At 66.0% G+C, this 183531-nt stretch carries 163 protein-coding genes, 5 tRNA genes and 6 pseudogenes; 84 read left to right on the top strand and 90 right to left on the bottom strand.

Annotated elements, in window-relative coordinates; genetic code table 11:
• Nucleotides 1–166: pseudogene (locus UYS_RS18850) on the top strand (IS30 family transposase); the annotation flags it as partial.
• Between the two features lie 197 nt (nt 167–363).
• Here the strand turns inward: UYS_RS18850 and UYS_RS18845 are convergent.
• The 5 genes and pseudogenes from UYS_RS18845 to UYS_RS0210320 all read right to left on the bottom strand — a co-directional run bounded on the left by UYS_RS18845 (nt 364) and on the right by UYS_RS0210320 (nt 6993).
• On the bottom strand, nt 364–813 hold the full coding sequence (locus UYS_RS18845; RefSeq protein WP_016855433.1) for a BCCT family transporter: 450 nt from the start codon (nt 811–813) through the stop codon (nt 364–366).
• Between the two features lie 166 nt (nt 814–979).
• Nucleotides 980–2368, bottom strand: coding sequence for a BCCT family transporter (locus UYS_RS0210335; protein ID WP_016855432.1), 1389 nt, complete (start codon nt 2366–2368; stop codon nt 980–982).
• A gap of 147 nt (nt 2369–2515) precedes the next feature.
• Nucleotides 2516–2772, bottom strand: a pseudogene (locus UYS_RS18070) (IS481 family transposase); the annotation flags it as partial.
• A gap of 97 nt (nt 2773–2869) precedes the next feature.
• Complete coding sequence (locus tag UYS_RS19015; RefSeq protein ID WP_337587462.1) at nt 2870–4375, bottom strand: N,N-dimethylformamidase beta subunit family domain-containing protein; 1506 nt, start codon at nt 4373–4375, stop codon at nt 2870–2872.
• Between the two features lie 137 nt (nt 4376–4512).
• A complete protein-coding gene (locus UYS_RS0210320; protein ID WP_016855430.1) occupies nt 4513–6993 on the bottom strand; it encodes a CoA transferase in 2481 nt (826 codons plus the stop codon).
• A 79-nt stretch (nt 6994–7072) separates the two neighbouring features.
• On the opposite strand from UYS_RS0210320, the gene UYS_RS0210315 reads away from it, so the two are divergent.
• Nucleotides 7073–8035, top strand: a complete 963-nt coding sequence (locus UYS_RS0210315; RefSeq protein WP_040478238.1) for a GlxA family transcriptional regulator — start codon at nt 7073–7075, stop codon at nt 8033–8035.
• 36 nt (nt 8036–8071) lie between these two features.
• Here the strand turns inward: UYS_RS0210315 and UYS_RS17280 are convergent.
• The 4 genes and pseudogenes from UYS_RS17280 to UYS_RS0210300 all read right to left on the bottom strand — a co-directional run.
• Nucleotides 8072–8563 (bottom strand): annotated as a pseudogene (locus UYS_RS17280) (IS3 family transposase); the annotation flags it as partial.
• An 83-nt stretch (nt 8564–8646) separates the two neighbouring features.
• Nucleotides 8647–10158 carry a group II intron reverse transcriptase/maturase gene (ltrA, locus tag UYS_RS18060; protein ID WP_083868122.1) on the bottom strand — a complete coding sequence of 504 codons (1512 nt, stop codon included), beginning with the start codon at nt 10156–10158 and terminating at the stop codon, nt 8647–8649.
• Between the two features lie 658 nt (nt 10159–10816).
• On the bottom strand, nt 10817–11209 hold the full coding sequence (locus tag UYS_RS17275) for an IS3 family transposase (RefSeq protein WP_192813929.1): 393 nt from the start codon (nt 11207–11209) through the stop codon (nt 10817–10819).
• A 20-nt stretch (nt 11210–11229) separates the two neighbouring features.
• Nucleotides 11230–11514 carry a transposase gene (locus UYS_RS0210300; RefSeq protein ID WP_016855426.1) on the bottom strand — a complete coding sequence of 95 codons (285 nt, stop codon included), beginning with the start codon at nt 11512–11514 and terminating at the stop codon, nt 11230–11232.
• Nucleotides 11515–11756: 242 nt separating this feature from the next.
• On the opposite strand from UYS_RS0210300, the gene UYS_RS0210295 reads away from it, so the two are divergent.
• Both UYS_RS0210295 and UYS_RS0210290 read left to right on the top strand, forming a co-directional pair.
• Entirely contained in the window at nt 11757–12095 is a 339-nt protein-coding gene (locus tag UYS_RS0210295; protein ID WP_016855425.1) for a helix-turn-helix domain-containing protein, read from the top strand.
• Nucleotides 12082–13338: a type II toxin-antitoxin system HipA family toxin gene (locus UYS_RS0210290; protein WP_016855424.1), complete on the top strand. Its 1257-nt coding sequence runs from the start codon at nt 12082–12084 to the stop codon at nt 13336–13338. The genes UYS_RS0210295 and UYS_RS0210290 overlap by 14 nt, the downstream gene beginning before the upstream one ends.
• A gap of 386 nt (nt 13339–13724) precedes the next feature.
• Here the strand turns inward: UYS_RS0210290 and UYS_RS17270 are convergent, their stop codons facing one another.
• From UYS_RS17270 to UYS_RS18840, 3 genes and pseudogenes are all read right to left on the bottom strand, one after another.
• Nucleotides 13725–14420: a plasmid pRiA4b ORF-3 family protein gene (locus UYS_RS17270; RefSeq protein ID WP_016855423.1), complete on the bottom strand. Its 696-nt coding sequence runs from the start codon at nt 14418–14420 to the stop codon at nt 13725–13727.
• Between the two features lie 729 nt (nt 14421–15149).
• Nucleotides 15150–15698: pseudogene (locus UYS_RS17265) on the bottom strand (IS30 family transposase); the annotation flags it as partial.
• A gap of 214 nt (nt 15699–15912) precedes the next feature.
• Nucleotides 15913–16128: pseudogene (locus tag UYS_RS18840) on the bottom strand (IS3 family transposase); the annotation flags it as partial.
• 368 nt (nt 16129–16496) lie between these two features.
• On the opposite strand from UYS_RS18840, the gene UYS_RS18045 reads away from it, so the two are divergent.
• From UYS_RS18045 to UYS_RS18025, 6 genes are all read left to right on the top strand, one after another.
• Nucleotides 16497–16943 carry a nucleotidyl transferase AbiEii/AbiGii toxin family protein gene (locus UYS_RS18045; RefSeq protein ID WP_192813928.1) on the top strand — a complete coding sequence of 149 codons (447 nt, stop codon included), beginning with the start codon at nt 16497–16499 and terminating at the stop codon, nt 16941–16943.
• 60 nt (nt 16944–17003) lie between these two features.
• Entirely contained in the window at nt 17004–18020 is a 1017-nt protein-coding gene (locus UYS_RS18040) for an IS630 family transposase (protein ID WP_083868119.1), read from the top strand.
• On the top strand, nt 17932–18264 hold the full coding sequence (locus tag UYS_RS18985; RefSeq protein WP_083868118.1) for a BCCT family transporter: 333 nt from the start codon (nt 17932–17934) through the stop codon (nt 18262–18264). The genes UYS_RS18040 and UYS_RS18985 overlap by 89 nt, the downstream gene beginning before the upstream one ends.
• A gap of 60 nt (nt 18265–18324) precedes the next feature.
• A protein-coding gene (locus UYS_RS18030) for an IS630 family transposase (RefSeq protein WP_156821596.1) occupies nt 18325–19342 on the top strand; the annotation gives its coding sequence in 2 pieces (ribosomal slippage) (nt 18325–18714 and nt 18716–19342; 1017 coding nt in all).
• A 44-nt stretch (nt 19343–19386) separates the two neighbouring features.
• Nucleotides 19387–19611, top strand: coding sequence for a BCCT family transporter (locus UYS_RS19070; protein ID WP_420319338.1), 225 nt, complete (start codon nt 19387–19389; stop codon nt 19609–19611).
• Nucleotides 19612–19674: 63 nt separating this feature from the next.
• Nucleotides 19675–20448: a BCCT family transporter gene (locus tag UYS_RS18025; protein WP_420319337.1), complete on the top strand. Its 774-nt coding sequence runs from the start codon at nt 19675–19677 to the stop codon at nt 20446–20448.
• 696 nt (nt 20449–21144) lie between these two features.
• Here the strand turns inward: UYS_RS18025 and UYS_RS0210255 are convergent.
• Nucleotides 21145–22197 carry an IS481 family transposase gene (locus UYS_RS0210255; RefSeq protein ID WP_016855417.1) on the bottom strand — a complete coding sequence of 351 codons (1053 nt, stop codon included), beginning with the start codon at nt 22195–22197 and terminating at the stop codon, nt 21145–21147.
• A gap of 272 nt (nt 22198–22469) precedes the next feature.
• Between UYS_RS0210255 and UYS_RS0210250 the strand changes: the two genes are divergently transcribed.
• Nucleotides 22470–22793, top strand: a complete 324-nt coding sequence (locus tag UYS_RS0210250) for a gamma-glutamylcyclotransferase family protein (protein ID WP_016855416.1) — start codon at nt 22470–22472, stop codon at nt 22791–22793.
• A 235-nt stretch (nt 22794–23028) separates the two neighbouring features.
• The gene (locus UYS_RS0210245) at nt 23029–24708 is read left to right on the top strand and encodes a sensor domain-containing diguanylate cyclase (RefSeq protein ID WP_016855415.1); all 1680 of its coding nucleotides are present in this window, start codon (nt 23029–23031) and stop codon (nt 24706–24708) included.
• A 160-nt stretch (nt 24709–24868) separates the two neighbouring features.
• Here the strand turns inward: UYS_RS0210245 and acuI are convergent, their stop codons facing one another.
• The 3 genes from acuI to UYS_RS0210230 form a co-directional block, all read right to left on the bottom strand.
• On the bottom strand, nt 24869–25855 hold the full coding sequence (gene acuI / locus UYS_RS0210240) for an acrylyl-CoA reductase (NADPH) (RefSeq protein WP_016855414.1): 987 nt from the start codon (nt 25853–25855) through the stop codon (nt 24869–24871).
• Between the two features lie 71 nt (nt 25856–25926).
• Entirely contained in the window at nt 25927–26565 is a 639-nt protein-coding gene (gene acuR, locus UYS_RS0210235) for an acrylate utilization transcriptional regulator AcuR (protein WP_026068479.1), read from the bottom strand.
• Between the two features lie 177 nt (nt 26566–26742).
• Nucleotides 26743–27648 (bottom strand): LysR family transcriptional regulator, encoded by a 906-nt coding sequence (locus tag UYS_RS0210230; RefSeq protein WP_016855412.1) that lies wholly within the window; start codon nt 27646–27648, stop codon nt 26743–26745.
• A 174-nt stretch (nt 27649–27822) separates the two neighbouring features.
• Between UYS_RS0210230 and UYS_RS0210225 the strand changes: the two genes are divergently transcribed.
• From UYS_RS0210225 to UYS_RS0210205, 5 genes are all read left to right on the top strand, one after another.
• On the top strand, nt 27823–29334 hold the full coding sequence (locus UYS_RS0210225; protein WP_016855411.1) for a CoA-acylating methylmalonate-semialdehyde dehydrogenase: 1512 nt from the start codon (nt 27823–27825) through the stop codon (nt 29332–29334).
• Nucleotides 29335–29442: 108 nt separating this feature from the next.
• Entirely contained in the window at nt 29443–31107 is a 1665-nt protein-coding gene (locus UYS_RS0210220) for a GMC family oxidoreductase (protein ID WP_016855410.1), read from the top strand.
• A gap of 27 nt (nt 31108–31134) precedes the next feature.
• Nucleotides 31135–32520: a CaiB/BaiF CoA transferase family protein gene (locus UYS_RS0210215; RefSeq protein ID WP_016855409.1), complete on the top strand. Its 1386-nt coding sequence runs from the start codon at nt 31135–31137 to the stop codon at nt 32518–32520.
• Nucleotides 32521–32729: 209 nt separating this feature from the next.
• Nucleotides 32730–33575 carry an enoyl-CoA hydratase-related protein gene (locus UYS_RS0210210; RefSeq protein WP_016855408.1) on the top strand — a complete coding sequence of 282 codons (846 nt, stop codon included), beginning with the start codon at nt 32730–32732 and terminating at the stop codon, nt 33573–33575.
• Nucleotides 33576–33649: 74 nt separating this feature from the next.
• Nucleotides 33650–34018, top strand: a complete 369-nt coding sequence (locus UYS_RS0210205; RefSeq protein ID WP_016855407.1) for a tautomerase family protein — start codon at nt 33650–33652, stop codon at nt 34016–34018.
• A gap of 167 nt (nt 34019–34185) precedes the next feature.
• Here UYS_RS0210205 and UYS_RS17260 read toward each other — a convergent pair whose 3' ends face one another.
• The 4 genes from UYS_RS17260 to UYS_RS0210185 form a co-directional block, all read right to left on the bottom strand.
• A complete protein-coding gene (locus tag UYS_RS17260) occupies nt 34186–35811 on the bottom strand; it encodes a BCCT family transporter (RefSeq protein WP_016855406.1) in 1626 nt (541 codons plus the stop codon).
• Between the two features lie 153 nt (nt 35812–35964).
• Nucleotides 35965–37155, bottom strand: coding sequence for a mandelate racemase/muconate lactonizing enzyme family protein (locus tag UYS_RS0210195; RefSeq protein ID WP_051008820.1), 1191 nt, complete (start codon nt 37153–37155; stop codon nt 35965–35967).
• On the bottom strand, nt 37152–38357 hold the full coding sequence (locus UYS_RS17255) for an iron-containing alcohol dehydrogenase (RefSeq protein ID WP_016855404.1): 1206 nt from the start codon (nt 38355–38357) through the stop codon (nt 37152–37154). Before UYS_RS17255 ends, UYS_RS0210195 begins: the two co-directional genes overlap by 4 nt.
• Nucleotides 38358–38367: 10 nt before the next feature.
• Nucleotides 38368–39861 carry an aldehyde dehydrogenase gene (locus UYS_RS0210185; protein WP_016855403.1) on the bottom strand — a complete coding sequence of 498 codons (1494 nt, stop codon included), beginning with the start codon at nt 39859–39861 and terminating at the stop codon, nt 38368–38370.
• 171 nt (nt 39862–40032) lie between these two features.
• Here UYS_RS0210185 and UYS_RS0210180 point away from each other — a divergent pair, with 171 nt between their 5' ends.
• Complete coding sequence (locus tag UYS_RS0210180; protein ID WP_016855402.1) at nt 40033–40950, top strand: LysR substrate-binding domain-containing protein; 918 nt, start codon at nt 40033–40035, stop codon at nt 40948–40950.
• Between the two features lie 16 nt (nt 40951–40966).
• Here UYS_RS0210180 and UYS_RS17250 read toward each other — a convergent pair whose 3' ends face one another.
• On the bottom strand, nt 40967–41887 hold the full coding sequence (locus tag UYS_RS17250) for a LysR substrate-binding domain-containing protein (protein ID WP_016855401.1): 921 nt from the start codon (nt 41885–41887) through the stop codon (nt 40967–40969).
• A 111-nt stretch (nt 41888–41998) separates the two neighbouring features.
• On the opposite strand from UYS_RS17250, the gene UYS_RS0210170 reads away from it, so the two are divergent.
• The 3 genes from UYS_RS0210170 to UYS_RS0210160 all read left to right on the top strand — a co-directional run bounded on the left by UYS_RS0210170 (nt 41999) and on the right by UYS_RS0210160 (nt 45177).
• Nucleotides 41999–42889 carry a HalD/BesD family halogenase gene (locus tag UYS_RS0210170; protein ID WP_016855400.1) on the top strand — a complete coding sequence of 297 codons (891 nt, stop codon included), beginning with the start codon at nt 41999–42001 and terminating at the stop codon, nt 42887–42889.
• 36 nt (nt 42890–42925) lie between these two features.
• Nucleotides 42926–44176 carry a M24 family metallopeptidase gene (locus UYS_RS0210165; RefSeq protein WP_016855399.1) on the top strand — a complete coding sequence of 417 codons (1251 nt, stop codon included), beginning with the start codon at nt 42926–42928 and terminating at the stop codon, nt 44174–44176.
• Between the two features lie 137 nt (nt 44177–44313).
• Complete coding sequence (locus tag UYS_RS0210160; RefSeq protein ID WP_016855398.1) at nt 44314–45177, top strand: glycine betaine ABC transporter substrate-binding protein; 864 nt, start codon at nt 44314–44316, stop codon at nt 45175–45177.
• 87 nt (nt 45178–45264) lie between these two features.
• Here UYS_RS0210160 and UYS_RS0210155 read toward each other — a convergent pair whose 3' ends face one another.
• Nucleotides 45265–45768, bottom strand: coding sequence for a lactoylglutathione lyase family protein (locus tag UYS_RS0210155; protein WP_016855397.1), 504 nt, complete (start codon nt 45766–45768; stop codon nt 45265–45267).
• Nucleotides 45769–45870: 102 nt separating this feature from the next.
• Here UYS_RS0210155 and UYS_RS0210150 point away from each other — a divergent pair, with 102 nt between their 5' ends.
• From UYS_RS0210150 to trxC, 3 genes are all read left to right on the top strand, one after another.
• Nucleotides 45871–46761 carry a LysR family transcriptional regulator gene (locus UYS_RS0210150; RefSeq protein WP_272943084.1) on the top strand — a complete coding sequence of 297 codons (891 nt, stop codon included), beginning with the start codon at nt 45871–45873 and terminating at the stop codon, nt 46759–46761.
• A 522-nt stretch (nt 46762–47283) separates the two neighbouring features.
• Nucleotides 47284–49647, top strand: a complete 2364-nt coding sequence (locus UYS_RS0210145; protein WP_156821595.1) for a DNA polymerase II — start codon at nt 47284–47286, stop codon at nt 49645–49647.
• 100 nt (nt 49648–49747) lie between these two features.
• Complete coding sequence (gene trxC / locus UYS_RS0210140; RefSeq protein WP_016855394.1) at nt 49748–50185, top strand: thioredoxin TrxC; 438 nt, start codon at nt 49748–49750, stop codon at nt 50183–50185.
• A gap of 26 nt (nt 50186–50211) precedes the next feature.
• On the opposite strand, the gene UYS_RS0210135 is transcribed toward trxC, so the two are convergent.
• The 3 genes from UYS_RS0210135 to UYS_RS0210125 form a co-directional block, all read right to left on the bottom strand.
• Nucleotides 50212–51213, bottom strand: coding sequence for a nucleoid-associated protein (locus tag UYS_RS0210135; RefSeq protein ID WP_016855393.1), 1002 nt, complete (start codon nt 51211–51213; stop codon nt 50212–50214).
• Nucleotides 51214–51304: 91 nt separating this feature from the next.
• Nucleotides 51305–52066, bottom strand: coding sequence for an ABC transporter permease (locus UYS_RS0210130; RefSeq protein WP_016855392.1), 762 nt, complete (start codon nt 52064–52066; stop codon nt 51305–51307).
• Complete coding sequence (locus tag UYS_RS0210125) at nt 52063–53004, bottom strand: ABC transporter ATP-binding protein (RefSeq protein WP_016855391.1); 942 nt, start codon at nt 53002–53004, stop codon at nt 52063–52065. Before UYS_RS0210125 ends, UYS_RS0210130 begins: the two co-directional genes overlap by 4 nt.
• A 318-nt stretch (nt 53005–53322) precedes the next feature.
• Here UYS_RS0210125 and UYS_RS0210120 point away from each other — a divergent pair, with 318 nt between their 5' ends.
• Genes UYS_RS0210120 through UYS_RS17245 form a run of 5 tightly spaced genes read left to right on the top strand, consistent with a single transcriptional unit; the run spans nt 53323 to nt 61030 of the window.
• Nucleotides 53323–54687, top strand: coding sequence for a TolC family protein (locus UYS_RS0210120; protein WP_016855390.1), 1365 nt, complete (start codon nt 53323–53325; stop codon nt 54685–54687).
• Nucleotides 54684–55883 (top strand): efflux RND transporter periplasmic adaptor subunit, encoded by a 1200-nt coding sequence (locus UYS_RS0210115; protein WP_040478233.1) that lies wholly within the window; start codon nt 54684–54686, stop codon nt 55881–55883. The genes UYS_RS0210120 and UYS_RS0210115 overlap by 4 nt, the downstream gene beginning before the upstream one ends.
• The gene (locus UYS_RS0210110; protein WP_237738451.1) at nt 55870–59025 is read left to right on the top strand and encodes an efflux RND transporter permease subunit; all 3156 of its coding nucleotides are present in this window, start codon (nt 55870–55872) and stop codon (nt 59023–59025) included. Before UYS_RS0210115 ends, UYS_RS0210110 begins: the two co-directional genes overlap by 14 nt.
• A complete protein-coding gene (locus tag UYS_RS0210105; RefSeq protein ID WP_016855387.1) occupies nt 59019–59690 on the top strand; it encodes a response regulator transcription factor in 672 nt (223 codons plus the stop codon). The genes UYS_RS0210110 and UYS_RS0210105 overlap by 7 nt, the downstream gene beginning before the upstream one ends.
• Complete coding sequence (locus UYS_RS17245) at nt 59687–61030, top strand: sensor histidine kinase (protein ID WP_156821594.1); 1344 nt, start codon at nt 59687–59689, stop codon at nt 61028–61030. The genes UYS_RS0210105 and UYS_RS17245 overlap by 4 nt, the downstream gene beginning before the upstream one ends.
• A 51-nt stretch (nt 61031–61081) precedes the next feature.
• Here the strand turns inward: UYS_RS17245 and UYS_RS0210095 are convergent, their stop codons facing one another.
• Nucleotides 61082–61360: a peptidylprolyl isomerase gene (locus UYS_RS0210095; protein WP_016855385.1), complete on the bottom strand. Its 279-nt coding sequence runs from the start codon at nt 61358–61360 to the stop codon at nt 61082–61084.
• A gap of 131 nt (nt 61361–61491) precedes the next feature.
• Here UYS_RS0210095 and UYS_RS0210090 point away from each other — a divergent pair, with 131 nt between their 5' ends.
• Nucleotides 61492–62433, top strand: a complete 942-nt coding sequence (locus tag UYS_RS0210090) for a pirin family protein (RefSeq protein ID WP_016855384.1) — start codon at nt 61492–61494, stop codon at nt 62431–62433.
• Nucleotides 62434–62442: 9 nt separating this feature from the next.
• Here UYS_RS0210090 and UYS_RS0210085 read toward each other — a convergent pair whose 3' ends face one another.
• Nucleotides 62443–63135 carry a DUF1826 domain-containing protein gene (locus tag UYS_RS0210085; protein ID WP_016855383.1) on the bottom strand — a complete coding sequence of 231 codons (693 nt, stop codon included), beginning with the start codon at nt 63133–63135 and terminating at the stop codon, nt 62443–62445.
• Nucleotides 63136–63277: 142 nt separating this feature from the next.
• Here UYS_RS0210085 and zigA point away from each other — a divergent pair, with 142 nt between their 5' ends.
• Nucleotides 63278–64531 carry a zinc metallochaperone GTPase ZigA gene (gene zigA, locus UYS_RS0210080; protein ID WP_016855382.1) on the top strand — a complete coding sequence of 418 codons (1254 nt, stop codon included), beginning with the start codon at nt 63278–63280 and terminating at the stop codon, nt 64529–64531.
• Entirely contained in the window at nt 64531–65433 is a 903-nt protein-coding gene (gene folE2, locus UYS_RS0210075) for a GTP cyclohydrolase FolE2 (RefSeq protein WP_016855381.1), read from the top strand. The genes zigA and folE2 overlap by 1 nt, the downstream gene beginning before the upstream one ends.
• A gap of 21 nt (nt 65434–65454) precedes the next feature.
• On the opposite strand, the gene UYS_RS0210070 is transcribed toward folE2, so the two are convergent.
• Together UYS_RS0210070 and UYS_RS0210065 are read right to left on the bottom strand one after the other, a co-directional pair.
• Nucleotides 65455–66273 (bottom strand): metal ABC transporter permease, encoded by an 819-nt coding sequence (locus UYS_RS0210070; protein ID WP_016855380.1) that lies wholly within the window; start codon nt 66271–66273, stop codon nt 65455–65457.
• Nucleotides 66273–66989: a metal ABC transporter ATP-binding protein gene (locus tag UYS_RS0210065; RefSeq protein WP_016855379.1), complete on the bottom strand. Its 717-nt coding sequence runs from the start codon at nt 66987–66989 to the stop codon at nt 66273–66275. Before UYS_RS0210065 ends, UYS_RS0210070 begins: the two co-directional genes overlap by 1 nt.
• A 123-nt stretch (nt 66990–67112) precedes the next feature.
• Between UYS_RS0210065 and UYS_RS0210060 the strand changes: the two genes are divergently transcribed.
• Both UYS_RS0210060 and UYS_RS0210055 read left to right on the top strand, forming a co-directional pair.
• Nucleotides 67113–68153 carry a zinc ABC transporter substrate-binding protein gene (locus tag UYS_RS0210060; RefSeq protein WP_026068473.1) on the top strand — a complete coding sequence of 347 codons (1041 nt, stop codon included), beginning with the start codon at nt 67113–67115 and terminating at the stop codon, nt 68151–68153.
• Nucleotides 68154–68424: 271 nt separating this feature from the next.
• Nucleotides 68425–68895, top strand: a complete 471-nt coding sequence (locus UYS_RS0210055; RefSeq protein ID WP_016855377.1) for a GFA family protein — start codon at nt 68425–68427, stop codon at nt 68893–68895.
• A gap of 130 nt (nt 68896–69025) precedes the next feature.
• On the opposite strand, the gene nhaD is transcribed toward UYS_RS0210055, so the two are convergent.
• Entirely contained in the window at nt 69026–70510 is a 1485-nt protein-coding gene (gene nhaD / locus UYS_RS0210050) for a sodium:proton antiporter NhaD (protein WP_026068472.1), read from the bottom strand.
• A 312-nt stretch (nt 70511–70822) separates the two neighbouring features.
• Between nhaD and UYS_RS0210045 the strand changes: the two genes are divergently transcribed.
• The 3 genes from UYS_RS0210045 to UYS_RS0210035 all read left to right on the top strand — a co-directional run bounded on the left by UYS_RS0210045 (nt 70823) and on the right by UYS_RS0210035 (nt 73548).
• Nucleotides 70823–71785 carry a YbgA family protein gene (locus UYS_RS0210045; protein WP_016855375.1) on the top strand — a complete coding sequence of 321 codons (963 nt, stop codon included), beginning with the start codon at nt 70823–70825 and terminating at the stop codon, nt 71783–71785.
• Nucleotides 71775–72974 (top strand): methyltransferase, encoded by a 1200-nt coding sequence (locus tag UYS_RS0210040; RefSeq protein ID WP_016855374.1) that lies wholly within the window; start codon nt 71775–71777, stop codon nt 72972–72974. Before UYS_RS0210045 ends, UYS_RS0210040 begins: the two co-directional genes overlap by 11 nt.
• A 97-nt stretch (nt 72975–73071) precedes the next feature.
• Nucleotides 73072–73548 (top strand): GNAT family N-acetyltransferase, encoded by a 477-nt coding sequence (locus tag UYS_RS0210035; RefSeq protein ID WP_026068471.1) that lies wholly within the window; start codon nt 73072–73074, stop codon nt 73546–73548.
• A 79-nt stretch (nt 73549–73627) separates the two neighbouring features.
• On the opposite strand, the gene UYS_RS0210030 is transcribed toward UYS_RS0210035, so the two are convergent.
• From UYS_RS0210030 to UYS_RS0210010, 5 genes are all read right to left on the bottom strand, one after another.
• Nucleotides 73628–74098, bottom strand: coding sequence for an aminoacyl-tRNA deacylase (locus UYS_RS0210030; protein WP_016855372.1), 471 nt, complete (start codon nt 74096–74098; stop codon nt 73628–73630).
• A gap of 103 nt (nt 74099–74201) precedes the next feature.
• Entirely contained in the window at nt 74202–74648 is a 447-nt protein-coding gene (locus UYS_RS0210025) for a secondary thiamine-phosphate synthase enzyme YjbQ (protein ID WP_016855371.1), read from the bottom strand.
• A gap of 73 nt (nt 74649–74721) precedes the next feature.
• The gene (locus UYS_RS0210020) at nt 74722–75852 is read right to left on the bottom strand and encodes an extracellular solute-binding protein (RefSeq protein ID WP_026068470.1); all 1131 of its coding nucleotides are present in this window, start codon (nt 75850–75852) and stop codon (nt 74722–74724) included.
• The gene (locus UYS_RS0210015) at nt 75842–77596 is read right to left on the bottom strand and encodes a chloride channel protein (RefSeq protein WP_156821598.1); all 1755 of its coding nucleotides are present in this window, start codon (nt 77594–77596) and stop codon (nt 75842–75844) included. Before UYS_RS0210015 ends, UYS_RS0210020 begins: the two co-directional genes overlap by 11 nt.
• A gap of 192 nt (nt 77597–77788) precedes the next feature.
• Nucleotides 77789–79186: an aminotransferase-like domain-containing protein gene (locus tag UYS_RS0210010; RefSeq protein ID WP_016855368.1), complete on the bottom strand. Its 1398-nt coding sequence runs from the start codon at nt 79184–79186 to the stop codon at nt 77789–77791.
• Between the two features lie 101 nt (nt 79187–79287).
• Here UYS_RS0210010 and UYS_RS0210005 point away from each other — a divergent pair, with 101 nt between their 5' ends.
• From UYS_RS0210005 to UYS_RS17240, 9 genes are all read left to right on the top strand, one after another.
• Nucleotides 79288–79887, top strand: coding sequence for a LysE family translocator (locus tag UYS_RS0210005; protein ID WP_016855367.1), 600 nt, complete (start codon nt 79288–79290; stop codon nt 79885–79887).
• 325 nt (nt 79888–80212) lie between these two features.
• Nucleotides 80213–81889, top strand: coding sequence for a mechanosensitive ion channel family protein (locus tag UYS_RS0209995; protein WP_016855365.1), 1677 nt, complete (start codon nt 80213–80215; stop codon nt 81887–81889).
• 281 nt (nt 81890–82170) lie between these two features.
• Entirely contained in the window at nt 82171–82683 is a 513-nt protein-coding gene (locus UYS_RS0209990) for a GNAT family N-acetyltransferase (RefSeq protein WP_016855364.1), read from the top strand.
• 3 nt (nt 82684–82686) lie between these two features.
• A complete protein-coding gene (locus tag UYS_RS0209985) occupies nt 82687–83607 on the top strand; it encodes a LysR family transcriptional regulator (RefSeq protein ID WP_016855363.1) in 921 nt (306 codons plus the stop codon).
• Nucleotides 83608–83766: 159 nt separating this feature from the next.
• Nucleotides 83767–85164, top strand: a complete 1398-nt coding sequence (locus tag UYS_RS0209980; RefSeq protein WP_016855362.1) for an amidase — start codon at nt 83767–83769, stop codon at nt 85162–85164.
• Between the two features lie 58 nt (nt 85165–85222).
• Nucleotides 85223–85459, top strand: a complete 237-nt coding sequence (locus UYS_RS0209975; RefSeq protein ID WP_016855361.1) for a hypothetical protein — start codon at nt 85223–85225, stop codon at nt 85457–85459.
• Nucleotides 85452–86975, top strand: a complete 1524-nt coding sequence (locus UYS_RS0209970; protein WP_016855360.1) for a sodium:solute symporter family protein — start codon at nt 85452–85454, stop codon at nt 86973–86975. The genes UYS_RS0209975 and UYS_RS0209970 overlap by 8 nt, the downstream gene beginning before the upstream one ends.
• 114 nt (nt 86976–87089) lie before the next feature.
• Nucleotides 87090–87215, top strand: a complete 126-nt coding sequence (locus tag UYS_RS18980) for a hypothetical protein (protein WP_016855359.1) — start codon at nt 87090–87092, stop codon at nt 87213–87215.
• Entirely contained in the window at nt 87216–87899 is a 684-nt protein-coding gene (locus UYS_RS17240) for an alpha/beta fold hydrolase (RefSeq protein WP_083868116.1), read from the top strand.
• Nucleotides 87900–87948: 49 nt separating this feature from the next.
• Here UYS_RS17240 and UYS_RS0209955 read toward each other — a convergent pair whose 3' ends face one another.
• Both UYS_RS0209955 and UYS_RS0209950 read right to left on the bottom strand, forming a co-directional pair.
• Nucleotides 87949–88395, bottom strand: coding sequence for a DCC1-like thiol-disulfide oxidoreductase family protein (locus UYS_RS0209955; protein WP_016855357.1), 447 nt, complete (start codon nt 88393–88395; stop codon nt 87949–87951).
• 159 nt (nt 88396–88554) lie between these two features.
• A complete protein-coding gene (locus UYS_RS0209950) occupies nt 88555–90021 on the bottom strand; it encodes a catalase (RefSeq protein WP_016855356.1) in 1467 nt (488 codons plus the stop codon).
• A gap of 533 nt (nt 90022–90554) precedes the next feature.
• Here UYS_RS0209950 and UYS_RS0209945 point away from each other — a divergent pair.
• On the top strand, nt 90555–90908 hold the full coding sequence (locus tag UYS_RS0209945) for a DUF488 domain-containing protein (RefSeq protein WP_016855355.1): 354 nt from the start codon (nt 90555–90557) through the stop codon (nt 90906–90908).
• Between the two features lie 255 nt (nt 90909–91163).
• Entirely contained in the window at nt 91164–93374 is a 2211-nt protein-coding gene (locus UYS_RS0209940) for an OsmC domain/YcaO domain-containing protein (RefSeq protein ID WP_016855354.1), read from the top strand.
• A gap of 99 nt (nt 93375–93473) precedes the next feature.
• On the opposite strand, the gene UYS_RS0209935 is transcribed toward UYS_RS0209940, so the two are convergent.
• Nucleotides 93474–94373, bottom strand: a complete 900-nt coding sequence (locus UYS_RS0209935; RefSeq protein WP_016855353.1) for a LysR family transcriptional regulator — start codon at nt 94371–94373, stop codon at nt 93474–93476.
• Between the two features lie 100 nt (nt 94374–94473).
• Here UYS_RS0209935 and UYS_RS0209930 point away from each other — a divergent pair, with 100 nt between their 5' ends.
• The 9 genes from UYS_RS0209930 to UYS_RS0209885 all read left to right on the top strand — a co-directional run bounded on the left by UYS_RS0209930 (nt 94474) and on the right by UYS_RS0209885 (nt 104173).
• Entirely contained in the window at nt 94474–96054 is a 1581-nt protein-coding gene (locus UYS_RS0209930; protein WP_016855352.1) for an NADH-quinone oxidoreductase subunit L, read from the top strand.
• Nucleotides 96051–98540, top strand: a complete 2490-nt coding sequence (locus UYS_RS0209925) for a YbcC family protein (protein WP_016855351.1) — start codon at nt 96051–96053, stop codon at nt 98538–98540. Before UYS_RS0209930 ends, UYS_RS0209925 begins: the two co-directional genes overlap by 4 nt.
• A 385-nt stretch (nt 98541–98925) precedes the next feature.
• On the top strand, nt 98926–99795 hold the full coding sequence (locus tag UYS_RS0209915) for a LysR family transcriptional regulator (RefSeq protein ID WP_016855350.1): 870 nt from the start codon (nt 98926–98928) through the stop codon (nt 99793–99795).
• 134 nt (nt 99796–99929) lie between these two features.
• Nucleotides 99930–100580, top strand: coding sequence for an NAD(P)H:quinone oxidoreductase (wrbA, locus tag UYS_RS0209910; protein WP_016855349.1), 651 nt, complete (start codon nt 99930–99932; stop codon nt 100578–100580).
• Nucleotides 100580–101248 (top strand): DsbA family oxidoreductase, encoded by a 669-nt coding sequence (locus UYS_RS0209905; protein WP_016855348.1) that lies wholly within the window; start codon nt 100580–100582, stop codon nt 101246–101248. Before wrbA ends, UYS_RS0209905 begins: the two co-directional genes overlap by 1 nt.
• Before the next feature lie 63 nt (nt 101249–101311).
• A complete protein-coding gene (locus UYS_RS0209900) occupies nt 101312–102217 on the top strand; it encodes an EamA family transporter (RefSeq protein WP_016855347.1) in 906 nt (301 codons plus the stop codon).
• Between the two features lie 67 nt (nt 102218–102284).
• Nucleotides 102285–102638, top strand: coding sequence for an antibiotic biosynthesis monooxygenase family protein (locus UYS_RS0209895; protein ID WP_237738450.1), 354 nt, complete (start codon nt 102285–102287; stop codon nt 102636–102638).
• 132 nt (nt 102639–102770) lie between these two features.
• Nucleotides 102771–103409, top strand: a complete 639-nt coding sequence (locus UYS_RS0209890; protein ID WP_026068467.1) for a Vat family streptogramin A O-acetyltransferase — start codon at nt 102771–102773, stop codon at nt 103407–103409.
• 71 nt (nt 103410–103480) lie between these two features.
• Nucleotides 103481–104173 (top strand): NAD(P)-dependent oxidoreductase, encoded by a 693-nt coding sequence (locus tag UYS_RS0209885; RefSeq protein ID WP_156821593.1) that lies wholly within the window; start codon nt 103481–103483, stop codon nt 104171–104173.
• Between the two features lie 67 nt (nt 104174–104240).
• Here UYS_RS0209885 and UYS_RS0209880 read toward each other — a convergent pair whose 3' ends face one another.
• The 6 genes from UYS_RS0209880 to UYS_RS0209855 all read right to left on the bottom strand — a co-directional run bounded on the left by UYS_RS0209880 (nt 104241) and on the right by UYS_RS0209855 (nt 113121).
• Nucleotides 104241–105140, bottom strand: a complete 900-nt coding sequence (locus UYS_RS0209880) for a hydroxymethylglutaryl-CoA lyase (protein ID WP_016855343.1) — start codon at nt 105138–105140, stop codon at nt 104241–104243.
• 3 nt (nt 105141–105143) lie between these two features.
• Nucleotides 105144–107192 carry an acetyl-CoA carboxylase biotin carboxylase subunit gene (locus UYS_RS0209875; RefSeq protein ID WP_016855342.1) on the bottom strand — a complete coding sequence of 683 codons (2049 nt, stop codon included), beginning with the start codon at nt 107190–107192 and terminating at the stop codon, nt 105144–105146.
• Entirely contained in the window at nt 107189–108028 is an 840-nt protein-coding gene (locus tag UYS_RS0209870; RefSeq protein WP_016855341.1) for an enoyl-CoA hydratase-related protein, read from the bottom strand. The genes UYS_RS0209875 and UYS_RS0209870 overlap by 4 nt, the downstream gene beginning before the upstream one ends.
• An 11-nt stretch (nt 108029–108039) precedes the next feature.
• Entirely contained in the window at nt 108040–109647 is a 1608-nt protein-coding gene (locus tag UYS_RS0209865) for a carboxyl transferase domain-containing protein (RefSeq protein WP_016855340.1), read from the bottom strand.
• Nucleotides 109648–109703: 56 nt separating this feature from the next.
• A complete protein-coding gene (locus UYS_RS0209860; RefSeq protein ID WP_016855339.1) occupies nt 109704–110873 on the bottom strand; it encodes an isovaleryl-CoA dehydrogenase in 1170 nt (389 codons plus the stop codon).
• Between the two features lie 307 nt (nt 110874–111180).
• The gene (locus UYS_RS0209855) at nt 111181–113121 is read right to left on the bottom strand and encodes a sigma-54-dependent Fis family transcriptional regulator (RefSeq protein WP_016855338.1); all 1941 of its coding nucleotides are present in this window, start codon (nt 113119–113121) and stop codon (nt 111181–111183) included.
• Between the two features lie 385 nt (nt 113122–113506).
• Between UYS_RS0209855 and UYS_RS0209850 the strand changes: the two genes are divergently transcribed.
• Entirely contained in the window at nt 113507–115303 is a 1797-nt protein-coding gene (locus tag UYS_RS0209850; RefSeq protein WP_016855337.1) for an NAD(P)/FAD-dependent oxidoreductase, read from the top strand.
• A 75-nt stretch (nt 115304–115378) separates the two neighbouring features.
• Here the strand turns inward: UYS_RS0209850 and UYS_RS0209845 are convergent, their stop codons facing one another.
• The 4 genes from UYS_RS0209845 to UYS_RS18825 form a co-directional block, all read right to left on the bottom strand.
• On the bottom strand, nt 115379–116200 hold the full coding sequence (locus UYS_RS0209845) for an SDR family NAD(P)-dependent oxidoreductase (protein ID WP_016855336.1): 822 nt from the start codon (nt 116198–116200) through the stop codon (nt 115379–115381).
• Complete coding sequence (locus UYS_RS17235; protein WP_016855335.1) at nt 116197–116631, bottom strand: LLM class oxidoreductase; 435 nt, start codon at nt 116629–116631, stop codon at nt 116197–116199. Before UYS_RS17235 ends, UYS_RS0209845 begins: the two co-directional genes overlap by 4 nt.
• A gap of 68 nt (nt 116632–116699) precedes the next feature.
• Complete coding sequence (locus UYS_RS18830) at nt 116700–117026, bottom strand: zinc-binding dehydrogenase (protein WP_237738449.1); 327 nt, start codon at nt 117024–117026, stop codon at nt 116700–116702.
• Nucleotides 116981–117598 carry an alcohol dehydrogenase catalytic domain-containing protein gene (locus tag UYS_RS18825; RefSeq protein ID WP_237738448.1) on the bottom strand — a complete coding sequence of 206 codons (618 nt, stop codon included), beginning with the start codon at nt 117596–117598 and terminating at the stop codon, nt 116981–116983. The genes UYS_RS18830 and UYS_RS18825 overlap by 46 nt, the downstream gene beginning before the upstream one ends.
• Nucleotides 117599–117787: 189 nt before the next feature.
• On the opposite strand from UYS_RS18825, the gene UYS_RS19065 reads away from it, so the two are divergent.
• From UYS_RS19065 to UYS_RS0209820, 3 genes are all read left to right on the top strand, one after another.
• Nucleotides 117788–118039, top strand: coding sequence for a helix-turn-helix domain-containing protein (locus UYS_RS19065; RefSeq protein ID WP_420319336.1), 252 nt, complete (start codon nt 117788–117790; stop codon nt 118037–118039).
• A 340-nt stretch (nt 118040–118379) separates the two neighbouring features.
• The gene (locus UYS_RS0209825; protein ID WP_016855334.1) at nt 118380–118664 is read left to right on the top strand and encodes a hypothetical protein; all 285 of its coding nucleotides are present in this window, start codon (nt 118380–118382) and stop codon (nt 118662–118664) included.
• A gap of 100 nt (nt 118665–118764) precedes the next feature.
• Entirely contained in the window at nt 118765–119049 is a 285-nt protein-coding gene (locus UYS_RS0209820) for a hypothetical protein (protein ID WP_016855333.1), read from the top strand.
• A 102-nt stretch (nt 119050–119151) separates the two neighbouring features.
• On the opposite strand, the gene UYS_RS0209815 is transcribed toward UYS_RS0209820, so the two are convergent.
• The 6 genes from UYS_RS0209815 to UYS_RS0209790 all read right to left on the bottom strand — a co-directional run bounded on the left by UYS_RS0209815 (nt 119152) and on the right by UYS_RS0209790 (nt 125700).
• The gene (locus UYS_RS0209815) at nt 119152–120117 is read right to left on the bottom strand and encodes an XdhC family protein (protein WP_016855332.1); all 966 of its coding nucleotides are present in this window, start codon (nt 120115–120117) and stop codon (nt 119152–119154) included.
• Between the two features lie 2 nt (nt 120118–120119).
• Nucleotides 120120–122375 carry a xanthine dehydrogenase family protein molybdopterin-binding subunit gene (locus UYS_RS0209810; protein ID WP_016855331.1) on the bottom strand — a complete coding sequence of 752 codons (2256 nt, stop codon included), beginning with the start codon at nt 122373–122375 and terminating at the stop codon, nt 120120–120122.
• A complete protein-coding gene (locus tag UYS_RS0209805; RefSeq protein ID WP_016855330.1) occupies nt 122375–122845 on the bottom strand; it encodes a (2Fe-2S)-binding protein in 471 nt (156 codons plus the stop codon). Before UYS_RS0209805 ends, UYS_RS0209810 begins: the two co-directional genes overlap by 1 nt.
• A gap of 41 nt (nt 122846–122886) precedes the next feature.
• Entirely contained in the window at nt 122887–123513 is a 627-nt protein-coding gene (locus UYS_RS0209800) for a nucleotidyltransferase family protein (RefSeq protein WP_016855329.1), read from the bottom strand.
• The gene (locus UYS_RS0209795) at nt 123510–124508 is read right to left on the bottom strand and encodes an NADP-dependent oxidoreductase (RefSeq protein WP_016855328.1); all 999 of its coding nucleotides are present in this window, start codon (nt 124506–124508) and stop codon (nt 123510–123512) included. Before UYS_RS0209795 ends, UYS_RS0209800 begins: the two co-directional genes overlap by 4 nt.
• Nucleotides 124509–124647: 139 nt before the next feature.
• Entirely contained in the window at nt 124648–125700 is a 1053-nt protein-coding gene (locus tag UYS_RS0209790) for an NAD(P)-dependent alcohol dehydrogenase (RefSeq protein ID WP_016855327.1), read from the bottom strand.
• A 359-nt stretch (nt 125701–126059) separates the two neighbouring features.
• Here UYS_RS0209790 and UYS_RS0209785 point away from each other — a divergent pair, with 359 nt between their 5' ends.
• Nucleotides 126060–126956, top strand: a complete 897-nt coding sequence (locus tag UYS_RS0209785) for an AraC family transcriptional regulator (protein ID WP_016855326.1) — start codon at nt 126060–126062, stop codon at nt 126954–126956.
• A 224-nt stretch (nt 126957–127180) separates the two neighbouring features.
• On the opposite strand, the gene UYS_RS0209780 is transcribed toward UYS_RS0209785, so the two are convergent.
• Nucleotides 127181–128065 (bottom strand): LysR substrate-binding domain-containing protein, encoded by an 885-nt coding sequence (locus tag UYS_RS0209780; RefSeq protein WP_026068464.1) that lies wholly within the window; start codon nt 128063–128065, stop codon nt 127181–127183.
• Between the two features lie 89 nt (nt 128066–128154).
• Here UYS_RS0209780 and UYS_RS0209775 point away from each other — a divergent pair, with 89 nt between their 5' ends.
• Nucleotides 128155–129270, top strand: a complete 1116-nt coding sequence (locus UYS_RS0209775; protein WP_237738447.1) for a DMT family transporter — start codon at nt 128155–128157, stop codon at nt 129268–129270.
• 16 nt (nt 129271–129286) lie between these two features.
• On the opposite strand, the gene UYS_RS0209770 is transcribed toward UYS_RS0209775, so the two are convergent.
• From UYS_RS0209770 to UYS_RS0209730, 9 genes are all read right to left on the bottom strand, one after another.
• Nucleotides 129287–129568: a DUF503 domain-containing protein gene (locus UYS_RS0209770; protein WP_016855323.1), complete on the bottom strand. Its 282-nt coding sequence runs from the start codon at nt 129566–129568 to the stop codon at nt 129287–129289.
• Between the two features lie 376 nt (nt 129569–129944).
• Nucleotides 129945–130274 carry a hypothetical protein gene (locus UYS_RS18495; protein WP_156821592.1) on the bottom strand — a complete coding sequence of 110 codons (330 nt, stop codon included), beginning with the start codon at nt 130272–130274 and terminating at the stop codon, nt 129945–129947.
• Nucleotides 130275–130484: 210 nt separating this feature from the next.
• Entirely contained in the window at nt 130485–131105 is a 621-nt protein-coding gene (locus UYS_RS0209760) for an SCO family protein (RefSeq protein ID WP_051008819.1), read from the bottom strand.
• A 30-nt stretch (nt 131106–131135) separates the two neighbouring features.
• Entirely contained in the window at nt 131136–131603 is a 468-nt protein-coding gene (locus UYS_RS0209755; RefSeq protein ID WP_016855320.1) for a copper chaperone PCu(A)C, read from the bottom strand.
• Nucleotides 131604–131637: 34 nt separating this feature from the next.
• Nucleotides 131638–131976, bottom strand: a complete 339-nt coding sequence (locus tag UYS_RS0209750; RefSeq protein ID WP_016855319.1) for a hypothetical protein — start codon at nt 131974–131976, stop codon at nt 131638–131640.
• 72 nt (nt 131977–132048) lie between these two features.
• On the bottom strand, nt 132049–133152 hold the full coding sequence (locus tag UYS_RS0209745; RefSeq protein ID WP_016855318.1) for a patatin-like phospholipase family protein: 1104 nt from the start codon (nt 133150–133152) through the stop codon (nt 132049–132051).
• Nucleotides 133153–133346: 194 nt separating this feature from the next.
• Complete coding sequence (locus UYS_RS0209740; RefSeq protein ID WP_016855317.1) at nt 133347–133835, bottom strand: LabA-like NYN domain-containing protein; 489 nt, start codon at nt 133833–133835, stop codon at nt 133347–133349.
• Between the two features lie 81 nt (nt 133836–133916).
• Nucleotides 133917–134969, bottom strand: a complete 1053-nt coding sequence (locus UYS_RS0209735) for a proline racemase family protein (protein WP_016855316.1) — start codon at nt 134967–134969, stop codon at nt 133917–133919.
• Complete coding sequence (locus UYS_RS0209730) at nt 134966–136141, bottom strand: zinc-binding dehydrogenase (protein WP_016855315.1); 1176 nt, start codon at nt 136139–136141, stop codon at nt 134966–134968. The genes UYS_RS0209735 and UYS_RS0209730 overlap by 4 nt, the downstream gene beginning before the upstream one ends.
• Nucleotides 136142–136495: 354 nt before the next feature.
• Here UYS_RS0209730 and UYS_RS0209725 point away from each other — a divergent pair, with 354 nt between their 5' ends.
• Entirely contained in the window at nt 136496–136684 is a 189-nt protein-coding gene (locus UYS_RS0209725; protein WP_016855314.1) for a hypothetical protein, read from the top strand.
• Nucleotide 136685: 1 nt separating this feature from the next.
• Nucleotides 136686–136976, top strand: a complete 291-nt coding sequence (locus UYS_RS0209720; protein WP_016855313.1) for a hypothetical protein — start codon at nt 136686–136688, stop codon at nt 136974–136976.
• Between the two features lie 17 nt (nt 136977–136993).
• Here the strand turns inward: UYS_RS0209720 and UYS_RS0209715 are convergent, their stop codons facing one another.
• The 6 genes from UYS_RS0209715 to UYS_RS0209690 all read right to left on the bottom strand — a co-directional run bounded on the left by UYS_RS0209715 (nt 136994) and on the right by UYS_RS0209690 (nt 142904).
• Nucleotides 136994–138109 carry a pyridoxal phosphate-dependent aminotransferase gene (locus tag UYS_RS0209715; protein ID WP_016855312.1) on the bottom strand — a complete coding sequence of 372 codons (1116 nt, stop codon included), beginning with the start codon at nt 138107–138109 and terminating at the stop codon, nt 136994–136996.
• 178 nt (nt 138110–138287) lie between these two features.
• Nucleotides 138288–138782, bottom strand: coding sequence for a phosphate-starvation-inducible PsiE family protein (locus tag UYS_RS0209710; protein WP_016855311.1), 495 nt, complete (start codon nt 138780–138782; stop codon nt 138288–138290).
• A 303-nt stretch (nt 138783–139085) separates the two neighbouring features.
• A complete protein-coding gene (locus UYS_RS0209705) occupies nt 139086–139817 on the bottom strand; it encodes an RNA methyltransferase (protein ID WP_026068459.1) in 732 nt (243 codons plus the stop codon).
• 361 nt (nt 139818–140178) lie between these two features.
• A complete protein-coding gene (gene groL, locus UYS_RS0209700) occupies nt 140179–141828 on the bottom strand; it encodes a chaperonin GroEL (RefSeq protein WP_016855309.1) in 1650 nt (549 codons plus the stop codon).
• Between the two features lie 58 nt (nt 141829–141886).
• Complete coding sequence (locus UYS_RS0209695) at nt 141887–142180, bottom strand: co-chaperone GroES (RefSeq protein WP_016855308.1); 294 nt, start codon at nt 142178–142180, stop codon at nt 141887–141889.
• A gap of 205 nt (nt 142181–142385) precedes the next feature.
• Complete coding sequence (locus UYS_RS0209690) at nt 142386–142904, bottom strand: FxsA family protein (protein ID WP_016855307.1); 519 nt, start codon at nt 142902–142904, stop codon at nt 142386–142388.
• A gap of 176 nt (nt 142905–143080) precedes the next feature.
• Here UYS_RS0209690 and UYS_RS0209685 point away from each other — a divergent pair, with 176 nt between their 5' ends.
• Entirely contained in the window at nt 143081–143842 is a 762-nt protein-coding gene (locus UYS_RS0209685; RefSeq protein WP_016855306.1) for an SDR family NAD(P)-dependent oxidoreductase, read from the top strand.
• Between the two features lie 41 nt (nt 143843–143883).
• On the opposite strand, the gene UYS_RS0209680 is transcribed toward UYS_RS0209685, so the two are convergent.
• Entirely contained in the window at nt 143884–144162 is a 279-nt protein-coding gene (locus tag UYS_RS0209680; RefSeq protein ID WP_016855305.1) for a ComEA family DNA-binding protein, read from the bottom strand.
• A gap of 208 nt (nt 144163–144370) precedes the next feature.
• Between UYS_RS0209680 and pyrF the strand changes: the two genes are divergently transcribed.
• Nucleotides 144371–145072: an orotidine-5'-phosphate decarboxylase gene (gene pyrF / locus UYS_RS0209675; protein ID WP_016855304.1), complete on the top strand. Its 702-nt coding sequence runs from the start codon at nt 144371–144373 to the stop codon at nt 145070–145072.
• Nucleotides 145073–145075: 3 nt separating this feature from the next.
• On the opposite strand, the gene lapB is transcribed toward pyrF, so the two are convergent.
• From lapB to UYS_RS0209660, 3 genes are read right to left on the bottom strand one after another with little or no spacing between them, the layout of a single operon-like run.
• A complete protein-coding gene (gene lapB, locus UYS_RS0209670) occupies nt 145076–146260 on the bottom strand; it encodes a lipopolysaccharide assembly protein LapB (RefSeq protein ID WP_016855303.1) in 1185 nt (394 codons plus the stop codon).
• 2 nt (nt 146261–146262) lie between these two features.
• The gene (locus tag UYS_RS0209665) at nt 146263–146568 is read right to left on the bottom strand and encodes a lipopolysaccharide assembly protein LapA domain-containing protein (RefSeq protein ID WP_016855302.1); all 306 of its coding nucleotides are present in this window, start codon (nt 146566–146568) and stop codon (nt 146263–146265) included.
• A gap of 54 nt (nt 146569–146622) precedes the next feature.
• Nucleotides 146623–146943 (bottom strand): integration host factor subunit beta, encoded by a 321-nt coding sequence (locus UYS_RS0209660; protein WP_272943086.1) that lies wholly within the window; start codon nt 146941–146943, stop codon nt 146623–146625.
• A 225-nt stretch (nt 146944–147168) separates the two neighbouring features.
• Here UYS_RS0209660 and UYS_RS0209655 point away from each other — a divergent pair, with 225 nt between their 5' ends.
• Complete coding sequence (locus tag UYS_RS0209655; protein WP_016855300.1) at nt 147169–147462, top strand: FAD assembly factor SdhE; 294 nt, start codon at nt 147169–147171, stop codon at nt 147460–147462.
• Nucleotide 147463: 1 nt separating this feature from the next.
• The gene (locus UYS_RS0209650) at nt 147464–147820 is read left to right on the top strand and encodes a hypothetical protein (RefSeq protein ID WP_016855299.1); all 357 of its coding nucleotides are present in this window, start codon (nt 147464–147466) and stop codon (nt 147818–147820) included.
• A gap of 119 nt (nt 147821–147939) precedes the next feature.
• Here UYS_RS0209650 and nadB read toward each other — a convergent pair whose 3' ends face one another.
• The 8 genes from nadB to uvrY form a co-directional block, all read right to left on the bottom strand.
• The gene (nadB, locus tag UYS_RS0209645; RefSeq protein WP_016855298.1) at nt 147940–149526 is read right to left on the bottom strand and encodes an L-aspartate oxidase; all 1587 of its coding nucleotides are present in this window, start codon (nt 149524–149526) and stop codon (nt 147940–147942) included.
• Between the two features lie 26 nt (nt 149527–149552).
• On the bottom strand, nt 149553–150680 hold the full coding sequence (locus UYS_RS0209640; protein WP_016855297.1) for an FUSC family protein: 1128 nt from the start codon (nt 150678–150680) through the stop codon (nt 149553–149555).
• Between the two features lie 49 nt (nt 150681–150729).
• Nucleotides 150730–150816, bottom strand: a tRNA-Leu gene (locus tag UYS_RS0209635).
• A gap of 29 nt (nt 150817–150845) precedes the next feature.
• Nucleotides 150846–150919: transfer RNA gene (locus tag UYS_RS0209630), tRNA-Cys, on the bottom strand.
• A 106-nt stretch (nt 150920–151025) separates the two neighbouring features.
• Nucleotides 151026–151100, bottom strand: a tRNA-Gly gene (locus tag UYS_RS0209625).
• A 62-nt stretch (nt 151101–151162) separates the two neighbouring features.
• Nucleotides 151163–151711 carry a CDP-diacylglycerol--glycerol-3-phosphate 3-phosphatidyltransferase gene (gene pgsA, locus UYS_RS0209620; RefSeq protein ID WP_016855296.1) on the bottom strand — a complete coding sequence of 183 codons (549 nt, stop codon included), beginning with the start codon at nt 151709–151711 and terminating at the stop codon, nt 151163–151165.
• Between the two features lie 136 nt (nt 151712–151847).
• Nucleotides 151848–153662 (bottom strand): excinuclease ABC subunit UvrC, encoded by a 1815-nt coding sequence (uvrC, locus tag UYS_RS0209615; protein ID WP_016855295.1) that lies wholly within the window; start codon nt 153660–153662, stop codon nt 151848–151850.
• A 64-nt stretch (nt 153663–153726) separates the two neighbouring features.
• Nucleotides 153727–154374: a UvrY/SirA/GacA family response regulator transcription factor gene (gene uvrY / locus UYS_RS0209610; protein WP_016855294.1), complete on the bottom strand. Its 648-nt coding sequence runs from the start codon at nt 154372–154374 to the stop codon at nt 153727–153729.
• Between the two features lie 203 nt (nt 154375–154577).
• On the opposite strand from uvrY, the gene UYS_RS0209605 reads away from it, so the two are divergent.
• The 3 genes from UYS_RS0209605 (at nt 154578) to UYS_RS0209595 (ending at nt 159339) form a co-directional block, all read left to right on the top strand.
• Nucleotides 154578–154653, top strand: a tRNA-Ala gene (locus UYS_RS0209605).
• A gap of 703 nt (nt 154654–155356) precedes the next feature.
• Nucleotides 155357–159022, top strand: coding sequence for a bifunctional proline dehydrogenase/L-glutamate gamma-semialdehyde dehydrogenase PutA (putA, locus tag UYS_RS0209600; protein WP_016855293.1), 3666 nt, complete (start codon nt 155357–155359; stop codon nt 159020–159022).
• Between the two features lie 241 nt (nt 159023–159263).
• A tRNA-Ala gene (locus UYS_RS0209595) sits at nt 159264–159339 on the top strand.
• A gap of 170 nt (nt 159340–159509) precedes the next feature.
• Here UYS_RS0209595 and UYS_RS0209590 read toward each other — a convergent pair.
• The 4 genes from UYS_RS0209590 to UYS_RS0209575 all read right to left on the bottom strand — a co-directional run bounded on the left by UYS_RS0209590 (nt 159510) and on the right by UYS_RS0209575 (nt 163239).
• On the bottom strand, nt 159510–160268 hold the full coding sequence (locus UYS_RS0209590) for an SDR family NAD(P)-dependent oxidoreductase (RefSeq protein ID WP_016855292.1): 759 nt from the start codon (nt 160266–160268) through the stop codon (nt 159510–159512).
• A 297-nt stretch (nt 160269–160565) separates the two neighbouring features.
• A complete protein-coding gene (gene dkgB, locus UYS_RS0209585) occupies nt 160566–161375 on the bottom strand; it encodes a 2,5-didehydrogluconate reductase DkgB (protein WP_016855291.1) in 810 nt (269 codons plus the stop codon).
• Between the two features lie 20 nt (nt 161376–161395).
• The gene (locus UYS_RS0209580; RefSeq protein WP_016855290.1) at nt 161396–161989 is read right to left on the bottom strand and encodes an NAD(P)H-dependent oxidoreductase; all 594 of its coding nucleotides are present in this window, start codon (nt 161987–161989) and stop codon (nt 161396–161398) included.
• 287 nt (nt 161990–162276) lie between these two features.
• Complete coding sequence (locus tag UYS_RS0209575; protein ID WP_016855289.1) at nt 162277–163239, bottom strand: LysR substrate-binding domain-containing protein; 963 nt, start codon at nt 163237–163239, stop codon at nt 162277–162279.
• A 205-nt stretch (nt 163240–163444) separates the two neighbouring features.
• Here UYS_RS0209575 and UYS_RS0209570 point away from each other — a divergent pair, with 205 nt between their 5' ends.
• The 5 genes from UYS_RS0209570 to UYS_RS0209550 all read left to right on the top strand — a co-directional run bounded on the left by UYS_RS0209570 (nt 163445) and on the right by UYS_RS0209550 (nt 169669).
• Nucleotides 163445–164659 (top strand): aromatic ring-hydroxylating oxygenase subunit alpha, encoded by a 1215-nt coding sequence (locus tag UYS_RS0209570; RefSeq protein WP_016855288.1) that lies wholly within the window; start codon nt 163445–163447, stop codon nt 164657–164659.
• A gap of 364 nt (nt 164660–165023) precedes the next feature.
• A complete protein-coding gene (locus UYS_RS0209565; protein ID WP_237738446.1) occupies nt 165024–166112 on the top strand; it encodes a quaternary amine ABC transporter ATP-binding protein in 1089 nt (362 codons plus the stop codon).
• Nucleotides 166113–166192: 80 nt separating this feature from the next.
• Nucleotides 166193–167152 carry a glycine betaine/L-proline ABC transporter permease ProW gene (gene proW, locus UYS_RS0209560; protein ID WP_016855286.1) on the top strand — a complete coding sequence of 320 codons (960 nt, stop codon included), beginning with the start codon at nt 166193–166195 and terminating at the stop codon, nt 167150–167152.
• Nucleotides 167153–167291: 139 nt separating this feature from the next.
• A complete protein-coding gene (proX, locus tag UYS_RS0209555) occupies nt 167292–168248 on the top strand; it encodes a glycine betaine/L-proline ABC transporter substrate-binding protein ProX (RefSeq protein ID WP_202802778.1) in 957 nt (318 codons plus the stop codon).
• Nucleotides 168249–168328: 80 nt separating this feature from the next.
• Nucleotides 168329–169669 (top strand): MmgE/PrpD family protein, encoded by a 1341-nt coding sequence (locus tag UYS_RS0209550; RefSeq protein WP_016855284.1) that lies wholly within the window; start codon nt 168329–168331, stop codon nt 169667–169669.
• 220 nt (nt 169670–169889) lie between these two features.
• Here UYS_RS0209550 and UYS_RS0209545 read toward each other — a convergent pair whose 3' ends face one another.
• The 3 genes and pseudogenes from UYS_RS0209545 to UYS_RS18490 form a co-directional block, all read right to left on the bottom strand.
• Nucleotides 169890–171515, bottom strand: a complete 1626-nt coding sequence (locus tag UYS_RS0209545) for a BCCT family transporter (protein WP_016855283.1) — start codon at nt 171513–171515, stop codon at nt 169890–169892.
• A 138-nt stretch (nt 171516–171653) separates the two neighbouring features.
• Nucleotides 171654–171824, bottom strand: a pseudogene (locus UYS_RS0209540) (formaldehyde dehydrogenase, glutathione-independent); the annotation flags it as partial.
• A gap of 94 nt (nt 171825–171918) precedes the next feature.
• The gene (locus UYS_RS18490; RefSeq protein ID WP_156821591.1) at nt 171919–172095 is read right to left on the bottom strand and encodes a hypothetical protein; all 177 of its coding nucleotides are present in this window, start codon (nt 172093–172095) and stop codon (nt 171919–171921) included.
• Between the two features lie 375 nt (nt 172096–172470).
• Between UYS_RS18490 and UYS_RS0209535 the strand changes: the two genes are divergently transcribed.
• The 5 genes from UYS_RS0209535 (at nt 172471) to UYS_RS17225 (ending at nt 179208) form a co-directional block, all read left to right on the top strand.
• Nucleotides 172471–173361, top strand: coding sequence for a dihydrodipicolinate synthase family protein (locus UYS_RS0209535; protein ID WP_016855281.1), 891 nt, complete (start codon nt 172471–172473; stop codon nt 173359–173361).
• A 27-nt stretch (nt 173362–173388) separates the two neighbouring features.
• Nucleotides 173389–174717 (top strand): NAD(P)/FAD-dependent oxidoreductase, encoded by a 1329-nt coding sequence (locus UYS_RS0209530; protein WP_016855280.1) that lies wholly within the window; start codon nt 173389–173391, stop codon nt 174715–174717.
• A 40-nt stretch (nt 174718–174757) separates the two neighbouring features.
• A complete protein-coding gene (locus tag UYS_RS0209525; protein ID WP_016855279.1) occupies nt 174758–176263 on the top strand; it encodes an aldehyde dehydrogenase in 1506 nt (501 codons plus the stop codon).
• An 83-nt stretch (nt 176264–176346) separates the two neighbouring features.
• Nucleotides 176347–177459, top strand: coding sequence for an FAD-binding oxidoreductase (locus tag UYS_RS0209520; RefSeq protein WP_016855278.1), 1113 nt, complete (start codon nt 176347–176349; stop codon nt 177457–177459).
• A gap of 180 nt (nt 177460–177639) precedes the next feature.
• A complete protein-coding gene (locus UYS_RS17225; protein WP_016855277.1) occupies nt 177640–179208 on the top strand; it encodes a BCCT family transporter in 1569 nt (522 codons plus the stop codon).
• Between the two features lie 315 nt (nt 179209–179523).
• Here the strand turns inward: UYS_RS17225 and UYS_RS17220 are convergent, their stop codons facing one another.
• Complete coding sequence (locus UYS_RS17220; protein ID WP_016855276.1) at nt 179524–180402, bottom strand: LysR family transcriptional regulator; 879 nt, start codon at nt 180400–180402, stop codon at nt 179524–179526.
• A gap of 148 nt (nt 180403–180550) precedes the next feature.
• Here UYS_RS17220 and UYS_RS0209505 point away from each other — a divergent pair, with 148 nt between their 5' ends.
• Nucleotides 180551–181447 carry a HalD/BesD family halogenase gene (locus UYS_RS0209505; protein WP_016855275.1) on the top strand — a complete coding sequence of 299 codons (897 nt, stop codon included), beginning with the start codon at nt 180551–180553 and terminating at the stop codon, nt 181445–181447.
• 102 nt (nt 181448–181549) lie between these two features.
• Nucleotides 181550–183241: a choline dehydrogenase gene (locus UYS_RS0209500; RefSeq protein ID WP_016855274.1), complete on the top strand. Its 1692-nt coding sequence runs from the start codon at nt 181550–181552 to the stop codon at nt 183239–183241.
• The last annotated feature ends 290 nt before the right edge of the window (nt 183242–183531 follow it).

Here is a 183531-nt window from a genome sequence, read left to right as displayed (position 1 = left end):
CAAGGGAACGGACTTTCGACAGGTCACCGATGCCAAGCTGCGCAAGGTGGTCGAGAAGCTGAATGACCGACCCCGAAAGCGTCTCGGCTATCGCACACCAGCACAGGTGTTCCTGGGGGAATATTCAGGAGCCTTGGATACCGCAGGTGCTGCGCTTGTTGCTTGAATTCAGGTTCTCAAGTCATGGATGATTCTGTGGACCCATGGCCCGCTCCACCGGGAGCGGGCCGTCGGCAATACCGCAAGCAGTGCTAGACGCTATGGCGGCGTTCACCCGGCTTCATGCCTGCGATATGGCATCAAAGCCGCTTCACTCCGGCAGATAGCGGCTTGACCAGCGTTCACCTGCTGCTCCCTTGTCTATCAACATCTCAATTTTCTCCTTCGAGAAGCCGACTCTTGCCAGAATCGCTCGAGTATCTGGGTGATCGGGTGGCGCGTCTCGCGCAGCAGCCGGTGGGCATGGGCCAGGCGGCGCTCCACGTAGAAGCGCTGGGGCGAGCAGCCGAAGCCGCGCTCGAAGAGGCGCCCCGGGTGGTGGACGAGCTGCTCGCGGACCCTGTCGGGCAGGTCGTCGCCGTGGCGGCTGAGCACGATATAGGCGCAGATCACCAGCAGCATCATCACGGTGATCAGGTAGTAGCCGCAGAAGGTGGTCTCGATCCAGGCGCGGGTGGTGCCGAACAGGCCGCCGGCCAGCTGCGGCATCACGCCGGTGAAGAGCACGAAGCCGAGCACCAGCAGCGCGGCGGTGATGGTCATGCCCTTGTGCATGCCGCTGAAGAAGCCCTCCTGGGAGAGCTCGGTGATCATGTAGTCGGTCGAGGTCTCGACCTCATGGCTGGCACGGCGTGTCGGGGGGTTAGGGGGAGTTGAAGTAGCGATAACGTCATCCTCTTGAGCCAGTCGTCGGGCCGGCGATCCCGAGGCGACCCTCAGGTCGCCACCAGTGGCAGGCCCCCGCAGAGGCCTTGAAAGATCAGGGTTCGACGCCCGCGACACCATGCTCAGCACGGCGTTGCCGCAAGCGCAGCAGGAAGGCGGTCACCAGCGCGAAGATGCCGAAGGCGACCGGGATGGCCGCCACCGAGATCAGCGTCAGGATGACCTTGAAGATGTCGCCGTCGAGCCAGTTGATGACCACGGCCAGGGCCGCCATGGCGACGATCCAGAAGGCGCGCGAGCGCTGGACGGTGAGCATCTCGCAGACCAGCCCTGCGGAGTCGGCGCTGGTGACGAAGAACAACAGAATATTCAGCGCCAGGATCGCCGACAGGATGCCGTGCTCATCCAGGGTAGCCATCAAGGCGAAGACGTCCTCGGCGCCGGTGCTCAACCCGCCAATGCCGAAGGTGGTGAACCACAGGCAGGAGAACAGGCTCGGTACCAGCATCACGCCGAATACCAGCTGGCGGAGAGTGCGGCCCTTGGAGATACGGGCGATGAAGACCCCGGTGAAGATGAACCAGCCATACCATGCAGCCTCGAAGGCGTAGAGCCAATCGGCCAACCAGACTTTGCGCTCGGGGTCGTTGAAGCCGATGTCCAGGGCGAGCGACGGATATTGCACCACGTATTCGGGCAGCAGTCGCGCAAAAGTGCCCAGGATATCCAGCGGGGCAGTCAGCACGAAGGTACCGAACATAAGGATTAGGGCAAAGACGGCGTTGTAGTTGCTCAGCCATTTGATACCACGCTTCAACCCGGAGGCGCTGGAGGCGATGGCAAACAGCGACAGTACCAAGATGATCCAAGTGGGGCTGATATCGAGTCCCAGATACTGGGAGGCGCTCTTCTGAAGTGGTTCGGAGGCGTAGGAGAAGGTCAGCGAGAGACCTATCACGGTGGAGACCACCAGGCTGACCAGGTTGAGCTTACTTAGGAAACCACCGCCGAGTAACGTCTCGGCCGGCTTGTCGAGTTTCATATTGTATAGGGCGTGGGCAAAGATTACGCCAATGGCCATGTAGCCGGCCCAGGCCAGCAGCCCCCAGTGATTGAAGGCGTATAACAGTGCCTGGTCTCTGTCGAGGCCCGCCTCGACGTGGTAGCGCGGCTCCAGCACACCCCAGGTGACAAGGCCAATGCCCATGCCGGTAGCGAACAGCATGCCGAGCCAGGCCAGTGTGGAGAACTCAGGCTCCTCGTCGCCGAACCTGAGTCGACCCAGCGGAGTGAGGGCGATTACCAGGAAGACGAGGGAAGCCAGGAAGGCCGGATAGGTGAAGATGAAGCCAAAATGACCAATGACATTGACCTTGATCGTGGTCAGCATGGCCTGGAAGAGACCGGGTGCCAGAGCGGCAAAACCGATCAGTGCAATGACCGTCAGTACGGTTGCTATAGAGGTCATTAGGTTTTTATTCATGGACACCTCTTTATCTTTATGTTGGAGAAAAATGTGGCTGAGCTGTTGCTTGAGTACCTTCCTTCTGCTCCAGAAATGAAACGATGTTGCCGCCGCGGCCAGTGGCGCTCGTCATGATGTCAGTCGAGGTGCTGGCGGAGCCCTTCACAGATCATCCAGGCCAAGGCGCAGGAATTCTCGAGCGGCGATGAGCACCTCCTCCTCGGGCGTGAGCGTGGCCAGCAGGTTGTGACGCATGTGTGACCGGTCATGGACATCATCGCGGTACCGCCAGCGCCGGATGGTCGCGGTGGCGACGCCGTATTGGCGGGCCTGTTCGCTATCCGTGATGCTGGTGGGGGCTGCTTGGATTTCGGCACGGATCTTCGGTGTCGTCGTCCTTGCTTATGCAGCTTGATGTCCATGAATCTGCTCCCAGATGAATTGCTGAAGAAGCTCTCTGGCGGCTAGCAGTTGATAACTTCTATAGGCGATCCGATCATCCGGGACCTTACAGGTAGTTTAGGTTGTCTTTGATCCAAAGTGGTCCAAGACGTTGCGGGTTACACGGATTACTTGATTGTCTTGGCGTGATAAACCCATAACCCATTCGCATGTTGCCGCAGTAAAAACTTCGCCTTTACCTTTATGCCAGTGGATGATCACGCCATTCCCACGTGAGCAGGCATCTAGTGTCTTATCCGTAACTTTTCCGTGGAGAATCATGGCGCGGAACTCGGCATCTGCGCTGCCGATATACGATGTCTCGCCCCAGATTCCAGCATCCGGTTCAAAAGTGGTGGCTAACCCCATGCCGAGAATCGTGATTTCTGTATCAGCTCCATCAGCACCTGTTGGAGTGGGTAATCCGTTATCCATAGAGTATTCCAAACCGTCTACTTCATACCCAAAAACACGTGCTGATGCACCTAGCTGGTCGCCATAGCCCAACCCCGTACCTTCGAAGATCCAGTGGTCGGGGCGATACACAGTAAACCCGCCACTGCCTTGGCTAATGCATCGACCTAGCCCAGCATAGATTCCTCGAAGTCCATTTACGCCAAAAGTTAGAGCGCCGGGTCGGTTAATGGGTGACATTTCCCACGCCCCACTGACTAAGTGCGCTTGCTCACTATCAATAAGAGGGTCATCCTCAACTGCTGTATGTTTGTAGCAAATCTGGCTTCGACCCTCGTCTTCAAGTCGAATCTGCCAAAAGAAGTTTCCAGCAAAGCGGGCGACTCGACCGCCGTTTTCGACAAAATTATCCACTGAATCCCGCATTTTTGCGCTCCAGTATTCATCATGGCCAACGAATATAGCGCATTGGTAACGAGCAAGAAGGTGAGGGTCAGTATCTATATCATGGAGCGTGACGAAGTCCAGTTCATACCCAGCTTCCTCAGCCCATCGGGCGAACAAGCGCTCATAGCTTGCCCAGCCTGACGAGGCATATTTCTTAGAAAATCCATAGGCATAGGCCCATTCCATATAGGGGTATCGGACCATTTCACCAGGTCGCGAGGGTATGTCAGGTACAGCACGCGGAGCACCCTCAGGTAACTTGCAGAAGCCCCGGCTCCATGGGCGTTGAGTGGAGAGAACTGGAGAGAAGGAATTTCCATCGGGGCCAGTGATTCCCTCGTAATGGTTCGATCCTCCCCAGCAGTTGTAGGCATTCCAGGTGCCGGTAGCGCAAACCAACACATAAGTTGGTAGGGGAAGGTGCTCAGCACGGCGGATCAGAATCAGGTGATGTTCCTCAGCCACATCTTCGCCGCGCCTGGCACGAAGGGTGATCAGATATCCCCCCGGCCGCCAGTCATCTGGCACAGTAAATGAGTAGGCAACTGGCCAACTACACCCATTTACTGAACAATCCCATGGAGTAGGATGATGCTCGCCAGGCAGCTTGGTAGCGTGCAGGAGTGGTTCATAGGCCAGTCCGTCTCGGCCTACCTCCAATTCCCACTCGGCTGAAGTCGTCGAGACATGTAGCTCGACAATTTCACCCGGTGAATAAGTCATGCGCGGGGTATACCCCCAGATCTCTAATACTGAGTCTGTGCGGGCAGGACCGATATAATAGTGATCTAGGATGTGCCGTGCACGGGCTCGAGTACGAGGGGTGATCGAGGGTTCAGGTCTTTCGAAAGTCATATTAATTACTCCGGTAGATACTTGGCTGACCAACTTTCTCCGGCCGTACCCTTCGCGATCATGGCGTCGATTTCGGCATCGGCAAATCCCATGCGTGCGAGCACCTGGCGGGTGTGAGTGCCGGGCTTGGGCGCGGGAGCGGGCAAGGTGATCTTGGCACGCTCTGGGCGCACGGCATTCGGGGCAACCAGGTCGACCCATCGGCCCATCGGGTGTTTATCGTGTCGAATGGCTCGATATGTTGCCTGGGTGAGGTCGATACCATCGACGCTTTCATGCTGGAGACTGGCTTCCCGGTTGATGGCCAGCGAGCTTAGTGGCACAACAGCTGTCGATCCTTCGTTCAATTGCGCCGACCAGTGGGCGATGGTCTTACTGGCAAGTCGTTCGGCCAACGCAGTAGCTAGCTCCTCGTCGGGTAGCGTGGACAAGTCGGCCAGTTCCGGTGAACGCGCCAATGCGGCACCGCGTTCGAGCGGTGCTGCCAAGAACATCCAGCCATCAGACGCGCGATAGCAATGGTAGTAGGGCCCCCAGCCGCGAACGTCGCGACCTGAAGGCTCATCGAATGGGAGGCGCCCCTCGTAGTCGTACATGAACTGAGCCTGAATCATGGCGCCGCAAGCGGCCAGCGCTGATCTTGCCACGCCCCCCTTGCCGGTCACTCTCTTGCGTTCCAGCGCGGCGCCTAGAGCAACGCATGCCGTAAACCCGGTGAGCGCGTCGATGGTACCGAAATGGGCGTGTTCCTCGGGAGTGTCCGGCCCCCCTCCGAAACGAACCATGACACCCGTCGAGGCCTGTGCCAGATCATCGTAGCCGAGGTGATCGGATTTAGGCCCTTTTCGGGGGCCGCCCCAGGCATCGAGCTGAACCAGGATGGCTTCCGGATTCAAGGCTTCCAGTCGACCTCGCGAGAGTCCGAGCTTGTCGCGTTGCTGATCGGTACCGTTCATGGTCACTACGTCGGCGTCGACGATCAGCCGTTCGAGTACTTCACGGCCCTCGGGAGTTCCCAGATCCAAGAGGGCGCTCTCCTTGCCACGGTGAGCCTGGAGGCCGAAGACGACGGCGTTCCAAGGGTCAACGGAAGGGCTGACCGGCTGAATGGATGTCACGTCCGCGCCAAAGCGCGCCAGTGTCGCACCGATGGTAGGTCCGGCAATGACGTTGCTCAGGTCGAGCACCTTGAGCCCGTCGAGCCAGCCGCCACTGCCCGCGGGTGCGGATGTCGTTCGTACCGGCTCAGCCAAGAGTTGCTCCAGGTCTGGACGTAGCTCATCGATCGTCGGGCCGGGCGGGGTGTTCAACACACCGGCGTCATCCTCGAGCCAGGCCAGCTTGCCCATCTGCCGCATCTCGCCGTGGCGCGGGTCGTTGACGGTCTGAACCAGCTCCGAGGCCAGGGCGTGCGGGTCCGATAACCATTCCTGGCTGCTGCGTTGCGCGGTGGCAGGTGCCTTGGCGTCACCAAACAGGGTTTCCCATTCCCAAGAAGGTCGTGTCAGGAAGGCCTCCTGCATTGCTTGAGTGACACGTGCGCGGTCTCTATCTCCCACGGGGTAATTGCGCAGCGCCCACTCATCAGGCCAGTCCGCCTCATCCTGCCAGGCATCAAAATCCGGCAAGGTGTCAGCCAGTTCGTCGAGCCCCAGTACATGCAGGACTCGGCGCGGATGCGTGACGATGGAGCAGGCAACGACATAGAACCCGCGCCCATCCGCACACCGGTAGGTGCGATAGAAAGGGTCGAGGAAAGTGTCGAGCTCCTCATAGCTCAGGTTCAGTGGCAAGCCAGCAGCCCGGCGACGATTCAACTCCGTCTCCCTAGGGCATTGGTAACGTGTTGGATAGTCCTCGATCTGCTCGCTGTTATAGGCCAGCCCCTCGAACAGCGCCGATGCCAAGGGCACCTCGATGTGTTCTCCTCCGTTGCGGTCCCTTGCTCCCAGTGCAAATAGGACGGACAGGGCACCGAAGGCGGCGCCATACGCTGACGCGAGGCCCAGGGGGGTGAACGACGGATTGATACCCATGAGCTGCCGGTTCAGTCCCATGTCGGTGAACTGTCCGGTGCGCGCCGCAATGACGGCTTCCCAAGCGGCAACGCGTGCCAGCTCGGTATCGGTCGACGCGAAGCCGGGCAGTGACAGCGAGATCAGGCTTGGATTGACGGCTCTCAAGGCCTCTGGACCAAGGCCAAGGCGATCCATGACGCCGGGGCGGAAGTTCTCGATCACGACGTCCGAGCGGGCGGCCAGATCGAGAGCGGTTTGCTTACCGGCCTCGGTCTTGAGGTCCAGTACCAGAGAACGCTTGCCCCGCGACAGCATGTCGAAGGCGGGGTCTCGCCACCGGGGGCCGTCCGGCGGGTCGATACGGATGACCTCTGCCCCCAGGTCGGCCAGCATCATGCCAACCAGCGGTCCTGCCAGATAATGGCCGAAGTCGAGTACGCGTAGGTGCTCAAGGGGTCGGGCTGTCATCGTGATTCGCTCCTGTTGAAATGCGTTCGACGGAGCTTACCGTCCTCATTGGCCGGCTATATGACATATAATGACAAATATGAAACCTATTCTGCCGTCACCTCCACCTCCCTTGCGCCTCAATATCCTGCTGTTCGACTCCTTTTCGAACATGCTGCTGGCATGTCTGCTTGAGCCGTTACGTGTGGTTCGCGACGATAACAATGTCGATATCGAATGGACGATCCTGACGCATGGTGATGAGCCACTGGAGTCATCCAGCGGCCTATCCATCGCACCAGATATGCCCTTGTCGCAGTCGCTGCCTTGCCATCTGCTCCTGATGATCGGCGGAGATCGCTTCCGTATTGACGCTGTGGATCCGTCGTTACGCCAGAGTCTGAGGCTGGCCCACCGTGCCGAAACGGTGATTGCGGCTGACACCGCGCCTTGGTTGCTGGCAACGTTGGGGTATTTGAGCGGTCGCGAGGCAACGCTCCATTGGCAGCTGCTGGCTGATTTCTCCGACACCTTTCCTGACGTGGCGGCAAGAGAAGAGCGTTACGTGCGTGACGGTCGCTGGGTGACCTGTGGAAGTGCTGCGAGTGCGCTCGATCTTATCCTTGAGGAGATCGATACACGGTTCGGCGCGTCTGCACGGTTCGATGCCGCAGGCATGTTTCTCAATGACTCGTCAAGGAGTCGGATGACCGAGTCACTGGGCGACGGCATATTGCATTCACATCCCGCTATTCGGCGGGTTGTGAACCACATGACTGCCAATATCGAGACACCGTTGACGCTGGTACAGTTGTCCGAGTCATGCCAGATGACACCCCGCACCTTGGCGCGTTTGTTCGAGACGGAGATGGGCATGCCACCCGGCCGCTACTATCAATACCTGCGGCTTGCGAAAGCTCGCGATCTGGCCACTCAGACTCGTCTCACACTGGATCAGATTGCATTGCGCTGCGGTTTTTCGTGCGGATCGGCGTTGTCTCGGGCCTTCACCCGAGCACATGGCTTTGGCCTACGTGAACGCCGTCGACAGGTGCAGAAGTGAACCGCACCGGCTTTCTCGGAGACCCGTTGGTTTGAGTCAGGCCGCCTTCTTGGCCTGACCCTGTTGCTCGTAATACAGGGCTTCTCGCTCAGCCGGTGGCATGTTGCCGATCGGCTCCAGTAGCCGCCGGTGATTGAACCGGTCGACCCACTCCAGGGTGGCGAACTCAACGGCCTCCAAGTGCCGCCATGGCCCGCGGCGACGGATCACTTCAGTCTTGAATAACCCGATGACCGTCTCGGCCAGCGCGTTGTCGTACGAATCGCCCACGCTACCCACCGAGGGCTCGATGTCGGTCTCCGCCAAACGCTCTGTATAGCGGATAGAGACATATTGAACGCCCCTATCGCTATGGTGGATCAAGTCGCTATCTGATCGCTGAGGGCGTTCATGAAACGCCTGTTCCAGCGCATCCAGCACCATATCTGTGCGGGGTGTGCGGGAAGCTCGCCAGCCGATGATGCGCCGGGCAAAAGCATCGATGACGAAAGCGACATAGACGAAGCCCTGCCAGGTCGCGAGTAGAGTAAGAAGCAGGGCGTAGTCGAACTATCTCCCTGCTTCTCCTCTCCGAACCGTACGTGCACCTCTCAGCGCATACGGCTCTCCATTCAAGTGTGGCTCAAAGCCAAGGCAACATCACAGTGTCGAGAGGTGACGGTATTGCGTTCTTCTTCCCTTGGCAAATACGGGTTCGCCTCGGGAAGCCGCCATCGGAATGACATCTTACGACTCGATACCAGTCGACGCAGGCTTACCACACAGAAACTGCCAGAGTGGTTGGGCCCGAAGAACTGCCACGTCTTGGCATCTTTCCCACGAGGTCGGCGGAAGTGTTTTCGCATCAGGGTCTTGATAGATGCTCGGTACTTCCTCGCCAGCCAATGAGCGAGTCGCCAGAAGACAATGCCATCAATCTTCCTATACGTCATCGCGGTATAGTCAGTAAATTGGTAGAAAGTGGCCCATCCCGCCAGGCGGCGATTCAGGCGATCTACCATATCAATCCGATTCTCGCTGTAATTGCCGGCCAGCTCTTTCGCCAACGTAGCGGCGAAATTTCTGGCCTTGTCACGAGGAATTGACGTGACGGGACGCATAGTGCCGTTGGGCCCTCGTTTCCGAATGATTCGGTGTCCAAGGAAGGTAAATCCGTCATTGACGTGTGTGATATGGGTCTTTTCCATATTCAAAGTCAGTGAAAGACCATCTTCCAGGAAGCACCGACATTCTTCACGAATGGCTTCGGCTTGCGCCTTGTTTCCCTTTATTACCAAAACGAAATCATCAGCATAGCGGCAATAAGCCACCGCCGGTTTCCACTGACGACCTTCACGCAGGGCAACAGGTCGTTGCAGCTGAATACTGGAATTCCAGTACCAGCGGTCCTTGCGGGCTTTCTTGCTCAGATAGCGTTTTTCCAGCCACTGGTCGAACTCATTGAGCATGATATTCGAGAGCAATGGTGAGAGTACGCCACCCTGTGGCACGCCGTCGTGGGCAGAATGGAACAACCCCTTGTCGACGTGTCCTGCTTTAATGAATCGCCATAGCAACATCAGGAAACGATCGTCACGAATCCGCTTACGGACACACCGCATCAACTTCCGATGATGTACAGTATCGAAGTAACTGGCCAGGTCACCTTCAATGACCCAGCGGCCCCTCGTTTCCTTACCGTCCGTCAACTGAAGTTTCACAGTGCGAATGGCATGGTGCACGCTGCGCTCCGGCCGGAACCCATAGGAAAGGCGATGGAAGTCACTTTCCCAGACGGGCTCCATGGCCATCAGCATGGCACGTTGCACAATCCTGTCGCGTAGGGTCGGTATCCCCAACGGGCGCTGTTTACCGCTGGATTTGGGGATGTAGATGCGGCGTGCCGGCAGCGGCTGATAAGTGCCGTCCAGCAGTTCAACACGAATTTCCTCCAGATGCTGGTTGAAATTCTGTTCGAAAACTCGCCGATCTACTCTGTCGATACCAGCGGTTCTGGCCCCTGGCGACGCCAGCGTTCTGAACGCCGCCTCTTGGAGCCAGTCACGCCGTGCAATCAATCTCAGCAGTCGATCGAACCGGTGGTTCGGATCCGCTGCTGACCAGGTTGCCAGCTTGCTCTGCATTTCCCTGATTATCAAAGGTCTTCACCTCTCTGGGTCAGGTAATCCGAAGAACAAGGCACTTGAACTGCCTCCCTTCGCCATGTAGTGGGCTTTCCCCACCGCGGACTACTACGGAGGCTCCGCCAGCTTGCCGGGCATCGGGGGCGCACTCCCTTGGCATCCCATGCAAGCCTTCCCTCGTTCACATGCTGGACTCAAGCATATGGAGGAGGTTGCCGATCGCAGTCTTTACCCTTGCATGCTGCAAGTTGGCGCATCTGTCACGAGTTAGCTGCACACTGCTCGTGACTCCGCCAGCAGTGGGCTACATATCCACTGCCAACAGCAGCAGTGGGTCCTACATGTACCCACTGCCGAGGATGCGCACCTCCTGATAAGCCGTGTAGGAGGTGGCGACATGTTCAGCCCACAGACACGGATTAATCGGTTCGTGTTCCTCAACCTTTCCATACTCAGCCTGGGGATGCATCTTGGCGTAACGGCTTCGCCTCACACCCCGTTTYCCACGGGTTACGTCACCCTGCCAGTGCACAGCAGGTCACCGCCGCTTCGGCTCATGCCCTCTCGCAGCAGAGAGCAGACTTTCGCTGAGAACATCCTGTTCGACACGAAGGTATTCCAGTCATGCTTGCGCTCGTTCAGCTGCCTCCCGCAGCTGTCAGAGTCGAGGCACACYGTAGCTGATGTCAGTCGCCCACACCTGATTCGGCCGATCGATCGTCAGACCACGTAGCCGGTAGGGATAGATTCGATGCCCCTTGCCCGGCAGGCTGGTCCGCGGTCGCGGATAGATGGCGTGGAGTCCCATCTGACGCATCAGGCGACGGACCCGCTTACGGTTGACCCGCTGGCCCAGCCGATTGAGATGGACGGTCATCCGGCGTGATCCGTAGACCGGCGTCAGCAAGTGCTGTTCATCGATCAGGCGCATCAGCGCCAAATCCTCGGCCCGCCACTCCCGCTGTTGGTAGTACAGCGATGAGCGGCTGATGCCCAGCAGCTGGCACTGACGACGCAGGCTGGGTGTATCGGGAGTCGGCGGCTCGACCATGGCCAGGCGCTGCGCCCGGCTCAACGCTCGAGCCTGCGTGATAAAAAATCCCTTTCCACCGTCAACTTACCGATCTCGCGGTAGAGGGTATCGACCTCTTCCTGGCTCTTCTGCGCGGCTTTGCCGCTGCTACCCTCGAAGAGATCGGCAGCGTTATCGAGTAGCTCACGCTTCCACTGGCTGACCATGGATGGATGGATCTCAAAGCGAGCCGCCAATGCGGAGGTGGTCTCATCGCCCTTCAACGCAGCGAGAGCCACCTTGGCCTTGAACTCACCGCTGTAATGCCGACGTTTCTTGCTCATGATCAGGGTCTCCTGGTCGGTCTGATCTGAGCTTAGCGCCTGGTCCGAAATTCGGGGACCACTTCAATCTGAGCTTAGCGCCTGGTCCAAAATTCGGGGACCACTTCAGGTTGTCAGATGGCTGCCGGGGCGCTCAAAGGCCGCCCGAAGCCACTCTGTGGTCTGTTCGGCGGCGATCAGCATGCGTACAGAATCGACATTATAATATCGATAAAGAGCCAAAGCGATGCCATACTATCGGAATGAAAACAAGACACGTCACCCTAAGCCCCAAAGCATCCCTGTCGCTTAGCCTGTTTGCCGGGCTGATCGAGGAGGGGCGGCTACGCAAGGGGTGGACTCGAGACGAATTCGCCGAGCGCGTCGGCGTCGGCATAGTGACAATCCGCCAGGTTGCCAAGGGCTCTCCCCGTGTGGCCATCGGCACCTATTTCGAGGCGGCGGCGCTGGTTGGCGTGTCGCTGTTTACCGATAACCCGGACACGCTGAAACGCGAGCATGCTACCCAGCGGGAACGGCTGACGCTGCTGCCAAAGCGCGCTCGTCGTCAGCCACAAGAGCCCATAGATGATGACTTCTAGCCGGCGCGCCTACGTCTGGATCTGGCTGCCCGGCCGGACATCACCCGTGGTGGCCGGTCTCGTCGAACGTGATGACCAAGACCGGTACCGCTTTACCTATGGTCGCCGCTATCTAGCACGTCAAGACGCGATCAGCCTCTACCCAAGAGAGCTTCCTCTTCGGCCCGGGAGCCAGGAGCAGGTAGATGGCGCACTGCCCTCCTGCCTGCGTGACGCTTCCCCCGATGCGTGGGGACGCCGTGTCATCATCAACCGACTGACGGGTCACAAGGGCGAAGCTGCTGGTGACGTCAATTTCAACGAGCTGGTCTACCTACTGGAATCCGGGTCGGACAGGATCGGTGCGCTTGATGTCCAACTCTCTCCCACCGACTACCGGCCGCGTGAGTACCAGGGGGCGACCCTGGCGGAATTGCAGGAAGCATCGGCGTACGTGGAAGCAGGAGAGCCACTACCCCCTGCCCTGGACCAGGCCATTCAACACGGCAGCAGCATCGGCGGTGCTCGTCCCAAAACACTGCTGGACGACCGGGATCGCAAGCTGGTCGCCAAGTTTTCCTCCAGCACCGATCTCTACAGCGTCGTGAAGGCGGAGTTCGTCGCCATGCGGCTCGCCAGGCTAGTGGGACTCGACGTCGCTCCCGTCGAGATGGCTCGCTCACTGGGCAAGGACGTCCTGCTGGTGGAACGCTTCGACAGGGAGCGGACCGCTGACGGTTGGTGCAGACGAATCGTGCTCTCGGCACTGACATTGCTCGGACTGGATGAGATGACGGCACGCTATGCCAGCTATGAGGCGCTCGCCCATCAAATCCGAGCCGAGTTCGACCAGCCTGGGCAAACACTGCGCGAGCTGTTTGGCCGCATCGTCTTTAACGTGCTATGCGGCAACACCGACGACCATGCACGCAACCATGCTGCCTTCTGGGATGGCGAGAGCTATCGACTGACGCCGGCCTATGACATCTGCCCACAGTCACGAACCGGAGGGGAAGCCACTCAGGCCATGCTGCTGTATGGCCTGGAACGCCGCAGCCAGCTCGTTCACTGTCTAGCTGCCGCGGATCAGCTTGGACTGACCCATGCCCACGCCCGGGGGATCATCAGCCATCAGCTCGTCACGATCCGTGATCACTGGGATGCAGTATGCGATGAGGCCGACCTTACCCCGGTCGACCGCGACTTCCTGTGGGGCAGGCAGTTTCTGAATCCGTTTGCGCTGGAAGGGTATACCGAGGCATGAGAGTCCCCGCTTCCTGGCGGTGTACCTCCTCACCAGAGCACGAGTGATTCCAGCGCCTCACATTGGCTGATTCACCGATTGACCCTCAAGGCTTCCATCGCCCTCTTCCCGCGGCCTTCGAAACCTCGGCGCTCGAGCCCTTGGCCCTCACACCTAGTCGCTGTATCCCTGCGGAGCGCTTGCCTGCCAGCGCCATATGTCGCGCCGTACTTAGGCCAGCTCCAGAGTAACTGCAAGCGCCCCGACTATTGGTCGGGGCGCTTATTACTTGAATTCAGGGTGGTAAGCGAGGGTGTCACCCCGCGCAGCGCTCGAGCACTCAGCAGTCGATTCACCAATGTGAACTCGTGGTAATCGTACTCGCTCATCACAGCTGGGCCGTTGATTCATTTACGATTCTTGTCAATCTCGCCCTGCAGGGCTTGCATCAGCTCCTCAATGCTGTGGATCCCTTGGGCCTTGAGCGACTGCTCCATGTCGAGAGGAGGCGCCTGAGCTGGACGTGACTGGCTGGGCGTGTCGCCCAAACGCCGAAAGCCAGCCTGAATAGGCTCGAGCATGTCGGCAATCTCCTCCTCGTCCAGCGCCTCGGGAGCGAACTCGCCACCCAGAGCCTCCAGCAACTCTTGGCCATAGACATCCTTCTCGCCGGCCGTTGCCGCCTTCAGAGCCGCATAGCCTCCCGTGCCGCCGATATCTTCTGGCGGGCAGGCCATGGCGCCGTCGATCAGCCGCGGACAAGGGTTGGTCTCCTCCAGTCCCGTCGCCTCGACAACGATGCGGTGCTCCCAGCCATCGCCGAAGTCGTAGAGGTAGCGAAAGCTACCGTCCTTGGTGCGAGCCGCCAGCGACTTCAGCTTGGCGTTGCGTGCCAGTGCGATGGATCGATCGCTCCACTCGTCGAGCTCGCCGTAGTAGCGACCATTGCACTCGAACTCATAGAGGTGACAGTCTTCCCAGCCCATCACTCCCTGGATGAGCTCGTGGAGACGATGCAGGTTGATCTGCTCCGGCACCATCACACGGCGCCAGACCAGGGGATCGGTATCAAGCAGCTCAATACGCAGGCGAATATCGGGCACAGAGATTCTCCATCAGCCAATGTCGAGGCATGGTAGAGCGGGCCAGCCATGGTGCAGCTCACCAGGGGCATAGCGTTTGTATGGGCAGCCAGGGTATCAAACAGTGCTGCATTCGAGCGCATGCAAAACCGCACGGGCCAGGTAACCTGAGCGGCTTTTGAACTCGCCACTGACGTACCCCGCTGAGCCCCGAAGGTCGGGAGAAACCGGCGTACCCATGCCAGCCGCGGTGCCTGAGGGAGACCCGGGAGGAACTGACGCACCCCGTTGGTCCCCAGGAGGTCGGGAGAAACCGGCGCACCCATGGCTGGCAGGGGCCTGGTGGCCACTCGGGAGAAACCGACGTACCCACCGCTGGAGCGGGCCTGGCGGCGACTCGGGAGAAACTGACGCCCCCTGTTGGTCCCCAGGAGGTCGGGAGAAACCGACGTACCCATGGCTGGCAGGGGCCTGGTGGCCACTCGGGAGAAACCGACGTACCCATGCCTGGCGCGGCGCCTGGCGGCGACTCGGGAAAAACTGGCGCACCCCGTTGGTCCCCTGAGGTCGGGAGAAAGCGACGTACCCACGGCGGGCGCGGGCCTGGCGCTAGTCTGGAGAAGCTGATGTACCCCGCTGGTACAGGGTTTCCCGGCCAGACTACCTAGCCGGCTGAGTCGGAAGAAACCGGCGCACCCCAGTCCGCCTGCGAGCTGGCCACGCCTTCCGCGGCTACTGTCACCAGGCCCGATTTTGTCGCACTCCCTGGACCACGGGATCCTCCCAGTGACCAATGAAGCGCCTGTCATCGACCTCAGCCGGGCGATGCTCGATGCCCACACGGTTGGGAATCTTGCCGAGTCCAGCGCTCTTCGCTTGGGCCCGGTGCTTGCTGCGCCGCTTGGGCTGGCGGAGGTGCTGCCAGAGATCGCCACCGCGGGCCTTGTCATCCCAGATTAAGGAATAGATCCACTGGTGACTGACGCCGACGCCAGACAAGGGCGCCATGAAACCGCTGATCTGCTCTGGGCTCCATTCCTCTCGCAGCCGGTCGACGACAGCGGCAATCATGCTGGGCAAGCGCTTTGTCCTCTTCCAGGCGGTGCGTCGCCGATGATCACTGCAGGACTGTGCCTGCTCAGGATCGTAACCGCTGTCGGTGGCGTTGCGGCGCAGCTCCCGGCTGACCGTGCTGTTGTGGATGCCAAGCTCTCTGGCGATCTGACGTCGGCTCATGCCCACGTCATGACGGGCATAGATCTGGTATCGTTGGGTCTGGGTCAGCTGTCGGTATCCCATGCTCTGCTTCACTTTGGTAGGTGAGCCGAGAAGGGTACCGGCGCTGCCCCTCCCGCCTCTACCTCGTGGTCCAAAGTGCTGCAGTTATTCTATGAATCCGGGGATCCACCTTCCGATGGGGCACCTTGATGGTGCCGGGCATGGTGGGATAACGAAAGTAGTGATGGCTGCCTATGATACGATCCAGCGCCCTGCGATTTGCCTCAAATTCCTAGATCAGTTCACGCCCTGACGTCGTGGTGCCTTCACGGCGCCCCGCATCACGCTCAGCCTGCCGGGCCCAGCGCCACAGGGTGTGTAGCGTACAGCCGATCCTGAGGGCAATGGTGCCGATAGCCTCCACTGGGATGGGTAGTCAGCCTTGTGATCAAAGACCATGCGGACAGCCCGCTGGCATATCTTGGGGAGAGTATCGTTTCGACGAGCTCATGGCTCCATCCTCTCAAGATTCGGAGCCTCCTGGAATTCCGGGACGGTTCACATGCTCCCCTGACCCGATGCGCTCGGCGCATTTTGACGTCTTGCCTAATGGAGACTAGAATATCAAATACTTAAAAGCATAATCCAGTCTTTCACTGGTGAGTCTATGAAACCTCCCGCTATCAATCGACATGATTACCCAGAACTCGATGCCATACTTTGGGACCGCGCCGACAAGTATGTTGATCCCAAGGTGGCATTCCATCTCTATGAGGAGAGATGGCGTTTCGTGGCGCAAGAGCGGTTACGCGATCACGAGCGTGCTCTGATCAAGGAACTGGCTCAGACTTATGGCCGCGGCCATATGCTAGTGGCGTAATGTTCACACGCCCCCACCACAAAGCAATTGAAGCAATACTTAATAAGTTTGACCCTGACTTTCTCCGCGACAGCAACATCCTATTCGGCGGAGGTACACGTATCGCCCTCGAACTCCACGAGTTTCGTGAGTCAGTGGATATTGACCTTTTTTGTATTGGCAAAGAGGCATACAGAGCTGCAAGGTCCACAGTGACAAACATCAGCCTTGGTAAACTACTACGCCAGGGAGAGAAGTTGCCGCTTTGGGACAATCGAGACATACGTGCGGACCGCGATGCCATCCGTGCATTACTGGATGGCCCCGAGCGCCCCATCAAGCTCGAAATCATCAACTTTGCCAATGATGGGCTGATGCCGGACACTCAGCAGACATACTTCCCCATCCCTTGCGTAAACCACGAAGGCTGCTTTGCCACCAAGCTGACGGCTAATGCCGATAGATAAGTGCCTGATCTGAAGTTTTCGTGCAGTATAGATATTTGGATCACTGACACGGATGAACCCATGGCAAGGCGCCGCTTCGTTGCCTCTCTCACTGAATCTGAAAAGCAAACACTGACCTCTGCCTATCACCATGGTGAGAAGCGCCCCCTACGCAGGCGCGCTCATGCCATCCTGCTGAGTGATCAGGGCCATACGATCAACCAAATCAGTGAGATATTGCAGGTTCGCCGAGATGCCGTATCTCGATGGCTCAAGCAGTGGGAGGCGACAGGGCTTGACGGGCTTATCGACAAGCCCCGCAGCGGTCGCACGCCAATCCTGGATGAGCACGACCACCAGCGATTGCAGGAAATGGTCGCCGAGCAGCCTCACCAGATTCGATCCTTGCAGGCTCGTTTTCAAGAAGAGACCGGCAAGACGGTCAGCACGGTGACCCTTCGCCGGGCGTTGAAAAAAAATAACCTCAGCTTCAAGCGCATTCGGCATTCCCTGAAGGCTCGGCGTGACGAAACGGATTTCCGCAACACTCAAGGCCTTCTCAAGGTGCTTCAGCAGCGGGAAGAGCAAGGCGAACACGAGGTCTACTACTTTGATGAGTCAGGCTTTTCACAATCGTCGTCGGTGCCATACGCGTGGAGTCCCATCGGTCAGCCGTTCGAAGTGACCGCCTACTCCCATAGCCGAAGGCTGAACGTACTGGGGTTCCTCAGCCGAGCCGGGAAGCTGGTCTACCACACCTCCACGGAACCGGTGACGACCGAGACGGTCATCGAAGCATTTGATCAGTTTGTGGCCCAGAAAGACCCCGATGCCTTCGCCATCGTGGTGCTCGACAATGCCAGCATGCATCGCTCCAAGGCTTTCAGGAGGAAGATAGTGGAGTGGATGTCGCATCGTGTGCACCTGGTCTACCTATCGGCTTACTCGCCGGAGCTGAATCTGATAGAGATTCTGTGGCGGCAGATGAAGTACGCATGGCTGCCGCTGAGTGCCTACCTCTCGTTTGATCGCCTCTGCAGCGAGGTCTATCGCCTACTCGGTGGCTACGGGTCTGATCACGCGATTAATTTTGAATAGCCACTTAGGCGGCACCGATGCTCGGCCCGACTATAGCTATCTTTCCTGGTTTTCAATGCTTTTTGCTGCTGGCATGGGAACGAGCTTGATTTTTTTCGGAGTGTCAGAGCCGCTTACACATGCTGTGGATGCATATAATGGTACCTCCGTTGATAACGGCATACGCACAGACTGGAGCCCCCTGAATGGTGCCAAAGGTAATGAAGGTTCCGCCTCGCTTCTTGGCGTTGCAGCTTCTTCTTAAGTGCCTGATCTGAAGTTTTCGTGTAGTATAGATATTTGGATCACTGACACGGATGAACCCATGGCAAGGCGCCGCTTCGTTGCCTCTCTCACTGAATCTGAAAAGCAAACACTGACCTCTGCCTATCACCATGGTGAGAAGCGCCCCCTACGCAGGCGCGCTCATGCCATCCTGCTGAGTGATCAGGGCCATACGATCAACCAAATCAGTGAGATATTGCAGGTTCGCCGAGATGCCGTATCTCGATGGCTCAAGCAGTGGGAGGCGACAGGGCTTGACGGGCTTATCGACAAGCCCCGCAGCGGTCGCACGCCAATCCTGGATGAGCACGACCACCAGCGATTGCAGGAAATGGTCGCCGAGCAGCCTCACCAGATTCGATCCTTGCAGGCTCGTTTTCAAGAAGAGACCGGCAAGACGGTCAGCACGGTGACCCTTCGCCGGGCGTTGAAAAAAAAATAACCTCAGCTTCAAGCGCATTCGGCATTCCCTGAAGGCTCGGCGTGACGAAACGGATTTCCGCAACACTCAGGGCCTTCTCAAGGCGCTTCACCAGCGGGAAGACCTGGGCGAGCATGAGCTCTATTACTTTGATGAATCTGGCTTTTCGCAATCATCATCGGTGCCATATGCATGGAGCCCTGTCGGTAAACCTTGCGAGGTAACCGCCTACTCACGCAGCCGGAGGTTGAATGTACTGGGGTTCCTAAGCCGAGCAGGAAAGTTGGTCTATCACTCTGTCACCGAACCCGTGACCACCGAGACGGTCATCGATGCATTTGACCAGTTTGCCGCCCAGAAAGCCCCCGATACCTTCGCCGTCGTGGTGCTAGACAACGCCAGCATGCATCGCTCCAAGGCGTTCAGGCGAAAGATAGTTGAATGGATGTCGCAGCGTGTGTACTTGATCTACCTATCGGCGTACTCGCCGGAGCTGAACCTGATTGAGATTCTATGGCGACGGGTGAAGTATGCATGGCTGCCACTGAGTGCGTATCTCTCGTTTGAGCACCTGTGCCATGAGGTACACCGGTTGCTCGACGGTTATGGATCTGAACGCACGATTAATTTTGAATAGGCACTTATCACTGGGCCTTACATGCTTGGGGAATCTATGGTTTCATGGCCCTTTCTCTTGCCCTTTTTTCTTTTAACAAGGGCTTGCCTCTCACCATGCGATCCATGTTCTATCCTATTCTTGGTGAAAGAATTTGGGGCTGGCCAGGGCATCTCATAGACATCCTTGCCATCATCGCTACGTTGTTCGGCATTGCACCAACTCTATCTTTCGGCGCGGCTCAAACCGCTTCTGGTCTTAATTACCTGTTCGGCATTCCTACCGGTTAGATTACCCAGATTGTTGTTGCATTGGTCATAACAGCTGGCGCTCTTTTTTCAGTGCTGGCCGGAATGAATGCAGGAATCAAGCGTCTTTCAGAGTTCAATGTGATTCTTGCTGCCATCTTGCTGACATTCGTGATAATTGTTGGGCCCTCGTTGGCTTTTTTTGGTTCTTTTTTTGACCATGTTGTCGCTTACGTCTCTCAACTCCCGGCCTTGTCCAATCCTTTCGGAAGGGATGATGAAAATTTCGCTGCTGGTTGGAGTGCCTTTTATTGGGCTTGGTGGGTCGCTTGGAGTCCTTTTGTGGGTATGTTCATTGCCAGAATATCTCGTGGAAGAACTGTTCGCGAATTTATCGTGGCAGTGTTGATTATTCCTTCGACTGTCTGCGTGCTTTGGTTCAGCGTTTTTGGCGGTTTGGGTTTGGATATGTACTTCAAGGAGGGCTATTCTGAACTATTTGAAGCAGAACTTCCCTTGCGACTGTTTGTCATGCTGGACAAGTTGCCGCTGCCACTGATTACTTCGCTGATAACCATGGTTTTGATTGCGATTTTCTTCATCACTTCCGCCGATTCGGGTGCTTTGGTTCTTGATTCTATCGCTGCAGGTGGAAAAATCAGCACACCCGTACCTCAGCGAATTTTCTGGTGCTCTCTCTCGGGACTCGTGGCTGTCGCGCTGATTCTTGGGGGCGGCATGTCAGCCTTGCAGGCCATGACAGTGATAACGGGACTACCATTCACGATTGTGTTGTTGGTGGCTTCGGGCTCCGTCATTAAAGGCCTCGCTTCTGAACCGCGTAATAAAGTATCGACTCGGCCGGGATGGACTCGATAGGTTGATGAGAGGGGGTTATTCGATTTTCAAAGTAGTTGGATACCTGCGGGTTGATCACTGTGTGTGCTTTGATGAACGCTCATGCTTAAGGTGGCCTCCTTTCTGTGCAGTTTTGTGAAAAGTTAAATGTTCCCGCCTACACCGCCCCGGCTGCCTGGCAGTCGGGGGGGGTACAACCTTAAAACTGTAGGGAAGAGCTAGTTGAAGTGATTCCCTGATGTAATCTCAATCATAACCGAACAAAATTTAGTGCAGCTGTCAGGTAGGTTGAATGAGAGAAAAAGCTCCTCAAATGATGTGGTCCTTCTCTCCGACTCGCACCTAGCCGCACCGAGTCAGTCACCTGCCAACCATCTGATCGAGACCTTTGCCGCGTGGGAGACCTTGCCCCGGCAATGCTATATCTAGCGGGGTAGGCCAGGGCTCGTCGAACTCGTTCGTCGATGGTGGTGGGGCGAGATAAGCTTCCATTAGCGAGGAGGTGTTGAGCATGACACTTGCCCGAGCCTGGTGCAGTGCGCCTTGGCGTTATGCCGCATATCCAGCGCGGTGATCTTGGCACGTGGCGGATGGGGAGGCAGAAATTAGGGGGGCAGCATTATATCCTGGCCATCGGCAAAACCTGCTTTCAGAAGCATCGCTTGAGTGTACAGTGATGGTGTTCGCCTGACACATGCCCCCGTGGGCTCCCTATAGTTAAGCAGTGTTTTCTGCCGTTTTCCTGGGCTCCTTCTTTGCCCCCTTGGGGAGTCCTTTCTTGAAGACGGCATAGGGCGTCGTCCCCTTCATGTTGCAGCCCTGATGCGGCCGTTTCGTGTTGTAGACGATCAGATAATTGTCCAGGTCTTGCTGCATCTCTTCCAGGGCCTCGTACCACTTGGTGCGTCCCTGGATGCGGAAGTGCTCGTCCAACAGGGTGCGGTGTAGCCGCTCGACGAAGCCGTTACTCTGCGGTCGCCGAACCTTGGTTGTGCGGTGCTCGATCTCTTCGAGCTGAAGGAACAGCTCATACGGATGCTGATCCTTCCGGCCGCAGAACTCTCGGCCGTTGTCGCTGAGCACCGTGCTGACTTTGGCGTTGTGGGCCTCGAAGAAAGGCAGCACGTCGTTGTTGAGCACATGCACTGCCGTGATGGGCAGTTTGCTAGTGTAGAGGCGCCCCCAGGCGTAGCGGCTGAAGCAGTCGATGACGGACTGCAGATAGACCTTGCCGACTCCCTTGAGCGTTCCGACGAAGAAGGTATCGACGGCAACCAGCTCGCCGGTGTGGTGGACTTCGATATGCCGTTCGCGGAACTCAGGGCTGAAGCGTTCCAAGTGGCGAACCTGATCTTCGGTCAGCTCGATCTTCTGCTCGCGTGTGGCCTTCTCGAGCCGCAGGAGACGCTCATGACGGGTCAGCAAATCATGGCGTCCCCAAACGCCTCTGACGCCCGTAGAGCTGACCTGAATGCCATGTAGCGCCAATTCTTGAGCGACGCGAACCGGACCGTGGGTGGGGAAGGCCAGGCTGTGCTCGAGAATGGCCGTTTCGATCTCTTCGCTAACGCGGTTGGGGTGTGGTCCCCGCGGCCCTGGGAGCTTGTCGACGAGCCCCTCGGAGCCGAAGGTTTGATAGTTGCGACGGATCTCATAGAACTGCTGTCGGGAGTAGCCCATGATCTTGCAAGCCTTGCTTACGTTCTGCAGATCCTTGGCCAGTTCTAGGAGACTGAGCTTGCGTCGTGCTACCTTCTCTTCGGTGGTCATAGTCGTTTCCTCATGGTGTTACAGCCGAGCGTCAGACACTCGTTCTATAACCCACGGGGGGCACTATGGCCACTTTGCTTTTCAGCGGCCGACTGTCAGGTAAATACCGTCACACCTCAGCTTGAGCGAGAATGCGTTAGCCAGTCACCGGGAACAGGGGGCTCGGCCGGCATCGATGACGCGCTCGGCGGGGGCAGGGCAACCCGAACTTGCCCCGCCGATGGCCTGGCGTACATAATTAGCCGTTTAACTAATCGCTCAGGAGGCGCGTCATGGAACGCCTGTTTATCTACGGCACACTGGGGCCGGGCGGGCCCAACGAACACGTGATGCAGGCCATCGGTGGCCACTGGCAGCCGGGGCGCATCAAGGGGCGCCTGCGGCAGGCGGGGTGGGGCGCCGAGATGGGCTTCCCCGGCCTGGTGCTGGATGAGGCCGGCGACGACATCCCGGGCCACGTCTTCGTCTCCGACGCTCTGCCCGATCACTGGGCGGCGCTGGACGACTTCGAGGGCGCCGAGTACCAGCGCACCCCGGTCACCGTCCGCCTCGCCGAGGGAGGCACGGTCGAGGCCTACGTCTACGCCCTGCGTTGAGCGTCGAGGGCCCAGTTTGCGGTGCTCGAGACGGGGCCGGGTCATCCTCGCCATCGATCCGGGCTCCCTGCCCGGCGCGTCGGCGAAGCGCGAACCGATCCTCGAGGGGCCTGAGCCGGCCGCTGAGCGCGCGGCATCTCGACGGGTATGCCCGTGGATTGCTTATAGACCCGTGCCCGAGATAGGGGCACAGTAGAAGCCTCGAAACGGAAACGATACCGCGAGGGCTAGAATCGTGACTCAACCAGCCTGGTGGGGCGAAGTCCTGGCCCTGTCGCACTCAGCCTATCTCCATATCTCCCGCGACCGGCGGATCATCGAGGCCGTGGGTGACACCCAGACCCTCCTGGGGCGCAAGCCGGAGGATGTGGTCGGCATGGCCCCCGATGAGCTGAAAGACATTCGCGCCCGGCTCGGCGTGGCCGTGGCGGAATGCTTGAACAGGCGCGAGATTCGCCCGGGGGAGACCTGGGGATTCGAAGACGGTGCGGGATGCTACTACGGCCTTGCCGATGGCAGCGTCGTCATCAAGCTCACGGCCTCATTGCAGATCGATCAGGGCATCGTCGGCCGGCTCGCCGACCAGCTCCCGGTCATGGTGGCCTATGTCGACCGGATGGGCCGTTTTCGCTTCAATAATCAGGCCTACGTAGACTTCATCGGGATCAGCCGAGAAGCGCTATATGGAAAACCGGTCTCCGCCGTGCTCGATGCCGCCTCCTACGACAAGATCTGGCCGCGCTTTCAACAGGCCTTTTCGGGGCAGGAGGTGAGTTACGAAGACCGGATCTCGCTGGCAGACGGCCGCACGCATTACTTCAAAGTGCAGTATGTGCCCGACTTCCTGGACGGCGAGGTGGTGGGTTTCTACGCCATTATCCAGGACATTACGGAATATCGCGCCATGATCCAGCTTCTTCGCGATATCCATAGCGGTGTGAATCGTACCGATATCGGCACCCACGAAATTATCGACACGCTGCTCCGTGATGCGTTGGCCTACCTTGGGCTGGATATCGGGCTGGTCAGTCGCATCATCGACGATCAGTATATCGTCCAGTGGGCGGCGTCAGAGGTCGCCGAGATCGCGCCGGGCGATACCTTCGTCCTGGGAGACACCTACTGTCGCTTGATGCTTGATGTCGAGGATGTCTTCCACACCACCCAGGCGGGGCAGGACGCACGGGTCAGCGGCCATCCCTGCTACCAGCAGTTTGGTCTGGAAACGTACATCGGCGTGCCGCTGCATCTCAACAGCGAGGTATGGGGCACGCTCAACTTCTCCAGTGCTCGATCTCGCCCTCACGGCTTTGGCCAAGTGGAGATCGAGCTCGTCCGGCTGATGGCCAATGCCGTAGAGCGAGTCATCGCCGATGCGGCGGAAATCGAGCAGGTGCGTCAAGAGCGCGACCGCCTGGCGGACAAGGCCTCGCGGGACTATCTCACCCGACTGCCCAACCGCTTCTACCTGGACCAGCATGTGGCGAGGCTGATCCGCGCGCATGATGCCCAGGGGACTCCCTTCTCGCTCGCCGTCATCGATATCGATCATTTCAAGCGCGTCAACGACACACATGGCCACGATGCCGGGGACGCCGTGCTCCAGTGGCTCGGTGCGAGGATTTCGGGTTGCCTCCGGGAGGGCGACATCGTGGCCAGGACGGGCGGTGAAGAATTTGTCGTGGTGCTGCGCGGTTCACATGCGCCAGAGGCGATCAAGGCAATGGAGCGGGTGCGTGAGCATGTCAATGCCGGCACCGTCTCGCTGCCTGGCGGCACTGAACTGGGGATCACCATCAGCGGCGGCCTCAGTGAGCATGCCAGGGGAGAGCCCTTCGCACGCTTGTTCAAGCGAGCCGACACCGCCTTGTATCGTGCCAAGCGCGACGGCCGCGATCGGGTCTGTCACTTGTAGGCAGCACCGGCGCTCGCCCAGGCAGGGGAAAAAAGGGGAGGCGTCGTCGGCCGTCGAGGCATGTTGATGGCCCTGGCCGAAGCCGCCACCTCGCGGTGGCGGCACTCGGCGTCGCCCGGCGGCCGGTCACTGATGTGAGTTCGACAATCCCGGCAGGCTCCTATTGCTCCGTCATCGTCACCACCACACGCCCGCGAATGCGCCCCGTCAGCAGCTCTTCCGCCGCGTCTATGGCCTCGTCCAGCGTGATCGTGCGAGTGATGGCATCGAGCTGGGCAGGCGCCAGCAGTTCTCCCAGCCGCCGCCATGCCTCGAGGCGATCCGCGCCGGGACGCATCACGCTGTCGATCCCCACCAGGGTCACCCCGCGCAGAATGAACGGGGCGACGCTGGCAGGCAGGTCCATGCCCTGGGCCAGGCCGCAGGCGGCCACGCTGCCGCCGTAGCGGGTGGAGGCCAGGACGTTGGCCAGTGTATGGCTGCCCACGGAATCGATGGCCCCCGCCCAGCGCTCCTTGCCCAGGGGGCGCCCTGGCGCCGAGAGTGTGCCGCGATCGATCACCTCGGCGGCGCCGAGTTCATGGAGGTAGTCGGCTTCCTCGGGGCGTCCGGTCGAGGCCACGACTCGATAGCCCAGGCGCGCGAGCAGCGCAATCGCATAGCTGCCCACTCCGCCATTGGCGCCAGTGACCAGCACGTCGCCCTGTTCCGGCGTGATCCCCTGCTTTTCGAGGGCCATCACCGAGAGCATGGCCGTATATCCGGCCGTGCCGATCGCCATGGCCTGGCGCGGCGTAAAGGCGGTCGGCAGCGGAATCAGCCAGCGGCTGTCCAGGCGAGCCTTCTCGGCAAGGCCTCCCCAGTGCCCTTCGCCGACGCCCCAGCCATTGAGCAACACCGCGTCTCCCGGGGCAAAGTTGTCACTGCTGCTGTGCTCGACGGTGCCGGCCAGATCGATCCCCGGCACCATGGGAAACTGACGCACGACGGGCCCCTTGCCGGTGATGGCCAGGGCATCCTTGTAGTTGAGCGTGCTGCAGTCGACGCGCACCGTGACATTGCCCTCGGGTAGCCGCGACTCGTCGATGGTCTCCAGCGCCGTGCGCTGCTGGTTGTCCTGCTTGTCGATCAGGATGGCCTTGAACATGATGCACCTCGGTGTCGTGGTGGATTCTTTTATAGACCGATCGTCTATAAAGGGGTCTAGGAAAGCCCCTGCTAGCGGGGCAAGCCTCTCAGGTAAGTGGCGATGAAGACCCTCAGGGGGCGATCGCTGCGTTCCAGCCTGGCTCGCATCACGGCGCCTTCCCAGCCGATCCAGAAGGCCGTGGCGAGGCTCTCGCAGTCGGTAGCCTCGGAGAGCTCTCCCGCCTCGCAAGCCTCGTGCAGGCAACGCGCCAGGCGCCGCTCCCAGTCGGCCAGGGTCTCGAGCAACCACCCGCGATAGCTCTCGGGCAGTCCATCGGCCTCCTGTCCGAGGTTTCCGACCAGGCAACCCCGTCGATAGTCATGCCTCGCCATGCCGGCAGCGGCATCCTCGACGAAGGCTTCCAGCCGTGCCAGTGGAGGGCGTGACGTGTCGCCCAGGTGACGATCCAGCTTGGCAGCGAAATAGGCGGCGTAGTGGTCCATCACGGCACGGCCGAAGGCCTCCTTGCTGTCGAAGTAGTAATAGAAGGAGCCTTTCGGCACACCGACTCGCTTGAGAATGCCATCGATGCCGGAAGCGATGAATCCATGCTCGGTCAGCACTTCGAGGCCGCTGCGGATGAGGACGGCGCGGGTGTCCGGGTCTTCCCTCGGTACCTTGGGAGGGCGGCCTCGGCGTCGCGTGCTGGGGGCTTTGGTGGCTGTCATGAATAAAATATAGACCGACCGTCTATTCATGACAACCGCCGATGGGGAAAGAGCTGGAGAAAGAGGGATGGCGGCAGCGACAGTGGCGGGGACGGTCGCCCTGGCGTGAGATCACATGGACGCGATGCATGCCGATCATGGCGTGCGTGGGCGTTGACCGGGCCCTCGTCTGCCGGTCTAGGGCGACCAGATATCGGCCATCACGTGTCGCACCGCCGCGATGACCGGCTCGTCGCGCCGCTCCTCGAGCCAGACGAAGCTCAGGGCACAGGGCAGGCGGATGCCCTCGGCGATCACCAGGCCGCGCTCCTGACGCTCCTGCAAGGCCGTGGCATCCCGGGCCAGGGCCAGGCCGACGCCGGCCCGCACCAGGTCGATCATGCACGGCTCCTGATCGACCTGGGCCACGCGATGCGGCGTCAGGCCATGGGGCGCGAGCTGCTCGCTCAGCAGGCGGTGGTGGACCGAGCGCGGCGGGGTGACGACCCAGGGCAGGGTGGCGAGGTGTGGCCAGTCGGTACGCGCCAGGCGCGAGGACCAGCCGGCCGGGGCGATGACGTGATAGGCGAACTGCGTCAGTTCCATCATCTCCACCGCCGGTGCCCCTTCATCGGTCGCCGGCATCTGCCCCGGGGCCTCGAGATAGAACCCGACATCCAGCTCGCGACGCAGCAGCGACTCGAGCACGTAGCCGCTGGTGCCGTGATGCAGCTCGGTCTCCACCTGTGGGATCCGCTGCACCAGCTGGTGCAGCAGGGCGCCCAGGCGAATGAACTCGGGGTCGACGATGGTGCCGATGCGCAGGCGGCCGCGCAGGGTGTCGTGCATCGATGCCGCACTGATGTCGAAGGCCTGCAAGGCGGTGAGGGCCGATTCGGCGGCCGGCAGCAGGGCGTGACCGTCGGCGGTCAGCGCGAGCCCCTGGGCGTGGCGCTGGAAGAGCGTGAGGCCGAGGGTCTCCTGCAACTGCTTGAGCTTGAGGCTGACGGCGGGCTGGGTCAGGTGCAGCGCCTCGGCGGCGCGGGACACGCTGCCCTCGTGGGCCACGGCCACGAAGGCGCGCAGGGCCTTCAGGTCATGCATGGACTCGCTCCCGGGTAACAGTCGCGGTGATGCGCAGAAGATATTTGTAAAGCTTATATCCCGCTTTTGGCTTTCTCAATTGATTCCCCGCCGCCTTTCGCTAGTTTGTTGGGCTACCAGGCCCGGCAGAGCGGGATATCCAGTGTGCAGTGCAACATAGGAAACGAGGCAGCCATGACCAGCGAGCGCATCGAGCATTATATCAATGGCCATAAGACGAACGGCGAAGCCGACCGCCATCAGGATGTCACCAACCCGGCCACCGGCCAGGTGACCGGCCGGGTGGCGCTGGCGTCCCGGGCGGACGTGGACGGCGCCGTGGCCGCCGCCCAGGCCGCCTTCCCGGCCTGGGCCGACACCCCGGCGATTCGCCGGGCGCGGGTGATGTTCAAGTTCCTCGAGCTGCTGAACGCCCACAAGGATGCGCTGGCCGAGGCGATCACCCGTGAGCACGGCAAGGTGTTCACCGATGCCCAGGGCGAGGTGGCCCGCGGCATCGATATCGTCGAGTTCGCCTGCGGCATCCCGCAGCTGCTCAAGGGCGACTACACCGAGCAGGTCAGCACCGGGATCGACAACTGGACGACCCGTCAGCCGCTGGGCGTGGTCGCCGGCATCACCCCGTTCAACTTCCCGGTGATGGTGCCGATGTGGATGTTCCCGCTGGCGATCGCCGCCGGCAACAGCTTCGTGCTCAAGCCGAGCCCGCTGGACCCCAGCGCCTCGCTGATGATCGCCGACCTGCTCAAGCAGGCCGGTCTGCCGGACGGTGTCTTCAACGTGGTGCAGGGCGACAAGGACTCGGTGGAGGCGCTGATCGATCACCCCGACGTCAAGGCGCTGTCCTTCGTCGGCTCCACCCCGATCGCCAACCTGATCTACGAGCGTGGCGCGCGCCAGGGCAAGCGCATCCAGGCGCTGGGCGGCGCCAAGAACCACATGGTGGTGATGCCCGATGCCAACCTCGACAAGGCCGTCGATGCCCTGATCGGTGCCGCCTACGGCAGCGCCGGCGAGCGCTGCATGGCGATCAGCGTGGCGGTGCTGGTCGGCGACGTGGCCGACAGGATCGTGCCGCGGCTGGCCGAGCGGGCCCGCGACCTCAAGGTCAAGAATGGCATGGAGCTCGATGCCGAGATGGGGCCCATCGTCACCGCCCAGGCGCATCAGCGCATCAATGGCTACATCGAGAAGGGCGTGGCGGAAGGCGCCGAGATGGTCGTCGATGGTCGTAACTTCGACCCGTCCACCACCGGCGAGGGCTGCGCCGATGGCTTCTGGATGGGCGGCACCCTGTTCGACCACGTCACTCCGGAGATGACCATCTACCAGGAGGAGATCTTCGGGCCGGTGCTGGCCTGCGTGCGCGTGCCGGATGTCGCCACCGCCATCCGGCTGATCAACGATCACGAGTTCGGCAACGGCGTCAGCTGCTTCACCGAGAGCGGCAACGTGGCCCGCGAGTTCGGCCGGCGCATCCAGGTCGGCATGGTGGGCATCAACGTGCCGATCCCGGTGCCCATGGCCTGGCACGGCTTCGGCGGCTGGAAGCGCTCGATGTTCGGCGACACCCATGCCTATGGCGAGGAGGGGGTGCGCTTCTACACCAAGCAGAAGTCGATCATGCAGCGCTGGTCGGATTCCATCGACGCGGGCGCCGAGTTCGCCATGCCGACGGCCAAATAACCCCTCCCTCCACCGACCGACCGGCATGCCGGCCGATCGGGGGGCTCCCCCGATCGACGACCGCCACGTCGCTGGCGAGCGGGCCGGCATGCCCAGCGAGAGCACGCCATGGCTGATCATTCCAACAACACCCATGCCTTCGACTACATCGTGGTGGGCGCCGGCACCGCCGGCTGCCTGCTCGCCAACCGCCTCAGTGCGGACCCGGCCAACCGGGTGCTGCTGATCGAGGCCGGCGGTCGCGACAACTACCACTGGATCCACATCCCGGTGGGCTACCTCTACTGCATCAACAACCCCCGGACCGACTGGCGTTTCCGCACCGAGCCCGATCCCGGCTTGAACGGTCGCTCGCTGATCTATCCGCGGGGCAAGACCCTGGGCGGCTGTTCCAGCATCAACGGCATGCTCTATCTGCGCGGCCAGGCCCGCGACTATGACGGCTGGGCCGAGCTGACCGGCGACGACGCCTGGCGCTGGGAGAACTGCTTGCCCGACTTCATGAAGCACGAGGACCATCATCGCCTGGATGAGGGAGGCGATGCCGACGCCGCCCACCGCGACTTCCACGGCCACGGCAGCGAGTGGCGCATCGAGAAGCAGCGGTTGAAATGGCAGGTCCTGGACGATTTCGCCACCGCGGCGGTGGAGGCCGGCATCCCCCGCACCCGCGACTTCAATCGCGGCGACAACGAGGGAGTGGACTATTTCGAGGTCAACCAGCGCTCGGGCTGGCGCTGGAACACCGCCAAGGCCTTCCTGCGGGGCGTCGAGCAGCGCGGCAACCTGACGGTCTGGCACTCCACCCAGGTGCTGGGGCTCGACTTCTCGACGGGCGAGGGCGGCGAGCCGCGCTGTTGTGGGCTGAAGGCCGAGCGCGCGGGCGAGGAAGTCGAGGCGACGGCGCGTCGCGAGGTGGTGCTCTCAGCAGGCGCCATCGGCTCGCCGCAGCTGCTGCAGCTCTCGGGCGTCGGCCCGGCGGCGCTGCTCGCCGAGCACGACATCCCCGTGGTGGCCGACCTGCCCGGCGTGGGCGAGAACCTGCAGGACCACCTGCAGATCCGCTCGGTCTACAGGGTCAAGGGCGCTAAGACCCTCAATACCATGGCCAACTCGCTGATGGGCAAGGCCAAGATCGGCCTCGAGTACGCCTTGAAACGCTCCGGTCCCATGAGCATGGCGCCGTCCCAGCTGTGTGCCTTCACCCGCAGCTCCGAGGACTACACGCATCCCAACCTCGAGTATCACGTCCAGCCGCTGAGCCTGGAGGCCTTCGGCCAGCCGCTGCATGACTTCCCGGCCATCACGGCCAGCGTGTGCAACCTCAACCCCACCAGCCGCGGCACGGTGCGCATCAAGAGCCGCGACCCGCGCCAGGCGCCGGCGATTTCCCCCCACTACCTGAGCACGCCGGAGGATCGCCAGGTCGCCGCCGACTCGCTGCGTGTCACGCGCCACATCGCCGCCCAGCCGGCCTTCGCCAAGTATGAGCCTGAGGAGGTCAAGCCGGGGGCGCAGTACCAGACCGACGACGATCTGGCACGGCTGGCCGGCGATATCGGCACCACCATCTTCCATCCGGTGGGCACCGCCAAGATGGGCCGCGACGACGACCCCATGGCGGTGGTGGACTCCCATCTTCGGGTCCGGGGGGTGGCGGGCCTGCGCGTGGTGGACGCCAGCATCATGCCCACCATCACCAGCGGCAACACCAACTCGCCGACCCTGATGATCGCCGAGAAGGCCGCGAACTGGATCCTGACATCACAATAAATTCTGCAGGAACTTGGGAGAACACCGATGGCCACCTTTACGCAACCGGAGCTCAAGAAGGGCCCTCTCGATGGGGTGACCGTGCTCGATTTTTCTCGGGTGCTCGCCGGGCCCTATTGCACCATGGTGCTGGCCGATCTGGGGGCCCGCGTCATCAAGGTCGAGAAGATCGGCACCGGCGACGATACCCGCGAGTTCGGTCCGTTCGTCGAGGGCGAGAGCGCGTACTTCAGCTGCTTCAACCGCAACAAGGAAAGCATCGTCCTGGATATCAAGTCACCCCGCGACCGCGAGCTGCTGGAACGGTTGCTGGATGAGTCCGATGTGCTGGTCGAAAACTTCCGCCCCGGCGTGATGGATCGCCTGGGCTACGGCCCCGAGCGCCTGGCCAGGACGCATCCTCACCTGATCTATTCCTCGATCTCGGGCTTCGGTCATACCGGTCCCTTCAGCGAGTTGCCCGGTTACGACATGGTCGTGCAGGCCATGGGCGGGATCATGAGCCTGACGGGATGGCCCGATGGCGAACCATCGCGGGTGGGGACCAGCTTCGGCGACCTGAGCGCGGCGCTCTTCGCGGCGGTGGGCATCATCGCGTCGCTCTATAGCCGGACCAAGGATGCCCAGGGCACCCGCGTCGATATCGGCATGCTCGATTGCCAGGCGGCGCTGATGGAAACCGCCCTGGCGCGTTACGACATCGAGGGCAAGGTGCCCAACCGAACCGGCGACTGCCACCCCTCGCTGGCGCCCTTCGAGAGCTTCAATGCCAAGGACGGCAAGCTCGTCATCGCCGCCGGCAACGATACCCTCTTCCTGCTGATGGCCGATGCCATCGGCGCGGCAAGACTCGCCTTCGATCCCCGTTTCATCAGCAACGACCTGCGCTGCCAGAACCGCCCCGAGCTGGTCGCCGAGATGGAAAAGATCCTGCGACAGCAGCCCGTCCAGCACTGGGTGGATCTGCTCAACGAGGAGGGGGTGCCCTGTTCGCCGATCAATACCATCGACAAGCTGTTCGATCACCCGCAGTTGAAGGCCCGCAACATGATCGTCCAGGTTCAGGGCAAGGCCGGCAAGCCCTTCCGGACGGCAGGCAACCCGATCAAGCTGACCGGGCGCGAGGACTTCGATAGTGATGTCCCATCCAAGGCACCGGGGCTCGGGCAACATCGCGAAGCCATCCTGGCCGAACTGATGGCGCGTCACGGTTCCTACCATCTGCCAACACCGCCGGATGGGCAGGGCGCGGCCTCCGGAACATCCGACACGGAGATGTCGCTTCAGGACTTTCGTCCCGCCGCCTCCCATGGCTCAGGCTCCGTTCGATCGGGCCCCGAACCAGCCCACGAGAGTGGGCGGGAGCGGCCAAGGAAGGCGCAGGTGAAAGCCAGCGCCGATCCGACCGAGTAGCGAGTGAGGCCATGAGGCGCTCAAGGTTCGCCTCGGTCGTCTCCCCGGAAGATGACAGAGGATGTCATGCCTGCAGTGGCGGGACGCCCGGGGCAGGGGCCGTCATCTTGAGATGAATACAAGCCTGTCGGCTCTTCCAACGAGCTGACACGGCAAGGTTTTTTGCCTGAAACGCTTGTAGACCACCCACAATAAATGGGAGTTGGAAGATGAACAAGACAGTGGACACGCAGCCGCAATCGAAACACGCCGAGTCCTCGGCGTCTGATGCGCCGAACGACACCGGCCCCGAGATGATCGTCGTCGAGCGACGCGAGCGGGTCGGGCTCATCATCCTGAACCGGCCGAAGAGCCTGAATGCGCTCAATCGGCAATTGGCCGAAGAGACACTCGCGGTACTGCGCGAGCTGGACGCCGACCCGGGCATCGGTGCGATCGTCATCACCGGCAACCCCAGGGCCTTCGCCGCCGGCGCCGATATCGAGGAGATGGCCGAGAAGTCCTTCACCGACTTCTACATGGACGACTTCCTGTCGCCCTGGGACCAGGTGCGCCAGATCGCCAAGCCGATCATCGCCGCGGTCGGAGGCTTTGCACTCGGCGGTGGCTGTGAACTGGCCCTGCTGTGCGACTTTATCATCGCCTCGGACGACGCCCAGTTCGGCCAGCCGGAGATCAAGTTGGGCATCCTGCCCGGGATCGGGGGATCCCAGCGCCTGGCCCGCTCGGTCGGCAAGGCGATGGCCATGGATATGGTGCTGATCGGACGCAACATCGGGGCCCAGGAAGCCAAGGAGATCGGCCTTGTGGCCCGGGTGGTGCCCAAGGACGAGCTGATGCAGAACGCGCTCGAGGCGGCCCATACCATCGCCGGCTACAACGCGCCGGCCGTCAAGATGGCCAAGTCCGCCGTCAATGCCGCCTTCGAGACGCCACTCGACGAAGGCCTTCGCCAGGAGCGCCTGCTCTTTCAGGCGGCCTTCGCGACCGAGGGGCAGAAGGAGGGCATGAACGCCTTCGTCAAGAAACGCGCCCCGGTCTTTCGTCATCGGTAGGGGCTAGAGATGCTCGGTCCCACCTCTTTGTTAATTCATGGCAATCAGTTCCCTGGTTGCACACGGAGGAAATGATGCCCTTTGTTACCATCAACGTGCTCAAGGGAAAGTCGAAAGCCTATACCCAGGCGATTTCCGATGAGGTCAATGCGGCGGTGATCGACACCATGGGGTTTCCCGAAGACGATCGCTATCAGGTGATTCATGAGTGTGATCCCGAACATCTTCAGCTCCAGACGCGCGATACGGACCGCGTGATGATGCATCTGGTGATGCGGGGAGGCCAACCCGATCATGCCAAGAAAGCGTTCTATGCCAGGGTGGTGGAATCCCTGGCTCGCAATCCCGGCATCGACCCCGGCAACGTGATGATCACCATCACCGAGAATCGTGATATCGATTGGTCGTTCCGGGGGGGAGTGGCGCAGTTCTGTCCGCAGTGAGGCGAACAGGATGCGCAAAAGGCCCGCTCAATGCGGGCCTTTTGCTTTCCTGGGCGCTTCGTGCCCGGGAAGAGAGGCGTGAAGCCGCGCTCTCTTGGGCACAGGCCCCGGTAGGGGGCCGACAGGATGCACTATCCGCTCTTGCGGGCGGCTAGTGCATGAAGGCTTCAGCCTTGTTCAGCCTCGGCCAAGCGACGGCGCTGCTGCCAGCGCGCGTGCGCCTCTTCGGAGTAGGTGCGCGACGGCGTTCTCTCCATGCCGGCGCCGGCCGTGCCCAGGCTGACCAGGCGCAGCAGAGAGGCCGTGGCCAGGATGACGATCAGAAGCGCCGGGAACCCCCCCAGGTTCGAGAGCATCTTGATGCCATCGACCCCGACGAAGCTGGTCATGATCCAGGCCACGGCGCCGATGGTGGTACCCCACAGCACCTTGAGCGGCAGTCGACCCGCGGCATTGTCATCATCACCGTCGCCCGCCAAGGCCGTTTGACTGTCGTTGCTGCACAGCTGACTGATCGCTTCGGTGTTGGAGTCGGCGGCGGTCACGTAGGACAGGAAGGCGATCGCCAGGAAAGCCGCGGCGCTGAGACCGTCCAGGGGCAGTTCGTCGAGGAGCGCGTAGACCATGGCGCCCGGACCATTTTCCTGCAGCAGGGCATACATGCCGCCGTCGCCCGTCAGATCCAGGTGCAGCATGCTGCCGCTGGTGACCGAGACATAGGCAATGGCAAACAGGGCGGGCGCGACCAGGTTGATCAGCATGAACTGACGCACGGTATAGCCCCGTGAAATACGGCCGAGGAAGAGCGCCGTGATCGGGGCCCACGCCATCCAGTTGGCCCAATAGAAGATGCTCCAGCTCTTTGGCCAGGGATCATCGGCCAGGGCGCCGGTGAACAGGCTCTTTTCCAGAAATTGTCCGACATAGGCGCCACTGGACTCCACGCCATAGCCGAGGATGTCACGGGTCGGTCCAAACAGGAAGATGAAGGCCATGAAGACGAAGAAGGCCCGCGCGTTGAGGGCGGAGAGCGTGGCGATGCCGCGTTGGAGTCCGCTGGCGGCCGAGGCCGTGAACAGCGTGACGATCGCCAGCGTCACGATGCCCAGGGCAAGTGGTCCCGTGCCAGTGCCCAGGAAGCGGTCGACGCCGCCGGCCAGCGTCATGACGCCGGTGCCCAGCGATGAGGCCATCCCGCAGACCAGCGCAAACAGGGCCAGGGCGTCCAGCAGGCGTCCCGGGCGTCCGATGAGGCGGTCACCCAGGATCGGTGTGAACAAGGAGCCCAGCGAGAACGGCTTGCCCATGTTGTAGTGGGCGATGGCGAACATGACCGCCGGCACGGTGTAGATGGCGTAGGGGGTGAAGGACCAGTGCAGGAACATGGTCGACAGGGAGAAGCGGGCCGCATCCAGGCTGTTGGCCGTGATATCGAGCGATGCCGGGGGGGAATGCAGATGATAGAGCGGCTCGGCGGTGGACCAGAACATGATGCCCACCGCCACCGTGGTGCACAGGGTGATCGAGAACCAGCGCCAGGCCGAGAGCATGGGCCGGGCGTGTTCACCGCCGATGCGGGTGCGCCCCAGCGGGGACAGGAAGACGATCAGGCAGGTAATCACCATGGCCAGCGAGGTCAGGGAAAAGAGCCAGCCGACATTCTCGAGAATGGCGGTGTTGAGCCTTCCCGTCACGGCGAGGAAGCCTTGCAGGTCGATGATGCTGGCAGCGACCGCCAGCATCAGAAGAATAAAGGGTGGCCAGAAGACCAGCGGTCGCATCCGATGGAACATAGCGACTCCTTTTGTTGTAGGTGAATGCAGGGCGAGGGGCAGGGAGGCCCCTGGCCGGTTGTCCTCCGGCACCATCGGGTGACGCCGGAGGACAGGCCCGTCAGCCGTCGATGGCAGATCATGGGGATGAGCCGCTTCGACGACGCTCGGGCACTATTGGTAGGTGGCCTGGCTGGCACGGGTGGCGGCCAGGCGCTCCTCGTCCAACTCAAGGCCGAGGCCAGGCGACTCCGACAGGGTCAACCAGCCCTCGCCATCTGCCAGCAAGGGAGTGGTGAGCGGGAAGTCGCGCTTCTCGGGCGTCCATTCGGGCGGGTCGAAGGGGTATTCCAGATAGGGGGCGCCGTCCGGGCCGATGGCGCCGGCGGTCAGGTGCAGGTTGGCGATCACGCCGATGCCGTTACCCCAGGTATGTGGCGTGAACAGCTTGCCGGCGTCGACGACCTCGCGGGCCAGCCGTGCCAGGCCCAGCATGCCCACCGAACAGACGGCGTCGGGCTGGTAGACGTCGAGACAGCCCTGGCGAAGCATTTCCCGGAACTCGTAGGGCTCACGGGTCATCTCGCCGCCGGCGATGCGCAGCGACGTTGCCTCGGCCAGCCTTGCCATGCCGGCATAGTCGCCCCGATACAGCGGCTCTTCCATCCAGTAGACCCGCTGGCGCTCGAGTTCCCGCGCCACCTCCAGCGCCTGGTCGAACTGCCAGGGCGTCTTGACGTCCCAGGGCATCCGCCAGCCCTGGTTGCAGTCGACCATCAGTTCCAGGTCGTCGCCGACGGCGCGGCGCACGGCGCCAAGCACGGCCAGGTCATCTTCCAGGCGGGGGCGACCGAAGCGCAGCTTCAAGGCCGGGATGCCGGCCGCACGGACCTGCTCGGCCAGGGCCACCACTTCCTCGAGCGGGCGGTGGGTGCCGCTGGACGCATAGGCCCGCAGGCGGTTGGACTCGCCGCCCATCAGGCGCCAGACCGGGGTCTCGAGGATCTTGCCGGCGAGGTCCCAGAGGGCGACCTCGAGCGGCCAGCACCGTCCGGCATGAAAGCCGATGTTGTCGATCACGCCGGCATGACGCTCCAGGTCCAGCGGGTCTTCGCCGATGAACAGATGACGAAAGTCGTCGAAGCCGTACATGACATCGCCGGATCCGATCCCTTCGCGTCCCTCGCTGTCGATCACCCGCACCAGGGTGGCCGGGAAGCGGCGGCGCGGCTGGCTGTCCCAGGCGGCGGGGAAGGGCGGGTCGAGCTCACACTGGTGGTGGCTGATCTCGATACGGGCGATGCGACTCGGCTGCCCCGGCGCCGTGAAGAGGGGGGCACGCTCGTCGTTCAATGCGTCTGTCATACCATCGTCTCCGCTTCTGTCGTGGTTGAGATGTCCTGCAGGCGTTGCCGACGGCGCTCGAAGGTGGCCACGGTCAACTCGGCCAGTGGCTGCCAGTCGTCCGGCTCCGGGATGCGGGCGGCATTGCTGGCCATTGGGGCGTTTTCCTCGGCCTGCATCACCTCGGCCAGCGCCGTGGCGTTCATTTCCAGATCCACGAAGGGCGTCAGTGCCTGATCGAAGCCGCTGGCATCGGCCAGCGCGGTGAACAGTTCAGGGAGTTCCTGCGCCTCACTGCCCGGCATCAGGGCATGGGCACCGGCGGCGAAGACGGCTTCATGGCCCTCGATGGACCAGGCGAGCGTGGCCTCGACGGCGAGCGCCACGGCCACGCCATGGGGCAGGTGATAGAGGCTGCCGAGGGCATGGCCGATGTTGTGCGCGATACCGGTGCCGCCATTGTCGATGGCCATGCCGGCCAGGCAGGCGGCCTCCTGCATCTGCTGGCGAGCCTCGAGATTTGCCGGGGCGTGCACCGCCTCCGGCAGCGCCGCCCCGATCAGGCGAATCGCGGCCAGCGCCTGGCTCTCGATCAGCCGATGGCGGTTGCGGCCGGTGGTGGCTTCCAGCGCATGCACGAAGGCATCCAGCCCCGTGGCCGCGGTCAAGGCAGCCGGAAGCGAGCGCGTGAGTTCGGGATCGAGCAGCACGGCCTCGGGCAGCAGCTCGTCGCCCCAGGCCCACAGCTTGCGACCGGCGTCGTCGGCCAGGATCGAGGTCCGGGTGACCTCGCTGCCGGTGCCCGAGGTGGTCGGGACCATCACCGCCGGCGCCTTGCCGACCCAAGGGCTGCGGCCCAGCAGATAGGTCTCCATTTTCCCGGGGCTGGCGGCCAGCGCGGCCACCAGCTTGGCGATGTCCAGCGCGGTGCCGCCGCCGATGCCGAGCACCAGGGGGGCGTCGAGCTCGCGCACCACCTGCGCCGCCTGATCGACGGTGGCCACGCTGGGCTCCCCGGCGGGGGCGATGAAGCGGATGACCTCGGCATCCTTTTCCAGCTCGGCCACATAGGGGGCCAGCATGCCGCTGGCCTCGAGTCCGGCATCGGTGATCAGCAGATAGCGCGCGGCACCCTGTTGCCGACGCAGTTCCGGCAGGCGGGCCATGCAACCCGGGCCTGCGATGACGGGGGCCTGGCGACCGTTCTCGTAGTCTTGTTGCATGCGGCGCTCCTCAGATCTCGATCCAGGTGGTCTTGAGCTCGGTGTACTTGTCGAAGGCATGCAGCGACTTGTCGCGACCCTGTCCCGACTGCTTGAAGCCGCCGAAGGGCGCATTGATGGAGGTGTGGTCGTAGCAGTTGACCCAGACGGTGCCGGCCCTCAGCGACCGGGCGGCACGATGACCGTCGCTCAGGTGGTCGGTCCAGATGGCCGCGCCGAGGCCATAGTCGGTGTCATTGGCGAGGGCGATGGCCTCGTCCAGCTCATCGACGGTGAGCACCACCAGTACCGGGCCGAAGATCTCCTCGCGGGCGACGCGCATGTCGTTGCTGACCTCGTCCAGCACCGCCGGCGTGAGGTAGTAGCCGCCGCTCTCGCGGTGCACCCGCTCGCCACCGAAGCGCAGCCTGGCGCCCTCGCGCTGGCCTTCGGCCAGGTAGTGCTGGACCTTTTCCAGCTGGGGCGCCTCGATCATGGCGCCGATCTGGTTGTCGGGGTCGAGGGGATCGCCGGGGGCGAGCTTCTGCGCCCAGGCTTCCAGGCGCTCCAGCAGGGCCTCCTTGATCTGACGATCGACGATCAGCCGGGTCCCGGCATGGCAGGTCTGGCCCTGGTTGTACCAGACGCCATAGGCCACATACATGGCGATCTTGTCCAGGTCCTCGACGTCTCGAGTGACGATGTGGGGGCTCTTGCCGCCACACTCGAGGCCGATCCGCTTCATGTTGGATTCCGCCGAATAGGCCAGGAAGCGCTTGCCGATCTCGGTGGAACCGGTGAAGCCCACCGCATCGATGTCCATGTGTCGGCCGAGGGCTTCGCCGGCCTCGTGGCCCAGGCCGGTGATCACCTGGAAGGCGCCGTCGGGAATGCCTGCCTCACTGGCCAGCGCGGCAACCCGCAGGGTGGCGAGGCTGGATTGTTCGGCGGGCTTGAGGATCAGCGAGTTGCCGGCGCCCAGGGCGGGACCGATCTTCCAGCCGGCGATGATCAGGGGATAGTTCCAGGGCACCACGGCAGCGACCACGCCGACCGGCTCACGGTCGATCATGCAGACGCTGGATGGCCCGTTGGGGGCGGTCTCGCCGTAGAGCTTGTCGAGCGCCTCGGCGTAGTAGCGCAGGCCACCGACCAGCCCCGGTACATCGACGCTGGTGGTCTGGGAGATCGGCTTGCCCGTTTCCAGGGTCTCGAGCAGGGCGATCTCGTCCGCGTGGTGCTCGATCAACTGCGCCCAGGCCAGCATCCTGGCCTTGCGCTCGGCCGGCGGCAGGTCGCGCCAGGTGCCGGCATTGAACGTCGCGCGGGCGTGGGCGACGGCGCGGTCGACGTCCTCGGCCTGGCAGGCGGCGACACGGGTGAGGGTCTCGCCGGTGGCCGGGTTGTCGGCCGTGAAGGTGGCACCACCGGCGGCATCGCAGAACTCGCCGCCCAGATAGGCCTGGTGGGGCAGGGTCAGGGTGTTGGCGAGGTGTTGCCAATCGGTCAAGGAGCGCTCGCTCATCGTGTCGTTCTCCCTAGGACATGGACGGATGAGGCATCCTAGGGGCGTGCCCGACGGCGAAACAAACGACCTTTATGCAGCGATACCATTCATAAAAGTCATGGGTGGTGCGTTATTCTACTCTCCTACTCGATAAAAATTGCCACTTCACGACTTTTTCTAGGGGGAGTCATGCAGCGAGCCTTGCCACCTCTCAATGCGCTCAAGGCCTTCGAGGCCGCCGCCCAGTGCCTGAGCTTCACCCAGGCGGCGGCGCGCCTGTGCGTGACGCAGAGTGCCGTGAGCCGTCAGGTGAAGTTGCTGGAGGAGCAGCTGGGGGTCGTCCTGTTCGATCGTCGCGGAGGCCAGCTGAAGCTGACCGCCGCCGGGCATCAATTATTGCCGGTGCTGCGCCAATCCTTCGACCGCATCGCCTGGACCGTGGGAGGGCTGGCCGATCAGCAGACGCTGTCGCGACTGAGCCTCAACGTGCCCCCGACCTTCGCCAGTCGCTGGCTGGTGCCGAGACTGGGCCGCCTCAAGGCGCTGCATCCCTCGCTCGAACTGTCGATCACGACTCGCTTCGAGGATGAGCTCCTGGAGCGCAATGAACTGGATGGGGCGATTCGCTTCGGCGCCGGCGAGTGGTCGGATATCGATGCCGAGCTGCTGCTCCAGGAAACGCATGTGGCGGTCTGCGCGCCCCACCTGCTCGAGGGGCGGCGCGGCAGCGAAGTGGATCTGACCCGACACACCCTGCTGCATGTGCTGCGTGACGATAACCGCTTCCATACCTGGGAGCACTGGCTGCAGGCGGCGGGCATCGACGGCGTGGAGACGAGCGGAGGTATGGGCTTCGACGTGCTGGAGCTGGCCATTCAGGCGGCCATCAACGGGGTCGGGGTCACGGTGGCCGATCGGCACATGATCGGTCGCGAGCTGAGGCGTGGGGATCTGGTGCAGCTACTGGATGTGGAGGTCACCGGCCATCAGTCCTACTGGCTGGTGACGCGCCATGAGCAGCAGGAATCCACCAACATGGCGCTGTTTCGTCGCTGGCTGCGGCAGGAGATCCACGACCCGCCGTCCGGATTCTCCGACCACGATTGATGGCGTAAGCGGGCCATCAGGGGGCGCTGCGGCCGAGATCGGCACCCGAATCCTCAACGGTGAGTAGCTCCCGGATCAGCGTGATCAGATCGTCGCCGGCAGGATGCTGGAAGCTCGGCGAGCGATGCAGTTCCAGCTGTGCCGGCGGCAAGGCGGGGAGGCCGTCGGCCTCGTCGAGCACCTGCCAATCGGCCGGCAGGGTGCGGCGATCGGCGACGGTCACGGCGTTGCGCTGGTTGATGGCCATGCGCAGTCCGGTCGGGCTTTGGCTGGTGTATTGCAGCGACCACTGGCGACCCTGGCGAGTCAGGCTGTCGAGGGCGCGTTGGCGGTAGGGGCAGTGATCCGGAAACAGCGCCAGGGGGAGCGGTGACCCTGCGTCATGGTGGAAGTCACGATGCGCGGCCCAGACCAGAGACTCGGTGCCGAGAATGTCGCCGTTGCCATGATTGGCATGGCGCACCGTCAGCGCCAGGTCGAGTTCTCCGCTTTCCAGCGCCTCGATCAGCTCGCTGGACATTCGACAGTGGATATGGGGCCGGATGCGCGGGTGTCGCTGGGCGAAGCGATCCAACAGGCGTGGTAGCCAGGCCTCGGCGTAATTCTCGGGCAGGCCGAAACGAATCACTCCCTCCCGGTCGCCATGGCCGAGTGCGCTGATGGCCTCGCGCTGAAGCTGCAGCAGACGACGCGCATAGACCAGGAAGATCTCGCCGTCGGGGGTCAGGCACAGCTGCCGGCTGGTGCGTTGCAGCAATGGCGTGCCCACACGCGCCTCCAGGGTCCGGATGCGCTGGCTGATGGTCGATTGCGTCTTGTGCAGCTGGCGGGCCGCGGCCGTGAAACCTTCGTTCTCGATCACCGCCACGAAGGCGCTGAGCAGCTCGGTGTCGAGGATCGGCAGGGTCTGGCCATCGGCTTTGTCGATGGAATTCATCGGAACGAATCGTTTCCTCGATGGTTTGATATTCCTCACTATGCCGCTGAATCCAAGGCGAGGCCAGCCTCGACTGGTCGACCCCTTACCCCGTGACCCCGGAGGACCCCGATGCTCACCGCACAGCAATTGGCCGATGCCGAACGACATGACCTGACCGATCTGGTCGATAGCGAACGTTATCCCCTCGAGCGTCCCGATGATCCCGCCCTGTTATCCGTCATCGCCCAGGCGCGTGCCGACCTGGATCGCGAGGGCTGTGCGGTGCTGCGCGGCTTCATGCGCCAGGATCGTCTGGCGCAGATGCGCGAGGAGTGTCAGGAACTGGCCGAGAAGAGTTTCTACAACACCCGTGAGGTCAACGCCTACTTCACCGCGGATGATCCGTCGCTCCCCGAACGGGATCCCCGCCGCCTGTTCATGACCCGGACCAGTGGCTTCGTGACCCGCGACATGATCACCGCCGACCGCATCATGCAGCGACTCTACGTGTCACCGGGCATGAAGTCCCTGGTGGCTCGCTGCCTCGGCGAGGAGCAGGTCTACGAATATGCCGACCCCTATGCCGGGCTGGTGCTCAATGTCCTGCCGGAAGGCACCGAACAGCCGTGGCATTACGACACGAACGAATTCATCGTCACCATGATGACCCAGGCGCCGGAAGACGGGGGCAGCTTCGAGTACTGCCCGGACATCCGGACGCCGCAGGATGAAAACTACTCAGGCGTCGGGGCGGTGATTCGCGAGGAGGACCGCGAGAACGTGCGTCGGCTGGACCTGCAGCCCGGGGATCTCCAGCTGTTCAAGGGGCGCTTCAGCCTGCATCGCGTGACTCGCGTCGAGGGGGCCACCCCGAGGTTGACGGCGATCTTCGCCTACTCCCAGTCACCGGGTGTGGTCGGCCGGCTCGAGCGCACGCGTCAGCTGTATGGCCGGGTGTCGGAGCTGCACATCCAAGCCGAGCAGGACCGCGCCGAACGTGTCGACGGCCTGCTCGACTGATCCTTCCCCCCTACGAATCGCTTTGGAGCACCGCTGATGAACATGGATCTGGACGCACTGGGCATCCTGGCCCCTACCCATCGCCCCGAAGACTGCGAGCCCACGCGAGAGGAGATCCCGCAGATTCTCCGCGATCGGCTGGGGCGCGTGAGGGCACAGCTCAAGGCGCGCGACATCTCGGCGGCCGTGCTGTTCGACCCGGCGCATGTGCGCTATGCCACCGGCTCGCGCAACATGCAGGTCTACAGTTCCCGCAACCCGGCGCGTTATGCCTTCGTGCCGGCCGAGGGGCCGGTGGTGCTGTTCGAGTTTTCCGGGTGTGAACACCTGGCCTCACATCTTCCCACCATCGACGAGATCCGGCCGGCCAAGGCCATCTCGTACTACTTCAATGAACGAAACACCCATGCGGTGACGGAGGCCTGGGCCGACGAAATCGATGACTTGATCCAGCGTCAGTGCGGTGGCGGCGGCAAGGTGGCGCTGGAGAGTGCCACCTCCCAGGCGGCCTTCGCCCTCAAGGAGCGCGGCTACCGGGTGCTGGATGCCCAGGAACCGCTCGAACAGGCGCGCGCCTACAAGGTGCCCAACGAGATCAAGATGATCCGCTCCTCATTGCGCGCGGTCGAGGAGGGGGTGCGGCAACTGGAGGCGTCCATCCGCCCCGGAGTGACCGAGAATGAAGCCTGGTCGAAGCTGCACCAGCACATCATCGCCACCGATGCGGACTTCGTCGAGACTCGCCTGATGAACTCGGGGCCCAGGACCAATCCCTGGTTCCAGGAGTGTTCCGATCGCCGCATTCAGGCGGGGGAACTGGTGGCGCTGGATACCGACGTGGTCGGGCGCTATGGCTACTATGCCGATTTCTCGCGCACCTTCCTCTGCGGTCGAGATCAACCGACTCAGGCGCAGAAGGATCTGTATCGCATGGCGTATGATCAGATTCGGACCAACATGGCCAACCTCAAGCCGGGGGTCAGCTTCAAGGAGTACGCCGAGCGTGCCTGGCAGATTCCTTCCGCCTACAAGTCACGCCGCTACTTCGCCCTGGCGCATGGCGTCGGCATGAACGGGGAATACCCCTATATCGTGCATCGCGAGGATATCGACGATAAGGGATACGACGGCATGATCGCGCCGGGCATGACGCTTTGCGTCGAGAGTTTCATCGGCCATGAGGCGGGCGGCGAAGGAGTGAAGCTCGAGGAGCAGCTCTATATCCGGGAAGACGGCCAGGTGGAGCTGTTATCGGATTATCCCTTTGATGCTCGTCTGCTGGGGTAATGGCGCAAGGCGTGAGCCATTGCCATGGTGCATTCTCTTGACTCATGCAGGGTATGAGAAATGCGTCAAATGGATGGGCCCAGTCTCATGCTAGTCTTGGCCCATCGCGATTCCAACAATCAGATGAAGGAGAAGGCATGAAGAAGCTTTCCGCGACTCTCTTGGCGCTCGGGGTCATGTCAGCCGGCACGGTGTCCGCTGCCAGTGACAAGTCACTGACGATTGGTACCAATAACTGGGCCGAAAATATCGCCGTTGCCAACATGTGGAAGATCCTCCTCGAGGAAGAGCATGGCTACGACGTCGAGTTGTCGGATGTCGGCAAGAGTGTGCTCTATAGTGGCCTCGCCAGCGGAGACTTCGATCTTTCTCTTGAGATCTGGCTGCCGACCACGGATGCGCCGTTCCTGGAGCCTTATCGTGACAGGATCGATGTGCATGATGTCTGGTATGAGGGTACCGGCCTCGGCTTGGTCGTGCCCGCCTTCGCCGACATCGACAGTATCCCCGAGCTACAGCAGCAGGCAGAGGACTATCAGTACCAGGGGCGCCCGGCCATTCTTGGCATCGACTCGGGATCCTCGATCGCAGGCCTGACGGAGGATGTCATCGAGGCGTACGAGCTGCCCATGAATCAGGTGAACAGCTCCGGGCCGGCGATGATGGCAGCGCTGGACAGCGCCTATCGCCGTGATGAGCCGATCGTTGTGACGCTGTGGAGCCCGCACTGGGCATTCGCCGAGTATGATCTCAAGTACCTGGAAGATCCCGAGGGCATCTATGGCGATGAGGAGGACATTTACTGGATGGCGCGTCCCGGATTGGACGAAGAGGATCCCTGGCTGACCTCTGTGCTCAATGCGTGGAAGATGGATGATGATAGCCTTGGCTCCTTGATGGCCCGGATCGAAGAGGTAGGCGATCCGGCCGAAGGGGCAAAGGGGTGGATCGAAGATCATCGTGCTCTGATTGACGAGTGGTTCGCCAGCGCGTCGTCCTAGGCGATCGTCGTCACGATCTCATTCTCTCGTAACGAGCCGGATGATAAGCATCATCCGGCTCGATTCGTTTGCGCCGCTCGGCCTCACTCAGGAGGCATAGGCACCGGCGGAGTAGGTCAGCTCGTAGCTATGGCTGTAGATCTCGAGGATGTTGCCGAACGGGTCTTCCATGTAGACCATGCGGTACGGCTTCTCGCCGGGGAAGTACTCGCGAACCGGCATGCGCTGCTTGCCGCCGGCGGCGACGATACGCTCGGCCAGGCCTTCCACGTCCGGGTCCTGGACACAGAAATGGAAGACACCGGTCTTCCAGTACTCGAAATTGTTCTCCGGGTCTTCCTGGCCCTGGAATTCGAACAGTTCGACGCCCACCCGGTCGCCCGTGGACATGTGGGCGATGCGGAAGGATCCCCAGCCTGGACCGAAGACGTCGGAGCACATGACGCCGATGGCCGAGTCGTCCTCGACGATGGTGGTGGGTTCCATGATGACGTACCAGCCGAGGACCTCGGTATAGAACTTGAGGGCGGCTTCGACATCGGGGACCGAAATGCCGATGTGGGAAAAGGTGCGGGGATAGGCCTGACTCATGATGACGTCTCCTGCTGTTGGGCGAATGTCAGTGAACGCCTTGCATGCTAGGCCCCGGCGGCCATAATCAAAACCACCATGACGTTATGATCACGATAAGAGATGCTTATGCTACAGCCGCAGTGGCTGCGCACCTTCGAGGCCCTGGTGGAGCTCGGCAACTTCACCCGGGCCGCCGAACGCCTGGACCTGACCCAGGCGGCCGTCAGCCAGCACATCAAGCACCTGGAGAGCCGGCTCGGGCCGCTGCTGCTGCGTCAGTCGCGCAAGCTGGAGCTGACCCCCGCGGGGCATGCGCTACTCGATTATCGCCGGGAGATGCAGGCCGCCGAGCAGCGCCTCGAGCAGCGCCTGGCCGGCGATGATGCCAGCCGGGGTGAGCTGTCGCTGATCACCCCGGGCAGTATCGGGCTGGCCATCTACCCCCACCTGCTGGCGCTGCAGCGCCAGGCGCCGGGGCTATCCATCCGCCACCGCTTCGCGCCGACGGCGGAGGTGATCGATGCCGTGCTGGAAAACCGCGCGGAGCTGGGGCTGGCTTCCCAGCGGCCGGAGGACCCGCGTCTCGCCGTGTCGCTGTTCGCCCGGGAGGCCCTGGAGCTGGTGGTGCCGGCGGAGGCCGACGTCGAGGGCTGGGAGGACCTGGCACGAATCGGTTTCATCGACCACCCGGACGGCCACCACATGGCCACCCGCCTGCTGAGCCGCCGTTTCCCGGGGAATCCCGGCGTGCGTCATCTGCCTTGTCGCGGCTTTACGAACCAGATAGGCCTGATCCTTGCGCCGGTGGCACAGGGGCTCGGGTTCAGTGTGCTGCCTCGCTTCGCGCGTGAGGCCTTTGCGGCCCCCGAGGCGATTCGTGTCGTGGAGGGATCGCCGGAGGTGGTGGATGACCTGTGGCTGCTGCATCGTGCCGAGTGGCCACTCTCCGCTCGTGCCGAGCGTGCCCTCGAGTGGCTCGATGCCCGTGTTGTAAACCCTCGATCCACGTAGGGGCAGCTGGGGCCCAGCATACCGGGCGGGAACACGCCGTGGGGCATGATCACGCCCGGGTGTCGCGCAGGCGTCGCGCCCGGCGTCCGGCGCTCCTCAATGACGCATCGCATCCATCAGGCGATCCATGATGGTGCGCCGCAGCGTGAGCGTTCGGCACGGTATCGTCGCAGCATGCCCCTGTATTTTGATAACTATTTGATTCTTAGTCTTTTCCGGCTTTGTGGTCTAGGCGTTGCTAATGGTTGGGTGTCGGCGGTCGTCCCTGCGTCGCAGCATGACGACCGGCCCGACGAGTGAGCTGGCGTGCTCCAACTGGCCTCCCTTCGGGGAGGCTTTTTTTGTGCTTGTTCGGTCTCCGGGGCGCGCCGAGTGGAAGGGCTGGCGTGGATAAGAGCCGAGCCCTGCTCACCGAAACCCCATCGATGTCGGACGCTGTCATTTCCGATCTGATGAGCGAGGTGTGAAGCCACGGATGGCACGGTAAGATCATGTCGACACGCGGGTAGACCTGGAGCAGTGGTGGCGATACGGCAGGGATTCATCCTGACCCGACATTGGCAGGAGACGTCCGAAGGCCCCCAGGGCGAGTTCTGGCTGGCCACCGATGAGGGGCCTCTGCGAGTACGCGTGCCGCCGCGGCCGTCGGTAGCCTTCCTGCCGGCGGAGCAGCGAGGGCGCGCGAATCGAGTGCTGCACGGCGAGCCCGGGGTCGAACTGGGCTCACTCGCGCTGCGCGACTTTCATCGGCGCCCCGTGCTGGGGCTCTACTGTCGGCAGCATCAGCGGCTGACGGCCCTGGAACGACGCCTGAAGCACGCCGGCGTGGAGGTCTACGAGGCCGATATCCGGCCGCCGGAGCGCTATCTGATGGAGCGCTTCATCACCGCACCGGTGAGCGTCGAGGGGGAGCCCGACGGCGCGGGCGGCCTGATGGCGACGCGGCTCAGGCCGGCGCGGGACTATCGTCCGCGACTCAAGGTGGTGTCGCTGGACATCGAGACCAGCGGGAGCGGCGAGCTGTATTCCATTGCCCTGGAAAGCGGGCAGGAACGCCGGGTACTGATGCTGGGCCCACCCAACGGCGCGGCCGAGGGGCTCGATTTCGACCTCGAGTACTGCGATAGCCGCTCGGCCCTGCTGGCGCGGCTCAACCGATGGTTCGCCGAGCACGACCCGGATGCCATCATCGGGTGGAATCTCGTGCAGTTCGACCTGCGCATCCTCCACGAACATGCGCGGCGGCTCGGCGTTGCCCTGCGCCTGGGGCGCGGCGGCGCCGTGATGGAGTGGCGTGCCCAGGGCCATCAGGCCCATCGCTTCGTCGCCTCGGCGGCGGGGCGGCTGATCATCGACGGCATCGAGGCGCTGCGCTCGGCCACCTGGCACTTCTCTTCCTTTTCCCTGGAACACGTGGCCCAGGCCCTGCTCGGCGAGGGCAAGGCCATCGACAACCCCTACCAGCGGCTGGAAGACATCCTGCGCATGTTCGCCGAGGACAAGCCGGCGCTGGCGCGCTACAACCTCAAGGACTGCGAGCTGGTGACGCGGATCTTCGCCGAGACCGAACTGCTCGACTTCCTGCTGGAGCGGGCCACGGTCACCGGGTTGTCCGCCGACCGCAGCGGCGGGTCGGTGGCGGCCTTCACCCATCTCTACCTGCCGCGCCTGCACCGCCTGGGGTTCGTGGCGCCGAATCTCGGCGAGGCAGAGGCCGCCGAGAGCCCCGGCGGCTTCGTCATGGATTCACGCCCCGGGCTCTACGACTCGGTGCTGGTGCTGGACTTCAAGAGCCTGTATCCCTCGATCATCCGCAGCTTCCTGATCGACCCCGCGGGCCTGGTGGAGGGGCTCGCCGATCCCTCGGATGCGGCCTCGGTGCCGGGGTTTCGCGGGGCCCGCTTCTCGCGGTCGCAGCACGCACTGCCGGCGATCGTGGCGCGGGTCTGGGAGGGGCGCGAGGCCGCCAAGCGCGCGGGCAACGCGCCGCTCTCCCAGGCGTTGAAGATCATCATGAACAGCTTCTATGGCGTGCTGGGATCGAAGGGCTGTCGCTTCTTCGATGCGCGCCTGGCCTCGTCGATCACCATGCGCGGGCACGAGATCATGCGACGCACGCGCGAGCTGATCGAGGCCGAAGGCTATACCGTCATCTACGGCGACACCGACTCCACCTTCGTGTGGCTCGGTCGCGAGCATCCCGAGCGGCAGGCGGAGGCCATCGGCCGGCGCCTGGTGGAACACGTCAATGCCTGGTGGCGTGACCACCTGGCCCGGGAATATGGCCTCGCGAGCGCGCTGGAACTGCAGTTCGAGACCCATTACCGACGCTTTCTGATGCCGACCATTCGCGGTGCCGAGGCGGGCAGCAAGAAACGCTATGCCGGGCTGGTGCGTGACGCGTCCGGGGACGAGCGGATGGTCTTCAAGGGGCTGGAGAGCGTGCGCAGCGACTGGACGGACCTGGCCAAGGACTTCCAGCAGGAGCTCTATCGGCGCATCTTCAACGGCGACCCCTATCGGGATTTCGTCCGCGACTATGTGCGCCGCACCCTGGCCGGCGACTTCGATGATCGACTGGTCTATCGCAAGCGGCTGCGTCGTTCCCTGGCCGACTATCAGCGCAACGTGCCGCCCCATGTGCGGGCGGCGCGGCTCGCCGACGAGGCCAGCGAACGGCTCGGTCGGCCGCGCCGGTATCAGCACGGCGGATGGATTCGCTACGTGATGACGGTGGCGGGGCCGGAGCCTCTGGAACAGCAGTCTTCGGCCATCGACACCGATCACTATCTGACCCGCCAGCTGCAGCCGGTGGCGGATGCCATCCTGCCGTTCGTGGGAGACGACTTCGCGACCCTGATCGACCGTCAGCTGGGGCTGTTCTGAGCCTGCCCCGTCTTGACGTGGCCGATCGTCGTGCTGCGCTTGATGGCGCCGGCATCTGGCGACATAGTGTCTCGGGATCTTTCCCCTCTGGAGTCCCATCATGTCCGATGCCCTGCTGCTGGGCTGTGCCCACTGTCATGCCATGAACCGGGTTCGCCCCGAGCGTCTCTCGGCCGGCCCGCGCTGCGGCAAGTGCCAACAGCCGATGTTCACCGGCGAGCCGCTGACGCTGACCGCTGCCAACTTCGAATCGCTGGTGGCGCGCAGTTCGCTGCCGGTGGTGGTCGACTTCTGGGCCAGCTGGTGTGGCCCGTGCAAGGCGATGGCGCCGATCTTCGCCGAGGCGGCCCGCGAGCTGGAGCCGCGCCTGCGCTTCGCCAAGCTGGACACCGAGGCCGAGCAGGCCCTGGCCAGTCGCTTCGGCATCCGCAGCATCCCGACGCTGATCCTGTTCAAGCACGGCCAGGAGGCGGCTCGCCAGCCGGGGCTGCTGCAGGGGCCGCAGCTGCGCCAGTGGCTGGCGCCGCACCTCGGCTGAGGCGCGGATGATCGGGGCGGCCGGCGTCAGTCGCCCTGGCGCTGCTTGAGCTGGTCGCGCAGCCCGTTGGGCACCTTCTTGATGATCAGCCGGTCGCCGTCCTCGTCGTACTCCACGGCGGCGCCCAGCAGATGGGAGTCGAAGCTGATCGAGACGCCGGCGGCGCGGCCGGTGAAGCGCCGGAACTGGTTGAGGGTGCGCTTGTCGGGCGGGATCTCGGGGTTCAGCCCGTAGTCGCTGTTGCGGATGTGCTCATAGAACGCCTTGGGGCGCTCCTCGTCGACCAGCTCGGAGAGGTCCTCGAGGGTGATCGGCTCGCCGAGCTTGGCCTGGTCGCTGGCGTAGTCGACCAGGGCGTCGGTCTTCTCGCGGCTGGCTTCTTCCGGCAGGTCCTCGTTCTCGACGAAGTCGCTGAAGGCCTTGAGCAGGGTGCGGGTCTCCTCGCCGGCGTCGCGCTGCTCGCGGGCGCCCAGCGCCTCGGCGAAGGCCTCGGACAGCTTCTTGCCGCCGCGGTCGCGGGTCCAGGAGAGATACGGATGCGAGGCCGAGCCGTTCTGCCACTGGTTGACGTCGAGGCGCGCGGCCAGCGTCATCTGGGCCAGGTTGAGCTGGCGGGCGGGCACCACGCCGAGGGCATCGTCGATGCCGAAGCCGTCGCGGTGATGCAGCAGCGCGAGCATCAGGTAGCGGGCCTCGCCCTGGCGATGGTCGACGACCAGCAGGTGGCCGCCCACGGGCAGGTGGTCGTCGATCAGCGGCACGATCTGCTCGGCCAGCGCCCGGGTCAGGCCGGGGAAGTCGCGCTCGCCGTCGAGGAAGCTCGACAGGGCCGCGGGAAAGGCGGCCGGTTCGTCGTCGGCGAAGCGGCCCCAGTTCTTGGCCTTGCCGTGATAGGCGTCGTTGAGCCCCGAGACCAGGTCGTCCAGGGCCGTGGACGCCGCCAGCGGCGCCTCGGCGGGCACGAGGCGGGCCGGCGTCTCGCCGTCTCCCTTGTCGATGCGGTGGATGATGCTGTGCAGGATCGGCATGGGAACCTCCCTCGGGCTCGGTGAACGGGGGCAGGGATGATACCCGCCGCGGCGCGGCGGCGATAGCGCGGCGGGTATCCAGGCGGGACGGTCAGGGCTTGAGCCGATAGCCGCTGCGGAAGATCCCGTTGACCACGGCGAGCGCCACCGCCAGGAACAGCCCGATCACCGCCAGGCTGGCCCAGATGCTGACGTCGCCCATGCCATAGAAGCTCCAGCGGAAGCCGCTGACCAGGTAGACCACCGGGTTGGCCAGCGTCACCGCCTGCCACAGCGGCGGCAGCATGTCGATGGAATAGAAGGTGCCGCCGAGGAAGGTCAGCGGGGTGATCACCAGCAGCGGCACCAGCTGCAGCTTCTCGAAGCCGTCGGCCCAGATGCCGATGATGAAGCCGAGCAGGCTGAAGGTCAGGGCGGTGAGCACCAGGAACAGCAGCATCACCAGCGGGTGGGCGATGGTGAAGGGCACGAACAGGCTCGCGGTGCCGAGCACGATCAGCCCCAGGATCATCGACTTGGTGGCCGCCGCGCCAACGAAGCCCAGCACCACCTCGAAGTAGGAGACCGGCGCCGAGAGGATCTCGTAGATCGAGCCCGAGAAGCGCGGGAAGAAGATGCCGAAGGAGGCGTTGGAGACGCTCTGGGTCAGCAGCATCAGCATGATCAGCCCGGGCACGATGAAGGCGCCGTAGCTGACGCCCTCCACCTCGCTGATGCGGGTGCCGATGGCGGCGCCGAAGACCACGAAGTAGAGCGAGGTGGAGATCACCGGCGAGACGATGCTCTGCAGCACGGTGCGCAGGCTGCGCGACATCTCGGCGACGTAGAGGGTCTTCACGGATTCGAGGTTCATGGGGCCTCCCTGACCAGGCTGACGAAGATGTCCTCCAGCGAGCTCTGCCGGGTGTGGAGGTCCTTGAAGTGGATGCCGGCGGCGTCCAGGTCGGCGAGCAGCTCGGCGATGCCACTCGCGTCGTCGCCGTCGTGGCGGCCGTCGTAGGTGTAGATCAGCGCCTGGCCGTCCTCGGCGATCTCCAGGCCGTGGGCCGCCAGTGCCCCGGGCAGGCGCTCGAGGGGCTCGTGGAGCTGCAGGGTCAGCTCCTTGCGGCCGAGTTTTCGCATCAGCTCGCGCTTCTCCTCGACCAGCATCAGCTCGCCCGAGCGGATCACGCCGATGCGGTCGGCCATCTCCTCGGCCTCCTCGATGTAGTGAGTGGTAAGGATGATGGTCACGCCGCTGTCGCGCAGCTGGCGCACGACCTCCCACATGTCGCGGCGCAGTGCCACGTCGACGCCGGCGGTGGGCTCGTCGAGGAACAGGATCTGCGGCTCGTGGGCCAGCGCCTTGGCGATCAGCACCCGGCGCTTCATGCCGCCGGAGAGCGTGATCAGGCGGTTGCGACGCTTGTCCCACAGCGACAGCGATTTCAGTACCCGCTCGATGTGGGCCGGGTCCCTCGGCTTGCCGAACAGCCCGCGGCTGAAGCTCACCGTGTCCCACACCGTGGAGAAGGCCTCGCTGGTCAGCTCCTGGGGCACCAGCCCGATCAGGCGGCGCGCCTGGCGATAGTCGGCGACGTTGTCGTGCCCGTCCACCAGCACGCGGCCGGCGGAGGCGTTGACCAGCCCGCAGATCACGCTGATCAGGGTGGTCTTGCCGGCACCGTTGGGGCCGAGGAGGGCGAAGATCTCGCCGCGCCGGATCTCGAGATCCACTCCCCTGAGGGCCTCGAAGCCGCTGTCGTAGGTCTTCGACAGCGCCTCGACGCGGATCACGCTTTGCTTGCTCAATGCTCGATACCTCCCTGGCTGTGGGCCCTGGCGAGGGGCTGGCCCGTCGGCAACGCCTCGCGTCCGGGGCGTCCTCTTCCGACACCTTAACGCTTTCCTAACCTCCGACGGTACATGCTGGCGTTGCCTCGAGAGAGGCGTGATTCCCTGTTCCCTTGGCCGCCTGTCCCGGGCGGCTCTTTTTTTGCCTCTCGCCCCTCGAACGGAGGCGTATTTGCTGAATTCGTTAACATTCTCTTGCCTCATTATTGTGCATCATTCCTCGACATTTTCTGGCCGGCGCATGCCGGCTGCCCTGTGCCTTCGGAGCCTGCCGAGATGCCCCACCGTTCCTGGCTGCCCGTCTGGGTATTGCCCCTGACGCTACTGCTGTCGGCCTGCAGCACGTTCGATCACGCCGATGGCGGCCTCGCCGATCGGGCCGAGGCGGATCGCTCGGAGGTGGCCGCCTGGCCCGCGCTGTCGGAAGCGGAGAACGCCGGTTCGCTCGACGCCTTGATCCCGTCGGACAATCTCGCGGCGCTGGTGCATGAGGCCCTGGTCGCCAATCCCGGGCTGCGCCAGACCTGGCTGACGCTGCGCACCCGCCAGGCCGAGCTGCGTCAGACCACGGGCGACCGCTGGCCGGGCCTGGAAGCGGGGCTGTCAGGCTCCCGTGACGAAAACGCCGCGGCCAGCTACACGGGCAGCGTCAGCATCGACTGGGAGGTTGACCTGTGGGGGAAGCTCGCCGACGAACAGGCCGCCGCCATGGCGGACGTCGCCGAGGAACAGGGGCTCTACCAGTCCGCGCGAGACACCCTGGCCGGTGAGGTGATGAGCGCCTGGGTGGGCCTGATTGCACAGCGGCGCGCCGTGGCGATCCAGTCGCGCCGCCTGGAGACCCTCAAGACCAACCAGGCGCTGATCATCGACCAGTATCGCGCGGGCCTCGGTAGCCTCGAGGACCTCGACACGGCGCGCAGCAACGTCGCCAGCGCCCGGGCCACGCTCGAGGAGCAGCGCGAGACGCTGGCCCAGCGGCGTCGCTCGCTGGCGGAAATGCTCGGGCGTTCCTCGGCCGAGCGGATCGCGGTGCCGGACGACTTCCCCGAGACCCTGCTGGTGCGCCCCGAGCTGCCGGAGCAGACCCTGGCGCGGCGTCCGGACCTCCAGGCCGCCTATGCGGCGATCGAAGCCGCCGAGCGCCGCACCGACGTGGCCTACAAGGACCTGCTGCCCTCGCTGGACGTGACGGCGGCGCTGGAGGACGTCGCCGAGACGCCTCACGAGGCCCTGCTCGGCGATCCCCTGTGGTCGCTGCTGGGCCAGCTCACCGCACCGTTGTTCCAGGGCGGGCGGCTCAAGGCGGCGGCGGACATCGCCGAGCTGGAGGCCGCTCAGGCCTATCAGGCCTATCGCGAAACGCTGCTCGAGGCGGTGGGCGAGGTGCAGGATGCCATCGGCTTCGAGACCTCGCTGGCCCGGCGTCAGGCGGATACCGCCGAGGCGCTGGCGAGCGCCCGCCGCAGCCTTGGGCAATATACCGAGCGCTACCGCGCCGGGCTCGTCGACCTGGTGGACCTGCTCGACGTGCAGCAGCAGACCTACGATCTCGAAGCCAGCCGCAACGACCTGATCGAGAGCCGACTGACCAACCGCATTGACCTGGGACTGGCCCTGGGGCTCGGAGTGAACGAATGAACGTACGACCTTCCCGATGGATTCCCTTGCTGCTGGCCCTGGTCGTGCTGGCCGGTGTGGTGGCCTTCATCGCCGCGAGGATGGGTTCGGCCGCCGGCGGCCCGCCCGGCGGGGCATCCGGGCAGGGGGCGGGACAGGCGGCGGAGCAGGACACCGCCGTGCGCCCCGATGTCTCCGTCGTCGAGGTGGCCGCGGGTCGCTATCAGCCTCGCGTCGAGGGCTACGGCGAGGCGTCGCCCCACCATGAACTCGAGCTGACCGCCCAGGTCTCGGGCCGGGTGGAACGCCTGAGCGACCGTTTCGCCAGCGGCCGCGTGGTGCCCGCCGGCGAGACCCTGGCGACCCTCGACGATCAGGCCTATCAGGAGGCCGTGGCCGAGGCCGAGGCGACGCTGGCGACCCATCGTGTCTCGCTGCTCGAGGAACAGCGCGAGGGCGAGCAGGCCCGTCGTGACTGGCAGCGCTCCGGGCTGAATGGCGAGCCGGATTCGCCGCTGGTGCTGCGCGCGCCTCAGCTCGCGGCGGCCCGTGCCGACGTCAAGCAGGCCGAGCGGGCCCTGGCCAGCGCTCGGGAGGATCTCGCCGATACCCGCATCGAGGCGCCCTTCGACGCCCTGGTGGTGAGCCGCGACGTGGCGCCGGGCAGCTATCTTCAGGCGGGCGGCAGCGTGGCGACCCTGTACAGCACCGATCGGGTCGAGATCGCGGTCGCGCTCTCGGCCAGCGAGTGGGCGCGCCTGGAGGATCCCGAGAGCGGCGAGGTCGCGTCCGAGGCCGTGACCCTGAGTGCCGTGGATACCGGCCAGCAGTGGCAGGGGCGGGTGCTGCGCAGCGAGCGACACCTCGACGAGGATCGCCAGCGCTCGTTGATCGTGGCGGTCGATGCGCCGCTGGCGCAGACGCCGGCGCTCATGCCGGGTACCTTCCTCGAGGTCAGCCTCGAGGGCCGCCGGGTCGATGGCCTGTGGCGGTTGCCGCCCTCGGCGCTGAGCCAGGCCGGCGAGATCTGGTATCTGACCGAGGACGATCATCTGGCCAGCGTCGCCGTGGCCCCGCTGTTCTCCGACCGCGATTACCTCTATGTGCGTCCGCCCGCCGAGCTGGCCGAGGGCACGCATCGCGTGGTGTCGCATCCCCTGAACAGCTACCTGCCGGGCATGGCGGTGACCCCGGTGGAGGCCGATGACAATGCGTGACAGCGGCCATTCCCGAGGCCCGATCGCCTGGTTCGCCGCCAACCCCATTGCCGCGAATCTGCTGATGGTGCTGGTCCTGGCGCTGGGCGTGATGAGCATGGGCGAGCTGCGCCGCGAGGCCTTTCCTAGCCTGGTGCCCGACGGCCTGACCATCAGCGTCGAGTACGACAGCGGCTCGGCGAAGCAGTCCGAGGAAGGGCTGGCGATCAAGATCGAGCAGGAGCTGGAGGACGTGGAGGGCATCGACACCGTCACCAGCAGCTCCACCGGCAGCGGCGTGACGGTGACGGTCGACATGGTCTCGGGCTATGACCTCGACACCCTGATGCGCGACGTCAAGAACCGCGTCGATGCCATCTCGACCTTCCCGACCGATGCCGACAACCCGGTGATCGAGAAGGATCGCCGCGAGGATCATGCGCTGTGGCTCCAGCTCCACGGCGATGCCGACCGCGAGACCCTGCAGACGCTGTCGATGCGGCTCAAGAAGCGGCTGCTGCGCGAGCCGGAGATCGGCGAGGTCAGCCTCTCCGGCTGGCAGGATCCGATGATGGTGGTGGATATCCGCGAAGGGGTGTTGCAGGCCTACGGGCTATCGCTCTCCGACGTCGAGGACGCGATCAACGATGGCTCCTCGAACGCCATGACGGCGACGCTGCGCAACGACGACCTCTACCTGCAGCTGAAGGCCTCGGAGCAGGCCTATCAGGCGCGCGACTTCGCCCGGCTGCCGCTGCTGACCACCGACAGCGGGCGTATCCTGCGCCTCGGCGAGGTCGCCGATGTCCGCGACACCTTCGACGACGAGGACCCGGTACTGTCACGCTTCGAGGGGCGCACCAGTATCGCCCTGCAGGTGGTGACCACCGGGCAGAGCGACATCGCCGATTCGGTGGCGGCGGCGCGGCGGGTGATCGAGGACTGGCGGGCCGACCCCAGCCTGCCTCACGACGTCGAGCTCGACACCTGGTTCGATCGCAGCCAGTCGATCCTCGAGCGGCTATCGCTGCTGGTGAACAACGCCATCACCGGCATCGTGCTGGTGTTCCTGCTGCTGGCGGTGTTCCTCAACCTGAGCGTGGCCTTCTGGGTGGCCATGGGGCTGCCGTTCATCTTCTTCGGTACCCTGTTCTTCATGGGCGACGGCCTGGCCGGGCTGACGCTCAACATGTTCACCACCTTCGGTTTCATCATGGCGCTGGGCATCGTGGTCGACGATGCCGTGGTGGTGGGGGAGAGCGTCTATGCCACGCGCCAGCGGCGAGGCGACAGCCTGGACAATACCATCCTCGGTACCCGGGTGGTGGCGGTGCCGACCCTGTTCGGCGTGGCCACCACGGTGGTGGCGTTCTTCGCGCTGTCGCGCATCAGCGGTCACCTGGGCCAGCTCTACGCCCAGTTCGCCACCGTGGTGGCGATCTGCCTGGTGCTCTCGGTGATCGAGTCGAAGTTGATCCTGCCCGCGCACCTGGCGCATGTGAACACGCGTCAGCGTCCGGCGCGCCGGACGCTGACGCGGGCCTGGCGGCGGGTGCAGTCCGCCGCCGATGGCGGGCTCGACTGGTTCGCCGAGCGCTGCTATCGCCCGCTGATCGATATCGCCCTGGTGCATCGCTACGCCGTGGTCACGCTGTTCGTCGCCCTGCTGGTGATGGTGCTGAGCATGCCGTTCACCGGCCTGCTGCGGATGAGCTTCTTCCCCGAGGTGCCGGGCGACACCGTCAACGCGTCTCTGACGATGCATGGCGATGCCAGCGTGGGTCTCACCCACCAGGCGCTGAACGATCTGGCCGACGAGGCCCGCGAGGCCGACCGCTCGCTCACCGGGGAGGGCGACAGCGGCATCGCCCATCTGCAGGTACTCTCGACCTCCGTGCAGCAGGGCTCGCTCACCGTCGAGCTGAGGAGCGATGCGTCCTATGACATCGCGACCTTCACGCGCCGCTGGCGCGAGCTTGCCGGCGTGCCCGAAGGGGCGCGTTCGCTGAGTATCCAGCACGTGCGCGAGATGGCCGAGGCGCTGCGTATCGAGCTGCGCGCCTCCGACGACGAGACCCTGGAGCGGGCCGGCGAGTCGCTCAAGCAAACGCTGACCGGCATCGCGGCGGTCAGCGGTATCGAGGACAACCTCGATCCCTCCCAGCCCCAGCTGCGGCTGGCGTTGAATGCCCAGGGACTGGCGCTGGGCATGACCACTGACGACCTGGCCTCCCAGGTGCGCCAGGCCTTCAGCGGCCGGGTGGTGCAGCGCTACCAGCGCGGCGACGACGAGATCGAGGTCAAGGTCCGCTACCCCGACGATGCGCGGCACAGCGTGGCCGACGTCATCGAATCGCAGGTGCGCACCCCCGACGGCGACGTGGTGCCGCTGGCCAGCGTGGCGACCCTGACCCAGGACATGACCCGCGACACCATCACCCGTATCGATGGCCAGCGCGCCGTCTACCTCAGCGCCGACGTCGACAAGGCGCTGCTGTCTTCCTCCGAGCTGGTGGCGCAGCTGCGCCGCGATGCGGTGCCCACGCTGGAGGCCCGGTATCCGGGGCTCGACATCCACTTCGCCGGCGAGGCCGAGCAGCAGGCCGAGACGCAGACCTCCATGCAGCACGTGTTCCTGGTGGCGATGCTGGCCATCTTCATGCTGCTGGCGATTCCGCTGCGTTCCTACGTGCAGCCGCTGCTGATCATGACCGCGATCCCCTTCGGCGTCGTCGGCGCGCTGCTGGGCCATTGGGTCAACGGCCTGGCGCTGGGGATCCTGTCGCTGAACGGGATCATCGCCCTGAGCGGGGTGGTGGTGAACGACAGCCTGCTGCTGGTCACTCGCTTCAACGCCCTGCGCCGCGAAGGCGTCGAGGTGCGCGAGGCGATCGGCCAGGCCGGTCGCGACCGCTTGCGGGCCGTGCTGCTGACCTCCGTCACCACCTTCGCCGGGCTGATGCCGCTGCTCGGCGAGACCTCGCGCCAGGCGCAGTTCCTGATCCCCGCCGCGGTGTCGCTCGCCTATGGCATCATGTTCGCCACCGTGATCACCCTGGTGCTGATCCCCAGCCTGCTGGTCGTGCAGCATGACATCGCCGACCGGCTGGCGTGGCTGAAGCGCCGCTGCTGGCCGTCGTCCGACGAGGAGGCGTCATGCTGAACGCGCTGCTGGTCGAGGACGACCTCGACCTGGCCGAGACGCTGATCGACTATCTGGCGCTGGAGGGCATTTGCTGTGACCACGCCGCCAACGGCGCGGCGGGGCTCGCGCTGGTCGAGCGACAGGCGTTCGATGTGGTGCTGCTCGACCTGCACCTGCCCAGGCTCGACGGCCTGCGCGTCTGCGAGCGGCTGCGCGAGGCCGGGCGCGATATCCCGGTGCTGATGCTCACCGCCCGCGACGGCCTCGACGACAAGCTCGCCGGCTTCGCGGCCGGCACCGACGACTATCTGGTCAAGCCCTTCGAGCTGCAGGAACTGGTGGTGCGCCTCCATGCGCTGGCCAAGCGCCGCAGTGGCCAGATGCAGTGCCTGCGCTGCGCCGACCTGGAGATGCATCTCGGCGAGCGGCGCGTGGTTCGCGCGGGGCGGTCGATCCATCTCTCGCCCACCGGCTGGCGGCTGCTCGAGGCGCTGCTGCGTGCCTCGCCGCACGTGGTAACGCGCGCGGCGCTGGAGAGCACGCTGTGGGGCGACGACGTGCCCGACAGCAACAGCCTCAAGGTCCATCTCTATCATCTGCGCCAGGCGGTGGATGCCCCCTTCACGACTCGCCTCATCCAGACGCTGCCCGGTCATGGGGTGGCGCTCAGGGCGTCGTCATGAGGCGGCTCGGCAGCCTCAGGGGGCAGCTGTTGCTGGGCGGACTGTCGCTGGGGCTGCTGCTGGTGGTCGGCTACTCGCTGCTCAGTGCCAACTACTTCCTGCGCGGCATGGACAACATCACCCTGGCCCACATGGCGCGGGTGGCCGACGGCTATGCCCGGCGGCTCGAGGGCGAACGGTCCCGCGGCCTCGAGGAAGTCGCCGGCTACCAGCTGAGCGGTCGCTGGCAGGCCATGCCCGAGGCGGTGCGCCAGGCCTTCGATGGGGTGCCGAGCGAGCCCGGGCGCCTCTACAAGGGCCGCGATGACGGGCCGTCGGAGCGGCCGACCTTCTATTTCGCCATGCATCATCCGACGGCCTCCGGCTCGCTCTATGTGGTGGACGCGGTGGTTCCGCCCCCCGAGCCGGGCATGGCCGACGCGGGCATACCGCCGCCGCGCGATGCCCTGAACAGCCTGATGACGCTGCTGGGGCTGGGCGTGGCCATCGCCGTGGGGCTGCTGGTGGCGCTGCTGTGGTGGCTGCGCCATGTGTCGCGCCCGGTACAGGCGCTAGGCCACTGGGCGCGCGGCCTGGATGCCCGGCGCCTGCAGGAACCGACCCCGGACTTCGGCTATCCCGAGCTCAACGAGCTGGCCGCGCTGCTGCGCGGTGGCCTGCAATCGGCCCACGACGGCCTGGCGCGGGAGCAGCGCTTCCTGGCACACGCCAGCCACGAGCTGCGCACGCCGATCACCGTGCTGCGCCACAACCTGGAGCTGCTGCGGCGCTTCCAGCAGACCCATGACGAGACCTGGAGCCCGCGCCATCGTCAGGTGTTCGCGCGCATGGAGCGGGCCGGCACCACCATGAAACACCTCACCGAGACCCTGCTGTGGCTGAGCCGCGAGGAGGGCGCGGCGCCGCCCGATGTCAACGTCGACCTCGCGGCACTGCTCGAGGGGCAGGTCGCCGAGCTGGAGTATCTGCTGCGCGACAAGGCGGTCGCGGTCGAGCTCGACACCGAATTCTGCCGCGTGAGCCTGCCGGAGGCCCCGGCCCGGATCGTGCTGGGCAACCTGATCCGCAACGCCTTCGTGCACACCTGGGAGGGGCGGGTGGTGATTCGCCAGCGCGGCGCTGAGGTGCAGATCGACAATCATCGGCTGCCGTCGACTGCGGCCGAGGCCGGCGAGACGGCCGGGGAAAGCGGGTTCGGCCTGGGGCTGCAGCTGACCGCTCAGCTGACGGAGCGGCTGGGCTGGCCCTACGAGAACCTGGCCGATGCGACGGGCCATCGCGTGCGGGTGGTGTTCGAGGCGCGGGACGCCGGGCCGATGGGGCAGGGCGGCGCCTCATGAAAAAGGCCGCGCCGGAACACCGACGCGGCCCTCGTGTACCACAGCAGCCACTCAGCCGCGGCTGGTGACTTCCAGCAGGTGATAGCCGAACTGGGTCTTCACCGGGCCCTGGACCTGGTTCAGGTCGGCGGAGAACACCACCTTGTCGAACTCCGGCACCATCTGGCCGGGGCCGAAGCTGCCGAGCTCGCCGCCCTGGCGGCCGGACGGGCACTGGGAGTGTTCACGGGCGACCTCGGCGAAGTCGCGGCCGCCTTCGATCTCGGCCTTGAGGGCCAGGCACTGTTCTTCGCTGGGGACGAGGATATGGCGAGCGGTGGCCTGAGTCATGGGAATCTCCTTCGCGGATGGGATAGGCTCTGAACGAGCGGGGAGAATAGCACGCCGCCTGGCTGGCGGGGCCACGTTCTGCACCATATGCTCAGCACGAGGCATCGTCATCTCTTCAGGAGGCCGCGTCCATGAGCACCCAGATTCAGGATACCGAGCCGGCATCGTCGCTGGACTGCCCGGTCGTCGACGGCAAGCGCCAGATCCAGCACGTGTCGCCGCGCACCGCCGATGTGGGCGGCATTCCGGTCAATCGGGTGCTGCCGTCCCGGCATCGCCGCCTGATCGGCGCCTGGTGCTTCCTCGATCATGCCGGCCCCAGCGTCTTCAAGGGAGACGCCGACGGCCTGCGGGTCGGTCCCCATCCGCACATCGGCCTGCAGACCTTCACCTGGATGATCGAGGGCGAGGTGCTGCACCGCGACAGCCTCGGCAACCATCAGGTGATCCGCCCCGGCCAGGTCAACCTGATGACCGCCGGGCGCGGCATCAGCCACACCGAGGAGTCGGTGCCCGGCGAGACCCGCCTGCATGCCGCCCAGCTGTGGATCGCCCTGCCCGAGGCCGACCGACGCACCGACCCGCGCTTCGATCACTATCCGACCCTGCCGGCCTGGGAGGCGCAGGGCGCCGACGTCACCCTGCTGATCGGCGAGTTCGCCGGCCGCCGCGCGCCGACGCTGGCCTTTTCCGAGCTGGTCGGGCTGGACCTGGCCTGCCGGAAGGCGAGCGACGTCGAGCTCCCTCTCCGCCGGGACTTCGAGTATGGCGTGCTGTCGCTGGAAGGGGAGATCGGCGTCGAAGGGGAGGCGTTCGCGCCCAACGAGCTGGCCTACCTGGGGCGTGGACGCGACGCCGTCAGCCTGTCACTGCCCGCCGGCGGCCGTGCCCTCTTGGTCGGCGGCGAGCCGCTGGGCGAAGAGATCCTGATCTGGTGGAACTTCGTCGGCCACGGCAAGGCCGAGATCGCCGAGGCCCAGCGCGACTGGGAGGCGGGCGCCGAGCGCTTCGGTCGCATTCCCGACGACGACGGCGACCGCCTGATGCCGCCGCCGCTGCCCTGGAAGGTGTGACGCTTAACCTCAGCCGGGATCGATGGTCAGCAGCAGCCGTGGCTGCCCCTCCGCCAGGACCGGACTGCGGTGCACCAGGCCGTGCGACTCGTTGCCGATCCAGCCGCTGCCCTTGAGCAGCGCCACATCGCCGGATTCCAGCCGGCGGATGGCGCCGTCGTCGCGCACGATCTCCGGCTTGGCGGCGTTCGGCGCCCCGAGCCCGGCGCGATTCACCGCCGCTTCCGGCAGCCATTCGCTGCCCGGGCCCAGATAGGTCGTGACCATCCTCACCGGCAGATTGTCGCAGTGGAAGCGCGGGCACATGGGCGCGTCCAGCAGCCGCAATCGCAGGCCCACCGTGTCGGTATCGAACAGGAAGGCCATGGCCTCGGCCAGGATCACGACGTCCTCCACCAGGGCGACGGACGCCGCGGGCGCGGCCAGGGTCTCGAACAGCGCGGTGCGCAGCTCGACGCCGGGCGCACCGCGCCAGTTGAACGACAGCGGACGCCCGGCTTCCGCCTGGGCCAGGGCGCCGGCCAGCAGGTCGCTGCCGACCGGGCGACGCATCACGGCCAGCGTGATGGCGTCCTCGAAGATGCGCGGCAGCACCTCGATGCCGCCGCCCTCCGCCCAGTGAGGCGTCGAGAGCGGGCGTGGCGCCAGGGCGGTGGCGTCGGGGCAGGGCAGGGGCGCGGGAAATAGCGAGGATGGCGGCATGGGCATCTCCGTCGTGAAGCGGCTCGGGGCTCGGGTCTTCTTGCCGGTTTGTTATGTTATAACGTATCCTGTATGGCCTGGAAAGCCACGCTCTCCCAGGAGCGGGCGACGACCGTGGCCATCAGGCAACAAGGAGACATCGATGAGCGAGCCTCATCCCCTGCCCGTGACCGTGCTGTCCGGGTTTCTGGGCGCCGGCAAGACGACGCTGCTCAACCATATCCTGGCCAATCGCGAGGGGCGTCGGGTGGCGGTCATCGTCAACGACATGAGCGAGGTCAACATCGACGCGGCCCTGCTGCGGCAGGACGAGAGCAGCGGCGAGCCGGTCCCCGACATCGCGGTCAACCGCGCCGAGCAGCGCCTGGTCGAGATGAGCAACGGCTGCATCTGCTGCACGCTGCGCGAGGACCTGCTGATCGAGGTGGCACGCCTGGCCCGCGAGGAACGCTTCGACCAGCTGGTCATCGAGTCCACGGGCATCTCCGAGCCGCTGCCGGTGGCCGAGACCTTCACCTTCGAGGACGAGAACGGCGAGAGCCTGTCGCGACTGGCGCGCCTGGATACCCTGGTCACCGTGGTCGACGGCGCCAACTTCCTTGCCCAGTACCGCGAGGCCCAGACGCTGGCCGAGGCCGGTGAGAGCCTGGGCGAGGACGACGAGCGCAACGTCGCCGACCTGCTGGTCGACCAGATCGAGTTCTGCGATGTGCTGCTGATCAGCAAGGCCGACCTGATCGACGAGCGGCAGCGCGCCGAGCTCGAGGCGGTGCTGCGAAGCCTCAATCCCGAGGCGCGGATCCTGGCCATGTCCCAGGGGGCGGTCCCGCTGGAAGAGGTGCTGGATACCGGCCGTTTCAGCTTCGAGCGGGCCCAGCGGGCACCGGGCTGGCTCCGGGAGATGCGGGGCGAGCACGTGCCGGAAACCGAGGAATACGGCATCGCCAGCTTCGCCTATCGGGCGCGGCGGCCCTTCCATCCGCAGAAGTTCCATGAGCTGCTGAATGCCGACTGGTTCGGCGAGCGGTTGCTGCGCTCCAAGGGCTTCTTCTGGCTGGCCTCGCGCCCGCGCCTCGCCGGCCAGTGGAGCCAGGCCGGCGGCATCGCCCACTACGGCTTCGCCGGCCTGTTCTGGAAGGCCGTGCCCGAGGTCGACTGGCCGACGGATCCCGGCTACCTCGAGGCGATCGATCAGGTCTGGGAGGAGCCCTTCGGCGACATGCGCCAGGAGCTGGTGTTCATCGGCCAGGGCATGGACGAGACGCGCATGCGCGAGGCCCTGGACGGCTGCCTGCTCGATGATGAGACCCTGCTGGCCGGTCACGACGTCTGGCGCGCGTTGCCCGATCCCTTCGCCGACTTCGCGCCCGCCAAGCTCGACGCCGAGGAGGCCTGATGACAACGCCGCTGATGGATATCGCCGATGGTACCGCCGATCAGCCGGGACGCCTGTCCTGGGTCGGCATGGAAGGCATCGATCTGCCGCTGACGCTGGCGGGCCGACCGGTCCAGGCACGCGCTCATGCCGGCGTCAGCCTGGACGCCGCCGAGGCGCGTGGCATTCACATGTCGCGGCTCTACCTGGCCCTCGAGCATCTGGTCGACCGGGAGATCACCCCCGGGCGGCTCCAGGAGGTGCTGGCCAACTTCCTCGACAGCCATCACGGGCTCTCGCGCGAGGCCTTCCTCGATCTGGAAGGCGAGGCCATGCTGCGCCGGCCGGCGCTGGTCAGCCCGCTGGCGGGGTGGAAGGCCTATCCCTTCGCGCTGCGCGGCCGGCTCGGGCCGGACGGCTTCGCGCTGAGGCTGTCGCTCGAGATCGGCTACTCCTCGACCTGCCCCTGCTCGGCGGGGCTGGCGCGGCAGCTGATCCAGGAGCAGTTCGACCGCGACTTCGAGGACGAGACGGCACTCGACCGCGAGGCGGTGCGCCGCTGGCTCGGCAGCGAGCAGGGCATCGTCGCCACGCCGCACAGTCAGCGCAGCCGCGCGCATCTCGAGCTGAGGCTGGATGACGGGGGCGAGACTCTGCCGCTGGTCGAGGTCGTCGAGCGGGCGGAAGCCAGCCTCGGCACCGCGCTGCAGACGGCGGTCAAGCGCGTCGACGAGCAGGCCTTCGCCCTGGCCAACGGTCAGAACCTGATGTTCTGCGAGGACGCCGCCCGACGGCTGGACCGGGCCCTGCGCGAGCAGCCCGGTGTGGCCGGCTTTCGCCTGCGGGTGGTGCACGCCGAGAGCCTGCACGCCCACGACGCCGTGGCGCGCAGCCAGTGGAACTGGCCCGAGGCCGACAGCTGAGGCCCTTCCCGCGGGGCGGGCCTAGCGCTCGGAGCGTGCCGGCCGGGAGCGGACGCGACACGCACCGGCCAGGCTCGTGCACAGAAACAGCAGCGTGGCGATGCAGACGATGGTGGGGCCGGTAGGGGTATCGAACCGATAGGCGGCCACGAGGCCGCCGTTGGCCGAGAGGACGCCGATCGCCGCCGCGGCCATCGCCATGCGCTCCGGCGTGCGGCTGAACGGTCGGGCGGTGGCCGCGGGAATGATCAGCAGCGCCGCGATCAGCAGCACGCCCACCACCTTGATGGCGACGGCTACCACCAGCGCCAGCGACAGCGTCAGCACCAGCTGCTCGCGCTTCGGGTTGATCCCGGCGGCATGGGCGAGGTCCGGGTTCAGGGTCGAGGTCAAAAGCGCCGGCCAGCGCCAGCTGAGCAGGCCCAGCACCATCAGCGCACCGCCCCAGATGATGGCGAGATCCTGACGGCTCACGGCGAGGATGTCGCCGACCAGGTAGCCCATCAGGTCGATGCGCACGCCAGAGACGAAGGACACCGCCACCAGCCCGAAGGCCAGTGCCGCGTGAGCGGTGACGCCGAGCAGCGTATCCATGGCATAGCCCCGTCCGCTCAGCAGCGACACGGCCAGCGCCATCAGCAGCGAGACCGCCAGCACCCCGGCGAACAGGGAGGTGGACAGGACCAGGGAAAGGGCGACGCCGAGGATGGCCGCGTGGGCGGTGGCATCGCCGAAATAGGCCATGCGCCGCCACACCACGAAGCAGCCGAGCGGTGCGGCCGCCAGGGCGACGCCGGTGCCGCCGAGGGCGGCGCGAACGAGGAAGTCATCGAGCATCATCAGGAAAGCGCCTCCTCGGGCGCGTGATCGTGGCGATAGAAGGCGACGGCATCGCGCTCGTCGACGCCGAGCAGGTCGCGATAGGCCGATGAGCCGGCCACCGTGTCGGGCGGTCCCTGACAGCAGATCCGGCCGTTCAGGCACACCACGCGGTCCGATGCACGCATGACCACATGCAGCTCATGGCTGACCATCAGCACTCCGCAGCCCAGCTCCCGTTTCACCCGGGCGAGCTGGCGGTAGAACTCCGCGGTGCCGCGGTGATCGAGCCCCTGATTGGCCTCGTCGAGAATCAGCAGGTCCGGGGAGGTCAGCAGGGCACGGGCCAGCAGCACGCGCTGGAACTGACCGCCCGAGAGGCCGGCCATCTGCCTGTCGGCAAGCCCGGCCGCATCGGCCTGCTCCAGTGCGCGCCGCACGGCGTCGCTGGAGTGGCGCTGGGGCAGGGCCATGAAGCGAGCCACGGTCATGGGCAGGGTGGGATCGATGTGCAGCCGCTGTGGCACATAGCCGATGGACAGCGAGGCATCGTGAGACACCCGTCCCTGGCTGGGGGCCAGGGCGCCGATGATCACGCGCAGCAGGGTGGTCTTCCCTGAGCCGTTCGGCCCGACGATGGTGACCAGCTCGTTCTGTTCCAGGGACAGGTCGATGCCTTCCAGGATGATATTGCCACGTCGGGTGACGCCGACGTCGCTCAGAGTCAGTAGCGGCATGGGGGGCTCCAGCAGGGCGTCGTCGCTCTGGCACAGGCCGAATCGATTCGGGGCTTGCTAAAAATGTTATGATATAACATTTTATTCGGGGTCCGAAAGAGCCCCTCACCAGGAGACCCTCCCATGCCCCTGAAGCCCCGTTCATTATTGCTCTCGTTGCTGGCCGTTCCGGGCCTTGCGGCGGCCGATGTCCCGCGTGTCGCGGTGGACATTCCCCCCGTTCAGTCGCTTGCCGCCCAGGTCATGGGCGACCTCGGAACGCCGGCGCTGGTCATCCAGCCCGGCGCGTCCCCTCATGGCTATTCCCTGCGGCCCTCGGAAGCCGCGACGCTCGACCGGGCCGACGTGGTGTTCTGGGTCGGCGATGCGTTGACGCCCTGGCTGGCGAACTCGTTGAGCAGCCTGGCCGCCGACGCGACCACGGTCGAGCTGCTGGATGCCCCCGGGCTGGTGCGCCATGACGTCCGCGAGGGCGCGACCTTCGCCGCCCATGACCATGATCATAGCGAGGATCATGCTCACGACCACGACCACGACCACGACCACGACCACGACCACGACCACGACCACGACCACGACCACGACCACGACCACGACCACGACCACGCGGACACGCATGAGGCCGCCCATCAGCACCACCATGACGGTCTGGATCCGCACGCCTGGCTGGATCCGCGCAATGCCCAGGCGTGGTTGACGCTCATGGCCGATACGCTGGCCGAGGCGGATCCCGAACATGCCGAGACCTATCGCGACAATGCGCAGGAGGCACGGGCGGCGCTGGATGACCTGATCGCGGACGTGGAGCGGCGCCTCGAGGCGGCCGGCGAGCCACGCTTCATCGTCTTCCACGATGCCTATCAGTACTTCGAACGCCGCTTCGGCGTGCCGGCGGCCGGGGCGATCTCGCTGGGAGATGCCTCGGACCCGAGCCCGGCCCGGATTCGCCGCGTGCAGGAGCAGGTCTCGGCGCTCGATGTGCAGTGCGTGTTTACCGAACCGCAGTTCAATCCGGACCTGGTGCGCAGCGTGTTCGGGGATCTGCCCGTCGATACCTCGGAGAGCATCGATCCGCTGGGCATCGGCCACGAGCCGGGCCCGGGCCTCTATGCCGGCGTCATCGAGGACCTGGCCGATGGTCTGTCGCGGTGTGCGGCGCCCTGACCCGCGTGGCCTGGCGTTCGGGGGGGGAGCGGTCGGCGCGTCAGCCGCACGCGGCCAAACGCCCCCGCTCGATGCGGCGACGCGACGTAGGTGACGCGACGTAGGCGACACCGGTCCGGGTTGGCATTGAGCCACGCGGGCTCCCATAGGCCGGGCCTGCCCGGCCGATGGCCGTTCCGGGCGTCATCTTCGATCAGGTGTCGACTAGTCTGGAGGGCAGGGTTGAATACCAGAGCTGAATGCCAGAGCTGAATGTCCAAGGAGCGACACCATGCAACTCGAGGGGTCCTGTCACTGCGGCGCGATCCGCTTCCGCGTGCAAGCGCCGCATCCCTATCCGTTCAATCGCTGCTACTGCTCGATCTGCCGCAAGACCGCGGGCGGGGGCGGCTACGCCATCAATCTCGGCGCGCTGGCCGAGACGCTTGAGGTCGAGGGAGCCGAGCACGAGACGGTCTATCACGCCGTGATCGACGGCGAGCAAAGCCCGGGCGAGCGGCACTTCTGCTCACGCTGCGGCAGCGCGCTGTGGGTGTTCGATCCGCGCTGGCCCGAGCTCGTCCATCCCTTCGCCTCGGCGATCGACGGCGACCTGCCACTGCCGCCCGAACGCGTGCACCTGATGCTTGGCAGCAGTGCGAGCTGGGTGGAGATCGAGGCGGGGCCCGATGATCGCTGCTTCGACGGCTATCCGGACGAGAGCCTCGCCGACTGGCATCGGCGACTGGGGCTGGAGCGCTGAATGCCGCGCCACGGTGAGGAGAGCGGCGCGCGGCAACGCCGCTGACGCCTGCGACAACACCACGTGCGGCGGGCCGAGGCCCGCCGCACCTGGTCTATCGTGCCGATGTCGCCCCGAGGGCGGGCCTCCGTCAGTGGAAGACGCTGAAGCTGTCGGCGTTGAGCCACAGGTGCGTGAGCACGCTGGCCACGTAGCCCAGGGCGATGACCGGTGCCCAGCGCATGTGGGCGGCGAAGGTGTAGATGCCGCGGGCCTGGCCCATCAGCGCCACCCCGGCGGCGGAGCCCACCGAGAGCAGGCTGCCGCCCACGCCGGCGGTCAGGGTGATCAGCAGCCAGTTGCCCATCGACATGTCGGGGTCCATGGAGATCACCGCGAACATCACCGGGATGTTGTCGACCACCGCCGAGATCACGCCCAGCACCACGTTGGCCCAGGTCGGGTCCCAGCCGGCGTAGAGGGCATCGGACAGCAGGCCCAGATAGCCCATGAAGCCCAGGCCGCCGACGCACATCACCACGCCGTAGAAGAACAGCAGGGTATCCCACTCCGAGCGGGCGATCCGGGTGAAGACGTCGAACGGCACCACGCTGCCCAGCGACTCGAGCTTGCGCCAGTCGCCGCGCTGGCTGTAGCGGGTGCGCTTGCGTTCCAGCGAACGCGGCAGGCTGCGACGCAGGTAGTAGCCGAAGAACTGCAGGTAACCGAGCCCGGTCATCATGCCCAGCACCGGCGGCAGATGCAGCAGGGTGTGGCACAGCACCGAGATCACCACGGTCAGCAGGAACAGGCAGACGATGCGCCGCGCGCCGCGCTTGAGCCAGATGTGCTCCTCCAGCGGGCTCGGCTTCTCGTTCTGGATGAACAGGCTCATCATCATCGCCGGAATCAGGAAGTTCACCAGCGACGGCACCAGCAGGGCGAAGAACTCCTGGAACTCGACGAGCTTGGCCTGCCAGACCATCAGCGTGGTGATGTCGCCGAAGGGGCTGAAGGCGCCGCCGGCGTTGGAGGCCACCACGATGTTGATGCAGGCCAGGTTGATGAAGGCCTTGTCGCCCTCGGCGACCTTGGTGACCACGGCGCACATCAGCAGCGCCGTGGTCAGGTTGTCGGCCACCGGCGAGATCACGAACGACAGCAGGCCGGTCATCCAGAACAGGGTGCGGTAGCTGAAGCCCTTCTCGACCATCCAGGCGCGCAGCTTGTCGAACACGCGGCGCTCTTCCATGGCGTTGACATAGGTCATCGCCACCAGCAGGAACAGCAGCAGCTCGGTGTATTCCAGCAGGGTTTCCTTGAAGGCGTGTTCGGCGGCATCCGGCAGGCCTTCCTGGACGTAGACCCAACCGATCAACGTCCAGATAAGGCCAGCCGCGACCAGCACGGGCTTCGACTTGCGCATGTGCAGCTTTTCCTCGGCCATGACCAGCGCATAGGCGAGGATGAACAGCGTGACGGCAATGAAGCCGCTCAGCGTATAGGTCAGATCGAGCTCACCGGCGCCGGCGGCCAGCACCTGGGGGCTGAACAGCAGCAGTGCCGCGAGCACGAGAAAACCTGGCCACCGGTCGTGTTGCCGGGGCCAGTGTTGCGGTCGACATCTTGTCAGCATGGCGAATGCATCCTGGGATTGGAGGGAGGAGGGAAAAAATCGCGCGTAATTCTACTACAAGGGCCGTCGTATCACTATGTGCCGGCGGCCCGTAGAGCGTGCTCATGGCATCGACGTTAGGTGAATGCCGAGCGCGGAATGAGGGTGAGACGGTCCCTTGGCGTGGGCCATAGCCTGTCGGTCCAGGCTTAAGGGATTATTAAGAAACGTCGGCCGAGTCGCTCTGCCCGCTCGCGCTCGCGATGCGAGGGGGGCGGCGTTATCCTGTGCGGACTCACGTGTCGCATCCATTCCAGGGCAAGGAGCCTCGCCATGACGTCGCATCCGCAAGAGGGCATTCCGGTCGGTATCAGTGCCTGCCTGACCGGCCAGGAAGTGCGCTACAACGGCGGTCACAAGCGATCCCGCTACTGCCTGCAGGTGCTGGCGGAGCGCTTCGCGTTCGAGCCCTTCTGTCCGGAGCTGGCCGCCGGCCTGGGCGTGCCTCGGGAGCCGATTCGCCTGGTCGGCAAGACCGGCGAGACGCCCCGGGTCAAGGGCAGCGTCGATGAGTCGCTGGACGTCACCGAGCGCCTGGAGGAGGTCAGCGCGTCCTTCATCGAGGCGCACCGACACCTGCGCGGCTTCGTGCTGATGAAGGGCTCGCCCAGCTGCGGCCTCGAACGGGTCAAGGTCTACCATCCCAACGGCATGCCCAGTCATGCCGATTCCGGCGCCTTCGTGCGCGCCATGCGTCGCGACTATCCCGAGCTGCCGCTGGAGGAGGAGGCACGGCTCAACGACCCGGTGCTGCGCGAGAACTTCATCACCCGCGTCTACGCCCTGGACGACTGGAAGCGCAACGTCGAGCCGGTTCCCAGCCGTCACGCCCTGATCCAGTTTCACAGCCGCCAGAAGTTCCTGCTGATGGCCCACCGGGTCGAGACCTACCGCGAGCTGGGGCGCTATCTGGGCGAGGCCCACGACGTGCCGCTGGAAGACGCCATGACCCACTATCTCCAGCGCTTCATGGCGGCGCTGTCGCGGCCGGCCACCCGCAAGTCCCACGCCAATGCGCTGATGCACGTGATGGGCTATCTCAAGCGTGCGCTGGATGGCGATACCCGCCAGGATCTGCTGGCCGCGGTGGAGGAGTATCGTCTGGAGCAGGTGCCGTTGGCGGTGCCGATGCGGTTGCTCAACCACTATATCCAGCGCCACGGGTCCGACTACATTCGCGCCCAGTCCTATCTCCACCCGCATCCCTACGAGCTCGGCCTGCGCAATGCCATCTGAGCCGGCCCTGGAAGCACGCTTCACGGCGCTGACACGGCTGCTCGCCGAGGCGCAGGCGCTGTGGCGGCCGCTGCCGTTTCAGCGTCGCGAGGTGCCCTGGGGCGAGCGCGCCCCCGGGCTCGCCGAGGCACTGATGGCGCTGTCCGACGACGAGACCGACCGCCTCCAGGCAAGCCCCTTCGACGCCTCGCCGCTGGCGGCCTGGCTGCCGGTCGACGCCTTGGCCGAGGCGGTCGAGCTGCCGCGACTGGCCTCGGACGACACGGCGTTGCCGGACGCCTGGGGCGAGGGCATCGGCGCGCGCAAGTGGCGTCAGATCCAGGCCTTCGCCGGCTGCGTGGCACCGGACGACGAGGCGTCGCTGCTGGAGTGGTGTGCCGGCAAGGGTCATCTGTCGCGGACCCTGGCCCGGCGGGACGGCCGGCCGGTCACCGGTTTGGAGTGGCAGGCGTCGCTGTGCGAGGCGGGGCAGGCGCTGGCCGAGCGGCAGGGGCAGCCGGTGCGGCTGCATCGTCAGGACGTGATGGCCGAGGACGCCGGCGACTGGTTGGCCCCCGGACGGCGCGTGGCGGCGCTGCACGCCTGCGGCGACCTGCACGCCCGGCTGCTCGAGCTGGTCGCCGAGCGCGGCGCGGCGGTGACGCTGTCGCCCTGCTGCTATCACCGCACCGAGGCCGTCGACTACCGCGCGCTGTCGGCCCGGGGGCGGGCGCTGATGGCCGAACACGGCCTGACCCTGTCGCGGGAGGATCTGGCCATGGCGGTCCAGGAGACGGTCACGGCACCGCAGGGCGTGCGGCGTCATCGTCGGCGCGCCAACGCCTGGCGACAGGGCTTCGACCGCCTGCAGCGCGAGGTCCGCGGCCGCGATGAATACCTTCCCGTACCCAGTTGCGCCTACGGCAGGCTTCCCGACGACTTCGCCGGCTTCTGCCGCTGGGCGGCCGACAGCAAGGGTGTCACACTGCCCGACGTGGTGGACTGGGCGTCCTTCGAGGCCGCCGGCTGGCAACGCCAGACCGAGGTCGAACGCCTGGAGCTGGTGCGGCATCTGTTTCGTCGGCCGCTCGAGGTCTGGCTGGTGCTCGACCGTGCCTGGCGACTGGTCGAAGCCGGGCAGCGGGTGCGCCTCGGGACCTTCTGCGAACGCGAGCTGACGCCGCGCAACCTGCTGCTCGAGACGTGCTGAGTCGTCGAGCCTCGGGCTGTGAACCACGAGAACCCATCGACCCGCCGTGAATAACATCGAGACCGACAAGAAAGCCAAGACCGACGAGGAAGTTCTCATGTCCGATCACTCCTTTCTGATCCGCCCGCTTCAGATGAGCGACAAGCCGGAATGGGCACGCCTGTGGCAGGACTATCTCGCCTTCTACGACACCGAACTTCCCGAGGCCGTCTACGATCACACCTTCGAGCGGCTGCTGGCGCTGGGGGAGAGCGAGCCCAGCGGTTTCGTGGCGGAAGTGATGGATGCCACGGGCAGCGAGACGCCCGTGCTCGCGGGGCTCGTGCATTATCTCTATCACGCGCACTGCTGGAAGCTGGGGCCCGTCTGCTATCTCCAGGACCTGTTCGTCGACCCTTGCCATCGCGGCCGGGGAGCGGGCCGCCAGCTGATCGAGCGCACCTGTCACCAGGCCGGCGAGGACGGCGTCACGGACATCTACTGGATGACCCAGGAATTCAACGAGCCGGCACGCCGTCTCTATGACCGGGTCGGTGCGCTGACGCCCTTCATCAAGTACGTCCGCAGCGCCTGAGCGAGCGCGCTGCCCGAGCCAACGTGAATCGGCCACGCCCCTTGGGGGCGTGGCCGATTGTCGTGTCGCGCGAGCCGACTCAGTGGGGGCGACTGAAGGCGCCGTGTGGGCTGTCGGCCATCAGGCGGTCGAACGCGTTGCCGCTCATGTGCACCAGCGTCTCGTGGTCGCCGGCATCGAAGTAGATGTCGGGCTGGTGACGAAGCTGGTCATCGAGATAGACCTTCAGGCCGTAGGCCTGACCCACGGCGATGGCCGCGCCGGGGTCGCAGTCGTCGAACTCGCGCTGGATCTCCTCCTCGGAGGCGAGTTCGAGGTGCTCGTGGAACAACCGTGAGAGTTTGTCCAGGTCCGCATCCCGGGTGCTGGGCACCACGGCGACGCGATATCCCTGATCGCCGTGCAGCATGACGGCCTTGGCCATCTGGTTGCCGCCGACGTGGGACATCTCGGCGATGCGGCTGGTGGAAACCGCGTGTGGGTGGGTGACCTCCTCGTACTCGATGTCGCAGGCGCGGAGGTACTCCCTGATCGTCATCGGCATGGCCATGACGTGCACTCCTTCGGCCTCGCAGGCCGAGCCATCGATTGCCGCGCCTCCCTGCCTGGCAGGCGTGTCTTCCTGACTTCAAGCATAGTCCGTCGCGTCCGGATCATCCCGCGGAGGGCGGCTGGCGGGGGCGACCATTGAGGGTGGCCATGATGCGCCGGCGGCCACCGTGGTCGCGATGTTCGCCGAGATAGAGCCCCTGCCAGGTGCCCAGCGCCAGTCGACCGTCGCGCACCGCCAGGGTCAGCTGGGTGCCGAGCAGGCTGGCCGCCACGTGAGCGGGCATGTCGTCCGGCCCCTCGATGGTGTGCCTGAAATAGGGCAGATCGCCCGGTACCAGGTCGCGCAGGAAGGCGTCCAGGTCGTGGCGCACGTCCGGGTCGGCGTTCTCGTTGAGGGTCAGCGAGGCCGAGGTGTGCAGCAGCTGAAGATGCAGCAGGCCGACCTCGAGCTCCCCCAGGCCGGGCAGGGCGTGCGTGATCTCGTCGGTGATCAGGTGGAAGCCCCGTTCGCGCGGGGCGAGGCGAATTTCCTGCTGGTCCCAGGACATGATGATCTCCCTTGGCGTGGCGGGCGCTCAGGATAGGCGAGGGTGACGCGCGTCGTCATCCCGAGGCATCGCCTCAGTCGTTGCCGGTTTCGCCAAGCAGCGCCGCGCGGAAGAGTTCGCCGATGCGCTCGCGGGTCCTGGCGTACCAGGCGTCATCCTTGATCACCGCGCCGCCGGCGTTGAGCGGATGGGTGGGCAGATGCAAGCGCATGTCGATGCCGCTGTCGGCATGGGTGGTGACCCCCTGCATGGCGCTGTGGCGTGACGGCCCGTAGGGAATGTGGCGCGTCAGCGCCGCCTGGCGCTCGCTGGCGGTGGCGAAGCGGATGAAGCGCCGTGCCGCCTCGGCGTGTTGAGCGTGGCGGGGAATCGCCCATACCTCATGCTCCTGGACCTGGCCGTCCCAGAGGATGGCGATCGGCGCGTCGCGGTGGGCCATGGCGTCGAAGAAGCGCCCGTTGTAGCCGGACGCCATGGTCACCTCGCCGTCGAGCAGCAGCTCGACCGGCGTGCTGCCGGTTTCCCACCAGCGCAGGTCCTCGAGCCCTGCCAGCCGGGCGAAGGCCAGTGACAGGCCGCGACGGGTGCTGAGCAGCCGGTACAGCGCCTCGCGGGGCACGCCGTAGGACAGCAGCGCCCATTCGAGGTTGACCGAGGGCGTGCGCTGCAGCGCGCGAGGGCCGGGGAAGCGCCGCTGGTCGAACAGGTCGGCGATCTCGGTGGGGCGCCGGCCGGGGAAAGCGTCGGTGCGATAGGCGACCACGGTGGCGAACACCGAGTGGGTCAGGCTGCAGTCGCCGAAGGCGCCGTCGACGAAATCGCGCTCGGCGGGCGTGCCGTCCGGCGCCGGGGCGGCGAGACCGGCCGGCAGCGGCTCGAGCAGCCCCGCCTCGCAGGCCGCCATGGCCTCGCTGCGGGTCATGTCGATGAGGTCCCAGGGCACGTCCCGCTCGGCCACCGCGCGGCGCAGCGCCGCCAGCCCGCCGTCGTAGCGCGCCACCGCGACCGGGATGCCGGTGGCCTCGGTGAAGGGGGCGAACAGCGCGCGCCGCTGGGCGCGCTCGTAGGCGCCGCCCCAGCTCAGCACCGTCAGCGGCCCGGTGCCGGTCGCAGGGCTTGTCTGACCCGTCTGACCCGACGCCATGCCCCCGGCGGCGAGGCCCGACAGCAGCGCCATCACGGCCCATAGTCGCCTAGCCCGCACCGTGCTCCTCCTTTCTGAGTTCGTCGCCGTAGCGCAGGAAGGCGCGGGCGATGCTCGACTCATAGACCACGCCATGGAAGGTATCGTCCTCGTCGACCACGGCGATGGCCTCGCCGGTCATATCCTGCAGCTGGCGCATGGCGACCCAGACCGAGGCCTCGGGGCCCAGCACCGGGCGCGGCGTGGCCGGGCAGTCGGCGATCGGGGCGTCCCCCCGGTCCTGCTCGCGCATCACTTCCAGGTCGGCCAGCGTCAGGCTGCCGCGGTAGCGGCCGTCGGCGTCGACCCGATAGGCCTCGCCGTGGCCCGCCTGGCTCAGCGCGTGGATGGCCGCCGCGACCGTGGTCTCGGGGCGCAGCGTCACGCCCTCCTGGCTGAGCAGGTCGCCCAGCCGGGCGTCCTCCAGCACCGCCCGGCCGCGGCCCGAGGACAGGTCCAGCCCCCGGGCCAACAGCTGGATGTCGAACAGCGAACGGCCGAACAGCTGGGCGGCGATGGGGCTAGCCAGGGTCACGCTGGCCAGCGCCGCCGTGGTCAGCGCGTAGCTGCCGGTGAGTTCGAAGACGATCAGCAGGCTGGTCAGCGGCGCGCCGATCACCGGCGCGGTGACCGCTACCATGCCGCAGATGGCGTAGAAGACGAAGGTGTCCTGGGCGCCCCCGGTCAGGCCCACCAGGGTGCCGCACAGCGCCCCGAACAGGGTGCCGATCACCAGCGCCGGGCTGAACACGCCGCCGCCGAAGCCCATTCCCAGGCACAGCGCCGTGGCGGCCAGCTTGAGCCCCATCACCACCGCGAGCTCCACGCTGCCGAAGGCGCCGGCGATGGTGGCGAAGCGCAGCGTCTCCTGGCCCATGCCGAGGATGTCGGGCACCCACAGCGCGGTCACGCCGAGCCCGGCGCCGGCCAGCGCCGGGCGCAGCGGGGCGGCCAGCGGCAGGCGCCGGGCCAGCCGGCCGACGCCGAGGATGGCCTGCATGTAGCCGCCGGCCACTAGGGCGCCGAGCCCGCCGATGACGAGAAACACGCCGAACTCCCAGGGGCGGGGGATGGCGAGCTGTTCGACGTGGAAGAGTGCGCCGCGGTCCAGCGCCTCGGCGGCGATCACGTGGCCCACCAGGGCGGCGGCCGCCACCGGGGCGAAGGCGCGCAGGGCATAGTGGCGCAGCACCACCTCGTGGGCGAAGACGATGCCGGCCAGCGGCGCGTTGAAGGCGGTGGCGATGGCCGCGGCCACGCCACAGGCGATGGTGATGTTGTCCTCGGAGCGGCCCAGTCTCAGCAGGCGGGCCCCCGCGGAGCCGAGGCTCGCGCCCATGTGCACCAGCGGTCCGTACTGGCCCACCGAGGCCCCGGCGCCCAGCGACACCAGCCCCGACAGCGCGGACAGTGCCCCGGCGCGCGGCGGCAGGCGGCCGCGGCGGGTCTGCACGGCGGCGATGGCGTCGGCGGGCGTATGCGGGCGGCCCTCGGGAATGGCGCGATGCAACTGGCCGACGATCAGCCCGCCCAGCGTCGGCACCAGCACCGTGGCCATGGCCAGCCACTCGGGGTGGGCGAACATCATGCGCCCGCGCGGCGACACCAGCAGCAGGTCATTGAGCCATACCACGGCGCCGACGAAGCCCACGGCGGCCAGCGCCGCCAGGCCGCCGGTCAGGCCGCCCAGCGCCACCAGCCCCAGGAAGCGCAGCACGCCCCGGGCGCCGCGGCCCGCGACATTCCCTGTATTCGGAAGGGTCATGTTCAAGGTGTAGGCGCTGGGGCGTGGATGGTCCACTCGCGGACGCGTTCTGTGAGGGGAGTGATGAGGGCGTCGTGATCGGACAGGCGTCGGGTCCGGTTCCATCCATCGAGGTGGTGCCGATCAGCAGGAACAGGTATTGGCGCCCTGGCGCCGGGGCGTTGCCGGCCGGTGTGGCCGGCACTCGATGGGCTATAGCGTCTGCCAGGGCGAGGCGGGCGGCTCGCCCAAGAGTTCGTCGACGATGGTCAGCGCCCGCTCGAGCGCCTCGCGGGTCTCGGCCGGCCCCAGACACAGGCGGATGGCCTGGGGCGCCGGCTCGCTGCCCATGCAGAACGGTTCGGGCGTGGAGACCTTGACCCCGCGCCGCGCGAGCAGCGCCTGTACCTCGCTGCTGCGTCGGCCCGCCGGCAGCGGCAGCCAGACCAGCGACGAGCCCTCGCGGCTCTGCGGCTCATAGGCGGCCAGGCGCTCAAGGGCCAGCGCGCGGCGAGCGGCCAGCTCCTCGACCTGCCAGCGCAGCAGTTCGTGGCTGTCCGGGTCCTCCATCCAGCGGCAGGTCGCCTCCACCATCAGCGGCGGCACCATCCAGCTCTGGGAGCGCAGCGCCGAGCACAGCCGCTCCTGCAGCCGTTCCGGCACCGTGAGGCTGCCGATGCGCAGGCCGCCGGCCATCACCTTGGAGGTGCTGAACACGTGCAGCGTGCGCTCCGGCGCCAGGCTGACCAGCGGCGTGCCGCGCTGGGCCTCGGGCAGGTACTGCACCGCGTCCTCGATCAGCCAGATATCGTGCTCACGAGCCAGCGCCACCAGGCGCTCGCGCCTTGCCTCGCCGAGCCGTGCCCCGGTGGGGTTGTTGAGATCCGGCGTGGTGTAGATCAGGCGCGGTGGCTGGCGGGCGCACAGCCGGGCCAGGGCGTCCATGTCCATGCCGTCGGCGTCCATCGGCACCGCCATCGGACGCAGGTGGGCCTGCTGGGCCGCGCACACGAAGCCCGGGTAGGTGAGGGCGTCGGCGGCCACCAGGTCGCCCGGCTGGGCGAGGTGATGCACCAGCAGGTGAATGCCATGCTGGCCGCCCTGGGTGATCAGCAGGCGCTCGGGGTCGTCGGGCAGGCCGAGCCGGCCCTGCCAGGCGGCGATGCGCGCCCGCTGGACTTCACTGCCGGCCTCGGGCTGGTACTCGGTGGCCGCCTGCACGGCCTCGGGCGAGTCGATGAGGCCCGCCAGCGCACGCTTGAGGCCCCTGGCGCGCAGCGGGTGAGGCGGCGGCAGGCTCATGCTGATGTCGATCACGCCGTCGTCAGCCGGCTGGCCGGCGCGGAAGAAGGGCAGGTGGTCCTCCTCGGCCGGCTGGCGCACGTAGGTGCCGCTGCCGACCCTGGACTCCACCCAGCCCTGGCGCTGGGCCTCGGCATAGGCGCGGGTGATGGTGCCGACGGTCACGCCGAGGCGATCGGCCAGCCGGCGCTGGGGCGGCAGCTTCTCGCCCGGGGCGAGCTCGCCGTTGCCGATCGCCGCGGCCATGGCCTCGGCGATGCGACGGTAGCGTGGGCCGCCTTCGGGCAGCGCGGGTGTCCAGATTGTCATGGTGACAATAAAACCTTTGACGCCATATTTGTGCCCATTATTCTCGAAAATGTCGGCAAGAAGAAGCCGTCCCACCAGAAAATGTAGGGGTACAATTAAAGATGGACACGCTCGCCGCCCTCGGCCCCGCCGCCCTGTTCATGATCTCCATGACCATCACGCCGGGGCCCAACAACATGATGCTGACCGCCTCCGGGGCCAACTATGGCTACCGGCGCACCCTGCCGCACCTGCTGGGCATCATGGGCGGCTGCTTCGTGCTGTTCACGGCGGTGGCGCTGGGCCTGGGGCTGGTGTTCGAACGCTTCCCGATGGTGCAGACGACGCTGCGCGTGGTCGGCAGCCTCTACCTGCTGTACCTGGCCTGGGGCATCGCCACCGCACCGCCGCCCAGCTTCGATGAGGGTGAAGGCCGCCCGCTGAGCTTCTGGCAGGCCGCGGCCTTCCAGTTCGCCAATCCCAAGGCCTGGGTGATGGGCCTGACGCTGATGGCGAGTTTCCTGCCCGATGAGGGCAACACCGTGATCAACGCGCTGCTGCTGGCCGGGGTCTCCGAACTGATCGCCTTCCCCTGCATCTCGCTGTGGGCCGGCTTCGGCATGGCCATCGGCCGCTGGCTCAAGGGGCCGCGTGCCTGGCGCGCGTTCAACGGCACGATGGGGGCGCTGACCGCCGGCTGCGTGGTGTTCATTCTCGGCTGAGGGCGGTCGCCCCATCCCGTGCGGCTGGCTCCAGGATGGCCGGGGGCGTCGCTGGCGGGTGTTGCCCGTGCAGAGGCACGAGCCGATGGCCGATCCCGGGCGGGCCATGGAAACGATGAGGCAGACGGAGACGTTCGTCATCGCCGACCCGGGGCACGCCGCAGACGGCGCCTGAAACGGCAGGGCCCACCAGGGGGCGAGGGGCGATGCGCCGGGGAAGCCGTGGCGGCGGGGCTGGACGACCGGCAGGGCCATGGGGTGTACTGCTGGCGACCGCCGGCCTGGATGGCCGCTTCCCGGATCTCCCTGGACTGGACCGCTCCTCATGCCACGTTGCCTCAGCTGGATACTGCTGGTCGTCGCGCTGTTCGCCGTCGGCCCGAGCCTCGCCCAATCACCGGACGGCGAAGCGCCGCGCTGGTTCGACCTCGAGTCACTCAACGCCGGGCTCGGCGAGCCCCCCGAGGAGGTGCGCCGCCAGACGCCCCGGGAGGCGCTGCGCAGTTTCCTGACCCTGACCCGACGAGGCGACTTCGACTCGGCCGCGCACCTGCTCAATCTCGCCGACCTCTCTCCCGGCGAGCAGGCGGCCCGCGGCGCCGAGCTGGCCCGCCAGCTGGCCTCGGTGCTGCAGCGGGGCGACTGGTTGGAGCCCGCCGACCTGCCGAGCCGCCGCGATGCCATGATCGTGGCGCCCTCGGGCCAGCATCCCATGGCCGGCATGCCGCGTCGCAACCTGCTGCTCACCTCGCTGGAGGCCGCCGGCGCGCCCCATGACATCCGCCTGGCCCGCTACCGGGTCGGCGAGCGGCCCCCGGTATGGCTGATCACGCCGGACAGCCTGGCCTACGTGCCTGCCCTGTACGCCGAGTACGGCCCTTCCTGGCTGGAGGATCACATTCCCTCGCGCCTGCAGGCACCGCTCGGCGAGCTGCGGCTATGGGAATGGATCGCTCTGCCGATCTTCCTGCTGATCATCGGCCTGGTGGGCTGGGGCGTGCATCGCCTGGTGGACTGGCTGGTGCGGCGCATCTTCCGGCGGATCAGTGGCGCCTTCACCGGGCGAGTCCAGACGCCCATCGCGTTCATCGCCATGGCCCTGGTCGCGCGGATGCTGCTCGACTATGTGGTGTCGTTCTCCGGGGCCGTCACCACCTCGTTGCGCGTGCTGCTGATCATCATCGCGGCCTGGGGCGTCGGCTTGGTGGCGGTGCGGCTGTTGGACGCCTTCCTGATGAAGATGACCCAGACCCTGGTCGGCGAGATCGATGACACCAGGCATCGCGATGAGCGCAAGCTGCTGACCTCCCTGTATGCCCTGCGCCGCAGCATCATCCTGGTCACGGTGGTCGCCGTGATCGCCTACGTGCTGAGCCAGATCAACCTCTTCGGCACCCTGGGCATGACCCTGGTGGCCTCTGCCAGCGTGCTCACCGTGCTGGTGGGTATCGCCGGGCAGGCGGTGTTGGGCAATATCCTGTCCTCCGTTCAGGTCTCGCTGGCCAAGCCCATCCGCATGGGCGACCTGATCGTGTTCGAGGGCCAGTGGTGCTACGTGGAGGGGATCTACTACACCTTCGTGCGGCTGCGCTCCTGGGACGAGCGGCGGCTGATCGTGCCGATCCGCTATTTCGTCTCCCAGCCCTTCGACAACCTCTCGACCAAGAACCCCCGGCTCTACCGGAAGATCGCGCTGACCCTGCACCTCAGCGCCGACATCGCCGTGCTGCGCGAGCGCTTCGTCGAGCTCGCGCGGCGGGAGGAGTACGTCGTCGACCCCGACAGGCTGGAGTGCCACGTGACGGCGCAGCGCGAGGCGACCCTGGAGGCCTCCTGCTACCTGATGACCCGCGAGCCGGTCGGCGGCTGGATCGCCGAAAACAACGTGCGCGAGGGGCTGATGGCCTTCATTCGCGACGAGCACCCGGAATGGTGGCCGCGGGACGTGGTGGTGCTCGGCCGCCAGGATATCGCCCGCGGCGATGGCGGGGCGGCTTCCTGAGTCGGACCGCGGCCGCCAGTGGCTCCAGGTGCCAGTCGCCGTGCTGGAAGCGCCGGCCGACCTCGCGGGCGACCAGCCGTGTGACCACTGGTGCCAGGGCCTGTTCGAGGGTGATGGACATCGGCATCTTCCCGGGTGGCCGAGCCCTCGCGCCTGGCCGAGCCGCCCGGGTCGGGGAGGGGCCCTGGCCAGTGGCGGCCGGAGCGGGGATACTGTGGCGTTTTTTGCCGGGCCGTGCGCGGCCTGGCCACATCACGCCACTCGACAGGAAGACTCTCGCCATGGAATCCGGCCTGCCTCTCGTCCGCATCGACGCCCTCTCGCCCCTCGTGCCGACACTGGCGGGCTGGGCCCATGACCAGTGGGGGCATCTGCATCCCGGGCGCAGTCGCGCCGCCACCATCGCCACCTTCCGTGCCGACTGCGGATCGCAAGGCGTGCCCTCGGTGTTCGCCGCCATGGACGGCGAGCGGCCGGTGGGCATGGCCAGCCTGGTCGCCGACGACATGAGCGACCGTCGCGAGCTGACGCCCTGGCTGGCATCGGTCTTCGTGCTGCCGGAGTGGCGTGGCCGCGGCATCGCCTCCGCGCTGGTGCGCCGGGTGGAGCAAGAGGCAGAGGACGGCGGCCACGAGCTGTTCTATCTCTACACGCCGGACCAGCAGTCGCTGTATCGGCGGCTGGGCTGGGAAGACGTGGAGGAGCGCGAGTACCACGGCGAGACCGTGACCATCATGCGGCGGGACCTCTCGCCGCGCGGCCTCGGGTCGTCTGCCGCCGCGCGGCCGGTCTGAACCATGCACTGGAGAGCCCTTCACTACTTCGACACGGTCGCCCGCTGCCGCTCGCTGCGTGAGGCGTCGGCGCGGCTGCATATCGCGCCTACCGCTATCAGCCGTCAGATCGATCTGCTCGAGCACCGGCTCGGGGCGCCGCTGCTCGAGCGTGGCCCCGGCGGTATCCGCCTGACGTCGGCCGGCGAGCTGCTGGCGGTGCAGGCCAGGCGGACCCTGCGAGACCTGGAGCGGGTCCAGGAGCAGATCGGCGACCTCAAGGGACTACGCACCGGGCGGGTCAGTCTGCGGGTGGCCGAGGGGGTGGTGGCGGGTCTGCTGGCGCCGACGCTGGCCGATCTCGGGCGGCACTACCCGCGGTTGCGCTTCGACATACAGATCGCCAGCGCCGGCGAGATCGTCGAAGCGCTGCGCAGCGGTGATGCCGATATCGGGCTGGCCTTCTTCCTGCCGCATCATGACGATATCCAGCCGTTTGCCAGCAGTCACCTGGAGCACCACGTGGTGATGGCGCCGAGCCATCCGCTCGCCGTCAAGGGGGAGCTGCGCCTGGCCGAGCTTGCCGAGCACCCGCTGGCGTTGCCCGACGAACACTACGGCGTGCGTCAGGCCCTGGACCAGGCGGCTCGCGATCAGGGGGTCACCTTGACTCCCACCTTCCATACCGCCTCCCTGGAGACCCAGAAGGCGCTGGCGCTGGCCGGTGCCGCGCTGCTGATTCTTCCGCCCATGGCGGTCGCCCGAGAGTGCGGCGGCGGTCAGCTGGCGAGCGTGCCGCTGGCGCCGGGCGAGCTGCCGCGCACCCGCCTCGATCTTTGCCTGCATCGACATCGTCAGCGCAGTTTCGCCACCGACGCCTGCCTGGGGCTGCTGGCCTCGGCGCTTCAGGGCCTGGGGGATCAGGGTCTGGGGGATCAGGACTGATCGGTATCGCGGGCGGAAGAGGGCAGTGGCCGGCGCAGAGGCGGACGGGGTGCACACAAAACGTGGACACCCTGGCGTCATCATTGTGATGGCTGGTGACACGGGAACGCGCCAGGCTGAGGACACCCGCCACATCAACAACAATCACGGAAAGCCCTCATGATCGATCCCCATCAGATGACCGCCACCCAGCTGCTGGCGGCCTATCGTGACAGGCGCCTGTCGCCGCTGGATGCCGCCGAGGCCCTGGTCCGGCACGTCGAGCGCTGGGAGCCGCACCTCAATGCGCTCTACGATTTCCGTCCGCAGGCGTTTCTGGCGTCAGCCAAGGCCTCCAGCGAGCGCTGGACGCGAGGCGAGCCGCGCGGGGCGTTGGACGGCGTGCCCGTCACGCTCAAGGAGCTGATTGCCACCTGCGGCCAGCCGGTGCCGAGCGGCACCGGGCTCGGCGACCAGTCTGCGGCCGCCGACGATGCGCCGCCGGCGGCACGCCTCGCCGAGGACGGTGCGACGCTGCTGGGCAAGACGACGTGTCCCGACTTCGGCATGCTCTCCTCGGGGCTGTCCTCGTTCCATGGAGTGACCCGCAATCCCTGGCGGCTCGAGTGCAATACCGGCGGTTCAAGCTCCGGCGCCGGAGCGGCCGCCGCCGCGGGCTACGGCCCGCTTCACGTGGGCACCGACATCGGCGGCTCGGTGCGCCTGCCCGCCGCCTGGTGTGGCACCGTCGGCTTCAAGCCGACGCTGGGGCGGATTCCCATCGATCCCTACTACGTGGGGCGCTGTGCCGGCCCGATGACGCGTAGCGTCGACGACGCCGCGCTGATGATGACGGCCCTGTCACGTACCGATCGTCGCGATGCGACACGCCTGCCGCCGGAGGACATCGACTGGCGCGACCTCGATCTGGACGTGTCGGGGCTGCGCATCGGCGTGATGATGGAGGCCGGCTGCGGCCTGCCGCTGGACGACGCCATCGCCGCCGCCGTGGAGGCCGCCGCCGCCCGGCTCGAGGCCGCCGGGGCCACGCTGGTGCCGCTGGCGCCGGTGATGACGCGCGAGATGCTCGATGGCCTGGATCGTTTCTGGCGGGTGCGCCAGTGGAATGCCCTGTCGGCGCTGTCGAACGAGCAGCGTGAACGGGTGCTGCCGGCGATCCTTGCCTGGGCCGACGACGGCGGGCGGATCGGTGGCGGGGAAGCGGTGCGCGGTTTCGAACAGACCCTGGCCATGCGCCGCGCCACCGAGGCGGTGTTTGACGACCTCGACGCGGTGATCTCGCCGACCACGCCCAACGTCGCCTTCCCCGCGGACTGGCCGTCGCCCTCCAACGATCCGCGTCGCCCCTTCGAGCACATCGTCTACACCGTGCCGTGGAACATGGGGGAGCAGCCGGCGCTGTCGCTCAACGCCGGTTTTTCCCGCGATGGCATGCCATTAGGCGTGCAGCTGGTCGGTCCGCGGCTGGCGGATCACTTCGTGCTGAAGCTGGCCAAGGTGCTGGAGACCCGTCTGGCGCTCGCGCCGAGCTGGCCTTCTCCCCCCGCGGCGCAGTAAGGTCCGCGTCCATCTCTCGGGCATTGCCTCACATATTCCTCGTGGGAGAGTTCTTGTCATGTCATCTCGACTCGTCGTCCTGCCCACCAGCCGTGCCGGCTGGGGGCTGCTCATCGCCTTCATCGCCGTGGTGGCGGCCGGCATCTGGCCGGTGATCGGCTGGGTGAATCGTGCCGTGCTGGTGCTGGGCCTGCCGCTGCTGGTGGTGTGGAGCTATGTGGTGATCTTCGCCTGCTTCGCCGTGATGCTGATCGCCAATCGCGTGCTCGCACGCAAGGAGCGTGAGCATGACTAGTGCCTGGGCGTTTCTCATCACCCTGGCCTATGTGGCCATCGGCATGATCATCGGCCTGCGCGCCCGCGGCGGGCGGCGCATGAACAGCCTCGAGGAGTGGGGCGTGGCCGGGCGCAGCATGGGCCCGGTGACGCTGTATCTGCTGATCGCCGCCGGCAGCGTGAGCGCCTACACCTTCATGGGCGCGCCGGGCTGGGCCTATGCCAAGGGCGTGCCGGTGTTCTACGTGGCCGTCTATCTGGCCTACCTGGCGCTGATCGCCTGGTACTTCGGCCCCAAGGTGTGGCAGTTCGGTGAGCGCTTCGGCCATGTCACCCAGGCCAGCGCCATCGCCGACCGCTACCAGAGCCCGCTGCTGGGGGCGCTGGCGGCGCTGGTGATGTCGATCGGCTCGGTGGCCTACGCGGTGCTGCAGACCATCGGCTCGGCCTACATCCTCAACGTGATGAGCGGCGGGGTCATCCCGGTGTGGCTGGCGGTGCCGCTGGTGCTGGCCTGCATCGCCGTCTACCTGTTCGTCAGCGGCCAGCGCGCCATCGGCCGCACCAACGCCTTCCAGGGCGTGCTGATGCTGGTGGTGGCCTGGGCGGTGGGGCTGTGGGCGCTGCACGGTGCCACCGGCGGGCTCGATGTCGGCGCGCTGTTCTCGCGGCTGCAGGCCGAGCACGGTGATTTCCTGACCCTGCCCGGCGGCGGTGGCGACATGAGCTTCAGCTTCTGGACCACCTCCATCATCGTGTCGATGTTCTCCTTCATGCCGCCGGTGTGGACCCAGTGGATGAGCGCGTCCTCCGCGCGCACCATCCGCCGCAGCGCCACCTGGCTGCCGACCTACTACGTGGTGATCCTGCCGATGGTGGTGGTGGGCTTCATCGGCATCTTCGCGCTGCCCGACCTGGCCCGTGCCGATACCGTGGTGCTCGAATACGCCATGCAGTTCCTGCCGGTGTGGCTGGTGGGGCTGCTCGGTGCCGGCACCCTGGCCGCATCGATGTCCTCCAGCGAGCCGTTCATCCACTCGGTGGCGCTGTCCTGGAGCAAGGACGTGGTGCAGCCGCTGCTGGGGCTCTCCGAGGCGTTCACCGGCACGCTGGCGCGCTGGATGATCGTGCCCCTGATGGCGCTGGTGATCGCGCCGCTGGCGATCGCCGAGCCCGGCAGCCTGGTGATGATCCTGCTGGTGGGGCTGGGCTTTGCCACCCAGGTGCTGCCGGCCTTCATCGGCATGTTCCTGTGGCCGCGCGCCTCGAAGTGGGGCGTGATGGCGGGCATCGTCAGCGGCTTCCTGGTGACCGTGGCCTTCACCACCGTGTGGAAGCACCCGCTGGGCATCCACGCCGGCTTCTGGGGGCTGATGCTCAACCTACCGGTGTTCGTGGCGGTGTCGCTGGCCACCCGGCCGGCCCCGAGCGAGGTGGTGGAGCGCTTCTTCCGCATCGCCGCGCCGAACGGCCTGACCCGGCTGGGCGGCGAGCGGGCGCCTGCCTCTGCGACGGTGGCCGTCGGCCGCGAGTGACGGCGGACGCGGGCCGTTGGCCCGCTGCCTGATCGAAGCCCCGGGCCCGCCATGGCCCGGGGCTTTTGCTATCCTGCCGTCACCCAGCCATGAGACAACCGACGAGATAGCATCATGATCCTGGTCGAGAACCGCGGCGTCAGGATTGCCTTCGAGGACCATGGCTGCGAGGCGAGCCAGCGCCTACCCATCGTGCTGGGCCACAGCTTCCTCTGCTCCGGCGAGATGTGGCGCGAGTAGCTGCCCGCGCTGGACGGCGAGCGCAGGATCATCAACATCGACTTCCGCGGCCACGGCGGCTCGAGCCACCTCAGCGAGCCGTTCACGCTCTACGACGCCGTCTCGGACGTGATCGCGGTGCTCGACGAGCTCGGCATCGAGCGTGCCGTGTGGTGCGGGCTCTCGATCGGCGGCATGGTGGCGCTGCGCGCCGCGCGGGAATACCCCGAGCGCGTGGCTGGCCTGATCCTGATGGACACCGACGCCGGCCCGGAGACCCTGGCCCACACGCTCGAGTATCGCGCCATGGGCGCCGTCGCCAGGCGCTTCGGGCTGGGGCCGCTGCTGTCCTCGGTGGCGCGGCTGATGTTCTCGGCCACCACCCGCCGCGAGCAGCCGGCCCTGGTGGCCGAGTGGAAGGCGCGCTTCGCCTCCGTGGACGTGCCCTCGGCGCTGCTGGGCCTGGACGCCCTGATCAAGCGCGACTCGCTGCTCGAGCGCCTGGCCGAGATCGACATGCCGGCGCTCGTGGCGATGGGGGAGGAGGACCGCTCGCTGCCGGTGCCGTTCTCGCGCCGCCTTCACGAGCGGCTGCCGGACTCGCGCCTCGCGATCATCCCCGCTGCCGGTCATCTCTCGGCGCTGGAGCAGCCGGAGCGGGTGAACGCGGCCATCGCCGGCTTCCTGGCGACCCGCTTCGGCTGAACCGCGGTCGTTGGCGGGCGAGCCCGCTGCCGCTCAGCCGCTCAGCCGCTCAACGGCGAAGGTTGTCGATGGGCGGGATGCGGCACAGCCGCAGCAGGGCGTTGCGACAGGCCTTGAGCCAGGGGTAGAGGCGGGCGGCTCGCCCGCGGCTCGAAAACAGGCGATACATGAGCCGGTTGAACACGCCGCTGCGCGTGCCGAGTAGGGTGAGGCGATGCAGGGTCTCGCTGCCGTGATACCAGCGCTCGCCGACCTGCAGCGCGAAGCCCTGGTCCAGGTCGATGCCCTGGGCGCTGAGCTCGCGGCGGGCCTCGCTATCCTCGCGCCCGTCGATCAGCTCCAGCTCGCCGACGTCGCGGCGGATGCGATACCAGAGCACATAGCGCCGACAGATCGGGCAGTCGCCGTCGTAGACCAGGCGCATCCGGCGGATCGGCGCCGAATCGTTCTCGGGCTCGGCATGATCGGCTGCCTGGGCATCGGTCGGTCGTGACATGGCGTGCTCCCTTCGCGCCGGGCCTCCCCGGCGCACGAAAACCTCATATACCCGAATACCGCGGGCCTTCAGGCGGGCAAGCGCTCGATCCCGATCTGGCGAAACGGCGATTCATGGGAATCGCCGTTTGCCGATGCCGGGATCGCGACAGCGCGAACGTTACCTGGCGTTGAGGTGGTCGCGCACCCCTTGCTCGATGCGTTCGCCGACCCGCTGATCGATGTTTTTCCAATACTGGAAGGCCTTCTCCAGCACGGGCTCGGTGACGCCGCCGCAGAGATGGCCGACCACATTGGACACCAGGCGGTCCCGCTCGGCATCGTCCATGACCTTGCTGACGAGGTCGTGGGCCTGATTGAAGTCGCCGTCGTCCTCGCGCAGCGTGTAGGCCTCGCGGACCATGCTGCCGTTGGCCTCCCATACGTTGTCGGCCGGGTAGGCATCCGGGTTGGCGCGTGGACCTCCCTTGGTATTGGGCGCATAGACCGGGTCGGCCGTCTTGTGGATGCGCATGGCGCCGCCCTTGGTGTAGCTGTGAACGGGAACCTTGGGTTCATTGACCGGGATATGCTTGTAGTTCACGCCGAGCCGGGCTCGGTGGGCATCCGCATAGGAGGTCACGCGGGCCAGCAGCATCTTGTCGGGGGAGACGCCAGTGCCGGGCACCATGTTGTTGGGCTCGAATGCCGCCTGATCGATCTCCGAGTGGAAATCGGTCGGATTGCGGTCCAGCGTCATCGTGCCGACCTTGTGCAGCGGATAGTCCTCGTGTGGCCAGACCTTGGTCAGGTCGAAGGGGCTGATCCGGTAGGTCCTGGCGTCCTCATACGGCATGATCTGCACGTACAGGGTCCAGGTCGGATACTCGCCGCGATCGATGGCGTTGAACAGGTCTCGGCGATGGTAGTCGTTGTCTACCCCGCACATCCGGTCGGCCTGTTCCTGGGTCAGACACTTGATGCCCTGGTCGGTCTTGAAGTGATACTTGACCCAGTAACGCTCCCCCTTGGCATTGACCCACATGTAGGTATGGCTCGAATAGCCGTTCATGTGGCGCCAGGTGGCGGGAATGCCACGATCCCCCATGAGCCAGGCCACCTGGTGGGCCGACTCGGGAGACTCGGTCCAGAAGTCCCATTGCATGTCGTGATCGCGGAGTCCGTTATCGGCACGCCGCTTCTGCGAATGGATGAAGTGCTGGAACTTCATCGGGTCCCGGACGAAGAAGACGGGCGTATTGTTGCCCACCATGTCGAAGTTGCCTTCGTCGGTATAGAACTTGAGCGCAAAACCGCGTGGGTCACGCCAGGTATCCGGGCTACCGGATTCGCCGGCGACGGTGGAAAAGCGTGCCACCATCTCGGTCTTGGCGCCCCGTTGCAGGAAGGCCGCCTTGGTGTAGTGGCTGAGATCCTCGGTAACCTCGAAATGGCCGAAAGCCCCGCCGCCTTTGGCGTGTGGCTGGCGGTCCGGAATCATTTCCCGGTTGAAGGCGGCCATCTGTTCCATGAGGAAATGATCGTGCATGACGATCGGCCCATCGTTGCCGACGGTCAGCGAATGTTCATCACTCGGATAGGGCTCGCCAGCGGTAGTGGTCTCGGTGTTATGGCGATGGTCGGTCACGGTCTCATCCTCCAGGGGTGGGTAGATATGACAGCAACGTGCCTGTGTCGGTGGGGCTGTATCGGAAGCGATGCGTCGGCGTAGCGGCTAGCGACACCGAGGTGGCGCTGGCCCGGCCTGCCAGATGATGGGCGAATGTCGTGCTCGCCGAGCCGCGCGTGATGCCATCACGGTGCATCGAGTACCGACACGGCTACCGAGCGATGGCGATGGATGCCTTTATAAACATAATCTTAAGCGTGGTACGGAAACATCGGCCGGTCAAGTGCCGGGCCTTCGGGCGCCTTCCCCGGGCCTGCGCCGATGCCCCGGGAATCATGTCGTGCTCGCCAGGATGCCAGCCGCCCCCCGTTCCCGGTGACCGTGACAGGGGAGTGCCCGTCATCTCATCGGTGGCGTTTGGTGCTCATCGACGTGATGGCATAGGCTCTTAATTGACGAGAATGCGGCCTCCGCCGTGATGACACGGACGAAAATGCCGGTGCTGATCATGCGGCGGAGTCTGCAGACATCACGCGTCGAGAGGAGTGAGGATGAACATCATCACCTACCGTATCTATGACGATGAACCGCCGTCGGGTTATCGCGCCCTGGTGGACCGGTTGTGGCCACGAGGCGTATCGAAGGAAGAGGCACATCTCGATGGGCACTGGAAGGAACTGGCCCCAAGTGATGATCTCAGGAAGTGGTTTTCTCATGATCCCGAGAAATGGGGGGAGTTCAGGAAGCAATACATGAGCGAGCTGAGCAACAAGAAAGATGACGTGAAGAAGTACTTATCCGAGGTTGATCGGGATGACCTGGTGCTTTTATACGGCGCAAAAGACAAGAAGCACAGTCACGCTCATGTATTGAAGGAGTACATGGAAAAGCTTGGCCAAGCATGAACATCGGCCCCCGAGGCATCGTGACGGGGCCGGCTCTCCGCTCGCTACCACATCAACCTGATGCGGCCCGGGCGCTCGGGGGCTTTCCCCCACCAGACGAAGCGCTCCGCTGAGGCCGTCCCGCCAGGGCGGCGTCTGCCGGTCACGCCGGCCGGCGCTTTTTTGACCACCCGCCCAAGACGAAGCCCGCCAAAAGCTGGATAATGGCCGGCTACGCGCTACGGCCGCCCCACACACGAATCCGGTGCTTTGTCAATGGAAATCAAGGTCAACTATCTCGACAACCTCCGGCTGGAGGCCAAGTTCGACGATTTCACCGTCATCTCCGACCAGCCGATCCGCTACAAGGGCGACGGCTCGGCCCCCGGTCCCTTCGACTACTTCCTGGCGTCGTCGGCCATGTGCGCGGCCTATTTCGTCAAGGTCTACTGCAACGCGCGTGATATTCCCACCGAGAATATCCGCCTGTCGCAGAACAACATCGTCGACCCGGAGAACCGCTACAAGCAGATCTTCAAGATCCAGGTCGAGCTGCCGGAGGACCTCTCCGATAAGGACCGCCAGGGCATCCTGCGCTCCATCGAGCGCTGCTCGGTCAAGCGGGTGGTGCAGAACGTGCCCGAGTTCCAGATCGAGACGGTCGAGAACCTCGACGAGGACGCCCAGGCCCTGCTGATGGCCAAGCCGGAGGAGGGCGAGAGCACCTGGATCGAGGGCAAGGACCTGCCGCTGGAGCAGACCATCGCCAACATGACGGCGATCTTCGAGCGCCTCGGCATGAAGGTCGAGATCGCCTCCTGGCGCAACATCGTGCCCCACGTGTGGTCGCTGCACATCCGCGATGCCCACTCCAACATGTGCTTCACCAACGGCAAGGGTTCCACCAAGGAGAGCGCGCTGGCCTCGGCGCTGGGCGAGTTCATCGAGCGTTTGAGCTGCAACTTCTTCTACAACGACCAGTTCTTCGGCCTGGACCTCGCCAATCACGACTTCGTCCACTATCCGGACGAGAAGTGGTTCCAGCCGGGGCCGAACGACTCGCTGCCGGACGGCATCCTCGACGACCACTGCCGGGCGATCTATGACCCGGAGGGCGAACTGGCCGGCTCCAACCTGATCGACACCAACTCCGGCAACGCCGAGCGCGGCATCGTCTCGCTGCCCTACGTGCGCCAGTCGGACGGCGAGACGGTCTACTTCCCGTCGAACCTGGTCGAGAACCTGTTCCTCAGCAACGGCATGAGCGCCGGCAACACCCTGCCGGAGGCCCAGGTGCAGTGCCTGTCGGAGATCTTCGAGCGGGCGGTGAAGCGCCAGATCATCGAGGAAGAGATCACGCTGCCCGACGTGCCGCTGGAGGTGATGCAGAAGTACCCGCACATCCTCGAGGGCGTCGAGGCGCTGGAGGCCCAGGGCTTCCCGGTTCTGGTCAAGGACGCCTCCCTCGGCGGCCAGTTCCCGGTGATGTGCGTCACCCTGATGAACCCCAAGACCGGCGGCGTGTTCGCCTCCTTCGGCGCGCACCCGAGCTTCGAGGTGGCGCTGGAGCGCAGCCTGACCGAGCTGATGCAGGGCCGCAGCTTCGAGGGCCTGAACGACTTCATGCCGCCCACCTTCAACTCGCTGGCGGTCTCCGAGCCCAACAACTTCGTCGAGCACTTCATCGATTCCTCGGGCGTGGTGTCCTGGCGCTTCTTCAGCTCCAAGGCCGACGTCGAGTTCGTCGAGTGGGACTTCTCCGGCAGCGGCTCCAACAGTACGGAAGAGGAGGCCGCGGGCCTGTTCGGCATCCTCGAGGAGCTCGAGCTGGAGGCCTACCAGGCCGTGCACGAGGACCTGGGCGCGCCGGTGTGCCGCATCCTGGTGCCGGGCTACTCCGAGGTCTATCCGGTCGAGGACCTGGTGTGGGACAACACCAACAAGGCGCTGCTGTTCCGCGAGGATATCCTGCACCTGCACGACCTCGACGACGAGCAGCTGAGCGACCTGCTGGAGCGCCTGGAAGAGACCCAGATCGACGACCATGAGACCATCACCACCCTGATCGGCATCGAGTTCGACGAGAACACCGTCTGGGGCCAGCTGACCATCCTCGAGCTCAAGCTGATGGCCAACCTGGCGCTGGGCCAGTTCGAGGACGCGCTGGATCGGGTGCAGATGTTCCTGCAGTTCAACGACAACACCGTCGAGCGCGGGCTGTTCTACCAGGCCGTGAACGCGGTGCTGGAGATCGCCCTGGACGACGAGCTGGAGCTCGAGGACTTCCTCTACAACTTCAAGCGCATGTTCGGCGAAGCGACCATGGAGACCGTGGTCGGCGCGGTGAACGGCACGATCCGCTTCCCGGGCCTGGAGCCGGTCGGCATGCAGCTCGAGGGCCTGGAGCGTCACCAGCGCCTGATCGAGAGCTACAAGAAGCTGCACGCGCATCGCGCCGCCCTGGCCGCCGAGAAGGCCAGCGCCTGAGCCGCGCGTTGCGCTAGCCGGTAAAACTGCCTGACAAGGCAAAGCCCCGAACCGGGAGACCGGTTCGGGGCTTTTCGTTGGGGGCAAGGGGTCACCGACCTAGGCCATGTCCTTCGGGGGCCGGGCCAGCAGCTCCGAGACGATGCCCGGCATGAACTCCCGGGGCAGGGTGATGGCATAGAAGTTCTCGTAGACGTTGGGCAGCTGCTCCACGCGGGTCAGACGCCCCTGCTGCAGCTCGTCCTTGACCACCACCTCGGGCATCACGCTCAGGGCGCCGCTGTCACGGGCCAGCAGGCGCAGCATGGCCATGTCGTCGGCCTCGGCGAGGATCTTCGGCCGATACTGGTACAGGCTGCAGTGGCCATCGAAGGCGCGGCGAATCTCGTGATGCTCGCCGGGGAGCACCCAGCGCATGTCGTCGAAGCCCTCGGGGAAGGGGCGGCCGGGGAGCGAGTCGGGCGGGCCGATGATCGACAGCGGCTGCCGGGCCAGCAGCTGACTCTGCCATGAGGCCTGCGGGGAATCGGATGGCGGCATCTGGGTATTGGTCAGCACCACGTCGAGTTCGTGGCGGGCCAGGCCATCGAGCAGGTTGGCCATGTCGCGGGCGTGCAGGCTGAAGTGGACGCGCTGGCCGCTCTGGTGGATCAGGGGGGCGATGAAGCTCTCGATGAAGTTGCGCGACATGGTGGAGAGCGTGCCGATGCGCAGGCGCTGATACTCGGGCTCGATGCCGCGGCCGATCAGCGACTCCAGCTCCTCGCCCTTGGTGAAGATCACCTCGGCATAGTTGAACACCCGTCGTCCTGCCTCGGTCAGCACCAGGGCGCGATGGCGTCGCTCGAAGAGCGGCTTGCCCATTCTGTCTTCCAGCTTGCGGATCTGTGCCGAGAGGGCGCTCTGCGACAGGTGCAGCGTTTCCGCCACCCGCGTGAGCTTGCCCTCGCGGGCCACGCGCCAGAAGTAGTAGAGGTGATGGTAGTTGAGTCGGCTCATTGGGTTCTTTTTTATAGAACAATAGGTCAATAAATATCTATTTTAATTAAAAAGCGGCTCGCCGGATACTGCACGCTCCATGGACCACCGGAGGCCTTCCATGCACGGACATGCGCTGTTCTTCACCTTCCTGCTTACTCTGGTGCCGGTCATCCTGGCGCTGGGGGCAGTGACGAGCGCACGCGCCCCCCGCGAGCGTGCCTGGCGCACCGGCCGGATCACGACCACCAGCGGCCTGCTGCTGTCGGCCTCGGCGCTGGTGCTGGGGCTGGTATCGGGCCTTCCGGCGGTGGTCGGCTGGTGGCATAGCGGCGTGCTGCAGCTGGTCATGCTGCTGCTGGCCAACTTCATCGCCTTCGTGGTGGTGCGTTACAGCGCCACCTACCTGCAGGGCGAGCCGCGCCAGCGGCGCTTCGTCGCCCTCGTTCAGGCGGTGTTTGCCGCGGTGAGCGTCGCGGTGCTCGGCGATCACCTCCTCGCGTTCCTGTTGGCCTGGCTGGGCATCAGCCTGGCGATGCATCAGCTGCTGATGTTCTATCCCGACCGCCCCCGTGCGGCGCTGGCGGTCCACAAGAAGTTTCTCTTCGCTCGCGCCGCCGAGCTCTGTGCCATGGTGGCCTTCCTGCTGCTCTACCTGCACCACGACAGCGCCCGGATCAGCGTCATCGTGAGCGACTATGCCTCCGCCGACGGCGTCCTGACCCTGACGGAACAGGCGGCGGCCTGTCTGCTCGCGATGGCGGCGCTGATCAAGTGCGCCCAGCTCCCGCTGCACGGTTGGTTGATCCAGGTGGTCGAGGCGCCCACGCCGGTGTCGGCCACCCTGCACGGCGGCGTGATCAACCTCGGCGGTTACCTGCTGCTGCTGTTTTCGCCGCTGCTGATGCGCTCGGCTCCGGCCCAGGCGCTGGTCCTGGCGGTGGCGGGCATCGGCAGCGTGCTGGCGGCGCTGGTCATGATGACCCGCGTCAGCATCAAGGTGCGCCTGGCCTGGTCCACCAGCGCCCAGATGGGCCTGATGCTGGTCGAGATCGCCCTGGGGCTGACGGAGCTAGCGATGCTGCACCTGCTGGCGCACTCCTGTTACAAGGCCTACGCCTTCCTGAGCTCGGGCGAGGCGGTCGAGCAGGATCTGCTGCGCCGCCGGGCCCCCGGACGCAGTCCCACGCCGAGCCAGTGGCTCTTGGCTGGCCTTGTCAGCGTGTCGCTGGTGGCCGCGGTGGTGGCGCTGGCACGCAGCCTGACAGAGGCGGCGGCCTTCGACGCCAACAGCCCCTGGGTGCTGCTTGCCCTCGCCCTGACCGTGCTGCTGGCCGAGCGCAACAGCGAGCGCGCCGCGGGCTCCGTCGTCGGCTTTGTCGGCCTGGCCGCGCTGGTGGTGCTCGCCTACGTCGGACTCAAGACGCTGTTCGCCGCCTTTCTGCCCGAGACCGGTCACCGCGTCTCGCTCTGGGGCGACCTGTGGGTGAGTGCGCTGTTCGTGCTGCTCTTCGCGGGCTACTGGCTGCAGCGCCATGGGCTTCACTATCCGGCATCCCAGACCCTCAACCGCTACTGCTATGCCGGCTTTTACCTGGACGAGTGGGTCACCCGGAATACCCTCAGGCTCTGGCCCCACGACCTGCCCGGCCGGATCAGGGCCAAGCAGCTGCACACCGTCTTTCGCGGGAGTTCCCAATGACGAGTCTCGAACATGCTAGTGCCGTGCGCCCGGCCGACGCGAACGACGTCGCGCCGCTGACCGCTGACCAGGACGCGGCGCTGGACCGCGCCTGCGCACGCATCGCCCCGAACTGGCCGCTGGATCGTCTGATTGCGGTGAGCCCCTACTGGACCCAGCGCGGCGAGGATGCCACGACCGTGTCGGCGCGGCTCTCGGCGCTGGGCAACGTCCAGTGCCTGATGCCGCCGAGCCATTACCTGGACGCCTGGCAACGCGGCGAGATCACGTCGGAACACCTGGAAGAAGCGGCCGAGCGGCTCGACTACCAAGGCGGCTACCGCGACCTGCTGGATGTCGTCGAGGAACTCGGCCGGCTGCCCCACTGGCACAACATCAGCGACCTGATCGATGCCCGCCGCGACCGCCAGCACAAGATGGCCTGGCGCGACGAGATTACCCAGCAGATCAGCCAGTTCTGCGCCGCCTACTTCCAGGAGGATGGGCCGCTCAACGCCGAGCGACTGCAGGCGCCCCGCGGCATGCGGCTCTATCAGCACTGGCGGGAGATGACCCTGAAGGATCGCGGCATCGCCATCCTGATGGGCGAGCCGACGCTACTGCGCTACTTCAAGACCCTGCCGGACACCGAGGACGGGCTCTTCCAGGCCGCCGTCGCCGAGCTGGAGGTGGATACAGAGCGTCTCGAGAGCTATGCCCAGGCCCTGCTGCTCGACATCAACGGCTGGGCCGCCTGGGTGGCCTACCAGGACTGGCAGCAGGCGCTGGCCACGCCGCAGGAAGAGAGCGAGCGCGTGGGGCCCGCGTCGGACATGCGCAGCCTGCTGGCGATGCGTCTGGCGTGGGAGCTGGCGCTGTGGCGTTACATCCGGGCGGAGTATCCCGACCAGGGCGACCATCTGACTCGCCAGTGGCACGCCGAGCTGGAGGAGATGCCGCAGCGGGTCGAACGCCATCGGCGCGCCCAGCGGCCCCTGTGGGTGTGGCAGCTCGCCGGCGAGCTGGCCTACCAGCAGCCGCTGCACCGTGCCCTGGGCGAGGCGGTGCGTGCCTCGGCCTCGTCGCCCGAGGAACCTCGCCTGCAGGCGGTGTTCTGCATCGACGTGCGCTCCGAGCCGCTGCGCCGTGCGCTGGAAAGCCAGAGCCCGTCTATCCAGACCCTGGGCTTCGCCGGCTTCTTCGGCCTGCCCCTGGAACACCAGCAGGATGGCACCGCGCTGGCCCAGCCCCATTTGCCGGGCCTGCTGGCGCCGCGGGTGACCCTCAGGAGCGGTTCCTGCGAGGGTGAGGCTCGTTCGGCGAAGCAGCTCAACTGGAAGGCGCGCCTGCAGGAGTGGAGCCGCACGGCGAGTGCCAGCTTCACCGCGGTGGAAACGGGCGGCCTGCTCTATGCCGGCAAGCTGCTGCGCCGCTCGCTCGAGGCCAAGGCCAAGCGCGAGCCGCTCGCCATGGACGAGCTCGGCTGGCACTGGCGCGACAGCGGCGAGGCGTTGACCCTGGCCGACAAGGCGACGCTCGCAAGGACCGTGCTGGGGGCCATGGGGCTCGCCGAGCACCTCGCACCCCGGGTGCTGCTGGTGGGGCACGGCAGTCACAGCAGCAACAATCCGCATGCCGCGGGGCTCGAGTGCGGGGCCTGCGGCGGGCAGTCCGGGGAGGTCTCGGTGAGGGCCCTGGCGAGGCTGCTCAACGATCCCGCGCTGCGCGAGGTGCTGGCCGAGAGCGGCCTCGTGATCCCGGAAACGACCCGCTTCGTGCCGGCGCTGCACCACACCATCACCGATCGCATCGAGCTGCCGGAGGGGGAAGCGGATGCCTTCGCGCTGAGCGAGGAGGAGCGTGCCTGGCTCGAGCGGGCCGGCGACCAGGCCCGGCGCGAGCGTGCCGCCAGTCTCGGCCTGTCGGCCGACGCACTGGAGCTGGAGAAGACCCTCGATCGCCGCGGCGCCGACTGGGCGCAGACGCGTCCGGAGTGGGGCCTGGCCAACAACGCCAGCTTCATCGCCGCGCCGCGGCGGCTCACCACGCCGTTGGACCTCGACGGGCGCAGCTTCCTGCACGACTACGACTGGCGCTCGGACACCGACTCCTCGCGGCTGGAACTGATCATGACCGCGCCCATGGTGGTCGCCCACTGGATCAACATGCAGTACAACGCCTCTGTCACCGACAATAGCAAGTTCGGCAGCGGCAACAAGGTACTGCACAACGTGGTCGGTGGGCACATCGGTGTCTTCGAGGGTAACGGCGGCGACCTGCGCATCGGCCTGCCGCTGCAGTCGGTGCACGACGGCGAGCGCTGGCGTCACGAGCCCCTGCGCCTGAGTGCCTATCTCGCGGCGCCCACCGAGGCAATCGAGGCCATCATCGCGCGCCACGAGAGCCTGCAGTCGCTGGTGAATAACGGCTGGCTGCACCTGTTCGCCCTCGATGACGAGAGCGGCGAGATCCTGGCATACCGGAAGGGGGAGTGGCGCCGGCCCTAGGCTTTTGCGCAAAGTCGGCGAGCGCAGACGGTTTCCGCACAGAGCCTGTCGGGCTCGCGCGCCGAAGCGCCACTAAAGCCCCGAGCCGGTCAACCGGCTCGGGGCTTCTGCGTTCTGGCGCGTCGCGAGCCTACCGGGCGGCCAGCGCCACGCCCGCCTTGGAGCGGTTGGGCCGGTCGATGGCGCGTAGCCCGGCGCCGCGCAGCGGCGGCATCCGACCCTCAAGCTCAAGTAGTAACCGCCTGCCCCCTGTGAACAGCGGCGGGCATGAGGCATGATCCGGTGACCACAGGATCTCCCCGCTGGCCGTCTCTGTCCGCAGAGGCAGATCGTGCCTATTTTCCCGCAGCATTTACGGAGTCACACCTTGGACAGATTGGCGGTCATGAGGGCCTTCTGCCGCATCGTGGAGCGTGGCAGCTTCGCCAGGGCGGCGGAGGATCTCGGCATTTCTCCCGGGCTCTTGAGCCGTGACACCAAGCGCCTGGAACGGCACCTGGGCTGCACGCTGCTCACGCGCACCACCCGCAGAATGTCCCTGACCGAGCAGGGTCGCCTCTACTACGAGGAGAGTTGTCGCCTGCTCGCGGAGGTCGACCAGGTCGAGGAAAGGGTGCGCGAGCATACCGACCGCGTGCGGGGACGGCTGCGTATCAATGCGCCTCAGTCCTTCGGCCTGATGGTGCTGTCGCCGCTGCTGCCCGGCTTCATGGAGCGCTATCCGGAGGTCGAGGTGTCGCTGGCCCTGGAGGATCGCGTGATCGACATGGTCGAGGGAGGCTTCGACCTGTCGATCCGGGTGCGCGCCACCCTGTCGGACTCGAGCCTCATCGCCCGGCGCATCGCGCCGGTGCACCAGCGACTGTTCGCCAGCCCGGCCTACCTGGCGGCCCATGGCACCCCGCGGGGGCCGGAGGCACTCGCCGAGCATGAGGCGGTGAGCTACCTGTTGGCGGACGATGCCCACCACTGGGTGCTACAAGGCCCCGACGGTACGGTCTCGGTGCCTTGCCCCGCGCGCCTGGAGGTCGGCAGCAGCCTGATGCTGCGAGATATGCTGATCGCCGGCCAGGGTATCGGCGCCCTGCCAGACTTCATCTCCGATCCGGCCGAGGCGGCCGGCCAGCTGGTGCGGGTGCTGCCTGCCTTCGAGCTTCCGACCCGACAGGTCTATGCCGTTACCGCCTCGCGCCTGGGTACCGACGCTAAGACCCTGGCCTTCCTCGACCACCTCAGGGAGCGGCTGGGCGGCTGATCTCCAGGTCGTGCCCTCGCTTTTCGGCACTCTTTACCCTGAGTAAAGAATGTCCTGCCATTTTCCCGCTTATTCTTCCTCTCATGCGGCCTCATGCTCTGTTTCGTCACCCATGCGAAACAGAGAGGCTTACCATGACCCGCGTTCTCGTTCTCTACTACTCCAGCTACGGCCATATTCGCTCCCTTGCCGAGGCGGAAGCTGAGGGTGCCCGCAGCCTTCCCGGCGTGCAGGTCGACCTCCGCCGTGTCCCCGAGACGGTATCGGCGGCGGTGCGCCAGGCGGCAGGCCAGGTCATCGACGACACCCCGGAGGCCCGGGTCGAAGACCTGCCCGACTACGACGCCATCATCCTCGGCACGCCGACGCGCTTCGGCAACATGGCGTCTCAGATGAAGCAGTTCATCGATCAGGCCGGCGGGCTCTGGGCACGCAATGCGCTGGTCGGCAAGGTAGGTGCCGTCTTTACCTCCACCGGCTCGCAGCATGGCGGCCATGAGGCGGCGGTGCTCTCCACCCAGGTGCCCCTGCTGCACTTCGGCATGCTGATCGCCGGGCTGCCCTACACCTTCACGGGCCAGATGAGACACGACGAGATCGTCGGCGGCTCGCCCTACGGTGCCGGCACCGTGGCCGGCGGCGACGGCTCGCGCCAGCCTAGCGACACGGAGCTGGCCGGCGCCCGCTTCCAGGGACGCCATGTGGCCGAGATCGCCGCGCACCTGGCCGCCGGTCGCGATAGCTCGCGCCTTGCTCTGCCGTCCGGCGAGGAGGTGGGCGTCTGATGAGCCTTCCGTCCACCCCCTCGCTGACCCTCGACTTCTTTCACGATGTCGTCTGCGGCTGGTGCTTCAACCTGTCGCCGCGGCTGCATCGGCTGGCCGAGGAGTTCGAGCTGCATGTCCGGCATCGCACCTTCGTTCTGCAGGACAGCCCTGAATGCATGGTGGAGGTCTTCGGCTCCATGGCCCGAGCCAAGGCGACGATCCTCGATCACTGGACGGCCTGCCGGGAGGCCAGTGAGGCTCCAGAGCGCTTCAACATCGAGGGTATGCGCCGGGCTCCCTTTGACTATCCCCATGGCTTGCCCGGTGCCCTGGCCTGCCAGGCCGCGCAGTACCTGGCGGGCCAGGCGGGCCACTGGAGGATGTTCGATGCCATCCAGGTCGCCCACCTCAGCGAGGCCCGCAACGTCGCGGATCCCGAGGTGCTCAGGGCCATCGCCCGGGAAGCGGGGTTCGGCACCCATGCCTTCACGCGGCTGATGGAAGACCCGGCGACGCTCGATGCCGTCGAGGCCAATCTGTGTCTGGCCCGGCGGTGGCGGGTCAGCATGGTGCCCACGGTGATCGTGCGCGAGACGGGACAGCGGCTGGTCAATGGCCCGCTGGACAGCCTGCGCGCGCAGCTAGTCGACAACCTGAGCATCGTCGCCAACCAGCTCACCTCCTGATTTCCCGCGCCGGGCTGATCTTCCTTCCAAAGCCCGGTGCCCTGACCGATGCGAGGCATCGCCATGAACCGCTTGACCGACCTGCTGCTCACTGGCCTGGCGCCCGCCGTCTGGGGCAGCACCTATATCGTCACCAGCGAGCTCTTGCCCCAGGGCTATCCGATCACGCTGGCCGTGCTGCGTGCCCTGCCTGCCGGTCTGCTGCTGCTGTTGCTGGTCCGCCGGCTGCCAGGGAGGGAGTGGTGGGGCAGGGTGCTGCTGCTTGGCGCCTTCAACTTCGCGATCTTCTGGACCCTGCTGTTCGTGGCGGCCTATCGGCTACCGGGTGGCGTGGCGGCCACTCTGGGCGCGCTGCAGGCGTTGTGCGTGTTGATCCTGGCGCGCGGCCTGCTGGGCATGCCGATCATGACGCTGTCGGTCATGGCGGCGATGGCCGGTGTCGGCGGGGTCGCCTTGCTGGTGCTCACCCCCGCCGCGGAGCTGGACCCTATCGGCGTGGCGGCAGGCCTCGGCGGTGCCCTGTCGATGGCGGCCGGTACGGTGCTCAGCCGCAAGTGGCAGCCACCGGTCTCGCCGCTGACCTTCACCGCCTGGCAGCTGACGGCGGGCGGCCTGCTGCTGGTGCCGCTGGCCTGGTTCGGCGAACCGGCGCTGCCCGCTCTGACAACGACCAACCTTGTCGGCCTTTGCTACCTTGGATTGATCGGCGCCGCCCTGACCTATTTCCTGTGGTTTCGCGGCGTCGCCCGCATCGAGCCGGCGGCGGTCTCGATGCTCGGGATGATGAGCCCGGTGACGGCCGTGGCGCTCGGCTGGATGCTGCTGGACCAGAGGCTGAGCCCGCTGCAGGCCGGCGGTGCGGTGATCGTCCTCGGTTCGGTATGGCTCGGACAGTGGGCGGCGCGCCGTGTCCCGAGACCCGAAATGGTGCCCGGCGCGCCTCCTCGGGCCGCTTCATGGCCGAGGTGAGGGAGGCAGTATGATGGGCCTCTAGCGATCTGGCCGACGGCCCGGCGCCCATGACGAGAAAGCCGCCTTGGCCATCCTGGAGGCATGGAAACCGACCACGATGGGAGGAAAGATCATGTTCGTGGCCATGTATGAGTTCGAGATCAAGGATGGTAAAGAAGCGGAATTTCGCGAGGCGTGGCTGGAAGTGACCAAAGCGATTTACCAGCACTGTGGCAGCCTGGGCTCCAGGCTACATACCTCTGATAACCCCAATGTCTTGATCGGCTACGCCCAATGGCCAAGCCGAGAGCAGTGGGAGAAGGACAAGGATGTGACAGACGAGCGGTATCGGTTGTCTCGTCAGACAATGCGCGAGTGCCTGGTGCAATCAAGGACGATCTACACATTGGACGTCTGTGATGACTATCTGAAATCGTGATGGGCATGCGCACAAAGGATGCTGCCTGAGGTGCCTTCGACGGGGCAGTGTCGGCCATGATGACGCGAGGGGGATGTGCTGGTCGTGGTGGATGCCGGGCGTCGTAGATGTCTTGTTGATACGGGAGGTAATATGAAAGGCCCTAGCCCTGACGATAGAACACCGATGAAGGGATTTCCCCAAGTCGGTTACCTGAAGCATTACATTACCTCGGACCACATCGTGGTCGGCGACTACACCTACTACGACGACCCGGAAGGGACCGAGCGGTTCGAAAGCAATGTGCTTTACCACTTTCCCTTTATTGGCGACAAGCTGGTCATAGGCAAGTTCTGTGCGATCGCCAAAGGTGTCACGTTCATCATGAACGGTGCGAACCACCAGGTGTCAGGATTTTCCACCTATCCGTTTTTCATCTTCGGCAACGGTTGGGAAAAGGCGGCGCCCGAAGAGGGCGATCTTCCCTACAAGGGCGATACGGAAATCGGCCATGACGTCTGGATCGGCTACGAGGCGATCCTCATGCCGGGCGTGAAGATCGGCAGTGGAGCCATCATCGCGAGCAAGTCCGTCGTGGTGGAGGACGTCCCGGCGTACAGCGTCGTGGGAGGAAATCCCGCGCGGGTCATCAAGCAGCGCTTCGATGACGCCACGATCGATGCGCTGCTGGAGATCGCTTGGTGGGACTGGAGTGCCGAAAAGATCACCGGTCACCTCGACGCCATCGTCGGCGGTGACCTCATGGCGTTGCGGCGTGCCGGTCAGTCCTGACGCCGACGTCCAGCGGGCAGCCGCAAAATGCGGCATCATGAGCCATGACGGGTGAGGGGAGGCGTGAGGTCATGAAGGTCTGCATTGTCGGGGCGTCGGGCAAGCTCGGCCGGTACATGGTGCAACAGGCGCTCGAGCGGGGTGACGAGGTGGTCGGGGTGTGCCGGGAGAAGAGCGTGGGCAAGCTCGTCGCCTTCGAGGGGCGCATGACAATCGTGCCCGGCGCGACGAACGATCCGGCGGTGATCAAGCAGGCGGTCGCCGGCTGCGACGGTGTGCTGACGGTGCTGGTGCCCTGGGGCGTTCAGCAGTACGCGACAGGAACCGCTCAGGCGGTGCTCGACCACGCCCGGCCGGGGGCGCGCCTCGTCTTTTCCTGTGGCTGGCATATCTCCCGCGATGGCCAGGACGTCTACCCCTGGAGGTTCAAGGCCGTCGTGGCGGTCTTCGGCTGGCTCGCGCGCCTGACCCGCTTCGCGGACCTGGATGATCAGGTCGAGGCCTGCCGGCGCGTGTTCGAAAACGATACCCGCTGGACCGTCGTGCGGGGCAGCGATCTTGAGGAGGGCGAGAGCCAGGGCCTGCCGGTGTGGTCCCGGCATGTCGGCGATCCCATCCTCGCCAGCAACCTCACCCGCCGGGTGGATTTCGCCCGCTTCATGGTGGCGGCGCTCGAAGATGAAGCGCTGATCCAGGAGGCCCCGGCCATCGTGGGGTGCCGGACGCCGTCGGCGCTTGCGCACAGCGGGGCCTCTTCCGCCTGACAAGCAAAGCTCCGAGCCGTTTATCCGGTTCGGGGGCGTGTCGTTTTGGGCGCGGCGGTTGGGGCGCTTACTTCGCGGCTAGCGCCACGCCCGCCTTGGACCGGTTGGGCCGGTCGATGGCGCGGGTGATCCAGCTGCCGGTAGCGGCGAGCTTCTCGAGGTCGACGCCGTGCGCGATGCCGAGGCCGTTGAGCAGGTAGACCACGTCTTCGCTTGCCACGTTGCCCGAGGCGCCCTTCGCATACGGGCAGCCGCCGAGCCCGGCCACGGAGCTGTCGATCACCGCGATGCCCTCCTCGAGCACGGCGTAGAGGTTGGCCAGCGCCTGGCCGTAGGTGTCGTGGAAGTGGGCGCCGAGGCGCTCGAGCGGCACCGCGCGGGCCACGGCTTCCAGCATGCGCTTGGCCTTGAGCGGGGTGCCGGTGCCGATGGTGTCGCCCAGCGAGACCTCGTAGCAGCCCATCTCATGCAGCGCCCTGGCGACCTCGGCCACCCTGGCGGGGGCGATCTCGCCCTCGTAGGGGCAGCCGAGCACGCAGGAGACGTAGCCGCGCACGCGGACGTTGGCTTCGCGGGCGCGCTCCAGCACCGGGGCGAAGCGCTCGAGCGATTCCGCCACCGAGCAGTTGATGTTCTTCCGCGAGAACGCCTCGGAGGCGGCGCCGAACACCGCGACCTCGTCGACGCCGCACTCCAGCGCGGTTTCCAGGCCCTTGAGGTTGGGCGTGAGGGCGGAGTAGGTCACACCCTGGTGGCGGCGCAGGCCGTGCATCACCTCGCGATGGTCTGCCATTTGCGGTACCCACCTGGGGGAGACGAAGCTCGCCGCCTCGATGTGGGTGATGCCCGCCGCGCCCAGGCGGTCGATCAGGGCCAGCTTGGTGCCGGTGTCGATCGCCTCGGGCTCGTTCTGCAGCCCGTCGCGGGGGCCGACCTCGACCAGGCGAACGTGGGTGGGGAATGTCATGGCTTACTCCTCCGGCGCGAATTCCAGCAGCACGTCGCCCTGGCCGACGGTGTCGCCGGCGGCGAAGTGGAAGCATGCCACGTGGCCGTCGGCGGGGGCGGCCAGGGTGTGCTCCATCTTCATGGCCTCCATCACCATCAGCGGCATGCCTTTCTCGACTCGGCTGCCGGCCTCGGCCAGCAATGCCACCACGGTGCCGTGCATGGGCGCGGTGAGGGTGGATTCGGCCTCGCGCTGGCCGTGGTCGATGGCGTCGATGCGCCGCCAATAAAGGCGGGTCTCGCGCATCGGGTCGACCATCACCACGACATTATCGTCTCGACGCGCCTGAAGCCGGCGGCGATGGCCGTCGATAGTCACCGCCACGGCGTCGCCTTCCAGCGGCTCGAGGGTGGCAGCGAACGTCTGGCCCTTGAGCGTCAGCTGCCAGGGGGCGGATTCACGCTCGCGCCGGCCCTCGACCACCGTCACGCGCTCGGCGTCGTCCTCGTCCGCCGCATGCTCGGGCGCGCACAGGGCGATGCGGATGGTGTGGGGCGCGTTCAGGCGGAAGCCGTCGTGGCGGTCCCAGGGCGAGTCGCTCTCGCACTCCCGGGCCAGCTGGTGCAGGCCGATCAGCGCCGCGGCGGCGTATTCCTCCGGCGCGGTCTCGCGCGCGGCGAACAGGGTGGCCTCGTGGCGCTCGATGAAGCGGGTGTCGAGCTCGGCGGCGCGGAAGGCCGGATGGCCGGCCAGCCGCTGGAGGAAGGCGCGGTTGGTGACCACGCCGCGCACGTCCAGCGCCGCCAGGGCGCGGTTGAGGGTGGCCAGGGCCTGGGCGCGGTCGTCACCGTGCACGATCAGCTTGGCGAGCATCGGATCGTAGTGCATCGAGACGGCATCGCCGCTCTCCACGCCGCTGTCCAGCCGGACCTTGTCGGCCTCCAGCCCGGCACCGGCGAGGTCCAGGGCGAAGCGGCTCAGGGTGCCGGTGGCGGGCAGGAAGTCCTGCGCCGGATCCTCGGCGTAGAGCCGCGCCTCGAAGCTGTGGCCGCCGATCTTCAGCTCGTCCTGGGCCAGCGGCAGCCGCTCGCCCATGGCCACGCGCAGCTGCCACTCGACCAGGTCCTGGCCGGTGATCATCTCGGTGACCGGGTGCTCCACCTGCAGGCGGGTGTTCATCTCCATGAAGTAGAACGAGCGATCCGCATCCAGCAGGAATTCGACGGTGCCGGCCCCCACGTAGCCGATCTCGCGGGCGGCGCGCACCGCGGCCTCGCCCATCTCGCGGCGCAGCGCTTCGGTCATGCCCGGCGCGGGCGCCTCCTCGAGCACCTTCTGGTGGCGACGCTGCACGCTGCAGTCGCGCTCGAACAGGTAGACCCCGTTGCCGTGGCGGTCGCAGAACACCTGGACCTCCACGTGGCGCGGCTGCACCAGGTACTTCTCGATCAGCATGCGGTCATCATTGAAGGCGGCCTTCGACTCGCGGCGGCAGCCGTCCAGCGCGGCCTGGAACTCGCCGTCGTTCTCGACCACGCGCATGCCCTTGCCGCCGCCGCCGGCGCTGGCCTTGAGCAGCACCGGATAGCCGATGCGCTCGGCCTCATCAAACAGCAGGGCGTCGTCCTGGCTCTCGCCGTGGTAGCCGGGCACCAGCGGCACGCCGGCGTCCTGCATGCGCGCCTTGGCGGCGGACTTGTCGCCCATGGCGGCGATGGCCGGGGCGGGCGGGCCGACGAAGACGATGCCGGCGGCCTCCAGCGCCTCGACGAAGGCGCCGTTCTCGGACAGGAAGCCGTAGCCGGGGTGGATGGCGCCGGCGCCGGTGCGCCGCGCGGCCTCGATCACCGCGTCCACGTTCAGGTAGCTCTCGCGGGCGGCGGCCGGGCCCAGGCGCACGGCCTCGTCGGCCTCGCGCACGTGGCGGGCGCCCGCATCGGCGTCGGAGTAGACCGCCACCGTGCGCAGGCCCATGCGCCGCGCGGTGCGCATCACGCGGCAGGCGATCTCGCCGCGGTTGGCGACCAGCAGGGTGTCGAAGCGCGGGGCGGAATGGGTCGTCGGGCTCATGAATGGCGCTCCGTGTCGGAATCCGGGGCCCAGGCGGGGCGGCGTTTTTCGAAGAAGCTGGCCAGGCCTTCCTGGCCCTCGTGGCTCACCCGCAGCTCGCTGATGATGCGGCAGGTGTGGTCGCGGGTGGCGTTGCTGTCGGGCTCGCGGGCGACCTCGGCCAGCAGCGCCTTGGTGGCGCGGCTGGCCTGGGGCGAGGTGGCCAGCAGGGTGTCGATCATGGCGTCGACGGTGGCGTCCAGGGCGTCGGGCTCGACCACGCAGTGGGCGAGGTCCAGCTTCTGGGCGGTGGCGGCGTCGATGACCTCGGCGGTCAGGGCGTAGCGGCGCAGCTGCCGCTCGCCGATGGCGCGCTGCACGTAGGGGCTGATCACCGCCGGCGACAGGCCGATCCGGACCTCGGAGAGGCAGAAGCGGGCCTTCTCGGAGGCGACGACGATGTCGCAGCAGGCGGCCAGGCCAACGGCGCCACCGAAGGCCGCGCCCTGCACGCGGCACACGGTCGGGCAGGGCAGGGTGTCGAGGCCGTGCATCAGCGCCGAGAGCTCGCGGGCGTCGGCCAGGTTGTCCTCGAAGTCGTAGTCGGCCATGCGCTTCATCCAGTGCAGATCGGCGCCGGCGGAGAAGTTCCTGCCTTTCGAGGCCAGCACCAGCAGGCGCACCTCGCCGCGGTGGGCGAGCTCGCCGGCGCGGCGCAGGTGGTCGTTGAGCTCGCCGATCAGGTGGTCGTCGAAGGCGTTGTGGACCTCGAGGCGGTCGAGGGTCAACCGGGCCACGCCGCGGTTGTCGATCTCGAGGTGGCACATCGGGGGGCGGGATTCGGTGTCGGTGTGCATGGCGATCTCCCTCACATCCGGAACACGCCGAAGCGCGTGTCTTCGACGTCCGCGTTCATGGCGGCGGCCAGCGACAGGCCCAGCACGTCGCGGGTCTGGGCGGGGTCGATCACGCCGTCGTCCCACAGCCGGGCGCTGGCGTAGGTGGGGTGGCCCTGGTGCTCGTACTGGTCGCGGATCGGCTGTTTGAAGGCGTCCTCGTCGTCGGCGCTCCACTCGCTGCCGTCGCGTTCGAACTGCTCGCGCTTGACCTGGGCCAGCACGCCGGCGGCCTGCTCGCCGCCCATCACCGAGATGCGCGCGTTGGGCCACATGAACAGCAGGTTGGGATCGTAGGCGCGGCCGCACATGCCGTAGTTGCCGGCGCCGAAGCTGCCGCCGATCAGCACGGTGAACTTGGGCACCCTGGCGCAGGCCACGGCGGTGACCAGCTTGGCGCCGTGCTTGGCGATACCCTCGTGTTCGTACTTCGAGCCGACCATGAAACCGGTGATGTTCTGCAGGAAGATCAGCGGGATCTTGCGCTGGGCGCAGAGCTCGATGAAGTGCGCGCCCTTGAGCGCGCTCTCCGAGAACAGCACGCCGTTGTTGGCGACGATGCCCACCGGATGGCCGTGCAGGTGCGCGAAGCCGGTGACCAGGGTGTCGCCGTAGTCGCGCTTGAACTCGTCGAAGGCCGAGTCGTCGACCAGCCGGGCGATCACCTCGCGGGCGTCGAAGGGCTTCTTCAGGTCGGTGCCGACGATGCCGTAGAGCTCCTCGGGGTCGAGGCGTGGCGGTTTCGAGGCCTGCATGGCGAGCTCGCCGCGCTTCTGCCAGTTGAGCCGGGCCACGCAGCGCCGGGCCAGCTGCAGGGCGTGGGCGTCGTTCTCGGCGTAGTGGTCGGCCACGCCGCTGATGCGAGCGTGGACGTCGGCCCCGCCCAGGTCCTCGGCGCTGATCGACTCGCCGGTGGCGGCCTTAACCAGCGGCGGGCCGCCGAGGAAGATGGTGCCCTGCTCGCGGACGATGATCGATTCGTCGGCCATGGCCGGCACGTAGGCGCCGCCGGCGGTGCACGAGCCCATCACCACGGCGATCTGCGGGATGCCCTCGGCGGAGAGCGTGGCCTGGTTGTAGAAGATGCGGCCGAAGTGGTCGCGGTCGGGGAAGACCTCGTCCTGGCGCGGCAGGAAGGCGCCGCCGGAGTCGACGAGATAGAGGCACGGCAGGCGGTGCTTGCGGGCGACCTCCTGGGCGCGCAGGTGCTTCTTCACCGACAGCGGGAAGTAGGTGCCGCCCTTGACCGTGGCGTCGTTGGCGACGATCACGCACTCCACGCCCGAGACGCGGCCGATGCCGGTGACCACGCCGGCGGCGGGCACCGGGTCGTCGTAGACCTCGTGGGCGGCCAGCGCCGAGAGCTCGAGGAACGGCGAGCCCTCGTCGAGCAGGTGGTCGATGCGGTCACGCACGAACAGCTTGCCGCGGGCCTCGTGGCGCTTGCGCGCCTTCTCGCCGCCGCCCTGGGCGATGGCGGCGGTCAGCTCGCGCAGCTTGCCGACCTCGGCGCGCATCGCCGCATCGTTGGCCTGGAAGCCCTCGCTGCGCGGATTGATCTGGGTGTTCAGAATGGCCATCAATGGCTCCTTCAGTACCTCACCGATGAACTAGCGGGATGAGCGCCGCCGTCCCCTCAAGCGGATTCGTTGAAGACCTCGCGGCCGATCAGCATGCGGCGAATCTCGCTGGTGCCGGCGCCGATCTCGTAGAGCTTGGCGTCGCGCAGCAGCCGGCCGGTGGGGTATTCGTTGATGTAGCCGTTGCCGCCGAGCAGCTGGATGGCGTCCAGCGCCACCTGGGTGGCCTTCTCGGCGCAGTAGAGGATCACGCCGGCGGCGTCCTTGCGTGAGGTGTGGCCCCGGTCGCAGGCGCCGGCCACGGCGTAGAGATAGGCGCGGCAGGCATTCAGGGTGGTGAGCATGTCGGCCACCTTGCCCTGGACCAGCTGGAACTCGCCGATGGCCTGGTCGAACTGCCTGCGCTCGTGGATATAGGGCACCACCACGTCCATGGCGGCCTGCATGATGCCGATGGGGCCGGCGGCCAGCACGGTGCGCTCGAAGTCGAGCCCGCTCATCAGCACCCGCGCGCCCTTGTTGACCTCGCCGAGCACGTTCTCGGCCGGCACCTCGCAGCCCTGGAACACCAGCTCGCAGGTGTTGGAGCCGCGCATGCCGAGCTTGTCGAGCTTCTGGGCGGTGGAGAAGCCGGGCATGTCCTTCTCGATGATGAAGGCGGTGATGCCCTTGGAGCCGGCGTCGGGATCGGTCTTGGCGTAGACCACCAGCACGTCGGCGTCGGGGCCGTTGGTGATCCACATCTTGTTGCCGTCGAGGATGAAGCGGTCGCCCTCCTGGCGGGCGCGCAGCTTCATGGACACCACGTCGGAGCCGGCACCCGGCTCGGACATGGCCAGCGCCCCCACGTGCTCGCCGCTGATCAGCCTCGGCAGGTACTTCGCCTTCTGGGAGGCCGAGCCGTTGAGCTTGAGCTGGTTCACGCACAGGTTGGAGTGGGCCCCGTAGGAGAGCCCCACCGAGGCGCTGGCCCGGGAGATCTCCTCCATGGCGATGCAGTGGGCGAGATAGCCCATGCCGGCGCCGCCGTCCTCCTCGGGCACGGTGATGCCGAGCAGGCCCATGTCGCCGAACTTCCGCCACAGGTCGGCTGGGAAGGCGTTGTTCGCGTCGATCTCGGCGGCGCGCGGGGCGATCTCGTCGCGGGCGAAGGCGTTGACGTGATCGCGCAGCATGTTGAGCTCGTCGTCGAGGCCGAAGTCGAGGGGGGTATAGGGGGCGTGCATGGCGGCGATCTCCGTTCGTTGTGTGTCGGTCCGGGAGCGTTCGAGTGCTCGGCTGTTCTGGTCCAGCCTAGGATTGGTTGACGTTAACGTAAAGTGCAGCCTTTGGGGCCTAGACCAAGGTCGTGATCGTGCAGGATGACGATAGTGAAGGGCCGTGATCGAGAAGAGCCCTGCCTTGAGCATAGAAGCCGGACGGCATCAGGAAGAACCGGAGTGAAGGGCGGCGAGGGGGCGGAGTGAGTTAGCGCAGTGAGTCGGCGCAAGCGGGAGGCGGCGGAAGCAGGGGAGCATCCGCCGCCCTGGTGCCCTACGAGACGGGCCGGTGATTGGGCGCCACCAGGCCGTGGCGACGCATGCGGCGGTAGACGGTGGGGCGCGAGACGCCGAGCTGGCGGGCGACCTGGCTGATGTTCCAGGCCGAACGCCTGAGCAGCTCGAGCAGCGCCTGGCCGTCCGCCGAGGGCGCGGCAGATGCCGAGCTGGGTGCCGAGCCAAGCGACGCCGGTGCCGTGAGGGTGGTGGGCCCGGCGGCGCCGTGGCAGGCCTCGGGCAGGTCGTGAAGGGTGATCTCGTCGCCCTCCGCGGTGGCCATGGCGAAGGCCAGCGCGTTTCTGAGCTGGCGGATATTGCCCGGCCAGTCGTGGGCCAGCAGCGCGCTCATGGCGTCGGCGCGCAAATGGTGTGACTGGCCGCGTTCGGCCTGGAGCTCGTCGTGGACGCGGCGAATCACGTAGTGCCGGTCGGCGCGCTCGCGCAGCGCGGGCAGGCGCAGTTCGGCGCCGTTGAGGCGGTAGTAGAGGTCCTCGCGGAAGTCGCCGGCACGGATCAGCTCGGTCACGTCGCGGTGGGTGGCGGTGACCACGCGGATGTCGACCCTGACCGGCGTCTCGGCGCCCAGCGGCATCACCTCGCGCTCGGCCAGCACGCGCAGCAGGCGGGTCTGCAGCGTCAGCGGCATGTCGCCGATCTCGTCGAGGAACAGGGTGCCGCCGTCGGCCTGCTGGATCAGCCCGCGCATGCCCTTGGGCCGCCCCCCGGTGAAGGCGCCGGGCAGATAGCCGAACAGCTCGCTCTCGATCAGCGCTTCGGGAATGGCCGCGCAGTTCACCGCCACGAAGGGCGCCTGGGCCCGCGGCCCGCTGTCGTGCAGGGCGCGGGCCAGCACCTCCTTGCCGGTGCCCGTCTCGCCGCGGATCAGCACGCTCACGGTCTCGTTGCGCAGCCGCCGGGCCAGCTTGAGCAGGCGGTGCATCGCGGGATCGTCGGCGGCGAGCCGGTCCAGCGCCGGCACCGAGGCATCGCGCGGGGCCGTGGTGGTGGCCTTCGGCGGGCGGCCGCGGGGCTCGAGCAGGGTGACGAAGCAGGTCGCGTCGTTGGCCCGGGCGCGAAACGCGCGGATCTGATCCTCGCCCGCGGCCGGAATGCCCAAGAGGTCGCCGAGCTCGGCGTCGAACAGCTGGGTGGCGCCGGGCAGGCAGGCCGCCGACCAGGGCGGCCAGCGGCGCAGGTGGGCGTCGATCAGGGCGCGGCCCTCGTGATTGGCGGCGATCAGGCTGCCGTCCTCCTGTATGGCGATCAGCCCGCGGCCGTTCAGGTGCACGAATTCCCGGGCGCTGTCGAAGCGCAGGATCAGGCTGTCCCGGTAGCGGTGCAGGAAGTAGGCGTCCTCGATCATCCGCGCGTGCAGGTTGACCAGCGATAGGGCGAAGGTCTGGCTCTCCTGGGCGCGCGGCGACTGCAGGGCGGAGATGTCCAGCACCGCCATCACCCGGCCCTGGGGATCGGTGATCGGCGCCGCCGTGCAGGTCAGGTCGATGTGGGTGGCGTCGAAGTGCTCGCCCTGGTGGCAGGTGATGGCCTGGCCGTCGTGCAGGCAGGTGCCCACCGCACAGGTGCCGGCGTGGCGTTCGTCCCAGTCGGCGCCCAGGTAGAGCCCGGCACGGCGCAGGGCCCGGTCCTGCTCGGACTGGCCGCGAAAGGCCACGGTGATGCCGCGCCGGTCGGTGAGCAGCAGCGCGTAGCCGAGCCGGGCGACCTGGCCGTAGAGGCGATCGACCCCGGCGCGGGCCACGTGCAGCAGCTCGTCCACCGATTCCTGGTGGTCGCGCAGCGCCTGCTGGGTGAGCACGCGCACCGGGCGCGGGTGGCAGGGGTCGAGCCGATACTCGCCCAGACAGCGCTGCCAGGAGCGGCGAATGACGTCGCGGTGTTCGGCAGGGCCGGCGTCTTGGCCTTCGCCCAGCCGCATCAGGGTCCGGATGTGCTGGCGTTTCTCGGGTTGCAGAGCCAAGGCGGCCTCCGCTCGGGCCGCCTGATGGCGGCTCTTGTGATGTTGTTGTGATGTGTCGATGCGCTCCGTTCAGCCTATGCCGCTGGGCGCGGGCGTCAATCGGCGCGGGCTTCGCCCTTGGTCGGGGGTGACAGGTGTAACGCGGGCTGTCACGGCGTACGGGGTACAGCTGTGACATCGCGCCGTGCACTGGCGTGTCGATCCGGCGCGTGATGGTTGAGCTTTTATCTTTTTTATCAGTGCCTTGCTATCTATACATGACGATCTGGCACGAATGCTGCCAGTGACTGGGGGCGTGACCCGATAACGATCACACATCACCAATAACAAGCGGAGAGACGCCATGACCGCACGCACGCCCACTCAGATCGCCCGGCAATGGCTCGATGACTTCGATGCCGCCCTGACGCGCCGCGATATCGCGCGAGTCCTCTCGCTGTTCGGCGAGGAATGCTACTGGCGCGACCTGGTCGCCTTCACCTGGAACCTCAAGACGCTGGAAGGCCCGGACGAGATCCAGTCGATGCTCGATGCGACGCTGGATCGCGTCGCGCCCTCGAACTGGCAGCTGGACGGCGAGGCCAGTGAGGCCGGTGGCGTCGTCGAGGCCTGGTTCACCTTCGAGACCGCCGAGGCGCGGGGCAAGGGCCTGCTGCGCCTGAAGGACGGCCGCTGCTGGACGCTGCTGACCGTCATGAGCGAGCTCAGGGACTTCCCCGAGCCCAGCGGCCTCAAGCGTCCCATGGGCGCCGAACACGGCGCCAACAAGGCACGCGAGACCTGGCTGGAGGCCCGCCAGCGCGAGGAGGCCGAGCTCGGCTACGAGCGTCAGCCCTACTGCGTGATCATCGGCGGCGGTCAGGGCGGCATCGGCCTGGCGGCGCGCCTGCGGCAGATGAACGTGCCGACCATCGTGATCGAGAAGAATCCGCGGGCGGGGGACTCCTGGCGCAACCGCTACAAGTCGCTGTGCCTGCACGATCCGGTCTGGTACGACCACATGCCCTACCTTCCCTTCCCGGACAACTGGCCGGTGTTCGCGCCGAAGGACAAGGTCGGCGACTGGCTGGAGATGTACACCAAGGTGATGGAGCTCAACTACTGGAACTCCACCGAGTGCGAGAGCGCGCGCTTCGACGAGGCCAGCGGCGAGTGGGTGGTCGAGGTCAATCGCGACGGCGAGCGCGTGACCCTGCGGCCGAAGCAGCTGGTGCTGGCCACCGGCATGTCCGGCATGCCCAACGTGCCGCAGTTCCCCGGTGCCGAGACCTTCGAGGGCGAGCAGCAGCACTCCAGCCAGCACCCGGGGCCGGATGCCTATCGCGGCAAGAGGGTCGTGGTGGTGGGCGCCAACAACTCCGCCCACGACATCTGCGCGGCGCTGTGGGAGCACGACGCCGACGTGACCATGTTGCAGCGTTCCTCCACCCACGTGGTGAAGTCCGACTCGCTGATGGAAGAGGCGCTGGGGCCGCTGTACTCCGAGCAGGCGCTGCAGAACGGCATCGACCATCACAAGGCCGACCTGATCTTCGCCTCGATTCCCTACAAGGTGCTGCCGGACTTCCAGCGTCCGGCCTTCGATGCCATCCGCGAGCGCGACGCCGACTTCTATCGCCGGCTCGAGGCGGCCGGCTTCCTGCTCGACTTCGGCGCCGACGACTCGGGGCTGTTCCTGAAGTACCTGCGTCGCGGCTCCGGCTACTACATCGACGTGGGCGCCTGCGAGCTGGTGGCCAACGGCGACATCAAGCTGCGCAGCGACGTGAGCATCGAGCGCATCAACCCGCACTCGGTGACCCTGACCGACGGCTCGGAGCTGCCCGCGGACCTGATCGTCTACGCCACTGGCTACGGCTCGATGAACGGCTGGGCGGCCCGGATCATTTCCCAGGACGTCGCCGACAAGGTCGGCAAGTGCTGGGGACTCGGTTCCGACACGCCCAAGGACCCGGGGCCCTGGGAGGGCGAGCTACGCAACATGTGGAAGCCAACCCAGCAGCAGGCGCTGTGGTTCCACGGCGGCAACCTGCATCAGTCCCGCCACTACTCCCACTACCTGGCGCTGCAGCTCAAGGCCCGTCAGGAGGGCATTCCGACGCCCGTCTATGGCCTGCAGGAGGTCAATCACCTGAGTTGATCCGGCTCGCACTCAGCGGCAGCCCATGACGCGCCGGCCCGCTCCGTTTCGCCACGGAGCGGGCCGCGCGCCCTGTCATTCGCTGGCCGGCCTGGGCGTGCAGCCCGTCATGCCGTCGATGGTCGCCACGACCCTCATGCATGTCTCGGCGTTCAGTGCATCGGCATGGGGCGATGCGAAGCGCTTGGCGTCGTTGTCGAAGTATCGCCCATTGGCCTTCGAGAACTCGGCGTCGAGCGCTGCACGGACCAGGATGTCCGCGCCGATCTGGAGGTCGTTGCCCGCGACACCGAAGCCCTCTTTCACCATCTTGCTGTCGAGCAGGGAGCCCGGGTTGACGGCGATGATGGCCGGGGCCTGGTCGTTCAGCGTCATGGCCAGGTGGCGCGACCACATGGTGAGGGCCAGCTTGCTCTGAGCGTAGGCGGAGAAGGCATCGTCCAGCCGTCTCCGGCCGGCGAGGGCGTCGATGTCCACCGGGGCCTGGGCGGCGGAGGAGAGGTTGATCACTCTCGCGCCCGTTTCCATCAGCGGCAGCAGCCGTCGGGTCAGCAGGTAGGGGGCGATGGTGTTGACGGCGAAGCGCACATCGAGCCCATCGGCCGTGAGAGGATCGGTAACCCGGAAGACCCCGGCGTTGTTGATCAGGACATCGAGCCTTGCGTGTCGACTCGCGACCGCCTCTGCCAGGGCCTCGACGTCCGCCAGGCGGGAGAGATCCGCCACGTAGCCCTCCACGTTCGGGCGTTCCGTCGCGGCGGACAGACGCGCCTGCGTGGCTCGAAGCTTCTCGGGGTTCCGGCCGTGGATCAGCACCCGGTGGCCCTGTCGGACGAGCCTCTCGGCCGTGGCCAGGCCGATGCCGTCGGTCGATCCCGTCATGAGAATGGTCTTCACGGTCGTGTCTCTCCTTGGGGGGAAAAGGCGGGCAGGATATCGTCGGCAAGACGATAGAGGGTGTCGTCGATATCCGCTCGGTTGAAGCGCAGGTTCAATGCGACATGGTTGACCCCGATGGCCTCGAGCGTCTCCAGGTAGTGGCGAAGGGCGCGTACGCCCCCGCGCAGCCCGAGGTGGATCGGCTCGGGGGCCGCATCAGGATCGGGACTCAGGTCGATGTAGAGTGGTTGCATCGCCGGTCGCACGCCCCTGCCCAGAGCCCGAGTGTGAGCGCGCCAGTCGTCCAGGATGCGCGCCTGTGTCTCGAGCGCTCGCGGATAGAGCATCCAGCCATCGCCATGGCCGGCGATCCACTCCGGGCTCTGCTGGCTGCCGCCCGTCACGATCAGCGGCAGCCGGCCCGATGCCGGTTTCGGCAGCATGTCCATGGTGCCCTCGAGGCGCCCGTGGCGATTTGTCGCGATGGCCGGGGGCACGCCCACCGGCAGGTGGCGACTCAGATCTCCACCACGACCTTGCCGGTCGCCTGGCCGCTGGCGAGGCGGGCATGGGCCTCGCCGACCCGGTCCAGCGGGTAGCGCGGCGAATCCAGTAGCGGCTTGAGGCCACCGGCGTCGACGATCGCGGCGAGCTCGCCGAGGATGCGGCCGTGGGTCTCGCGCTGGTGGTCGTGCAGCATGGGGATCAGCATGAACACCACGTGCAGCGAGAGTCCCTTGAAGTGCGCGGCGTTGAGATCCAGTTCGAGCATCGACACGGTCGTGGCGACCTGGCCGTTCAGCGCCGCGGCCTCGAAGGAGTTGGCCAGGTTGGCGCCGCCCACCGAGTCGAAGACGATGTCGAAGCCGGCGCCGCCGGTGTGCCCGGCGACATAGTCGCCACGGGCTGCGCCCTGTAGTCGATCGACCGGGCACCCAGCGTCTCGACCAGCGCATGATGCTCATCGCGTCCGACGGTGGCCGAGACGCGCCCACCGAAATGACGGGCGAGCTGCACGGCGACATGGCCCACGCCGCCTGCGCCCCCGTGCACCAGCACCGTCTTGCCCTGGCCGATGCCGGCGCGCATCAGCCCCTCGTAGGCGGTGATGCCGACCAGCGGCAGCGCCGCGGCCTCCGCCATGCTCAGGGTGGCGGGCTTGTGGGCGATCAGGCGGGCATCGGCCGCCATGTACTCGGCCAGAGCCCCGGGCAGGTCGGCCAGGCCACCGGCGCAGCCGTACACCTCGTCGCCTACCGTGAAACCGCCGACGCCTTCTCCCACGGCTTCCACCGTGCCGGCGAAGTCCATGCCCAGCAGGGCGGGTGTCGCGGGGGAGAGGGGCAGCTCGGGCCCCATCTGGCGGATCATGGTGTCGACGGTGTTGACGCTGGTGGCGGCGACGCGCACCAGCACCTGACCGGGGCCGCCTGGGGCGTGGGCAGCTCGGCGGGCTCGAAGACCTCGGGACCACCAAACTCGTGGATCAGCATCGCTTTCATGGGGGAAACGTCCTCTCGTTGGATCACCGAGAGAAGAGTAATTGCGGTGCTCATGGTTTATAACCCAGGGTGATTCACAATCACTTTTTTGATTTTGTTGAAAGTGGGCGATGAATCACGGCCATCTCAAGCTCTTCCTCGGCCTCGCCTCGACCCACCACATCCGTCGCGCGGGGCGGAAAGTCGGGGCTCACCCGCGCTGGCCAGTGCCCGGATCCGCAAGTGGGAGGACACCCTGGGAGTGCGGCTGGCGCATCGAACGACGCGCGCCGTGTCCCTGACGGAGGACGTCATGGCGTTCTCCGGGCACGCCCTCGAGGCCTCGGCACAGGGCGGCGCCGATGCCAGTCGCTGATGCCCCTTCTCGCACAAGGTAGCGAGAGGGTGATGGGCTCCGGCGCCTGGTCGATCGTCGCCCTTAAGCCTCTGACCCGATCCTTCCGCCGGCGCTCCTGCGCAGGCAGGGCGGGAGGCGTGGTCCGCTCGGTGCCGGTCTTATTCTGCCGCTCTTTCCTCCCTTCGCTGTGACGCGTCCGAGCTGGCTCGGCGCGTGGAGACGCCATTCCTTTCTATAAATTCGAAAATATATTTCGAATTAAGCCGCTTTTGTTCGTAATAGTCGGAATTTAAGCTGACTAACAACTAGTCAGACAGCAAAGCTCTTCACACGAATGCCGATTCACAGGAGATCCCACATGAACACCAAGCTGACCCTTTCCGCGCTGTTGATCGCCGCACTGCCGCTGGCCGCCCAGGCCGATGACAACGCCACCCAGCGCGCCCTGAAGCTGAACCAGCAGCCGATTGCCGCCCAGAGCCAGCAGGCGCCGTCCGTGACGTTCGAGGCCGAGCAAGTCAACGGCGACAGCCAGGCCATGCAAGAGGCCCGCGCCAAGCAGCTGAGCCGCAGCCGCAGCATCGAGACGCGCTTCGAGGTTTCCGGCGACGAGCTGGCGCCGGCCAAGCGGGCCACCACCTGAGAGGTCCTGACCCAGACAAGGCCCTTTCCCGAGATAGCGCCGGGGCGGGCCTGACTGACTCCACCCGACACGCGTTTAACACTATGGAGGAGACGCATCCATGAATACTAAGCTGACCCTTTCCGCCCTGCTGATTGCCGCACTGCCGCTGGCCGCCCAGGCCGGTGACAACGCCACCCAGCGCGCCCTGCAGCTGAACCAGCAGCCGGTCGCCGCCCCGAGCCAGCAGGCGCCGTCCGTGACGTTCGAGGCCGAGCGGGTCAACGGCGACAGCCAGGCCATGCAAGAGGCCCGCGCCGAACAGCTGAGCCGCAGCCGCAGCATCGAGACCCACTTCGAGGGCTCCGGCGACGAGCTGGCGCCGGCCAGGCGCGCCACGACGTAAGCGGGCCACCAGCGCAAGACCGCTCGATCCGCGCCGGAACGAACAAGGCCCCGCCAAGCGGGGCCTCGTTCGTTGATGAGCGCTCGTTCGCGTGAGTGGCTGTCACTTGCCGCGCATCACCCGCACGATGTCGCTCACCGTCGCCAGAGCGATCTCGGCCGGTGTCTTGCTGCCGAGATCCAGTCCGATCGGCATGTGGATGCGTGCGAGGGACGCCTCGTCGATGCCGCCGCTGCGCCTGAGGCGCTCGGTGCGTTTCTCCGAAGTGCGCCGGGAGCCCATGACGCCGATGTAGAAGGCCTCGCCGCGCACGGCCTCGAGCATGGTCAGGTCGTCCAGGCGCGGGTCGTGGGTGACGGCGACCACCGCCGTCATGCGGTGCGCCCCCTCGCGGCGCAGGAACTCGCTCGGCAGCTCGCGGTGGCCGTGGGCGCCGCCGAGCTCGATGCCTTCCCAGGCCTCGGGACGCGGATCGCACACTATCACCTCGAAGCCCAGCGCCAGGCCGAACTGCACGCAGAACTGGCTGACCGGCGAGAGGCCGGCGACCAGCAGCCGCGCGGCGGGGCCGACATGAAGGCGCACCGCCTGCTCGTCGCGGACCACCCCCGGCCCCATGGCCGCCGCCACCTGCCAGTGGCTCTCGCCGTCGTCGAGGGCCACGCGGCGCTCCAGCAGCTGGCCGCCCTGCAGCGCCTCGGCGTAGGCCTCGAGCTCGTCGGCCACCGAGGCGGCGCCGGCCGGCCAGTGCTCGATCAGCACCTCGAGCCGCCCCTCGCAGGGCAGGCTCACCCGGCTGCCGTGCAGCGCATCGGCACCGTCGCCGTAGGCGATGACCTGGGCCGGCGCGCGGAAGTCGCCCGCCGCGAGCCGCTCCAGGAAATCCTCCTCCACGCAGCCGCCGGACAGCGAGCCCACATGGCGGCCGTCGGCCCGGGCGACCAGCAGGGCGCCCGGTTCGCGCGGCGCCGAGCCGAAGGTCGAGAGCACCGTGCACCACCAGAGGTCATGCCCCTCGGCGTGCCAGCGCCGGGCGGCCTCGACCACCTCCACGTCCAGTGCGCGCATGGTCAGCCCCTGAGCTGGTTGGCGATCGGCAGCCGACGAATGCGCTGGCCGGTGGCGGCGAAGATGGCGTTGGTCACCGCCGGTGCCAGCGGCGGCACGCCGGGCTCGCCGACCCCGGTGGGCGCCTCGGCGGAGGGCACGATATGCACCTCGATCTCGGGCATCTCGTTCAAGCGCAGCACCTGGAAGTCATGGAAGTTCGACTGCTGCACCTGGCCGTCGTCGAGGGTCAGCTCGCTGTGCAGCGCCGCCGCCAGGGCGAAGCCGATGCCGCCTTCCATCTGGGCGCGGATCACGTCCGGGTTGATCGCCAGGCCGCAGTCCACCGCGCACACCACCCGGTCGACCTTGAGCCGGCCGTCGGCGTCGACCGAGACCTCGGCGACCTGGGCGACGTAGCTGGCGAAGGACTCGTGGACGGCGATGCCGCGGCCCCGCTTCACACCTTCGGCGCCGCCTTCCAGCGGCGTCGACCAGCCGGCCTTCTCGGCCGCCAGATCGAGCACGCCCTGCCAGCGTGGATGCTGATCGAGACGCTCGCGCCGGTACTGGTAGGGGTCACGGCCCGCCGCCACGGCGGCCTCGTCGATCAGGCTCTCGGTGGAGAAGCCGGTGTGGGTGTGGCCCACGGAACGCCACCACTGCACCGGCACGCCGATCTCCTTGGGCGTGTGCAGCTCGACGCTGAGTGACGGCACGCCGTAGGCCAGGTCGGCGACGCCCTCGACGGAGGTGGCGTCGATGCCGTCCTTGACCATCGCCGACTCCATGGCGGTGCCGGTGAGGATCGACTGGCCGACCAGGCGCTGGTGCCAGGCGGTCAGGTTGCCGTCGGCGTCCAGGGCGAGGCGGGCGCGGTGATAGTTGAACGGGCGATAGTGGCCGCCGCGGGTGTCGTCCTCGCGGGTCCAGACCATCTTGATCGGCGCGGCCTGGCCCTGGTCGCGGGCGGCCTTGGCGATGGCCGCGGCCTCCAGCACGTAGTCGCTGATCGGGTTAGCGCGACGGCCGAAGCTGCCGCCGGCGAACAGCTGCTGGATGCGCACCTGCTCCGGCGGCAGGTCGAGCAGCTTGGCCACTGCCTGCTGGTCGAGGGTCTGCCACTGCTCGCCGTTGAGGATGTTGACGTGATCGTCCTGCAGGTCGACCACGCAGTTGAGCGGCTCCATGGCGGCGTGGGCCAGATAGGGCACCACGTAGTCGGCCTCGATGACCTGGGCGGCTTCGTCCAGCGCGGCGGCGGCGTCGCCTCGGTCGGTGACCGTGTCGCCGGGTCGGCCGGCGCGCTCGCGGTAGTCGGCCTCCATCGCCTCGCTGCTCATGGTGAAGGCCTGGCTGTCGTCCCACTCGAGGGCCAGGGCGTCACGGCCCTTGATGGCGGCCCAGGTGTTGGTGGCCAGCACCGCGACCAGGTCGCCGTCGCGGGTCGGGGAGGGGAAGCGCACGCTGGCCACCACGCCCGGCACCTCGAGCGCCTCGGCGTCGTCGACGCCGGTCAGCCGGCTGCCGAAGCGTGCCGGGTGTGCCGGCACGGCGATCAGCATGCCGTCGAGCTGCACGTCCTGGGTGAAGCGGGCGCTGCCGTCGGTCTTGGCCGGGCTGTCCTGGCGCATCAGCCGCTGCTTGCCGATCAGCGTGAACCGTTCGGGCGACTTCAGCGTGACCTCGTCGGGCACCGGCTGGTCGGCGGCGGCCTCGGCCAGTTCGCCGAAGCCGAGCTCGCGCCCGGAGGCCTCGTGGATGACCCTGCCCCGGTGGACGCCGAGGCTGCCCGGTGAGACATCGAGCCGCTCGGCGGCGGCGGCCACCAGCATGGCCCGGGCCTTGGCGCCGGCCTGGCGCATCTGCTCGAAGGAGTTGGCGATGGAGGTGCTGCCGCCGGTGCCCTGGATGCCGAACGCGAGGTTCTGGTAGCGCTGGGTGTTGGCCGGGGCGCCCTCGACGCGCACCGAGGCCCAGTCGGCGTCGAGTTCCTCGGCGACCAGGGTGGCGAGCCCGGTGTAGGTGCCCTGGCCCATCTCGATGTGCTTGGCGATCACCACCACCTCGCCTTCCGGCGTCACGCGCACGAAGGCGTTGGGCGCGAACTCCCCGTTGTCGCCGGCGGCCCGGGCGCGGCTATCGCGGCCCAGCAGCGGGGCGATGTAGAGGCCCAGGGCGAGCCCGGCGGAGCCCTTCATGAAGCCGCGGCGGCTGACGTTGACCGTCGACAGGGCGGCCGCGGCGCGTGACTGGGCGTGCTGCTTCAAGACGTGCATCAGGACACCTCCTGGCCGAGGGAGGCCGCGGCCTCTTGGATGGCGTCGCGAATGCGAACATAGGTGGCGCAGCGGCAGAGGTTGCCGCTCATGGCGCCGTCGATGGCGCTGTCGTCCGGCTCGGGGTTGCCCTGCAGCAGGGCGGTCGCCGACATGATCTGGCCGGACTGGCAGTAGCCGCACTGGACCACGTCGAGCTCGCGCCAGGCCTTCTGCACGCTGGCCCCGGTCGGGTCGTCGCCGATGGCCTCGATGGTGGTGATCTCGCGATCGCCCACCGCAGCAATCGGCGTGATGCAGCTGCGGCTGGCCTGGCCGTCCAGGTGCACGGTACAGGCGCCGCACAGGCCGCGGCCGCAGCCGTACTTGGTGCCGGTGAAGCCGACCAGATCGCGGATCGCCCACAGCAGGGGCATGTCGGCCGGGGCATCCACCTCGTGGGTCTGCCCGTTGATGGTGAGGGTCGTCACGGTCGTTCTCCTGTTATCGTTCTTGGTGCTTGCGCATCCGGTCAGTCTAGTCGCCGCCCTCGCGGGACAGGGCGGCGAGACAGGGCGGCGAGGTCGTCGGCCACGTCGATATCGAGATGGATGCCGGGATCGTCGATCTCGAGCTCATGGCAGCGAGCGCGGTGGCGGCCGACGACGCGTCGCGCGCCTTCGTCGCCGCCGAGGGCGGCAAGCTCCGCCCAGAAGTCGCGGCCGAACAGCACCGGATGGCCCGTTCGGCCGGCGTGCCGGGGGCGGACGATGCGTCCGGGGGCGGCTCGATCGCGCAGTGCCTCGAGCGTCGCGGGGGCGATGTTCGGCATGTCGCCGAGCAGCACCGCCGCGGCGGGCGCCTCGGCCAGGGCGGGATCGGCGGCCAGCGCGGCGAAGGCATCGGCCAGGCTGGCGCCCAGGCCGTCCGCGGCACGGGGCGCGCGCAGGATCGGCGTGTCGGCGGGCAGGCCCAGGGCGACGGGCTCGTCGTCCTCGCGCAGCACCACCCGCAGACGCGAAAAGGCCGCCGACGCCGTGGAAAGCGTGGCGGCCAGCAGCGTCCGGCCCGATGGCAGCCGGGCCAGGCGCTTGTCCGCGGCGCCGAAGCGTCGGGAGGCGCCGGCGGCCAGGATCACCGCCACCGGCGCCTGGCTCATAGCCGAACCAGCATCTTGCCGCGATTGCCGCCTTCGAACAGCTGCAGGAAGGCATCCGGCGTCTGCTCCAGGCCTTCCACCACGGTCTCTTCATAGTCGAGCCGGCCGGCGGCCACCTGGGGGCCGACTTCCTCGAGGAACTCGGGGTAGTGCGCCCAGTGATCGAAGACGATGAAGCCTTCCATGCGGGCGCGGCGGATCAGGATCATCGCCAGGTTGCCCGGCCCGGCGCTCGGGCCTTCGGCGTTGTAGCGGGAGATCATGCCGCACACCGCGATGCGCGCGCCGACCCTCAGGGTGTTGAGCGCCGCCTCGAGGCAGGTGCCGCCGACGTTCTCGTAGTAGACGTCGAAGCCCTCGGGGCAGGCCTCGTTGAGGGCCGCGGTGAGCTGGGCGGTGTCCTTGCCCTTGTAGCTGACGGCCTTGACGCCATGCGCCTCGAGCCAGTCGAGCTTGTCCTGGGTGCCGGCGATGCCGACCACGGTGCCGCCCTTGGCCTTGGCCAGCTGGACGGCCAGCGAGCCCACCGCGCCGGCGGCGCCGCTGACCAGCACGTTGTCGCCTTCCTTCATCTCGGCGATGCGATTCAGGCCGGCCCAGGCGGTCATCCCCGGCATGCCCAGCACGCCCAGGTAGGCCTGTTCCGGCACGTCGAAGGCGGGCAGGCGTTCGACCCGCTCGGCGGGCAGCTGGGCGACGTCGCGCCAGCCGCCCATGTGACGGACCTTGGTGCCTGTCGGGAAGGCCTCGGCGCGGGACTCGATGATCTCGCCGATGGCCGCGCCTTCCAGCGGGGCACCCAGCGTGAAGGGCTCGATGTAGGTGGCCACGCCGCTCATGCGGCCGCGCATGTAGGGGTCCACGGACAGCCAGGTGTTGCGCACCCGGACCTCGCCTTCGGCCAGCGCCGGCAGCTCGGCGCTTTCCAGCGCGAACAGCTCGCGTTCCGGTGTGCCTTCGGGATGGGCGTGGATGGTGACGTAGCGTGACTGCATGTCGTGCTCTCCTGGTGGAGGGTGGCGAGAGTGGTGCGGTTCAAAGCCTACGCCATGGCGGCGATCGTCGGCCAGCGCGCCACGGCCCCGACGACGCCGGCCGCCCACAAGGACGGCCGGCGGTCGGGGCGGTCGAGACTCAGTCCTTGAGCGAGGCCATGTCGATGACGAAGCGGTAGCGGACGTCACCCTTCTGCATGCGGTCGAAGGCGGTGTTGATGTCCTGCATGTCGATCATCTCGACGTCGCAGCGGATATCGTGCTCGGCGCAGAAGTCGAGCAGCTCCTGTGTCTCCTCGATGCCGCCGATCAGCGAGCCGGCCAGCACGCGGCGCTTGAACACCAGGTTGAAGGCCTGAATCGCCGGCTCGATGGGCTCGAGCAGGCCGACCATGATGTGGGTGCCGTCGTACTTCAGGGCGCCCAGGTAGGGGTTCAGATCGTGCTGCACCGGCACGGTGTCGAGCATGAAGTCGTAGGTCTCGGCGACCGCGGCCATCTGCTCCTCGTCGCTGGAGACGACCACGTGATGGGCGCCGTGGCGACGGGCTTCCTCGATCTTGGCTTCGGAGCGGGTGAACACGGTGACCTCGGCGCCGAGCGCCTTGGCCAGCTTGACGCCCATGTGGCCGAGGCCGCCCATGCCGATCACGCCGACCTTGTCACCGGCCTTCACGCCGTAGTGCTTGAGCGGCGAATAGGTGGTGATGCCGGCGCACAGGATCGGCGCGGCGGAGGCCAGGTCGATGCCCTCCGGCATGCGCAGCACGAAGTGCTCGCTGACCACGATCTGGTCGGAGTAGCCGCCTTGGGTGAAGGTGCCGTCCTGACGGTCATCGCCGCCGTAGGTCATGGTGAAGCCTTCGAGGCAGTACTGTTCGACGCCGTCCTCGCAGGGCTTGCAGTGGCGGCAGGAGTCGACCATGCAGCCCACGCCGACGATATCGCCGACCTGGAACTTGCTGACTTCGCCGCCCACGGCGGTGACGCGGCCGACGATCTCGTGGCCGGGCACCACGGGGTAGCGGCTCATGCCCCAGTCATCGCGGGCGAAGTGCAGGTCGCTGTGGCAGACGCCGCTGTAGAGGATCTCGATGGCGACGTCGTCCGCGCGCGGCTCGCGGCGTTCGAAGGTGAACGGCGCCAAGGGCTTGTCGGCGGAAAAGGCAGCGTACGCTTTGGTCTCGCTCATGATGGTTCTTCCTTTCAATGAGGGTGTTCTGACCGACGGGGTGGGCCGCCATCAGGATAGGACGAGTGACATTATGGGAACTGGGACGGCGGTGATGGACCGATGTTCCTCCGGCGTTTTTGCTCGTTTCTCCGAAGGAACGCATTCCAGGCGCGTTGGCGGCGTGAAATATCGTCATGATCGGCCGAACGTGACGCCCCGTTGCCGATGAAGCGCATTATGCGCCGGTACCAGAGCGTTGAGGACCGCTGATTCTCTGTCGTTTTTGCCAATTTCTTCAGTCTGGGGCACCATGACGACAGAAATATCGCCTGAATCATCCCAATCGTGTGGCCGTGGCCGCATCAAAGGCTCCGTCAATGCCCGTCTCCCATGCCCATGAGTGCCCGCTGATCGGCCTGATCGCGCCACTGGTCGAGCGCGACGGCTTTTCGCCGACCACGCTGCCGTCGGTCTCGCTGATGGCCTCGCATCGGCCCATCCTGCGCACGCCGCTGATGTACGAACCTAGCCTGATCATCATCACCCAGGGCCATAAGATTGGCTATCTCGGCGACCGCGAGATCCATTACGGCCCCGGCCAGTACCTGGTGCAGTCGCTGCCGCTGCCCTTCGAATGCGAGACCCATGCCTCGGCCGAGTCGCCGCTGCTGGGCGTGTCGATTCGCCTCGATCCGGCGCTGCTCGGTGAGCTGGTGACGGCCATGGGCGAGCGCAGCGCCGACGAGGCCTCGCCGGTGCCGATGGATTCCGTCTCGATGACCGATGGCATGAGCGAGGCGGTGCTACGGCTGTTGCGGACCCTGCATGATCCCGCCGAGGCCGCCGCCATGGGGCCGCTGCGCGTGCGTGACGTGGTGTTCGAGGCGCTGCGCGGCGAGCAGGGCCCGGCGCTGCGGGCGCTGGTGCACCACCAGGGGCACTATTCGCGGATCGTGCAGGTGCTGTCCTGGTTGCACGGCCACTTCGCCGAGGAGGTCTCGGTGGAGGCACTGGCCCGCCAGGCCAGCATGAGCCCCTCGACCTTCCATCAGCACTTCAAGCAGGTGGCTCAGGCCTCGCCGCTGCAGTATCTGAAGCGGCTGCGGTTGATCAAGGCGCAGCAGCTGCTGGTGCAGGAAGCCAGTCACGTCAACCAGGCCGCCGAGGCGGTAGGCTATCGCAGCGTGTCGCAGTTCAGCCGCGAGTATAAGCGCTGTTTCGGCACTGCGCCGCTGCAGCATCGCAAGGAAGAGCGAGCGCTGCAGGCGTCGTGAGAACCCGCGAGCGGGAAACGTCATCAGGGGGCGCCACGGCGCCCCCTGCGTTTTGTGCATCACGCCGTTTCCGCGCGCTCAGTGGTTGACGCGCTTCTGCCGGGCGGCCAGCGGGAGCACGGCATGGGTGCGGCGGATGACGTCGACGGCATCGGACGCCGATCGTCGGCGGCAGGCAGGCATCCCTGGCCGAGACGGGGAATCTCGACAGCCGATCCCACTCCTCAGCCGCGATGCCCCAGGCGCGCCCGGATCATCTCGCCCAGCGCCTCCACCGCCGGCCAGGACGTCGCGCTGACGCCGCGCCCGTAGTGCAGCTCGGCATGGCAGTCCGCCAGCCGCGGTAGGCCCTCGGCGTCACCCAGCTCGCGCATGGCCGGCGTCAGTCGGTCCTGCTCCAGGATGCTGACGGCCAGCCCCGCTTCCACGGCGGTCTCCAGCGCGTGGATGCTGGTGCTGGTGAAGACCGCATGCCAGGGGCGACTCTCGGCGTCCAGCGCCTCGATGCCCAGCTGGCGGTAGGGGCAGTCCACCGGATGCAGCGCCAGCGGCAGCGGCGCGTCCGCCGACAGCGACAGATCGCGGGCGCCGGCCCACACCGGAGAGGTGCGCCATAGCCGTTCGCCGCCGCTTAGTCGATGGGGCCGATCCAGCGCCACGATCAGCGACAGATCGCCCCGCTCGAGGCGTCGGACCAGCTGGCCGCTGGTCGCGGTCACCGCTTCCAGCACCACGTCGGGATGCCGGGCCAGGAAGTCTGGCAACAGGCGCCCCACCAGGTGGCTGGCGAAGTCCTCCGGCATGCCGACGCGTACGCGACCGGACAGGCCGCGGCCGCTGATCCTGGCCACCAGGCCGTCGTGGCGGCGCAGCAGTTCGCGGGCCTCGCCAAGCAGCGCGTCGCCGCTGGCGGTGAGCGTCATTCCCCGGGCGCCGCGTATCATCAGCCGGGTGCCGAGGTGCGTCTCGAGGCGCTTGATCTGCATGCTCAGGGCGCCGACGGTGCGATGCCGCTGCTCGGCCGCCGCGGCCAGCGATCCCAGCCGTGCCACCGCCACGAAGCTCCGCAGTGCCTCGAGATCCAGCGTTTGGGTCAAGGCTTCAGTCATGCTGAATGCTCACTCCAATAAGTTTCGATTCCCTGAAAACACTAACCGGCGCAGACTCGCCTCCGCAAGCTCGACGGGAGGTGATCAGGATGCTGGCAACGAGAGAACGCGCAACGCGGTGGCGTGCCCCCAGGCATTTCGGTGGCCTGGCCGTCGGGCTGGGCTTCGTGATCTGCTGGAGCAGTGGCTTCGTGGGCAGTCGCCTGGCCGTGGCCGTCGAGACGCCGGCGCTGTCGCTCTACGCCTGGCGCTTCGCCGTGGCGACCCTGCTGGCCGTCCTGTGGGGGCTGATCGCGAGCCGCTGCCGGCTTTCCCTGTCGCCCCGTGGCCTGGCACATGAGGCGCTGGTGGGCAGCCTCACCATGGGCGGCTATCTGCTGGCCATGCTGCTGGCCGTGGAACACGGCGTCAGCGCCGGCGTGGCGGCCCTGATTGGAGCCCTGCAGCCGCTGGCCGCGACGCTGCTGGCCGGACGCCTGCTGGGTGAACGCCCGCGGGTGGCGCAGTGGCTGGGGCTGAGTGTGGCGACCCTGGGGGCCGGTTTGAGCGTGCTGGATGATCTGCACCGCGTGGGCGGTGCGCCGCTCTGGGCCTACGGTCTGCCGCTGCTGGCGGTGGCCGCGGTGAGCCTCGGCAGCGTGCTGAGCGCCGGACGCCCTCCGGCCTTGCCCATGCCGATGCGGCTGACCGCCCAGCTGATGGCGGCCACGCTGGTCTTCGCCCTGGCCGCCTGGCTGAGCGGCCAAGGGCTGTCGGCCCCGCGGCCGACGATGGACACGCTGGCCGCCCTGGGCTGGCTGATCGTGCTGGCGACCTTCGGCGGCTACGGCTTCTTCAATGCCAGCCTGCAGCGCTTCGGGGTCGGGCAGAGTGCGGCGCTGGTGGCGTTGACGCCGGCCGTGACGCTTGTCGCCACGCTGCTGCTGTTCGGCGCGTGGCCAGGCGTGGCGGGCAGCGTCGGCATGGTCATGGGGCTCGCCGGTGCCCTGGTCGCCCTGGCAAGCGGCCAACGTCGCGGGCGCGGTGCCGGCGGCCATGTCGCCACGGCCCGTCCGGTCGCATCGCGAGCCGCGCGCCGCCGCGTCCGGCCAAATGCCCGTCAGGAAGGCCCGGGTCCGGCGCGTCCGGTGACCCAGTACGAGGGCCGCGCGAGTGGCGCGGCGGCGAACCGACAGACGCGTCCAGACGATCAGCACCGACGCTGAGCAGGCCGCGTTCGGCTTACAGCATCTCGCGGTGTGCTTCGGTGACGCGGCCGTCCACGCCCCGCTGCAGCCTGTCCTCGATCTCGCTGCACAGCGACTCGACCTCCGGCACCGAGGGTCCTGTGACCACGAAGGTCCACTCGCTGGTCGTCAGGCTATCGCGCGCGCCGCTCTCGCAGACCGCCACGGCAGGGTGACGCCCATAGCGCTGGTGTAGCCCGCCCATTCGTTGACGTTTCTGCTTCAGGGAATCGCAGCCGGACAGGGCGAACGTCATGGTCAGGATGCCGATATGCATGGGGAATCCTCGAGAATGGCGCCCGGGCAGGGGCAACACGGTGATGCGCAGAAGCGGGCTCTCGACTCGATTGATGTCTATCGGGCTCGAAGAGATGCTTAAACTGCTTTGACGTGACTTTTAATAGTGCCCATTCATGGTTCGTTGTCTGCTTTGCCATCCGTGCCGAAAGGAACGTGGCGGTAGTCATCGGGGCAGGATTATTCGATCCCGGCAAGTGTCTTACTGCGGGGAATCTTCCCGTGTCGTTTTATGGGTCAAGAGGGCTACCGGAAAAGAGGAAAAGATAGCGCCGCAAGCCTTCATTCATCGATCGACAGCAGGTGGTATCCGCCGAGCCGGGCAAGAGGGGAAGTTGGGTGTGATCGCTTGCTGGCTAGACCCGCTGAATATCGATGACATAGCCGATGATCGGAAAGCCGGCCTTGTTGGCGGCCTTCTCGGCTTCCATCTGGGCCTCGAGCCTGGAGATGCTGGTGGAGTGATACTCGAAGGCGGTGTCCAGTTCCAACTGCTTGGTGCGCACGGCGAGCTTGACGATATGGCCGGTTTTCATCTCGCTGGCGGATGCCTTGGGCGGTTGTGGCTTCTTCGTGGAGGATCGAGTGGCTTTCTGAGGCTTGGCGGGCTGAGATCCGGCTTCGAGAAAGGCGTCGATCTCCTTGTGCATGGATTTTTCGAAATCTTCTAGATCGTCTGTGTTCATCGGGTTCCTTCGTAGTGGCGTATCGGACACGGTGATTCTGCTATATCGGGCAGGGCTTGGCTATCTATCGACCCGGCTCACGCCAGGACGTTCGCCGACCGTCATCTAGCGGGGTCTTCGAGGAGCAACCCTCAGCGGGGGCAGGAAAGGCGCCAGGGAAGGACGCCGGGCGTGAGGCCCGGCGCTCGGGCCGGTGTTGTGCTTCGAGCTTCAGCTCTGGGAGGCGAGGCGTTCGATATCGGCGACGATGTTATCCAGCGGGTCGCTGTCGCGCAGCAGCAGCTGGGCATCGCCCTGCGGGTCGAAGGCGAAGACGGCGCTGGAGTGGGTGACGTCGTAGCGGCCGTCGGCGTCCGGCTCGTCGTAGGAGTAGGTGATGCGGTAGCGGTTGGTCAGCGCATCGATCTGCTCGGTCTCGCCGGTGAGGCCGATGAACTGCGGCCCGAAGGCATCGGCATACTGGCCCATGACCTCGGGCGTGTCGCGCGCCGGGTCCACCGAGACGAACAGCACCTGGACGTCGTCGCGGAGCTCGTCGTCGAGCTGGTGGGTAGCCGCCGAGAGCCGTGCCAGGGTGGTCGGGCAGACGTCCGGACAGTGGGTGTAACCGAAGTAGAGCAGCGTGGTCTTGCCCGCGTAGTCCTCGGCGTGGACCGTCTCGCCGTGTTCATCGACCAGGGTGAAGTCGAGGGGCGGCATGATCTCGGAGACATCGGTGGTACGCCAGTTCTGATCGCTGCAGCCGGCCAGCGTCAGCGCGGCCACCAGCGGCAGGGTCAAGCGAGGAGCAGTCCGGCGTAAAAACGTCTGGCGGGTCAGGGCGGCGGGCATGAAGGCTCTCATGGTTAACGACATCTCGGACTACAAGGAGGCGGGGGACACCACGTCGAAGTTCACCGGCACATGCGGCTGGTCGGCGAACTCCAGCGTGACCTCGAGCTCATCGCCCACGGCGAGCGGCACGGCGCGCTTCATGAACATCAGATGGTAGCCCTTGGGCGCGAATTCGAGGGTGTCCCCCGGAGCGACTTCCAGCTCGGAGACCGCGTGCATGCTCGACATCCCGTCCTCCTGCATCGTCTGGTGCAGCATGACGTGCCCGAAGGCGTCGCTGCCGGCGCCGGTCAGGGTGACGGTCTCCTCGCCGGTGTTGTGCAGGCGGAAATAGCCGGCGGCAGGCAGATCGCCTGGCATCAGCCGCAGGCGGGCATCGCTGACCTCGAGCTCGCTGGCCTGCACGCTGCCGGCGGCCAGGATGGCGGTGAGCAGGCCCAGTGTCAGGCGGTGGGCGGTGCGGGTCAGCCGGTGGTGGCGTGGTGCGCTTGCCATGGTGTCGTCTCTCCGTTCGGGATGCGCCCGGGGATCAGCACACGGCCGACAGGCTGCAGTGCGACTGATAGCGGCGCGAGGTGATGTCCAGGGTCAGGCGGTCGGCGCTGGTATCGTAGAAGAAGGAGGCGTAGCCGTTTTCCGAGTCATCGGTGAGATACAGCCCGCAGACGCCGTAGCCGTACTGGACTTCCTGCAGGTTCTTGAGATCGATCTCGCCGCTGGCGCCGAGCTTGGCGGCCAGGGCCTGGCGGATCTCGTCGTCACGGCCGCTGTCGGACAGCGCCTGGCCGCCGAAGATGAAGGTGGCCAGGGCCAGGATCGCGACCACCGGAATGGCCAGCAGGAAGAGGAAGGGGCGCTTGTGAGTCATGCGGGCGATTCTATGTCGCCCCCCGAAGACAGACAAGCGGGCCGCGGCATTTGGCCGCGGGCCGGCCATGACTCAGGCCCGGCGCTGGGTGTCGGTGTCGGCGCCCTCGGCATCGTCGGGGTAGCGGAGCGGGCCGAAGGTGTCGTCGAACACGGTGTCGAGGTCGAAGGAGGAGTGTTGGCCGAGGGCCTCGAAGTGTTCGTCGAGCCAGCGATCGGCCCAGGCGCGGCCCTGGTCGTGCAGCCGCGAGATGAATTCCCACTCGGCGTTCATCTTGCTCGAGGCGCTGAGTTCCTGGACGTCATGTTCGGCGTGGATCAGGTGCAGTCGCATCGCGCGCACGCGCTCGAGCGCCAGTCCCTCGACGTCGATCAGCCGTTGGAGCAGCTGGATGCTGCGCAGCTCCTTGACCAGGCTCGAGTTGAAGGTGATCTCGTTGACCCGGTTGATGATCTCGCGGGCACCGTCGGGCAGCTTGTTGCGCACCAGCGGATTGACCTGCACCACCACCAGATCGCTGCAGCCGCGGTGGTCGACCAGCGGATAGAGCGCCGGATTGCCGCTGTAGCCGCCGTCCCAGTAGGCCTCGCCGCCGATCTCCACGGCGGGGAACAGGGTGGGCAGGCAGGCCGAGGCCATCAGGGTATCCAGCGTGAGGTGGGGCTGGGTGAAGATCGTGGCCCGGCCGGTGCGCACGTTGGTGGCGTTGACGAACACCTTGATCCTGTCGCAGGCGTTGACCCGTTCGAAGTCGACCTGCTCCTCGACCAGGTCGCGCAGCGGATTGATGCCGAGGGGGTTGAGTCGCGCCGGATCGATCAGCCGGGTGAGCCCCTCCATGAACAGGTAGCCGGGAGAGTGATCGAGACTGTCGTTGCCCACCAGGCGATCCCAGAAGGTGCGGCGCAGCGGCGAGAAGCGCGACAGCCGGCTCACCGCGTGCCAGAAATCGCGCAGCGCCTGGCGGGCGCCGTCGCGGCCGTCGCGCTGCAGGCCGCCGGCAAGCATCACGGCATTCATGGCGCCGGCGCTGGTGCCGCTGATGGCATCGATCTCGAGGCGTTCGTCCTCCAGCAGGCGGTCGAGCACGCCCCAGGTCAGGGCGCCGTGAGAGCCGCCGCCCTGCAGGGCCAGGTCGATGCGCTTGCGCGCTGCCGTCGGGGTATCGTTCGCCATGTCAGTTGCCTCCGCTTTCGCTCGCCATGCTGCGATGCAGTATAGGCGCCCGGGGCGTTGACTGCCGGCGGGTTCCGACAGGAACCCTGTGTTGTCGAGTTGTGCCGTCACATGATGCGGCTTCGTCCACGGCGGGCGCTCTGGTCCCGTCATGACGTGCCATCAATACGACATGGGCCCCGTCACAGGGCCGGCTAGCGCGAGGCGTTCCCCATCAGCAGCGCGCCCTCGACCGGCACGAAGCGGTCGGCCGAGCGGATCAGGGCGTCGGCGGTATAGGCGGGTACGCCGAACACCTCCACCTCGACCCCGAACCGTTGGCGCAGCCTGTCGACCAGCGGCGCGAAGTCGCCGTCGCCGGAGATCAGCACCACCACGTCGGCCTCACCGGCATGGTCGATGGCGTCCAGGGTGATGCCCACGTCCCAGTCGCCCTTGGCCGAGCCGTCGGCGCGCCGGATGAAGGGCTTGAGCCTCACCTCGAAGCCGATGGCGCGGAGGATGTTCTGGAACTGACGCTGTTTCTCGTCGCCGCGGTCGATGGCGTAGGCGAGGGCGTGGCCGACCCGCCGGCCCTCGGTGGCGCGGGCCCAGAGGGCGTTGTAGTCGACGTTGCGGCCGTGGGCCTGGCGGCTGGTGTAGTAGAGGTTCTGGACGTCGAGCAGGATCAGTGCCGTGGGCATGCGGGGTCTCGGTGGGAGAGGTGGGAAGGGCCGGGCCTGCGCCCGGTCAGCCCGGCGCGCCGAAGAACGGCGCGCCGGCGATCAGTCCGCGGCGTCGGACCGCGAGCCGAGGATATGGTATACGCTGCCGTCGCGCACCATGGGATCGTCGGGATTGACGACGATATCGGAGTGCGCCAGCACGAAGGCCTTGCCGGTGATGGTGTTCTCCACCACCGTCTGGCCGCCCTCCTGGCGGGTGCCGGTGAACTGGCCGATGAAGCCGGTCTCGCGCAGCGACACGGTCTCGAGTCGGTCGCCCGGCCGGATGCGGCCCTCGTGATGCATCAGCGCCAGGCGTGCCGAGGTGCCGGTACCGGTGGTGCTGCGGCAGATCACGCCGGGATGCACGTAGGTGGTGGAGCGCGAGCGGTAGAAGCCGTCGGCGACCTCGGTCACCGGGCCCATGAAGTGCAGGAAGGGCAGCGGGCCCACGTCGCCCAGGGTGTAGTGGGTGAAGCCGCGCTCGGCCTGGAGCGCCTCGACGATCTTGTAGGCGCAGTCGGACAGGGCTCGCTCCTCCTCGCGGACCAGCGAGAAACCGAGCTCGGTGGCATCCACCAGGGCGTAGAAGCCGCCGCTGTAGGCCACGCTGTAGGTGACCTCGCCGATGCCCGGGACGTGAATCGTCTCGCGGTAGGTGTCGATGTAGCTCGGCAGTCCCTCGCAGGTGATGGCCTCGACCACGTCGTTCTCGACCAGCGCCTCGATCTGCACGCGCCCGGCGGGCGATTCCAGCAGGAAGTGCTGGCGCCCCTCGCGCTTGGGCACCAGCCCGGCCTCGAGCACCGCGGTGGCGGTGCAGATGGTGTTGGAGCCGGAGTAGATGGGATAGCCCATCACTTCCATGATGATGTAGCCGGCCGCGGCCTCCGGGTCGCTGGGCGGCACGATCAGGTCGACCGACATCTCGGGGATGCCGTAGGGCTCGTCGAGCAGCAGCGTGCGCAGGCCGTCGGCGCTGTCGCGCAGATAGTGCATCTGGTCGCGCACGGTGGCGCCCGGCAGCGGCGTGACGCCGCCGAGCACGATGCGGCTGACGTCGCCGCCGGCGTGGGTGTCCATCAGCCTCAGCGTCAGTTCAGGCTTGCTCATTGTGTTCCCTCGAGGGCGAAGGGCGCGCCGTGTTCGTCCCATTCGGCGTCGGGGACGATCACGATCTTGCCGAGATAGTGGCTGCCGCGATTGACGAAGTAGCGCTCCGCCGCGTGCAGGTCGGAGAGCCTGAAGGCCGCGTGCAGCACCGGCCTGAGCTGGCCGCCACGAATCCATGCCACCAGCTGCTCGGCCTCCTCCCGGGTGCCGTGGGAGACGCCGAAGATCTGTACCTGGTAAAGATAGATGCGGGTCCACATCACTTCGCTGACGTTGCCGCCGCTGGCGCCGGCGATGGACAGCCGCGGGTAGGTCGAGCGGGCCGACATGTCGAAGATCATGGCGTCGATGAAGCGGTCGGTCATCTCGCCGCCCACCAGGTCCATCACCGCATCGAGCGGGGCACCGCCGGTCACGGCCTTCACCCGTTCCTCGAAATCGCTCATGTCGGAGCGGTCGAGCACCGCCTCGGCGCCGAGCTCGATCAGGGCGTCGGCCTTGTCGGGCTGGCTCAGGGCGTAGGGAATGGCGCCGACGACCCGGCACAGCTGGATCAGGGCGGTGCCCACGCCGCCGCTGGCGCCGGTGACGAGCACGCGCTCGCCCGACGTCACGCCGGCCGCCGTCATCATGTGATAGGCGGTCTGATAGGAGCACATGCCCATGGCCGCCAGCTCGGCATCGGCAAGCTCGGCGTTGGGCACAGAGTGGAATTGGTCCGAGGGCACGGCGACGTACTCGGCGAAGCCGCCGTCGGCGCCGTGGCCGTAATAGTCAGGCGTCAGATTGATGTCGCGGCGGGCGTCGGCGTAGAGGTTGAAGTCGAGCAGGCCGCGCTCGCCGAGCCGCGAGGCCTCGACGCCGTCGCCCGTGGCGACCACCCGGCCCACGATGTCGGCGCCCTGGATGCGCGGGAAGGTCAGGGTCGGGGATCCGCCCATGGCGAACGAGGTCACGTCGCCCTGGTCCTTGGTCGGGTAGAGGCCCTCGCGGGCCTTGCGGTCGGTGTTGTTCTTGGCCGTGGCGGTGACCTTGACCAGCACTTCGCCGGCGCCGGGGCGTGGCGTCGGCACGGTCTCGTCATAGACCAGCCGGTCCACGTCGCCGTGGCCGACCAGTCGCATGGCGGCCATGGTGGAAGGGACATTGTCGGGCAGGGACGCAGCGCCCATCGGCTCGCTCCTGTTGTCGGGTGGGTGTTGCGTGACGATAGCAAAGTCGTGGGGGCGCTCCATCCGCGGTTTTTTCCGATTTTGGGCGACGCGATGGGGGATTTTTCGGCGGTGTTCGGGCCTTGCCGCGCCGAGCCGATCGGGAAGCTGCCGAGGATGCCTGCCAGAGGCAGGGTCGTGGCGATCTCGCCACGGGCGAGCCCCGTGCCTCCCCGCCCGGTACGGGGCGCTTCTCGCCCGGCAAGTGGCTGAAGTGTTTCCGATAGGAGACAGGGTGCGTCGTCGCGGCGCCACATGGGTAAGGCCTGTGGGCTTCGCTAGAATGGCGGTCATCCATCAGGCCCAGGAGGTACCATGTCAATTCGCCCGCTGACCCTTGCGACCCTGCTGCTTGCCGCCCTGTTTGTGGCCGGCTGCAGCTACACGCCCGCCCGCATCGATCCCGAGCCGCTGCTCGAGATCGGTGGCCACCATGATCACGACCATCGCAGCCATGGTGGTGGCTTCTGCCCGCCGGGGCAGGCGAAGAAAGGGCGCTGCTGAGATGATCTCCTCACGTCGCCACGGCGTCATGGGAGGCCTGGCATTGGCGGCCATGCTGCTGATGACGGGGTGCAGCTACACGCCGGCGCGCATCGACACCGGCCCTCTGGTGGAGGTCGGCGGCTATCACCATGGTCATCGCCATCACGAGCGTAGGGCGTATCGCCACTATCGCCGTCATGACGATCACTACCGCGAGCGTCGCCACCATCGGCGTCACCGCGACGACCGCGATCACCGTCGTCGCGGCGGCTTCTGCCCGCCCGGGCTGGCCATGCAGGGGCGCTGCTGAGTGGCGCCGCCTGCCTGCTAGCCTTCACTTCCTTCCGCGAGTGCCGCTTCCAGCGTCGCCAGCCGGCCCGGCGCCAAAGCATCCTCCACCGCGGTGATCCGCAGCAGATGGCCGAGCGCCGGATGAGCGGCGCGGGCGGTCAGCTTGCCCTCGTCTAGCAGGGCGGCGTGAACGCGTGCGGCCAGCTCGACGCTGGGCAGGCGAAGGGCGATGAAGTTGGTGGCGCTCGGCAGCACGTCGACACCCAGGGCGCGGAAATGCGCCGTCAGCCGCTCGCGCCGCGCGATCACGTCGCGCAGATGGCGGTCGATCTCGGCAGGATGATCCAGCACCACCTCGGCGGCCGCCAGGCTGAGCGAGGAGACGGCGTAGTGAATGCGCACCTTCTGCATCATGGCTCGGGTCTCGGGCTCGACGATCGCGTAGCCGACGCGCAGCCCGGCCAGCCCCATGGCCTTCGACAGCGTGCGGCAGCGGATCACGCCGGGCAGGGCGCGGGTGAAATCCGGCGCGTCGGCGTCGTCGCGGAAGTCGTGATAGGCCTCGTCCAGCAGCAGCCAGCAGTCGTCGGGCAATGCCTGGCGGAAGCGGGCAACGTCGTCGGCCGCGTGTCGATGGCCGGTGGGGTTGTCCGGATTGGCCAGATACACCAGCCGGGCGTCTTCCCGATGCGCGGCGGCGGCCAGGGCGTCGAGGTCCGGCGCCAGTCGCGTTTCGTCCTCTCGATAGTCGACCTCCACCAGGCGGCAGCCCTGGCCGCGGGCGAAGTAGCCGAAGGTCGGGTAGGTGCCGGCGGAGGCGATGACGGTGGTGCCGGTCGGGGCCACCGTGCGCAGGGTGAGGGCCAGCAGGCTGTCGCAGCCGGCATCCACCAGCAGGCTGTCGACGTCGAAACCGTGGCGGCGGGCCAGGCGCTCACGCAGGGCCAGGGCCTCGGCATCGCCGTAGCAGGTGACGTGCTCGGCCATGGTCTCGCCGAAGTGCTCACGCAGCGCGGCATGGGGCATGTCGAGCCCCTCGTTGGAGCCCAGCCGGTGCGGAATGGCGTGGCCCAGGCGCCGCTGCAGCGCCGCGAGGCCGGGAAAGGGGTTGTCGGGGCCGGGCGTATAGAGGTGATCGGCGAAGCGGGGCATGGGACCTCTCTCGATGCGCGGTGGAGTCGTCGCCCGGCCCGAAGGCGGCCGGGCACGTGGCTGTCGAGAGAGGTTACCGGCCTGCCCGGTGGTTCTGCCAGTGTTGCCGGCGTCTGGAGGCCCGACGAGAGGAGGGGCTCGGGTTTAGGGGGCGAGTGGATAAGCGGACCGCCACGGCTTACTGCTTGCGGGCGACCAGCCAGTGAGTGACGCCGAGGGCCAGCACCACGGCGGCGATGGCGAACACGTACTCGGCCGAGACGGCCTCGATGTCCAGCACGATCACTTTTCGGGCGATGGCCATCAGGGCGGTGGCGATCACCAGCTGTATCGGCAGCACATCGGTACCGAGATACAGGCGAATGTTGATGAAGATCTCGATGGCGATCAGCACCACCATGAAGGCGCCGAAGAGGCGGAAGAGGTCGCCGACTTCCAGCAGCAGGAAGGGCGGAGAGGTGAGCTGCTGATAGAGCACGTAAACGACGTCCAGGACGCCCCACAGGATCACGAACACCATCAGCACGGCCAGTACCTTGACGCCCATGCGAATGACGCGGTGCAGGACGCCGATCAGCGGATCTTCGTGTTCTTTCGGAAGCTCGTCGTGAATCAGGTGCTGCCGCTTTCGCGGGGTAGCGTCGGGCGAGGGTTTTTCAGGCTCGCTGCGCATGGCGACTCTCCTGGGCGGTGGACTCCTTCACTCTGCCACCTTGTGCCGGAGCGGCAAAGAAAAACGCCACGACGCGAGCGTCGTGGCGATATTCCCATCCTCCCTGGGCATCGTCCCGATGCCGAACGGCGTCCCTGAGGAGCGTCCTGCCCCTGGCGTCCCTGGCGAAGCGAGTGGCAGTGTCCGTTGCCGGTTCCCGTCTTGGGCAGTTGTAGTCTCGGCCAGGGGCATGACGGTGGGGTGAATCGACGATGACGATTCGATGTCGATCGGCGCCTTGGCGTCCGTCTCCTGCTTCAGGCCTCAGCCTTCCGCGTCGGGCTCCAGCGAACTCAGCAGCCCGCGCAGCAGCGAGAGCTCCTTGCGCGAGGGCTGGGCACGAGCGAACAGCGCCTGCAGCTGTTCCTCGGTGCGGGCATGGGGCTGGGTGATGAAGCCGCTGGTCTGCATCAGGCGAGACAAATGGTCGTGGAAGTGGCCCAGCTGCTCCCGGGTCGGCTGACGATCCTGGGCCGGCCGAGCGGCCTGGAAGCCGCTATCCGGGCGCTGTCGCCAGGCGCGGAAGGTCTCGTAGGCCAGCACCTGGACGGCCTGGGAAAGATTGAGCACGCCGTAGTCCGGGTTGGCGGGAATGCTGACCTGATGACTGCAACAGCGGATCTCGTCGTTGGTCAGCCCGAAGCGCTCGCGGCCAAATACCAGGGCGACGGGATCACCCGCGGCATGCGTCACCAGCGACTCGGCCATCTCGGCGGGCTCGTCGAAGTGGGGCAGGGGCATGCTGCGCAGTCGGGCGCTGGCGCCGATCACCTGGACGCAGTCGCTCACCGCCTCTTGCAGCGAGTCGACCACTCGGGCTGCGTCGACGAGGTCCTCGGCGCCGGCGGCTAGTCGACTGGCCTCGGGGTGAGGGAAGTCGCGCGGGTTGACCAGCACCAGGTCGGTGAGCCCCATGGTCTTCATGGCCCGCGCCGAGGCGCCGATATTGCCGGGGTGGTAGGTCTGGACGAGGACGATACGGATATTGGAAAGCATGGACAAAGGGCGCAGCCAGGTGGTGAGAGACGTAAGTCGTGTATCTTACCGCGGCAAGCCGCCAAGCCGCCAAGCCGCCAAGCCGCCAAGCCGCCAAGCCGCCAAGCCGCCAAGCCGCCAAGCCGACAAGCCGCCAAGCCGACAAGCCGACAAGCCGACAAGCCGACAAGCCGACAAGCCGACAAGCCGACAAGCCGACAAGCCGACAAGCCGACAAGCCGACAAGCCGACAAGCCGACAAGCCGACAAGCCGACAAGCCTGTCCTGCGCGGTTCGGCCATGGGCTCTCGCCACAACGAAAAGACCCCCACCGGTCTCCGGCGGGGGTCTTTCTCAGGCGGGGCCTGGGGCAGGGGGCCGATTACATCATGCCGCCCATGCCTCCCATGCCGCCCATGCCGCCCATGTCGCCGCCACCGGCAGCTTCCTGCTCGTCCGGGTCGTCGGCGATCATGCACTCGGTGGTGATCATCAGGCCGGCAACGGAACCTGCGGACTGCAGGGCGCTACGGGTAACCTTGGCCGGATCCAGCACGCCCATGTCGAACAGGTCGCCGAATTCGCCGGTCTGGGCGTTGTAGCCGAAGTTGCCCTCACCGTCCTTGACGCGGTTCAGGATGACGGAAGCCTCCTGGCCGGCGTTGGTGACGATCTGACGCAGCGGCGCTTCCATGGCGCGCACGGCGATGGCGATGCCGTGGGTCTGGTCTTCGTTCTCGCCCTTGAGGCCGGCGACCTTGGTCAGCACGCGGATCAGGGCGGTACCACCGCCAGGCACCACGCCTTCCTCGACGGCGGCGCGAGTGGAGTGCAGGGCGTCCTCGACGCGAGCCTTCTTCTCCTTCATCTCCACTTCGGTGGCGGCACCGACGCGGATCACGGCGACACCGCCGGCCAGCTTGGCAACGCGCTCCTGGAGCTTCTCGCGATCGTAGTCGGAGGAGGTCTCTTCGATCTGGGCGCGGATCTGGTTGACGCGTGCCTCGATGTCAGCGTCCTGGCCGGCACCATCGATGATGGTGGTGTTTTCCTTGGACATGGTCACGCGCTTGGCGGTGCCCAGGTGGTCCAGGGTGGCCTGCTCGAGGTCCAGACCGACTTCCTCGGAGATCACGGTGCCGCCGGTCAGGATGGCGATGTCCTGCAGCATGGCCTTGCGACGGTCGCCGAAGCCCGGGGCCTTGGCGGCCGCGACCTTGACGATGCCGCGCATGGTGTTGACCACCAGGGTGGCCAGGGCCTCGCCTTCGATGTCCTCGGCGATGATCACCAGCGGCTTGCCGGCCTTGGCGACGGCCTCGAGGGTCGGCAGCAGTTCGCGGATGTTGGAGATCTTCTTGTCCACCAGCAGGATGAACGGATCTTCCAGTTCCACGGCCATGGTGTCCTGGTTGGTCACGAAGTACGGCGACAGGTAGCCGCGATCGAACTGCATGCCTTCCACGACGTCCAGCTCGTCTTCGAAGCCACGGCCTTCGTCGACGGTGATGACGCCTTCCTTGCCGACCTTTTCCATCGCTTCGGCGATGATGCGGCCGATGTTGGTGTCGCCGTTGGCGGAGATGGTGCCGACCTGGGCGATGGCGTTGGAGTCGGTGCACGGCACGGCCAGCTCGCCGACTTCCTTGACCGCGGCCTGGATGGCCTGGTCGATGCCGCGCTTCAGGTCCATCGGGTTCATGCCCGCGATGACGCCCTTCAGGCCTTCGTTGACGATGGACTGGGCCAGCACGGTGGCGGTGGTGGTGCCGTCACCGGCCACGTCGGAGGTCTTGGAGGCGACTTCCTTGACCATCTGCGCGCCCATGTTCTCGAACTTGTCCTTGAGCTCGATCTCCTTGGCCACGGAGACGCCGTCCTTGGTCACGGTCGGCGCGCCGAAGGACTTTTCCAGCACCACGTTGCGGCCCTTCGGGCCCAGGGTGGCCTTGACGGCGTTGGCCAGGGTGTCGACGCCTTTCGCCATGCGAGTGCGGGCATCGCTGGAGAACTTGACTTGTTTCGCTGCCATTTTCGTAGGTTTCCTGTGAGTTCGTGAACGTCGGTTTCGAGCGGGTGGCGGTCTAGGCTTAGCCTTCGACGACGGCCAGGATGTCGGACTCGCTCATGATCAGCACTTCTTCGCCGTCGATCTTCTGCTTCTCGACGCCGAAGCCATCCTTGAAGATCACGGTGTCGCCGACCTTGACGTCCAGCGGACGAACGTCGCCGCTGTCCAGGATCCGGCCGTTACCGGCGGCGAGCACTTCGCCACGAGTCGGCTTTTCCTGGGCGCTGCCCGGGAGCACGATGCCGCCAGCGGTTTTCTGCTCTTCTTCGACGCGACGGATGACGACGCGATCGTGCAAGGGACGGATGTTCATTGCTCACGTTCTCCTGATGGTTTGCTGTGCCAGGGCGTCGCTGCCCCGGCGTTTTCATCATCAACCCGCAGGTCTTGCTGCGGGGTGAAGGCGTCTGCCTTCCGTGGGGATGATTCCGGCGGGCCGGAATCGAAACTCGTTGCTGTCGGATAAGTGGGGCTGGCCAGTGGGCTTTCAAGCCCCCCGTCCGAAAATTTTTTGCCATTCAGCCGCGCCGCTCATCGTGGGCGATGAAGTCGCCTTCCAGCGGCTCGCCGTCCTCGTCGTGAGAAGAGGTGCGCGGCCCCGGCTCGTGTGACTCGCCGGCCTGCTGCCAGTCGGCGTCGCGCCCCTGGCGCGCCTGATAGGCACCGGCCTGCATGTGCACGCCCTGGAAGCGCATGCCGGCCCGGCCCAGCAGTCGGCCGAGCAGGCGGCGAGCGTCCGGAATCAGGCACATGAAGCCCAGGGCGTCGGACAGGAAGCCCGGGGCCATCAGCAGGGCACCACCGAAGATCAGGGCGGCACCGGTCAGCAGCTCGCCGGAGGGCAGCTCGCCACGGTTCATGCGCTCCTGGGCGCGGGCGAAGGTGGCGACGCCTTCCCGGCGGATCAGGTGCAGACCCAGGAAGCCGGTGCCCAGCACCAGGGCCAGGGTGGTCAGCAGCCCGATATGGCTGCCGACCGTGAACAGCAGGACGAAGTCGAGCAGGGCGAAGACGGTAAAGAAAGCGAGAAGGGGCATGATGACTCCGCGTTGACGAATGCCCGATAGATGGGGGCGTCGTGCCGGGAAATCAAGCCTCGACCAAAAGCCGAGTGTTGCATCGCAACATTCGGGATAAGCTGAGCACGACAGGCACTTGCCCTGGCGGTGTGATGGCCGGGACGAGACGCGACACCATCGGCGGGAGACTCGACATGACACTGCAGGATCGCATCATTGCCATTACCGGCGGCGCCCGTGGTCTGGGCCTGGCGATGGCCGAACGTCTGGGCCGTGAGGGCGCGACCGTGGCGCTGCTGGATCGTGACGGCGACAGCCTGGATGCCGCCGTGGATCGGCTGGCAGAGGCCGGCGTCGGCGCGCGGGGGTTCGTGGTGGACGTGGCCGATGAGGGCTCGGTGGCCGCCGTCTTCGCCGCCGTTGAGGAGGCCCTCGGCCCCATTGATGGCCTGGTCAACAACGCCGGCATCGTGCGCGACGGCCTGCTGGTCAAGGCGAGGGAAGGCGAGGTGTCGGAGCGCCTGTCGCTGGCGGACTGGCAGCAGGTGATCGACGTCAATCTGACCGGCGTCTTCCTGTGCGGGCGCGAGGCGGCCACCCGGATGATCGAGGCCGGCCGCCAGGGCGTGATCGTCAATATCTCCAGCGTGGTGCGCGGCGGCAACGTCGGCCAGAGCAACTATGCGGCGGCCAAGGCCGGAGTGGCGTCGCTGACCGTGACCTGGGCCCGGGAGCTGGCCCGGCACGGCATTCGGGTGGGGGCGGTGGCACCCGGCTTCATCGAGACCGAGATGACCGCGACGCTGCGGGAAGACATCCTCGAGCGCATCACGGACGGTATCCCGCTACGTCACATGGGGCAGCCCGGCGATATCGCCGAGAGCGTGGCCTTCATCTTCACCAACGACTACTTCACCGGGCGGGTGGTGGAGTGCGACGGCGGGCTCAGGGTCTAGGCCATTCCGACGCCGCCCGAGCGCCGCCGTCCGACGGTTTCTCAGAACGTGACCTGCTCGGCGAGCCTCTCGACGGTCATCTCGCCGATGCCGCTGACCCGGGCGAGATCGTCGGCGGACTCATAGGGTCCGTTGGCCTCGCGATCCTCGACGATGGCCTCGGCCTTCGTCTCGCCGATTCCCGGCAGCTCGGTCAGTAGGGTGGCATCGGCGGTATTGACGTTGATCGGCGCCATCTCCTGGGCGGTGACCGGTGATGCCAGGCCGAGCATCAGCGTCAGCCCCAGGATGGCGATGCCTGTCGTGTAACGTGTCCTCATGGCGGAATGTCCTCTGCGGTTGGCTTTTGATCAGGGGCCATGGTGGTACCTGCCTCCAAGCTAGTGCCGGTGAGGCCCCTCGGATGTGAGCGAATGACGGCCGCCGCCATGGGTCATGTACGACATTCGCTGCGAGCGATCTCGCCATGCGTCCGGGCACATGACTGATATACTGCGCGGGTCCATTCAGCTGCCAGGAGCCCAGCTCGTGCCCACCGCGTCCCCTCTGATCATCGCCCTCGACTACGCTTCGCTGGATGCCGCCCTGTGCATGGCCGACCGGCTCGATCCGTCTCGCTGCCGGGTTAAGGTGGGCAAGGAACTGTTCACCCGCAGCGGCCCCGCCGTGCTCGAGGCCCTGCACGGCCGCGGGTTCGAGGTGTTTCTGGACCTCAAGTTCCACGACATTCCCAACACCGTGGCCGGTGCCGTTCAGGCCGCGGCCGAGCAGGGCGTGTGGATGGTCAACGTGCACGCCGGTGGCGGCGGGCGGATGATGGAGGCGGCCAAGCAGCGGCTGGTTCAGCACGACCTATCCACCCGCCTGATCGCGGTCACGGTGCTGACCAGCATGGGGGGCGAGGATCTGGCGGAAGTGGGCGTTACCGCCACGCCCGCCGAACAGGTCGAGCGTCTGGCGGCGCTGGCCCGGGACAGCGGCATGGACGGGGTGGTGTGCTCGGCTCAGGAGGCCGCGCGGCTGCGCACCCTGTGCGGCGATGACTTCCTCAAGGTGACGCCGGGGATTCGTCCGGCCGCGGCCGAGGCCGGTGACCAGCGGCGGGTGATGACGCCGTCGGAGGCCATGGCGGCCGGCAGCACGCATCTGGTGATCGGGCGCCCGGTGACCCAGGCCGACGACCCCATGGCGGCGTTGGCCGCCATCGAGGCGGAGCTGGCGGGGGGCTGAGCGCTATTCGCCCTCGATCCCGGTGATCGGTTTGGTGGTGCCCCAGCTGCGACAGCGGGGGCACTGCCACAGCAGCGGCTCGCCGCTGAAGCCGCAGCGCTGGCAGCGATGACGGGGGCGGGCCTTGAGCAGGGTATGCGTGTGGCGCTGCAGCAGCTCGATGCGTGGATTCCCGGTGCTGCCTTCCTGCTGGTGATAGAGCCGAATCAGGTAGTCCACGGCGCCGAGGCTCGGCGAGCGCTCGAGTTCGCGGGTCAATAGGGCCTGGGCGGCTTCGGTGTCTCCCTGATGGCGGCGCAGGGCCTCGGCCAGCATGATGATGACGCTGGTGTAGGGCGCGATCTCCAGCAGCGACTCGAGATGACGAATCAGCCCCTCTTCGTCGTCGAGCAGGCGGTAGGCGCGGCCGAGGGGCTCGAGCAGGGTGGGAATGAAGTTCTTGTCCTGATCGGGGATGCGCTGCAGCAGGCGAATGGCCTGGCGATACTGGCCCGTCTCCAGGGCCATGTCGGCCAGCATCAGGTTGGCGCGCACGCACCGGCGGTCGGTGGCGAGAGCCTGCTTGAGGTGGCGTCTTGCCAGCACCGGACTCGCCGACTGGCGCTCCTGGTCGGCGATCTCGCACAGCCAGTGCGCCGCGGCGCGGCGCACGTCGTCACTCTCCTTCACCAGTGCCGGCTGGGCCACGTCCAGGGCCTGCTGATATTCGCCCTCCCGCTCCAGCAGGTCGACAAGCAGCTTGCGCGCGGCGTGGCGATGTTCGCTGTTCTGGCTGTCCTTGATCAGCGAGAAGAGCAGCCGCTCGGCGCGATCCAGCAGGCCGAGCTGCAGGAAGTCACGCGACAGCTCCAGCTGCACCCGATCACCCTGCTCGCCGCTGAGCGTGGGGCGTGCCAGCAGGTTCTGGTGGACCTTCACCGCGCGGTCGGCTTCGCCGCGAGTGCGAAACAGGTTGCCCAGGGCAATGTGGGTCTCGATGGTATCGCTGTTGACCTCGAGGGCGCCGATGAAGGTCTCGATGGCGCGGTCCTGCTGGTCGTTGAGCAGATAGTTGAGGCCCACGAAGTAATCGCGGGCCAGCGTCGGGGACTGAGAGGCGGGAGCGGTGGTCCGGCGTTCGCGGCGGCCGAGCCACCAGCCGATGGCGACCGCTGCCAACAACAGGGCCAGCAGCAGAACATCGGTCATGCTCAGGGCAGTTCCTTCATCTCCTGGACGCGCAGCTGGTCCAGCTCCTTGCGCTGCTGCTGATTATGGCGCTGGGCGCGGGTCAGCAGGGTGCGCAGGCGCAGGTAGACGCCGCCCATGGCGAGCATGCCCAGCAGCACACCGACCACCAGACTGGAGAGCAGCCAGACGGAAAGCGACGCCGACGGCAGTTCGATCCAGATCAGGTTGAGAGGCAGGGCCTGCTGATTGTTGACGGCGAACAGAATGCCGACCAGCAGTACCACCAGCAGGATGACGGCCAGGATCAGGCCTTTGAGCCAACGCATGTGTGAGTTCCCGTGTCGTGTGGAAAGAGAGGGAAGGGCGGTCGGATACGCCCGTCAGTAACCGAGGGCGCGGCTGGCGTCCACCTGCTCGCGCAGCTCCTTGCCGGGTTTGAAATGCGGTACGAACTTGCCGTCGAGATCGACGGGGTCGCCGGTCTTGGGATTGCGACCGACGCGCGGCTCGCGATAGTGCAGCGAGAAGCTGCCGAAGCCGCGGATCTCGACGCGCCCGCCCTCCGCCAGGGTGTCGGTGATGTCATCCAGGATCAGCCGTACGGCGGCCTCGACATCCTTGACGGACAGCTCGGGCTGTCGCATGGCAATCTGCTCGATCAATTCGGACTTGGTCATCGGCTCTCTCCGTGCTGTCCTGATCCGGCCGTGGGGCGCAGGGCGATCGTTACTCAAAGCATACTGCGCAACTTTCGATAAAACAACGCACTAGCCTGCACACGCAAGTCTCGTGCCGCTGTCGGGCCCGTGCCCGACGCTGGTCGGCCCTTGGTCGTCCCGCAAGCGCATCGGCCGGCGCGCGGGCTGCCGGGGGGCGGATGGCTCGGGTATACTGTCGCCACATTCATCGGATCAACGAGGCCGATCTTGAACGACGATTCGTCCGCGGCAGCCGCCCTTCGCAAGCGCCTCTACTGGCATTCCCGTCGTGGCATGTGGGAGCTCGACCTGCTGCTGATTCCCTTCCTGGAGCAGCGCTATGATGACCTTGGCGAGCAGGATCAGGCCGCCTATCGCACCCTGATCGACGAGGAGGATCAGGATCTCTTCGCCTGGCTGATGCGCCGCGAGTGGCCCGAGGAGCCCGAGCGTCGCCGCATCGTCAAGATGATCGTCGAGCATGCCGAGAGCACCGATAACGATCACTATCGCAACCTCTAGGTTGTCGCTGCTTGCCCAGGGCCTGCCGGCCCTGGGTGTGGTGGGGTGGCTGGGTCTCTACGCCCCGTGGTGGGCGGTCCTGGCGGCGGCGGTCCTGATGGGGGCCGTACTGGTCGATGCCGCGCGGCGTCGACCGAGCGGCACCCTGCGTCTACAGGCTCGTGACCAGGCCGCGCCGCTGCTGGCCTGGCGCCACGACGGCGATGAGCATTGGCAGCAAGTGCCGCTGCGGTGCGACTATCTGGGGCCCTGGCTGATCGGCCTGCGCCTCCCCGGTAGACGCCTGTGGCTGTGGCCCGACAGCGGTGATGTCGAATCGCTGCGTCGGCTGCGCAAGGCGCTTCGCTCTCTTTCCTGACGCTTTCCTGACGCTTTCCCGGCGTTCTCCTGAGGCAAGTTTCCCCGATGCCGGGCGCCCGTGCCGTGGGTCGCGACGCCCCGCGTTGCCCTGGCCGCCGCTTCGTGCCGTCTTCCCGTTCAGTCGTTGAGCGAGACCAGATCGCTCAGGTGGACACGAGACGGCTGCGGCGCGGGGTCGCCGTGCGGCGGGCAGTCCGGATTGAAGTGCAGGCCGCGGGATTCGCGCCTCGACCGGGCGCTGGCCACGGTGAGCCGTGCCAGGCGCAGGGCGTGCCACAGCCGGGCGAGGGCGACGCTGGGCGTTGCGCCGGCGATGCGTGGCGCCAGACGCTCGGCGAGCTCGGCGAGGCGCCGTTCGGCCGTGGCGAGTCCGGCATCGTGGCGCACGATGGCGACGTTCTCGCTCATGATGCCGCGCACCTCGGCGAGCAGCGTCCGGCATTCCGTCTCCGGCACCAGCGAGGTGCCGGGGTGCCACGGCGTCAGTGGGGCCGAATCGGCGGGGGCGGCCTGGCGCAGGCGGCGGGCACAGCTGCGGGCGAAGGCCAGGCACTCCAGCAGCGAGTTGCTGGCCATCCGATTGGCGCCGTGCAGCCCGGTGCCGGCGACTTCCCCCACGGCATAGAGGCGCGGCACCGTGGTGGCGCCCTCGAGATCGGTGCTGACGCCGCCGCAGCTGTAGTGGGCGGCCGGGACCACCGGAATCGGCTCGTGGGCGATATCGATGCCGCGCGAGGCGCAGTGGGCGTGGATGGTCGGGAAGTGCTGACGAATGGCGTCTTCCCCCAGGTGGCGCACGTCGAGCCAGACATGCTCGCGGCCGCTGCGTTGCATCTCGGCGTCGATGGCGCGGGCGACCACGTCGCGGGGAGCGAGCTCGGCACGGGGGTCGACCTCGGGCATGAAGCGATGGCCTTCGGCATCGAGCAGATGGCCGCCTTCGCCGCGCACGGCCTCGCTGATCAGGAAGGGCGGGCCATCCGGGTCGAACAGGCAGGTGGGGTGGAACTGCTGGAATTCCAGGTTCATCAGCTCGGCACCGAGCTCGGCCGCCATCAGCATGCCCTCGCCGCAGGCCGGATCGGGGCTGGTGGTGTGGCGGAACAGGCCGCTGGCACCGCCGGTGGCCAGCACGGTGTCCGCCGCCGGCAGCTCCACCAGCCTGCCTTGCTCGTCGAGGCAGCGGGCGCCACGGCACTGGCCGGCCGTATCACCGATCAGGCCGATGGCGGTCAGGTCGGTGCGCAGCCGGATGTGCGGATGGTGTTCGACGTGCTGTCGCAGGGTTTCCACCACGGCGCGCCCGGTGGCGTCATCGGCATGGATGATGCGGCGCGCGCCGTGGCCGCCTTCCCGGGTCAGGTGATACGGATAGCGGGCCTCGGGGTCGGGGTCCGGGGTGAAGGGTACGCCCAGCGACAGCAGCCAGGCGATGGCGTCCGGCCCCTGTTCCACGGTAAAGCGGACGGCGGCCTCGTCGCACAGGCCATCGCCGGCCACCAGGGTGTCGGCAACGTGGGCCTCTAGATCGTCGTCCGGCGACAGCACGGCGGCGATGCCGCCCTGGGCCCAGCGACTGGCGCCCAGGGCATCGCGGGACGGCTGCAGCAGCGTCACGGGACGTTGTTCGGCGATCTCCAGGGCCAGTACAAGGCCGGCGATGCCGCCGCCGATGATCAGGGTCTCGTGGGTGCTGTCGGGCATCGGAGGGTTCCTTTCATGGCGGGGCGTTACCGCGGGGCATCACCGCTGTCGTGGGGCTCGAGCAGGCCGTGGCGCGAGGCGCCCTTGCGCAGACGGCGGCTGGGCAGGCGTTCCAGGCTGCCCAGCCGCTCGACCAGCTCGCCGGTCAGGCGAGCCAGCTCGCGGTTCAGCCACAGGTAGCCGCTGGGGCTGAACAGGCGCCGGCCGTCCTCGGCGCGGGCGTCGCCGACGAGTCCGGCGTGACGCTGCAGGTCGAAGGGCGCGAGGTCGACGTCGATGGGGTGGCCGGTGCGTACCTGGAAGGCCAGGGTGCCGATGCCGCGGGCCAGGGTGTGCTGCTGATCGCGCAGCCCTTCCATGGCATCGATGAGCTCGTGGCCGGCGCGGGTGTTCCAGTGGGTTTCCAGCAGCAGTTCGATGGTCGAGAACATGCGGCGCTGCAGGGAAATGAGTTCGTCCAGCTCGATCCGGGTCAGGCGGTTCTCGCGGTGGATGGCATCGACCAGGCCGCGCTGCTTGACCAGCAGCTTGCTGCAGCCCTTGAGCAACTCGTGGGTGTCGAGATCGGGCGGCGCGCTGGCCGAGGTATGGGCGTGATAGAGCCGGGCCATGTGGTCGAGGTGATCGGCCAGGGCGAAGCGTAGCAGGTCGGTGGCCTTGTGGGGCAGGACCAGTACGGTGACGCCGATGCCGATCAGGGTGCCCAGCAGCACATTGAAGCTGCGCCACAGGGCGGCATCCAGCTCCGGCGTGCTGCCCCCGACCACCAGCAGCAGGCTGATGGCGAACATCAGGCCGCCGTAGCCGAAGCGCTTGCTGAACGTGTACCAGGTCACCGCGGCGATGCCGGCGAGGGCGCCGAGATGCAGCAGGACCGGCCAGGGCGTGAGGGTGACGATCAGCAGCAGCCCCCAGAGGGCGCCGATCAGCGAACCCAGCAGGCGCTGGCGTCCCTTGTCGAGTACGCCGCCGATGTGGGGCAGGTTGCCCATCACCATCACGGTGCTGACCAGCGCCCAGCCGCGGTGCGGAAGATCGAAGGGTTCGGTGACCGCATAGGCGACGATCAGTGCCAGCGCGACGCGCAGCACGTGAAGGATGCGGCGATGCTGATTCGTGAAGTAGGGATCGCGGAGCGGGCGTACCAGCTTCATGGGGGAGGGGTACCGTCGACAGGTCAGCCCATGGCGGGTCAGGGAATCATGGTGCCCGGAGCCGGGCTCGAACCGGCACGGTGTTGCCACCGAGGGATTTTAAGTCCCTTGCGTCTACCAATTTCGCCATCCGGGCGGGGTTCGAGCGCACAGCTATAGGAATGATGGAGGCTGGAGTCGGAATCGAACCGGCGTACACGGAGTTGCAGTCCGCTGCATAACCACTCTGCCATCCAGCCTCAAGGATCGTGCCACCCGTGGGGGATGGAGCGAAGACGATGGCCAGTCTTGCGCATTGATCCGGTCGAGTCAGTTCTCTTCGTCGACGTTGCTCTTCGAAGAGAGTGGAGCGGGAAACGAGATTCGAACTCGCGACCCTCGCCTTGGCAAGGCGATGCTCTACCACTGAGCTATTCCCGCCTGACTCGAGGACGTATTATACGGATAAGTCGGTGACTGTCAAACGCTTTTCTGGAGATTCATTACATCGAGTCGCTGAGGTGCGGCCAGGCGGCACGCAGGTACTGGATCATCGACCACAGGGTCAGCAGTGCCGCGGCATAGAGGGTGACGACGCCGATCGTGGCGATCGGTGTGCCCGGGGCGAAGCCCAGCAGCAGCAGCAGGGCGATCATCTGCAGGGTGGTCTTCACCTTGCCGATCGAGGAGACGGCCACCGTGCCACGCTTGCCCATCTCGGCCATCCATTCGCGCAGGGCCGAGATCACGATCTCGCGGCCGATGATGACCAGCGCCGGCAGCGTCAGCCAGCTGGCATCGTAGCGCTCGATCAACAGTGCCAGGGCCACGGCCACCATCAACTTGTCGGCGACCGGGTCGAGGAAGGCGCCGAAGGGCGTCGACTGATCCCAGCGCCGGGCCAGGTAGCCGTCCAGCCAATCGGTGATCGAGGCCAGGCCGAACAACGCGCCGGTGGCCAGCATGCTCCACGAGAAGGGCAGATAGAACAGCACGACCAGCAGCGGGATGAAGACGATTCTGGCCAGGGTCAGGAGATTGGGAATGTTCATCGAAGCTGCGGTCCTTGCCTGAGGTGGGAACACGAAATATCCGGCCATTCTATCCGGCTCGGCGACACTCATCCATGTAGAGCGCGATGGATCGTGTCGGACGCCGGGCTGGAGCGTTGCCGATGCCCGGCGGCATTCATCCGTGCAGGGCGCGATGGATCGTGTCGGCCAGGGTGGCGCTGATGCCCGGTACTCGTGCGAGCTCGTCACGGCTGGCCTGGCGCACCCCCTGCAGGCCGCCGAAGAAGCGCAGCAGTTCGCGTCGGCGGCGCGGACCGACGCCCGGGATGTCCTCGAGTGTCGAGGTGCGCCGTGCCTTGTCGCGCCGGGTGCGGTGGCCGGTGATGGCGAAGCGGTGCGATTCGTCGCGGATGTGCTGCAACAGGTGAAGCGCCGGGGAAGTGGCGTCGAGATCGAGGGTGCGATCGACGGTCTCCAGATAGAGGATCTCGAGGCCGGCCTTGCGGGTGCTGCCCTTGGCGACGCCGAGCAGCATCACGCCGGTCACGCCGAGGTCGGCGAAGACCTCGCGGGCCATGTTGAGCTGGCCCTTGCCGCCGTCGACGACAAGGATGTCCGGCCGCGCCCCTTCCCCATGGGCGAGGCGCTTGAAACGACGGGTCAGGGCCTGGCGCATGGCGGCATAGTCGTCGCCGGGCTCGATGCCCTCGATGTTGAAGCGGCGATAGTCGGACTTGCGCGGGCCGTCGGCATCGAACACCACGCAGGAGGCCACGGTGGCCTCGCCCTGGCTGTGGCTGATGTCGAAGCATTCCAGGCGTTCCGGGGGCTGCTCGAGGCCGAGCGCCTCGCGCAGCGCCTCGAAACGTCTGGCGAGCTGCGTCTGATTGGCCAGCTGGCCGGCCAACTGCTGTTCGGCGTTGGTGCGGGCCAGCTCCTGCCACTGGGCGCGGTGGCTGCGCACCTGGTCGGTGACGCGAACCCGCTTGCCGGCATGCTCGCTCAGCGCCTGGGCCAACAGCTCCGCGTCCGGCAGCGCATGGCTGGTGATCACCTCGCCGGGAATCTCGCGGGCCTGGCCGAGATAGAACTGGCTGACGAACTCGCCGAGCAGCGCCTCGGGGCCGAGGTCCAGGCCGTTGGTCGGCTGGTGGTGGCGGGCACCCAGCAGTCGACCCTGACGAATGGCGAGTACCGAGATGCACAGTGCCCCGGGGCGAGAGGCCAGGGCGAAGACGTCCGCGTCGCCGCTGCCGGTGTCGACGAACTGGCGCCGTTGAAGCTGGCGTAGCTGCTGGATCTGGTCGCGCAGGCGAGCGGCTTCCTCGAACTCGAGGGCCTGGCTGGCGGCTTCCATGTCGCGGGTCAGCTCCTGAGTCACGGCCTCGCTCTTGCCCTCCAGGCACTGGATGGCGTGCTCCAGGTCGCGCCGATAGTCGGCCTCGGAGATGTAATCCACGCAGGGCGCCGTGCAGCGATCGATCTGGTACTGCAGGCAGGGCCGAGTGCGATGGGCGAAGACGCTGTCCTCGCAGTTGCGGATGCGGAAGATCTTCTGCATCAGCGACAGGCTCTCGCGCACCGCGGTGCTGCTGGGATAGGGGCCCAGATAGCGACCGTCGTCGTGACGGGTGCGTGCCCGCTTGTATTCGAGCGCAGGAAACGGATGGCGGTCGGTGACGAACACGAAGGGGTAGGACTTGTCGTCGCGCAGCAGGATGTTGTACGGCGGGCGCTGTTCCTTGATCAGCGTCTGCTCGAGCAGCAGCGCCTCGGTCTCGCTGTTGGTGACCGTCACCTGGATGTCGGCGATGCGCGCGACCAGCGCCTGGGTCTTGGTGTTCAAGGCGCCGCGAAAGTAGCTGGCCAGGCGTGGCTTGAGTCGGCGTGCCTTGCCGACATAGAGCGTTTCGCCGCTCTCGTCGAGCATGCGGTAAACGCCGGGGGCTTCGGTGACGGTGGCGAGAAAGTGGCGCGAATCGAAACTCATCGGGCGGCGGTCTGGCGAGGATGGAGGCTCATCCTATCAGACTCGCCGCCAGGCGGGGCGGCGGCTATTCCACTTCGCTGAAGCCGTCGACCAGGCCGTGGCGCAGCCCCAGGTGAGTCAGTTCGACGTCGGAGTGCACGTTAAGCTTCTCGAAGATGCGATAGCGATAGGTGTTGACGGTCTTGGGGCTCAGAAACATGCGGTCGGCGATGTCGGCCACCTTCTGACAGTTGACGATCATCATCGCGACCTGCAGCTCGCGCTGGGACAGCTGGTCGAAGGGATTGTCGCTGGCGTCGATGCGCGACAGCACCAGGCGCTGGGCGATCTCCGGGCTGATGTAGCGTTGCCCGGCGAAGACGCCGCGCACGGCGGCCACCATCTCATCGTGCTGAGAACCCTTGCTGATGAAGCCTTGGGCGCCGGCGTCGAGCAGGCGCTGGGCGAAGGTGTCCTCGATGAAGGCGGTGAGCACCAGGATGCGGATGTCCTGGGTGAAGCGATGGATCTTGCGGGTGGCTTCCAGTCCACCGATGCCCGGCATGCGGATGTCCATCAGCACGATGTCCGGCTTGAGTTCACGGGCCAGACGAATGGCTTCCTCGCCATCCGCGGCTTCACCCACGATGGAGATGTCCTGCTCGGCGTCCAGCAGGTGGGCAATGCTGGTCCTTACCAAGTGATGGTCGTCGGCAACGAGAATCCTGATCAAGGCAGGTGCTCCTGAAAATGGTGTTGAGTATGTCTGGCGCGTTGGAAGGAGGCCACGGCCAGCCTCTAGCGTGGCACAACATTATCCTAAGGGGAATTGGTGTCATACCAAGGGGGGATTTCCCCCGCCAAGCTGTTGACGGACGGGGAGAATGTCCGTAGTATTCACCTCGTTCTCGCAAGGCAGAAACGGCGAGCAACAGTGGGGCCTTAGCTCAGCTGGGAGAGCGCAACACTGGCAGTGTTGAGGTCAGCGGTTCGATCCCGCTAGGCTCCACCAACGAATTCCGAGAAGCCGCCCGATGCATTGCATCGGGCGGCTTTTTTGTTTTTCGTTGTTAGCCGACCGTCTAGGTGTCGTGAGATAACGCCGGGAGAGAAACGGCAAGATGTCCAGTTGGGCATTTTTCGGTGACATGTCAGGCGGCGGAGATGGCCATTACTTGGAGGCGCCCCAAGCCTTTCCCAGCAAGGCTTCATCGAGGCCACCGCGAATGTCTGGCCCCTCGGATACGTTGCCTGCAGCGGCCACCCGTTAACCGCACTCCTCGTCTCTGCTGCGGCTGGGCCACAGAGTGTATCTACCGAGTAGCGTCCGCCTCTCACGGGGCGATGCCGGAGGCTCTTTCACCTGTGTTCAGGACATGAGGACGCTGCCGCCCCGGGCGTGTCGCTACGCTGTTGCGCTCCGCCGCGGGGCTGGACGTCGGCGCCGAGGGAGGATGGGCGTTTGTCCGACCCCGCCCGCCTGGCCGGTGAGCCGCTAGCGCTCGACCTTTCCCCCTTTCGGGTGACCCGCTTCGCGTGGCGCAGCAGCGCGCCCCGCGACGTCTGCCGCGGGAAAGCCTGAGAGCGCCACCGCGACCGCCTGCCTCTTCGGGCCTACCCCCAGGGCCCTATGCTAGTGTGTAACTTTCGACAACGACGATGCCATCCGCGCCCGAGAATCGCCGATGCGTGGCGCGTCGCCAGGGAGATCGACCATGAACGAAGCCAACCTTCATCCCCACGATGCCGTGAGCGAGCTGCGCTCGCGCATCCGCGCCCACTACGACGTCGACGAGTCGGAGGTGCTGCGCGGGCTGGTCGAACGCATTGGGCTCTCGGAGGAGGAGCGCCGTCTGGTGGCCGAGGCCGGCGCCAACTATGTGGCGCGGGTGCGCAAGGAGACCTCGCCGTCGATGATGGAGTCGTTCCTGGCCGAGTACGGGCTCTCCACCGCCGAGGGCGTCGGCCTGATGTGCCTGGCCGAGGCGTTGCTGCGGGTGCCCGACGCCGAGACCATCGACGACCTGATCCACGACAAGATCGAGCCGTCCGACTGGGGCGCGCACCTCGGCAAGTCGTCCTCGTCGATGGTCAACGCCTCGACCTGGGCGCTGATGCTGACCGGCAATGTGCTGGAAAAGGATCCCAAGGGGCCGGTGCGTGCGCTGCGCGGCCTGGTGCGGCGCATGGGCGAGCCGGTGGTGCGCACCGCCGTGGGCCAGTCGATGAAGGTCCTCGGCCGCCAGTTCGTGCTCGGCCAGACCATCGAGGAGGGCATGAAGAACGCCCGTGAGCTCGAGAAGCAGGGTTACACCTATTCCTACGACATGCTGGGCGAGGCGGCGCGCACCGACGACGACGCCCTGCGCTACCACGACGCCTACGCCACGGCGATTCGCACCATCGCCAAGCAGGCCCAGGGCGACGTGCGCGGCAGCCCCGGTATCTCGGTGAAACTCTCGGCGCTGCATCCGCGCTACGAGACCACCCACCGCGACACCGTGATGAGAGTCCTGGTGCCGCGCGCCCAGGAGCTGGTGAGGCAGGCGGCCAAGGCCAACATCGGCTTCAACATCGACGCCGAGGAGCAGGACCGTCTGGATCTGTCGCTGGACGTGATCGAGGCGCTGCTCGCCGACCCGGCGCTCGACGGCTGGGATGGCTTCGGGGTGGTGGTGCAGGCCTACGGGCGCCGCGCCGCGCCGGTGATCGAGGCCCTCCATGCCATGGCCGAGCGCTATGACCGCAGGATCATGGTGCGCCTGGTCAAGGGCGCCTACTGGGACACCGAGATCAAGCTGGCCCAGGAGATGGGCGTCGAGACCTTCCCGGTCTTCACCCGCAAGGTCAACACCGACGTCAGCTACATGGCCTGCGCACGCATGCTGCTCGAGCGGCGCGATCGCATCTACCCGCAGTTCGCGACCCACAACGCCCACACCTGCGCCGCCATCATCGCCATGGCCGGCGACGACAAGGAGAGCTACGAGTTCCAGCGCCTGCACGGCATGGGCGAGTCGCTGCATCACATCGTTCGCCAGGCGGAGGGCACCCACTGCCGCATCTACGCGCCGGTCGGCGCCCACCGCGACCTGCTGGCCTACCTGGTGCGCCGCCTGCTGGAGAACGGGGCCAACTCCTCGTTCGTCAACCAGGTCGTGGACGACACCATTCCGCCGAGCGAGGTCTCCAAGGATCCGGTGGCCGAGCACGAGCGCCTGGGTGACGCCATCGCCAGCCCCTCGATCCGCCAGCCGGGTGAGCTGTTCGCCCCGGAGCGCAAGAACTCCCGGGGCTATCGGATCAACGAGCCGGCCTCGATCCTGCCGCTGATTTCGGCCCGCGAGGCCTTCGCCGACGCCACCTGGACGGCCGGGCCGATGCTCGTCGGGAGCCCGGCGCCCCAGGGCAAGGCGCGCGATGCGCTCTCTCCCGCCGACACCTCGAGGGTGGTCGGCCAGGTGCATGAGGCGACCCGGGAGGAGGTGGCGGCCGCGTTGGACGCCGCCGAGGACGGCTTCCAGGCGTGGTCGGCGCGGCCGGTGGCCGAGCGCGCCGAGGTGCTGCGTCGCACCGCGGACCTCTATGAAGAGCACATCGCCGAGCTGACCGTGATCGCCACCCGCGAGGCCGGCAAGATGATCTTCGACGGCATCGCCGAGGTGCGCGAGGCGGTGGACTTCCTGCGCTACTACGCCAACGAGAGCGAGCGCCTCGAAGCCGAGGAGCCCGGCAGCGCCCGGGGCATCTTCGTCTGCATCAGCCCCTGGAACTTCCCGCTGGCCATCTTCACCGGCCAGATCGCCGCCGCGCTCGGGGCCGGCAACGCGGTGCTCGCCAAGCCCGCCGAGCAGACGCCGCTGATCGCCGCCCGGGCCGTCGAACTGATGCGCGAGGCCGGCCTGCCCGAGGCGGCGCTGCAGCTGCTGCCCGGCGACGGGCCGACGGTGGGCGCCCCCCTGACCAGCGATCCGCGCATCGCCGGGGTCTGCTTCACCGGCTCTACCGAGGTGGCGCAGATCATCCACAAGGCGCTGACCCAGAACGCCGGGCCGGATGCGGTGCTGATCGCCGAGACCGGCGGGCTCAACGCCATGATCGTGGACTCCAGCGCGCTGACCGAGCAGGCGGTGCGCGACATCCTGATCTCCTCTTTCCAGTCGGCCGGCCAGCGCTGCTCGGCGCTGCGCATGCTCTACGTCCAGGAGGAGGCGCGCGAGCGGCTCTTGACCATGCTCGATGGCGCCATGGACGCGCTGGTGATCGGCGATCCCTGGAACACCGACACCGACGTCTCGCCGGTGATCGACGCCGAGGCCCAGGCCGATATCGGCGCCTACGTGGAGGCCCAGCGCAAGGCCAGCAAGCTCTTGAAGACCCTGCCGGCCCCGGACGTCGGCACCTTCGTCACCCCGGCGGTGGTCGAGGTCGGCGGCATCGAGGATCTGGAGCGCGAGGTCTTCGGGCCGGTGCTGCACGTGGCCACCTTCAAGGCGCGGGAGCTCGACGGGGTGGTCGACGCGATCAACGCCAAGGGCTACGGCCTGACCTTCGGCCTGCACACCCGCATCGACGATCGCGTGCAGCAGATCGTCGAGCGGATCCACGTCGGCAACGTCTACGTCAACCGCAACCAGATCGGCGCCATCGTCGGCTCCCAGCCCTTCGGCGGCGAGGGGCTTTCGGGCACCGGGCCCAAGGCCGGCGGGCCGCTCTACGTCACCCGCTTCCGCCGCACCGCCGAGGTCGAGCATCACGAGGCGCCCGGCGGCGAGGTGGTGGCGCTCGGCGAGCTGCAGTCCGCCCTCGACGGGCTCGATCCGCGCAACTGGGCGGCGCGGCCCGACCGGGTCGAGGTGCTGCGCCGGGCACTCTCCGGCCAGCGCGGGGTGATCCGCAAGGCGCTGGCCGAGGCCGCCTCCCTGGACATGACGCCCCAGACCCTGCCGGGGCCGACCGGGGAGAGCAACCGGCTGGCGATGTACCCCAAGGGGCCGGTGCTCTGCCTCGGGCCGACGCTGGAGATCGCCGTCGCCCAGGCGGTGCAGGCGCTGGGAACCGGCTGCCCGGCGCTGATCGTCGCGCCGGGCGCGGCCGAGGCCGTCAAGCCGCTCGAGCGGGCCGGGGCGCCGGTCGCCGGGCGCGACGGCCGGGTCGAGGCCGAGACCCTCACCGCCCTCGAGGGCATCGTGGCGGTGGCCGCCGCCGGCAGCAGCGACTGGACCCGCGAGCTGCGCCTGGCGCTGGCCGAGCGCGACGGGCCCATCGTGCCGTTGGAGACCCAGATCATCGCCCCGGAGCGCTATGCGGTGGAGCGCCACCTCTGCATCGACACCACCGCCGCCGGCGGCAACGCCAGCCTGCTGGCCACCGCCGAGTAGGGCCCCGGCCCTCGTTTGCCCTCCCTGAGAGGGCAAGGTGCCCGGAGTCGCTAAACGGCAAAACGCTGGCGGCGAGGCATCGCTCGCACGACATCATCGCTTCATGACCGTCGTGCGGGCCTGCTTGCGGCCGTGGCCGGGCTCGGTGCGATGTGGAAAAGATGATTCAAGGCTTGACGCTTGAGACTTTTCACCGTAGTATTCGCCTCGTTCTCGCAAGGCAGTACCGGCGAGCAACAGTGGGGCCTTAGCTCAGCTGGGAGAGCGCAACACTGGCAGTGTTGAGGTCAGCGGTTCGATCCCGCTAGGCTCCACCAAACGAATCTCGAAAAGCCGCCCGATGCCATGCATCGGGCGGCTTTTTTTTGCGTGCGATTTTCCCCTCTCTCTTTCCCTCCATTATCCCGGTCCGCTCGGCTTGCTCACTGTCGCCGGACCGGTTCGGGAGCCGCTCGCCGAGCGGCGGCCCGGCGAGCGGGCATGCCCGTCAGTCGCGGTCGATGGCGAAGGGCGCCCAGGCTTGCCGCACGGGCATCACGTCCATGCGGTTGATGTTGATATGCACGGGCAGGGTCGCGACGTAGAAGATCTGCTCGGCGATATCCTCGGCGGACAGCGGCGTCGTGCCTTGGTAGAGAGCGTCGTGGGCGTCCTGGTTGCCGCCGGTGCGCACCAGGGTGAACTCGGTCTCGGACAGGCCGGGGGCCACGTCGGTCACGCGCACGCCGGTGCCCAGCAGGTCGCAGCGCAGGTTGTAGCTGAACTGCTTGACGAAGGCCTTGGTGGCGCCATAGACATGGCTGCCGGGGTAGGGGGTGTCACCGGCCACCGAGCCGAGATTGATGATGCTGGTGCCGGCACCCTGTTCGATCAGCGTCGGCAACAACGCATGAGTGACGTTGGCCAGCCCGCGGACGTTGGTGTCGATCATGGTGTGCCAGTCGGCGAGGTCGACCCGCTGCGCCGGCTCGGGCGCCAGGGCCAGGCCGGCATTGTTGACCAGGCAGGTCACGCCACGGAAGTCGTCGGGCAGGGCCTCGACCACGGCCTTCACCGCGGCGTCGTCGCGCACGTCGAGCACTGCCGTATGAACCGGCACCCGGTCTTTCAGTGCCTCACGCAGTTCGTCGAGGCGCTCCTCGCGACGGCCGGCGAGCACCAGTGACCAGCCCGCCTCGGCGAAGCGGTGGGCACAGGCGAGTCCGAATCCGGAGGTGGCACCGGTGATGAAGGCGATACGGTTCATGGCTGACTCCTTTGCGGCATGAGCTCGAGGGGCAGCCAGCATAGCGCGTCGAGGCGGCGGGGATCGATGGCGCCGATGGACCACGGGCGGGACCGGCATGGCCGCCCCGCCCGTGGTGGCGGCTCCCGCTAGCCGGATTGAGCCCTTGAGGGCGCTCATCAGGCCGCGGGCGACCGGCTCCGAGGAAGGCGGGTTCTGCCCGGTGATCGGCTGGCCGCGGGCCCGGTACGCCGGGCCCGCGGAGACAATGTCGGCGGCGTGTCAGCGTGTCGCCGTCACCGTCGGTTCAGGCGTGGCTCAGTCCCAGGCCGGGGCGAAGTCCGGGTTGGCGATGCGCGCGCCGCGGTCGAGGGCGGCGATGGCCTGCATCTCCTCGTCGCTCAGGGTGAGCTCGAGGGCGACCAGGTTGCTGCGGATGTTCTTCGCCTTGGTGGAGGACGGAATGGTCACGATGCCCTGCTGGTTCAGCCAGGCCAGGGCGACCTGCGCCGGGCTGGCGTCATGGGCATCGGCGATGCGCACCAGGGTCTCGTCTTCCATGACCTTGCCGACGGCCAGCGGCATGAAGGCGGTTACCGCGATGCCGTGGCGTTCGCAGTGCTCGATCAGCGCGCGGTTCTGCAGGAAGGGATGCACTTCCACCTGGTTGGTCGAAAGGGCGCCCTCGCCGAGAATCTCGACGGCCCGGTCGAGCTGGGCGCGAGTGAAGTTCGAGACCCCGATATGACGGGTCTTGCCGGCCTGCTGCACGTCCTTGAGCGCCGTCAGGTAGTCGGCCATGGGTACTTCGTCGTTGGGCGAAGGCCAGTGGATCAGCAGCAGATCGACGTGGTCGGTGCCGAGCCTGTTCAGGCTCTCCTCGACGCTGGCTTCCAGGTCGCCGGGGGCGAGACGGTCGTACCAGACCTTGGTGGTCAGGAAGATCTCCTCGCGAGGGATGCCGCTCTCGGCGATGGCCTGTCCGACCTCGGCCTCGTTGCCATAGAACTGGGCGGTGTCGATATGGCGATAGCCGAGCTCGAGCGCGGTCTGAATGCTCTGCTTGAGGGTGTCCCCCTCGAGGCGGAAGGTGCCGAAGCCGGGATTAGGCAGCGTTTGGGTCGTCATGCGAGCTCCTTGGGTCGGATTCAGGCGTTGTGGCGTTCGTCGAGGACGTGTATCAGGTGAGCCTGGTACGCGTCCCGGTGGGTATCGATGGCCGGTGCCTTGATCACGTCGTTGGCCAGGAAGGTCGGCAGGGCGCTCATGCCGAGGAATTCCAGCGCCTTGTGCACCGGGAAGTAGACGGCGTCGACGCCGCGGCCCTCGAAGAAGTCACCGGGGGCGTCGAAGGCTTCCTGCGGCGCGTTCCAGGTCAGTGACAGCAGGTAGCGCTTGCCCTGCAGCAGGCCGCCGCTGCCGTACTGTCGGGTCGGGTCCTGACGCGAGCGGCCGTCGCTGGCGTAGAGCTTGCCATGGCCCGTGGTCAGCACTTCATCGAGATAGCGCTTCACCGTCCAGGGAGTGCCCATCCACCAGCCCGGCATCTGCAGGATGATGACGTCGGCCCACAGCCACTTGTCGACCTCGGCGTCTGCCGAGTAGCCATCGTCGATGCGTGTCTCCTGCAGGGCGTGGCCCTGTTCGGCCAGGGTGCCGCGGGCGGTCTCGTGCAGGGTGTCGTTGTAGCGGCCGCCGGAGTGGGCATAGGCCTTGGCACCGTTGAGCAGCAGGATGTTCATGGGCTTTCGTTAATCTCCTAATCAGTCGTACGCCCAAGGGTGAGGATCGTGACTGAGCGCTTCAATCATCATCACATGCAAAATATCTTTGCACCTGGTGCAAAAATGACGCGACTCCCTGCATCGAATGGCCCCGAGGAGGCGAGCGTGGACGCGGCTGCGCCGATGGTGCCCTGTTCAGCTGTCACTTCCGCGTCTGGCGCGGGCTGACGCCGAGCGCATTGCGGCGCAAGGCTCCGGCGCCTCGACTTCGCCTACGTTGGTCACGTCGGCCGTGGGGTGGTGCGTCACGCTCTTGCTTGAGCCAGGAACCAGTCCTGGAAGCGGCTCAGTGCCTCGTCATCGGCCTTGTCTTCACGCAGAGCCAGATAGTGACGGGTCTCTTCCAGCACTACCTCTTGTTCGACGGGGCGAACGAGTCGCCCCTGTTCGACGAGCGGTCGCACCAAATGGTCCCAGCCCAGCACCACACCCTGGCCATTAAGCACCATCTGAATCAGCAGGTTGTAGTCGTTGGCATTGAAGTAGTGAGGGCCGTCGTAGGGCCGATCCTCGATATCCGAGTTGTGGATGGCAAGCCAGACACCCCAGTCGACGTGTTCGGCCACCTGGGAGCGGCCATAGGGGCTGAGATTGAGCAGCGGGCCATCGCGAAGCCCCTCCATGGTGCCGATCTCGGGATGTGTCTCGAGAAAGGCTGGTGTGCACACCGGATAGATGACGTCATGGAACAGCGGCAAGCTGCGGTAGCCATCACGGACCCGAGACATCTTGGTAATGAAAATATCGGGATCCACGCCGGGCTCCAGCGACAGGAAGTTCTGGGTCGTCACCAGATTGAGGTCTATGTCCGGATGGGCGCTGAAGAATTCGGGCAAGCGATGCGACATCCATTGCGCCGAAAAAGCGGGGGAGCAGCAAAGCGTCAAAGAGCTTCTGGCACTCGTACGAGGGGCCTGCCGGATGCGGCCCGCCGCCTGGGCAATATTGATGAACGACAGTTGGGCGGCATCGAAGAATATTGAACCGGCGGTGGTCAGTTCCACGGAACGACCCGCCCGCCGGAAGAGCGGCGTTCCCAGATAGCTCTCTAGCTCCCTGACCTGTCGGCTGATGGCGGCCTGGGTGACGCACAGGGCCTCGGCCGCGCGGGTGAAGTTCTGATAGCGGGCAGCCGCGACGAAGGCCTTGACGGCTCGAAGCGAGGGCATCTTGATGAGGGTTTGGTCAGGATCGGTGTGCTGGGTCATAACGGGAGGTCATCAACATTCGGAATAAAAAGTTAATTTTGTCCAGGTGACGAGATACCTAGACTCGGTGAACCAACAAACAAGACGGCCAACCGCTTTACCAAGGCTACTCGAAAGTTTCTGCAGGCGACAGGCGATGCCCCCGCTATTCGTGACCGTTAGGGAGCCCATGGCAGAGCATTCGAGACAAGCAGGAGTCGATACAGTGACTAACGAAATCAAGACCCTGGACGTTGTCCAGCAACGCAAGCCCCGTCACGCGCTCCCTCGTGAGCTGTACTCGGATGTCAGCGTGTATCGCGATGACTTGGTCCAGTTGTGGCACAAGGAGTGGATCTTTGCCGGACACACGTTTGAGCTGGAGAAAGCGGGGCAGTATCTCACCTTGCAGATCGGTGACTATCCCATCGTCGTGGTTCGAGGGGCGGACGGCGAGCTTCGCGCCTTCCACAATGCCTGTCGTCACCGTGGGTCGAAAGTCTGCCAGGCGGCTAGCGGCAAGGCGGCCAAGCTGGTGTGTCCCTACCACAAGTGGACCTTCGACCTGGACGGCAAGCTGCTGTTTGCCGGCAATATGGGCAGCGATTTCGATACCAGCAACCATGGCCTGAAGCCCGCCCACTGCGAGGTGGTCGAGAGCTATGTCTTCGTCTGCGTGGCCGAGACGGCGCCCGATTTCGAACCGTTTCGTCAGGCCGTCACGCCGTTCATCGCCCCCCATGGACTGGAAAACTGCAAGGTGGCTTATGAGTCCAACCTGGTGGAGAAGGGTAACTGGAAGCTGGTCTTCGAGAACAACCGCGAGTGTTATCACTGTGACGGCTCGCATCCCGAGCTGATGAATTCTTTCGTCGAAAACCTGTCGGTGGCAGGCGTGGCCGATGCCGGTGACCCTGAGCTAGAAGCGTTCTGGGATCGCTGTGAAGCGGCAGGGCTGCCCAGCCGTATGGCGATGGATGAAGAGTCCGGTCAGTACCGCATGACGCGCATACCGCTGTCATCGAAGGCCGTCAGCTACACGATGGACGGTAAGCCCGCCGTGTCTCGCCGCCTGGATGAAAGTGGTGTGGAAGATATTGGCGCGTTGCTCTATTTCCACTATCCCAACACCTGGAATCATTTTCTTGGTGACCATGCCCTGAGCTTCCGAATCTTGCCGCTTGGCCCGCACGAGACACTTGTCACCACCAAGTGGCTGGTGCCGAAGGATGCCCAGGAGGGCATCGACTATGATCTCGATCACCTGACTCGTGTCTGGCTAGCGACCAATGATCAGGATCGCCAGCTCGTCGAGGCGACTCAGGCGGGCGTGATCTCACCAGCCTACGAGCCGGGCCCGTATTCCGATCTGGCCGAGAATGGTGTCTGCCAGTTCGATGACTGGTACTGCGAAACGATGAAAAAAAAGCTGAATTCATGAGTTTCCTGCAACAATGATGGCAATCGCTTAAATCGGGATAGTACTGTTCGTCGGTCCATCCTGTCGCTTCCTCAGTTGTCATCATCTTGCCCCCTCCATTCCCGTCTTCGGGTGAGGGGGCTTTTTTATGTCTATAGCCCGAGCCTCTGGTGAGGGAGGCATGATGAAAAGTTATCTATTGGGCGCATTAAAGGTCGTTAGACGCGATGTTTGGATTGGGGGTAGCGTTGAGAAAGACCAATGTTTGCCCTTTCTGCGAAACAATAAATCCAATGATAATGAGAGGTGAAAGATGGATTCGGGAGAAGAAATTCTATCGGTAGAGCATATCTACAAGGTTTTTGGACCTCGTCCAGACGAAGCCATGAATATGCTCGAGGCGGGAAAGAACAAGGACGATGTGTTTCAGGAGACAGGTCAGGTCGTCGGCGTCTTCGATGCCAGCTTCTCGGTGAAGAAGGGCGAAATCTTCGTGATCATGGGGCTGTCGGGGTCCGGAAAGTCGACCATGGTGCGCCTGTTCAACCGTCTGATTGAACCGACTTCCGGCAAGATATTTCTCAACGGCAGCGAGATCACCGGGCTGACCGACAAGGAGCTGCTCGGCGTGCGGCGCAGGGACATGAGCATGGTGTTCCAGTCCTTCGCTTTGATGCCGCATCTCACAGTACTCGACAATGCCGCCTTCGGTCTCGCTGTCTCCGACCTCGGCGAGCAGGAGCGCAACCGTCGCGCCCGCGAGGCTCTGGAGCAGGTCGGCCTCAAGGGCCACGAATACAGCTTCCCCCACCAGCTCTCCGGCGGCATGCAGCAGCGCGTTGGCCTGGCCCGGGCGCTCACCAACGACCCCAGCATCCTGCTGATGGACGAGGCCTTCTCGGCCCTCGACCCGCTGATCCGCACCGAGATGCAGGACGAGCTGATCCGCCTCCAGGCCGAACAGCAGCGTACTATCATCTTCATTTCCCACGACCTCGACGAGGCGATCCGCATCGGCCACCGCATCGCCATCATGGAAGGTGGCCGCGTGGTGCAGGTCGGCACGCCCCAGGAGATTCTCAACAATCCCGCCTCGGAGTACGTCGAAGCCTTCTTCAAGGGCGTAGATTCCTCCAAGGTGCTGCGAGCCGGCGACGTGGCGCGCTTCGAGTCCGAGGTCGTTGTCCGCGAGCCATCTTCGGATGAGGCCTCTTTGCCCGCGCCCTATGCCTTCGTGACGGATGGCGACCATCGCTTCGTCGGCCTGATCGACAGCACCGTGAACGGGGAGGGCGCGTCGCCCAGGACCTTGGCGCCCGATCAGCTGCGCACCATCACCTTCGATACCCCCCTGCACGAGGTCCTGGATATCGCCGCCTCCGTGCCCTATCCCTTGCCCGTCCTGACCCAGGACGGCGTCCTGCACGGCACGCTCAGCAAGGACGCGATCCTCAAGTCGCTCAGCCACCACTGAGGCGGTGTGTCCGCCACGGTACCGAGCGGACCGACACAACAACGACAAGCAAGAACACGACAAGAGGGTAAGTAGGCCGCATGTCCGAACTGACGATTCTCGACCCCTTTCAGGTCCTCCATATCCCGCTCGGCGACTGGGTGGAGGCCAGCCTGCAGTATCTCGTCGACAACTTTCGCGGGGTGTTCCGCGCCGTACGCTGGCCCATCGATCAGGTACTCAACGGCATCGAGGGGCTTCTCCAGTCGGTGCCGCCAACCATCGGCATCCTGCTCGGCTCCCTGCTGGGCTGGCAGGTCGCGGGGCGGCGCATGGGCATCTTCTGCGCCTTCACGCTGATCCTGCTGGGGCTGATCGGCGTCTGGTCCGAGTCCATGACCACGCTGTCGCTGGTGCTGACCGCGGTCTTCTTCTGTGGCCTGTTCGGCGTGCCGCTGGGCATCCTGTGCGCCCGGCACGACAAGCTCGAGAAGGCGGTGCGCCCGGTGCTCGACGCCATGCAGACGCTGCCGGCCTTCGTCTACCTGGTGCCCGTGGTGATGCTGTTCGGCATCGGCAACGTGCCCGGGGTTCTGGTCACCATCGTCTTCGCGCTGCCGCCGCTGGTGCGCCTGACCAACCTCGGCATCCGCCAGGTGCCGGCCGACAAGATCGAGGCTGCGCGCGCCTTCGGCTGCACTCCGGGGCAGATGCTGCGCCGTGTGCAGCTGCCGCTGGCGACCCCGACCATCATGGCCGGCCTCAACCAGACGCTGATGCTGTCGCTGTCGATGGTGGTGATCGCCTCGATGATCTCCGTCGGCGGCCTGGGCCAGATGGTGCTGCGCGGCATCGGTCGCCTCGACATGGGGCTGGCCACCGTGGGCGGCCTGGGCCTGGTGCTGTTGGCCATCTTCCTTGACCGCCTGACCCAGGCGATGGGCGAGCGCAGCGCCGTGGCCGGCGACCATCGCCGCTGGTTCCAGAAGGGTCCGCTGGGCCTTTTCCTGAGTCTGTTCGGTATCGGCAAGGTCAAGCCGCAGGCCGAGCAGCAGAGTTGACCGCCGTGCATGTCGCCCGCGCGGCATGCGCTCACGACCCGCATGACACTCCATGCATGACAACAACAGGAACAGCATCATGATGTCACAGCAACGTAAGTCCCGTTGGGGTTACCCTCTGGCCGTCTCCGTCCTCGGCATGCTGCCCCCCGCTGGCGTCTTCGCCGCTGAGCAGCCCGGCGAGGGCGTCACGGTCACGCCGATCTTCCCGACCATCACCGAGGAGCACTTTCGTGGGCAGGTAGCGATCATCGGCCTGGAGGAGCTGGGCTACGAGGTAGAGCAGCCCAAGGAAACCGACTATCCGACCATGATGATGGCGCTGTCCTACGGCGACGCTGACTTCACCGTTCACCTCTGGGACAAGCTGCACGATAGCTTCTACCAGCGTGCCGGCGGCGACGACTCCATGGTCAAGGCCGGCGACGTCATGGACGGCGTCATCCAGGGCTACCTGATCGACAAGAAGACGGCCGAGGAATACGAGATCGAATCGATGGACGACCTGCGCGACCCCCAGATCGCTGCGTTGTTCGATACCAACGATGATGGCAAGGCCGACCTTACCGGGTGTAACCCCGGCTGGGGCTGCGAGGTTACCGTCGATCACCATCTCGCCGCCTACGACTTGATGGACACCGTGGCCCAGAACCGCGGTTCCTACTTCGCGCTGATGGCCGACACCATCACCCGCTACGAGCAGGGGGAGCCGATCCTGTACTTCACCTGGGTACCGCAGTGGATCACCGCGGAGCTGGTGCCGGATGAGGACGTGGTGTGGCTGGAGGTGCCCTACACCGACCTCCCTGACGGCAACAACGACGTCGACACCGAGTACAACGGCAAGAACCTCGGTTTCGCCGTCGACACGATCAAGGCCGTGCTCAACCGCGACTTCGCCGAAGAGAACCCTGTGGCCCGTGAGTTCCTCTCCCATCTGGCCATCAGCGTCGATGCTGAGAGCGCCCAGAACCTGAAGATGCAGCAGGGCGAGAGTAGTCAGGAAGACATTCGTGGCCATGCCGAGCAGTGGGTCGAGGCACACCGCGAACAGTTCGATGAATGGCTGGCTGAAGCCCGCGCCGCCGCGGAGTAAGCCTCTCGGCCGGTGCCCGCGCCGGGCACCGGCGGTTTTAGCGATCATCTCCTGCGGTGGCAGGGGAAGAGAGGGCTCTTATGATGTCGCTCTTTGCCTTTCAACGGCACCTTCAGTTCTCGGAGTTACCCCCTTCGACCCGGCAAACCTTAAAGCGAAGCCTGCTGGATATCTTGGGCATCGCCGCAGCGGCTCGGGATACCCTCGCCACGCGTGCGCTGACGCGCTATGCGCTTGAACACTATCCGTCAGGAGCACTAGCCAGCCGGCTGTTTTTCGACGGGCGCCAGGCGCATCCTCTTGGAGCGTCATGGGTCGGAGGCTTCTGCGTCGATAGCATCGACGCTCACGAAGGTCATTTCGCCTCCAAGGGGCATGCCGGGGCCACCGTGGTGCCGGCCCTGTTTGCGCTGGTCGACGCCTCCCGGGAACGAGGGCGGACGATCAGCGGTGAGGAGTTTCTGAGTGCTCTGTGCATTGGCTATGAGTCGGCGCTGCGGGCCGGTAGCGCCTTGATGGCTACGACGCAGGACTATCACGCCTCCGGTGCTTTCTCCGGCGTGGGTGTGGTCTGTGCCGGGGCAAGGCTCATGGGGCTTGATGAGACTCACTTTCGCCATGCTCTGGGGATCGCCGAGTACTTCGGTCCGCGTTGCCCGATGATGCGACTGATCGATCATCCCAGCATGCTGCGTGATGCCCACGGGGCTGGTGCCTTCAGCGGCGTCAACGCTCTGATGCTGGCACAGGCCGGCCTGACCGGCGCTCCGGCAAGCACGGTTGAAGACGAAGGCGTAGCGCCTTTCTGGGGGGATCTCGGAGAGCGTTGGGAGATCGATGCCCAGTACTTCAAACTCTGGCCAGTTTGTCGCTGGGCACAACCGGCTCTTACCGCTGTCAGTCAGATGATGACCTCGTGCCCTGGGGGTATCGAGGCCGATGCAATCGAGCATATTCGAGTCGAGACCTTCCATGAGTCGATGCGACTTCAAGGCCATGTTCCAGCTAGTTCGGATGAGGCTCAGTATGGGCTGGCTTTCCCGCTGGCGGCGATGATCATTCGTGGCCGCCTCGGGGCTGGTGAGGTTAACGGAGAGGCGCTGCATGATGAGCAGATTCTCTCACTCTGCCAACGTATTGAAATCGTCGAGGTCGCTGACCTCTCGGCACGCTTTCCGGCAGAGATCCTGTCCCGCGTGCATCTGACGTTCAAGAACGGAAGGCGACTCTCCAGCGATACCGTTGCCGCCAAAGGCGATCCAGAGTCGCCCCTGTCGCAGGCCGATATGCTTGAGAAGTTCCGGGATCTGGCCGGCGAGCACCTGGCGGATGAGCGGCTCTCGGCCATCATCGGGGCCGTCTATACCCTCGAGCAGGCGGAGGATTGCACCGCACTAATGAATCTAGTGCTCGAAGCCTGAGGCCGCGATAGGATGGCATTTGACGTTGGGCCGCATGCGATGCGGCCCTTTTTTCGTACGCAGGTTATCGTGACAAAACAGAGGCTGAAGCAGGCAGTCGGTGCCTCGTAAAACATCGGCATTTTTTGCGAACCACCAATAAAGCCAGGATCCGCCCCAACGATCGAGGCCCGGCGTGAGCCGGGCCTCGGTTGGGTGGGAGGGCGTCAGGCACGATGCATCATGCGCCTCGCTCGGTCTCCAGCGTCTGGGGCGGGTGGGCGATCGGCACCGCCTTGGCGATCGGCTCCTTCAGCAGCGAGCGATACAGGCTGATCGAAATCACCAGGATGAAGATCGCGATGGGGAAGCCGGCGATGATCGAGGCGGTCTGGATCGTTTCCAGTCCCCCGGCGTAGAGCAGGGCGCCGGCGATGCAGGCGATGATCACGCCCCATAGCACCCGGATGACCTGCGGAGGCTCCTGATGACCGCCGCTGTCGAGGATGCATAGCACCAGGGTGCCGGAGTCTGCCGAGGTGATGAAGTAGGTCGCCAGCAGCACGACCACCATCAGCGACAGGATGTCGCCCAGTGTGCCTGGGTCGATGGCCTCGAACATGGCGAACAGCGCGGTGGGAGTGTCTTCCTGGGTGGCCTTTAGGACGGCGCCGCCGGTGAACTCGCTTTCGGCGACGAGTTCGCCGCTGGTCACGGCCTGCTCATGGGCATGGCGCACTTGCTGCTCCTGGAACAGCGCGCTGCCGCCGAACACCGACATCCAGACGAAGGTCACCAGGGTCGGCACCAGCAGGGCGCCGCCGATCAGCTCGCGGATGGTACGCCCCCGGGAGATGCGGGCGATGAACATGCCGACGAACGGTGACCAGGTCATCCACCAGGGCCAGTAGAAGGCGGTCCACCAGTTCTGCCAGCCGCTGTCGGCGTTGGCGTCGCTCCACAGGCTCATGCCGATCAGATTGTCGGCGTAGCCGCCGGTGCTCTGCAGCAGGGTATTGAGAATGTAGCGGGTCGGGCCGATGGCGAGCACCAGGATCACGATCACCGTCGACAGCAACATGTTCCACTCCGACAGCCGGCGGATGCCGCGCCCGACACCGGACATCACCGACAGTACGGCGAAGAAAGTGATCAGCGCGATCATCCCTAGCTGCATCCCCATACCGATCTGGACGCCGAAGACGCGGGTCAGTCCGCTGCTCATCTGGATCACGCCCATCCCTAGCGAGTTGGAGATGCCTAGGGCGGTAATGGCCACCGTCAGGATGTCCACCACGTCACCGATACGGCCGTGAATGCGCTCTCCGATGAACGGGTACAGGCACGAACGCAGCGTCAGCGGCAGCCCCTTGCGATAGGAGAAATAGGACAGCACCAGGGCCACGATAATGAAGGTCGCCCAGGGGTGTAGCCCCCAGTGGAAGAAGCTGATGCGCATCGCCATGTTGGCGGCTTCGTCGGTCAGCCCTTCGGTGAAGGGATTGCTCTCGTAGTGCAGCATCGGTTCGCCGACCGACCAGAACAGCAGGCCGATGCCCATGCCGCCGGAAAACAGCATGCTGACCCAGGACAGGAAACTGAACTCGGGGCGCTCATCATCCTTGCCCAGTCGGATATGGCCAAAGCGGCTCATCATCAGGTACAGCAGGAATGCCAGGACGGCGCTGACCAGTCCCAGGTAGAACCATTTGGCGTTGTTGAGGATGACGGTGGATATGTCCTGAAAGATGTCGCCGGCCCGATCGGCCATGATGGCGCAGAAGGTCACGAAGCCGATGACCAGTATCTTGGAGGCTATGGTCACGGTGGGATTGAGTCCCTTGAGAAGGCCACTCTCGGATTGCATGGAGTCACTCTCGATTGTTGTTGCTATTAGGACATTGGCAGAGGCCTAGGATGTCCGATGCACGTCGGATGGAGGGGGGGAGTTGTTCACTGATCCGGAAGACCCGTATCAGAAGACAATGCGCAGCGCCTGTCGAAAGCGGCCCCGCACCATACGCTTTGCGCTGCCACAGATGTTGGTGGTGACGACGTTGAGGATCACGCCGTGTTCGCACTTGCGATTGCCGAGGGCGAGTTCCGGGTAGGCGATGGATTCGTCGGCGACCTCGCCTGGATCCTTGTAGACGACTCCGCGGTTGGCTGTGCTCATGATTGGCTCCTGTTGTCCGGCTGAGGCATCGAGGGGAACGGCCCCTGGGTCACCACAAGGGCTGCTCGGTGGCAACGGTCTGGTCAGTGATGTCTCATTGCCGATTGTTGTAGACGCCCCTCGAGTCTATGCAGGCAAAACTCTGCGCCACATCGATTATTTCTTCGGACAGTTGATGAGCTGGCGTTATGACGTTGCGCTGCCGAGCTTCAGGAGCGTCGGCGGTCGGTGAAGCCTCGACAAAAAACAACTGTGCATGGATGACGTTCACCCGAGTCACCTTATCCTTGGTCAGGCTGCTTTATTAATGAATATCAATAAGTTGGGGTATGTCTCGAATCTCGCCGCGGTGTGTGACCGATATGATCCAGTCGATGCTGACAATGACATCACTCTGCGTTCGACCGGAATTAAGTGATCGGCCTTGCCAAGATTGGTCAGGCGTCGAGCATCGCAATAACCAGCCAAGTAAAGAGTCAGTCAGCGTGAGCTGGCTGGTATAAGCCGCTGCTGGGCCTTTTATTCATAACTCCCGGTCATGTTTTGGCGATAAAAAAGGTTTCTTCCGTGGTGATTGGATCGCTGTTTACTCTGACGGGCATGACCTCTGGTCGTGTCGCAATACTTCATTCAACTAGGTGACGATATGAATTTCGATGGTATCTGGACGCCGGTCGTGACTCCCCTCGACGAGCAGGGCGCCCTTAAGCTGGAAGCACTGGATCTCCTGGTCGATACCCTGATTGAGCAGGACGTCCATGGCCTGATCATCGGCGGTACCACTGGTGAGTACTACGCTCTGACCAAGGACGAACGCAAGCAGGTCTTTGACCGCGTGGTGGGCCATGCCAAGGGCCGCGTGCCACTGATGGCCGGTGTCAATGCTACTACCACCGAAGACAGCCTGGAGCTGGGCCAGTACGCCAAGGCCGCAGGCTTCGATGCCGTCCTGGTCGCCGCGCCGTACTACTGCCAGCCGGCCCAAGATGAGTTGCTCACGCACATCGAGGCCGTCGACGACGCCCTCGACATGCCGATCATGCTCTACAACTTCCCCGACCGCACCGGCGTGCCGATGGAGTTCGATCTGATCGACGCCCTGCGCGGGCGCCCCAACATCCAGGCGATCAAGGAAAGCACCGGCTCCGTCGAGCGCATGCACGAGCTGGCCAACAACCACGCCGATCACATCCAGCTCAGCTGCGGTATGGACGACCAGGTGCTGGAGTTCTTCGTCTGGGGCGCCCGCAGCTGGGTCGCCGGGGCGTCCAACTTCCTGGCACCGGAGCACGTCGCGCTACACAAGGCCTGCGTCATCGACCAGGACTTCGTCGCCGGCCGCGAGCTGGCCGCACGTATCCTGCCGATCCTCAACCTGCTGGAGCAGGGTGGCAAGTTCTGCCAGTACATCAAATACGGCTGCGAACTCGCCGACATGCCGGTGGGCAACGCGCGCCGTCCGTTGCTGCCGCTGAATGACGACGAGAAGGCCTCCTTCAAGAGCGCCTACGAAGCCCTGGTCGCGCACCGCGGCTGATTCCACTCGGCGCAGGAGCCCTCATTCATGCAGCTGACATGCAACAAATTGCCCCAGAACGACGGGCGCTGTGGCTGGTACGAGACGCTGCCTGCGCCGGGGCCGTCTACGCCGCTCAAGGGAGAGGTCAAGGCCGACTGGGTCGTGCTGGGCGCCGGCCTGGCCGGCCTGGCCGCAGCTCGTCGCCTCGCCGAACTTCAGCCGGAGGCTTGTATCGCCCTGATCGATGCACGTCGCGTCGGCTTCGGCGCCGCTGGCCGCAATTCCGGCTTCATGATCGACCTACCCCATGACCTCAACTCGCACGACTACACCGGCGATCGGACCAGCGACCTGCAGCAGATCTGCCTCAATCGTTCGGCGATCGAGTATGTGCGCGGGATCGTCAAAAAACACGGAATCGAGTGCGACTGGCGCGAGCAGGGGAAGCTTCATGGTGCTGTCGAGGAGCACGGACAGCGTGCCCTGGAGGCCTTCGCAAAGGGGCTGGATGGGCTCGACGAGCCCTACCGCAAGCTCGATGCCGCTGAGATGAAGGCCGCGACCGGGACCGATTTCTTCAGGGCCGGCGTGCATGTACCGGGCACCGTACTGCTGCAGCCGGCGGCTCTTGTGCGCGGGCTCGCCGCCACACTGCCTGAGAACGTGCAGCTTTTCGAGGATAGCCCGGTGCGGCGCATCGAGGTCGGCAAGCCGCATACGCTGGTCACCGACCAAGGTCGGCTGCAGTCGCCCCGACTGGTGCTGGCTAACAACGCCTATGCCTCTCAGTTCGGCGCCCTCGATCTCAAGGGCCGCATCCTGCCGATCTATACCTACGGCAGCATGTCACGTCAGCTGAGCGACGACGAACTGGCGGCGCTCGGCGGTGATGAGAGCTGGGGGCTGATTCCGGCCGATCCCATGGGCACGACCCTGCGTCGGCTGGGCAGCGGACGCATCTGCGTGCGCCACACCTTCACTTACAACGCTGACCTCAGCGCCGATCCCGGCAAGATGGAACGTATCCGTGCCGCCCATCGTCGCTCATTCGACGAGCGCTTCCCGATGCTGCCGGGTGTCGAGATGGAGTACACCTGGGGTGGGGCGCTGTGCGTCACGCGCAATGGCGGGACGCCGTTCGGCGAGCTAGCGCCCGGCGTGTACAGCGCCCTGTGTCAGAACGGCCTGGGCCTCGCCCGAGGCACCATCACCGGTAAGTTGGCCGCCGAGTATGCTCTCGGCGCCGAGAGCGAGCAGCTCGACATCATGCTTCAGCAGCCCAAGCCGGTTGCCAATCCGCCGGAGCCCTTCCTGGGGTTAGGGGTCAGTTCGACTCTCGCCTGGAAAGAATGGAAGGCCGGCAAAGAACTCTGATTTCCCTTACGCACGATTCACGATCCGGAGGAGCAAAACAATGTCCGATATCCTCACGAAAGATGCCATCGCCCAGCAGGTTGAACGCTTGGAGTTCCGCAATCTGGCCTTCATCGACGGTCGCTTCGTCGCCGCACGTTCCGGCGAGACCTTCGAGACCCTGAACCCCGCCACCGGCAAGGTGCTGACCGAGGTCGCCGCCTGCGGCGAAGAAGACGTGGATCTGGCCGTCCAGGCCGCGCGTCGCGCTTTTGAGTCTGGTGTCTGGTCGGGCCTCGCCCCCGCCGAGCGCAAGGCGATCATGCAGCGCTTCGCCGACCTGATCGAGGAGCACACCCTGGAGCTTTCCGTGCTGGAGGCCCTCGAGGCAGGCAAGCCGATAGGCGAGTGCTTCAACGTCGACATTCCCGACACCGCCAACACCATTCGCTGGCACGCCGAGGCCGCCGACAAGCTCTACGACGCCGTGGCCCCCACCGAGCAGGGCGTGGTAGCCACCGTGACCCGCGAGCCGATCGGCGTGGTGGGCGCGGTGCTGCCCTGGAATTTCCCCGCCATGATGGCTGGCTGGAAGCTGGGACCGGCGCTGATTACCGGCAACAGCGTGGTGCTCAAGCCCGCCGAGCTGACCTCGCTCAGCACCACCCGCCTCGCCGAGCTGGCCCATGAAGCGGGCATCCCAGCCGGCGTGTTGAATGTGGTGACCGGCCTGGGCCACGTGGCCGGGAAGGCTATTGGCCTGCACCCGGACATCGACCTGTCCGCCTTCACCGGCTCCACCGAGGTCGGTCGCAAGTTCCTCGAGTACTCTGCCGCCAGCAACCTCAAGCGCGTGGTCCTCGAGTGCGGCGGCAAGAACCCTCAGGTGGTGATGCCTGACGTGAGCGACCTCAAGGCCGTGGCCGGCGATGTCCTGGCCTCTGCCTTCTGGAACATGGGTGAGAACTGCTCCGCCGGCTCGCGACTGATCGTTCACCGCTCCATCAAGGACGCCCTGATCGACGAGCTGCAGGCCCAGCTGGCCTCCGACTGGGCCATGGGCGATCCGCTCGACCCCGACGTTCAGCTCGGTGCCCTGATCGAGCAGGCCCACATGGACAAGGTGCTCGGTCACATCCAGCAGGCCGAGTCCGAGGGGCTCAAGGCCGTCACCGGCGGCGAGCGAGTGCTGCAGGAGAGCGGCGGCTACTTCGTGCCGCCCACCATCTTCGACGACGTCTCCGCCGATGCCTCCGTGGCACGCGACGAGATCTTCGGCCCTGTGCTGGCCGTGATCCCGTTCGACACCGAGGAAGAGGCCATCGCCATTGCCAACGACACCTGTTACGGCCTGGCGGCCTCGTTGTGGAGCGACGACCTCAACACCGTGCATCGCATGTCACGGGCGATCCGCGCCGGCACGGTCTCCGTGAACTGCTTCTCCGAGGGCGACATCACCACGCCGTTTGGGGGCTACAAGCAGTCCGGCTTCGGCGGACGCGACAAGTCGGCCTATGCGCATGACCAGTACTGCGAGCTCAAGACCACCTGGATCCAGCTGGGCTGATCCGGCCTCAAGAATGACAAGATCGCGACTTGCCACCCTCAGCACCTGCCGGGGGTGGCAGCCTCCGTATAGGACGTTTTCTCATGAACAGCTTCGCTAGCACCGAATTCCTCAACCCTATCAATACGCAGACCTGGGCGAACGGCCGCCATCTGGTGCGCTGCCACAAGATCATCCAGGAAACGCGGGATGTCAGGACCTACTGTTTCACCATGCAGCAGCCGGTGCTGTTCTTCTTCAAGCCGGGGCAGTTCGTGACGATGGAGCTGGAGATCGACGGCGAGCAGGTGATGCGTTCCTACACGATCTCCAGCGCTCCGTCGATTCCCTATAGCTTCTCCGTCACGGTGAAGCGTGTGGCGGGAGGCGTGGTCTCTAATTGGCTGCATGACAATCTTCAGGAAGGCGATCTGGTCGCGGTGCATGGTCCGGTAGGGCAGTTCAATTGTATCGATTATTCCGCCGAAAAGGTGCTATTGCTTTCCGGTGGCGTGGGCATCACTCCGGTGATGTCCATGGCGCGCTGGTTCTTCAATACCAACTCCGATGTCGACATGGTGTTCGCCCACAGCGCGCGTACGCCGAGTGACATCATCTACCGTGCGGAACTGGACTATATGTCCACCCGTATCGATAACTTCAAGCTTCACCTGATCTGCGAGCGTACCGAAACGGGGCAGATATGGGGCGGTTATCGCGGATACTTGACCAGGGAGATGCTGCAGCTTATCGCGCCGGACTTTCTCGACCGCGAGATATTCTGCTGCGGACCGACACCCTATATGCGGGCGGTGCGTCAGCTGCTTCAGGATGCCGGATATGACTTCTCCCGCTATCACGAGGAGTCCTTCGGAGCGACGCCAGCCTCCGATATCGCCGTGGCCGAGGAGCATGCTGCCGAGGCCCTGGTGCGGGATGACGAGGCAGTGGAAGAGGCCCACTGGGTCACCTTTCAGGAGTCCGGGAAATCGGTTCAGGTGGCCGATGGCATCACGCTTCACGAGGCGGCCGTCAATGCCGATCTGACGATTCCCAAGGCCTGCGGGATGGGAGTCTGCGGCACCTGTCGGGTGCGCGTCCTGGAAGGGGAAACCACCATGGAACATAATGGCGGCATCAGCGAGGAAGAAATTGCCGAGGGCTATGTGCTGAGCTGCTGCACCACTGTCAAGGGGAGCGTGGAGGTGGAGTACTGAGTCGCAAGCGTGACGGGCCAGAGCCTAGGCTGCCCCAAGGAGGCAGCCCCGGCCATCATGAGACAACAAGAAGGAKNATSCYCATGANNNAYMAYRAYRAAMMGAANGASTSNGTCSWCGRCGGGGSRGCAGGGGATTCCCTCGCCYCAGGGGSCGGCCAACCTCATYRATACCGACTAYGTGATYGGMCAGGACAAYGTTGYCTTCAAGCGYTTCGGGTTCGATCTGGATGTGCACGGCAAGGTGTTCTCYATCTCGGCGCTGACGATCCTCTTCTTCGTGATCATTACCCTGGCGTTGCAGGAAGAGATTGAACCGATCTTCGATGCAATATTCGGTTTTCTGACCGGCTATCTCGACTGGTTCTTCCTGCTGGCGGCCAATATCATCCTGCTCGTGGCGGTAGTGCTGATCTTTACCCCGCTAGGCAGGGTGCGTATCGGCGGCGCAGATGCCAAGCCGGACTTCAGCTATGCCGGCTGGTTCGCGATGCTGTTCGCCGCCGGCATGGGGATCGGCCTGGTGTTCTTCGGCGTCAATGAGCCGCTGACCCACTTTGGTACCTCGCTGGGCGGCACCACGGTGGAGAACGGTGTGCGTACCGACTGGGCGCCTCTTGGGGGAGCTGCCGGTGACCAGGCAGGCGCCATGTCGCTTGGCATGGCGGCCACTCTCTATCACTGGAACCTTCACCCCTGGGCCGTCTATGCAATGGTCGCTCTTGCTCTGGCGCTGTTCTCCTTCAACAAGGGGCTGCCGCTGACCATGCGCTCGATCTTCTATCCCCTGTTGGGGGAGCGGGTCTGGGGCTGGCCGGGGCACTTGATCGATATCCTGGCCGTCTTCGCCACCCTGTTCGGGCTGGCCACCTCGCTGGGTTATGGGGCTTCTCAAGCGACGGCGGGGCTCAATTACCTGTTTGGGATCCCCGACGGCAACGTCACCATGGTACTGCTCATCCTGGGTATCACCCTGGTGGCCCTGATATCGGTGATGGCGGGGGTCGACAAGGGCGTGCAGCGCCTGTCCATGGTCAACATGGTACTGGCCTTCATGCTTCTGCTGTTCATGATTGTGGTCGGTCCGACTCTGCTGATCATGACCGATTTCTTCACCAACCTCGGTTCCTACCTGTCTCACCTGCCGGCGTTGTCCATGCCGTTCGGACGCGAAGATGACAACTACCGCCAGGGGTGGACCGCCCTCTATTGGGCCTGGTGGATCTCCTGGTCGCCGTTCGTCGGTATGTTCATCGCCCGCGTCAGCCGCGGCCGCACCGTGCGTGAGTTCCTGATTTCGGTGATGATCGTGCCCACGCTGGTTTCCACGCTATGGTTCACGGCCTTCGGCAACACCGCCATCGATCAGCTCGTCACGGACAACTTCCAGGGTGTCAAGGAAGCGGTTGTCGAACTGCAGCTGTTCGTGATGCTTAGTCAGTTGCCCTGGACCGCCATCACCTCCTTCGTCGGCATCGTGTTGGTGATGGTGTTCTTCATCACTTCTTCGGACTCCGGCTCACTGGTCATCGACTCACTGACCGCCGGCGGCAAGGTGGATGCACCCAAGGCGCAGCGTATCTTCTGGGCCCTGATCGAGGGGGCCATCGCCATCGCGTTGTTGCTGGGTGGCGGACTAGGGGCGCTGCAGACAGCCGTGCTCGCTACCGGTCTGCCGTTCACGTTGGTGCTGCTGGCGGCCTGCTTCGCGGTCATCAAGGGGCTGAGGAGCGAACCCAAGAGCCTCTGATCGACGAGACAGTWTTCGGGGGGAGTCCTCGGTGATCRGTTWTCCGCTTGGTGAAACAGCACCGGACGTTTGGCCGGCCATTCTTTCATCGTTTCCACTGGTGTTTGATGGTGCAGCGTCACCAAGATGATGAGTCTGCGCCGTCGATCCCTCTTGACTCGATATTCCTACATACAGCGACACACGGCCCAGAGGACTTGGTTCTTGGCGTCATGACTTGCCAGTGATCGCATGCTGCTCTGTGCTGCGTTGCAGTAGCCTTTCGGCCAAGCTTGCCTTGGCGGAGAGGATCACTGGTGCGACGAGAGGTTGGCCTCAGGTAGAAGTGGCTGGAGGGTCAAGCGCTTGGTTGGCTTGTGCCATCAGCATGTCCTTCAAGGCTGGCCCGACCCGTTCGAGCAGCATCACGCTGACATGCAGGTCCAGGGCCGCTTCGCGGATTGGAGGCAGGCCGAGACGGTGCCCCAAGTCCCGCAGGTCGGCCCCAAGGGTGCGTTGGGAGGTCACGGTGATGCCCATCCCCAGGACCAGCGGCGCATGTAAGGCGGAGCTGCTGTGCCCGGTATAGACCACTTCCCAAGGACGTTCCGCGTAACGCAGTGCGGCCAGGGCTCGTGCGCGAAAGGGGCAGCCATCCGGATATAGCGCCAATGGTACCGGTTGAGTGATATCGAGAGTGAAGTCGGGATGGCCGGCCCAGACCAAGGGTTCCTGTGACACCTGATCACCCGCGGGGAAGTTGGGATAGCGGGCGGTGAAGATGATATCGAGCTCGCCTCGAGAGAAGCGTTCGAACAGAGCCACGCTGGAATCGCAGTGCACTACCGGCGTCAGGTGGGGGGTCTCGCGAGATAGCACCGCGAGAAAGGCCGGCAGCAGGGTGTGGGCATAATCGTCCGGAACACCCAAGCGCAGCGGCTCTCGCTTGGTGCCCTGAACGGCCGCCGTGGCCTGTTCGTGGAGTTGGAGCATCTGGCGAGCGTAGGGGAGGAGGGCTTCGCCAGCGGTAGTCAGGCTCAGGTGACGGCTGGTCCGCACCAAGAGCGGGCGCCCCATGATGTCCTCAAGCCGCTTGATCTGCTGGCTGATGGTGGCTTGGGTGCGGTGCAAGTGGCTGGCCGCTGACGTGAATCCGGCACAATCGATCACGCTGACGAAAGTGCGGTAGAGATCCAGATCGAAGGGGTGCGCCATGAAGCATAAGCTCTGTGCATGTTATCGATCCAACAATATTGTTTTATCTATTCTAGCGCAACGCTGACAATTTCCTCCGTCCGGTCGGCAGGGCATCACCCAAGGTCGGTGTCCCGCTTGCCCCATGCCAAAAAGGAGGATGTTACCGATGAGCGTTACCACCGCCGCCGTATCAGACCGCGATCTCTCGACGCCGTCACTCGCCGATGTCCTCGATCTAGAGCGTTACCCCTTGCATGATCTAGAGGGCGCGCGCATGACCGAAGTGATCGAGGCCTGCCGTGCTCAGCTGCGCGAGGATGGCTGCATTGTCCTCGAGGGGTTCGTCAAGGAAGCGGCGCGGGAGGCGATTCGCAGTGAATCACTGGCTTTGACCCCGCATGCCGCCTTTACCGAGTCGCGAGTCAACGCCTATTTCACCGAGGACGACCCCAGTCTGCCCGAGGGAGACCCGCGACGGATGTTCATGTCTCGCACCAGTGGCTTCGTACCGCGAGACTGCTTCGACGAAGGGTCGCTGATCCGGGCCATCTATGAGTCGCCGTTGACTCAGCGCTTCCTGGCACGCTGCTTCGAGGTACCGGCGCTCTACGACTACGCCGACCCTCTGGCGGGCTTGACCCTTAACGTGGTGCCTTCAGGAGCCGAGTTCCCCTGGCACTACGACACTAATCACTTTGCCGTGACTCTGATGACACAGCCCTCCGAGCATGGAGGCGAGTTCCAGTACGCTCCCAATATTCGTACCCCCGACGATGAGTGCTTCGAGTCGGTGGCCGACGTGATCGAGGGCAATGGCGGACAACGGGTCACTACCCTGGAGCTCGCACCTGGCGACCTGCAGCTGTTCCGTGGGCGCTATTCCCTGCACCGCGTGGCGCCGGTCACCGGCCCCAGCGACCGACTGCTGGCGGTCTTCGCATACTGCGAAGAGCCGGGCATGATCGGCCGGATGGAGCGTACCCGCCAGCTGTTCGGGCGTGTCACGCAGGCACATGTGGATGCCCAGGCCAACCTCAGCCGTAATGATACGCTGGTGGATTGATATCCCCGGCCGGGAGAGGCTCCTGGCGGTATCAACAGGCGGGCCTGCCATCGGCGAATGGCGGGCCCTTCTTAGTGCGCGGATTACTCGGGAGTGGCGATTATGGGCCCAGAGTACGATTACATCATTATCGGCGCCGGCACTGCCGGCTGCACGCTTGCCCATCGGCTCAGTGAGGACGGTCGGCATCGGGTTTTGTTGGTCGAGGCTGGCGGCGACGACCGCAACTGGGTATTGCAGATGCCAGCTGGTCTTCGTTCGGTGTTCAAGCCGACCAGCCGCTTTAACTGGTGGTTCGAGACAGAGCCCCAGGCGAATCTCGACGGCCGCCGTATCTCTCAGCCGCGGGGTAAGGCGCTGGGCGGCTCTTCTTCGATCAATGGCATGACCTTCCTGCGTGGCAATCCATTGGATTATGACCAGTGGGCGGACCAACTTGGTTGCACGGGATGGTCTTACGCCGAGTGCCTTCCTTATTTCAAGCGCAGCGAGCGTTTCCATGGGCCGGCATCCCCTTATCGCGGGCAGGATGGTGCCGTGGGCATCCAGCGTCAGGAGCAGCTCAGTCCTCTCAATGCGGCCTTCCTCGAGGCGGGGCAGCAGGCAGGCCATCTGCTGGTCGATGATGTGAATGGCTATCGCCAGGAAGGGGTGGCGCGTTTCGACATGAGCGTCGAGGGGGGCATGCGCTCCAGTTCGGCTCGGGAATATCTGCATCGGCAGCCTAGACGAGACAACCTGACAGTGAGCTCGGAGACTAAGGTAGAGCGACTGCTGATCGAAGGTCAGCGGGTGGTCGGGGTACACCTGAGCCCTGGAAATGGGCCTGCCCGCGACGTGAAGGCGCATCGAGAGGTCATCCTCAGCGCCGGTGCCTTCGCCAGCCCCCAGCTGTTGATGCAGTCGGGGATCGGTCCCGCGGACCACCTTGAAGACTGTGGTATACGGGTCAAGCATGACCTGCGTGGCGTCGGCGAGAATCTGCAGGATCATCTCGAGGCTCATATCCAGGTAGAGACTGACGCGCCGGTATCCTTGAATCGCGAACTCCGCCCGGATCGGATGCTGTGGGCCGGGCTTTCCTGGTTTATAGCCAAGCGGGGGATGGCCGCCGTCAACCAGTGTCATGTCGGTGCCTTCATGCGCAGCGATGCGACCCAGACGCACCCCAATCTGCAGATCCACTTCTTCCCGGTGTTCTTCGGTGCGCAGTGGCTACCGGATCGCCGCACCCATGGCTATCGGCTTGGCGTCGGGCCGATGCGGCCGACTAGCCGAGGCACGGTTCGGCTCAATCCAGGAGACCCCATGGGACGGCCGTTGATCGATCCTAATTACCTCGCAACCGAGAGTGATCGACAGGAGATGCGGGAGGGACTACGCATGAGCCGCGATATCCTGCGCCAGTCGGCCTTTCGCCCCTTCCATCGACGTGAGGATACGCCGGGCCGGGATTGCATCAGCGACGATGAGCTGGATACTTTCATCCGACGAGACGCCAGTAGTGCCTATCATCCCTGCGGGACCTGTCGAATGGGCAGTGATGCGGACAGTGTGGTTGATACCGAACTGCGCCTGCGTGGTATCGAGGGACTCAGGGTCGTGGATGCGTCGGTTATCCCCCGCTTACCGACCGCGAATATCAACGCCTGTGTGTTCATGATCGCCGAGAAGGCTAGCGACCTGATTCGAGGCCAGACATTACCACCAGAACACCTCGACTACTACCGGGCACAGGCCACCTCGACGGCAAGTGTCGAGCCTGTCTCCGATCGTGCCACTTGCAACGTCTAGTCCCTTGCAGACTTCTCGCTAGGCACATCGCCAGGAATCGACCAAGGCTTCTTCGTACAAATGCATGTCTTCAAGGGAAAGGTATATCTCCTGAATCATGAATAGCTCATTCACAGAGGATTCTCATGAATAACAATGAACAGACGAGTGAGTCGTCCGCAGGGGGGCAGGGAATTCCCTCGCCCCAGGGGGCGGCCAACCTCATTGATACCGACTATGTGATCGGACAGGACAACGTTGTCTTCAAGCGCTTCGGGTTCGATCTGGATGTGCACGGCAAGGTGTTCTCC

It is taken from the genome of Halomonas smyrnensis AAD6 (genome assembly GCF_000265245.1).
In the GTDB taxonomy this organism is placed as follows: Bacteria; Pseudomonadota; Gammaproteobacteria; order Pseudomonadales; family Halomonadaceae; genus Halomonas; species Halomonas smyrnensis.
This window is presented reverse-complemented; position numbering and strand designations above follow the sequence as displayed.

What these genes read in the sequence shown, in the direction of transcription:
- UYS_RS18845 (WP_016855433.1), bottom strand. Translation starts at nt 813, where the DNA reads ATGATCACCGAGCTCTCCCAGGAGGGCTTCTTCAGCGGCATGCACAAG.
- UYS_RS0210335 (WP_016855432.1), bottom strand. Translation starts at nt 2,368, where the DNA reads ATGAATAAAAACCTAATGACCTCTATAGCAACCGTACTGACGGTCATT.
- UYS_RS19015 (WP_337587462.1), bottom strand. Translation starts at nt 4,375, where the DNA reads ATGACTTATTCACCGGGTGAAATTGTCGAGCTACATGTCTCGACGACT.
- UYS_RS0210320 (WP_016855430.1), bottom strand. Translation starts at nt 6,993, where the DNA reads ATGACAGCCCGACCCCTTGAGCACCTACGCGTACTCGACTTCGGCCAT.
- UYS_RS0210315 (WP_040478238.1), top strand. Translation starts at nt 7,073, where the DNA reads ATGAAACCTATTCTGCCGTCACCTCCACCTCCCTTGCGCCTCAATATC.
- ltrA (WP_083868122.1), bottom strand. Translation starts at nt 10,158, where the DNA reads ATGCAGAGCAAGCTGGCAACCTGGTCAGCAGCGGATCCGAACCACCGG.
- UYS_RS0210300 (WP_016855426.1), bottom strand. Translation starts at nt 11,514, where the DNA reads ATGAGCAAGAAACGTCGGCATTACAGCGGTGAGTTCAAGGCCAAGGTG.
- UYS_RS0210295 (WP_016855425.1), top strand. Translation starts at nt 11,757, where the DNA reads ATGAAAACAAGACACGTCACCCTAAGCCCCAAAGCATCCCTGTCGCTT.
- UYS_RS0210290 (WP_016855424.1), top strand. Translation starts at nt 12,082, where the DNA reads ATGATGACTTCTAGCCGGCGCGCCTACGTCTGGATCTGGCTGCCCGGC.
- UYS_RS18045 (WP_192813928.1), top strand. Translation starts at nt 16,497, where the DNA reads ATGTTCACACGCCCCCACCACAAAGCAATTGAAGCAATACTTAATAAG.
- UYS_RS18040 (WP_083868119.1), top strand. Translation starts at nt 17,004, where the DNA reads ATGGCAAGGCGCCGCTTCGTTGCCTCTCTCACTGAATCTGAAAAGCAA.
- UYS_RS19070 (WP_420319338.1), top strand. Translation starts at nt 19,387, where the DNA reads ATGGCCCTTTCTCTTGCCCTTTTTTCTTTTAACAAGGGCTTGCCTCTC.
- UYS_RS18025 (WP_420319337.1), top strand. Translation starts at nt 19,675, where the DNA reads ATGAATGCAGGAATCAAGCGTCTTTCAGAGTTCAATGTGATTCTTGCT.
- UYS_RS0210255 (WP_016855417.1), bottom strand. Translation starts at nt 22,197, where the DNA reads ATGACCACCGAAGAGAAGGTAGCACGACGCAAGCTCAGTCTCCTAGAA.
- UYS_RS0210250 (WP_016855416.1), top strand. Translation starts at nt 22,470, where the DNA reads ATGGAACGCCTGTTTATCTACGGCACACTGGGGCCGGGCGGGCCCAAC.
- acuI (WP_016855414.1), bottom strand. Translation starts at nt 25,855, where the DNA reads ATGTTCAAGGCCATCCTGATCGACAAGCAGGACAACCAGCAGCGCACG.
- acuR (WP_026068479.1), bottom strand. Translation starts at nt 26,565, where the DNA reads ATGACAGCCACCAAAGCCCCCAGCACGCGACGCCGAGGCCGCCCTCCC.
- UYS_RS0210230 (WP_016855412.1), bottom strand. Translation starts at nt 27,648, where the DNA reads ATGCATGACCTGAAGGCCCTGCGCGCCTTCGTGGCCGTGGCCCACGAG.
- UYS_RS0210225 (WP_016855411.1), top strand. Translation starts at nt 27,823, where the DNA reads ATGACCAGCGAGCGCATCGAGCATTATATCAATGGCCATAAGACGAAC.
- UYS_RS0210220 (WP_016855410.1), top strand. Translation starts at nt 29,443, where the DNA reads ATGGCTGATCATTCCAACAACACCCATGCCTTCGACTACATCGTGGTG.
- UYS_RS0210215 (WP_016855409.1), top strand. Translation starts at nt 31,135, where the DNA reads ATGGCCACCTTTACGCAACCGGAGCTCAAGAAGGGCCCTCTCGATGGG.
- UYS_RS0210210 (WP_016855408.1), top strand. Translation starts at nt 32,730, where the DNA reads ATGAACAAGACAGTGGACACGCAGCCGCAATCGAAACACGCCGAGTCC.
- UYS_RS0210205 (WP_016855407.1), top strand. Translation starts at nt 33,650, where the DNA reads ATGCCCTTTGTTACCATCAACGTGCTCAAGGGAAAGTCGAAAGCCTAT.
- UYS_RS17260 (WP_016855406.1), bottom strand. Translation starts at nt 35,811, where the DNA reads ATGTTCCATCGGATGCGACCGCTGGTCTTCTGGCCACCCTTTATTCTT.
- UYS_RS0210195 (WP_051008820.1), bottom strand. Translation starts at nt 37,155, where the DNA reads ATGACAGACGCATTGAACGACGAGCGTGCCCCCCTCTTCACGGCGCCG.
- UYS_RS17255 (WP_016855404.1), bottom strand. Translation starts at nt 38,357, where the DNA reads ATGCAACAAGACTACGAGAACGGTCGCCAGGCCCCCGTCATCGCAGGC.
- UYS_RS0210185 (WP_016855403.1), bottom strand. Translation starts at nt 39,861, where the DNA reads ATGAGCGAGCGCTCCTTGACCGATTGGCAACACCTCGCCAACACCCTG.
- UYS_RS0210180 (WP_016855402.1), top strand. Translation starts at nt 40,033, where the DNA reads ATGCAGCGAGCCTTGCCACCTCTCAATGCGCTCAAGGCCTTCGAGGCC.
- UYS_RS17250 (WP_016855401.1), bottom strand. Translation starts at nt 41,887, where the DNA reads ATGAATTCCATCGACAAAGCCGATGGCCAGACCCTGCCGATCCTCGAC.
- UYS_RS0210170 (WP_016855400.1), top strand. Translation starts at nt 41,999, where the DNA reads ATGCTCACCGCACAGCAATTGGCCGATGCCGAACGACATGACCTGACC.
- UYS_RS0210165 (WP_016855399.1), top strand. Translation starts at nt 42,926, where the DNA reads ATGAACATGGATCTGGACGCACTGGGCATCCTGGCCCCTACCCATCGC.
- UYS_RS0210160 (WP_016855398.1), top strand. Translation starts at nt 44,314, where the DNA reads ATGAAGAAGCTTTCCGCGACTCTCTTGGCGCTCGGGGTCATGTCAGCC.
- UYS_RS0210155 (WP_016855397.1), bottom strand. Translation starts at nt 45,768, where the DNA reads ATGAGTCAGGCCTATCCCCGCACCTTTTCCCACATCGGCATTTCGGTC.
- UYS_RS0210150 (WP_272943084.1), top strand. Translation starts at nt 45,871, where the DNA reads ATGCTTATGCTACAGCCGCAGTGGCTGCGCACCTTCGAGGCCCTGGTG.
- trxC (WP_016855394.1), top strand. Translation starts at nt 49,748, where the DNA reads ATGTCCGATGCCCTGCTGCTGGGCTGTGCCCACTGTCATGCCATGAAC.
- UYS_RS0210135 (WP_016855393.1), bottom strand. Translation starts at nt 51,213, where the DNA reads ATGCCGATCCTGCACAGCATCATCCACCGCATCGACAAGGGAGACGGC.
- UYS_RS0210130 (WP_016855392.1), bottom strand. Translation starts at nt 52,066, where the DNA reads ATGAACCTCGAATCCGTGAAGACCCTCTACGTCGCCGAGATGTCGCGC.
- UYS_RS0210120 (WP_016855390.1), top strand. Translation starts at nt 53,323, where the DNA reads ATGCCCCACCGTTCCTGGCTGCCCGTCTGGGTATTGCCCCTGACGCTA.
- UYS_RS0210115 (WP_040478233.1), top strand. Translation starts at nt 54,684, where the DNA reads ATGAACGTACGACCTTCCCGATGGATTCCCTTGCTGCTGGCCCTGGTC.
- UYS_RS0210110 (WP_237738451.1), top strand. Translation starts at nt 55,870, where the DNA reads ATGACAATGCGTGACAGCGGCCATTCCCGAGGCCCGATCGCCTGGTTC.
- UYS_RS0210105 (WP_016855387.1), top strand. Translation starts at nt 59,019, where the DNA reads ATGCTGAACGCGCTGCTGGTCGAGGACGACCTCGACCTGGCCGAGACG.
- UYS_RS17245 (WP_156821594.1), top strand. Translation starts at nt 59,687, where the DNA reads ATGAGGCGGCTCGGCAGCCTCAGGGGGCAGCTGTTGCTGGGCGGACTG.
- UYS_RS0210095 (WP_016855385.1), bottom strand. Translation starts at nt 61,360, where the DNA reads ATGACTCAGGCCACCGCTCGCCATATCCTCGTCCCCAGCGAAGAACAG.
- UYS_RS0210090 (WP_016855384.1), top strand. Translation starts at nt 61,492, where the DNA reads ATGAGCACCCAGATTCAGGATACCGAGCCGGCATCGTCGCTGGACTGC.
- UYS_RS0210085 (WP_016855383.1), bottom strand. Translation starts at nt 63,135, where the DNA reads ATGCCGCCATCCTCGCTATTTCCCGCGCCCCTGCCCTGCCCCGACGCC.
- zigA (WP_016855382.1), top strand. Translation starts at nt 63,278, where the DNA reads ATGAGCGAGCCTCATCCCCTGCCCGTGACCGTGCTGTCCGGGTTTCTG.
- folE2 (WP_016855381.1), top strand. Translation starts at nt 64,531, where the DNA reads ATGACAACGCCGCTGATGGATATCGCCGATGGTACCGCCGATCAGCCG.
- UYS_RS0210070 (WP_016855380.1), bottom strand. Translation starts at nt 66,273, where the DNA reads ATGATGCTCGATGACTTCCTCGTTCGCGCCGCCCTCGGCGGCACCGGC.
- UYS_RS0210065 (WP_016855379.1), bottom strand. Translation starts at nt 66,989, where the DNA reads ATGCCGCTACTGACTCTGAGCGACGTCGGCGTCACCCGACGTGGCAAT.
- UYS_RS0210060 (WP_026068473.1), top strand. Translation starts at nt 67,113, where the DNA reads ATGCCCCTGAAGCCCCGTTCATTATTGCTCTCGTTGCTGGCCGTTCCG.
- UYS_RS0210055 (WP_016855377.1), top strand. Translation starts at nt 68,425, where the DNA reads ATGCAACTCGAGGGGTCCTGTCACTGCGGCGCGATCCGCTTCCGCGTG.
- nhaD (WP_026068472.1), bottom strand. Translation starts at nt 70,510, where the DNA reads ATGCTGACAAGATGTCGACCGCAACACTGGCCCCGGCAACACGACCGG.
- UYS_RS0210045 (WP_016855375.1), top strand. Translation starts at nt 70,823, where the DNA reads ATGACGTCGCATCCGCAAGAGGGCATTCCGGTCGGTATCAGTGCCTGC.
- UYS_RS0210040 (WP_016855374.1), top strand. Translation starts at nt 71,775, where the DNA reads ATGCCATCTGAGCCGGCCCTGGAAGCACGCTTCACGGCGCTGACACGG.
- UYS_RS0210035 (WP_026068471.1), top strand. Translation starts at nt 73,072, where the DNA reads ATGTCCGATCACTCCTTTCTGATCCGCCCGCTTCAGATGAGCGACAAG.
- UYS_RS0210030 (WP_016855372.1), bottom strand. Translation starts at nt 74,098, where the DNA reads ATGGCCATGCCGATGACGATCAGGGAGTACCTCCGCGCCTGCGACATC.
- UYS_RS0210025 (WP_016855371.1), bottom strand. Translation starts at nt 74,648, where the DNA reads ATGTCCTGGGACCAGCAGGAAATTCGCCTCGCCCCGCGCGAACGGGGC.
- UYS_RS0210015 (WP_156821598.1), bottom strand. Translation starts at nt 77,596, where the DNA reads ATGACCCTTCCGAATACAGGGAATGTCGCGGGCCGCGGCGCCCGGGGC.
- UYS_RS0210010 (WP_016855368.1), bottom strand. Translation starts at nt 79,186, where the DNA reads ATGACAATCTGGACACCCGCGCTGCCCGAAGGCGGCCCACGCTACCGT.
- UYS_RS0210005 (WP_016855367.1), top strand. Translation starts at nt 79,288, where the DNA reads ATGGACACGCTCGCCGCCCTCGGCCCCGCCGCCCTGTTCATGATCTCC.
- UYS_RS0209995 (WP_016855365.1), top strand. Translation starts at nt 80,213, where the DNA reads ATGCCACGTTGCCTCAGCTGGATACTGCTGGTCGTCGCGCTGTTCGCC.
- UYS_RS0209990 (WP_016855364.1), top strand. Translation starts at nt 82,171, where the DNA reads ATGGAATCCGGCCTGCCTCTCGTCCGCATCGACGCCCTCTCGCCCCTC.
- UYS_RS0209985 (WP_016855363.1), top strand. Translation starts at nt 82,687, where the DNA reads ATGCACTGGAGAGCCCTTCACTACTTCGACACGGTCGCCCGCTGCCGC.
- UYS_RS0209980 (WP_016855362.1), top strand. Translation starts at nt 83,767, where the DNA reads ATGATCGATCCCCATCAGATGACCGCCACCCAGCTGCTGGCGGCCTAT.
- UYS_RS0209975 (WP_016855361.1), top strand. Translation starts at nt 85,223, where the DNA reads ATGTCATCTCGACTCGTCGTCCTGCCCACCAGCCGTGCCGGCTGGGGG.
- UYS_RS0209970 (WP_016855360.1), top strand. Translation starts at nt 85,452, where the DNA reads ATGACTAGTGCCTGGGCGTTTCTCATCACCCTGGCCTATGTGGCCATC.
- UYS_RS18980 (WP_016855359.1), top strand. Translation starts at nt 87,090, where the DNA reads ATGATCCTGGTCGAGAACCGCGGCGTCAGGATTGCCTTCGAGGACCAT.
- UYS_RS0209955 (WP_016855357.1), bottom strand. Translation starts at nt 88,395, where the DNA reads ATGTCACGACCGACCGATGCCCAGGCAGCCGATCATGCCGAGCCCGAG.
- UYS_RS0209945 (WP_016855355.1), top strand. Translation starts at nt 90,555, where the DNA reads ATGAACATCATCACCTACCGTATCTATGACGATGAACCGCCGTCGGGT.
- UYS_RS0209940 (WP_016855354.1), top strand. Translation starts at nt 91,164, where the DNA reads ATGGAAATCAAGGTCAACTATCTCGACAACCTCCGGCTGGAGGCCAAG.
- UYS_RS0209935 (WP_016855353.1), bottom strand. Translation starts at nt 94,373, where the DNA reads ATGAGCCGACTCAACTACCATCACCTCTACTACTTCTGGCGCGTGGCC.
- UYS_RS0209930 (WP_016855352.1), top strand. Translation starts at nt 94,474, where the DNA reads ATGCACGGACATGCGCTGTTCTTCACCTTCCTGCTTACTCTGGTGCCG.
- UYS_RS0209925 (WP_016855351.1), top strand. Translation starts at nt 96,051, where the DNA reads ATGACGAGTCTCGAACATGCTAGTGCCGTGCGCCCGGCCGACGCGAAC.
- UYS_RS0209915 (WP_016855350.1), top strand. Translation starts at nt 98,926, where the DNA reads ATGAGGGCCTTCTGCCGCATCGTGGAGCGTGGCAGCTTCGCCAGGGCG.
- wrbA (WP_016855349.1), top strand. Translation starts at nt 99,930, where the DNA reads ATGACCCGCGTTCTCGTTCTCTACTACTCCAGCTACGGCCATATTCGC.
- UYS_RS0209905 (WP_016855348.1), top strand. Translation starts at nt 100,580, where the DNA reads ATGAGCCTTCCGTCCACCCCCTCGCTGACCCTCGACTTCTTTCACGAT.
- UYS_RS0209900 (WP_016855347.1), top strand. Translation starts at nt 101,312, where the DNA reads ATGAACCGCTTGACCGACCTGCTGCTCACTGGCCTGGCGCCCGCCGTC.
- UYS_RS0209890 (WP_026068467.1), top strand. Translation starts at nt 102,771, where the DNA reads ATGAAAGGCCCTAGCCCTGACGATAGAACACCGATGAAGGGATTTCCC.
- UYS_RS0209885 (WP_156821593.1), top strand. Translation starts at nt 103,481, where the DNA reads ATGAAGGTCTGCATTGTCGGGGCGTCGGGCAAGCTCGGCCGGTACATG.
- UYS_RS0209880 (WP_016855343.1), bottom strand. Translation starts at nt 105,140, where the DNA reads ATGACATTCCCCACCCACGTTCGCCTGGTCGAGGTCGGCCCCCGCGAC.
- UYS_RS0209875 (WP_016855342.1), bottom strand. Translation starts at nt 107,192, where the DNA reads ATGAGCCCGACGACCCATTCCGCCCCGCGCTTCGACACCCTGCTGGTC.
- UYS_RS0209870 (WP_016855341.1), bottom strand. Translation starts at nt 108,028, where the DNA reads ATGCACACCGACACCGAATCCCGCCCCCCGATGTGCCACCTCGAGATC.
- UYS_RS0209865 (WP_016855340.1), bottom strand. Translation starts at nt 109,647, where the DNA reads ATGGCCATTCTGAACACCCAGATCAATCCGCGCAGCGAGGGCTTCCAG.
- UYS_RS0209860 (WP_016855339.1), bottom strand. Translation starts at nt 110,873, where the DNA reads ATGCACGCCCCCTATACCCCCCTCGACTTCGGCCTCGACGACGAGCTC.
- UYS_RS0209855 (WP_016855338.1), bottom strand. Translation starts at nt 113,121, where the DNA reads ATGCGGCTGGGCGAAGGCCAAGACGCCGGCCCTGCCGAACACCGCGAC.
- UYS_RS0209850 (WP_016855337.1), top strand. Translation starts at nt 113,507, where the DNA reads ATGACCGCACGCACGCCCACTCAGATCGCCCGGCAATGGCTCGATGAC.
- UYS_RS17235 (WP_016855335.1), bottom strand. Translation starts at nt 116,631, where the DNA reads ATGGACATGCTGCCGAAACCGGCATCGGGCCGGCTGCCGCTGATCGTG.
- UYS_RS0209825 (WP_016855334.1), top strand. Translation starts at nt 118,380, where the DNA reads ATGAACACCAAGCTGACCCTTTCCGCGCTGTTGATCGCCGCACTGCCG.
- UYS_RS0209820 (WP_016855333.1), top strand. Translation starts at nt 118,765, where the DNA reads ATGAATACTAAGCTGACCCTTTCCGCCCTGCTGATTGCCGCACTGCCG.
- UYS_RS0209815 (WP_016855332.1), bottom strand. Translation starts at nt 120,117, where the DNA reads ATGCGCGCACTGGACGTGGAGGTGGTCGAGGCCGCCCGGCGCTGGCAC.
- UYS_RS0209810 (WP_016855331.1), bottom strand. Translation starts at nt 122,375, where the DNA reads ATGCACGTCTTGAAGCAGCACGCCCAGTCACGCGCCGCGGCCGCCCTG.
- UYS_RS0209800 (WP_016855329.1), bottom strand. Translation starts at nt 123,513, where the DNA reads ATGAGCCAGGCGCCGGTGGCGGTGATCCTGGCCGCCGGCGCCTCCCGA.
- UYS_RS0209795 (WP_016855328.1), bottom strand. Translation starts at nt 124,508, where the DNA reads ATGCAGTCACGCTACGTCACCATCCACGCCCATCCCGAAGGCACACCG.
- UYS_RS0209790 (WP_016855327.1), bottom strand. Translation starts at nt 125,700, where the DNA reads ATGAGCGAGACCAAAGCGTACGCTGCCTTTTCCGCCGACAAGCCCTTG.
- UYS_RS0209785 (WP_016855326.1), top strand. Translation starts at nt 126,060, where the DNA reads ATGCCCGTCTCCCATGCCCATGAGTGCCCGCTGATCGGCCTGATCGCG.
- UYS_RS0209780 (WP_026068464.1), bottom strand. Translation starts at nt 128,065, where the DNA reads ATGACTGAAGCCTTGACCCAAACGCTGGATCTCGAGGCACTGCGGAGC.
- UYS_RS0209775 (WP_237738447.1), top strand. Translation starts at nt 128,155, where the DNA reads ATGCTGGCAACGAGAGAACGCGCAACGCGGTGGCGTGCCCCCAGGCAT.
- UYS_RS0209770 (WP_016855323.1), bottom strand. Translation starts at nt 129,568, where the DNA reads ATGCATATCGGCATCCTGACCATGACGTTCGCCCTGTCCGGCTGCGAT.
- UYS_RS18495 (WP_156821592.1), bottom strand. Translation starts at nt 130,274, where the DNA reads ATGAACACAGACGATCTAGAAGATTTCGAAAAATCCATGCACAAGGAG.
- UYS_RS0209760 (WP_051008819.1), bottom strand. Translation starts at nt 131,105, where the DNA reads ATGCCCGCCGCCCTGACCCGCCAGACGTTTTTACGCCGGACTGCTCCT.
- UYS_RS0209755 (WP_016855320.1), bottom strand. Translation starts at nt 131,603, where the DNA reads ATGGCAAGCGCACCACGCCACCACCGGCTGACCCGCACCGCCCACCGC.
- UYS_RS0209750 (WP_016855319.1), bottom strand. Translation starts at nt 131,976, where the DNA reads ATGACTCACAAGCGCCCCTTCCTCTTCCTGCTGGCCATTCCGGTGGTC.
- UYS_RS0209745 (WP_016855318.1), bottom strand. Translation starts at nt 133,152, where the DNA reads ATGGCGAACGATACCCCGACGGCAGCGCGCAAGCGCATCGACCTGGCC.
- UYS_RS0209740 (WP_016855317.1), bottom strand. Translation starts at nt 133,835, where the DNA reads ATGCCCACGGCACTGATCCTGCTCGACGTCCAGAACCTCTACTACACC.
- UYS_RS0209735 (WP_016855316.1), bottom strand. Translation starts at nt 134,969, where the DNA reads ATGAGCAAGCCTGAACTGACGCTGAGGCTGATGGACACCCACGCCGGC.
- UYS_RS0209730 (WP_016855315.1), bottom strand. Translation starts at nt 136,141, where the DNA reads ATGGGCGCTGCGTCCCTGCCCGACAATGTCCCTTCCACCATGGCCGCC.
- UYS_RS0209725 (WP_016855314.1), top strand. Translation starts at nt 136,496, where the DNA reads ATGTCAATTCGCCCGCTGACCCTTGCGACCCTGCTGCTTGCCGCCCTG.
- UYS_RS0209720 (WP_016855313.1), top strand. Translation starts at nt 136,686, where the DNA reads ATGATCTCCTCACGTCGCCACGGCGTCATGGGAGGCCTGGCATTGGCG.
- UYS_RS0209715 (WP_016855312.1), bottom strand. Translation starts at nt 138,109, where the DNA reads ATGCCCCGCTTCGCCGATCACCTCTATACGCCCGGCCCCGACAACCCC.
- UYS_RS0209710 (WP_016855311.1), bottom strand. Translation starts at nt 138,782, where the DNA reads ATGCGCAGCGAGCCTGAAAAACCCTCGCCCGACGCTACCCCGCGAAAG.
- UYS_RS0209705 (WP_026068459.1), bottom strand. Translation starts at nt 139,817, where the DNA reads ATGCTTTCCAATATCCGTATCGTCCTCGTCCAGACCTACCACCCCGGC.
- groL (WP_016855309.1), bottom strand. Translation starts at nt 141,828, where the DNA reads ATGGCAGCGAAACAAGTCAAGTTCTCCAGCGATGCCCGCACTCGCATG.
- UYS_RS0209695 (WP_016855308.1), bottom strand. Translation starts at nt 142,180, where the DNA reads ATGAACATCCGTCCCTTGCACGATCGCGTCGTCATCCGTCGCGTCGAA.
- UYS_RS0209690 (WP_016855307.1), bottom strand. Translation starts at nt 142,904, where the DNA reads ATGCCCCTTCTCGCTTTCTTTACCGTCTTCGCCCTGCTCGACTTCGTC.
- UYS_RS0209685 (WP_016855306.1), top strand. Translation starts at nt 143,081, where the DNA reads ATGACACTGCAGGATCGCATCATTGCCATTACCGGCGGCGCCCGTGGT.
- UYS_RS0209680 (WP_016855305.1), bottom strand. Translation starts at nt 144,162, where the DNA reads ATGAGGACACGTTACACGACAGGCATCGCCATCCTGGGGCTGACGCTG.
- lapB (WP_016855303.1), bottom strand. Translation starts at nt 146,260, where the DNA reads ATGACCGATGTTCTGCTGCTGGCCCTGTTGTTGGCAGCGGTCGCCATC.
- UYS_RS0209665 (WP_016855302.1), bottom strand. Translation starts at nt 146,568, where the DNA reads ATGCGTTGGCTCAAAGGCCTGATCCTGGCCGTCATCCTGCTGGTGGTA.
- nadB (WP_016855298.1), bottom strand. Translation starts at nt 149,526, where the DNA reads ATGCCCGACAGCACCCACGAGACCCTGATCATCGGCGGCGGCATCGCC.
- UYS_RS0209640 (WP_016855297.1), bottom strand. Translation starts at nt 150,680, where the DNA reads ATGAAGCTGGTACGCCCGCTCCGCGATCCCTACTTCACGAATCAGCAT.
- pgsA (WP_016855296.1), bottom strand. Translation starts at nt 151,711, where the DNA reads ATGAACATTCCCAATCTCCTGACCCTGGCCAGAATCGTCTTCATCCCG.
- uvrC (WP_016855295.1), bottom strand. Translation starts at nt 153,662, where the DNA reads ATGAGTTTCGATTCGCGCCACTTTCTCGCCACCGTCACCGAAGCCCCC.
- putA (WP_016855293.1), top strand. Translation starts at nt 155,357, where the DNA reads ATGAACGAAGCCAACCTTCATCCCCACGATGCCGTGAGCGAGCTGCGC.
- UYS_RS0209590 (WP_016855292.1), bottom strand. Translation starts at nt 160,268, where the DNA reads ATGAACCGTATCGCCTTCATCACCGGTGCCACCTCCGGATTCGGACTC.
- dkgB (WP_016855291.1), bottom strand. Translation starts at nt 161,375, where the DNA reads ATGACGACCCAAACGCTGCCTAATCCCGGCTTCGGCACCTTCCGCCTC.
- UYS_RS0209580 (WP_016855290.1), bottom strand. Translation starts at nt 161,989, where the DNA reads ATGAACATCCTGCTGCTCAACGGTGCCAAGGCCTATGCCCACTCCGGC.
- UYS_RS0209575 (WP_016855289.1), bottom strand. Translation starts at nt 163,239, where the DNA reads ATGACCCAGCACACCGATCCTGACCAAACCCTCATCAAGATGCCCTCG.
- UYS_RS0209565 (WP_237738446.1), top strand. Translation starts at nt 165,024, where the DNA reads ATGAATATGCTCGAGGCGGGAAAGAACAAGGACGATGTGTTTCAGGAG.
- proW (WP_016855286.1), top strand. Translation starts at nt 166,193, where the DNA reads ATGTCCGAACTGACGATTCTCGACCCCTTTCAGGTCCTCCATATCCCG.
- proX (WP_202802778.1), top strand. Translation starts at nt 167,292, where the DNA reads ATGCTGCCCCCCGCTGGCGTCTTCGCCGCTGAGCAGCCCGGCGAGGGC.
- UYS_RS0209550 (WP_016855284.1), top strand. Translation starts at nt 168,329, where the DNA reads ATGATGTCGCTCTTTGCCTTTCAACGGCACCTTCAGTTCTCGGAGTTA.
- UYS_RS0209545 (WP_016855283.1), bottom strand. Translation starts at nt 171,515, where the DNA reads ATGCAATCCGAGAGTGGCCTTCTCAAGGGACTCAATCCCACCGTGACC.
- UYS_RS0209535 (WP_016855281.1), top strand. Translation starts at nt 172,471, where the DNA reads ATGAATTTCGATGGTATCTGGACGCCGGTCGTGACTCCCCTCGACGAG.
- UYS_RS0209530 (WP_016855280.1), top strand. Translation starts at nt 173,389, where the DNA reads ATGCAGCTGACATGCAACAAATTGCCCCAGAACGACGGGCGCTGTGGC.
- UYS_RS0209525 (WP_016855279.1), top strand. Translation starts at nt 174,758, where the DNA reads ATGTCCGATATCCTCACGAAAGATGCCATCGCCCAGCAGGTTGAACGC.
- UYS_RS0209520 (WP_016855278.1), top strand. Translation starts at nt 176,347, where the DNA reads ATGAACAGCTTCGCTAGCACCGAATTCCTCAACCCTATCAATACGCAG.
- UYS_RS17220 (WP_016855276.1), bottom strand. Translation starts at nt 180,402, where the DNA reads ATGGCGCACCCCTTCGATCTGGATCTCTACCGCACTTTCGTCAGCGTG.
- UYS_RS0209505 (WP_016855275.1), top strand. Translation starts at nt 180,551, where the DNA reads ATGAGCGTTACCACCGCCGCCGTATCAGACCGCGATCTCTCGACGCCG.
- UYS_RS0209500 (WP_016855274.1), top strand. Translation starts at nt 181,550, where the DNA reads ATGGGCCCAGAGTACGATTACATCATTATCGGCGCCGGCACTGCCGGC.